The following is a 224,086-nucleotide window of genomic DNA, read 5'->3' as shown; positions in this document are numbered from 1 at the left end:
ACACGCGTTTCTGCCTGCGGCGATCTCCTATATCGCACTGGTCTATATCGTGCATCTGGAGGCGTTGAAGGCCGGGATGCAGGGTCTTCCCCGCCCATATGAGCCGGGGCCGTGGATGCGCCGTGTCGTCGGCTTCGTGTTCGGCGTGCTGGTGATCTCGGCGCTGTCCTTCGCGGTCTATTACGGCATGGGCTGGATTCGCCCGGCCTTCCCGGAGACGGCGGGCTATATCATCTTTGCGCTGCTCTGCCTCGCCTATCTCGGGCTGCTCTGGGTCGGTTCGCGCGAAGAACCGCTGGAGATCGACGACCCGAATTCCGAGGTCACCGAGCTGCCGCTGCCCGGACCGACCGTGCGTTCGGGGCTGCATTTCCTGCTGCCGGTGGTGGTGCTGGTCTGGGCGCTGATGGTCGATCGTCTGTCGCCGGGTCTGTCGGCTTTCTGGGCGACGGCCTTCATGATCTTCATCCTGCTGACGCAGCGCCCGCTGATGGTGATGATGCGTGGCGAGGACCGCCATCATAACCGCCAGATCGGCACCGCGCTGCGCGCCGGTCTGAACGATCTGGTGGACGGGATGATCGCGGGTGCGCGCAACATGATCGGCATCGGCATCGCCACGGCGACCGCCGGCATCATCGTGGGCGCGGTCAGCCAGACGGGGGTCGGCTCGGCGCTGGCCGATGTGGTCGAGGTGCTGTCCGGCGGCAACCTGCTGGCGATCCTGTTCCTCACCGCGATCCTGTCGCTGATCCTCGGGATGGGGCTGCCGACCACGGCGAACTATATCGTCGTGTCGGCACTGCTGGCGCCGGTGATCGTGACGCTCGGTCAGCAGAACGGACTGATCGTGCCGTTGATCGCGGTGCATCTTTTCGTGTTCTATTTCGGGATCATGGCCGATGTGACGCCGCCGGTGGGGCTTGCGTCTTTCGCGGCCGCCGCCGTGTCGGGGGGCGATCCGATCAAGACCGGGGTCGTGGCCTTCTTCTACAGCCTGCGAACAGCGGCGCTGCCCTTCCTGTTCATCTTCAACACCGATCTGCTGTTGATCGATGTCGGATGGCTACAGGGCATCTTTGTCTTCATCACCGCGACATTGGCCATGCTGCTTTTCGCGGCGGCGACGCAGGGCTGGTTCCTGGCGCGCAACAATATTTTCGATACGGTTGCGCTTCTGCTGATTGCCTTCACCATTTTCCGTCCCGGTTTCTGGATGGATATGGTCGCCCCGCCCTGGGAAGATCTGCCGCCCGCCCAGGTCGAGCAGGCGCTGGAACAAGCGCCGGTCGGAGAGCCTTTCCGGCTGAGCATTTCTGGTCTGGATGCGCTTGGCGAGCCGGTCGATTTCCGGGTCCAGCTTGAAGTGCCGGAGGGCGAAACCGGGCAGGAGCGGCTGGATGCGCTCGGGCTGACGCTGGTCCAGAACGGTGACGAGGTCATCATCGACAACGTCGCTTTCGACAGCCCCGCGGCCGATGCCGGTCTGGATTGGGATCAGCAGATCAATCTGGTCCGCGCCCCGGCAGATGCCCCGTCGAAATATCTGATGTTCATCCCTGCCTTCCTGCTTCTTGCGCTGGTGGTGTGGATGCAGCGTCGGCGCAATTCTACCCCCGGCACGGGCGCTCCGGCGACCGCCGCAACCGCCTGAGGAAGGACGATCCGCATGTTCAAGACCATTCTCCTGCCGATCGACCTTCAGCACGAGTCGAGCTGGAAGACTGCGCTGCCAGCGGCGCGGCGCCTGCTCGATGAGGGCGGAACGCTGCATTTGCTGGGTGTCGTCCACGATGTCGGCAATGCCTGGGTGGCGAGCTATCTGCCCAAGGGTTACGAGCAGCGCGCGCTGGAAGAGATGAAGGCGCAGCTCGGTGACTTCGTCTCGCGCGAACTTGGCGGCGTGGCTGGCGTGACCACGCATGTCGGGCATGGCCATGTAGCGGAAACCATCATTGCCACGGCCGAAAAGATCTCTGCGGACATGATCGTGATGGCCGCCCATCCGCCTGACGAATTGCGCACCTTCCGGGTCAGCAGCCAGGCCGACCGGGTGGTGCGGCATTCTCCGGTCAGCGTGATGCTGATGCGGTGACCAAAGCTGCAATGACAGCCTGCGGACAACGAAGAAGGGGTGGCCCAGACGCCGCCCCTTCCTGTTTGCGGGATCAGAGTTCGATCTGCGGGAGCGCCGGGGTCTCGTCGCGCGGCGGCGCCCAGTCCTGATCGCCGCGTTCCTGCCGCTCGCCGCCTTCGGGCAGCAGCTTTTGGAGCTCTTCGGTCGAGGGCGGGGGCGGCGCATCGGCGCGGCGGCGGATGATGATGTCGCCGTTTTCCAGCCTTTCGGGGCGATGATAATTGCCGAAATCGTCGATCAGCCCCGACAGCTCGCCGAGCGCCGGGCTGAACTCGTTCATCGTGTCGGCAAGCTCATTGCCAAGCCCGTCGAGATGCGGTTGCAGCCGGTTCAGCACATCGCCCATGATGCCGTCCAGCTCGCGCTCCAGCTCGGATAGAGGCGGCGGGCCGTCAAGCCTGTCCGGCGCTGTCTGGCCCGGAGGCGGCTCGTCGGCTTGCGGCATCTCGAATTGCTGAGCGGCGGCGTGACCGGCCAGCGCAAGGGCGAGCAGCGCGGCGGCGAGGTGGATGCGAAACGTCATGCGATCAATTCCCGGAGAGTGCGGATTCCCGAAGAAAACCGATCGTCCCCGCCCGCGGTTCCGTCGGCCCTGCCGCCCTATGCCGGGGTCCGGCTGTCGCGGAACTGCTGCCATGCCTCGTTGAGCGTGCGGGTGCGGGCCTCGGCAAGCCGGATCGCCTCACGCGGGAGGCCCGCGGCGATGGCGCGGTCGGGATGGTTTTCGCGGATCAACTGGCGCCAGCGTTGACGGCCTTCTTCCAGCGAGGCGTCGGGCGGCACGCCAAGAACCTGACAGGGCGGACAGGCGGATTCACTGTCATGCCTGGCGATCACGATGATCAGCCTTTCCTGCGGGATGCCGAAGATCTCTGCGATCTGGTCCAGCATCTCGCGCTCGGCCACATGCAGCGATCCATCCGCCGTGGCCACGATCACCAGCCCCTCGATGACATGATCGAGCACCGGGTCTCCGGGCTGGAACATGCGCGCGATGCGCTGCGCCCAGGCCTCGAAACCCGCCGTATGCTGACGGGCGAGGTCGAAGACGCGGGCTGCGTTCTTTTCCTCGGAGCGCGGGATGGTGAAGACACGGCGGAACGCGGCCACCTCAGAGCGGGCGACGCGGCCATCGGCCTTGGCCATCTTGGCGCCGAGCGCGATGACCGCGATGGTGAAGGCAACGGATTTTTCCGGCGGCGTAGCCGGCCGCTCGGCACCCAGAAACGCTGCCATGCGATCGGCAATGCGCTGCCAGAAACTGCGCGGGCGCGGCAGTTCCGGGGCGGCAGAGCGGTCAGAGGCGGGGTCGATCCCTGTCATGCTGCGGATGCTAACGGGATTCCGGCAGCGGTGCCAGCCGCGAGGGGTGCGTCATCTCCGCCCGGTTTTCGGCGACGCCTCAAAGCGTCACCTTGCCCTGCGGGGTCGAGATATGCGCGACCAGACGCGGTTCGTCAGCCCGGCTGATCCTGACACGCGGGTCCTTGATGTTCAGCCTGGGCGGTGCCGGATGGTCGAGATCGAGACCGATCAGCCGCAATCCGTGATCCGGCATCGCGTCCGCCGGGTGCGGTCCGTCCCCCCAGGCGATGCGAAGCGGTTCCAGCCCGTCACTGCCCGAGACGCCGCTATCGGGAATGGCGATCCTCCAGCGCAGATCCCCGCGCGCCGCATCGGTGACGGTGGCACCCTCAGGCGGCTTGAGATTGCCGGTGCGGCACACCCAGGCCACCAGCCGAGGCAGGCCGGAAAAGCTGTCCAGTCCGAACCAGCGGGGCCGGTCCGGCGCTGCGGCCTCGGGGTCGATGGCGATCAGTTCGATATATTCGCGCGCACCCAAGCGCCAGACGCGGTTATGGGTGCCCATGAAGCCGTGCTTGCCGCCGGGTTCCGGCGCGGCCTTCAGACGCTCCGCAAGCCAGGCCTCGCCCGCCTCCAGCGTCTCGGCGGCAATGACCAGATGGTCGAATTCCAGCGGCGGTCCGGCCATGATCTCAGCCCCGATGCGCGCCGTCGGCGAGCCTGCGCACGAAGTCGAGCACATCCGCGACGGGCTCGCCCGCGCCGATCTTCTTGACGATCGCGCTGCCGACAACGCAGCCATCCGCGACCCCGGCGATCGCCTCGGCGGCCTCGGGGGTCGAGATGCCAAAGCCGACCACGACCGGCAGATCGGCGGCGTTCTGGATGCGCGCGACCTCTGGGGCCACGGTCTCGGCATTGGCCGCAGCCCCGCCGGTGATCCCGGTGACCGAGACGTAATAGACGAAGCCGGAGGTATTCGCCACGACGGCGGGCAGGCGCTTGTCGTCGGTGGTCGGTGTGGCCAACCGAATGAAGTTCAGCCCCGCCTCCTGCGCGGGAATGCACAGCTCGGCATCTTCCTCGGGCGGCAGATCGACAATGATAAGCCCGTCGATCCCGGCCTCGGTCACGTCCTGAAGGAACTGCTCGACCCCGCCTTTACGGCCATAGATCGGGTTGTAATATCCCATCAGCACGATGGGCGTTTCGGCGTCGTGTTCGCGGAAGGCGCGGGCCATGTCCAGCGTCGTATCGACACTTGCCCCGCCCGCGAGCGCGCGATGACCCGCCGCTTCGATTGTGGGGCCGTCGGCCATCGGATCGGTGAAGGGCATCCCCAGCTCGATGATATCGACACCCGCGCCGGGCAGTCCGGCGAGAATTTCGGCGGAGGTGTCGCGGTCGGGGTCGCCGGCCATGATATAGGCGACGAAGGCCTTGCGGTTTTCGGCCTTCAGCGCGGCGAATTTCTGGTCGATGCGGGTCATGCGGGGTCCTTTCGGCTTCGACAACCGGGTTAGCGCGCCCATGCCGAAGGATCAATCAGGGGATTGCACTCACCACGCGGCCCGGTATCCGTTAACCATTCTTAACGGAGGCAGCCATGTTCAAGCGCAGTGATTTTCCCGACGATTTCATCTTTGGTGTCGCCACCTCGGCCTATCAGATCGAGGGCAGCAGTTTCGGCGGGGCGGGATCCAGCCATTGGGATACATTCGCCAACACCCCCGGCAATATCGTCGATGGCAGCGACGGCGCGGTGGCCTGCGACCATTATAATCGCTGGGAAGAGGATCTGGACCTGATCCGCGACGGCAATTTCGATGCTTATCGCTTCTCGACAAGCTGGGCGCGGGTGATGCCGGACGGGCGGAACGTGAATGCGGAGGGGCTGGATTTCTATGACCGGCTCGTCGACGGCATGGTCGCGCGCGGGCTGAAGCCGGTTCTGACCCTGCATCACTGGGATCTGCCCTCGCCGCTGGCCTCGCAGGGGGGCTGGACGAATCGCGACATTGCCGGCTGGTTCACGGATTACGCCCGCGCCGTGATGGGCCGCATCGGAGACAGGGTGGCGATGACGGCGACGCTGAACGAGCCGTGGTGCATCGCCTATCTGGCGCATTTTCTGGGTGCCCATGCGCCGGGGCTGCGCGACATCCGCGCCACCGGCCGGGCCATGCATCATGTGCTGCTGACCCACGGCACCGCGATCCAGGCGATGCGGGCGGACGGGCATGATAATCTCGGTCTCGTGCTGAATTTCGAGACCGCCGCCCCGGCCTCTGACAGCGAGGCTGACCGCAAGGGGGCCGAGACGCAGGATGCGATCTATAACCGCTGGTTCCTCGATGCCGCCATGGGGCAGGGCTATCCGGCCGAGGCACTGGAAGGCTTCGCGCCGCATCTGCCCGAGGGCTGGGAACAGGATATGGAGATCATTTCGACCCCGGTCGACTGGCTGGGGGTGAACCACTATACCCGCGCCCATTATCGCCATATCGGCGGGGCCTGGCCTCAGACCGAGATGGTGCCGGGTCCGCTGCCCAAGACGCAGATCGGCTGGGAAATGCGACCGGACGGGCTGTATGAATTCATCATGCGCGCTGCCAGGGCGATCGAGGGCAAGGGCATAAAGCTGTTCGTCACCGAAAGCGGCATGGCCTGGGATGATCGCGTCGTCGATGGCGGCGTCGCCGATGATGTGCGGCAGGGCTATATCCGCGATCATGTCGGCGCGGTGCAGCGGGCGATGGCGAAAGGGGTCGATGTGAAGGGCTTCTTCCAGTGGTCATTGCTGGACAATTACGAATGGGCGCTCGGCTATGGGCCGCGATTCGGCATCGTCCATGTCGATTACGAGACCCAGAAGCGGACGCCAAAGGGGTCGTATCTGATGTTCCGCGAGGCGCTCAGCCGGTAAGCTCGCGCGCCACAAGGTGCAACAGCCGCACCGAGGGCGCGATCAGATCGTCGGGATAATCGTAATGCTCGCCGTGAAGCGGCGGGTGGTCCGCGCCGCTTCCCAGCAGGATCATCGCGGTTTTCGCGACCGCGCCGAAACGCCCGAAATCCTCCGAGGCGCGCATCGGCAGGTGCTCATCCGAGACCGCGAATCCCTCGGCCCGCGCGGCACGGGCGAGCATGGCGGCAGCCTCGGGATGATTGATCGAGGCGGCGAAATCGTCGTGCCAGTCGAGGCTGGCGGCAAGCCCATTTGCCTGCGCCGCCCCGGTCACGATCTCCGCCGCCGCCGCGCGAAGCCCGGCCATTTCGGGATCGCTTCGACTGCGCAGCGTTGCCCGGATCTCGGCATCGCCCGGCGTGGTGCCGAAGACCGGCTCGCCCATGCGCAGATGGGTGATCGTCACCAGCCGGAAATCGTCCTGCCCCTGATGTCCCCGCGACAGCGCCGTCAGCGCGGGCAGGATTTCGGCGATGGCGAGGCTGGGGCTGCGGGCCTTTTCAGGCTCGGAGGCATGCGAGGTTGCGCCGTGCAGCATCGCCCGCATCCCGACCGAGGCGCAGTTCATCGCGCCCGCTCCGATCAGCGCATGGCTGCGGGCGAGGCCGGGGAAATTATGGATCGCAAAGCCGTAATCGAAACCCGGCAGCGCGGCGTCGGCCAGCATCGCGGCAGCGCCTGCGCCGTTTTCCTCGGCGGGTTGGAACAGCAGCCACACCGTGCCGCGCGCCGGGCGCTGCCGTGCCATCAGCCGGGCCAGACCGATCAGCCCGGTCATATGCCCGTCATGGCCGCAAAGATGCGCCACCCCCTCGGTCGCGGAACGATGCGCAGGACCCTCGGCTTCGCGGATCGGCAGCGCGTCCAGCTCGGCCCGGAACATCACCGAGGGGCCGGGTGCCGCGCCGTGGAACGCGGCGACGAGGCCGGTGCCGCCGATGCCGCTGCGGATCTCATCCGCACCGAGTTCGCGCAGCAGCCCTTCGATCCTCGCAGCGGTTCCGGTTTCCTGTCCCGACAACTCGGGGTGGCGGTGCAGTTCCCGGCGCAGATCGGTCAGCTCGGCAATATCGGCATTGGTCAGCATGAATCGGACATGACACGGGGCTTGCGGCGCGGCAAGATGGCATCATGACAGAGAAACGCGACCAAGCCTTCGCCCGGATCGACGCCGCCAACGCGCAGGATCCGAACAACGAAAACGGCCAGCCGGCAGAGCTGCTTTACGGGCAGCGCATGACCGAGCAGCAGCAGCGGCTTTATCCGGACGCGTCCGAGCCGTTGCAGATCGCCTGCCGGGGCCAGCATATCGAACGCTGGATGCTGCCGCGCAGCGATTTCCCCGATGACCGCAGGGGCTATCTGAGCTGGCGGACCGAGCAGGGGCGCCGCCATGCCGAGCGCGTCGCCGGGATCATGCGCGATGTGGGCTATGCGCCGGACCAGATCGAGCGCGCGCGCAAAATGCTGACCAAGCAGGGGATCAAGCGCGACGACGAGGTTCAGGCCCTTGAAGATGTGGCCGTATTCACCTTTATGCATCATTACATGGCGCCCTTCGCGGAAACCCAGACCGAGGAAGAGATGGACCGGATCGTGCGGCTGACCGCGCGCAAGATCTCTGCTGCGGCGCGGGCGCGGGCGCTTGAGGAATTCGACATGCCCGAGGCGCTCGCCACTCATTTCCGCGATGAACCCCGGGCGGCGCGGGGCGTTACGGGTTAAATGGTGAAGGCAGAGTGATGGACGACCCATACAAGGCGCTCGGGCTGACGAAATCGGCCTCGCAGGACGAGATCAAGAAAGCGTATCGCAAGATCGCCAAGACAGATCACCCGGATCTGAACCCGGACCCGGCGGCGGCAGAGCGGTTCAAGGCGGCGTCCTCGGCCTATGACCTGCTGAAGGACCCCGATCAGCGCGCCCGTTTCGATGCCGGAGAGATCGACGCGCAGGGGCAGGAACGCCCGCAGCAGCAATATTACCGTGACTTTGCCGAGCGGGGCGAGAACCCGTATCGGCAATACAGCTCGGCCGGTTACGGGGATTTCTCGGATGTGTTCGAGGATCTTTTTGGCGGGCGGGCCGGGCGCGGTGGCATGGGCGGCGATTTCGGCGGCGCGCAAGGCGGATATCGCCGCTCGGGCGCAGGGCAGGGCTTCGACATGCGCGGGCAGGATGTCCGCTATGAGCTCGAGGTGGATTTCATGACCGCCGCGAAGGGCGGCTCGACCCGTATCACGCTCCCCGATGGGAACTCGCTGGAGGTGAAGATCCCCGAGGGCGCGCATGAGGGCCAGACCATCCGGCTGCGTGGCAAGGGCGGCGCAGGCTACGGGCAGGGCGAGCGGGGCGACGCCTATCTGACGCTGCATGTCGGCGATCACCCGGATTGGAGCCGTGACGGCAATGACGTGACGCTGACCCTGCCGATCACCATCGACGAGGCGGTTCTGGGCGGCAAGGTTCAGGTGCCGACGCTGAGCGGCGCGGTGTCGATGAACCTGCCGAAAGGCGCCTCGACCGGGCAGCGCTTGCGGCTGAAGGGCAAGGGGATCAGGGGCGGCGATCAATATGTGGCGCTGAAGCTGGTCATGCCCGCCGAGATCGACGACGATCTTGCTGAATTCATGGAAAAATGGCGCGGGACTCACCCCTATGACCCGCGCCGCGGGATGGGAGGCTGATATGGCACGCTATACCGCAGACGAGCTGATCGCCCTCATCGAGGACCTGACCGCGCCGCGCCTGACCCATTATGTCGAGATGCGGATGGTGACGCCGGTGATCTCGGATCACGGGGAAAGCTATCGCGAGGTGGACCGGGCGCGGGTGCAGCTTCTTTGCACGCTGACCGAGGATTACGGCTTGCAGGATGACGCGCTGCACATGGTAATGTCGGTGCTGGACGAGATGCACGGGCTGCGCGGCGAGGTACAGGCGCTGATGGCCGCCCTTGCCGAAGAACCGGACGACACGCGCGAGCGGGTGACGCTGCGGGTCCGGCAGCGGCGCGGGGTCTGACGGACGGGGGTCGCGTCTGGCCCGGCGGCGCTGCGCACCTTGTCCCGGGCCGGGTTCTAAATTCAGTAATTCTGCTTGAGCAGCCGCTGCTTCTGGCGGTTCCAGTCGCGCTTGGCCGAGGTCTCGCGCTTGTCGGCGACCTTCTTGCCTTTGGCGACGCCGATTTTCAGCTTCACCAGCCCGCGATGGTTGAAATACATCACCAGTGGCACGAGCGTCATCCCCTCGCGCCCGATCGCCGCCCAAAGCCGCGACAGCTCTTTCCTCGACACTAATAGTTTGCGGCGACGGCGTTCTTCGTGGCCGAACACGCCTGCCTGCGCATATTTCGCGATATGCGCGTTGATGAGCCACAGCTCGCCATCCTCGATGCTGGCATAGCTTTCGGCGATGTTCGACTGGCCGGTGCGCAGGGATTTCACCTCTGAGCCGGTCAGCACGATGCCCACCTCGAGATCGCTCTCGATGGCGTAATCGAACCGGGCGCGGCGGTTCTCGGCGATAACCTTGTAATTCGTGTCGTCTTTGGGTGCCATGGTCGCGCAGAGATAGGGGCGGGGCCGGGCGAAGTAAAGACGCGCCCGACCCGCAACGCGCCGTTCAGCGTCCCGAACAGCCCAGCTTCACCAGCAGGGCCTGCACCCCGGCGCTGACATCGCGCCAGGTCGACTCGAACGCCGAGGCGCCGCCATCATACGGGTCGACCACCGACTGTCCCGATTTGCCCGGAACGTGATCCAGCATCAGCGACAGCTTTGCCTTGCCATCTCCGGGGTCGAGCTTGCGCAGATTGTTCAGGTTCTGACGGTCCATGGCAATGATGTGATCGAAATCGCGGAAATCCTGCTCGGTCACCTGCCGTCCGCGCAGATTCGAGATGTCGACACCGTGACGCGCCGCCTCGGCCTGGGCTCGGCGATCGGGGGGATCGCCGATATGCCAGCTTCCAGTGCCCGCCGAGTCTGTCTTGAGAGGTACCCCGGCCTTGCGGGCTGCATCGCGCATTGCACCTTCGGCCAGAGGCGAGCGGCAGATATTGCCAAGACACACGAACAGGATGGATGGGGTGGGCATGCCGGCGCTCCTCTCGCACGAAGTTATGGCCCTCAGGCTAACTGCTTTGCGCCCGCGAACAAGACAGCGTCTCGCGATTGCGGCTGCGCTATGGCCGGGCTGCAACCCTGCGGCGTGGGTATTTGCGTTGCCCCCCGCGTCGCGCGGCGTTACATCGGGACGGATGCACAACAGCAGGGAGGCGCTTGTGACCGACGATCCCACCACTCTGGTCTCGACCGACTGGCTGGCCGCGCGTCTGGACGATCCCGATCTGCGGATCCTTGACGCAAGCTGGCATATGCCGGCCGCCGGACGCGACGCGGCGGCCGAGTTTGCGAAAGCGCATATCCCCGGCGCTCGTTTCTTCGATATTGACGAGATTTCCGCCCCCGACACCGATCTGCCGCATATGGCACCCTCGGCCGAGCTGTTCGCCGCGAAGATCGGCGCGCTGGGCATCGGCGATGGCGACCGCATCGTCGTCTATGACAATTCCGCCACCCACAGTGCCGCGCGGGGCTGGTGGATGTTCCGGCTGATGGGCTGGCGCAACGTGGCGATGCTGGATGGCGGGCTGGCAAAATGGCAGGCCGAAAACCGCCCGCTGGAATCCGGCGAGCCGCGCGGCTCGGCGCGCGAACTCAGCGTGACGCGCGATTCCGTGCTGATCCGCAATGCCGCCGAGGTCGCCGCCGCCTCTGACAGCGGCAGCCACGAGATCATCGACGCCCGTGCCGCGGACCGCTTCACCGGCGCCGCGCCCGAGCCGCGCGAGGGGCTGGCCAGTGGACATATCCCCGGCGCAAAGAACCTTCCCGTGGGCCGGCTGTATCGCGAAGACGGCACGATGAAGGACGAGGACGCGCTGCGCGCCGAATTCGAAACCGCGGGCGTCGATCTGAACCGCCCCGCCATCACCAGCTGCGGGTCCGGCATCACCGCCGCCTCGCTGTCGCTGGCGCTTGAACGGCTGGGCCACCGCAACCACGCGCTCTATGATGGGTCCTGGACCGAATGGGGCGCGCTTCCCAACGCAAAAATCGCAACCGGAGACGCATGATGCTGGGCAATCTGAAACCGCAAGCCCCCGACAAGATCCTGGCCCTGATGGGCGAGTACAAGGCCGATACGCGGCAGGGCAAGGTCGATCTGGGCGTAGGTGTCTATAAGGACCCGAACGGGCTGACCCCGGTGATGCGCGCGGTCAAGAAGGCCGAGCAGAAGATCTGGGAGACGCAGGACAGCAAGGCCTATACCGGGCTTGCGGGCACGCAGGAATATCGCGACGCCATGGCGGGTCTGGTCTTGGGCGACGCAGCTGCCGACCGGCTTGCCTCGGCGGCGACGGTGGGCGGCACAGGCGCGATCCGGCAGGGGCTCGAGCTGATCCGCATGGCCAATCCCGAGGCGGTGGTCCATGTCTCTGACCCGACCTGGCCGAACCATCTGTCGATCCTGAAATTCATGGGTCAGGATTTCGTCGAGTATCCCTATTTCGACAATGACACCCGAGGCGTCGATTTTGACGCGATGCTGAACGGGATCGGCAAGGCGAAGAAAGGCGATGTCGTGCTGCTGCATGGTTGCTGCCATAATCCGACCGGTGCCAACCCGACCGCCGAGCAATGGGATGCGATTGCCGAAAGCCTGGAAAAGACCGGCGCGATACCGATGATCGACCTTGCCTATCAGGGTTTCGGCGACGGGCTGGACGCCGATGCCGCCGCGACGCGCAAGCTGGCCGAGCGCCTGCCGGAGGTGCTGATCGCCGCCTCATGCAGCAAGAATTTCGGCATTTACCGCGAACGGACCGGCATTCTGATGGCGCTTGGCGAAGGCGGAGAGGCGCGGGATCTGACGCAGGGCGCGATGGCCTATCTGAACCGCCAGACCTACAGCTTCCCGCCCGATCACGGGGCGCGGATCGTGTCGACCATTCTTGAGGATGCCGATCTTGCCGCCGACTGGAAGGCCGAGCTTGAGGAGGTCCGCCAGACCATGCTCGGTCTGCGCAAACAGCTCGCCGAAGAGCTGCGCGACCTTACCGGCAGCGACAAATTCGACTTCATCGAGCATCATCGCGGCATGTTCTCGCGCCTCGGGGCAACGCCCGAGCAGGTGGCGAAGATGAAAGAGGATTCGGCCATCTACATGGTCGGGGATTCGCGGCTGAACATTGCCGGGCTGAACAAGGATAGCGTTCCGGTCCTGGCCCGCGCCATCGTCGAAGCCGGGGTCTAATTCAGAACGATTTCGGCGCAAAAGCGAAACCCGCGCGCGGCGAGGCCGGGCGCGGGTTTTTCATGCGGTGCCGCGCGGGTCGCGGTTCAGCGCGGCGGCCGGGCGATGTTGCGCTCGATATAGGCGCGAAGTTCCTCGATCTCTTCACCGGCATCCTGCAAGGCATTGCGGGCCGAGGCAAGTTCGGTCGTCGCGAAGCCCAGCCTTTCATGCAGCGCTGCCTCGCGCTGTTTACCCTCGGCAACCGCCTGATCGCGCGCCTGTTCGGCCTCGTGCAGTTCGGCGACCAGCTTTGCATGGCCGTCGATCTCGGCGCGTCCGGGGCGGGTGACGCGGGCGATGAGCCAGCTGGTGAACCAGCCCAGGACAAAGGCTGCAAACAGGATCAGCGCGGTGGCGAGGATGAAGTCGTTGCGGATCATGTCGGCTCCTCAATGGTGACGGCCTCATCTTCGGGACGCTCAGGCGGGCGCGGCGTGTCCGGCGTGGCGGGCAGCACCTCGGCGGGCGGTTCGAGCTTGGGCGGATCGGAAAGCGCGTCCTCGCCGAAGGGCGATACGGGAAGCTGCAATGACGGCTCGGCGACAACCGGGGTGATCTCGATCGGGGCCGAGAGGTTCAGCGTCGCCTGCGCCTCCTGTGCGCTTGGTGTCGTGCCGGTCATGATCGGCGCGGCATCGACCGGCGCCGGGACCGGCTCTGGCGAGATAAGTGTCAGCTCGATCCGGCGATTGGCCTCGCGCCCTTCCTCGGTGTCGTTTTCGGCGATGGGCCGGGTCTCGCCATAGCCGCGCGCGACGACATGTTCGACCGACAGCCCGGCCTCAGCAAGCGCGCCCAGCACAGCTTCGGCCCGGCTGAGCGACAGCGACATGTTCAGCGTGTCGCTGCCCTGCGAATCGGTGTGACCGGCCAGTTCCAGCCGGTAATCCGCGCATTCTTCCATGATCGGGCGCAGCTCTTCGATGACCGGACCGATATCGCCCGCGATCCGCGCGCCGCCCGGCTCGAACCCGATCTCGGATTGCAGCATCACCGCGTTCAGACGATCCACGCAGTCCGTCCCGTCGGGCAGAACGATGCCCGGATCGCGCCGCGGGTCATAGGCGATGGAAATCATATACTCCGCGCCCGCACCAAGCCGTGTGGCCAGCGCCGCAATGGCACGTTCGGTGGCCAGCGTGTCGCCGCTGATCCCGCTGAGCGAGATGCTGTCCGGCGTCACTTCGAGCTGCCCGGTGTCGATGGCGCCCATCGCATCCAGCCCGGCCATGACCCGCAATGCCCAGCCTTCGCGCAGAGAGGGGTCAAGGCGCAGCTCGCCCTCCAGAGGCCCGAGCTGCGCGCGGGCCAGTGACTGCACCGTCTGGCGCATGGTCTCGTCGGGAACGCCGCCTTCGATCGTGGCGAGCCCTTCGGCGCCGATGGTCGCAAGGAAATGTGGCGGCCCGTCATGCGGCGAGGTCTCGGCGCGGGTGATGTTCAGGTTGAAATCGGCGGGCATGCTGGCGGCGAGGCGCGCCGTCTCGGCCTCCTGCGCGTCGTCCTCGATATCGGCGGGCAAAACGATCTGGATCGCGTTGTCGGTCATCTCCACCGTGCCCGCCCCGATCCGCGCGACGCTGGCGATGCTCTCGGCGGCCGCTTCGGACCACCCGGAAGGCGCGCCGATGCCGAGCGGGCATTCGGGCGTTTCCGTGACCCCGGCCTCGGTCGCGGCAGAGAGGATCACCTCGCGCGTCGCCTCAGTCTCGGCGGCGCAGCTTTCTAATGCTGCATTGTCGCCGTCGCTGGTGAAGCGCAGCCGATAGGGCGCGATGACCGGCAGCGGGGCCGAGACGCTGATCTCGACCGCCATCCCTTCCGGCACCACGTCGCGCAGCGCCGCCTCCAGCCGGGACCGATCATCGGCAGAGGCTGCATTGGCAGTGATGACCATTTTCTCCGGCGTGATCGAGACCGTCCCCTGATCGATCAGCAAGGCCGCCTGCATGGCGAATTCCACCGCGCTGTTCCAGCTTTCGGGTGCGGGAAAGGCGGCGGTCGAGGTCAGATCCGAAATCTCGACCGCGCGCGCGGCGAACCGGCTGGCAATCTCTTCCCGATCGGTGCTCGCGGGGACGAGGCCGATCAGCGACATGTTGTCGCCCTGCCGCATGATCTCCATCTCGAAATCCGGCGGTTCGAGCAGGTCGCGCTCGGCGACCTCCATCCCGTCGACGATCCGGCGGTCATCGACCAGACCGCTTGCGGCGGTGAGCGCGCGAAAGCGCGCAACCTCGTCAGGCGCGGTCCCGGTCAGCCGCACGGTCAGACCATCCGTTGCGACCGTGACCCAGCCATGCCCGTCCCGTGTCAGCGCTGCGCGCATTTGCCTTGCGGTGCGGTTCTCGACCTCATCGGAGATGCGGATCGCGGCCTCCCAGCTGGCAGCGCCCGCGACGGCGAAGGCCAGCAGGGTCAGAACCAGATGCGCGCGGTTGTGGCGGGGCCGCTGCGCCATGTCCGTTTTCGGAAATTCATCCATGGGCTTGAGTTACTCAGACCCCTCCGGCTTGTAAATCCGGGCCATTACACAAAACCGGCAAGGATCAGGAAACCGGCAAGGATCAGCCCGGCATCGCGATTGGCGCGGAACAGCATCAGCTGGGTGTCGGCACTGCCCAGATCCAGCCGTCGCAGTTGCCAGGCCAGATGCCCGGCAAACCCGGCCAGCCCGGTCATCGCCACCAGCCAGGACGCCCCCGACGCTCCGCTGGCAGAGATGGCAAGCGCCAGCAGCGCGACCGCGATCACCCAGAACACGATCAGCCATTTATGGGTGTCGTCCCCGAACAGCCTTGCCGTCGATTTCACCCCGATCAGCGCGTCATATTCCAGATCCTGATGCGCATAGATCGTATCATAGAACACCGTCCAGGCGATTCCGCCCAGCCAGGCGATCACCGGCGCCGCATGCAGCGCGCCGTGATGGGCGGCATAGGCCAGCATCACTCCCCAATTGAACGCGATGCCCAGAAAGACCTGCGGCCACCAGGTGAAGCGCTTGGCGAAGGGATAGATCGCCACCGGCAGCAGGCTGAGCACGCCGAGCCAGATCGCCGCGCCGCCGAGCGTCAGCAGGATCGCGAGGCCGATCAGTGCCTGCACTCCCAGCCAGACCATCGCCCCGCGTATGGTGACCTGCCCGGACGGGATCGGGCGCTTCCGCGTGCGGTCGACCGCCCCGTCAATGTCCCGGTCGGTGATGTCGTTCCAGGTGCAGCCGGCTCCGCGCATGACGACGGCGCCGATGCCGCAGGCGAGGAAGATCCACAGATCGAACCATTGCACGCGGTCGGCCATCATCGCCAGACCGACGCCCCACCAGCAGGGCAGCAGCAGAAGCCACGTGCCGATGGGCCGGTCAAGCCGGCTCAGCCGCAGCCAGGGGCGCCATCCCGCGGGGGCACCGTTATCGACCCAGTTGCCGTTGACAGCGTCGCGCACCGCGTCTGGTAATTGCAGGGCATGTTTCATAGGAACGTCCCCATGTCGAAGGTCAGGCTGTTCATAGATCACCCGCTATCCCCGGGGCAAGGCATCCCGCTCGAGGCGGGGCAGGCGCATTATCTTTCCGGCGTCATGCGGCTCAAGCCGGGTGCGGTGATCGAGGTGTTCAATGGCCGCGATGGGGCCTGGCACGCTGAGATCGCCACCGCCAGCAAGCGCGGCGGCGAACTGACGGTGATGACACAGGTCGCCCCGCAGCGCGATCCACCCGATCTCTGGCTGCTCTTCGCGCCGATCAAGAAGGGGCGCACCGATTTCATCGTCGAGAAGGCGACCGAGCTCGGCGCGGCGCGTATCCTGCCCGTTCAGACCGAGTTCACCAATTCCGAGCGTATCCGGCAGGACCGCCTGCAGGCCCATGCCGTCGAGGCAGCCGAGCAATGTGGGGGCACCTATGTGCCCGAGGTGACCGGGCTGACGCCGCTCGCCCGGATGCTCGATGGCTGGGACGAATCGCGTCGCATTCTCTGGGCGGATGAATCTCTTGCCGGGACGTCGGAACGGCTTTCCGGGCTGGAAAAAGGCAAATGGGCGGTGCTCATCGGCCCGGAAGGCGGTTTTTCGGAGGCTGAGCGCCGCCGGCTTCGTGACGCCGCGTTCGTTGCGCCATTGACCCTCGGCCCGCGCATTTTGCGGGCGGATACGGCGGCTGTGGCAGCGCTGACCCTGTTTCAGGCGTCTCTCGGCGACTGGTGACGCCGGGTCACAGCGCTGCGACGCAGCGTTAGCGATCACGACAACCTCGCGATTTTGGCCTTGATGCTGACGCCAGCGTGACAAAACACGCTGAAATTCGGTGTTTTATTCGCCAATTGCATAGCGGCTTTGCGGTTTTCCAGTCTGGTTGCAGACGCAGCATGACCCTATCTTCAGCGCATCAGACGAAACCGCGCCGATTCCTGGCGAAGCAGAAAATGAGGATGCTGACATGACCACGATGAATGTTGATCTGATCTCCACCGGCGACGCGCTGAGCCGCATGAAAGCGGGCCTGCGCAACTGGATGCTGCGGATGCGCACCCGCGCCGAGCTTGAGCGTCTGTCCGAGCGCGAGCTTGACGATATCGGCCTGAACCGTGCCGACATCGACAGCGTGGTGGCTGGCCGTGCCTGATCGCGGTGACGGCATCGCACGACACCGAACCCCGGCCCAGCAGTGATGCGGCCGGGGTTTTTCTTTGCGCGTTGCAACGCCGCTGCCGCGGCTTGCTCTGGCAATCCGGGCGCATAATCCCTTAATGAACTGCAAGCGAGAACGCGGCCCGGTCCTGAACCAGCATCGCCGGTCGGGCGTTATCGGCACTCTGCAGGAGGTTAAGATATGGAAAACCACGCGATTTTCGACCGACCGATGGACGCGCCGGTGCCAAAGGGTTTCGAGCAGGCGATCTTCGGCATGGGCTGCTATTGGGGCGTCGAGCGGCTTTTCTGGGAACAGGATGGCGTTTGGATGACTCAGGTCGGGTTTGCCGGCGGCACGACCGAAAACCCGACCTATCAGCAGGTATGCGCGGGCGGCACCGGCCATGCCGAGGTGGTTCATATCGTCTTCGATCCCGCGCGGCTCAGCTATGAACATCTGCTCAAGCTGTTCTGGGAAAATCATGATCCCACGCAGGGCAATCGTCAGGGCAATGATGTGGGCGACCAGTATCGCTCGCTGATCATGTATTACAACGACACGCAGCGCGCGCAGGCCGAGGCGTCCAAGACCGATTACGACAATCGGCTGGCCGTGGCCGGCAAGGAGAAGATCACCACCGAGATCCTGCCCGTCGATCACTTCTTCCCCGCGCAGGAGAGCGAGCATCAGCAGTATCTTCACAAGGTCCCGGACGGCTATTGCAACATACGTGGCACCGGCGTCGAGGCCGCGATGCCGGAAGGGCATGAGTTGCCCTGATGCCCACCTGGACCGCGCTGACCCATATCGCCGGGCGGGACGCCGCCGACCAGCTCGCCGAGATGTGCGAGGATCTGACGCCCGAGCCGGTGGGTTCGGGCGTGTTCGAGATCGAGGACGGCTCTGACCGCTGGGAGGTCGGGATCTATTTCACCGAGGCCCCGGACGAGATCGGTCTCGCGCTGATGGCCGCCGCGCAGGGGGCCAACCCTTTCGTGGTCAGCGAGCTGCCCGAGGTGGATTGGGTCGCGCATGTCCGGCGAGAGCTGACCCCGGTCGAGGCGGGGCGTTTCTTCGTCTATGGCAGCCACGATGCCGACAAGGTGCCCGAGGACGCCGAGGCGCTGCTGATCGAGGCGGCGATGGCCTTTGGCACCGGGCATCACGGCACGACGAAGGGTTGCCTTGAAGCGCTCGACCGGCTGGCGAGGACCGGCTGGGTGCCGGGCCGGATCGCCGATATCGGCTGCGGCACGGCGGTGCTGGCCATGGCGGCGGCGCGGATCTGGCCGGGAACGGTGCTGGCCTCGGACATCGACGCGGTAGCCGTGGATGTGGCCGCGGCGAATGTGATCGCCAACGGGCTCGACGGGCGCGTCGAATGCCTTCAGGCGGTCGGGTTCGATCACCCGATGCTGGATGAGGCCGCGCCATTCGGCCTGGTCTTCGCCAATATCCTGAAACAGCCGCTGATCGACCTGGCCCCTGACATGGCCCGCCATGTGGCAGCGCAGGGCAGGGTCATTCTGTCAGGGCTGCTGACCACGCAGGCCGACGAGGTCACCGCCGCCTATGACGCCGCGGGCTTCGATCCCGAGCGTCGCGAGGATCTGGGCGAGTGGTCCACCTTGGTGATGCAGCGCCGTTGATCCCCGCAAACACACATCGAAAAAGGCCCGCGCCGAAAGGCTGCGGGCCTGTTTTTCTGCCGTGCAGCTCAGTTCAGCGGACCAAGACGACCGGCACCTTGCAGGCGCGGATCATCGCCGTGGTGGTCGAGCCGATGATGAGGCTCCGCACACGGCTATGCCCATGCGCGCCCATCACCACCATGTCATAACCCTCCGTCTCGACCAGCTCGCCAAGCGCGGTCTCCGGGTCGCCCGTCACGGTGCGGGCCTGTGTGCTCAGCCCGGCGTCCTCCAGCAGGCGTTGCGCCTCGCTCATCCCTTTCAACGTCTCCACTCGGTCTGCACCGGCGGTGACGAGATGGATCTCCAGCCCGGCGAACAGCTCGCTTTTCGATATATGCGCGACGGCGTTGCGGGCCGAGGCGCCGCCATCCCACGCCACCAGCACCCTTCGGATCGTGCGGAAGGCGCGAGAGGCGACGAAGACCGGTTTGCGGCTGGCGCGGATGATCCTTTCCAGATTCGAGCCAAGATGCCCCTTGGCGAAATCCGCCGCCTCGCCGCGCTTGCCGATCAGGACGACGCGGGTCTCGGCTTCCTTCTCGGCCACCGCCTCGACCAGATCTCCCTGTCGGAGCTGCTGAGTGATCGCCGTGACGCCGTCCTTTTCCAGAATCGCACGGGCATCGTCGAGAATCGCCCGGCCCCGCTCATTCATCAGCCGCGAGCGCTGCGCGTCCAGCGTGGCCAGCTCCTCCAGAAGCTTGCTGCGCGCGCCCAGCCCCACGGCGCCCGACAGGTCCTGTTTGCCATCCGCCTCGCGCCGGCCAAGCACATGCAGAAGCTCGACCGGAGCGCCGGTGCGCTGCGAAAACCATGCCGCGTGGTCACAGACGCTGGCGGCGTAATCCGAGCCGTCCACCAATGCGATGATCTTGTTGCTCATGCGGTGTTCCTCCCTCAATGCGCCATCAGCTTGACCATACCATCCGGCTTGTCGTGCAGCGCCAGCCTGTCGACGATGGTCTCGGATGCTTCATTCATGCCGACAATCTCGACCTCGGCGCCGTCGCGACGAAATTTCAGCACAGCCATGTCGAGCGCCTGCACCGACGAGATGTCCCAGATATGCGCGCGCGACACATCGATCACCACCCGGTCGAGCACCTCCTTGAAGTCGAAGGCGGTCATGAAATCCTCGACCGACCCGTAGAAAAGCTGGCCCTCGACATGATAGGTCCGGCTGCGGCCATCCGCGCTCAGCTCTGAGCGGACGCGGAAAAGCTGCGCGATCTTGGCGGCGAAGAAGATCCCCGACAGCAGCACGCCCACCAGGACCCCGATCGCGAGATTATGGGTCCAGACCACCGTGACCACCGTGGCCAGCATCACGATCGAGGATGAGCGCGGATGCGTCTTCAGCGACTTGATCGAGGACCAGGAAAAGGTGCCGATGGACACCATGATCATGATCGCCACGAGAGCCGGCATCGGGATCTGCGCCACCCAGGGCCCCAGGAACACGCAGAAGATCAGCAGCATGACCCCGGCAAAGGCGCAGGACAGCCGCCCGCGCCCGCCCGATTTCACGTTGATCATCGATTGCCCGATCATCGCGCATCCCGCCATGCCGCCGATAAAGCCGGTGGCGGTGTTGGCCAGCCCCTGACCGATGCATTCCTGATTGCGGTCGGTTCGCGTGTCGGTCAGCTCATCGACGAGGTTCTGCGTCATCAGGCTTTCCAGAAGCCCGACCACCGCCACCGCCAGCGCATAGGGCAGGATGATCATCAGCGTTTCCAGCGTCAGCGGAATCTGCGGGATCAGGAAGACCGGCAGCGAATCGGGCAGGGCGCCCATATCGCCCACGGTGCGCACATCCCAGTTGAACATCAGGCTCAGCACGGTCAGCACGACGATTGTCACGAGTGGCGATGGGATGGCATTCGTCACCATCGGCAGGAGGTAAATGATCGCCAGCCCCGCCGCGACCAGCACATAGGTCAGCCAGGTGACGCGGGCCGGGTCCAGCTCGGGCAGCTGCGCCATGAAGATCAATATGGCGAGCGCATTGACGAAGCCCGTCATCACCGATTTCGAGACATAGCGCATCACGAAGCCCAGCTTCAGCAGCCCCATCCCGATCTGCAACAGCCCGGCCAGCACCGTCGCCGCCAGCAGATATTGCAGCCCGTGGTCGCGGACCAGCGTGACCATCAGCACCGCGGTCGCTGCGGTGGCGGCCGAGATCATGCCGGGGCGTCCGCCGGCGATGGCGGTGATGACCGCGATCGAGAACGAGGCGTAGAGCCCCACTTTCGGATCGACGCCGGCGATGATCGAGAAAGCGATCGCCTCGGGGATGAGCGCGAGCGCCACGACGAGCCCGGAAAGCAGGTCGCGGCGAATATTGCCGACCCATTCCTCGCGGTAAATGTCCAGAGAAGTCATGAATTCCATCCGTCACCGGCGGAACAGGCGCGCCGGTATGTCAATTCGGGTTTGTCCGGTTATCCGGCGGATCGGCGGCCGGAAGAGCCATCCGGGGATTTCACCCGGATCCTTGCGTTTCGCTGGTCTCTTAAGAAGGGCGGACGGGAATTGCAACGGAAGCAGCACCTTTGGCAGAGCAGCTGTCACATCGCGTGTGCATCCGCCAGCGTCGACACTCAGCCTCTCTCGACAATCTGTGCCTCGGTGAACGTGATCCCGAGAAGATTTGCGATGGCGCTGACTGCCGCGACCGCGGAAACGCCGCTCAGCAGGCTGACGTGAGGATCCACCCTGTCCCCTTGCGCTGCCGACCAGAGCGGGCGGGATCGTCATGACGTTTCCGAAGCTGGTGCTGATCTCCGTCAGCGTGACCCCCGGCGCGGGTCGAGACGGGGCCGATCAGATGGGCCGCGAAGATCCCAAGCGCGAGCGCCTGAACGAAATCGCTCAGGCGCTCGCCAAGGGATTTCACCGGGATCCGCTGTTATCAGAGATCCATCAGCAGCCGCCGCGGATCCTCCAGCGCCTCTTTCACGCGGACGAGGAAGGTCACAGCGCCCTTGCCGTCCACGATACGGTGGTCATAGCTCAGTGCCAGATACATCATCGGGCGGATGACGATCTCGCCGCCGACCACCATCGCGCGTTCCTGGATCTTGTGCATCCCGAGAATGCCCGATTGCGGCGGGTTCAGGATCGGCGAGGACATGAGCGAGCCATAGACGCCGCCATTCGAGATGGTGAAGGTGCCGCCCTGCATCTCGGCCATGGTCAGCTTGCCGTCGCGGCCTTTCTTGCCAAGCTCTCCGATCTCTTTCTCGATTGCCGCAAAGCTCTTCTGGTCGGCATCCTTCACCACCGGCACGACGAGACCCTGCGGCGTGCCGACCGCCACGCCCATATTGACATAGTTCTTGTAGACCACCTCGGTGCCGTCGATCTCGGCATTCACCTCGGGGACCTCGTTCAGCGCGTGGCAGCAGGCCTTCACGAAGAAGGACATGAAGCCCAGCTTGACGCCGTGCTTCTTTTCGAAAGGTTCCTTGTATTCGTTGCGCAGATCCATGATCGCCTTCATGTCCGCCTCGTTATAGGTGGTCAGCATGGCGGCGGTGTTCTGCGCGTCCTTCAGACGGCGGGCGATGGTCTGGCGCAGGCGGGTCATCTTGACCCGTTCCTCGCGGTCGGCCTGCTCGGCCGAGGCGGGGGCCTTTTTCGCCGAAGCATTGTCGGCGCCGGATTTCGCCGCGCCGGACCTGGCCTTGGCCACATCTTCCTTCATGACCCGGCCATCCTTGCCAGAGCCCTGAACCTGATCGCGGCTGATATTCTTTTCGGCCATCGCCTTCTTGGCGGACGGCGCATCCTCGACATCTTCGCGCGGCTTGGTTTCCTCGGGGCCGGCACCCGAAGAGCCGACATCGCTGGCGGTGTCGTCATCGCCATCGCCATCAGCCTCGGGTTCCGGCGCGGCTTTGCCGCCGCCGCCCGAACCGGACGCGCCTTCCGAGATCACCGCAAGCTTGGCCTTGGCATCGACCGTGGTGCCTTCCTCGGCCACGATCTCGGCCAGAACGCCGGCAGCCGGGGCGGGCACCTCGACCGAGACCTTGTCGGTTTCCAGCTCGCACAGCATCTCGTCGGCGGCAACCTCGTCGCCGACTTTCTTGAACCAGGTGGCCACCGTGGCCTCGCTGACCGATTCCCCAAGCGAAGGAACCATCACATCAACCGATTTACCGCTCATCTCCTGCTGTCCTTCCTGAGCATCCTTCTTGGGCGCCTTTTCGGCTTCGCCGCTGTTATCTTCGGCCTGCGCTTCCGACTCTTTGCTGGCCTCGGCCTTCTCGGCCTTGCCGGCCTTTCCCGACTTGCCGCCGTCCGAGCCGCCGGCGTCGCCTTTGCCGGATTCGTCGATCTGCGCCAGCAGCGCATCGACGCCGACCGTCTCGCCCTCGGCGGCCACGATCTCGGCCAGCACACCGGCAGCGGGGGCAGGGACTTCGACCGTCACCTTGTCGGTTTCCAGCTCACAGAGCATTTCGTCCGCCTCGACGCGGTCGCCCGGCTGCTTGAACCAGGTAGCGACAGTGGCCTCGGTGACGGATTCGCCCAGTGTGGGCACGCGGACTTCGGTTGCCATGATTTATTCCTCGATGGTCAGCGCTTCGTTCACGAGCGCCTGCTGTTCTTCCTTGTGGCGCGAGGCCAGACCCGTCGCGACCGAGGCCGCAGCGTGACGTCCGACATAGCGCACACGGCTGTGCTTTGCTTCGAGCCGGTTGAGCACCCATTCCAGATTGGGCTCGACAAAGCTCCACCCGCCCTGGTTTTTCGGCTCTTCCTGGCACCAGATCATATCTGCCTGCTTGAACCGACCCATCTCTTTCATCAGCGATTGCTGCGGGAAGGGATAGAACTGTTCGAGACGCATCAGATAGATGTCGTCGATGCCGCGCTCATCGCGCTCCTTGAGCAGATCGAAATAGACCTTGCCCGAGCAGATCACGACGCGCCGGATCTTGTCATCGGCGACCAGCTTGGTGTCCGACCGCCCGCGCTCGGCATCGTCGTGCAGCACGCGGTGGAAGGTCGATCCGGTCTGGAACTCTTCCGCGTCCGAAACCGCCAGAGGGTGACGCAGCAGCGATTTGGGCGTCATCAGCACCAGCGGTTTGCGGAACTGGCGGTGAATCTGGCGGCGCAGGATGTGGAAATAATTCGCCGGCGTGGTGCAGTTGGCGACGATCCAGTTATCTTCGGCGCACATTTGCAGGAACCGCTCGGGACGGGCCGAGCTGTGCTCCGGCCCCTGACCCTCATAGCCATGCGGCAGCAGCATCACCAGGCCGGACATGCGAAGCCACTTCTTTTCGCCTGAGGAGATGAACTGGTCGAACATGATCTGCGCGCCATTGGCGAAGTCGCCGAACTGCGCTTCCCAAAGGGTCAGCGTGTTCGGCTCGGCCAGGGAATATCCATATTCAAAGCCGAGCACCGCATATTCCGAGAGCATGGAGTCATGCACCTCATAGCGGGCCTGGCCTTCGCGGATATTGTTCAGCGGATAATAGCGCTGTTCGTTGACCTGATCGACAAAGGCCGAGTGGCGGTGGCTGAACGTGCCGCGCGTCGAATCCTGCCCGGTGAGCCGGACCGGATGGCCTTCCAGAAGCAACGAACCGAAGGCCAGCGCCTCGCCGGTCGCCCAGTCGAAGCCTTCGCCGGTCTCGAACATCTTCTTCTTGCCTTCGATCAGCCGGCCGACCGTCTTGTGCAGGTTGATGTCGTCAGGCGCGGTGGTCAGCGCGTGGCCGATCTGTTCCATCGACTCCTTCGGGATGCCGGTGTCGCCGCGGACATATTCCTCGCCTTCTTTCTCGAAGCCGGTCCATTTCCCGTCAAGCCAATCCGCCTTGTTCGGCTTGAAGTTCTTGCCCAGATCGAACTCTTCCGACAGATGGGACTGGAACGCGGATTTCATATCCTCGATCTCGCCCTCGGGGATCAGCCCGTCGGCGACCAGCCGGTCGGTGTAAAGCTGGAGGGTCGTCTTGTGGCCCTTGATCTCCTTGTACATCGCCGGGTTGGTGAACATCGGCTCGTCGCCTTCGTTATGGCCGAAGCGGCGATAGCAGAAGATGTCGATGACCACATCCTTGTGGAATTTCTGCCGGAACTCGGTCGCCACCTTGGCGGCATGAACCACCGCTTCCGGATCGTCGCCATTGACGTGGAAGATCGGCGCTTCGACCATCAGCGCGATATCGGTCGGATAGGGCGAGGTGCGGCTGAAATGCGGCGCGGTGGTGAAGCCGATCTGGTTGTTCACCACGATATGGATCGTGCCGCCGGTGCGATGGCCGCGAATGCCGGAAAGCTGGAGACATTCCGCAACGATGCCCTGACCCGCAAAGGCGGCATCGCCATGCAACAGCACCGGCAGCACCGCCGTGCGATCCTTGCGGTCGCCGAGCTGGTCACCCTTGGCCCGCGCCTTGCCGAGTACCACCGGGTTCACTGCTTCCAGATGCGAGGGATTCGCGGTCAGCGACAGGTGGACGGTGTTGCCGTCGAATTCGCGATCGGAGGAGGCGCCCAGATGGTATTTCACATCGCCCGAGCCATCCACATCCTCGGGCTTGAAGCTGCCGCCCTGGAATTCGTGGAAGATCGCGCGATAGGGCTTGGCCATCACATTCGCCAGCACCGAAAGCCGGCCACGGTGGGGCATGCCGATCACGATGTCCTTCACGCCAAGCGCGCCGCCGCGCTTGATGATCTGTTCCATCGCCGGGATCAGCGACTCGCCGCCATCGAGACCGAACCGCTTCGTGCCCATGTATTTCACATGCAGGAATTTCTCGAAGCCCTCGGCCTCGACCAGCTTGTTCAGGATCGCCCGGCGGCCATTCTGGGTGAAGGCGATTTCCTTGCCGTAACCCTCGATCCGCTCTTTCAGCCAGGCGGCTTCCTCGGGGTTCGAGATATGCATGTATTGCAGCGCAAAGGTGCCACAATAGGTGCGCGCCATAATCTCCTTGATTTCCCGCATCGAGGCGACTTCAAGGCCCAGCACATTATCGATGAAGATCGGCCGGTCCATATCGGCTTCCTTGAAGCCATAGGTCTCGGGCAGCAGCTCGCCATGATCGGGCACCTCGCGCAGACCCAGCGGATCGAGATTGGCGTGAAGATGCCCGCGGATCCGGTAGGCGCGGATCAGCATCAGCGCGCGGATCGAATCGACGACAGCCCGGCGCATCACATCGGGGCTGATCTCCTTGCCCTTCTCGGTGGCCTTTGCGGCGATCTTTTCCATCGCGGCAGAGGCTTCCTCCTTCGAGGCCATCGGCCATTCGCCGGTCAGCGCGGCGGTGAGTTCGCCATTCTCGACGGGCGGCCAGTCGGCCCGCTTCCAGCTTGGCCCCTCGGCCTCGGCAACCGCATCCTCCGCGTCATCGCCAAGTGCGGCGAAATAGCGGTCCCAGGCGGCGTCCACCGCATGCGGATCGCGCGCCCACTGGCCATAGAGCTGTTCGACATATTCCGCGTTATGCCCCTGCAAAAAGGACGAGTCGTGGAAATCGGTGTTCTTCGGTTGGTCGTTCATGATGTTTGCTCCAACGGGACAGGCCCGAAGCGGTGGGTTTCCGGCGGCATCAGCGTTCCGGGTGGGATGATGTTGAATATCGTTCTGGCGGGACCGTGCTGCCCTTGGGTGCTCTGGCTTGCGGCGATCTGGGTGGATGGTTGCGGCATCTCGGGTCTCCGGGCCTCATGCACAATAAATGTCGATCATGCGGGTGCCTGGATCGTCGAAGGGCGAGACCAGCACGGCCTGCTCCACCCGCGCAACGGCGCGGCTTTCCAGCCCGCACAGCGCGGCGGCGGCGCGGCCATCGGCATCGGGCGGCGCATCTGCCGGGCGATAGATCACCCGCCAGCCGAAATCCCGCCGCGAGACCGTGCGCACGGAAACCGGCGGCAGGGTCGTGGCGCGTGGCAGGTTGGTGGTGGCCGGAATGCCGCCGCGAAGGATCTCTTCGCTGCCGCGCGGCCCGCAGGCGGACAGGCTCAGCACCGTGGCCGCGATCATTGTCGCAGGCATGAGCCGTCTGGCCCCGGAAACGGGCGCGGGATCGGCGTGATCGAGGCTGGCGTCCATCAGGTCCACCTGGCTGTTAGGGTCTGCCGCACCCCCCATAGTTAGGTCGGGGATGCGGCCTGTCAAATCATCAGCCCTTGATCGCCTTCAGCACGGCCTCACCGAGACCGGCGGGGCTGTCGGCGACGACGATCCCGGCCTGCTTCATGGCTTCGATCTTGGATTCCGCGTCGCCCTTGCCGCCCGAAACGATGGCGCCGGCATGGCCCATGCGGCGGCCCGGAGGCGCGGTGCGGCCGGCGATGAAGCCGGCGGTGGGCTTCCACTTGCCTTTCTTCTTCTGCTCGGCAAGGAACTCGGCGGCCTCTTCCTCGGCGGTGCCACCGATTTCCCCGATCATGATGATCGACTCGGTTTCGTCATCGTCGAGGAACATCTGCAGCACGTCGATATGTTCCATCCCCTTAATCGGATCGCCGCCGATGCCGACCGCCGAGGACTGGCCCAGACCGACATCAGAGGTCTGCTTCACCGCCTCATAGGTCAGCGTGCCGGAACGCGAGACCACCCCGACGCTGCCGCGCTTAAAGATCGAACCCGGCATGATGCCGATCTTGCATTCGTCGGGCGTCATGATGCCGGGGCAATTCGGACCGATCAGGCGGCTGGCGCTGCCTTCCAGTGCCCGCTTGACGCGCATCATGTCCAGCACCGGAATGCCTTCGGTGATGGCCACGATCAGAGGCACCTGAGCATCGATGGCTTCGAGGATCGAATCCGCCGCGAAGGGCGGGGGCACATAGATCGCCGATGCCGTGGCACCGGTCTTTTCCACCGCCTCATGAACCGAGTTGAAAACCGGCAGGTTCAGGTGATCTGTCCCGCCCTTGCCCGGCGTCACGCCGCCGACGACCTTCGTGCCGTAATCGATGGCCTGTTCGGTGTGGAACGTCCCCTGAGAGCCGGTGATGCCCTGGGTGATGACTTTGGTGTTCTTGTCTACGAGAATGGCCATTGGTGATTATCCTTTCACCGCTTTAACGATTTTCTCGGCGCCGTCCTTCAGATCGTCCGCGGCGATGACGTCGAGACCTGAGTTGTTGATGATTTCCTTGCCCTTCTCGACATTGGTGCCTTCCAGACGCACCACCAGCGGCACTTTCAGCCCGACCTCTTTCACGGCGGCGACAATGCCTTCCGCGATGATGTCGCAGCGCATGATGCCGCCGAAGATGTTCACGAGGATGCCTTTGACGTTTTCATCCGAGGTGATGATCTTGAACGCCTCGGTCACCTTTTCCTTGGTGGCGCCGCCGCCCACATCCAGAAAGTTCGCCGGCTCCGCGCCATAAAGCTTGATAATGTCCATGGTGGCCATCGCCAGCCCGGCGCCATTGACCATGCAGCCAATCTCACCGTCAAGCGCGATATAGTTCAGGTCGTATTTCGACGCGGCGAGTTCCTTGGGGTCTTCCTCGGTTTCGTCGCGCAGCGCGAAGATGTCGTCATGGCGATACAGCGCGTTATTGTCGAAACCCATCTTGGCATCGAGCGCTTTCAGGTTGCCGTCGGTGGTGACGATCAGCGGGTTGATCTCCAGCATCTCCATGTCTTTCTCGATGAAGAGACGATACAGATCCTTGACCAGCTTCACGCATTGCTTGACCTGCTGGCCTTTGAGGCCCAGCGCGAAGGCCACGCGGCGGCCGTGGAAATCCGACAGGCCCGAGGCCGGATCGACGCTGAAGCTGACGATCTTTTCCGGGGTCGAGGCGGCGACTTCCTCGATATCCATCCCGCCCTCGGTCGAGGCGACGAAGCTGACGCGACTGGTCTGACGGTCGACCAGCAGGGCCAGATAAAGCTCGGTCTCGATATCCGATCCGTCTTCGATATAGATGCGGTTGACCTGCTTGCCGGCCTCTCCGGTCTGGTGCGTGACCAGCGTGCGGCCCAGCATCTGGCGGGTCATTTCCTCGGCTTCCGAGGTCGATTTGGCCAGACGCACGCCGCCCTTGTCGCCCGCGCCGGATTCCTTGAACGAGCCCTTGCCGCGCCCGCCGGCATGGATCTGCGCCTTGACCACCCAGAGAGGGCCATCGAGCTCGGATGCGGCGCGCTTGGCGTCCTCGGCACGGGTGACGACACGCCCGTCGCTGACCGGTACACCATAATCGCGCAGCAGCGACTTGGCCTGATATTCATGGATGTTCATGGCAAACCTCGGGTTGATACGGTTTGAGGGGAGTTGTGACACAATCGAAACAGGGGATGAACCTCTTTTCGTGCGGTTTTGTGGCGGCCGGGCCAAAAACCGCGTGTTGTGATCACGCCCAGAAATCATGTGATCACAAACTGCCTGAATGCGGCGTTGCAGCATCAACCCGAGGGCGGCGGCGGGGCGGTTTCCGGCACGCGCGACAAAAAATGCCGGCGCGTTTCGGCGCCGGCATTTCGCATTCGTGTCAAAGCATGGCGATCAGCCCAGCGAAGAATCGATCTCCTTGCACGCGCTGACCAGACCTTTGACGGCGTCGACCGATTTGTCGAACATGGATTGCTCATCCTTGTTCAGCTTGATGTCGATGACCCGCTCGATCCCGCCTGCACCGATCACCGCCGGGACGCCGACATAAAGCCCTTTCAGCCCATAGGCACCGTCCACATGCGCGGCGCAGGGCAGGACGCGACGCTGATCCTTCAGATAGGCCTCGGCCATCTCGATCGCCGAGGTGGCGGGCGCGTAGAAAGCCGAGCCGGTCTTCAGCAGCCCGACGATCTCGGCGCCGCCGTCACGGGTGCGCTGAACGATCGCGTCCAGCTTTTCCTGCGTGGTCCAGCCCATCTTGACCAGATCCGGCAGCGGGATACCGGCGACGGTCGAATAACGCGCCAGCGGCACCATCGTGTCGCCGTGTCCGCCCAGAACGAAGGCCGATACGTCACGCATCGACACGTTGAATTCAAGGCTCAGGAAATGGCGGAAGCGCGCCGAATCCAGCACGCCGGCCATGCCGCAGACCTTTTCCGCGGGCAGACCGCTGTATTTCTGCAGCGCCCAGACCATCGCATCGAGCGGGTTGGTGATACAGATGACGAAGGCGTTCGGCGCGTGGGTCTTGATGCCCTCGCCAACCGATTTCATCACTTTGAGGTTGATCCCCAGCAGGTCGTCGCGCGACATGCCCGGCTTGCGCGGCACGCCTGCGGTGACGATGCAGACATCGGCTCCGGCGATATCGGCATAGTCGCTGGTTCCCTTCAGCGTCGCGTCAAAGCCCTCGGCCGGGCCGGATTCGGCGATGTCGAGCGCCTTGCCCTCGGGGATGCCCTCGGCGATGTCGAACAGCACGACGTCTCCGAGTTCCTTCATCGCCGCCAGATGGGCGAGCGTTCCGCCGATCTGACCGGCACCGATCAGGGCGATTTTGGGACGAGCCATGTTTTCCTCCGGGAAATTGGTCATTTGGTCGTGGCATGGGTTAGACCCTCGCCGGAATGCTTTCAAGGCGCGATTCGGTCAAGGCGGGACGGAGCGGTGGAGTTAACGCAAACATCCTGGGCACTTGCGATTATCGGCGCGTTGGCCGTCGGCATGGCCAAGGGCGGGTTGAGCATGGTCGGCATGACAGCGGTGCCGCTGATGTCGCTGACCATGTCCCCGGTGCTGGCGGCGGGGATCATGCTGCCGGTCTATGTGGTGTCCGATATGGGCGGGCTGATCGCCTTTCGCCGCAGTTTCGACTGGCGGGTGATGCGCACGCTGCTGCCCGGTGCAATTGCCGGGATCGGGCTTGGCTGGGCGACCGCGCATCTGGTGAATGATGCGGCAATCATGCTGATCGTCGGGCTGATCGGGCTGTCGTTTGCGCTGAACGCGCTGATCCGGCCCCGGGTCTCTGGCCGGAAGACACCGCGTTGGGGCGCTGGCAGCTTCTGGGGTGCGGTGTCCGGCTATACCAGCTTTGTCAGCCATTCCGGCGCGCCGCCCTATCAGGTCTATGTGCAGCCGTTGCGGCTGAGCAGCCGCGCCTATGCAGGGACGACGACGTTCTTCTTTGCAATCGTAAACCTGGCGAAGCTGGTCCCCTACGCGGCGCTCGGTCAGATCAATCCGGGGAATTTGCGTATCTCGGCGCTGCTTTGCATTCCTGGGCTGATCGGCGTGGTGCTGGGCGTGAGGCTTCTGCGCATCATCCCCCAGGAATTATTTTACAAATTGATAAGCTGGATGTTGTTAATGATTTCGATCCGCCTGATATGGGTAGGCGCGGCAAGCTTCGCGTTCTAAAGTTTCTGCTATACGCGCAAAGCCGTATAATTGTTACGAGTGACCACGCCCGAAAGGCGTAAGGAGTATTTTTGGCAGCGTTCATTTCCGAAATCAATTATCGCACTGGCGTCGCGCCGCCGGAATATGTCGAGATCGCGGTCGGGCCGGATGAAGACCCGAGCGATCTGGTTGTCTCCTTTTACCAGGCCAACGGGCGGTTGCACACAACGCTTGCGACGGACTCGAACCTTCAAAATGGCGAGGTCAATCTGGGCAGGCTGACCGGAGAGCCGGACCCGGATAATCCTGGCTGGACGATTTATACGATCAGTGGTGCCGGTTCGCAGCAGAAATTGATCAATGGCGGCGACAGCACCCGCTCCGACGAGGCGAATTACGTTGCGCTGACTCGTGTCGATCCGGGTGGGGCCAACACCTCTCTGGATGCTTATGGCGTTCTGAGAAACGGGCCGCGAGAGCTCGTGGGCGGTGCGGCTGATGGATTCACGACGACCAACCTGAATCCGGGCGGTGGCGGCGATTCTGTCCTGATCGACTACGAGGGCAACGTCACAAGCGGCCCGACCACGCCTGACGATGCCGTGATCTGCTTTGCGGCCGGGACGCTGATCGAGACCCAGGCGGGCCCGGTGCCGGTCGAAGAGCTTTCGCGCGGCACGCTGATCGCAACGCGCGATAACGGGTTTCAGCCGGTGCAGTGGATAGGCTGCCGCGCGCTTTCCGCGCAGGAACTCGAAGCAGCGCCAAAGCTGCGCCCGATCCGCATCGGCGCCGGCTCGCTCGGGCAGGGTCAGCCGTCGCGCGACCTGCTGGTCAGCCCGCAGCATCGCGTTCTCGTCCGTTCCGCCATCGCGCAGCGCATGTTCGGCGCGCGTGAGGTGCTGGTTGCCGCCAAGCAGCTTGTAGGGATTGACGGGATTGCGATTGACAACGATCTCGGCTCGGTTCGCTATTATCACTTCATGCTGGCCCGTCACGAGATCCTGATCTCCAACGGTGCAGCCACAGAGTCGCTGTTCACCGGACCGGAGGCTCTGCGCTCTGTCGGACCGGGGGCGCGGGCCGAGCTTGAGGCGCTGTTTCCCGAACTGCTGGTTGACGATGCCGATCATCCGCCTGCGCGGCTGCTGGTGCCGGGGCGGCGCGGACGAAAGCTCGCCGCGCGGCATCTGCGCAACAGTAAGCCGCTGCTGAGCTGAGCGCGCCGCTGTAACATCTCTCCTGCGACTGCGTGCAATCGCCGCGCCGGGCGATGATTGCTGCGCGCGCGAATTGATGCCAGAGTTGCGGCAAGCTCGCATCAAGCTGGAGACGCCAGATGTTCATCCTCTTGCTCGGCCTCGCCCTGTGGTGGGCGGCGCATCTGTTCAAACGACTCGCCCCCGAGGCCCGCGCCGGGATGGGAAAATCCGGTAAGAACGCGGTCACTGCGGCGCTGATCTTTTCGGTGCTGCTGATGATCTGGGGCTATCGCATTGCGCCGACGGGGGCGGTCTGGTGGGGCCCGTCGCCGATGATGAAAGGCATCAACAATCTGCTGGTGCTGGTGGCGTTCTACCTTTTTGCCGCGGCCGGGATGAAAACCGGGCTAACGGGCAGGCTGCGTCATCCGCAGCTTATCGGATTTTCGCTCTGGGCTGTCGCGCATCTGCTGGTGAATGGCGACATGGTCTCGCTGGTGCTGTTTGGCGGGCTGCTGCTTTGGGCGATCGTTGAAATCATGGTGATCAACCGCGCCGATCCCCATTGGCAGGCGCCCGCCCATGACGTGCCGATCCGCAAGGACGGCATGGCGGTGATCGGCGCGCTCGTGGTGTTCGGCGTGGTCGGGATGATCCATGCCTGGCTGGGCTATAACCCGTTCGGAGCCTGACATGACCACACTCTATCGCCTGCTTACCGAGGATGACACATCCGCCTTCTGCCACAAGGTCAGCGCCGCTCTGGCGCAGGGCTGGGCGCTGCACGGGCCGCCCAGCATGGCGTTCGATTCGGCGCGCGGGGTGATGCGCTGCGGGCAGGCCGTCACCAAGGAAATCGAGGCGGAATATGACCCGGAAATGAAGCTTGGGAGACAGTGATATGAATGTGATCACGCCCTCGGCGGCCGTGATCACAAAGCGGCGTTATTTGCGATATTTCGTCACGGCACTGGACAACCCACCGTGACAGGGGCGAAAAAAACCGTATGACAGAGCCAAACCAGCCAGCCCGCGCCGTGCAGGCGCCCGCCGCGGGCCCGCAAGAGATCGAAGGGGGAAGACATGGCTGACGTGAACCGGGGCAACCGGCCGCTCTCACCGCATTTGCAGGTATATCGCCTGCCGCCCGCCGCAATTTCCTCGATCCTGAACCGGGTGACGGGTCACGCCATGGTTGCGGGGCTGCTGCTGATCGCGTTCTGGTTGCTCGGCGCGGCGGCCGGCGGCGGGCTCTGGGACACCGCAAACTCGCTGACGCGGAGCTGGTTCGGCTGGCTCGTTCTGGTCGCCTCGACCTGGGCGCTGTGGTTCCACTTTCTCGCTGGGATCCGGCATTTCTTCTATGATGCCGGCATCGGGCTCGAGATCGAGGAGGCGCGCAAATCCAGCATTGCCATCGCCATCGCGTCGGTCGTGCTGACCCTGCTGAGCCTGGTGCTGTACTATGTCTGAGGGGAAAGCCATGCGCTATGTCACCGCCCGCAAATCCGCCGTGGGGCACGGGGCCTCGCATACCGGCACGCAGCATCACTGGTGGATGACCGTCAGCTCGGTCGCTCTGGCCGTGCTGACCCCGTCCTTTCTGATGGTCATCGGCACCGCACTTCAGATACCCGAGCGCGCCGATATCCTCGCCTATCTGAGCCGCCCTTATCCCGCGATCGTCATCGCCATCTTCATGACGCTGGGCATGCTGCATTTCATCAAGGGCACGCGGATCATGATCGACGATTATTTCGATCACACCGCGCGCAAGGTGGCGTTGATCTCCGCCGCGATCTTCGGTTGGGCGGTCATTGCCATCACACTCTTCGCCCTGGCGCGCGTGATGCTCGCCACAGCCACGATCTGAGGACGCCATGCCGGAAGAAAAGAACGAACAGCAAGCCAACGCGGCGGCCGAGCGGAAATATCCCTATGAGGTCCATGATTATGACGTGGTCGTGGTGGGCGCGGGCGGCGCGGGTCTGAGGGCGACGCTCGGCATGGCCGAGCAGGGGCTGCGCACGGCCTGTATCTCGAAAGTGTTCCCGACCCGGTCGCATACCGTGGCCGCGCAGGGTGGGATTGCAGCCTCGCTGTCCAATATGGGCCCCGACAGCTGGCAGTGGCATATGTATGACACGGTCAAGGGCTCGGACTGGCTCGGCGATACCGACGCGATGGAATATCTGGCACGCGAGGCCCCCAAGGCGGTCTATGAGCTGGAACATTACGGCGTGCCGTTCTCGCGCACCGAAGAGGGCAAGATCTATCAGCGCCCCTTCGGCGGCCACACCACCGAGTTCGGCGAGGGCCCGCCCGTGCAGCGCACCTGCGCCGCCGCCGACCGGACGGGGCACGCGATCCTGCACACGCTTTACGGCCAGTCGCTGAAAGAGAATGCCGAGTTCTTCATCGAGTATTTCGCGCTCGATCTGGTCATCACCGATGGCAAATGCACCGGCGTGGTGGCATGGAAGCTGGATGACGGCACCATGCATGTCTTCAACGCCAAGATGGTGGTGCTGGCCACTGGCGGTTACGGCCGCGCCTATTTCAGCGCCACCTCGGCCCATACCTGCACCGGCGATGGCGGCGGCATGGTCGCCCGCGCCGGTCTGCCGCTTCAGGATATGGAGTTCGTGCAGTTCCACCCGACCGGCATCTATGGCTCGGGCTGTCTGATCACCGAAGGCGCGCGCGGCGAGGGCGGTTACCTGACCAACTCCGAAGGCGAGCGCTTCATGGAGCGTTATGCACCGACCTACAAGGATCTGGCCTCGCGCGACGTGGTCTCGCGCTGCATGACCATGGAGATCCGTGAGGGCAGGGGCGTCGGAGAGGAAGGCGATCATATCTTCCTCAACCTGATGCATCTGGAACCCGAAACGCTGGCCGAGCGCCTGCCGGGGATCTCGGAATCGGCCAAGATCTTCGCTGGCGTCGACGTGACGCGCGAACCGATCCCGGTCCTGCCGACCGTGCATTACAATATGGGCGGCATCCCCACGAATTACTGGGGCGAGGTGCTGAATCCGACCGAGGAACATCCCGATCAGGTCTTCCCCGGGCTTATGGCCGTGGGCGAGGCGGGCTGCGCCTCGGTGCATGGCGCGAACCGGCTCGGCTCGAATTCGCTCATCGACCTTGTGGTGTTCGGGCGCGCTGCGGCGATCCGCGCTGGCGAGGTGGTGGATCGCGGCAGCGCGATCCCGGCCACGAACGAGGCCGCTGTGGATGCGATCCTCGACCGGTTCGACCGTATCCGCAACGCCGATGGCGGCACCCCGACCGCGGAACTGCGCGGCGAGATGCAGCGCACCATGCAGCAGGATGCTGCCGTCTTCCGAACCGACAAGACGCTCGCGGAAGGTGTTGAGAGAATGAAGGAAATCGCCGCCAAGCTGGACGATATCCATGTCACCGATCGCGGGCTCATCTGGAATACCGACCTGATGGAGACGCTGGAGCTGACCAATCTCATGCCGAACGCCATGGCGACCATCGTTGCGGCCGAGGCGCGCAAGGAATCGCGCGGTGCTCATGCCCATGAGGATTATCCGGAACGCGACGATGAAACCTGGCGCAAGCACAGCCTCGCCTGGGTCGATGGCGCGGATGTGAAGCTGGACTACCGCCCTGTCCATCTTGATCCGTTAACGAAAGAAGACGAAGGTGGCATCGATCTGAAGAAGATTGCACCGAAGAAAAGGGTTTACTGATGCGTCTTATCCTGTCCCTTGGCGCCCTGTCGCTGGCTCTGGCCGGCTGTGTGGCACCTGTCAGCACCACCGCGCCGACCGCGCCCGTGGTCAATCCCCCGCCGCCCGCCGCCGCGCAGCCGCCCAGCAACACGCTGGACAGCTCGACCCGTTCGGTCGCGCGCGAAGTGGTCAACCGCGAGATGGCGAAGCGGCTGCCGGGCCGCAATGTCGGGCCCTATACCGATTGCGTGATGACCAATGCCTCGATGGCCGAGCTGTCCGACATCGCGCAGCGTGGGGTGAATGACAGCTCTGCCGCCGCATCGTCGGTCGCGGTGGTCGTGCAGCGCCCTGCGGCGACGCAGTGCATTGCCAAGGTTGCGGCGACGGCCTGATGAAAGGCGCCGCGCTTCTCGCCCTTGCGGCCGGATCGCTGGCGCTCGCCGCCTGCGGACCCCTGCCGTTGGCCGATGCAGAGCGGGCCTGTCTTGACGACGCCCGCGCTGCCACCGGGCCGCGGGGCGAGGCGCGTGTGGGGGTCGGGACGGATGGCGACGGGCTGGACACGTTCGGCCGCTTCGAGGTTTCGGTCTCGTCCGACTACATCATGGGGCGCGACCCCGCCGAGGTTTATAATCGCTGCGTGCAGCGCCGCTCGGGCGGGGTGCCGCCGTCGCGCCCGCTTTACGATCAGCCCGGCTGGACCGGGCGCTAGCGGCGGGGCGGCGATGCTGTCCGTCCCGTCCTTCCGGCCCGTTGCCGGTCAATATTTCGACGCCTTCCAGGTCGCATGACCCAGAAGAAAGGAGCCTGATATGGTCGAGTTAACCCTGCCCAAGAACAGCAAGATCCGGGTCGGCAAGACCTGGCCCAAGCCTGAGGGCGCGACCAATCTGCGCAAGTTCAAGATCTATCGCTGGGACCCCGATAGCGGAGAGAACCCGCGCGTCGATACCTATTTCGTCGATCTCGACAAATGCGGCCCGATGGTTCTGGACGCGCTGATCAAGATCAAGTCCGAGATCGACCCGACGCTGTCCTTCCGGCGCTCCTGCCGCGAGGGGATCTGCGGTTCCTGCGCGATGAATATCGATGGCGGCAACCATCTGGCCTGCATCTATGGCATGGACGAGATCAAGGGCGACGTGAACATTTACCCGCTGCCGCATATGGCGGTGGTCAAGGATCTGATCCCGGATCTGACGCATTTCTATGCGCAGCATGCCTCGATCAACCCTTATCTCATCACCAAGTCGCCCACGCCGGGCAAGGAGTGGAAGCAGTCTATCGAGGACCGCAAGAAGCTGGACGGGCTTTATGAGTGCATTATGTGCGCCTCCTGCTCAACGGCCTGTCCGAGCTATTGGTGGAACGGCGACAAATATCTTGGTCCGGCGACGTTGCTGGCGGCATATCGCTGGATCATCGACAGCCGCGACGAGGCCACGGCAGAGCGTCTGGATGCGCTTGAGGATCCCTTCAAGCTCTATCGCTGCCACACGATCATGAACTGCACCAACACCTGCCCGAAAGGGCTGAACCCGGCGAAGGCCATCGCCGAAATCAAGCATATGCTGGTCGATCGCATCGTCTGAGGCGAAAATTCCGCAGATCACGCCGCGTCGCAGTTGGAAATGCTGCGGCGCGGCATTATATTTGGCGCATTGGGAGGAACCACAAGACGAGGGTTCGACCATGAACAGCCCGAAAGCGACCGAAACGAAGAAAGCCGACCCCAAAGCCGCTCTTGCGGTGCTCGAGCAGATGTTCGGCTATTTCAGCCCCGACGCCACGCCGCTGGAAACGCCGCGTTTCAAACCGAGCTGAGCAGGGACGGGCGCGCTGTCAACGCGCGCCCGTCAGCTCGGCCAGCAGGCCCGACGATTTGGCGATCTCAATCATGGCAGTGATGATCTCGCCATCATCGGCGATATAGGTCAGGTCGTGCAGGAACTCGTCCTGCTCGCCGGTGAACATCGCCATCACTCTGCGGCGCTGTTGGTTCTGGCGCGGGTAGGGGGACCCGAAGATCTCCATCGCCTCAGCAATGGTTCGGGCGTGTTCCGGCAATCCGCGACGCTCCAATACCTCGATCAGCGCCGGGGCGGTGTCTCCGGTGCTGTTGAAGAAATACTGGTGCACGCCGCCATTCATTGCCTCATCCATGAAGAGCCGCATGAGAACCAGGTCCCGCTGCGGCTGGGGCAGGTCGGTGAAGGGATTCTTTAGATCTTTCAGATCTGTCGGCGAGGTGCATTGAAAGATCTTCGAAACCAGCCAGTCGAGCTTGGTTTCGTCATCGACCGTCGCCGCGATCTCATCGACCTCGTCCGGGAAATTCGCGTCCGCGAGCGCCATCGCTTTCTGCTGGATCTGGGGCACAAGCGGCGCCAGCTTGACTTCAAGCCGCGCGAGCGCTGCGTTCAGCCGCTCGTCTAGCGCTTTGCCCGCGCGCCAGAGTATCGCTTCGCGCTTATGCGGATCTCGTGCCCCCGGACCATAAAGCCCAAGCGCGTCGCGCATGATCCCGGCTTGCGCCTTCAACCCGTTATCGTCGAGAGCTGTCAGGTAAAGCTCCAAAAAACGCTGGTCCACTATCGTCGTCACGAGCATAAGCGGCCGCTCGCCCGTCAGGTGATCATGAAGACGGGTCAGCAGCGTGGCGTCTTTTTCCGCTCGCGGCAGCGTCTCCAGAGCATCGAGTATCTCGCGATACTCGGCTTCTCTCTCGGTGGCCAGGCTTTCGAAAACGTCGCGACTTTCGTCGGGAACATCGCCGAGATCGGCGCCGCTTATCTTCGTGTCGAAGACATAAGCGCGATACGCCATGATCTCCAATGCTCTCGACCGGGGAAAGATCAGGCGCGCGCCGGGCTCGCAGGCGGTGTCATCGATATTCGTCGCCGCCGAGCTTGCGGGGCTGGCGACGCCCAATGCGAGGGCGGTGAGGGCTGCGGTCGCTGATCTGGGAAACATGGATCACTCACTGGTTATGGTTTTCGGGCGTCGCGTCCCCTGACTCTTCAGGGGCGAGCGCGGTGGCGAGGAACCGCTCGAACTCGTCGAGATCCACCGGGTCGAACTGTCCGAAACCCTGCATCCAGATCGAGGCGCGGCGCAACCCGTCCGGGTCGATCTGGCACCAGTTGATGCGGCCCCGGCGTTCCTGCCGGATCAGCCCGGCGGCGGCAAGCACAGCGAGATGTTTCGACACCGCCGCGAGGCTGACCTGGAAAGGTGCGGCGACATCGCTCACGGCCATGTCGTCTTCGAGCAGCATCCCGAGGATCCGCCGCCGCGTGCGGTCCGCGAGCGCCGCGAAGATCTGATCCAACCGCTGATCGGGGTCTGTCATGGGGTCTTATCGTCCGTGATGCTCAACTCAGCGGTTGAATTATGAGGCAGTGCACCGCGCGGCGCAACCGCAAGAGCGGCAAATCGTGTTTTATAACCTCACGTCTTTTCAGTGTCTTATGAGGAATTCCGTTCTGCTTGACTCGGACGGCCCCGGCCCCTATCACCGCCGCGACGATAACAGGGGTGTGAAACTTGCCCGTACGCGACGACAGCGCCGAAAATGCCGAACGGCTCCGGCGACTGGAAGAGCGGCTGGCAAAGGCGAGCGCCCCGAAGCCGCTCTCGCGGACGCAGATGACCATCAATCATGCCGACTCGGCCTGGCGTATGGTGATCGAACTGGTGTCGGGCCTGGGGATCGGGTTTGCCATCGGCTACGGGCTGGACAGTTATTTCGGCACGATGCCGATCTTTCTGGTCCTGTTCCTGCTCGCGGGGTTGGCCGCCGGCATCAAGGTGATGCTGGGCACCGCCGAAGAAATGCAGCGACGGGCTGCGAAGAACATGCAGGGCGACCTGCCGCAGACGAGGGATGACGCACGTGGCGACGGAAACGGAAGCTGAAACCGGCCTTGCTTTCCACCCGATGGAGCAGTTCGAAGTCACGCCGCTTTTTGGCGACGGGGCGGTGCACTGGTACACCCCGACCAACGCCACGATGTGGTTCGGCATCACCCTGCTGGCGATCATCGCGCTGCTGGTTTTCGGCACGCGCGGTCGGGCGGTGATCCCCAGCCGCGTCCAGTCCATTGCCGAGATGACCTATGGCATGGTCTACAAGATGCTCGAGGATATCTGCGGCAAGGAGGGGCTGAAATATTTCCCCTATGTGATGACGCTGTTCAGCTTCATCGTCTTTGCCAATTATCTGGCGCTGATCCCGAAAAGCTTCTCGACCACCTCGCATATCGCTGTCACGGCGGTGCTGGCTCTGTTCGTGTTCATCGGCGTGACGGTTCTGGGTTTCGTCAAGAACGGAATGCATTTCCTCGAACTCTTCTGGGTCAAGTCCGCGCCGCTGGCCCTGCGTCCGGTGCTGGCCGTGATCGAGCTGATCTCGTATTTCGTGCGCCCGGTCAGCCATTCCATCCGACTGGCGGGCAACGTCATGGCCGGTCACGCCGTCATCAAGGTCTTCGCCGCCTTCGCCGCCATTCTCTGGATCGCGCCGCTGGCCATCCTGGGCATCGTCGGCGTCTACGCTCTGGAGGTGCTGGTCTGCATCATCCAGGCCTATGTCTTCACCATCCTGACCTGCGTCTATCTGAAAGACGCGCTGCATCCGTCGCACTGACGGGCACGGGTCGGGTTCATCCATCCTTCCATTCCATAAAGCCTCAAGGAGCAAGTAACATGGAACAACTGGGTCAGTATCTGGGCGCGGGTCTCGCATGCATCGGTATGGCGGGCGCCGCCATCGGTGTGGGCAATGTTGCCGGCAATTATCTGTCGGGCGCGCTGCGCAACCCGTCGGCTGCCGCATCGCAGACCGCGACGCTGTTCATCGGCATGGCCTTCGCCGAAGCCCTTGGCATCTTCTCGTTCCTGGTCGCGCTGCTGCTGCTGTTCGCAGTCTGATCCCTGCCATCCTTGCGGTTGGGTCGGGGGCCGCGCGTCCCCGCCCGATTGTAACTTGAACGGCCAGAGGTAAGACATGTTCAGCCTGTTGCAACAAGCGGCCGAGACGGCCGTTGAAACCGGAACCCACGCGGAGGCCGCGAATTCCGAGGCTGCTGCCGCGGCTGCGGAACACGCTGCCGAACCCGGCATCGTCGTGGTCGAAGGTGCCGATCATGCGGTCGCCGTCAACGGCTATGCTGCCGAGGCAGCGGAATCCGGCGGCATGCCGCAGCTCAACCCGGAATATTTCGGCAACCTGATCTTCTGGCTGCTGGTGACGCTTGGCGTGCTCTACTGGGTGCTGTCCAAGGTCGCGCTGCCGCGGATCGGGTCGGTCATCACCGATCGTCAGGGCGTCATCACCGGCGATCTGATGCAGGCCGAGGAATACAAGAAAAAGGCCAAGGACGCCGAGGGAGCCTATGACAAGGCGCTTGCCGATGCGCGTTCCGAAGCCGGAGAGATCATCGCCGCGCAGAAGGCCGATATCCAGAAGGAACTGGATGACGCCATCGCCAAGGCAGATGCCGAAATCGCCGCCCGCAGCGCGGAATCGGAAAAGCGCGTCGGCGCGATCCGCGAATCCGCTGCGACCGATGCGCGCGAAGTCGCCCGCGAGGTTACCGCCGAGCTGGTGCGCCGTTTCGGCGGCAAGGTCGACGACGCTGCCATCGACGCCGCCGTCGATGCCCGTCTGAAAGGGGCTGTGTGATGAAGAAACTCGCCATTCTCATGTCGCTGTCCGCGACCCCGGCGCTCGCAGCCACGGGGCCGTTCTTCAGCCTGCGGAACACCGATTTCATCGTCACCATCGCCTTTCTGGTGTTCATCGGCATCCTGATCTACTTCAAGGTGCCGCAGATTGTCGGCGGCCTTCTGGACAAGCGCGCCGAGGGTATCCGTGCCGATCTGGAAGAGGCCCGGAAGCTGCGCGAGGAAGCACAGGAGCTCTATGCGTCCTACGAGCGGCGTCAGCGCGAGGTGCAGGGCCAGGCCGATGAGATCGTCGCCAATGCCAAGCGCGAGGCCATCGCGCAGGCCGACAAGGCGAAGGCCGATCTCGAGACCTCGATCCAGCGTCGATTGAAGGGCGCCGAGGATCAGATCGCCTCGGCCGAGAACGAAGCCGTGCGCGCCGTCCGCGACCGCGCCGTGCAGACCGCCATCGCCGCGGCGAGCCAGATCCTCCGCGAACAGGGGAGCAGCGCCCAGCTGAGCGCCGGGATCGATTCCTCGATCGACGAGGTCTCGCAGCGTCTGCATTAAGCGGCTTCTGCGTTCCGAACAGACAATCAAGGCCCGGCTGCTGTCACTGCACCGGGCCTTTGTCACATGTTTAGCTGTGGGGCGCGCCGTGGCTCAGCCGTAAAGCTTCGCGTAGCGTTTGCGAAGCTCGGCCTTCTGGACTTTGCCCATCACATTGCGCGGCAGTTCGTCGACGAAGACGATCTTCCGGGGCTGCTTGAACCTCGCCAGCCTGTCCCCGATGGCGTCGATGATCCCGGCCTCGTCCAGCGAGGCATCGGGGCGGGGCACGACCACGGCGGTCACGGCCTCGCCCAGATCGGCATGGGGCAGGCCGATCACGGCACTTTCGACCACGCCGGGCAGCTCGTCGATGAGCGCCTCGATCTCCTTCGGATAGACGTTGTAGCCGCCCGAGATGACCAGATCCTTGTCGCGCCCGACGATGCGCAAATAGCCGTCTTCGCCAATCTGTCCGAGATCGCCGGTGATGAAGAACCCGTCATCGCGGAACTCGGAGGCGGTCTTTTCTGGCATCTGCCAGTAACCCTGAAACACATTCGGACCGCGCAACTCGATGGCGCCGATCTCGCCATCCGGCAGAATCGCGCCGCTTTCCCGGTCGGTCACGCGTAAGTCGATCCCCGGCAGCGGCATACCGACCGCACCGGGGATGCGCTTGCCGTCATAGGGGTTCGTCGTGATCATGCCCGTCTCGGTCATGCCATAGCGTTCCAGGATCGCGTGGCCCGTGCGCTCTTCGAAGCGGCTGTGATCCTCGGCCAGCAGCGGCGCCGAACCCGATACGAAGAGCCGCATACTCGCGGCCGCCTCGCGGGTGAGCCGTTCCGATTGCAGCAGCCGCGTGTAGAAGGTCGGCACGCCCATCAGCACGGTCGCATCGGGCATCAGCTCGATGATCTGCTCGGCGTCGAATTTTGTCAGCCAGATCATCGTGGCACCGGCGGCCAGCGTCATGTTCGCGGCGACGAACAACCCGTGAATATGGAAGATCGGCAGGGCGTGGATCAGCCGGTCCTGGCCGGTGTAGCGCCAGCTTTCCAGCAGCGCCGCCGCGTTGGACGAGAGATTGCCGTGCGTCAGCACCGCGCCTTTCGAGCGGCCCGTGGTGCCCGAGGTGTAAAGGATCGCAGCAGGATCGTCTTCGCCACGCGGCACATGATCGGTCATCGGCGCAGCCTCGCCGGCCATCTCCATCAGAGCGCCGTCGCCCGAGGCACCGAGGCTTTCGACGCGCAGCGTGTCGGTCTCGCGCTTCTCGTGATCGGCCAGCGTGGCCGGCGTGCAGACGAAGAGCCGCGGAGAGGCGTCGCCGATGAAATAGTCGATCTCGGGCCCGGTATAGGCGGTGTTGAGCGGCAGATAGACCCCGCCAAGCTGAAGCGTCGCCAGATAAAGGCAGATCGTCTCGGGGCTTTTGTCGGTCTGCACCGCGACACGATCGCCGGGCGTGACGCCGATGTCGCTCAGCACGGTGGCGAACCGATGCACCAGTTCGCGCGCCTCGGCATAGCTGATGGCCGACTGGCCGGGCCGTTCGAAAAGCGGCTTTTCGGGATGCGCCTCGACCGAGGCGATGAAGCTTTCGAAAATCGTCTGCATGGGTCTCCTCACTCGCGCGGAATCCGCGCCACGGATATGGCGGCCGATAGCGGTCTGGCCCTGATGACCGAATTGAGCATCAGGCATAACCCGGCTTCAAGCAGACTTTGCGCGGGCCGCCCAGCGCCAACAGAAAGGCCGGGCGCATGGCCCGGCCTTCGGCTCTGCTGTGTTTCGCCGCGATCAGCGCGTCGGGCGGATCAGGATCTCGACCCGGCGGTTCTGCGCCTTGCCCTCTTCGGTCTGGTTCGAGGCGATCGGCTGGCTTTCGCCGCGGCCCACCATCGACAGGCGCGCGCTGTTCACGCCAGCGGCGCTGAGAATGCCGCCCACCGACTGGGCGCGACGCTGCGAGAGGTCCTGGTTATAGGCCTCCGACGCGGTCGAATCGGTGTGGCCGTAGATCTCGACCCGGCTATTCGGGTATTGCTGGAGGTTCTGCGCCAGACCGTAAAGATCGTTCTGCGCCTGGCCGGAAACCGCCGCGCTGTCCGATGCGAACAGCAGACCCGAGGGCAGAACGACCTGCAGATAGTCGCCGCGATTGATGATCTGCACGCCCGGCGTGGTCATGACCTGACGCAGCGCCTGTTCCTGACGCTCAAGGATATTGCCGGCAACCGCGCCGGCTGCCGCGCCCAGCACGGCGCCCTTGACGATATCGTCGCCTTCATTGTTGCTGTCATCGTCACGCTGCGCGCCGTAAGCTGCACCGGCGGCGGCACCGATCAGCGCGCCCTGCTGGGTCTTGCTGAGATTGCTGCCGACCATGGTCCCGTCAGGATTGGTGCAGGCCCCAAGCGCCATCGCGCCGACAGTGCCCAGAAGAAGGGAAACACGCATTTTCATCATTCTGCCTTTCGTTTCGTTCGCTTATGCTCTTGTGCCTCAAGCGGCACGGCTTGACCTGTAAACGCCGGCATCGTGACACAGGTTCCGGTGCTTTCCTAGGCGATCCCCCCGTATCCGGCTGAATTTTAATCACATAAGCATGAAATGATCCCCGTCTGGGGTATGCGGAAAGGTGATCTTGGCTTGAACTGCGGGCAGAGCCGGGGCAAAGACCGCAAATGGCCCGTCTGCCCGCCCCATTGCCCTATGCGCAGCAGGTCGCGATATTCTCGCGGCTGCGTGACGCCAATCCGGCGCCGCTGACAGAGCTGAACCATCGCAACGCCTATCAGCTCGTGGTCGCGGTGGCGCTGTCGGCGCAGGCGACCGATGCCGGGGTCAACCGCGCGACCGAAAGCCTGTTCGCTGAGGTCGAGACCCCGCAACAGATGATGGATCTCGGCCTTGACGGTCTGACCGAGCATATCAAGACCATCGGGCTGTTCCGCCAGAAGGCGAAGAACGTGATGAAGCTCTCGCAGATCCTCGTAGATGATTACGGCGGCGAGGTGCCGGCCAGCCGCGCCGCGCTGATGAGCCTGCCCGGCGTCGGGCGCAAGACCGCCAATGTCGTACTGAACTGCATCTTCGGCCATCCCGCACAAGCGGTGGACACCCATATCTTCCGCGTCGGCAACCGCACCCGCATCGCGCCGGGCCGCGATGTCGATGCTGTCGAGCGCGCGATCGAGGACAACGTTCCCGCCCCGTTCCAGCAGAATGCGCATCACTGGCTCATCCTGCATGGCCGCTATATCTGTCAGGCCCGCCGCCCACGCTGCGGGATCTGTCCCATCGAAGATCTCTGCCCCTATGAGGAGAAGACCGCATGACCGCTTTTGACGTGATCGGCATCGGCAACGCCATTATCGACGTGATTGCCTCGACCGAGGATGCCGACCTGGCCGAAATGGAGGTCGAGAAGGGGATCATGCAGTTGGTCGAGCGTGACCGCTCGGAGTTCCTGCTGGCGCAGCAGGCCAAGCGCGGCAGTGCGCGGCTGGTGCCGGGCGGTTCTGTCGCCAACACGCTGGCCGGGATCGGACGGCTGGGGCTGAATACGGCCTTTATCGGGCGCGTCGCGGATGACGAGCTCGGGCGTTCCTACGCGGCTCAGACCGAGGAAGAGGGGACGCGTTTCGTGAATGAGCCGGTGTCGGGCGGCGCTCTGCCCACCTCGCGCTCGATCATCTTCGTGACGCCGGATGGCGAGCGGTCGATGAACACCTATCTGGGGATATCGGCCAATCTCAGCTCGGACGATGTGGACGAGGCGGTATTCTCGGGCAGCAAATGGCTGTTCCTTGAGGGGTATCTTTACGACAAGCCAGCCGGCAAGGCCGCCTTCATGGCCGCCGCGGATGCCTGTCACAAGGCCGGGGGGCAGGCCGGGATCGCCCTGTCCGATCCGTTCTGCGTGGACCGCCATCGCGATGATTTCCGGCGGCTCGTGTCCGAGCAGATGGATTACGTGATCGGCAACGTCCATGAATGGGAGGCGCTGTATCAGACCAATCTCGATGAGGCGCTGCGCCTGGCGACGGCCGATTGTCACACGGTGATCTGCACGCGGTCGGGCGATGCCGCTCTGCTGTTTCAGGGCAGCAAGCGCGTCGAGGTGCCGGTGCATCGCGTCGTGCCGGTCGATGCGACCGGGGCAGGCGACCAGTTTGCCGCCGGGCTGATCTATGGGCTGGCGACCGGGCAGGATCTGGAAACCGCCGGGCGCATGGGTGTGATGGCCGCCTCCGAGGTCATCAGCCATGTGGGTGCACGGCCCGAGCGCGACGTGTCCGAGGATTTCCGCAAGGCCGGGCTGATTTAGGGCGCCAGTGTGTCGCTTAGCCGAGCGCCCGCTTGGCGTCCCGTGCCGCCCGGCAGGGGCGCGGACGCCTTGACGTCATCGCCGCGACAGCGCAGCGGCGGCGGGGTGAAATCGGGTCGCGACCTCTCGCGTGACAGCGTCCCGAGGGTCGGTCTGGATCGCCGGCTCAATCGACCTTTCCGGCGGGCGGCTTTGCGCTGCGGCCGAAATCGGGTGCGTCAGTGTCCTGACCGGCTTCGATGATGCCCCGGCGGATGGCGCGGGTATGGGTGAAATAGTCATGCAGATACTCGCCGTCCCCCATGCGGATGGCGCGTTGCAGCACGAAAAGCTCCTCGGTGAAGCGGCCCAGAATATCCAGCACCGGTTCCTTGTTGGTCAGGAACACATCGCGCCACATAGTCGGATCAGAGGCCGCGATCCGGGTAAAGTCGCGAAAACCGGCGGCGGAGTATTTGATGATCTCGGTTTCTTTCACCCGCGTCAGGTGATCGGCGACGCCCACCATCGTATAGGCGATGAGATGCGGGATATGGCTGGTGACGGCCAACACCAGATCGTGGTGCCCCGGCTCCATATCCTCGACATTGGCGCCGAGGGCGCGGATGAAGCGCCGCAGCCGCGACACCTCTGCGGGATCGGCATCCTCGGGCGGTGTCAGCAGCCACCAGCGATTCTCGAACAGCTCGGCGAAACCGGCATAGGGACCGGATTGTTCGGTCCCCGCCAGCGGGTGGCCCGGAATGAAATGGACATGGGCGGGCAGATGCGGGGTGACCTGTTCGATCACCTCCTGCTTGACCGAGCCGACATCGGTGACCACCGCGCCCTGTTTCAGATGCGGTCCGATCTCGGCCATGACCTTGCCCATCGCGCCAACCGGAACGCAGAGCACGACCAGATCGGCATCGCGCACGGCGGCAGCGGCATTGTCGGTGATATCGTCGCAAAGCTGCAGCGACCGCGCCGCCGAGCGCGAACGGGCCGAACGCGCCGTGCCGCTGATCCGGCCCGCCGCCCCGGCGCGCCGCGCCGCCAGCGAGATCGACCCGGCAATCAGACCCAGCCCGATCAGGGCGACCTTGTCGTAAATAACGCTCATGCCTGACCCCTTTCGGCCATGAAACGGCCTATGACATGGGCGACGCGCCGGCAGGAGGGTTCGTCGCCCACGGTGATGCGCAGGCAGTTCGGCAGCCCGTAACCGGCCACCTTTCGCACGATCAGCCCTTCGGCCTTCAGCGCTGCGTCGCAGCCATCCGCGACCGCCTCGTCCGCGAAACGGGCGAGGATGAAATTCGCGCAGGATGTATCAGACGGCACGCCTTTCTCGGCCAGCGCTCCGGCCAGCCAGTCGCGCAGCCGTGCATTATCCTCGCGCGAGCGGGTGACGTGATCCTGATCGTTCATCGCCGCTTCTGCCCCGGCAAGCGCGACGTTTGACAGGTTGAACGGCCCGCGGATGCGGTTCAGCACGTCAATGATCTCGCGCGGGCCATAGCCCCAGCCGACGCGGAGACCGCCAAGCCCGTAGATTTTCGAGAAGGTCCGGGTCATGAAAACATTGCTCAGCCGCGTGGCCAGCGCGGCCCCGCCATCGTAGCCCGTCACATATTCCGCATAGGCGGCGTCGATGACCAACAGCGCGCCTTCGGGCAGTCCGTTCGCCAGCCGTTCAAGCTGATCCAGCCCGATCATCGTCCCGGTCGGATTGTTCGGGTTGGCGACAAAGACCAGCTTGGTCCGCGCGGTGCAGGCGGCCAGTATCGCGTCCACATCGGTGACCCGGTCGCGTTCGGGCACGGCAACGGGCGTGCCGCCCGCCGCCATGGTCGAGATGCGATACATCAGGAAACCATGCTCGGTGAACACGACCTCGTCGCCCGGTCCGACATAGCACTGCGCCAGAAAATGAATGATCTCGTCCGAGCCCACACCGCAGATGATCCGGTCGGGGTCCAGCCCGTGCACCCGCCCGATCGCCTCACGCAAGGGGCGGTGATCCGTGGACGGGTAGCGGTGCATCTGATGCGCGGCGCGGGCGACCGCCTCGCGCGCTTTTTCCGAAGCGCCGAACGGGTTTTCGTTGGAGGACAGCTTCACCACGTTATCCATCCCCTGCACATGCGCGGCGCCGCCCTCATACAGCGCGATCTCCATGATGCCGGGCTGGGGCCGGATGCGGGGCTGGTCGGACATGATGCGTCTCCTTTCGTCCCGCTCTCATAGCTGTGGCGGAAGCCGTTGGAAAGCGGGCGAAAGCGCCGCAGGGCCGGGTTGTGTACGGGTTGTGCTTTGGGTGTCGGCGGGAAGCGGCGTGGAAGCGGTGTGGCGGGGGCGGTCAATGCGGAGAATGCGGGGCAGTTCTTCATTGCACGCCACGCAGAGCCCGCCCTAAGCTGCGGGCAGATCAAGGGGGAAGAGTTATGAGCGATCCACTGGGCTTCGACACGCGCGCCATCCATGCCGGCACGCCGCCCGATCCGGCCACCGGGGCGCGGCAGGTGCCGATCTACCAGACAACATCCTATGTCTTCAAAGATGCCGACCACGCTGCGCGGCTGTTCGGGCTGCAAGAGGTCGGCTATATCTATTCACGGCTGACCAACCCGACCATCGGCGCGCTTCAGGCGCGCATTGCCGATCTCGAAGGCGGGGCAGGGGCGGTCTGCACCGCCTCCGGCCATGCCGCGCAGATCCTGGCGCTGTTCCCGCTGATGGCGCCGGGCAAGAACATCGTCGCCTCGACCCGGCTTTATGGCGGCACGGTGACCCAGTTCAGCCAGACCATCAAGCGCTTCGGCTGGTCAGCGAAATTCGTCGATCTGGACGATGCCGAGGCGGTGCGCGCGGCGATCGACGACGACACCCAGGCGATCTTCTGCGAATCGATCTCGAATCCCGGCGGCTATGTGACCGACATCCCGGCCATGGCCGAGATCGCCGAGAATGCCGGCATTCCGCTGATCGTGGACAACACCCTGGCGACGCCCTATCTGTGCCGCCCGATCGAGATGGGGGCGACACTGGTCGTGCACAGCCTGACCAAGTTCATGACCGGCAACGGCACGGTGACCGGCGGCGTGGTCGTGGATAGCGGCACATTCGACTGGTCCGCCTCGGGCCGGTTCCCGTCCCTGTCAGAGCCCGAGCCGGCCTATCACGGGCTGAAATTCCACGAGACCTTCGGGAATCTCGCCTTCACCTTCCACGGCATCGCCATCGGTCTGCGCGATCTGGGGATGACCATGAACCCGCAAGCCGCGCATTACACGCTTCTGGGGATCGAGACGCTGCCGCTGCGGATCGAGAAACATGTCGCCAATGCGAAACATGTCGCCGATTGGCTTGAGAAAGACGACCGCGTGACCTCGGTGACCTATGCCGGTCTAGAAAGCTCGCCCTGGAACGCGACGGCGCAGCGGCTTTATCCGAACGGGGCGGGGTCGCTGTTCACCTTCACGATCAAGGGCGGATACGAGGCCGGGGTGAAGCTGGTCGATTCGCTGAAACTGTTCAGCCATGTCGCCAATCTGGGCGATTCCCGCTCATTGGTGATCCATTCGGCTTCGACCACCCACCGCCAGCTGACCGAGGATCAGCAGATCGCGGCCGGGGCCGGTCCCGATGTGGTGCGGCTCTCCATCGGGCTGGAGGACGCCGAAGATCTTATCGCCGATCTCGATCAGGCGCTTGCTGCGGCCACCGGCTGAGCGGGGGCGGCCAGAGTATCAGCCCGGCCAGCAGATGCAGGCCGGGCCGAGATGTCAGTTGCTGCTTGTCGGGCTTTCCGCATCGGTCGAGGCATCCGATGCTGCATCCATCTCGATGTCGTCCGGATTGGGCAGAGTTTCGGTGGACACATCGGTAGCGGCCTCGATCTCTGCCTCGGCTTCTGCCTCACTTGCCTCGCCGGTCGGGTCTTCGGATGCGGTGTCGCTTTCGGTGCCGCTGGCGGAAGGCTCTTCGGCGTCGCCGCTTGGGGCTGTGCCCTGCGCGGGCGATGCATCAGGCGGCGTCTCTGCCTCGTCCGCGTCTGGTGCGGCGGTGGCCTCGGTCGCCGGCAGCGGCATTGGATCGCTTGTCACATCGTCACCTGCTCCGTCTTGGCCAGACGGTGCCGGGGGCGCGTCGGGGCTCTCGGTGGGTGCGGGGCCGGACGGCATGTCGCGGGGCCTGTCGCTTCCGCGCGCCTCATCGCCGCGATCCCGATCCCCACGATCCTCCTCAGGGTTCTTGTCGCCGCGATCTCTCTCACCGTGCTTATCGCCGTGATCGCGATCCTTTCCGCCCGGCATGGCGCAATCCTCGCCACTGGCGAGCGCGAAGGTCAGTTCGACCTCTGAGGTGAACGCCACCTCGCCGCCCTCGACGGGAATGCTGTTCGACTGCGCGCCTGCCGCGTCCATCGCGCGCATCGCCATCGGGCCGGGCGAGGCAATCTCGGCCCGCGGCTCGCCCATGCGCATCAGCCGGCCCAGCTCAAGGCCCGCTGCATCGGCCATGACCCCTGCGCGATGGGTGGCATCCTCGACGGCCAGGCTCAGCGCCTCGTCCTCGGTTGCCTGTGAATCTTCGCGGATGAAGCGGATGCCCTGCATTTCATTGGCGCCGGCATCGACGATGCTGTCCAGAACCTCGCCGACGCGGCCGATATCGGTGACCCGCACGGTCAGCATGTTATGGGCCATATAACCCTCGATCGACGGCGCAGCTCCGCCTTCGGGATAGTTCATCATCGGGTTCAGCGTCAGCCCCGATGTCTGAATGTCCGGAGATTCGACACCGGCATCGCTCAGCGATCGCAGCACGGCGTCCTGCTGCTGCGAGTTCTGCTGCATGGCCGCATCGGCGGTTTCGGCCTGAGTGGTGACGCCCAGCGAGATCATCACCTGATCCGGCGCGACCCGCGCCTCGCCGTGACCGGCCACGGTGAGCATTCCGGGGTGACCGCAGGACTGACCCATGCCGGGCGCGGCCATGGCCGGGGCGGTCAGAAGGGCGGCGCAGGTTCCGCCGAGCAGGGCGGCAATAAGGCGGTTGGAGCGAGGGGCAGGCATGGCGTCTCCTTGTGGTTGTCTCTGTCCGGGCAACGCCGCCGCAGCATGTTTTGTTCATTCACAACCGCGCGCGTTCTTCCAATGGGCGCGCGTTCGGGTTATGCAGGTAAAAAACAAGCCAGCCGGATAAGGCCAGAGCAGATGAACGAGCAGAGCATGATGGGGGCCGAAGCCCCTGACAGGGATTACGCATTGGGGTTCCAGCCGGACGGGGTGCAGCTTCTGCATCGCGACGGCAGTCAATGGGCGGAGCTGGGCAGGGCGCCGTTCGACGGCGATCTGCGCGCAGGTCTCGGCGGTTTTGCGCAGCGCATCCGTGCCGCGAATGCGCCAGGTCTGGCATTGGTGATCCCCGAGGACCAGATCCTCTACACCGATCTGGTGCTGCCTTCGGCGGCCACGACCCGCGATGCGGTTCAGGCCGGTCTGGACGGGCTGACGCCTTACCGGGTCGAAGATCTTGCCTTTGACTACGTCCCCGCCGACGCGGCGCCCGGTGCGTCTGTCAAGATTGCAGCGGTCGCGAAGCAGACGCTTCAGGAGGCCGAGGATTTCGCCGTTCGTCACGGGTTCGCCCCTGATCGCTTTCTCGCCGCGCCCGCGTCCGGCAAGTTCCCCGGCACGCCCGATTTCGGCGCCACCGAGCTTGCCGCGGAATGGGCCCGCGCCGCCGAGCTGACAGAGATTGCCGCGTCAGACGACGCCGCAGAGCCCCAGACCATCGTCACCGCGCCGCCGGCCGCGCCCGACACGGATGGGGCGAAAGACACCGCGCCCGCATCAGCGATCCAGGGCGAGCCACGATCGGATCTGACGATGACGGAACCTGACACCGTGCCCGGCACTCTAATTTCGCGCGTGATCCCGCATGTCATGGCGCAGCGTGCTGACGAAACCCCGACCGACATGCTTGCAGTGTCCGCCGCGACGGTGACGGGTTCCCTCGACATGGCCGGGGCGGCGAGCGCGGCTTCGGTCAATCGCGGTTCAATCGTGCTGCCCGGCGAGGATCCCGTCGCGGAGCCGCAGGCCAATGAGCGCAAGACCGAGCCGCGCGACGCGGGTGACGCGGATAGCCCGGCCTCAGGCTCTGATGCGATGGCTGAGCCGGTCGCCGAAAAACCGCTCTCCGAGCGGGCGCGGGCATTTCATGAACGCGCCAGCGAGGGCCGGAAGGCGCGTCCGGCGCCGACACCGCCCGCGCGCCCGGCACAACCCGGACGGATGGGGCTGAAAGGGGCGTTGCCTCTGGTTTTCCTGCTGCTGATCGCGCTCGGCATCGCCGCGGTGCTGAGCGGTCGTGAGACCGGGCAGGAGGCCGAAATCGCTGCAACCGAACCCTCCGCCTCTGTCGCAGAAGCGCCGAGCGGCGCTGCCCCGGCCGAGCTGGATGATGAGGCGTCGCTTGAGTCTGCTGCGCCCGCGCCGGAAGAAAACGCCCCTTCCGAAAGCGCCGCCGCTGACACAGCCAACGCGGTTCAGAGTGAGACCATAGCGGAAGAACTCGCCGCCGGGTCCGGCGCTGCCGAAACGGTCACTGAAACGGAAGCTGGTGCGCCCGATCGCGCGCTCGATGCTCAGCCGGTCACCACCGACAGCGAGACCGCAGCCGAGGCGGGTGACGCGGACACAGGCACCGACCCCTCCGCCGATCTCCCAGCCGTCACGCTGCGCGAGGATGCCGACGTCGCCGCGGAATCGCCCGACCAGGAACCGCTTCTCGCGCCTGCCGAGACCGCCACGAGTGCCGCCGCACGGATGGTCGATTCCGTCTATCGCAGCGCTGATCCGGTCGGTGAGAGCGAGACGACTGCCGCGGATGCGCCGCCGCCGAGCACGGAAAATGCAGCAGCAACTGCGACGGAGCCTGGCCCCGATCAGCCTGCCGTGACTGGAGCACCGAGCTCTGGGCCCGCGACGGTGACACGTTCGGCCCGGCCAGTGTCGCGGCCCGCGGATCTTTCCCGCAGCGTGAGCTCTGCGTCCGGGACGGCTGGCGGAACCGCCCCGGCCACTGCGCCGGCGCGGCCTTCGTCTGAGCCACCGGCGGAACCCCCGGCGAGCCGCGCCGATATCGGGAGCGCCTCAAATGCTCCCGCACCCGGCGCTCCGGCCAGTTCAACGCTCAGCAGCTCGGCGCGTCCGGTGACGGCGCCGTCGCGCGGCAGCCCGGCTGCCGGATCTGCCGCGCCGGATCCGCGGCCCGACGTGCCGCGCAGCCCGCAGCCCTATGAGCGGCGCGAGCAGCCCGAGCCGACCGGCATCAGGCCACCGCCGAAGCCGGACAGGGAAGCATCCGCTCAGGGCGCCGTGTTGCAGTTGCAGCCGGCGCCTCGTCATATGGCGCTGTTCTCGCTGCGCGGGCAGGGGGCGGCCCTGTCCCGGATCGACGCGCCGTGGCAGCAAGCAGCATCGGAAACCATGAGCTTTACGCCGGTCCGTCTCGCGCAAGCCCGCCCGGCCCCGCGCCCGACGCGCAGCGATGCGGTAGATGATGCGGTTGCGGCGGCGCTTGCCCCCGAACGCCCGGCCACGCCCGAGAACAGCCCTGCACCCGACAGCGCGGCCTCGGCGCCTGCTGCGTCGTCCGGCGCGACCCGGCTCAGCAGCTCGGCGCGTCCCTCGCGCAAGCCCGGCAACGCCCGATCTGCTTCGACCGCTGCTGCTGCGGCCGCTTCTGCGTCGAGCGGAGCGGTCGAGGCGGCAATTGCCGAGGCCGTGTCGTCGTCCCCCGCCGTTCCGGGGCGGGTGGCACTGACCCCATTGACCAGCTCATCCCGCCCGCTGCGCCGGGGCACACCGCCCGCGGCCTCGGGCAATTCGAACGACACCGATGCGGCGGTGACAGCCGCGCTCGCCGATTCTCCCGCGGATCGCGATGACGGGACACTTGCGCCAGAGCCAGAACCTGATGCAGGGGAATCGAAAGCCGAGGCCGAGGCCGCGGCACTGGCCGAGCGCCGCCGTCTGGATGAAGAATTGCAACGCCAGGCCGAGCAGCGCATGCGCGAGCGTGCCGCATCCGATGCCCGCGCCGCCGCCCAGGCCAAGGCTGCCGCAGAAGCCCGCGCCCGTGCGCAGGCAGAGGCCGAAGCCGCCGCCGCCGCCCGCCGCAACCAGACCTATCGCCCGCCCGAGATCGACAATGAACCCGAGGTGCGGTCCGCTGCGGTCGCCAGCAGCGGCAATGCTGCCAGTTCGGCAACGACCAAGGGGATCGATCTGAACGCCACCCAGCTGATCGGCACGGTCGGCGCAGGCAAGGCGAGCCGCGGCCTGATCCGTCTGCGCAACGGCAAGATCGTCACCGTGCGGCTCGGCGACAAGATCAATGGCGGGCAGATCACCGAGATCGGCAATGGCGGCTTGCAATATGTCCGGGCCGGGCGCAAATACGCTCTGCCGATTTTGAACGGGCGCTAATTTGAGATGGCCGATTTTCTGCTGCTTGCAACAGTCTATCTGTTGACGATGATCATTGCCGTCCCGGTCTCGACGAGACTGGGGCTAGGTTCGGTGCTGGGTTATCTGATCGCCGGGATCGTGATCGGTCCGGTGCTTGGCCTGGCCGGGCAGGAAATGCACGATCTTCAGCATTTCGCGGAATTCGGTGTGGTGATGATGCTGTTCATCATCGGGCTGGAACTGGAACCCCGCGTGTTGTGGAGCATGCGCTCCCGGCTGGTCGGTCTCGGCGGTTTGCAGATCGCGGGAACGCTCGGGCTGATCTTTGTCGTCGCGCTGCTGCTGAATCAGAGCTGGCAGGTGGCGCTGGCAATCGGGATGATCCTGTCGCTGAGCTCCACCGCGATCGTCCTGCAGACACTGACCGAAAAGAACCTCATGCAGACCCGGGGCGGACGTGATGCGTTCGCGGTGTTGCTGACCCAGGATATCGTGGTGATCCCGATGCTGGCGCTGATGCCGCTTCTGGCCCGATCGCCGGTGCAGGAGGCCGGTGCCGAATCGGTTGGCGGCGCCTTCATGGCGCAGCTTCCGGGCTGGGCGGCGGCGCTGGCGACGCTGGCCGCCATCGCGCTTGTCGTCCTGATCGGCATGTATGCGATCCGGCCGCTTTTCCGCTTCGTCCACTCGGCCCGGCTGCGTGAGATGGACACGATCATGGCGCTGTTCATCGTCGTCGGGATCGCCTCGCTCATGAGCTTTGTCGGTTTGTCCCCTGCGCTCGGCACCTTCCTGGCCGGGGTGATGCTTGCCGGGTCCGAGTTCAAGCACGAGCTGGAATCCCAGATCGAGCCGTTCAAGGGTCTGTTGCTGGGTTTGTTCTTCATCACCGTCGGGGCGGGGATGAATTTCAATCTTCTGGCCGAGATGCCGGTGCTGGTCATCGCGGTGACGGCGGTGCTGATCGCAATCAAGGCGGGTGTGCTGAATCTGATTGCCCGCTCAGCTCGGATGCCGCCGCGGGATCGCGCGCTGTTCACGCTGTCGCTGGCGCAGGCCGGCGAGTTCGGCTTTGTGCTGGTGTCTTACGCGGTGGCGCTGAACGTGCTGCCGGACCGCATGGCGCAGGGCTTTCTGCTGGTCATCGCGCTGTCCATGCTGATCACGCCGCTGCTGTTCATCGCCAGCGACAAGCTGCGCCGCCGGATGGCCGAGAGTCATGGCGATGCGCAGGGCCCCGACGATATCGAGGATCAGCAGCCGATCATCATTGCCGGGATCGGGCGCTTCGGGCAGGTGGTCAACCGTCTGGTGACGTTTTCGGGGCTGAACACAACGGTGCTCGATCACGATCTCAAGCTGATCCAGCTGATGCGGCGCTTCGGCTTCAAGGGATATTTCGGCGACCCGACGCGGCCCGAGATCCTGTCCGCCGCCGGTCTCGACAAGGCGCGGATCCTCGTCGCCGCGCTGGATGATCCCGAGGCCAATCTCAAGCTGGTGCAATATGCGCGCGAAAAGCGCCCGCACGGGCTGACGATCATCGCCCGTGCGCGCGACCGGATCACGGTCTATGCGCTCTATAAGGCCGGGGCGGATCACATCGTCCGCGAGATGTTCGATTCGAGCCTGCGTGTCGGGCGCTATGTCCTGGAGAATGCAGGATTTTCCGAATACGAGGCGCATGAGGCCGAGGCGATCTTCTATAAGATTGACCGCAACAGCCTGCGCGAGCTGGCTGAGCTTTGGGATCCGGGCATCCCGGCAGAGGAAAACGAGCCCTATATCGACCGCACTCGCCGCGTGAACCAGGAGCTTGAGACCGCGCTGATGGAGCGGTTCTCTCACGGTCCGGCGGCAGGTCCGATCACTTCGGACGAGGACGACCCCGAACCGGAGCACGGGCTGAAGGATTAATCGCGCCGGGGCAGGCCGAGCCAGCGCGGGGTGCGGCGGGCGTAGTCCCGCCATGCGGGATCGCGGCGCAGCAGCTCTTCCTCACGGTGGATCTGGATCGAAGCCGCGCCGGTGATGAGCAGGGCGGCGGCGACCATGATCCAGCCCGCGACCGGTATCAGTGCCCAGGCCAGAAGAATCTGCCCGACAAAGACCGGGTTGCGTGAGAGGCGAAACGGGCCGTCGATGACCAGCCTCCCGATTGCGCCCTGCGCCGCGCCGATGCGCCAGGACGCGCCCATATGCAGCTGTGCCCAAAGCGCAAGACCCGCCCCGATCGCGGCGAGGATGATCCAGAGCGCACCACCGCCGAAGCCATGGAACAAGGGCCAGATCACCATCGCCACAAAACCGAGCCGGAATCCCCAGGCCGATAGCGTCTGCCCCGGCGCATGAAACAGCCAGACCGAGCGCTCTGCGCGTTTCTGCGCCAGGGCGGTCAGCCACAGAAATGCCGCAACATATCCGGCGCTGACCAGCCAGGCGATAAACCGGATCATCTCCATTGGAGCTCTTTCGATGCGGGCTGCGTCCCGGAGCCATGAAAAAGGGCCACCCAAGGGCAGCCCTTTCGCGATCTTGAAGCCGCTCGGCTTAAGCCGCGCGCGCGACCAGCACGTCATCCACCTTTTTCTGCGCCCCGGCAGCGTCGATGCCGCTGACGGCAGCGACCTCGCGGGTCAGGCGGTCGAGCGCGGCTTCGTAAAGCTGACGCTCGGAATAGGATTGCTCGCGCTGATCGTCGTTGCGGTGCAGATCGCGCACCACCTCGGCAATGGCAAGCAGATCGCCGGAATTGATCTTCTGCTCATATTCCTGCGCCCGGCGCGACCACATGGCGCGCTTGACGCGGGCCTTGCCCTTCAGCGTCGTCAGCGCCTGTTCCACCAGATCCGGGCTGGCGAGGCCGCGCATCCCGATCTCGGCGGCGCGGGCGGTCGGCACGCGTAGGGTCATCTTGTCCTTTTCGAAGGAAATCACGAACATTTCCAGCGCCATACCGGCGACTTCCTGTTCCTCGATCGAGACGATCTTGCCCACGCCATGCGCGGGGTACACAACGAAGTCATCGGGGCGGAATTCGGATTTCTTGGCTTTGGACATTCTGGTTCCTTCCAGTTGGCGCCGTGCTGCGCAGTGTCTCAGCGGCGCAAAAAACCCACGCGGCGGGGGCAGGCCCCTATCCGTTGGGTCATGTTATTACGATCATTGCTCCGTCGGGCAGACGACGGCGGGCCTTCCTTTCCATGCCGGGAGAGGGCACTCGCCCGGCAGAATATGTCACGAATATATCACAAAAACACGTGCCAAGAAACCCGCCTCGCTGCGCCGCGACATCGCGACGCAAAGGCCGGGTTTCCCGTTTGTTTTCAGCGCCTTGATCGTCATGCACTGAATAAGGCGGCGATTCGCCGCCCTTGCGCCGGCTCAGTCGCCCTCGCCGGGATTCGCGCTGAAATATTTCTCCAGCTTGCCGGTGACGCCGTCCATTTCCTCGGCCTGGGGCATCGGGTCCTTCTTCTGGGTGATGACTGGCCATTGCTCGGCATATTTCCGGTTCATCTCGACCCAGGGCTCCATATCCGGCTCGGTATCGGGGCGGATCGCGTCGGCCGGGCACTCGGGCTCGCACACACCGCAATCGATGCATTCATCGGGGTGGATCACCAGCGTGTTCTCCCCCTCATAGAAACAGTCCACGGGGCAGACCTCGACACAGTCGGTGTATTTGCACATGATGCAATTATCGGTGACGATATAGGTCATTCGCGCGTCCTTTTCGGCGTTCGGTGTTTCACCTAGCCCTCAGAGCAGGGCCTTTCAAGCCAATATCTGCGGGTTTTTCCGGGGGCGCTGCCTAAACCGCTCCGTCATGCGGCAACGCCGCGCGGATGGCATTTTCCGACAGGCGGGACAGCGTTTTGCGATCCTTGCCCGTGACGGGAATCGGTTCGTGCAGGTCGATTTCAGCGCGACCCTGTCTTGGCGCAGACAGCACCGCGAGAATATGCGGTCCAAGCGCCATATCCGCCCACCAGCCATAGAAGCGCGGGTCCTCTTCCTTCGGGGCGTGATAAATGACGGTCGCCGGCTGGATGGCCAGATCGGCGGGCAGCTCGGGTGAGAGAAAGCCCTGGAACAGGGTCGGCTTGAACGGCAGCACCCTCAGGCTGTCGCTCGAGGTGCCCTCGGGAAAGAACAGCAGCCGGTGCCCGGCGCGTGTGCGCGCGGCGAACTCGACCGCTTGAGCCTGCGCCAGCCGCCGGTCGCGGGCCACGAAATGCGTGTCGGTGACGCGGGTGAGGATGTTGATCCCCGGCCAGGTCGAGACCTCGGATTTGGCGACGAAGAAGACCGGCATGGCGGCGTTCAGCGTGAAGATATCAAGCCAGCTTGCATGGTTGGCCACGACGGCGCCCGGGCCGCGCATCGGCGTTCCGCGCCGCGTCCAGCCGATGCCGATGAAGAACAGAACCCCTCGGCAGACGCCCTGCACGAAAGGCCCGGTGACCGGGCGGCGCGGCCCGGCAAATACCCGCTCGATCAGGCGCAGCAGGATCAGGACGGGGACCCCGGCCGCCAGCAGCCCAACCGCCGGGACGCCACGGCGAAGAACCCGCAGCCAGCCGCGCCAGCCCGGACTGCGCATCTCCGGCAGTGGCGCCTTGGCCCAGCCTTGCGGCTCTAGCCCTTGCTCTGCCATCGGGACGTATAGAAAGCGCGATGCTTGGCCGACATTGCCCCGGTATCCATCAGAAGCAGCACGTCGGTGGTGTTGAAGTCGCGGTCGATAAAGGCGCCTTCGCCGACCCTGCCGCCGAGGCGCAGATAGGCCTTGATAAGCGCCGGCATGGCCACCATCGCGGCGCGCCGGTCGATCGCGTCGTCCGGGATGAGATCCATGCGGTGAAACCCGTCCGCGCGGGCAACGGGCCGGATCGCTTCGGGGGCGAGATGATGGTGATGAAGCCAGCTCAGCGGTTGTGCAAGCGTGTCTGTATCGGTGCCGTGGAACGAGGCGACACCGAACAGGATTTCGATCCCCAGCTCCAGCACATATTCCGAAAGCGCGTTCCACAGCAGGAACATGCCCGAGCCGCCGCGATATTCGGGCAGCACGCAAGAGCGCCCAAGTTCCAATAAGGGCCGGCCCGATGCCCGCAGTGGCGACAGATCATATTCGCCGTCGCAATAGAAGCGACCGAACTCGGCGGCGCGGCTGCCCGGCAAAAGCCGGTAGACTCCGACCACGTGATCCAGCGCCGACGCATCGCGGCGCTGATCGACCAGAACGAGGTGATCGACCACCTCGTCGAACTCGTCCCGCTCCAGCCGGGCCTCGTGATCGACCAGAGCGCCATCACCGCCCAGCTCCTCGACGAAGACGCGATAGCGCAGCCGCTGCGCGGCCTGAAGATCGGCCGTGCTGCGGGCAATGCGGATATCGAAGAAATGGCTGTCCGGATTCATCAGTTCGCTGCCTGCCAGAATGCGCCGTGTCTAGGCAAGAGGACGACGCTTTGCAATATCCGGCCTATCACCGAAGATTGTCTCAAATTGAATTGACACAGCTTTAGGTTGAATACATCTTGCGCGCATGCCGGACTTATTCCGTGTCCATATCAACGAGTTCCAGCGTCACGCGGGTGCCGTCGATCACCCGTTTGCCCGCTTCGGCGAAGTTGACGGTGATCCGGTCGCCGATCCGCGACTGGACCTGACCCAGCCCCCAGTCAGGGGCATGGGGATGGCGCACGATCATACCGGGTTCCAGAAATTCGTTCATCGAAAGCCTCTCTGACATGGAATACGCGTCACCACCTGCCGCCGCAATCTCTGCGGCGGAGCCGAATGAAACAGAAGCCGTGTTTGCCGCCCGGATTGCGGCGCTTGTCGGTTCGCGGCTCTGCCATGACCTTGTCTCGCCCATCGGCGCGATCGGCAACGGGGTCGAGCTATTGCAGATGAGCACTGCGGCGGCGGGGCTGGACGACAGTCCCGAGATCGCGCTGATCGCCGAAGCGCTGGCGTCTGCCCGTACCCGCATCGACTGCTTCCGCATCGCCTTCGGCGCGGCGGGTCAGGCGCAACGCATGACCCAGGCCGAGTTCGGGCGGCTGATCTCTGATCTGGGGCAGGGCGGGCGCAGCCGCATCGTCGCCGAGACCGAGGGCGATCTGTCGCGCGGCACGGTCAAGATGCTGCTGCTGGCACTGATGTGCCTTGAGACGGCCATGCCTTGGGGCGCGCAGATCACCATCCGGCAGACGGGTCGCGCCTGGCGGCTGCGCGCCATCGGAGACCGCGCCCGCGCCGATCCGCTGCTTTGGGCCTGGCTGGATGGCGGGGCAGAGGAGCTGCCCGAGCCCGACCCGTCCACGGTCCATTTCGCCCTGCTCGGGCTGGAATTGGCACGGGCCGGGCGCAAGGCGGATTGGTCGGTGGAAGAAACCGGCGCCAATATCTCGTTCTGATCCAGGCTAACCGCGCCGCTCTCAGCTGCGCGTGGTGCCGTCTCCGGTGACCAGATATTTGAAGCTTGTCAGCTGCTCGGCGCCGACCGGGCCGCGCGCATGCATCTTGCCGGTGGCGATGCCGATCTCGGCGCCCATGCCGAACTCGCCACCATCGGCAAATTGGGTCGAGGCGTTGCGCATCAGAATGGCGCTGTCGAGCCGGGCAAAGAAGCGCGCCGCCGCCGCGTCATCCTCGGTCAGGATCGCATCGGTATGGCCCGAGCCATGAGCGCGGATATGCGCAACTGCCTCGTCCACCCCGTCGACCAGCCGGACGGCGATGATGCTGTCGAGAAACTCGCGCCCGAAATCCTCCGGCGTGGCCTCGACCGTGCCGGAATGCTGCGCCAGCGCGCCTTCGGCCCGGACCTCGACCCCGGCCTCCAGAAGGTCGCGGATCAGGACATCGCCATGTTTGTCGTGGAAATCGCGATCGATCAGCAGGCATTCGGCTGCGCCGCACACCCCGGTCCGCCGCGTCTTGGCATTCAGCACCACGCGCCGCGCCTTTTCCAGATCGGCGGCGCCATCGGCATAGATATGGACGATCCCCTCCAGATGGGCGAAGACCGGCACCCGCGCCTCGCGCTGGACGAGGCCGACAAGCCCCTTGCCGCCGCGCGGAATGATGACATCGATCAGCCCCTGCGCACGGAGCATGGCGCTCACCGCATCGCGATCGCGGGTCGGCACGATCTGGATGGCCGTCTCCGGCAGACCGGCAGCGCGCAGCCCGGCGACCATGCAGCCATGCAGCGCGGAAGACGAGTGAATCGAGTCGCTGCCGCCGCGCAGAATTACCGCATTGCCGGATTTCAGCGCCAGAGCGCCCGCATCGGCAGTCACGTTGGGCCGGCTTTCATAAATCACCCCCAGCACGCCGAGCGGCGTCGATACGCGCTGGATATGCAGCCCGGTCGGACGATCCCATTCGGCCAGCACCCTGCCCACCGGATCGGGCTGAGCGGCGATGGCGCGCAGGCTGTCGGCAATCGCGTGCAGCCGGTCAGGCGTCAGGGTCAGGCGGTCGATCATCGCCTCTGACAGGCCTTTGGCTTGCGCATAATCCAGATCGCTCGCATTCGCTTCGAGGATCTCGGCCTCGCGCGCGGCAACCGCATCTGCTGCACCGTCGAGCGCGGTCCGCTTCTGTCCCTCTTCGGCAAAAGCCAGCTCTGCCGCCGCAACGCGGGCGGCCTCGCCCATCCGGGCGATCAGCGTCTCGGCCTGGTCGTTCGCGCCATCCATTGCGCTCTCCTTCTGCGAGGGCTCTGCCCCTGATCTGATGCTATTGGCGCCCATCGGCAAGGGCCGCCACGCCGGGCAGATCCTTGCCCTCCATCCATTCCAGGAACGCACCGCCAGCGGTCGAGATAAAGGTGAAATCCCCGGCCACACCGGCCTTGTTCAGCGCCGCCACCGTATCGCCGCCGCCCGCGACCGAGGTCAGCTTGTCCTCGCGGGTCAAGCGGGCGGCCTCTTGTGCGGCGGCGTTGGTGGCGTTGTCGAACGGGGCGATCTCGAACGCGCCGAGCGGACCGTTCCAGATCAGCGTCTTGGAGCTGGCGAAAACGTCGCTGATCGCCTGCACGGTCTCGGAACCGGCATCGAGGATCATCGCATCGGGCGGGCAGGCATCGGCGGGCACGGTTTCGGACGCGGCGCCCTCCTTGAACTCGCGTGCCACGACCACATCGGTTGGCAGATGGATCGTGCAGCCTGTCTCGCCCGCCTTGGCGAGAATGTCGTTCGCCGTTCCGGCCATGTCGCGTTCGGCCAGCGATTTGCCCACCTCGATGCCCTGCGCGACGAGGAAGGTGTTCGCCATGCCGCCGCCGATCACCAGATGGTCGACTTTCTCGATCAGGTTCGACAGCAGGTCGAGCTTGGTCGAGACCTTGGCCCCGCCGACCACCGCCACAACCGGGCGGACCGGATCACCAAGCGCCGCGTTCAGCGCGTCCAGCTCGGCCTCCATCAGCTTGCCTGCCGCCGAAGGCAGAAGCTGCGCCAGCCCCTCGGTCGAGGCATGCGCCCGATGCGCGGCCGAGAAGGCGTCGTTCACATAGATCTCGCCCAGTGCCGCAAGCGAGGCGGCGAAGGTCGGGTCGTTGCTTTCCTCTCCGGGATAGAAGCGCGTATTTTCCAGCAGCACCACATCGCCCGGCTGCATCGCCGCGACTGCGCGCTTGGCCGGACCTCCCACCGCTTCCGAGGCGAAGGTCACCTTCTGCTCAAGCGCCGCTTCGAGCGCGGGCTGGATCTGTTCCAGCGACATGCCATCGACGCGCTTTCCCTTGGGACGGTCGAAATGCGCCATCAGCACCACCTTACCGCCCGCGTCCTGGATCGCCCGCACGGTTGGCACGATCTTGTCGATCCGCGTGGTGTCGGTCACCTTGCCGTCATCGGTCGGCACGTTGAGATCGACGCGGGTGAGGACGACTTTTCCGTCGAGGTCCATATCTTCGATGCGGTTGAACTTCATCGCAGCCTCCGGTGCTATATCCGAACTGGGTTTTGGGGCATCCTCACAGGATCGTCAATGCGCCGTGCGGGCACCCGTGACGGCTTCGTGCGTTGCAGGGCAGGGTCGGACGGGTTACGTCTGAGCCCGAAGCGAATGCCAAAGGAGGCCCGCATGGCCGATATCAAGGATCCCGAGAACACCGTCATCATCGAGCTGAAGGACGGGCCGGTCACCATCGAGCTGCTGCCCGATGTCGCGCCCAAACATGTCGAGCGCATGAAGGAACTCGCCCGCGCTGGCGAATATGACAATGTCGCGTTTCATCGCGTGATCGAGGGCTTCATGGCCCAGACCGGCGATGTCGAGCATGGCGACATGGAGAATGACTTCAACGCTCGTCGCTGCGGCACGGGCGGGTCCAAGCTGGACGACCTGCCGGCAGAGTTCTCGAAGATCCCGCATGATCGCGGCACGCTGGGTGCAGCCCGCAGCCAGAACCCGAACAGCGCGAACAGCCAGTTCTTCATCAATTTCAAGGATAACCACTTCCTGAACGGACAATATACCGTCTATGGCCGTGTGATCGACGGGATGGAACATGTCGACGCCATCGCCCGCGGCGAGCCGCCGGCGAATCCGGACCGGATGATTTCGGTGAAGGTGGCTTCGGATGTTTGATAAACTCGCGATTTCCGCTGCCCTCTGCCTCGCCGTCGGTTCAGCATCGGCGCAGGGCATTCAGGGCGTCAGCGACGGCCCCGGCCCGAATCTGGTGATCGAAATCGCCGATGCCTCGGGCGAACCCAAGGGCACGATCACGCTGGATCTCTATGAGGACAAGGCACCCAACCATGTCGCGCGGCTCGTCGAGCTGGCGCAGTCCGGCGCTTATGACGGGGTGGTGTTTCACCGCGTGATCGACGGCTTCATGGCGCAGACCGGCGATGTCGAGTTCGGAAAGCAGGACGGCGATACCGCAATGGCCGGAATGGGCGGGTCGGACATGCCCGATCTCGAAGCCGAGTTCAGCGATGTCTCCTTTCAGGCCGGCACGGTCGGCATGGCCCGCAGCCAGGACCCGAACAGTGCCAACAGCCAGTTCTTCATCGATCTGGCACCTGCGACCTTCCTCGATGGGGAATACACCGTGGTCGGTCAGCTGGTCGATGGCTGGGAGGTGCTACAATCGGTGAAGAAGGGCGATCCGGCCGCGAATGGGTCGGTGGACGAGCCCGATTACATGGCCTCTGTCACCGTCAGCGAATGATCTGAGGGGCGGGCCGAACCCCGCAACCTGAGCAACTTCGCCCGCCGGATCAGCTCTGGCGGGCGTTTTGCGCTGCGGTCTGGGCGCTCAGCCCGGCACTCCGTCAGTCCCGCGCGCCATATTCGCGCAGCAATTCCTCGCAATAGCGGTTATGCGCCTCAGCTGCCAGCGACAATGCGGTCTGGCCATCGTCGGCGCGGGCATTGGGATCTGCCCCTGCCTCCAGCAGAGCAGCCACGACATCGTCGCGCTCGAACTCTTCCATCGCGGTCAGAAGCGGCGTGCGACCCTGATCGTCGCGGGCTTCGATATCGGCGCCGTATTCCACGATCAGCGGGACGTAACGTCCCTCGGAGATGATATGAAGAAGGGTGATGCCTTCGTCATTGGCGCTGTTCACATCGGCCCCGTGCTTCATCAGCAGCGCAAAGATCTCGGGGTCGAAAGACGTATCCATCCTCGTCACCGCCGAGAAACCGAATTCGCCGGTCGCGGTGGCATATTCGCGGTCCTCGCTCAGCATCTGCTCGACGAGATCGCGATCCCCGGTTTCCACCGCATGCAGAAATCGCTCGACGGCTTCTTCCTCGCCGGTCTCGGTCGGTGCCGTCTCTGGGGCGTCCCCGGCAGGCTGACCGAATATTTCCCTCAACATGCCGAGAAAACGATTCATGAGAGCTGCACCATCCGATGCTTCTTCCTGCCGACCGAGACCTTCAGCCCGTCGCCGATCACCGCCGCATCGACCTGTGTCTGCGGGTCGCTGACCGCTTCGTTGTTCAGCCGCAGCCCGCCCTCGGCGATCAGCCGCTTGGCCTCTTTGCCCGACCCGGTGATGCCGGTCTGCGACAAAAGCTGAACGACGGAGAGCGGCAGCGCATCCTCCCCGATCGTCACGATCTCCAGATCGCCGCCGGCGCCGCCCTGTTCGAACACCTGGCGCGCGGTCGCCTCGGCAGAGGCTGCCGCCTCGGCCCCGTGCAGCAGCGTGGTGACCTCGTTCGCCAGCCGCACCTTGGCCTCGTTGATCTCGGACCCCGCAAGCGCGCCCAGACGGTCGCATTCATCCACCGGCAATTCGGTGTAAAGCTTCAGGAAACGGCCCACATCGGCATCGGTGGTGTTGCGCCAGAATTGCCAGAATTCGTAAGGCGACAGCATGTCGCCGCTCAGCCAGATCGCGCCGCCCTGGGATTTGCCCATCTTGCGCCCGTCGCTTGTCGTCAGCAGCGGCGTGGTCAGCCCCCAGATCTCGGTATCGAGGACGCGCCGCGTCAGGTCGATCCCGTTCACGATATTGCCCCACTGATCCGAGCCGCCCATCTGGAGCGAACAGCCGTAGCGCCGGTTCAGTTCCAGAAAGTCATAGGCCTGGAGGATCATGTAATTGAACTCGAGGAAGCTCAGCGACTGCTCGCGATCCAGCCGAGACTTCACCGATTCGAAGCTGAGCATCCGGTTGACGCTGAAATGCCGCCCGATATCGCGCAGAAAATCGAGGTAGTTCAGCCCGTCCAGCCACTCGGCATTGTTCAGCATCATCGCGCCGCTTTGATTGTAGTCAAGATAGCGCGCAAAGACCCTTTGCATCCCGTCGATATTCGACTGGATCTGTTCGGGGCCCAGCAAGGGGCGCTCTTCGCTGCGGAAGGACGGATCGCCCACCTTGGTCGTGCCGCCCCCCATCAGCGTGATCGGGCGGTTGCCGGTTTTCTGGAACCAGCGAAGCAGCATGATGTTCAGCAGATGCCCGACATGCAGGCTGGCCGCCGTCGCGTCATAGCCGATATAGGCCGTGACCGGCCCCTCGATCAAAGCCTCGTCAAGCGCGGTCAGATCGGTGCAATCGGCCAGAAAGCCCCGCTCCATGATGATGCGCAGAAAGTCTGATTTTGGGGTCGGGGTCATGGGTTTTTCCTTCTCGATGTGCCGGATATACCGGGGCAGAGAAGGAAGGAAAACCCATGACAGGCAGGATGATCCGGGCTTTGGGCATGATGTCGGGCACCTCGCTCGACGGGGTGGATGCGGCGCTGATCGAAACCGATGGCGAACGGATCGGCGGGTTCGGGCGCAGTGGCTACCGCGCCTATTCCGGCAATGAGGCCGAGATCCTGCACGCCGCGCTTGGCCGCTGGCCGGGCGATGAGGGCGTGGCCGACGCCGCCGAGCTGTCGGTCGCGGCCCATGCGGCGCTTGCGGCAGAGTTCCCCGAGGCCGCGCTGATCGGCTATCACGGCCAGACGCTGACCCATGATCCGGGCGGGCGCGGCACGCATCAGGCAGGCTCCGGCGCGGATCTGGCGCGGCAGACCGGTCGCCGCGTGATCTGGGATTTCCGCAGCGAGGATGTGCGTCAGGGCGGGCAGGGCGCGCCGCTTGCGCCGTTCTTCCACTGGGCCTGTGCCGACTGGGCCGCGCGCGAGGGAACGATGGCGCCCGCGCCGGTGCTGTTTCTCAATCTCGGCGGGGTTGGCAACCTGACCTGGGTGGATCCGTCTGCGGCAGGGCCGGAACAGGGCTGCCTCGCCTTCGATACCGGCCCGGCCAATGCGCCGATCAACGATATGATCCGCGCGCGCGGGCTCGGCGCGCGGGACGAAGGCGGCGCGCTCGCGGCCAGAGGCCGCGCCGATCCGGCCATCGTCGATGACTTCCTGCGCCACCCCTATTTCGCGCGCACCCCGCCGAAATCGCTGGACCGGGATGCTTTTGCGGGTCTGTCGCGGGCGGTTGCGGAGCTTGACGCCGAAGATGCGGCCGCCACGCTTGTCGCCGCGCTCGCGGCCTCGGTCGTCGCCGGATTCGACCATCTGCCGTCGCCGCCCGAGCAGGTTCTCGTCTGCGGCGGGGGGCGTCACAATGCGGCGATCATGGCGGCGCTGTCATCGGCATTGCCCTGTGAGGTGCTGCCGGTCGAGGCGATCGGGCTGGACGGAGACATGCTGGAAGCGCAGGCCTTCGGCTGGCTGGCGGTGCGGGTGTTGCGCGGCCTGCCCACCTCCGGCCCGGCGACGACCGCCGCGCCCGCGCCGGTTTGCGGCGGGCGGATCAGCACGCCGCGCGGAACGGAATCGGATTTTTCCGATTCCTCGCTTGACGGCTCCGGCCACTCCGCGTAAATCCCCGCTACCCCGGCGGGCGATCATGCCGGGGTTGGTGAGCATGCGGTTGTAGCTCAGTTGGTTAGAGTACCGGCCTGTCACGCCGGGGGTCGCGGGTTCGAGCCCCGTCAACCGCGCCACCACCATCGCCCGAGAATGATGCGCGGTTGTAGCTCAGTTGGTTAGAGTACCGGCCTGTCACGCCGGGGGTCGCGGGTTCGAGCCCCGTCAACCGCGCCATCATTATCACCCCGCTCTCATTTCGTCCCGAAATACTGGCATCTTCGGTGTTCAAATACCTGTCATGCGCGGCTTGTGCAAAGCAGCCTGCGGTGGCGATTTTCCGCGATGCTTCCGGTATAGGTTGCGCTGCGGTCGCTAACATTCGCTTGTTAGCGCAACCGGCTGTTGCCGGGCCTCCCGGCGCTGCTACAACCGCGCCAGTTTCATTCATCGGGGGACGCCATGAAGGCCACCAATACCGTCAAGAAAATCCTCGCCAATTACGAAGGCGAAAATCCCGGCGTGAAGGGCAATCTCTGCCGCATGCTGATGCAGGGCAAGCTGGGTGGCTCTGGCAAGATGATCATCCTTCCGGTCGATCAGGGATTCGAACACGGCCCGGCGCGCAGCTTCGCGCCGAATGCGGCGGGCTATGATCCCCATTACCACTATAAGCTGGCCATTGACGCGGGGCTGAACGCCTATGCAGCCCCTCTGGGCATGATCGAGGCGGGCGCCGACAGCTTCGCGGGCCAGATCCCGACGATCCTGAAATGCAACAGCGCGAACAGCCTGATGTCCGACACCGCTGGCAAGAACCAGGCTGTGACGGCGACCGTGCAGGACGCGCTGCGGCTGGGGTGCTCGGCGATCGGCTTCACCATCTATCCGGGTTCCGACATGGCGCTGGACATGTTCGAGGAGATCTCGGAAATGCGTGCCGAGGCGGCCGCCGTCGGCATCCCCACCGTGATCTGGTCCTATCCGCGCGGTGAGGCGATCAGCAAGGATGGCGAGACCGCCATCGACATCGCAGCCTACGCCGCGCAGATCGCGGCGCTGCTGGGCGCGCATATCATCAAGATCAAGCTCTCGACCGACCATCTGGAAAACAAGGACGCCAAGAAGGTCTATGAGGCGCAGAAGATCGACGTCTCGACCCAGGCCAAGCGCGTGCAGCATTGCATGGACGCGGCCTTTGGCGGGCGCCGGATCGTGGTGTTTTCGGGCGGCGCGGCGAAGGGGGCCGACGCGGTCTATGACGATGCCCGCGCGATCCGCGATGGCGGCGGCAATGGTTCGATCATCGGGCGCAACAGCTTCCAGCGCTCGCGCGAGGACGCGCTGGATATGCTGGGCAAGCTGGTCGACATCTATAAGGGCCGCGACTGATCGCAGCCGCCGGACCGGGGCGCTGCCCCGGACCCCGGGATATTTGTGTCAGGATGAAGGGCCGCAACCCGCGGCCCTTTTTCGCGCTTTGCATTCCAGCCCCGCCGGATCGCAGCATTTTTGTGTCGCCGGGGCGCAGCGGCCTTGCGCGCAATGCGGTGCCGCCCTAGAAGGTGGCCGATTTTGAGACCTCGCAGGCGAGGCAGCTGGAGGGACGACATGCCCTTGTTGGTGATGAAATTCGGCGGCACCTCCGTCGCCGATCTCGACCGGATCCGGAACGCGGCCCAGAAGGTCAAGCGTGAGGTCGAGCGCGGCTATGATGTCATTGTCATCGTCAGCGCCATGTCGGGCAAGACCAATGAGCTCGTCGGCTGGGTCGAACAGACTTCGCCCTTGTTCGATGCGCGTGAATATGACGCCGTGGTCAGCTCGGGCGAGAATGTGACGGCAGGGCTGATGGCGCTGACCTTGCAGGAGATGGAGATCCCGGCCCGGTCATGGCAGGGCTGGCAGGTGCCGATCAACACCACCGACGCGCATTCGGCTGCGCGTTTCGTCGATATTCCGCGCGCCAATATCGACCAGAAATTCGGCGAGGGGTTCAAGGTCGCGGTGATTGCTGGTTTCCAGGGGGTGGCCGAGGACAACCGGATCACCACGCTTGGCCGTGGCGGGTCGGACACCACCGCCGTCGCCTTCGCCGCCGCTTTTGACGCCGAGCGCTGCGACATCTATACCGATGTGGACGGGGTCTATACGACCGACCCGCGCATCACCTCGAAAGCCCGCAAGCTGAGCCGCATCGCCTTCGAGGAGATGCTGGAGCTGGCCAGCCTCGGGGCGAAGGTGCTTCAGACCCGCTCGGTCGAGCTGGCGATGCGTTACAATGTCCGTCTCCGGGTGCTGTCCTCCTTCGAGGATACGGATGAGAACTCGGGCACTCTGGTCTGTGATGAGGATGAGATCATGGAATCGAAAGTCGTGAACGGCGTCGCGTTTTCCCGCGACGAGGCCAAGATCACCCTCGTGACGGTCGAGGATCGCCCCGGCATATCGGCGGCAATCTTTGCACCGCTGGCGGAGGCAGGGGTGAATGTGGACATGATCGTCCAGAATATCTCGGAAAAGAATTTCGAGCATCACAAGGGCTCGGTCACCGACATGACGTTCTCCTGCCCGATCAACCAGGTCGAGCGGGCGAAGAAGGCGATGGAAGATGCGCGCCAGTCGGGCAGCATCCAGTATGACGAGCTGATCGTCGATACCGATGTCGCCAAGGTCAGCGTGGTCGGGATCGGCATGCGCTCTCATGCGGGTGTCGCGGCGCGCATGTTTCGGGCACTTGCCGATGAAAACATCAATATCAAGGTGATCTCGACCTCCGAGATCAAGATCTCCGTGCTGATCGACCGCAAATACATGGAGCTGGCCGTGCAGGCGCTGCATGATGCGTTCGAGCTGGAGAAATCCGCATAACGCCGCGCAACGGGCGCGACAGGGCAGGGGGCGATGCCGCACCGCAAGGACAGTGACTCTCGGCGATTGCTGCGCCGGCTGCGCGATACGCTCGGCTCGGCCGGGGCGAGCCAGGACCGGCTGGACAGCATCACCCATCACATCGCCGATTCGATGGGAACCGAAGTCTGCTCGATCTATCTGTTCCGCGATTCCGAGACGCTGGAGCTTTGCGCGACCGAGGGGCTGAAGGCCGAGGCGGTGCACCAGACCCGGCTGCGGCTGGGCGAGGGTCTGGTCGGACGGGTCGCGCGCACGGGGCGGCATATCAACAGCGCCAATGCGCCATCCGAGCAGGGTTTCCGCTTCATGCCCGAGACCGGCGAGGAGGTATATTCCTCGTTTCTCGGCGTGCCGATCCAGCGCGTCGGCGAGAAGCTGGGCGTTCTGGTCGTGCAGTCGCGCGAGGCGCGGCAATTCACCGATGACGACGTCTATGGGCTGGAGGTCGTCGCCATGGTTCTGGCCGAGATGGCCGAACTTGGCGCGTTTCTGGGCAATGCCGATGACAGCCTGCCGCTCGCCCATCGCTTCCCCAGCTTCTATCGCGGCGCGAGCGGACAGGAGGGCGCGGCAGAGGGTCGCGTCTGGCTGCACGAGCCGCGCGTGGTGGTGGCCAACCCGGTCGGCGACGACCCGGAGACCGAGCGCAGGCGGCTGTATGAGGGGGTGGCGACACTGCGCACCCGCGTCGACAAGATGCTGGCCGATGCCGATATGGTCGCCGAAAGCGATCAGGCGCAGGTGCTGGAGGCCTATCGCCTGTTTGCGCATTCCCGCTCGTGGTTGCGGCGGATGGAAGAGGATATCGATCTCGGTCTTTCTGCCGAGGCCGCGGTCGAGAAAGAACAGTCGCAGACCCGTTCCCGGCTCGAAATGGCCGCTGATCCCTATCTGCGCGACCGGTTGCATGATCTCGACGATCTCTCGAACCGGCTGCTGCGCATCCTCAGCGGGCAGGGCAGCGATACCGGCGCAGAGATGCCCGACAACCCCATTCTCGTCGCGCGGAATATCGGCCCGGCGGAATTGCTGGATTATGGGCGGAAGCTGAAAGGCGTCGTTCTGGAAGAGGGCAGCGTCGGCAGCCATGCCGCCATCGTCGCCCGCGCCTTGGCGATTCCGCTGGTAATCCATGCCAGCCGGATCACCACCGAGGCGCTGAACGGCGACCCGATTCTCGTCGATGGGGATGCCGGCATCGTGCATCTGCGCCCCGAGGACAGCGTCGCTGCCGCCTTCCGCGACAAGATCGCGATGCAGGCCGAGGCGCAGTCGCGCTATGCCGGGCTGCGCGACCAGCCAGCCGAGGCGCTTTGCGGTACGCGGATCGAGCTGTTCATGAATGCGGGTCTGATGGCCGATCTGCCGAGCCTCGAAAATTCGGGTGCGGAAGGGGTCGGGCTGTTCCGCACCGAGTTGCAGTTCCTGACCCGCACGAGGGTGCCGCGCCGATCCGAACTGGCAGCGCTGTATTCGCGCGTCATGGAGGCCGCGCATGGCCGCCCGGTGGTGTTCCGCACCGTTGATATCGGCTCGGACAAGGTGTTGCCCTATATGAAGCCGCAGGATGAGCCGAACCCGGCCATGGGCTGGCGGGCGATCCGCGTTGGGCTCGACAAGCGCGGCGTGCTTCGGATGCAGCTGCAATCGCTGATCCGGGCGGCGGCGGGGCGGCCCCTGCACATCATGTTCCCCTTCATTGCCGAGCCGTCGGAATATGCCGACGCGCAGCGCATGCTGATGGAGGAGCTAGCGCGCGAACAGAAATTCGGCAGGCCGCTGCCCATGGATATCCGTGTCGGGTCGATGCTGGAAACTCCGGCGCTGGCCTTTGCTCCGGTGAGTTTCTTCAGGTCATGCGATTTCGTGTCGATCGGGGGGAACGATCTCAAGCAGTTCTTCTTCGCCGCCGATCGCGAAAACGAACGCGTTCGCCGCCGCTATGACACGCTCAGCGAGCCGTTTCTTGCCCTGCTGGATCAGATCATCGCGCGCTGCGCCGAGGCCGGGGTGACGCTGTCTTTCTGCGGCGAGGACGCAGGCCGGCCGGTCGAGGCGCTGACCTTTGCCGCGCTCGGCATAAGGCGGCTGTCGATGCGCCCGGCCTCGATCGGCCCGGTAAAGCATCTGATTCGGAAGACCTCGCTGACCGAGCTTCGCGGTCTGATCGACGCCGCCCGCGCCGATGGTCGCCCGGTGCGTCGTGCCGTGACCGAGTATCTGGCGCAGGCGGGCAGCTCGCGCTAGGCTCCGCCCATCTCTGAAGGAGCCCCCATGACCCAGAACCTGTTCCCCTCGCCACCCGCGCCCGCCTTGCCGGTGCAGGGCGAGACCGCGCGCTATCCGTTGCATCGCATCTTCTGCGTCGGCAAGAATTACGCTGCACATGCCGCCGAAATGGGCGGAGAGGTGGATCGCGAGACGCCGATGTTCTTCACCAAATCGGCATTCGCTTATCTGCCCTCGGGAATGGATAGCAGCTATCCACCCGGCACCGAGGACTATCATTTCGAGGTCGAGTTCTGCGTGGTGATCGACAAACCGCTGTTCAAGGCCGGCACTGACGAGGCGGCGCAGGCGGTCTATGGCTATGCGGTCGGGCTGGACATGACCCGCCGCGATCTTCAGGCGCTGGCCAAGAAGGCCGGGAAGCCCTGGGACATGGCCAAGGATGTCGAGGAATCCGCGATCATCGGCCCGATCACCCGCGCGGCCGATTTCGGCCCTGTCGCCGATCAGCGCATTCGCCTGCGGCTCGATGGCGATCTGCGCCAGGATGCGCCCCTGTCCGAGATGGTCTGGTCGGTGCCGGAATTGCTGTCGCGGCTTTCGGGGCTTTATCACCTCGCGCCCGGCGACCTGCTGATGACCGGAACCCCTGCGGGCGTCGGGCCGGTCAGCCCCGGCAATCATCTGGTCGGCGATGTCGAGGGGCTGGCACCGGTCTCGGTGACGTTCACCGATCCCGAATAGCCGGATCGGGCCTAGTTGGCCTTGCGCTTCGGAATGAAGGGGAGCGGCGCAATCGGCACGCCCTCCTCGATCAGCTTGCGCGCCTCTTCGGGCTTCGCCTCACCGTGGATGGCGCGTTTGTCGCTGCGCCCGTCATGCATGGCGCGCGCCTCGTCGGCGAAACGCAGGCCGACGTAATCGGAATTGGCCTCGACATGGTCGCGAAGCTGTTCGAGCGGGGTCTTGCTGCGGGCCGTTCCCGGCCCGGACGCGGCGCGGTTCGATTTCGCCGCCACGCCGGGCGACATCAGCGCGCGGTCGACCTCTGCCGATCCGCAGATCGCGCAATTGACCTGACCCTGATCGCGTTGCGTCTCGAAGGCCGCGGATGACGCGAACCAACCGTCGAAGCGATGGCCGTCCTTGCAGCTGAGGTCATAGCGGATCACGAGTTTTCCCCTGTCATGGCACCGATATCGGCATCCTCGCCGCCAGTCTCAAGCCCCGCAGCGTTAAGGATCCCGGCGACAAGCGGGCCTGCCTCGCCAGCGCGGCTGAGCAGCAGCGCCCGCGCCCTCGCGCCCATTGCCGCAGCCTCGGCGGGCGCGCGGGCCAGCCGGGCAAGGCTGCGCCCGGCATCCTGCGACAGCGTCTCGGCGGCATCGACGGCGTGAAGGAGCGCGTAATCCTCCGAGAAATTGGCGACATGAGGCCCGTGAAGAATGGCGCATTCGTGGCTCGCCGGCTCCCACGGGGTATGACCGCCTTTCGGCACAAGCGAGCCGCCGGTGATGCATATAAAGGCGGAGTCATACCATCGCGCCATCTCACCCAGCGTGTCGGCCAACAGCACCGGCGCGGTCTCGTCGGCACCCTCGGAGCGGCGCGAGACGGGCAGCCCGCGCGCGGCGATATGTCTGGCGACATCGTCGGCCCGGACCGGATGGCGCGGGGCTACGATCAACCGCAGCCCGGCCACTTGCCTCCGTGCGGTCATGAAGGCGTCCAGCACAAGCTCCTCCTCGCCCTCATGAGTCGAAGCGGCCAGCACGGTGTGCGGCCGCGTCTCGGGGGCGGGGCCGGGCCGGTTTCTCGCAGGTCCGAGCAGCTTCAGCTGCATCCGGGGCATCAGCGATGCCTCGGGAAGGCCAAGCGCCGTCAGCCTGTCTTCGCTGCCCATATCCTGTGCCGAAAGCCCGTCGATGCGGCGCAGCATCGGCCCGATCAGCCAGGGCAGCCGCGCCCAGCGCCGGGCCGAGCGTTCCGACATGCGCGCCCCGATGACGATCTGTCGCACGCCGCTTGCCGCCAGCAGCGCCGAGCGGTTCGGCCACAGCTCGTTTTCCAGCGTCACCGCAACGCGCGGCCGATAGCGGCCCAGAAAGCGCCGCAGCGCCTGCGGGGTGTCCAACGGCGCCAGCCTTGCGCGCAGCCCCCAATCGGCAGCGGTCTGCCGCCCGGTCGTGGTGTTGGCGGTGACCAGCAGATCCGTTCGCGCGGCGAGCATCTCGATCACCGGACGGGCCGAGGTCAGCTCTCCGACGCTGGCGCCGTGCAGCCAGATCGGTGCGGGCCGGGCTGCAGGCTCTGCGTCGCGCAGCATCCGCTCGGCCATCTCGCCCGAGGCGAAGGGCCCGAGCGTCGCGCCGGCCAGCCAGGATGCGCTGCGATAAAGCAGTGTCGTCATTCCGCGTTAGGGGCAGGGGCAGGCGTGGAGGTGGGTACCGGAATCGAACCGGTCTTCACGGATTTGCAATCCGGTGCGTAACCTCTCCGCCAACCCACCGCCGGTCTGAGGTTCGGTTGGGATAATCCAAGCGCAGCCGCCTTGCAAGCGCTAAGCTGGCGGTTAATCAGCACGCATCGAGCACGTTGCCCATCCAGGGGTTTCATGCCAAGAAAGGTCAAAGCAGTTCAGGGGCGAACCCATGTTGGATTTCAAGCAGGCCCGCACGGCCATGGTCGACACGCAGGTCCGGCCGAACGATGTCACGAAATACCCGATCATCCATGCGATGCTGACGGTCCCGCGCGAACTCTACGTGCCCGAGCCGCTGCAATCCGTCGCCTATGTCGGCGAGAATCTGCATTTGGGCGAGGATCGCTGGCTTCTGGAACCGCGAAATTTCGCCAAGCTTCTGGAAGAGCTGAATATTCAGCCCGACGAGCTGGTGCTCGATATCGGCGCCGGGCTTGGCTATAATGCGGCGGTCATGGCGCGGATCTCGCAGGCCGTGGTGGCGCTCGAATCTCATGAGGAACTGGCCCGGCAGGCCGAAACCACCCTGTCCGAGCAGGGCATCGACAATGTTGCCATCGTCACCGGAGACCTGGCCGAGGGCTATGCCGGTCAGGCGCCCTATGACGTGGTGGTGATCGCCGGCGCGATTGAGGAATTCCCGCAGAATATCGCCGACCAGATCCGCGAAGGCGGGCGCGTCGGGGCGATCTTCTCCGAGGGTCAGCTGGGGGTCGCCCGGATCGGGCACAAGCTGGATGGGCGGCTGAACTGGCGCTATGCGTTCAACGGTTCGGCCCCGGTCCTGCCCGGATTTGCCAAGGCGATGGAATTCCAATTCTGAGGAGCGCGGCGATGACACGGAAATTCGGCAAATCCTGCATGTCGGCGCTGCGCCGCTCGGCCCTGGCGGCCTTGCTGGCCGGGGCGGCGATGCCGACCTGGGCGGAATCGCTCGGGGACACGCTGGTTGCAGCTTATCGCCACTCGGCGCTGCTCGACCAGAACCGCGCCGTGCTGCGCGCCGCGGATGAGGATGTGGCCACCGCCATGGCCGAGCTGCGACCGATCCTGCAATGGGCGCTCTCGCATGATTACAATGACACGAACGGGATCGAATCCACTTCGACCACGCTCGGTCTGACCGCCAGCATGACGCTCTATGATTTCGGCCGCTCGCAGGCCGCGATCGATATGGCGAAGGAAACCGTGCTGGCCACGCGCTATGCGCTCGTCTCGGTCGAGCAGGATATCCTGCTGAACGCGGTGCAGGCGTTTCTGAACGTCCGCGCTGCGATCGAGCAGGTCGAGCTGGAACAGAATTCTGTTCGCGTGCTCGAACAGGATCTTCAGGCTGCTCAGGACCGGTTCGATGTGGGCGAGATCACCGTGACCGATGTGGCGCAGGCCAACGCGGCGCTGGCGGCGTCGCGCGCCTCGCTCTCATCGGCGCAGGGCGATCTGGAAATCGCGCGCGAAGCCTATATCGCGGCCACCGGACGGGCGCCGGAAAATCTCGAATCGCCGCCGCCGCTGCCCGAACGACCGGCCTCGCTGGAGGCGGCGCGCGCGACGGCGCAGAAGAACCATCCGGCCATTCTGCAATCCAGCCGTGAGGTTGCCGCCGCCGAACTCAGCGTCGTAGCCGCCGCAGCCGAGCGCAATCCGACGCTGTCCGGTTCCGCTTCGGCACTGACGAATAAAAGCGGGGATACACAGGCGTCGCTCGGGCTGAATCTGTCCCAGACCATCTATAGCGGCGGCCGTCTTTCCGCCGGGCACCGCAAGGCGATGGCCAATCGCGACGCATCGCGTGCCTCGCTGCTGAACGCGGCGCGTCAGGTCGATGAGGCCGTGGCGACGGCCTGGGCGAATATCGACGTGGCGCGCGATCTCATCAGCGCCATTCAGCAGCAGATCTCGGCCGCGCAACAGGCCTATGACGGCGTTCGGGAAGAGGCGTTGCTCGGCGCCCGCACCACGCTGGACGTGCTTGACGCCGAGCAATCCCTGCTTGAGGCGCGGAACGATCTGATTACGGCGGAAGCCAATCTGCAATTAGCACATTATCAATTATTGTCGGCTATGGGTTTGTTGACGGTGGAAGACCTGAAACTGGGAATACCGACTTATGACCCATCTGCCTATTACAACGCGGTGCGCGACGCACCCTATACCAGCCGACAGGGCGAAAATCTCGACCGCGTCCTGCGCGCGCTCAATCGGGGCGAATGACGCCCCGCTGACAGGGGGTGGCCATGTCTGATGCACAGGCCGCCCGTTCGGTCCACAGCGACGGCATGGCAACCGATATCGGCGATGTGCTGTCCTCGATCCGGCGACTGATCTCTCAGGACGATGCCGCGGCGATGTCATCCGCGGCGGAAACCAGCCCCCTTCCGAGCACGCCTCGCGCAGCCGTCGGGGACGCCGGTCAGATGCCGCAGACAGAGGCGGCGCGCGATGCGCGGGCCGCTCAACTGCGCGCGCTGATCGGACCTCATCAGGCAGCGGATGCCGAGCAGCGTCTTTTGCTTGGCGGGGCCTCGCGTATCGACGGGGCAACGGAAGCGTCCGACCGGGGCACGCAGGGCGTCGCCGCCACGGACCAGCCCGAGCCCAAGCCCGAGCGCGTAGCAATGCAATCCACGAAACTTTCCTTCGACGAAGATGCCTATCGGCAGGATCTAGAGGCCTCGCGGCATCAGCGCCCGAGCGCCGAGATCACGACCATCTCGCCGCATCACCCTGTCACTGACCACAAAATCGCAGCAGAACCGGAGAACCAGATCATGCTCGCAGAACTGCCCCGCACCCCGACCGAGACCAAAGTGGAAAATGCTCCGCGCGATGACGCGTTCGACCTGTTTGCCGCAGAGGAACCCGATCATGAGGATCAGCTCGCAGGTGGCAATGCGCTGCGCAATCTGGTTCGCGACGTGATCCGGCAAGAGCTTCAGGGCGATATGGGCAGCCGTATCAGCCACAACCTGCGCCGCGCCATTCGCCATGAAGTCGCGGCGTCCTTTGAAGCCGGGCTCAAGACGAGTTGAGAGAGAGCCGCTGAATGGGTGGATTGTGAAACCCGCCCATTCGGCGATGCTAGACGGTGATCCGCGGCGCGCGGGTCGCCGCGGATCTTTCGGCAGCGCAAGCTGAACGCGCGGCATATGTCAGGACCGCACCGCTTCTGCCATGAACGACGCGTTTCTATCGCCGCTCGGTTGAAAACATGCGCGGGGCAGGCCTCTCGCCCATTCGCGAGGGATCAGAGATAATCCTCGGGATCGACGCTTTCGAAGCCCTGCCGGATCTCGAAATGCAGCGTGCCCGAATTTCCCGCCGTGCCGAGCTGCTGCCCGGCTGTGACCTGATCGCCTTTCTGCACCGAAAGCTGGTCGAGCCCGGCATAGACCGTCATCAGCTCTCCCTCGTGGCGCAGCACGACGATCGGCACGCCGTCAGTGTCGCGCGTGATGGCGGCGACGCGCCCGGCACCGGCGGCGCTGACCGCGGTGCCTGCGGGGGCGGAGATGTCGATGCCTTCATTGCTGCCCTTGCTATAGGTGCGCACGATCGATCCGGCGACTGGCATGCGGAACTTGCCCGAACCCGACGCCGTGGTTCGCGTCGCGCCGAGATCCGGCGTGTCGGGCTTTGGGGTGGGCGTGCTGCTGGGCGCCGTCTCTTCATCAGGCAGAGGGCGCGAGGCCGAGGGCGGTGTCGGTGTCGGCGTGCCCTGTCCCGGTGCCGAGGCGTCATCGCCGCCAGAGCCGCCAGTGCCGGGGATTTTCAGCTCCTGGCCGACCCGCAGCGTCATGTTTTCGTCAAGGCTGTTGGCATCAGCAAGCTGCTGGATCGAGATGCCATATTTGCGTGCGACCGACCATCCGGTCTCGCCGGAGACGACGCGATGCGTGGTGGCCGGACCTGTCGCGGCGTTGCTGTCGCTGTCATTGCTGCCGGAGGCGCGCTGCGCCCCCGGGCCGCCGGGCACATCGGGCTGTGCGACGCCCTGACCGGCGAAGGGGTCGGTCACCCGTGCCGACGCGGCCTCGCTGCCCGCGCGGCTGGCGGCAGTGCCGCCGAAGCCCGGCAAGCTGGTGGCGCGCCCGCCGCCGCCAGCCGCCACCGCGGGATCCGCCGCAGCCGGGGTTCCGGCCCCACTTGTTCCCGCGCCCGCGCTGCCGCCGGTGATCCCGGCGAGGTCCTGCTGCACCACCGGAAATGCCTGACACCCCGCCAGCAGCGCTGCCAGCGAAACTGCGGCCGTCCCGCGAAAAATCATTCTGCTCATCTGCGTCCCGTCTGTTCCGCCACGATCCTGCATCTGCACGGATGCCGCCGGATCGGGTCAGCCTGCGCCCAACCCTTCCACCAGCGGCACGAAACGCACCTGACGCAGCTCGTGATACTCAAAGCCTGTGTCCGTCCGGTTGACCCGGATCAATGTCTGCACCGCGTCGGACTGCCCGACCGGCACCACCATGATACCGCCGATTTTCAGCTGCGCCAAGAGCGGTCCGGGCGGGTCCTCGGCGGCGGCGGTGACGATAATGCGATCAAACGGCGCCTGCTCGGGCAGGCCGTAGCTGCCATCGGCGAGCCGCACGGTGATGTTGGACAGGCGAAGCCGCTGAAACAGCGCCTCGGCCTCGCTCACCAGCGGACGGTGACGCTCGACCGTATAGACCCTCCGGCACAGCCCCGACAGCACCGCCGCCTGATAGCCCGAGCCGGTCCCGATCTCGAGCACCTTGTCGCGCGGCGCCGGGTTCAGCGCCTGGGTCATCAGCCCGACCACGGAAGGCTGGCTGATCGTCTGGCCGCACTGGATCGGCAGAGGCGTGTCGTCATAGGCGCGGTCTTCGAAATGCCCGCGCACGAATTCGCCGCGGTCGATCCGTTCCATCGCGGCCAGGACACGCGGGTCGGTCACGCCATGAGAGCGCAGATGGAAGAGAAAGCGCATCTTGCGCTCGGCGAGCGCCTCGCTGTCATCTTCCGGGTGCTGGCTCATGCCTCGAGCGCCTCCGTCAGCGAAGCCAGCGAGGCGTGGCAGGTCAGGTCCGCGCGCATCGGCGTCACGGAAATATGACCGTCCAGATTGACCATCACATCGCTGCCCGGCGTCGCCTCGCGGTCCTGAGGCGCGCCGCGCACCCACAGAAACCGGCGGCCATTGGGTGCCACGAAGGGCTCGACGCCGAAACCGACCCCGCGCCGCCGGCCCTGCGGCGCGACGCGCAGCCCCTTTACATCGGCAGCAGCGACAGGCGGGAAATTCACATTGTAGAACAGCCGGAAATCCGCATCCGAAGTCCAGTCCGCGTGATCGAGCAGCCGCCGGATCACCGCAGCGCCGTGCTGGGCCGCGCCCTCGAACGGGTCGGCGAGATCGGCCATTTGCGGCCCGAAATACTGCGACAGCGCCACCGCCGGGAGTCCCTGAAGCGCCGCCTCCATCGCGCCGCCCACCGTGCCGGAATAGACCACGTTCTCGCCGGAGTTATTGCCCCGGTTCACGCCCGAGATCACCAGATCGGGCGGCGCATCGGCCATCACGTCATAGACCGCCGCCAGCACGCAATCCGCCGGGCTTCCTTCGGCGGCATAGCGGCGCTCGGCCAGCTTGGCGACCATCGTCGGATGCGCGTAGGATATGCAGTGTGCCACGCCCGATTGTTCAAAGGCAGGTGCGACAACCCAGATCTCTCCGTCGGGGCCTGCAAGCTCTGCGCCGATAGCCTCGGCCACGGCGAGGCCGGGTGCGTTGATGCCGTCATCATTGGTAATCAGAATGCGCATGCGGTTCCTTCCTGCTCGCGCCCATGATTAGCTGGCGCCCCGTGGCGCGGCAACCGGGCAATTCAGGGCAAATGCGGCTTTGACGAAGCCGGTGCGGGCAGAGTAGATGGGGCAACCCTTCTTGGCGGCCCGCAATGCAGATCTATCTTCCCATCGCCGAGGTGGCGGTGAACGCCTTCACACTGGTGGGGCTCGGCGGCATCGTCGGGCTGATGAGCGGCATGTTCGGTGTCGGCGGCGGGTTCCTGATCACGCCGTTGCTGTTCTTCATCGGGATTCCGCCCGCCATCGCCGTGGCGACCGGGGCGAACCAGGTCGTCGCCTCGTCTGTTTCGGGGGTGATGGCGCATCTCAAGCGGCGCACGGTGGATTTCCGCATGGGGCTGGTGCTGCTGATCGGCGGGCTGACCGGATCGGCGCTCGGGGTGCTGGTCTTCAACCTGTTGCAGCGCATCGGCCAGGTCGAGCTTGTCGTGCAGCTCAGCTATGTGGTCATGCTGGGCGCTGTGGGTTCGATGATGTTCGCCGAAAGCCTGCGGGCGCTGCGGCGCACGCGGTCGGGCGGCCGGGCCAAACGCCGGCAGCATGGCTGGATCCATGCGCTGCCCTTGCGCATGAAGTTTCGCACCTCGGGGCTGTATCTGAGTGTCATCCCGCCCTTCGTGGTCGGAATGCTGGTCGGCGTGCTGTCGGCGATGATGGGGGTGGGCGGCGGCTTCATCATGGTCCCGGCGATGATCTATCTGCTGGGGATGCCGACCAAGGTCGTGATCGGCACCTCGCTGTTCCAGATCACCTTCGTCACCGCGTTCACCACGCTGATGCATGCAGTCAGCTATAACACCGTCGACATCATGCTGGCGGTGCTGCTGATCGTCGGCGGGGTGACCGGGGCGCAGATCGGGACGCATCTGGGCTCGCGGCTGCGGGCAGAGCAATTGCGAATCCTGCTGGCGCTGGTGGTGCTGGCGGTCTGCGTCAAGCTGGCGCTGGATCTGTTCCTGCGGCCCGACAATCTCTATTCGCTGACGCCGGGGATCGTGTGATATTGAGGCTGGCTCTTGCCATAGCGATCTGTCTCGCTGCCCCGGCCGCCGCGCAGGAAGCCCCGGTCATGTCCTTCCCGTCGCTCAACGCCCCCCGCGGCAGCGACACCATGCCGCGCGCCGAGCCTGCCGAACAGGTTGTGGCCGGCCTGTCCTCGGACGCGGTCTCGATCACCACCAGCTTTGACGGATCGGAGATCATCCTTTACGGCGCCATCCGGCGCGAGACCGCGATCCCCGCCAGCAGCCTGTTGCAGGTCGTGGCCACGGTCGAGGGCCCGTCGCGCAGCGTCACCATCCGCCGGAAACAGCGCAAGCTTGGGATCTGGGTCAATACCGAAAGCGTCGTGGTGGGCGCCGCGCCAAGCTTTTACTCGGTCGCCTCGACCGCGCCGCTTCGGCTGATCCTCGACGCGGATCAGGATTCGCTCTATCGGATCTCTATCCCCACCGCGATGCGATCCTTTGCCCGGCCGGTCTCGGTCGAGGACCCGGTAGAGTTCACCGAGGCGATGATCGCGTCGCGCATCGCGGATGGGACATACCGGCTGGACGAAGGCGCGGTGCGGCTGGAACAGGACACGCTGTTTCGCGCCGATTTCCGGCTGCCTGCAAATCTGATCGAGGGGACCTATAAAACCCGTATCTTCCTGCTGCGCGAGGGCAGGGTGATCGACAGCTATACCGCGCCGCTCGAGGTGCGGAAGGTCGGGCTGGAACGCTGGCTGTATCGGCTCGCCTTCGATCAGCCGCTGGTTTACGGGATCATGTCGCTGCTGATCGCGGCTTTTGCCGGCTGGGCTGCCTCGGCCGCGTTCCGGGCGCTGCAAAGGAATTAGCGCGGCTTGCGGCCAGCCGCCGCACCGGGCTAGATCGGGCCATGACAGAAGCATCCAGCCGCAATCTCTTCGGGCGCATCTGGCGCGACTATCTGCGCCAGCACTGGCCTCGCATGAGTGTGGCCTTCTTCTTCATGGTGATCGAGGGCTCGACCCTCGCGGTGCTAAGCTGGATGCTGAAGCCGCTTTTCGATCGGGTCTTTGTCGGCGGCGAGACTGACGCGATGTGGTGGGTCGGCGGCATCATCTTCTCGCTGTTCCTGATCCGCGCCGTGACCTCGGTCGTCAATCGCAGCCTGCTGGTTTCGGTGCAGCAGCGCGTGGCGACCAAGATGCAGGTCGATCTGCTGGCCCATATCATGCGGCTCGACATGAATTTCTTCCAGTGCAACCCGCCCGGTGCCCTGATCGAACGCATCCAGGGCGACACCAAGGCGGTGCAGAGCATCTGGCAGAGCTTCATTACCGGGGCGGGGCGCGACATCGTGGCGCTGTTTTCGCTGTTCTATGTCGCGATCACCATCGACCCGCAATGGACCCTGGCGGCGCTGATCGGGGCGCCGCTGCTGATCCTGCCGACGGTGTTCGTGCAGCGCTATGTCCGTCGCAAGACACGCAGCGCGCGGCAGAACGCCTCGGACCGGGCCACCCGGATCGACGAGGTGCTGCACGGGATCGGCACGGTTCGGCTGAATCGGATCGAGGATCACCAGACCGCCCGCTTCGCCGCCATCGTCGAGCGCATCCGCCGGGCAGAGGTCAAGATCGCAGCGACCGGCGCTGTGGTGCCCGCGATGATCGACATCGTGACCGGGCTGGGTTTCGTCGGCGTTCTGGCGCTCGGCGGGGCCGAGGTGACGCGGGGCGAGCGCACGGTGGGCGATTTCATGGCCTTCTTCACCGCGCTTTCGCTGGCCTTCCAGCCCCTGCGGCGGCTTGGCGGCCTGGCCGGATCGTGGCAGGTGGCGGCGGCCAGCCTTGAAAGGATCTATCAGGTCTTCGACGCACAGCCCTCGATCCGTTCGGGGGGGCGCCGCACGGCGCCCGACACGACCAGAATCGTTTTCGAGGATGTGCATTTAAGTTACGATGAGACAAGGGTTTTACATGGTCTCAGCTTCGTCGCCGAGGCCGGGGAAACCACAGCACTTGTCGGGCCGTCCGGGGCGGGCAAGACAACCGTGTTCAACCTGCTGACGCGCATGGCCGATCCGGATGAGGGGACAATCACTCTCGGCGGCGTGGCTTTGCCGGAATACGATCTGGCCGTTCTGCGGGACCAGTTCTCGGTCGTTTCACAGGACCCGGCGCTGTTCGATGAGACCATAAGGGAAAACATCACCTTAGGAAAAGAAGTTGACGATACGGCGATCAACCGGGCCACCCGAACCGCCCATGTCGCAGAGTTCGCGGAGGCATTCCCGCACGGGCTGGACAGCCCCGCCGGCACGCGCGGCTCGGCACTGTCGGGCGGGCAGCGCCAGCGCGTGGCGATTGCCCGCGCCGTGCTGCGCGACGCGCCTGTGCTGCTTCTTGACGAGGCAACCTCGGCGCTTGACGCGGCATCGGAACGGCTTGTGCAAGAGGCGCTCGACCGGCTTTCGCAAGGGCGGACAACGCTGGTGATCGCACATCGGCTCTCGACGATCCGCAATGCCGACAAGATCGTCGTGCTCGAGGCCGGACGGGTTGTCGAAGAGGGCAGCCATGACCAGCTTATGGTCAAGGGCGGCGCCTATGCCGCGCTTGTCGAGCTGCAATTCGGAGGAAAGAGCTGATGACCGACCGCCGTATCCTGCGCGTGACCGGCCCCGAGCGGGTGGAGTTCCTGCAGGGGCTCGTGACGAATGACGTGACGCGCGCGCCGGTCTATGCGGCGCTGCTGTCGCCGCAGGGGAAATATCTGGCCGATTTCTTCGTCATACCCGACGGCGATGCGCTGCTGCTCGATGTCGCCGCGGATCAGGCCGAAGATCTCAAGCGCCGCCTGTCCATGTACAAGCTGCGGGCAAAGGTCGAAATCGAGGATGATCCGCGCGAGGTGACGCGCGGCGTCGGCCCTGCGCCCGAAGGCGCGATTGCCGATCCGCGCGACCCGGCGCTTGGCTGGCGCGGCTATGGGGTGGGCGAAAGCGACGACACCGATTGGGACGCGCTGCGCATCGCGCATCTGGTGCCGCAGTCCGGGGCCGAATTGCAGGTGAATGACAGCTATATCCTGGAAATGGGTTTCGACCGGCTGAACGGCGTCGATTTCCGCAAGGGCTGCTATGTCGGGCAAGAGGTCACGGCGCGGATGAAGCACAAGACCCAGCTCAAGAAGGGTCTGCGCCGGGTGAGCCTGGAGGGCGAGGTGGCGCCGGGCACCCCGATCCTTTCGGCTGACGGGCGCGAGGCGGGCATGCTGCACACGGTCGCCGGTGGGCAGGGGCTGGCCTATCTTCGCTTTGACCGGATCGGCGAGGGGATGACGGCCGGGGGCGTGCCGGTCCGCGCCGAATGACCGAGGCGGCCGCGCCGCGCCGCATCGTCCATATCGACATGGACGCGTTTTACGCGTCGGTCGAACAGCGCGACAATCCCGAACTGCGCGGCAAGCCCGTGGCGGTCGGCGGGGCGCGGCAGCGCGGGGTGGTCGCTGCCGCCAGCTATGAGGCGCGGCAATTCGGGGTGCGTTCGGCGATGCCCTCCGTCACTGCCGCGCGGCGCTGCCCGGATCTGATCTTCGTGAAGCCGCGTTTCGAGGTCTATCGCGAGGTCAGCGAGCAGATCCGCGCGATTTTCGCCCGCTATACTCCGCAGATCGAGCCTCTTTCGCTGGACGAGGCCTATCTGGACCTGACCGGGCGGCTGGCAGCGGGCGAGACGGCGACGGCGACCGCGCGCCGGATCCGGGCCGAGATCCTGGCCGAGACCGGGCTGACCGCAAGCGCCGGGATCAGCTATTGCAAGTTTCTGGCCAAGATTGCGTCGGACCAGAACAAACCGGACGGGCAGTTCGTCATCCCGCCCGGGCAGGGCGAAGCCTTCATCGCCGCGCTGCCGGTCGCGAAGTTTCACGGCGTCGGACCGGCGACGGCAGCCAAGATGCAAAGGCTGGGGATCGCGACGGGGGCCGATCTGCGCGCACAGAGCCTCGAATTTCTTCAGGCGCGCTTCGGCAAGTCGGGCAGCTGGTATTACAATATCTCGCGCGGGATCGATCATCGGCAGGTCAAGCCCGACCGAATTCGCAAATCCATCGGCGCCGAGAGGACCTATTTCGAGGATATTCAAGCGCTCGAAGACGGGCAGGCGGCGCTGGCACCACTGGCGGCGAAGGTTTGGCGCCATGTCGAACGTCACGAAGCCCGTGGCAAAACCGTGACACTGAAGGTCAAGTTTGCCAATTTTCAACAAATCACCCGCGCATATTCGCGGCATCGTCCGGTCACGAGCGAATTGGAGCTGCTGGGACTGGCGCAGGCTTTGCTGGCGAATGTCATGCCGGATCCGCGTGGAGTGCGTCTTTTGGGGATCACCTTGTCAGGTTTCGCACAAAACGATGAAAATCCAGACGGACAGCTTGATCTTTTTGAATAAATTACCATCTACCCGGAAACCGGCGCGGGTTCACGGGCGTTTGAACTTTCGATGATAGTTAAAAAGTGTTACAGCCATGTTGCTAACGCATGACTGCCATGAGGTTAGCGATATACCTAAACAGGTCTGGCTGCGTTAGACAGTCCCACTACCCAGAATCGAAGCCCTGGAACTCGTCCCCGTGGGCGCAATGAAACAGATTTGGTCAGGACGGTAAAGATGCGTGATTTCGTAGACGGCTCTGCCTTCAATTTTGAACAAGGCCAGCGCGCCCGCAAGCTGTTTGCTGCGGTGGTTCTCGCTGCGCTCGATGATGCTATTGCTGACGACAAGAAATATGGCAACGGCCCGGAACAGATTGCCCGCTGGGCGCGCTCGCGCGATGGGCGCGAAGTTCTGTCCTGCGCCGGGATCGACCCGAATGAGCGTGTGGTCAAGGGCCTGATGGAGTTTGTGTCCAAGGGCGTTCGCACCTCTGTTGCGCTGTCGCGCGAGGAAAGCGAGCGTCGCCAGGCTGCCGAGGACGCCGAGGCCGCGTAAGTCCGGCGATATTCTGGGTAATATGACCAGAAGCTGAAGCGCCGCCCCGAGGGGCGGCGCTTTTTATGTCTCAGGCTGCCGTGTCGGTCACAGCTCGTCACGCCAGGGCGGGTTCGCCCCGGCGCGCGACACGGTCACGGCGGCGCTGCGCCCGGCCAGGTCGAGCGCGTCCCGCAGCGTCTCGTCATCTAGCCCGTCCAGCGCGGTTTTCGACAGCTTGCCGGATTCGGACAGGGCCGTCAGCAGCCCGGCATTGAACGTGTCCCCCGCGCCGATCGTATCGGCGACCTCGACCTGATCGGCGGGGCGGTGCACATCTCCGCCCCGATAAATCGCCGTCGCGCCCTCCGAGCCATGGGTGCGCAGTATCAGCCGGGGGCCCAGATCGAGAAGCTGCACGGCGGTGTCGGCCGGGGCGTGATCGGGAAACAGCCATGTGGCGTCCTCGTCCGACATCTTCACGATATCGGCGATCCGCATCAGCCCTTCCAGCCGGTCGCGCGTGGCACGCTCATCGTCGATCAGGCTGGGGCGGATATTCAGATCGACCATGATGACAGCGCCTTTTTCCGAGGCCCGCTGTGCCATTTCCTCGACCGTCGAGCCGCAGGGCTCCTGGATGAGGCTGATCCCGCCAATGAACAGGGCATCGATCGTGTCGGGCAAGGCGGGAATCTCGGCGCTGTCGAACATCCGCCCCGCCGTGCCCTCGTCATAGAAGCTGTAGCTGGCATTTCCGTCGTTAAGGAAAACGAAGGCCAGCGTCGTCAGCCGTGCGGTCTCGGGGCAGAGCGACATATCGACACCTGCCTTGTCCAGTGGCCCGCGCAGCGCAGCTCCGAAATCATCGGTCGAGAGCGGCCAGAGATAGCCCGCATCAGCCCCAAGACGACCGAGAGCAACGGCAGTATTGTAGACCGAGCCTCCCGGCAGGGGCAGAAAGGCACCGCCCTCGGGCAGCATGTCGATTAGGGATTCGCCGCAGCACAGGATCATATGGACCGTCTCCTTCGGGTCAGTAACCTTGGATAATATACGCGTCGCCGGGCGAAAACCCGTTGCTGTCGAACCGGACATAGCCGCTCTGCTGTGCGACGAAGAGGAAGACCGCGAGAGCGATCAGCGCCGCGATGATCGCGACGGTGAGCTTCCAAATCGACCAGGGCCGTTCGCCCTCGACCCGGCCCGACTGGCCGTTGACGACGAAGCGATAGGATTTACCGCTATAGCGATAGGCGGCGGACCAGACCGGCAGCAGGACATGCTTGAACGTCTCGCCGGAATGATCGGTGCGGGCGCTGCCGATGCGCTGCTCGTCGCCGCCGATGTCGCGGCGGATATCCATCGTGATGACGGCCGCCATTTCCTGCCGGGCGATGTCGTGACCGGCGTCGAGCGGGATCGTATAGCCCTCGGCCTCGAAACCCTGAAGATATTGCGGACTGTAGGGGCGCAGATGCGACAGGTCCCACGGGGTCAGCGCGTCGGTGATCCGGCGCGGAAGGGCCGACGATGCCAGCACCAGAACGTCGTTGAAAGACCGGCTGACGCGACCGCGCACCGCGCGCCAGCGGGTCTTGCGGACCCGCTGCTGCACGCGGCGGCGCTTGCCATCGACCATTTGGGTCACCCAGCGCGTTTCATAATACCAGTCGCCGCGTTGCCCCGAATATTCCGAAACCGTATCGGCATCGAATGTCCAGAACGGCGAGTAAACCCCGGCCATCTTGCGACCCTTACGAGCGTATTTCACCAGCCCCGACGGCGCGAACCACAGCCGGCCGAGCCAGTCTTCAAGCGCGGCATGAGCCTGCTCTTCGGTCACCACGAAGGGCACCACGCCCTGCGGCTTGATCTGCCGCGTGGCGCCGGTGTCGGTCACCACCGGGGTCGCGCAGAAGGGGCAGAGCGCCGAGTGACGCTCGGCCTCCAACTCGAACCTGGCGCCGCAATTCGGACAGGAAAGCGTGCGAATCTGCTGGGTCAGATCGCTGTCCGTATCGAGCCGCAAACCCCGATCCAACGGGATTTCGCGCAGCTGCGGCACTTTGTGGCCCGCATCCCATTGCAAGGCACGCCCGGTGGCGGGCTCGCGCAGCAATTCTCGCGCGCCATCCGCGCCGTCTCTGTCGGACCGCGCCGGAGCGCGCGCGGCGCCCGGCCCGATCTGTTGGATATGGCCGCAATAAGGGCATTTCAGCGACTGCTCGCCCGGCGAAAAGGTCAGGCTTCCGCCGCATTGCTCGCAGGGATAGCGGAACTCGCTCGGAGGGGTGGGCATGAGGTGATCCGGGCTCGGAGGGCGCGGGCCGGGAGGATGCCCGGCCGCGCCATGTCATGTGAGGTCAGGATTTCGGAAGCGGCGGCGGGGGCGGCGAGACGGTGAAAAGCTGCGCCAGTTCCGAGACCTCGTCGGCCGGCTTCCAGCCATCCTGCCCGGCGGTCCAGACCAGCGTCTCGCGGGTAAAGCTGCCATCGCGGACCATCCGGCCCAGATGACCGCGGCCATATGGGCCGTCAGCTTCGCCATTGGAAGCAATATGCCAGACGGTTTCGCTGCGCGCGCCGGGCAGGGGCGGCGGCATGGCGCCGCTTTGCGGCCCGGCAAGCTGAGGTTGCGGCTGCGATGCGGGGCTGCGGCCCCAGGGTCCAAGCTGGCCCGCCGCCATGCCCATGCCGATCGCAGCGCCCATCCCGGCGCCCATCCCCGCGCCGGCGCCGCCCTCGTTCTGCGAGGCGTTCAGCATTGCCTCAGCCTGCGCATATTGGCCAAAACGGTCCAGATCGCCGACGATTCCCATCGAGGTCCGCTTGTCCAGCATCGCCTCGACCTCATCGGGGAGGCTGACATTCTCGATATAGAATTCCGGGATGGTCAGCCCGTAATTGGCGATGGTCGGCGCGATGGCCTTGGCCACCATCTTGCCGAGCTGATCGGTATTGGCGGCCATGTCCAGCACCGGGATGCCCGACGATGCAATCATGCGCGAGAATTCCTGCACGATGATATTGCGAAGCTGGAAGGTGATCTCGTCGCGGGTGAACTCGCCATCGGTGCCAACGATCTCGGCCATGAATTTCGCGGGCTCGGTGACGCGCATCGAATAGGTGCCGAAGGCGCGAATGCGCACCGGGCCGAATTCCGGATCACGGGCGATGATCGGGTTGCGTGTGCCCCATTTCAGATCGTTGAAGCGCGTGGTGTTGACGAAATAGATCTCGGATTTGAAGGGCGATTTGAAACCGTGATCCCAATGCTGAAGCGAGGTCAGGATCGGCATGTTGTTGGTTTCCAGCAGATACAGCCCCGGCCCGAACACATCGGCGATCTGACCCTCATGGACAAAGACCGCCGCCTGGCCCTCGCGCACCGTCAGCTTGGCACCGTATTTGATCGCGTTGCCGCGGCGCTCGAACCGCCAGACCATTGTGTCGCGGCTGTCATCCGTCCATTCGATGACATCGATGAACTCGCCCGAGAGAAAGTCGAACAGGGCCATGAGGGTCTCCGTAGCTGGCGCGGATCGCTCCGCAGGAAGAAGATCAGGTCGGGCTGCCGGGCCGGTCGGTCATTCCAGCAGCTCGGCGGCGATTTCACGGGCGATCGGCTCTGCCGTCTTGGCGGTCATGCCGGGTTTCATCCGGTCATCATAGAGCATCTGCAAAAGAAGCGCGTCATGGCGGGTGAGCAGCGCGTATTCCTCGTCGTCGTTGAAGATCGAGGGGCGCGCATCGGGGCTGTCATTGGCCAGCCCCATTCCCTGAGCGAGTTCCTCATGGACGCAGGAATTGCGCAGCCGCGGCGGAAGCTCGGCCCGGATGATGGCCACAGCCTCGGAGTAAAGCGGGCTGGAGCCGATGGAATAGGCAAAGACCGTGCAGTAATTCTGCGCCGGCAGCGCCTGGATTGCCTCGATATCTGCTTCGGGAATGCCGGGGACGACCTCTTCCAGGCGCGGGCCGATGGCGCGGCGTTCATCCTCGTTAAGATACATCACGGTGAAATTGCCCCGGCCCGGCGTGACCTCGATGTCATGGCCGGTCACCTCGGCCAGCCGTTCGGCGAAGCCATGCACCTGCGCCCGGTCGCGGGTCCGCGTGGCGGGTGGCACCGAATCCCCGAACTCGACCGAAATGCGCACCGGCTGCGCCCAGCGCCGCAGACGCGAGGGTTGCGCCCCGGCCACCAGCTCGGCCCCGTTGCGGGTATATTCATCGAACAGCGCGATATCGACGAAATCGCGGGTCAGCTGATCGACGCTCAGCGGGATCTCTGCACCGTCATCTCGGCGCAGCTGGCCGCGGGCGGTCAGCATGTCCTCGACGCCTTCGAAATAGCCATGCATGGTCTGGCTCGCCTGCGTGTTCTGCGCCTCGCTTGCGACTTCTGCCTGGAGGGCGGCGCGTTTCGCGCGCGCTGCCCGCAGCGCCGAGCTGGGGCGCGGGACCGGCGGGGCAGAGGCGATACGAGGCGCAGGCGCGACCACGGGTTCGGGCGCGGGGGCCGGTGCCTCGACCTCACGCTGATCACATCCGGCCAGAGCCAGGGCACCCAACAACGCCAAAACCCCCGGCCGGCTCGAGCGGGGGGCGGAGCGTCCGGTCAGGATGCCGTCTCGTCTCACGTCGTGGCTGTCCGGTTCTCGACCTGCTGCTGACGCGAGCGGGACGCGGCCAGCGTGCGGCGCAGCTCGTCTTCCATGCGGACCAGCTCTTCCTCGGCAGCGGCGCGGCGGGCCTTGCCTTCATCCGCGATGCGCAGGCTGTCCTCGATGGTGGCGATCAGCTCGGCATTTGCGGTGCGCACCGATTCGATGTCGAAGACGCCACGCTCCATCTCGGTCCGGATGCTCGCATTGGCCTCGCGCAGATTCTTGGCATTCGAGGTCAGCAGATCATTGGTCAGATCGGTGGCTTCCTTCACCGCGCCCGCCGCTTCCGCCGAACGCTGGATGGTGACCGCCTGTGCCAGCTGGGTTTCCCAGAGCGGCACGGTGTTCACCAGTGTCGAGTTGATCTTCGTGACCAGCGACTTGTCGTTTTCCTGCACCAGCCGGATCGAGGGCAGGGACTGCATCGTCACCTGCCGGGTCAGTTTCAGATCGTGCACGCGGCGTTCCAGATCGTCGCGGACCGAGCGGAGATCGCGCAGCTCCTGCGCCTCCATGACCTGATCGTCCTGCGCGCTGGCCTGAACCTCGGCCTCCTTGGCGGGGATCAGATCTTCATCCAGTTCGCGCAGCTTGGCCTCGCCCGCGGCGATATAGAGCGCGAGTTCGTCATAAAAATTCAGAGTCCGGTCATACAACATGTCGAGCGACTTGATATCCTTGAGAAGCTGGTGCTCATGGCTCATCAGCTCTTCGGTGATCTTGTCGATCTGGGTCTGCACATCCTCGTAATTGGCGACGAATTTCGCAAATGGCGCCGAGCGGCCCAGCAGTTTTTCCCACCAGCTGCGCTTGCGGCGCACATCCAGTTCGCTGACCGAAAAGCCTCGGATGGTGGTGACGATATCGCGCAGGGATTCGCCAGCCGGCCCGACATCCTTGTTCTTCACATCGACCAGCATGGACTGGCTGATCTCCTGAAGCTCGGACTGCGCGGCCGAGCCGAAATGCACGATCGACCCGGTATCTTTCAGGTTGATCTCGTCCATGCGGCGCCGAATTTCCTCTGCCACCGGCTCCTGCGCGGTCTCCAGCGGGACCACGTCCGACTGCGGCTCGGGCAGCACGACGGCAGTGACCTCTTCGATCTGCTGCTGCGACTGTTCGGCGGCGCGTTTGGTTTCCGTGGTCATTGCTTTCCTTCCTGGCGTCTGACGCGGCAATTCGCGCGCAGCATAGGGTGAAATCACGACGGATCAACAGCATGAGCCTGTTAAAGTTCCGCCATCGCTCCGGTGGAAGCCCGCGCGACGCTGCATCTGGCACATGTTGCTGGCCTTGGCAGGCACCGCCGAGGGCGGGCGGCCATGAAAAACGGGGGCCGGCTGGCCCCCGTCCCATAAGTTTTTGCGAAACCGCCGGGATCAGGCAGCCTTCTTCTGCGCGCCGAAGCGGCCATAGAAGCTCTGATCCTTCTCGGCCATCTCGCGCAGAAGATCCGGCGCCTTGAAGCGTTCGCCATGCTCGGCGGCCAGCCGGTCGCAGATTTCCACCGCGCGCGTCGCGCCCATCATGTCGAGCCATGAGAACGGACCGCCCGACCAGGGCGCGAAGCCCCAGCCGAGGATCGCGCCGACATCGCCCTCGCGGATGTCTTCCAGCACGCCTTCCTCAAGCGCCCGCACCGCCTCCAGCACCTGCGCGAACATCAGCCGGTGCTGCACCTCGGTCAGTTCGGGCTGGTCGTCGGCCTCGGGGAAGCGCGCGTCCAGCCCGTCCCACAGGCCCTGACGCTTGCCCTTTTCGTCATAGGCGTAGAAACCGGAATTCGACTTGCGGCCCATGCGGCCCTGATCGGCCATCCAGAACAGCACCTCATCGACCGCGCCGTCGGGATAGGCATCGCCCATCGCCGCCTTCGTGGCCTTGGCGATTTTCACGCCAAGGTCGATCGAGGTTTCATCGACCAGTTGCAGCGGACCCAGAGGCATCCCCATCATCTTCGCGGCGTTTTCGATCAGCGTCGGGTTCACGCCCTCGGCCAGCATCCGCATCCCCTCATTGAGGTAAGGGATGATGCAGCGATTGGCGTAGAAGAAGCGGGCATCGTTGACCACGATCGGCGTCTTGCGGATCTGGCGCACGAAATCGAGCGCTTTCGCCACGGCGCGCGGCCCGGTCTGTTTGCCCTTGATGATCTCGACCAGCATCATCTTGTCCACCGGTGAGAAGAAGTGGATGCCGATGAACTGTTCAGGGCGCGACGAGGCCTTGGCCAGTTCCGTGATCGGCAGGGTCGAGGTGTTGGTCGCGAAGATCGCCGTATCCGGGATGACCGCTTCGGCTTTCGCCGTGACCTCGGCCTTGACGGAGGGATCTTCGAACACGGCCTCGACGATCAGATCGCAGCCTTCCAAAGCGGCATAATCCGTCGTCGCATTGATCCGGCCCAGAACCTCGGCCTTCTTCTCTTCGGTGACCTTCTTGCGGCTGATGCCCTTGTCCAGCAGGCCTTCGGAATAGGCCTTGCCCTTATCCGCCGATTCCTGCTTGGCATCGATCAGCACGACCTCGATCCCGGCATTGGCGCTGACATAGGCAATGCCCGCACCCATCATCCCGGCGCCCAGAATGCCGACCTTCTTCACCTTCTCATCCGGCACATCGGGACGGTTCGCGCCCTTTTCCAAGGCCTCCTTGTTGATGAACAGGCTGCGGATCATCGCACCGCTGCTCGGGTTCATCAGCACATTGGTGAACCAGCGGGCCTCGATCTTCAGGGCGGTGTCGAAGGGCACCTGCGCGCCTTCATAAACCGCGCTCAGCAATGCCTTGGCCGCCGGATAGACGCCCAGCGTCTTGCCATGCACCATTGCATTCGCACCGACAAAGGTCATGAAACCGGCGGGGTGATAGGGTTCGCCGCCGGGCATCTTGTAGCCTTTGGCGTCCCATGGCTTCACGATATCGCCGTCGGTCGCGTTCAGCACCCACTCCCGCGCGGCGGCGACCGGGTCTGCGACCACCTCGTCAATGATCCCGGCGGATTTCGCCTTGGCCGGATTGTTCAGCTTGCCTTCGAGCAGCAGAGGCGCCGCCGCCATTGCACCCAGCTTGCGCACAAGCCGTGTCGTGCCGCCCGCGCCGGGGAAGATGCCGACCATGATTTCCGGCAGGCCGATCTTGGCCTTCGGGTTCTCGGCCGCGAAGATCCGATGAGTCGCCAGCGGCAGTTCCAGCCCGATGCCGAGCGCCGTGCCGGGCAGGGCAGACGCAATCGGCTTGCCGCCCTTGTTGGTCTTGGGGTCCATGCCCGCCCGCTCGATCTTGCGCAGAACGCCATGCAGCCGCATGACCAGATCAAACACCGCCTCGGCGCCGCCCTGATCCTTCATCGAGCCGAGCACGTTCAGATCCATCCCGGCTGCAAAATCCGCCTTCCCGCTGGTGATGACGATGCCCTTCACCGCATCATCGCCAAGCGCGTCATCGACGAGGCCGTCCAGCTCGCGGATCCCGGCCTCGGTCAGCACGTTCATCGACTTGCCGGGCACATCCCAGGTGATCGTGGCGACGCCGTCGGCGTCCTTGTTCATGGTGAACTCGGTCATGTCTGAGCCTCCTCTTACACGCGTTCGATGATGGTGGCCGCGCCCATGCCGGACGCGATGCAGAGGGTCGCCAGACCCACATTCTTGTCCTGCCGCTCCAGCTCATCGAGCAGCGTGCCGATGATGATTGCGCCGGTCGCACCCAGCGGGTGACCCATGGCGATCGAGCCGCCATTGACATTGACCAGGGACGGATCGACCTGAAACGCCTGCATGAAGCGCAGCACGACCGAGGCGAAGGCCTCGTTCACCTCGAACAGGTCGATATCGCCGATGGACATGCCGCTATCGGCGAGGATCTTTTCGGTGACCGGCACCGGGCCGGTCAGCATGATCGTCGGATCGGTGCCGATCTTCGCGGTCGCACGGATGCGGGCGCGTGGCTTGAGGCCATTGGCCTTGCCGAATTCCTCATTGCCGATCAGAACGGCGGCGGCCCCGTCCACGATGCCGGACGAATTCCCGGCATGGTGGATATGGTTGATCCGGTCCAGATGCGGATATTTCAGCATCGCCACCTTGTCGAAGCCGGGCATCACCTCGCCCATCTCCTGAAAGCTGGCCTTCAGCTTGCCCAGATCCTCGACCGTTGTGCCGGGGCGCATATATTCGTCGCGCTCCAGAATGGTCAGCCCGTTCTGATCCTTCACCGGCACGATGGATTTGTCGAAACGGCCTTCCTCCCAGGCCTTGGCGGCGCGTTTCTGGGATTCGACCGCCAGAGCGTCGGCCTCTTCGCGGGTGAAGCCGTATTCGGTCGCGATGATATCGGCGCTGATGCCTTGCGGGACGAAATAGCTTTTCATGGCCAGCGTCGGATCGACGGCGATCGCCGCCCCGTCGCTGCCCATCGCCACGCGGCCCATCATCTCGACCCCGCCGGCGAGATAGCCGTTTCCGGCCCCGCCCTGGATCTGGTTCGCGGCGAGATTTACCGCCTCCATTCCGCTGGCGCAGAAACGGTTGATCGAGAGCCCGGGGATCGATTCATCCAGCTCCGAGGCCAGCACGGCCGAGCGTGCCAGGCAGCCGCCCTGTTCCTTGACCTGGGTGACATTGCCCCAGATCAGATCCTCGACCGCATGACCTTCCAGGCCATTGCGTTCTTTCATGGCGTTCAGCAGCCGCGCCGAAAGCGACAGCGAGGTCACTTCGTGCAGGCTGCCATCCTTGCGGCCCTTGCCGCGCGGCGTGCGGGCGGCGTCATAGATAAAGGCGTCGGTCATGAATCCTCCTTTTGCGCCCGGTCGGAAGGTTTGCCGGGCATCAGATCGTAGGGGTGTTTCCAGCCGGGCAGGGCGGCGATGCCGTCCAGCCAACGGTCGATATTGGCCCATTCGGCGCGGTCGAAGCCGAAGGGCTCGGGATAGAACAGATATCCGCAGCAGGCGAAATCGGCGATGGTCGGGGCGCTGTCTGCCACCCAGTCGCGGCCATCCAGATGCTGGTCCAGAACCTTATAGGCCGACTTCAGCCGCCCCAGCAGATATTCAGCCGCGCCCGCCGGGCGCTTTTCGGCGGGGATGAAGTTCATCAGGAACCGCGCCGGTCCGGCTTGCGCCGAAAGCTTGTGATTGTCGAACATCAGCCAGCGCAGCAGCTCGGTCCGGTCGCTGCCGAGGAACTTGCCGGTCTGCTCGGCCACGTGAAGCTGAATCACGGCCGACTGGCTGAGCGTCAGATCGCCCTCGCGCAGCACCGGAACCTCGCCCATGGCGTTGATCTCACGGAAGGCGGTGCTGCGGGTTTCGCCATTGAAGAAATCGACGAAGACCGGCTCCCAGTCATAGCCGGAAAGCTCCATGGTCAGCGCGGCCTTATAGGCGTTGCCGGATTCTCCGAAACAGAAAAGCTGCGCGGTCATGCGTGGTCACCCGTTACGTTGGGGCGGGTCGCGATGCGGATGCGCGGTCGGTGATGGCGGTTCATCTGTGCCTCGCTTGCGAATGATGTTCCGGCGCCGGGCCGGGTGTCGGATGAGATCGCGCCCGGCCAACTGGCCGCCGGGCGCGACTGTGAACTCAATTGCCGCCGGCCGGAAGCGCGACGCCGCGGAACTCCGGATAGGCCCGGCGCAGATCGGTCAGCGTCTCGGGATCGCTCAGCCCCAACAGATACCATTCGCCGCCATCGATCAGCGCCAGCGTCGTGACCTGCTGGGTGGCGCTTTGCCCGCCGGCCCTGATCTGCGCCACGCCCGGCACAAGTGCGTAGGGCCGGCCCTCATCCGTCTCGCCGATCAGCGCCTGCGAGATATCGCTGCGGCCAGCAATCTCAAGCTCGGAAGTCAGCCCGGAGATCATCGCGCCCGCCGCGGCGGTTGCGAACTCGGGCGAGGTGCCCATCTCGTCGGCCAGATCGGCAATCATGCGCGGCGGCAGATAGGAAACAAGCGCCGCGATATTGCCGCTGTTCAGGTCGCGGTCGAATGCGGCGACCCGGTCGGCCAGTGACTGCCGCTGCCCGGAGTCCAGAAGGCTGGTGCTGGCATAGCTTTCGCTGGCCGGGGTCCCGGTGGGCGCGCAGGCGCTCAGCCCGAGGGTCGCGGCCAGCACAAGTGACGCGAGCGCTGCGCGGGGTGTGAAAAACATCATTACGAACTCCTGTCAGGATAAATGAACACGGCGGCACGGACCGCCGCGCTCATCAAGCCCTCAGAACTGCTCGGCGTCCAGTTCCATGACCGGATCGGCACCGGATTCGATGCGCGCCAGATGGGTCGCGGTCATCGGAAGCTGGCGCTTCATGTAATAGCGGCCCGTGGCGAGCTTGGTTTCATAGAAGCTCTTGTCACCGGTGCCGTCGGCCAGTGCCTTGTTCGCCGCGACCGCCATGCGCGCCCACATCAACCCCAGAGCGGTATGCCCGAAGAGATGCATGAAGTCATAAGATCCGGCGAGCGCGTGGTTCGGGTTCTTCATGCCGTTATTCATGAAGAACATCGCCGCGGCCTGAAGATCCTTCGACGCGGCTTTCAGCGGTTCGAGGAAATCGCCCTTCAGAGCCTCGTCCCCGTCATGCTCCTTGATGAAGTTCTTCACCTCGTCGAAGAAGGCCATGACATATTTTCCGCCATCCTGCGCCAGCTTGCGCCCGACCAGATCCAGAGCCTGAATGCCGTTCGCGCCCTCATAGATCATCGCGATCCGGGCATCGCGGACGAACTGGCTCATCCCGTGTTCTTCGATATAGCCGTGGCCGCCATAGACCTGCTGAGCCAGCACCGTCACGTCGAAGCCGCGATCGGTCAGGAAACCCTTGATGACCGGAGTCAGCAACGAAATCATCCCCTCGGCAGCGTCATCGCCGTTATTGGCGCGGTCGATCTGATGCGCGCCCCAGAAAGACAGCATCCGCGCGCCTTCCAGGAAGCTCTTCTGATCCATGAGCGAGCGCCGAATATCAGGGTGCACCATCAGCGGATCGGCGGGTTTCTCGGGCGCTTTCGCCCCGGTGACCGCGCGCCCCTGAAGCCGGTCCTTGGCGTATTCCACCGCGTTCTGATAGGCGGCCTCGGCCACGGCATAGCCCTGAAGGCCGACGCCGATCCGCGCTTCGTTCATCATCGTGAACATGGCGCGCATCCCCTTGTGGAGATCGCCGAGCAGCCAGCCCTTCGCGCCGTCATAGTTCATCACGCAGGTGGCATTGCCGTGAATGCCCATCTTTTCTTCGAGATTGCCGACGCTCACCCCGTTGCGCTCACCCAGCGAGCCGTCTTCGTTCACCAGGAATTTCGGCACGATGAACAGCGAGATCCCTTTCGTGCCCTCACCCCCGCCGGGGGCCTTGGCGAGCACCAGATGGATGACGTTCTCGGCCAGATCGTGATCGCCCGCGGAAATGAAGATCTTCTGCCCGGTGATTGCATAGGACCCGTCATCCTGCGGCTCTGCCTTGGTGCGCAGCATGCCCAGATCGGTGCCGGCGTGCGGCTCGGTCAGGTTCATGGTGCCGGTCCATTCGCAGGACACCATCTTCGGCAGGTATTTCTGCTTCTGATCGGCGGTGCCGTGGGTGTGGATCGCGGAATAGGCGCCATGGGTCAGGCCCTGATACATGTTGAAGGCCATATTCGCCGAGACGAAGATCTCGCCCGTCGCCAGTCCGAGAACATAGGGCATGCCCTGACCGCCATATTCGGGATCGCAGTCAAGTGCGGTCCAGCCACCCTCTTTCATCGCCTCGAATGCAGCGTCGAAGCCTTTGGGCGTGCGCACCACGCCGTTTTCCAGAACGCAGCCCTGCTGGTCGCCGACCGTGTTCAGCGGCAACAGCATGTCGGTCGCCAGCTTGCCGGCGGCATCCAGCACCGCCTCGGTGAAGTCGCGGTCCAGCTCGTCATGGCCGGGCAGGCCCGAGGCGGGGATGTCCAGCACGTCGTGAAGGATGAACTGCATGTCGCGCACGGGCGCATTGTAAATCGGCATGATCGGTCCTGTCGGTTGAATGTCGTGTGGGGATGGGGACGGCCGCAGCGATCAGGCGCTGTGGCGTTCGTCACTGCGTTCGGTCAGCAGGCGCTCGGCCTCGGCGATCTGCTGGGTCAGGTCGATGATCGCGGTCTTCAGCTCTTCCTGCTGGCGCATCATGTCGGCCAGACGCTGCCGCGAGGCGTCGATCGTCGCGGCAAGCTGGGTGACGTTGTCTTCGCCGGGATTGTAGAGTTCGAGCAGCTGGCGGATCTGTTCCAGGCTGAAACCGAAACGCTTGCCCTGAAGGATCAGCTTAAGCCGGCCGCGATCCTGACGGTCATAGAAACGGTGCTGGCCGCGACGCTCGGGCGCGATCAGCTCACGCGATTCATAGAAGCGGAGCGTGCGCGGTGTCACGTCGAACGCATCGCACATCTGACGGATGGTCATGAGATCTTCAGCCATGGCGGTGCCTCCTCTATTTCACAATGCGGCTGAACCTAGCTTGTGAGTGCTAATATGACATTAGTTGACGCGAACGTAAACTAAGACGCTGCGTCACCGAACCTCCTGGACGCGATCGGCGCGGATGCAAAAAAACACCCGCCTGACATATGCCTGACGGGTGGTGCATGATGATCGATAGCGAGGGAACGGGTCGGGCTCAGCCCATCTTACGGAGGATCTCGACCGTTTCGTCGCGCAATTCGCGCAGATCCCTGATCGCGACGCCAAGGCTTTCCTGCTGCTCCTGCAACAGCTCTATCTGGCGGTTGGCGCGGTCGATCCAGACCTCGTATTGCTCGCGGTCGCCCTTCTGGTCGTACATTTCCAGCCATTGCCGGATCTCTTCGAGGCTGAACCCGAAGCGCCGCCCGCGCAGGATCAGTGTCATCCGTGCAACCTCGCGGCCCGAATAGAACCGGGTGCGGCCTTCTTTGCGGGGTTTGAGCAGCTCGATATACTCATAGTAACGCAGCGTCCGCGGGGTCACGTCGAAGCGGGCGCACATTTCTTTGAAGCTGAGTTCGTCGGAACCTTGCATCTTGATCCTGCGCTTCGGAAATTTGTCTGCAACGCTAAACCGGAAGGGCTGATCCCGCAACCATATGCAAAGGAAACTAACCTCTATTGCAGGCAGCCGCCCCGGACGGCTATCAGCAGGACATCAATGCGGGAGTGCATCATGACCAGTGACGAGCCGACAGCCAGCGAGATCCGCGACCGCGTGGCGCAGCAATTCATCGAGGCGCTGCCCTTCGCCCGTGCGCTCGGCATGAAGCTCGAGCGGCTGGAGGAGGGGGAGGCCGAAATATCGATGGGCTGGCAGGAGGATTTCGTCGGCGATCCGCGCAGCGGCGTGGTGCATGGCGGGGTAATCTCGGCGCTGATGGACACCTGCAGCGGTGCCGCGGTGCTGTCGCATGGCACGGCGCCGAAATCGACGGCGACGATAGATCTGCGCATCGACTATATGCGCGGCGCGACGCCGGGACAGAAGATCACCGCGAGATCGCATTGCTATCACGTCACCCGCTCGGTCGCCTTCGTGCGCACCCAGGCCTTCGATGACGACCGCGCCGATCCTGTCGCCACCGCGACCGGCGCCTTTACGCTGGAGCGCTGAGATGGCCAACCGCAATGAACCGCTTCAGCAGGTCAAGAACCGCCGCGACAGCGCGTTGAATGCGCTTGTCGGTGGCGTGCCCTATATCCGCTGGATGGGCATCCGCTTCGACCGCCGCGGGGACGAGCTGACCGCGGTGATGCCGTTCGACGAAAAGCTGATCGGCAACCCGTTCCTGCCCGCGATCCACGGCGGTGCGACCGCCGCCTTTCTCGAGATCGCGGCGATTATCGAACTGTCTTGGTCGGCGATCTGGGAGGATCTCGAATCGGGTCGGATCGTGCCTGACGCGGCGATCCCGGACACGATGCCGCGCCTGCCCAAGACCATCGACTTCACGGTGGATTATCTTCGCTCTGGCCTGCCGCGCGATGCCTATGCGCGGGCCAATGTCGTGCGTTCGGGCCGGCGCTATGCCTCGGTCCATGTCGAGGCGTGGCAGGATAACCGGGCCAAGCTCTTTGCACAGGCCACCGCGCATTTCCTGATGCCTCAGGGCTGATCCGCGTGACAGGAATCCGGCCGATCACCCATCGCCGGGTGCTGGCGATCGCGCTGCCGATCGTGCTGTCCAACGCGACGATACCGATCCTCGGTGCGGTCGATACCGGGGTGATCGGCCAGCTTGGCGAGGCCGCGCCCATAGGGGCGGTCGGCGTGGGTGCGGTGATCCTCACCTCGATATACTGGGTGTTCGGGTTTTTGCGCATGGGGACTTCCGGCCTCGTCGCACAGGCCCATGGCGCCGGCGACGGCACCGAAACCGGGGCGCATCTGATCCGCGCCCTGGTCATCGCGGCGGTGGCTGGGCTGTCATTGATCCTGCTGCACCCGCTGCTGTTCGGCGCGGCCTTCCGCCTTGCCCCGGCCAGCGCCGAGGTCGAGACGCTGGCCGGGCGCTATCTCGCGATCCGCATCTGGGGCGCGCCCGCGACCATCGCCCTTTACGCCATTACCGGCTGGCTCATCGCGATGGAGCGCACGCGACACGTGCTTGTGCTGCAGTTGCTTCAGAACGGGCTGAACATCGTGTTGGATCTCGGCTTCGTGCTCGGGCTCGGGCATGGCGTCGGCGGGATCGCGGCGGCCACGCTGATCGCCGAGTTCTCGGGGCTGGCGCTCGGGCTGTGGTTCTGCCGCGAGGCGCTGATGGCGGCCACCGGGCGCGCGGGGCTGTTTGCGCGGCACCGTCTGATGCGGCTGTTGCGGGTGAATTCGGATATCATGATCCGCTCGGTGCTGCTGCAAGCGTCCTTCACCAGCTTCATCTTCCTGTCGGCCGGCGAGGGCGATGTCACGCTCGCCGCCAATCAGGTGCTTCTGCAATTTCTCCAGATCACCGCTTTCGGTCTGGACGGTTTTGCCTTTGCCGCGGAATCGCTGGTCGGGCAGGCGGCAGGCGCGCGCCGGCCCGCCGCGCTGCGCCGCGCCGCGGTGCTGTCCAGCCAGTGGGGCGTGGCCGGAGCGGCACTTCTGGGGCTGGTCTTTCTGGTCGCGGGCCCGTGGATCATCGACCTTCTGACCACCGCCACCGAGGTCCGCGCCGAGGCCCGGCACTTCCTGCCCTGGCTCGTCGCCGCCCCGCTGATCGGGATTGCAAGCTGGATGCTGGACGGGATCTTCATCGGTGCCACCCTGACCGGGCGGATGCGCCGCGCCATGATCGAGACGGTCTGCGTCTATGTCATGGCGCTGCTGATCCTGCCGACTGCCTTTGGCAATCACGGGCTTTGGGCGGCGCTGATGGTGCTGAACCTGACCCGCGCGCTGACCATGGCGCGGTTCTACCCAGAGGCGGAAGCGGCGGCGCGCTAGTTCAGACCCATTTCGCCAGCGGCGGCAGGCTCATCAGCACCGCATCGGCGTTATGTCCCGTCTCCAGCCCGAATTTCGTGCCGCGGTCATAGACAAGGTTGTATTCGGCATAGAGCCCGCGATGAATCAGCTGTGCGTTCTTGTCGGCGCCGTCAAAGGGCTGGGTCATGCGCTTTTCGACGAGCGGCAGGAAGGCGGGCAGAAATGCCTCTCCCACGGCGCGGGTAAAGTTGAAATCGGCCCGCCAGTCGCCGCTGTTGAGATCGTCGTAAAAGATCCCTCCCACACCCCGCGCGCGCCCACGATGGGGGATAAAGAAATACTCGTCCGCCCAGGCCTTGAAGCGGTCGTAATAATCCGCCCCGTGCGGCGTGCAGGCCGATTGCAGAATGGCGTGAAAATGCGCGGTATCCTCGGCGTATTCGATGCAGGGGTTGAGATCGGAGCCGCCGCCGAACCACCAGGCGTTCGGGGTCCAGAACATGCGCGTGTTCATATGCACCGCCGGGGCGTGGGGGTTCTGCATATGCGCGACCAGGCTGATGCCGGACGCCCAGAACCGCCCGTCTGACTCCATCCCCGGCACGCCCCGCGCGGCCATCGCCGCCTGGGCACGGGGCGAAAGCGTGCCGTGCACCTCGGACCAGTTCACCCCGACCTTCTCGAAAGCACGCCCGCCGCGCATCACCGACATGAGCCCGCCGCCGCCATTCCCGGCCCGCTCGGTCGGGGTCACATCGAAGCGCCCGGCCGGAACGTCTCCGGCCGCGCGATCCTCCAGCATTTCGAAAGCGGCAGTGATCCGGTCGCGCAGGGTCCGGAACCAGTCCGCGGCCTCGCGGCGCTCTTTCAGCATCTCGGCCATGTCATGTCCTCGCGATGGGGCGGCAACCCGGTCCGGGGCCCTTGCAAATGTCGCGCCGTTCCTAAAGCCGCTTGAACGGGCAGGCAATGTCGGGATTGTCGCATCAGAGCGCGCGCTGACGAAAGTTGATTTGTGACTGCGTGGGACCGCCGCTAACCTCGCACGAAACGTAGACATTCAGGCGCCGACATGATCCGACCCCTCGTCCTCACCCTGCCGCTTCTGGCCGTGCTGGCCGCTTGCGGCACCCCGCAGGAGCGCTGCATCAGCCGCAACACGAGCGAATACCGCGCGTTGAGCAGGCTTCTCGATGAAACCAATGCCAATCTGGCGCGCGGCTATGCCTGGCGCGAGCGCGAGGTGTCGCGGACGGCCTACACGACCTGCCGCCGCCCGGTGCGCGACGATGACGGAGAACTGCGGATCGTCAGCTATGGCTGCTGGCGGGACCGGATCGACACCGAGCGCTATCGCGTGCCCATCGATCCGGCCGCCGAAAGACGCACCCGGGATAACCTGCAGGCAAAGCTGGACTCCGAGACGGCGCGCGCTGCAAGCGCCATACGGCAGTGCCGCGCGGCCTATCCGGAAGACCGGGCCTAGAACATTGCCGCCTGAACCGGGTCCAGAAGGCTGCGCCCGCCATCGACATTGATGATCTGGCCAGTCACGAAACCGGCCCCGTCGCCGACCAGATACAGCACCGCCTCGGCGAGTTCTTCGGATTCGGCGATACGGCCCATCGGCGTGCCCCGGATGATGCCGTCGCGAAGCTCGGGATTTTCCTTGAGCATGGTTTTCAGCTCATTTGTCATCACCGATCCGAAGGCAACGGAATTCACCCGGATGCGCTGAGGTGCGAGAGCGAGGGCAAGCGCGCGCGTCGCCTGATCCTGCGCCGCCGAGGCGATGGAATAGGCCAGCAACTCGGGGTGTGGGCGCTGCGCGGCCAGCGTCGTCAGATTGACGATCGCGCCCGAGATGCGGCCATCATCGTTCTTTTCCTCTTTCCGCTGCGATATCATCCGCTTGGCCACGATCTTCGACATGCGCAGCCCGGCCATGAGGTTTTGCCGCAGCATCTCTTCGAGATCTTCCTCGCCACCGCCCAAAGGGTCGCTTGGCTTCACCAGGCGATGCGCGTTCACCAGAATATCGACCCGGTCAAACGCGTCGATCGTGGCCGAAAGCAGATTGGCCATCGACAGTTTCTGAGACATGTCCGCACTGAAGCTGCGTGCCCGGGCATCCTCGCCGAACCGCTCGATTTCCTGATCGAGGGCTTTCTCGTCCACATCGGCGAGCATCACATTCGCACCGCGATCATGAAGCTGCCGGGCAATGGCAAGCCCGATGCCGCGCCCGGCGCCGGTAACGATGGCGGTCTTGCCGTCGACGGAATTGCTCATGTTTTTCTCCTGCTCTTACTGCCCGCGCCGGTGGCGCTCAGGATCTTGAAGCGGGTGTCGCCGCCGATCTCGGTCACATCGGCGAAATGGCGGGACAGCTCGGCCTCATACGGCAGATGCCGGTTTGCCACCATCCACAACCGTCCGGCGCCGGTGAGCATCCCGGCAGCGCTGCGGATGAACGCCGCACCGAGTCCCGGATCTGCTGCCCGGCCCTGATGGAAGGGCGGGTTCATGATGACGCCGTTCACCGGCTCGGGCAGGCGAAAATTGCGGGCATCGGCCCAGTGGAACCGGGCGCGCGGATCTGTCACGTTCTGCCTTGCGCAGGCGAGCGCCGCATGATCGGCCTCGACGAGATGCAGCTCATCGACGCCGCGATGGGTCAGGATCTGCGCCGACAGCCAGCCCCAGCCCGCGCCCAGATCGACGATGCGCATCGGCAGTTTGTCGGGAAGTGCTGCCGCAAGTGCGGCAGAACCGGGATCGACGCTCTCGGCCGAGAACATGCCGGGCAGGGTGGTGAACCCCGGCGCCGGTGAGATCGGTTGCGCCTGCCAATCAGCGGGGATCGCGCCCGGATCGCTCAGCAGGGCGATCTTGCCATGCGCCTTGGCGTGAACTTCAGATATGTCAGCGAGCGACTTGATTTCCTTGAGAATGGATTCGACCCCATCGGTCTTCTGACCGTCGATCCAGAGCGCGCCGCCCTCGACCAGATGCGCAGCGGCCTCGGCCAGACGGGCGCGTGCGGCGGCGCGGGCGCGAGGGATGGTCACCAGCGCCGTCTCGAACTGGCCCTCGGCCTCGGTCGCGACTTCAAAACCCCGCGCCTTCAGCGCTGCGTGATGTTGCGCCATTCCCTCGACGATAAGCGTGCGCTCGGCCGCGAAGACCGACAGATCCTCCGCGCCATCCACCCCGAGGATCAGCATCCTGCCGGGCGGAGCGTCGGGGAAGGCAAGCGCCAGGCGGGCAGCGCGCATCGTCTATTCTTTTTCCATGGTGCATTGCAGCGGATGCTGCTGACGGCGCGCCAGTTCCATCACCTGCGCGACCTTTGTCTCCGCGATTTCATGAGAGAAGACGCCGACCACGGCGATGCCCTTGCGGTGCACGGTCAGCATGATCTCCATCGCCTGGGCGTGGGACATGGCAAAGAGCCGTTCGAGCACATGCACGACGAACTCCATCGGGGTGAAGTCATCGTTGAGCAGCAGCACCTTGTACATGGGCGGGCGCTGCGTTTTCGAACGCGGTTTGACGGCGAGATCGGTCTCCTCGCGGTGGCCGGGATCCTGGGACATAGCAGACGATTATCGGGTGATTGTTGGCTTTGCCCGAATATAGGCGGTTTTGGCGCCAATGAAACCCCGTCCGCTGCGGCGAATTCCGGCTGAGCGCGCGTGAGGCGTCCGAAAATCGCGAAAATGCGAGGTTTCCGCACGGGATTCCCTGTGCTATTGTCGAAATATTAACGACGGCCCACTAAAAGAACCGGGCCGCATACAGGCAGAAGAGATCGAGACAGTGACCAGATTCAGCACGACGTTCCGCGCAGGATTGCTGACGCTATTGGCGTTCCTGATTCCCCTCGCCGCGCAATCCGCGCCCTTTGCGGCCTTTGTCATGGATGGCCGAACCGGCAAGCAGATCCACGCGCAAAACGCAGATACGCGTCTGCATCCGGCATCTCTGACCAAGATGATGACGCTTTACATGGCCTTTACCGCGATCGAACGCGGGCAGGTGCGGCTCGATACGAAATTCACCGTATCGACCAATGCCGCGAACGAGGTGCCCTCGCGTCTCGGTCTGCGCGCCGGTCAAAAGATCGAGCTGCGCTATCTGATCCGCGCCGCGGCGATCAAATCGGCCAATGACGCGGCCACGGCGATCGGCGAGAACCTCGCCGGCTCCGAGGCCAAGTTCGCCGCGCAGATGACCGGCATGGCGCAGGCGCTTGGCATGCGGAATACCCAGTTCCGCAACGCCAACGGGCTGACCCAGTCGGGCCATTTCTCGACCGCCCGCGACATGACCACGCTCGGGCGGCGGCTCTTTTACGACTTTCCGCAATATTATTCGATCTTTTCGCGCCGCTCGGCCGATGCGGGGATTGCCACGGTGCGGTCGACCAACCGCAATTTCCTCAGCAACTATGCGGGCGCCGACGGGATCAAGACCGGCTATACCCGCGCTGCCGGCTTCAATCTGACCGCTTCGGCGCAGCGCGGATCGAAGCGGATCATCGCCACGGTCTTCGGCGGCACCTCGACAGCGCAGCGCAACGCCACCATGGCGAAGCTGCTGGATATGGGCTTCGGCCGCGCCCCGACCCGCGTGCGCGAGGTCAAGCCCGAGCCGCCGCAATATATCGTCGATCGGGGCTCCAGCCGGAAGGTGGCGACGGCAATGACCAAATCGGTCGCACCCGAAGCGCGCCCGGCATCGCTCGCGGCTGCGCCTGCGGCGCAGGCCTCGGTGCCACGGGAAAGCCTCAACTCGGCGCTGAACGACGCCATGGCGCTCGCCGCGTCCCAGAAACCCGCGCCGCAGCCGCAACCCGCCACGCCCAAGGCCAGCGTGCGGCTGGCCAGCAGCGCGCGCCCGCCGGCAAAGCCGGGTGGGGCGAGTTCGGTCGCGCAGGGATCTACGGATGAGGCTGTGAAGACGGCTTTGGCAGAGGCTGCCGCGCCCGCCTCGGGTGGCAAGACATTGCTGACCGCGTCGGCCCGTCCGGTCCCGTCCCCGCGCCGCGAGGCGACGCCCAGCGCGGTCGCTGCGGCCAGCACCGCCAACGTGGTCCCGTCGAATAACGACCTGACGCTGGACTCCTCTCCGAAACCCGAGCGCCGCTCTGAGACGGTCATCATCAGCTCTGGCGGAAATGGCGGCACCCCCGAGCCGAAGCCGACCGAAAAGATTGCGCGGGCTTCCTCTTCGGGCGGGCAGGCCTGGGGTGTCTCGCTGGGTCGCTTCAAGACCCGCGATCAGGCGGATGCGCGGCTGATGCAGGTGGCGATGCAGGAAAGTGCGCTGCTGGAAGGGTCCCTGCGTCATGTGCGTGAATCGTCCAAGGGTTACGAGGCGACCCTGGTCGGGCTGTCGCAAGCCGATGCAAGCAAGACCTGCGCGAGCCTCTCCGAACAGCAACTTCGCTGCGACGTGACCGCGCCCTGATCCGCGCAAGGCTGATCCGATCCTTCGGGGCCGCATCCGGGTGATGCGGCCCCTTCCTGTTCAGCCCGGCGCGGCGTTCCCGATATGAGAAATAAAACGGGCAGGCTCGGCCTTAACGCGGATGGGGAGCCTGACCGTCATCGCGCGGTGCGTAACTTCCCCTACCGCGCCCTTCTTAAGGAGGATTTACGGAGCCGAAGGGAGGAACATCGCGGGATCGATAAGGGGGACTCGTGTGAGCTGCGCTGTCGAGCAGCAAGGGCCGCGTGCTTGTCCTCAAAGCGTTCCCGGCACAACCAGATCCGGCGGGCGGTGACCATTCGCGTAGGTCTGGATGTTGAGGATTACCTTCTCGCCCATCTCGATGCGGCCTTCCTCCGTCGCGCTCCCCATATGGGGCAGCAGCACGACATTGGGCAGATTGCGAAGCCTTGGATTGGCCTCATGCCCATGCTCATACACATCCAGCCCGGCCCCCGCGATCTCACCGGCGCGCAGCATCCGGGTCAGGGCGTTTTCGTCGATCACCTCGCCGCGCGAGGTGTTGATGACCACGGCCGAGGGTTTCAACAAGCGCAGCCGCCGCGCCGAGAGCAGATGAAACGTTGCCGGCGTATGCGCAACGTTGACGCTGATCACATCCGTGCGGGCGAGCATCTGATCGAGGCTGTCCCACCATGTCGCATGCAGCTCCGCCTCGGTTTCGGGGCGCAGCCGGCTGCGATTGTGGTAATGGATCTCCATCCCGAAGGCGTGGGCGCGCCGCGCGACCGCGCGCCCGATCCGGCCCATTCCGAGGATCCCCAGCTTGCGCCCGCCGATCCGCCCGCCGAGAAAAGCGGTGGGCGACCATCCCTCCCACTCGCCGGACTGCATGACCGTGAAACCTTCGTGCAGACGCCGCGTCACAGCGATGATCAGCGCCATGGTCATATCGGCCGTGTCTTCGGTCAGCACGCCCGGCGTGTTCGAGACCTGGATATCGCGCTGCCGGGCCGCCGCCACGTCGATATGGTCGATCCCCGCGCCGTAATTGGCGATCAGCTTCAGCCGATCACCGGCCCCGGCCAGCAAGTCGGCGTCGATCCGGTCGGAGAGGGTCGGCACCAGCACGTCGTTTTCCTGCATCAGCGCCAGCAGCTCGCTGCGGCCGAGCCGCCGGTCATCCTCGTTGAGCCGCAACTCGAACAGATCGCGCATCCGCGCCTCGACCGGCGCCGGCAGGCGTCGCGTTACGGCCACACGTGGCCTGGATTTGCCGCCAGCCATGAATTCCTCTCTTTCAAACGAAGGCGCCTTGCGGCAAACTGCACCTGATCGGGGCGCAGGCACAAGACCCCGGAAGCCGTGCAAAGACATGGCAGATCAGAGGCAGCGCGGCGCAAGTCGCGGAACATATCAAGCGGCGAAAAGTCGCGCAGAGGGCAGGTTAGTAAACGATGGCGTATATCTCTCCGTCATTCCGCCGGGCATTTCGTTCGGCGAAGCGTCAAGGATTAGGAAGCTCTGGGGCTCATGCGGGTGCCAGATGGCGCGCGCTCGGCTGGCCGGCAAAGGCGGTGCTGGGCGCTGGCGCAGTGGCGCTGACGATGGCGGTGCTGCATCCAGCCCACGCGTTGAGCAAGGGCGAAGAGGACGCGCCGAGCGTCGCGGCGCCCGCCGCGCTGACGACAGCGCCCGCCACAGCACCCGCGCCTGCTGCCGCCGTCCCAAAGTCGACCCGTCCGGAGACCCGGCCGACGAGGCTGGCCGCCGTGAAAACCGACGCGACCCAGCCCCCCGCTGAAGTCAAGCGCGGCCCGGTCACCCGCCTGCCGATCCCGCGCTATGTCTCGCTGAAGGGCGAGGAGGGGAATGTGCGGCGCGGACCATCCCTGTCGCACCGCATCGACTGGGTGTTTCGTCACTCGGGCATGCCGCTCCGGGTGGTTGGCGAATACGGCCATTGGCGCCGGATCGAGGATCGCGACGGGGCCGGGGGCTGGATCCATTATCAGCTTCTGTCCGGCGTGCGCACCGCCATCGTACAACAGGAGATGGTCGAGCTGCGTTCGCGCCCCGATCTGAACGCCGGGGTCATCGCCAAGGCCGAAGGCGGGGCCATTGTGCGGCTCGGAGAATGCGACATCGGATGGTGCCGGATCTCCGGCGCCGGAGCCAAGGGCTGGGTCCAGAAATCCGCGATCTGGGGCGTCGAGCCCGCTGAGATCCGCAACTGAAGACCCGCCCGTTCGCGCGGCCCGAACCATCGCCGCGTCACCTGCGCCCCGGCAAGTCCGGGGCGTTTTTCTATCTCTCGCGGGAATGCCTTGCGGGAAAGCATGTTTTTCGTCACCGCAGAGGGGCAAAAACTTCGCCCGCCCCCTTGCGCCGCGACCGGGGCTCGTCTAAATCGCGCCTCACGGTCGAACGAGGCCGATCAGGCTGCCGTAGCTCAGGGGTAGAGCACTCCCTTGGTAAGGGAGAGGTCGAGAGTTCAAATCTCTCCGGCAGCACCATTTCCCAGCCAGTTCCGCGACATGCCTTGCCCGCAGATGGCGTGATCGCGCGCTGTTCAACATTCCGGCAACGGTCGCGCTGCATTGCCACTGCCGCTTGCGCCCTGCGGCGAATGGGCGCACAAGGCGCTCGATTTTTCGAGGTCGTTCTATGGCGAGTTTCAAGATTTGGATCGGCGCGTCCGCCGCCGATACGATCACCCGGCTGGCGGTTCAGCTGGGCAGTACGATGGTGGTCGCGCGGATTCTCAGCGCCGAAGAGTTCGGTCTGGCCAGTATGGTGCTGGGCGTGAATACCATCATGGCCGCCTTTATCGGCCTGCCTTTCGAAGAGTCCCTGGCGCAGCGCCGCAAGCTTTATACCTCGCATCTCGAGACCGCGCTGTTCGTGTCCGCGGTTCTCACGGTGGCCTCTGTGGCGATATCGGGCGTGTTCGGTCCGGTGATCGAACATCTCGCCAGTGCCGAAGGATTCGCGATGGCGCTGATCGTTTCGAGCCTGCTGCTGTTCGCGCAGGGGCCGGGCGCAGTGGCGCGCGCGGTGGCGCGGCGGCATCGGCGTTTCGTGGACCTTTCTGCCTGCAATGCGATCAGCACGACGCTGGCCTGCGGCGCGGCGATCCTCGCCGCCTTTGCCGGTTGGGGGGTGTATTCTCTGATCCTGCAACGGCTGCTGCCGAATGTGTTTTTTCCGGTGCTCGCCGCCGGAGCGCTCAGGCTGCGCGGTCAGCGGATCATGCTTCCGGTGCGCTGGCACGGCCAGCGGTTCCGCGAGCTGTTCCGCTTCTCGTGGCTGCATCTGGCGGATGTCGGCGTCACGAATTCCGGTCCTGCTGCGCTCGCCTTTCTGACCAATGCCTATTTCGGGCAGGCGGTTCTGGGGCAGCTGAACATCGCTTTGCGCATCGTCGATCCGCTGCGTATGGCGCTGATGAGCGTCGGCCATAATCTGGCCTTCTCGGTTCTGGTGCGGTTGCAGACCGATGCGCGGGCGCTCACCTCGAAGGCCGGAGACATCGCGGCGGGCACCGGCTTCTTCATCATTCCGGCCTTCGTCGGGCTGGCCGTCAGCGCGCCGGTTCTGCTGCCGCTTCTGGTCGGGCCGGGCTGGGATGAATCGGTGCCGCTGTCGCAGATGCTCTGCCTCGGCGTCGGTATCGCGCTGCCCTTCCGTTTTTACTTTTCCGGGTATTCCGCCCTTGGTCGCCCGGAATATGGGCTCATCAGCAGCACCGTCGCGCTCGTGGCGATGGCTGTCTTTTTCGTTCTTGGCGCGCAGCTGAACATGCCCAACACGCCGGGCGTGGCCTTCGTCGCCTATGAGGCGGCCACCGTCTTCATCGGCATAGGTTTTGCGGTCTATCTTCTCGGCCGCGGTCTGACCGAGCCGATGGAGCGTCTGGTCCGGGCCTGGATCGGTGCCTGGATCATGGCGGCGCTCGTCGACTGGTTGTGGCTGCGGGGAACAAATATCGACGTTTCATCGTTCCGTCTTCTCGCCATAGTTCTCACCGGAATGGCGGCCTATCCGGTGATCATGCTGGTCGTATGCCCCCGTTGCATGCGCGATTTCCTTCAACTCGTCCGCAGAACTTAGTGCAGAGTCTTCAATTGCTTACCTTTGTCATCTCGGAAGAACATCAATACACGATCCGCGATGTTCTCGAAACGCGCGACCATGCCCTTCACGGGCGGGTCATCATCCTGTCATATGACGATTTCCTGTCGCTTCCGCGGCTGCCTCGCTCGACCTATCTGTTTCTCGATATCGAGCGGCTCGCGCACGAGCAGGTTGAGCGGATCACCTCTCGGCTGCAACATCTCGAAGCGGCGGCGCAGGGGTTGCGTGTGCTGAACCGCCCCGACCGGATCGGCAGCCGGATGCAGATCATGGGGGCGCTGAAACGGGCCGGGATCAATGATTTCGACCTGCTCCCCATCGACACGCCGCCCGAAAAGCTGCGTTTTCCCGTCTTCCTGCGCGGAATAAGCGATCATGACGGGCCGAAATCCCAACTGATCCAGAATGCCGCCGAACTGTCACAGGCGATTGCCGCGCTCGACATGCCGCAGGGCTATGGGATCACCGAATATGTCGATGCCCGCAACGCCGACGGGCTTCATGAAAAGCGGTCCTATATGCGCATAGGCGACAGCCTGTTCCCCTCTGCGCTCGACACCAGCCAGCATTGGGTCTGCAAGGGCGAGCATAGCGATCCCGCCAATGTCGCGCAGCCAGACCGCGAGATCGCTTTTCTCAACAGCGACGAGGATCGCGAGGTATTGCGCCGCGGTTTCGAGGCAGCAGGCATAGATTACGGCCGGGCCGATTACGCGATTATCGACGGTCGACCGCAGATTTTCGAGATCAACACCAACCCCTGGCTCGAGCCGCCCGAGAACGTTCCCGCCATTTCACGCCAGGGCGCGCTGATCATGATACGGCGCTTCTTCGAGGCGCTGATCGGGCTCGACGCCGCGACGCGGGATGGAAAGCGCGGTTGGGTCGCGGTGAAGGGAGCCTCGCGGAAGCCCGCCGGGCGGATGAATCGGCGCGGCATCTTCCATCGCGCTTTGCACATGATCGGTCGGTCTCAGGACGAGACCCGCGTCATGCGCCGTCTTCGGGATCTGCGGCTGCTCTGAGCGGGGCAGTCCAGCGAAAGGAGCCGCCATGCCATCGCCCGGCCCGCTGCGGCGTTTCATACCGGCACTGGTCGCGCTCGGTCTGTTTGCGGCGCAACCTGCTGCGGCCCAGATGCGGTCCGCGCCTGCCGAGACAGCCCCCGGAACGCCGGGCATGGCGGTCGGGCTGAACGCGCTGCGCGATCAAAGCGCCGCCGAGCTGCGCGCCGAATTCGAGGATTACGTTCGCCTCGGAGTGCGTTGGCTGCGCACGGATATCTATTGGGCCGACGTGCAGGCTGCCGGCCCGAATCGATTCGACTGGGAGGAGACCGACCGCATCGTCGATCTGGCCGAGGAGTTCGGGCTGAATTTTCTGCCCGTGGTCGGAACTACGCCGAGATGGGCGCGGAATATCGCCGAGGGCGGTTCAACGCCGCGTGACCCCGCCGAGTTCGCCCGCTTCATGACCGCCGCGGTCGAGCGCTACGCCCCGCGCGGCATCCATGTCTGGGAGATCTGGAACGAGCCGAACCTCTCCGGTCCCTGGCCGCCCCATCCCGACCCACAGGCTTATGCGGCGCTTCTGATCGCGGCCTACGACGCCATCCATGCCGCCGATCCCGATGCCACGGTGATCCTCGGGGGCATGTCGGCCGTTCGCTGGACCGGCCCGCCCTTCAACCTCCAGCACTATGCGGCCCCCGCCTTCCTGCGCGAGGTCTACGCAGCAGGTGCTGGCGATTCTTTCGATGCGGTGGGTTATCACCCCTATAGCTATCCCGACCTTCCCGACCCTGACTGGCGATGGAATGGCTGGGGCATGATGGCGATCGCGCTGCGCGACATCATGGAGGCGAATGGCGATGCCGAAAAGCGGATCTGGATCACCGAGTTCGGCGCACCCAGTTCGGATCGCAATGGTGGCGTGACCGAAGCCGAGCAGGCCGAGATCCTGCGCGAGGGCTTCCGGCACGCCCGCGCGCATGACTGGATCGGACCGCTTTTCTGGTACAGCTATCGCGATCTGGGCAGCGATCCGGACAATAATGAAGAGTGGTTCGGAATAGTAAACGAAAACGGTCGGCGCAAAGCCGCTTGGGACATTTATCAGGGGTTCTCAAACGAAGTTCGATAGGCCAACAAACGGAGTGTATCCGAAGGTTACCAGTTGAACTTATCGTGAAAACCGCCTCTGGCGGCAGAAAAAACCTAACCTGATCGAGAGCAGAATTAATGCCCATAAGCAGAACTGTCCCTGGCCAGCTCGGCATGGCCACGCCTTTTGGCGACCTTCTTGGCAAGTCAACCGCCGAAATGAATGCCGAAATCGCGGATTACAAGGAACTCGGTGTGGACTGGGTCCGGCTGGATATCCACTGGAGCCTCGTGCAGCCGAAAGAGAATGGCGGCTTTGACTGGAGCCTCGTCGACAAGGTGTTCAATGCGCTTGACGCGGCGGGGATCAAGATCGCCGCGGTGCTGAACAACACCCCCGACTGGGTCAGCGAGAAGCTGAACTCGGCCGGCGACCGCCAGGCTTTTGCCGATTTTGCCGGTGCTGCGGCGCAACGCTATGGCGATATGGTGAACCATTGGGAAATCTTTAACGAACCCAATATGAAAGGCATCACCCCCGCCAATTATACCGACATGCTCAAGCGCAGCTATGACGCGATCAAGGCGGTCGACGGCGACGATACCGTCATCACCGGCGGTCTGGCGGCGGTGCCTTCGACCGGCAACGGGCTTTACGGAGCGGTCGATTATCTCGAGCAGATCTATGCGAATGGCGGCGGCGATTCCTTCGATGCGGTCGGCTATCACCCCTATACATTCCCGCTTTTCCCAAGCGACGACGAAGCCTGGAACGGCTGGGAAATCATGGAAGACGGCATCCGCGACGCGATGCTGGCCAATGGCGATGGCGACAAGCAGGTCTGGATGACCGAGCTGGGCGCGCCGACCTGGGGCCAGAATGTTACCGTCTCCGAGGCAGAGCAGGCACGTATCCTGCGCGAGGCGGTGGAGATCGCAAAGGATCTCGACTGGGCCGGGCCGATCATGTGGTTCGGATATCAGGATTCAGACATCGATCGCGGCTTCGGGCTCAAATATGCGGATGGGCGCGCAAAGGCTGCCTATGACCTGTTCAAAGAGCTCGGCAATGCCGATGACACGAACAGCAGCGTCGGAGGCTCGCTGATCGGCATCGACGAACAGACCGGCGGTTCGGGCTGGGACGTGCTGGACGGAACGGATAAGGACAGCCTGCTGATCGGCAAGGGCGGTCGTGATCGTCTGGACGGCAATGGCGGCGACGACATCCTCGACGGCGGCTCGGGCGATGACGTGCTGACCGGCGGTGCCGGCAGCGATCTGTTCGTGTTCAAGGCGAATATGGGCTGGGACCTGATCACCGATTTCAAGCGCGGTGCCGACAAGATAGACGTCAGCGGCGTGGACGCGAACAGCAATCGCAGCGGTGATCAGTCATTCGATTTTATCGGCGGAAACTGGTTGCGCGATGCCGAGGATCTCGGCGTCTATATCGACCGGGGTCAGAACAAGACCTATGTTCAGGGTGACACCAATGGCGATGGCGCCTTTGATTTCAGCATCGTGCTGAACGGGGCGGTGTCGCTGACCGAGGATGACTTCATCCTCTGATCAGGATCGGCCGGCGCCCTCATCCAGCAAGGCGGCATAGAGGGCGCCGACCTCACGCGCCATGCGCGCGGCGGTGTATCGCGACAGATAGCGCCGATAGCCGGCCTCGCCATAATCGCGAAGCTGCGCATCGCTGGTCTCGCGGATCATCGCGGTGATCTGGTCGGCATCGTCGGGGGTGAACAGCCTTCCCGTTTCACCATCGACGACGATATCCTGCAACCCTCCGACGCGGCTGGCGAATACGGCAAGCCGCGCCTGCATCGCCTCGACCGCGACCAGGCCGAACCCCTCCCACCGGGACGGCACCAGCAACAGATCGGCCTCGGCATAGAGCGCATAGACCTTGTCGCGCGGCTGCCAGCCGAGCAGTTGGACATTGTCCGGCAGCTCGGGAAGCTCGTCGGCAGAGACGATGGCGCTGCCGATGGCGATGGCGCGGGCCTCGTCGCCCAGAAGGCGCATCACCTCCAGAAACGTATCGTATCCCTTCTGCTCGTCGAAACGCCCGGCAAAAGCGATCAGCCGCGGCGCGTCCTCGGCTTTCGGCTCTGGGGCCGGTATGCCGGAGCGCTGGCTTACGCCGTTATCGATCACGCTCAGCTTTTCGGGTGCGATCCCGGCATGCAGCGCCTCTTGCCGCTCATAGTCCGAGATGCAGATGATCCGGTCGGTGACCCGGCTGAGCGCCCGCTCGACCCGCGCCACACCTTCCTGCATTCGCTTGCTGCCCCGGCGCGAGAAGGCCCAGCCATGCGGGCAATAGATGACCTTTGTGCCGCGCGGGATCAGCGGTGCCAGTGCGCGGATAGCCGCACCGGCGAAGCTGGAATGGATATGCAATATCTCGGGGCGGGTGCGGCGCAGATGGCGGATCACCCGCCAGCCGAGCCGCATGAGATCGGCCTTCGAGCCGCGTCGGTGCGGAAAGGCGATCATCTTGAAATTCGGCCCTTCGAGCCCGGCCAGCGCCTCGCGATTGACCTCGGGCGTCAGCAGCTCGATCTGCGTGTCCGGCATCCCGGCGATCTGTGCCGAGAGAAGCTCTTCGAGATAGGTGACCACCCCGCCAAGCGGCGCTTCGGTGACATGGACCACATGGCGCGGTGTGCGGCTCGGGGCGGTTTTGGCGAGGGTCTCAGCCATGACGGATCCTCACGATCAGATCCCGCAGGCGGCGATATCCGCCGGGCGCCACGCCGCGCATCAGGATCGCTGCCGCACGCTTGGCCGACAGCGCCCGCGCACTGATCGCGCGCCGCAGGATGCTCACGGCCCGGCCCGGTTCGCTGCGCGCGATTTCGGGGACCAGGAAGCGTGCCATGAACCCGCTCTCCGCGCGCTCGGTGAGCCGGGAGGATTGCAGCGCCACCCAGTCGCGCACCTCTTCGGGGCGGGTGGTATAGGACAGCCGTCCCACGGACTGGTCGTCATACCAGATGACCAGCGGATCGGGCAGCATCCGGAAATGCGCCCCCTCGGCTTCGAGGCGCAGGCAGAGATCCAGATCTTCGAGGCAGCGCAGGCTCTCATCGAAGCGGACCCGGTTCTGAAGCGCGCGGGGGACGACCAGCGTTGAGGTCTGCATCAGACCGTCCTCGGCGAAAAGATAATCGCCGACCGGCTCGTCGGGCCGGATGCCACGATCCGGCTTGACCATGCGGTTATCCGCGCTGCGATGGAAAAACAGTGGTGAATACCAGACGATCTGTTCCCCATCATCCGCCGAAGATATGGCCGCGCGAAACTGTGCCAGCTTTTCCGGCAGGAACTCGTCGTCGGAATCCAGAAAGGCGATGTAGTCACCCCGCGCCTCGGCGCTGCCCCGATTGCGCGCCGAGGATGCACCTGCGTTGTCCTGCCGGATGCAGCGGATACGCGGATCGCCCATCGCCTCGACCACCCCGGCGGTATCATCCGCCGAGCCGTCATCGACGACCACGATCTCGAAATTCGGTTCGGTCTGGGCGAGGCAGGATTCCAGCGTCCGCCGGATCTGTCCGGCGCGGTTATAGGCCGGAATGACCACCGAGAAAAACGGCACGGCGCCCTGAGCTTCGCGACTCGGTTCGGTCTGCATGATGTGGAATCCTCACTCGTTCCGGTGTCACGACGCAGCGTAAGGCAACGGTTTGCCCGGCCCGTACTGGCAAAAAAACAGCGCGCATCCTATGTGAACGCGCTGTCGCCGCAAGCCGTTTCAGCAGCACCGGAGCGGATCGGCAGAACAGTGCCGTCGCCATGTCGCATTTCTGTGGTTAATACTTCGGTGAATAAGGTAAACCATCTCATAAGGATGGCAGTGCGCTTCGCGCAGGATATTGAAGTGAAAGACGATTTCAAACTCTCTGTGGTTATTCCGAACCGGAACCGGGCCGATATGCTGCTGCGCGCGGTGCTGTCGCTGCGCGATCAGACCGAGGATGCGATCGAGATCATCGTTGTGGATGACGCGTCGGATCGGGATCTTTCGGCAGAGTATGGCTGGCTGGAAGGGCAAGGCGTCAGGGTTCTGCGCCAGCCCCGCCAGCTGCGCGGACCGGCGGCCCGAAATCGCGGCGCGCGCGAGGCGACGGGCAGCCATGTGAGCTTTCTCGATTCCGACGATATCTGGCTGCCGGGCCGCTATGACGAGATCCGCAGCTTCTATGCCCGCCACGAGAACGACCGCAAGGTGCTGGTCAGCGGCGCGGTGCTGCATATCCACGGCGAAATCCGTGAGGTGCATCAGCCGGAATGGCGCGCGGGAAGCAGCCTGGTCGACTATGCCTATCGCGATGCGGGGCGCGTGCAGACCTCGATGCTGACGATGCCCGCGGCAATCGCAGCCGAGTTTCCGTTCGACGAGACGCTTCGGGTCAATCAGGACACGGATCTGGCCATGCGGCTCGATCGGGCGGGGATCGGGTTCGAGATTTCGGACGTGCCGGGCATCGCCAAGGAAGAGACCCCGGCGGATCACCGCCTTACCAGCGGGGCCGAGACCGCAGACCTGTCGCATCAGTGGTATCTGCGCGAAAGCCATGACTGGTCGCGCGCGGCGAAATCCGGATATCACCTTCAGGATCGGGTCTGGCGCCTGCAGGATTCGGGGCGAATCGGCGCGGCTTCGCTGGCGCTGCTGCGGACGCTGTTTCCGCCGGTATCGCCGAAGGAAACTGCGCGCCGCGCGGTCAGCATGGCGCTCGGACCCAGGGGATATGCGGCGTTGCAAAGGCGAATGCGCAAGCGGCGTGCCTGTGACGAAACCCCTGCCGGACCCGTGCTGTCACGCTGGCAGGATCTCACCCGAGAGGCGAAGCGGATCTGCGCCAGTCTTGCGACCGGCAATGAGGGGCAGGGCGCGAGACCCCGGCCCGATGGGGGCGGTTCCTGACGCGACGTTCTCACGCCATCGGTGCCGGTTCACTCGGTTGTGTCTTTGCCAACGGTTCATCGTCGCTCGACCTCGGACGTTAAACTGCGTTAAGAGCATCCTTTAGGCGCGGATGATTTTCCGGGGCTGATCGGTTGTTGAAAGGTTACGACATGGGCGTCGGTTTCACCGCCCGCATTAAGGCGATGTCTCGGCCGCGACCGTGCCGGGAACGCGAAACGCCGACGCGGCGTTCCGCCCGCAACCACATCCCGCAAAGCGCCGCCGCCCCGTCCCTTCGTTCGGAAGTCTAAGATGCAGAAAGTCCCCCATTCCTTCACCATCGGCGATGTGTTCGTCGCGCTTCGGCGGTATTTCTTCCTGGTGCTGATCCTCACTCTGGCTTTTGGCGGCGGGGCGTATTTCGTCGCCACGCAGCTTCCGGAAACCTATTCTGCGACCGCGCGGCTGATTTCGGATGCGTCGCGCGCCGGGTTCATCACCATCAATGAAGACGCCGCTGACGAGGTCGGGGATGCCACCGCGACCTCGACCATGGTCGAGATCATCGGCACGCCGGTGGTGCTGAATCATGCGCTTGAGGCGATGTCGCCCGAGCTTCTGGCGTTGCTGGACGAGGCTGCCTATCCGCCAGACGAGCCGCGCGAGACCGAACCCACCGAGGAAGAGCGCCGCAAGGGGCTGCTGCGCAATCTTGGGCAAAATCTCGATCCCAGCAATAGCGGCCGGTCCTTCGTGGTGAATCTGCGCTACAACGCCGAAAGCCCCGTGCTCGCAGCCGGGGCGGCGAATGCGGTTGCGCAGGGCTATCTGAATTACCGGGTCGAGCTGCGCAACGCGGTCTATCAGGAAATGATGGATAATCTCGAAGTGCAGATCACCGAGCTGACCAACCGGCTGGAAGCCGCGGAACAGACAGCTCAGACCATGCGCGAGCGGGCGCGGCTGCTGAGCCAGCGCTCGGATACCTGGGTCGAGGGCGAGCAGGAAGAGGCGATCGCCGAGAATGCCGCGCTTTATGCCCGCCAGCGTGAGGCCGAGCGCGAGGTGGAGGCCACAGCCGTCGTCTATGAGCAGCTTCTGCTGGAACATCGCCAGATCCAGAGCCGGATGGGCGAGCCCGAGATCACCGTGCAGCTGTTCTCGCCCGCCGTGGTGCCGACACGTCCGAGCGGGTTCAACGCCAAGCCGGTGATCCTGGCGCTCGGGCTGATGACGGGTTTCCTTGTCGGTCTGACCGTCGCCATGATCCGGCTCGGCAGTCAGCGCCGCCGCGCCGCCCGATTGCAGGAGGCTGGTGCATGACCGACAGCGAGGAAAGCGCCGCGGGCAGGGCAGGCGCCGCCAATCTGGCGAGCGCCGAACTCGCCTCGCTGCCCCCCCACGAGGCTGTGCGTCCCGATATCTGCGTGCTGATCCCCGTGTTCAAGGATCAGCAAGGGCTGACCGAGACCCTCGATGTGCTGGCAGGGATCGAATTTCCCTTTGACATCGTGGTTGTCGATGACGGCTCGCCCGAGCCAATGAACGCGGCCGATCACGCCGGGGCGCATGAGGTGACCTTGCAGCGGCTGGATCGTAATCAGGGTATCGAGAATGCGCTTAATGCCGGGATCGAGACGATTTTCGCGCGCGGCTACCGTTATATCTCGCGGCTCGATTGCGGCGACCTGCCCCTGCCGGGCCGGTTTGAAAAGCAGTTCGCCTTCATGGAAGAAAATCCCGATATCGGCATGGTCGGAACCTGGGCGCGCTGCGTGAATGACGATGGTGAATATCTGTTCACGCTGCGCTTTCCGACCGATCCGGCCAAGATGCTTCGGCGCCAGCGCTACGTGCCCGCACTTCTGCACCCGACGATCATGATCCGCACCGAGGCGCTGCGCGAGATCGGACCCTATTCCGACCGGTATCGCACCGCCGAGGATTACGATCTTTTCGTGCGCATGGCCAAGCGCCACGGCATCGCCAATATTCCCGAGGTGCTGACCCAGTATATCGTCAGCGAAACCGGGACCACGGCGGCCAAGCGCAAGCGCAACCTGGTCTCGCGTCTGCGGGTGCAGCGGGACAATTTCGGCTGGACCGATCCGCATAGCTATCTGGGTATCGCGCGCACGCTGGCCTTCATGGCGATCCCCTTCGACTGGCTAACCTCGATCAAGAAGAAGGTCTGGCGATGACCGAGACCGCGGCCGGCCGTCTCGTGCCGCGCGCGGTGGTCGTCCTGATGGTCGTGGCGACCGTCTTCAACGACCTGCCGCCGATCCTTCCCGTGGGCGAGCTGGCCAAGGACGGTTTCATCTACATGATCCCCGTGGCCTTTCTGCTGTTCATGCGGAGACCTTCGATCATTGCGTTTCCGACCGGCTTCACCCTTCTGTTTCTTGGGTTCATCGGCGTAATCGTCGCCAGCGTGGTGGTCAATTACGACGAGATTTCCGTCGCCATGTTCAAGGGGCGCGGCGGAATGAGCCGGGTCATCACCCAGGGCATGATGGTGGCGCTTGGCCCGGTGGTCGCGCTGATGTTCTATAATCTGGTCCGCTACGGTCAGGCGCGCGACATCTCGCGCGGGGCTGCGGCGGGGTTGATTACGATGGCCGTCGTTGGCTTCTTCGAGGTCTCGTCCTGGTACGACATCCCCTTGCTGACGCAGATCCACGATGCCGCATCCGCGGTGATCCACGGCGAAGAGAGCGAGTTCTACCCGATCCGGATGCGGCTGACGACCTTCGAAGCCTCGTGGGCGGCGGTGATGCTGACCTTCATCTTTCCCTTCGCCATGACCCGAGCATCGACCCCGCTGCTGTTTTTCTACGGCGCCTTTGTCGCGACGGCGCTCGTGCTCACCCAGTCGCGCACGGCGATGCTGGTCATCGGTTTCCAGTTCCTCGTGCTGATCTGGACCCTGCTGCGCCGGCGTCGCGATCAGATGATCCAGCTCGTGACGGCGGGGTTTATCGGGCTTCTGGTGGTGATGAGCGTTCCCGATATTCAGCGCGGCGTGACCGAGGACATCGCCAATCTCATCGAATATGGCAGCACCGACGGGCTGATCGACACGACGCCCGGCGTGACCGAGAATTATTCCAATGTCACCCGTCTCGCCGCCATCGAGGCCGGCGTGTCGATGTTCGAGGAACGCCCCGTCCTCGGCGTCGGCTTCGGGCAATACGGCTTCAACTATCCGGCGCATGTCGGGATGGAAGCCATGCGGAGCTGGGAGGTGCGCAGCTATGTCACCGAGGCCGATATCGAGCTGGCATGGCCGCCCGCCTATTCACTGCATGTGCGGCTTCTCGCCGAGGTCGGCGTGGTCGGCTATCTGCTCTGGCTGGCGATCATCCTGCCGACGCTGTTCCGGTCGCTCTACTACGCGGATGGGGCGACCTATCTGGGCCGCATGCATCTGGCGGTGACGATGACGCTGATCGGGTGGATGCTGCTGGGGGCGAGTATCGACAGTTTCCGCTTTTTCGGCGGCTGGATCGCCCTGGGGGTGGGGCTGGCGCTTCCACGCCCGCCCCAAGGGTCATATCGCGGCGGCGTTACTTACCGGTCCGCTTGATCATGGTGACGACGGTCATGACCATGATGCGCAGGTCTTCCACCAGCGAGATGTCGCGTGCATAGGCCACATCCATCTGGACCCGCTCGCTATAGCTGACATCGTTGCGGCCGGTGGTCTGCCACAGACCGGTCAGACCGGGGCGCAGGCTCAGATAGGCCGGTGCGGCGTCGCCATAGCGCGGCAACTCGTCCCGCACGATGGGGCGGGGGCCGACAAGGCTCATTTCACCTTTCAGCACGTTCACCAGCTGCGGCAATTCGTCGAGGCTGGTCTTGCGCAGAAAGTCTCCGATTTTCGTGACGCGCGGGTCATTCGTCAGTTTCTGGGTTTCATCCCATTCGCGCTTTGCATCAGGCGACCTTGCAAGAATATCGTTCAGGCGCGACTCCGCATTGGCGACCATCGAGCGCAGCTTGATGCAACCAAAACTCTTGCCGTCCTGTCCAAGCCGCTTATGGACAAAGAAAGGTTTACCGCGATCGTGCAGAAAAATTATGAATCCGAGCACTGCCAGTATCGGAACAAGAACCATAAGAGCCATAAGGCTGACAATAACGTCAAAGGCGCGTTTGCCGCCTTTGCGATACCAGTCGCCGACCGGCCCATTGTTATTAAGATTGCTGCCGCCGTAGATACGACCGCCGCTAATTGTATGATTTGACATGCTATTCATAGCACTTCACCATTCTGTTGGGCGCCCGCTCATATTATCGCAGGCCGCGTTAACTTCTCTTAACGAGGTATAAGGCGCCAATTAGTCATGCGAAGTGAGTCTGTAAAGTGCTGCACTGCAGCGTAAAAATGTGAGGTAGAACGAACCGGTCGGTATAGTTATACACCGAAATAGCGGCAGATTACTCTTTCCGGTTGCGCTAACGTATGAGTTTTCACCTTGGAACCTATGGGTTCCATGATCTTTGAATTTCCAAGAATCCGGAAAAATCAGAGCCTTGTCATGAGGACGTCACAATTTCCTGGTGCAGTCGCAGAAATTTGATCTCTTGTGCGCACCACACAGGCTTCTCGCCTAAATAGTTAGAAAAATAATTCTCGATCGGCGGAATTTCGCTTCGAACCCGGTTTGGCGCTTTCACCCTGCGCCGCCAGGCCGCATCGCTAGCCCATCCGGTGCGTGCCGTGCCACGCTGTCGCGCAGCCGGGCGGCCAGAGGCGAGAGAGGGCGGCGTCTGAGGCTCAGCAGGAAATAGGGCGATACCCGGATTTCGCGGCGCATCCTCAACAGGGCGAAGCCGGCACTCACCGGCGGGGCGAGCAGAAGCTGCGCCACCTCGTCAGAGATCGGGGCGATGGCGTCGCTCTGGGCCAGATAGGCGATGGTCAGCAGAAGCGACGGGCTGTTGACGATGTTGCACGGCTCGGCCAGGCCCAGCGCGGCAAACGCATTCAGCGTCGCCTCGCGGATCGGGGCACCGCGCTGCTGCATGATCCATTCGTAATCGGACAGCTCGGTCAGGGTCACGGTTGGCGCACGTGCCAGCGGGTGCGCGGCGCGGACGATCATGCTGACCTTTTCATCCCGCATAGGCAGGATGTTCAGGTCGCGATTTTCGAACTCCGGCAGGATGCGGGCCAGAACGAAATCGAGCTCTCCGGCAATCAGCCCGGCCAGCAACTCGCGCGAGGGCATGACATCTACGGTGATATCCGCCTCTGGCGATTCCTGCTTCACCTCGCGGATCGCCGAGACGAGATAGCCGACCGCCGGTCCCGTCACCGCGCCGATATGCACCGAACCAGCCAGCCCGCCGCGCAGCGCGCGGATATCCGAGGCCATGCTGCTCATCTCGCGCAGGATCACGCGGGCGCGACGCAGCACGTTGCGGCCGATCTCGGTCAAGGCCATGCCTTTCGGCTGACGCAGAAACAGGGGCGCGCCGACCTGACGCTCGGTCTCGGCAAGCATCCGCGAGGCCGCTGGCTGGGTCATGGCGCATGCCTCGGCGGCAAGCTGAAGCTGGCCGGTCTCGGCAATCTCATGGATCAGCCGAAGCTGCGCAGGCTTGAGCATCAGGCGCGAGGGGGTGGTCGTCATACCATCTTTGCTATGCAGTTTGTGCTGAATCTCATTTTACCCATATGACACCCCATTGCTACGCTTTTCCCGGAGCCCGTTTTCAGGGTGCCAATCCAAAAAGGCGCGGCAGGGACCGCCGCAGGGAGGACAATCATGAAGATCAGAAACGCAGCGGTTGCGCTGGCGCTTGGCGTCTCGACGCTGGCCGGGGCGGCCATGGCGCAGACCGTGGGCATCTCGATGCCGACGAAATCATCGGCCCGCTGGATCGATGACGGCAACAACATGGTCAAGCAGTTCGAAGAGGCGGGCTACGAGACCGATCTGCAATATGCCGAGGACGACATCCCGAACCAGCTCGCCCAGGTCGAGAACATGATTACCAAGGGCGTCGATGCTCTGGTGATCGCGGCCATTGACGGGACCACCCTGTCCAACGCGCTTGCCAATGCCGCCGCCTCGGGGATCGAGGTGATCGCCTATGACCGGCTGATCCGCGATACGCCGGATGTCAGCTATTACGCCACATTCGACAATTTCCAGGTCGGCGTGACGCAGGCCAATTCGCTGGTGCAGGGCCTCGAAGAGCGTTTCCCCGACGTCTCGCCCTGGAATGTCGAACTGTTCGGCGGCAGCCCTGACGACAACAACGCCTATTTCTTCTATGACGGCGCGATGTCGGTGCTTCAGCCGATGATCGACGATGGCAGCATCGAGATCGTTTCGGGCCAGATGGGCATGGACACGGTCGGCACGCTGCGTTGGGACCCGGCCACGGCGCAGGCGCGGATGGATAACATCCTGTCGGCAAACTATACCGACAAGCAGGTGCATGGCGTGCTCTCGCCCTATGACGGGCTGTCGATCGGTATCCTGTCCTCGCTGAAAGGCGTGGGCTACGGCTCGGGGGATATGCAGATGCCCATCGTCACCGGTCAGGACGCCGAGGTGCAGTCGGTCAAGTCGATCATCGCCGGTGAGCAGTATTCGACCGTGTTCAAGGACACGCGCGAACTCGCCCGCGTCACGGTGGGCATGGTCGAGGCGCTGCTGAACGACGGCGAGCCCGAGATCAACGACACCGAAACCTATGATAACGGCGTCAAGGTCGTGCCCTCCTTCCTGCTGGAGCCGGTGGGCGTCGATGCCTCGAACTGGGAAGAGGTGCTGCTCGATTCCGGCTATTACGAAGCCAGCGAGATCGAGTGACCCGGATCGGGGCCGCGCATCGCCGCGGCCCCGTCTCTGCCAGCGGAGGCTGCCCATGACCGCGCTTCTCGAAATGCGCAACATCACCAAGACATTTCCGGGCGTGAAAGCGCTGGACAATGTCAGCATCGAGGTCCGCGAGGGCGAGATCCATGCCATCTGCGGCGAGAACGGCGCCGGGAAGTCGACCCTGATGAAGGTGCTGTCGGGCGTCTATCCCGTCGGCAGCTATGACGGAGAGATCGTCTATGACGGCGATCAGGCCGAGTTTCGCGGCATTCGCGACAGCGAGGATCGCGGCATCATCATCATACATCAGGAACTCGCGCTCGTGCCGCTTCTGTCGATTGCCGAGAATATCTTCCTCGGTAATGAACAGGCCAGCGGCGGTGTCATCAACTGGCCCGAAACCTTTCAGAGAACCGAGGGGCTTCTGGCCAAGGTCGGGCTGCGCGAGGCGCCCGGCACCAAGGTCGACAGCCTCGGCGTCGGCAAGCAGCAGCTCGTCGAGATCGCCAAGGCCTTGTCCAAGAACGTGCGGCTGCTGATCCTGGACGAGCCCACCGCCGCGCTGTCGGAATCGGACAGCCAGGCGTTGCTGGATCTTCTGCTGGAATTGAAGGAACAGGGCGTCACCTCGATCATCATCAGCCACAAGCTGAACGAGGTGCGCCGCGTGGCCGACAGCGTGACCGTGATCCGCGACGGCGCGACGATTTCCACCATCGATGCGCGCGGGGGTGATCTGACCGAGGACCGGATCGTCCGCGACATGGTCGGGCGCGACATGGCGCATCGCTATCCCGAACGCGAGCGGCGGGCGGGCGAACTGGTCTTCGAACTGCGCAACTGGAATGTCTTCCACCCCGAACATGCCGACCGGCAGGTGATCGAGGATCTGTCGATGAATGTCCGCGCCGGCGAGGTGGTGGGCATTGCCGGGCTGATGGGCGCGGGCCGGACCGAGCTGGCGATGAGCGTGTTCGGGCGGTCCTATGGCCGCAATATCTCGGGCGAGGCGCTGATGCATGGTCGGCCCGTCGATGTCTCGACGGTGGATCGCGCGATCAATGCCGGGCTCGCCTATGTCACCGAAGATCGCAAGACGCTTGGTCTCATCCTCGAGGACACGATCCGGCGCAACACGGTTCTGGCCAATCTCGACGGCGTTTCGACGCGGGGCGTGGTCGATGAGAACCGCGAAACCGAGGTGGCCGAGAAATATCGCAGCGCGATGCGCATCCGCACGCCGTCGGTGTTTCAGAAAGTGATGAATCTGTCGGGCGGCAATCAGCAGAAGGTGGTGCTGTCCAAATGGCTGTTCACCGAGCCGGAACTGCTGATCCTCGACGAACCGACGCGCGGCATCGATGTCGGCGCGAAATATGAAATCTACAGCATCATCAACGAGCTCAGCGCGGCGGGGAAGGCGGTCATCATGATCTCGTCGGAAATGCCCGAGCTTCTGGGCATGTGCGACCGCATCTATGTGATGAACGAGGGGCGTTTCGTGGGCGAGCTTGATGCGGATGCGGCGAGCCAGGAATCGATCATGTCGCTGATCGTCCGGGACAAGGGGGAATAGGGATGGAACAGGCAGATCGCGCTACCGGCATCGGCATCGGCGCGTATATCGGACGGCATCTCCGCGAATACGGGCTGCTCTTTGCGCTTATCGCGATCATGGTTTTCTTCCAGGTCGTGACTGACGGGGTGCTGCTGCGCCCGGTCAACATCACCAATCTGTTCCTTCAGAACAGCTATATCATCATCATGGCTCTCGGCATGTTGCTGGTGATCGTCGGCGGCAATATCGACCTCTCGGTTGGCTCGGTGATGGGCTTCATCGGCGCGCTTGCGGCGGTGATGATCGTCAGTTGGGATCTGCCGGTCGGCGTCGCCATCATCGGCTGCCTCATCACCGGCATGGCCATCGGGGCGGTGCAGGGCTATTTCGTCGCCTATTGGAAAATTCCCTCCTTCATCGTGACGCTTGCGGGGATGCTGGTGTTTCGCGGCCTGTCGCTATGGCTGTTGGCGGGTCAGTCGATCGGCCCGTTCCCGAACAGCTTCCAGGCGCTCTCGACCGGCTTCATCCCGGATCTCTTCGGCGTCGGCCGCCCGAATGCGCTGGCCCTTGCCGTCGGCGCCGTGGCGGTGCTGCTGATCCTGTGGCTGGGCCTGCGCACACGTGCCCGCAACAGCCGCTATGGGATCGAGGACGAGCCCTGGGGGCTGTTCCTGATCCGCAATGCCATCGTCGCTGCGGCGCTGCTGTTCGTGACCTGGAAACTGGCGTGGTTCCGGGGGCTTCCGAACGTGCTTCTGTCAATGGTCATCCTGACGGTGGTCTATGTCTTCGTCACCGAACGCACCACGCTGGGCCGCCGCGTCTATGCCGTCGGCGGCAATGCCAAGGCCGCAAAGCTTTCGGGCATAAGGACCGAGCGGCTGACCTTCCTGACCTTCGTGAATATGGGACTTCTGGCCGCGCTCGCCGGGCTGATCTTTGCCGCGCGGCTGAACACCGCCACGCCCAAGGCCGGCTTCGCGGTGGAACTGGACGTGATCGCCGCCGTCTTCATCGGCGGGGCATCCATGGCCGGCGGCTCGGGCAAGATCGTGGGCGCGGTGGTCGGCGCCTTCATCATGGGCGTGATGAATAACGGCATGTCGATCCTCGGCATCGGCATCGACTACCAGCAGGTCATCAAGGGCCTGGTGCTGCTCGCCGCCGTGTTCTTCGATGTCTACAACAAGAACAAAGAGGTCTGAGTGATGCATCTCTCGCAACTGAAGCTGCCGGATGGCAGCCGTGCGGTGGCGTGCCGCGAGGGCGACGCAGCCCATATCGTCCCCGGTGCCAAGACCAGCCGTGATCTGGCCCTCGCCGCCATCGCCGCGGGACGCAGCCTCGCCGCCGAGGTGACGCAGCGCGGGCAGGGCGACGCGGTCGACCTTCACACCGCGCTGTCCGAGGGGCGGATCCTGCTGCCGGTCGATCATCCCGATCCGGCGCATCTGCATCTGACCGGCACCGGCCTGACCCATCTGGGCTCGGCCGCGACGCGCGATGCGATGCACCAGAAGGAGCAGACAGCCGAGGATCTTACCGACTCGATGAAGATGTTCCGCATGGGGCTGGAGGGCGGCAAGCCGCAACCCGGTGAGATCGGTGCGCAACCCGAATGGTTCTATAAGGGAAACGGCTTCGCAGCGGTGGCGCCGGGTGCGGCGCTTCGCTCGCCCGGCTTCGCGCTCGATGCGGGAGAAGAGCCGGAGATCGCCGGGATCTATCTCATCGCCGATGATGGGCTTCCGTTCCGCATGGGCTTCGCGCTCGGCAATGAATTCTCGGATCATGTGACCGAGCGGGGCAATTATCTCTGGCTCGCCCATTCCAAGCTGCGGCCGGCCAGTTTCGGCCCCGAGCTGCTGATCGGCGAGCTGCCGGACCACGTCGAGGGCCACAGCCGCCTGTATCGCGATGGCGCGACGATCTGGGAAAAGCCGTTCCTGTCGGGCGAGGCGAACATGTCTCACAGCCTCGCCAATCTGGAACATCATCACTTCAAATACGACCAGTTCCGCCAGCCCGGGGACGTGCATGTGCATTTCTTCGGCACCGCGACGCTGTCCTTCGCCGACGGCGTGTCCACCCGGCCCGGCGACGAGTTCGAGATCGCCTGTCCCGCCTTCGGCCTGCCGCTGCGCAACGTGTTGACCCAGCAAAACCACGATCCGGCTCCGGTCGCGGTCGCAACACTCTGAGAGACAATATGAGCTTTACCCCGGCGAAATGGCCCCGCAAGCTGCGTTCTCAGGAATGGTTCGGCGGCACCTCGCGCGACACGATCTATCACCGCGGCTGGCTGAAGAATCAGGGCTATCCGCATGACCTTTTCGACGGCCGCCCGGTGATCGGGATCCTGAACACATGGTCGGACCTGACGCCCTGCAACGGCCATCTGCGCGAACTGGCCGAAAAGGTGAAGGCGGGCGTTTGGGAGGCAGGGGGATTTCCCGTCGAAGTGCCGGTCTTTTCGGCGTCGGAAAACACTTTCCGCCCGACCGCGATGATGTTCCGCAACCTCGCCGCCCTGTCGATCGAGGAACAGATCCGCGGCCAGCCCATCGACGGGGCGGTTCTGCTGGTCGGCTGCGACAAGACCACGCCCAGCCTGCTGATGGCTGCGGCCTCGACCGATATTCCCTCCATCGTGGTCACCGGCGGGCCGATGCTGAACGGCTATTTCCGCGGAGAGCGTGTCGGCTCGGGCACGCATCTCTGGAAATTCTCCGAGGCGGTGAAGGCCGGCGAGATGACGCAGGGCGAGTTTCTGGAGGCCGAACAATCCATGAGCCGTTCCTCGGGCAGCTGCAACACCATGGGCACGGCCAGCACGATGGCCTCGATGGCCGAGGCGCTTGGCATGGCGCTGTCCGGCAATGCCGCGATTCCCGCCGTGGACAGCCGACGGCGTGTCATGGCGCAGCTTTCGGGGCGGCGCATCGTTCAGATGGTGAAAGACGATCTGAAGCCCTCGGATATCCTCACCAAACAGGCTTTCGAAAACGCCATCCGCACCAACGGCGCGATCGGCGGTTCGACCAACGCCGTGATTCATCTGCTGGCGCTTGCCGGGCGGGTCGGTCTGGATCTCAATCTGGATGATTGGGACCGCTGCGGGCGCGACGTGGCGACCATCGTGAACCTGATGCCGTCGGGCAAGTATCTCATGGAGGAGTTCTTCTATGCCGGCGGCCTGCCCGTCGTGCTGAAACGTCTGGGCGAGGGCGGGCAGCTGCATCGCGACGCGCTGACGGTCAGCGGCACGACAATATGGGACGAGGTCCGCGACGTCGTGAATCACAACGAGGATGTGATCCTGCCGCTTGACAAGGCGCTGACCGCGCAAGGCGGCATCGCCGTGCTGCGCGGCAATCTGGCGCCGAAGGGCGCGGTCCTGAAACCCTCGGCCGCCTCGCCGCATCTGCTCACCCATCGCGGGCGTGCGGTGGTTTTCGAGGATATCGACGACTACAAGGCGCGGATCGGCGACGACGCGCTCGACATCGACGAAAACTGCGTGATGGTTCTGAAGAATTGCGGTCCAAAAGGGTATCCCGGCATGTCCGAGGTCGGCAATATGGGCCTGCCGCCGAAGCTGCTGAAGAAGGGGATCACCGACATGGTGCGGATTTCGGATGCGCGCATGTCCGGGACCGCCTATGGCACGGTGGTGCTGCATACATCGCCCGAGGCGGCGGCGGGAGGTCCGCTGGCGGTCGTCCGCGATGGCGACATGATCGAGCTGGACGTGCCGAACCGGCGTCTGCATCTCGAGATTTCCGAGGCCGAGCTTGACGCGCGGCTGGCCGAGTGGCAGCCCAGCCACGAGCAGGCTGAAAGCGGCTATGCCTGGCTGCATCAGCAGCATGTGATGGGTGCCGATACCGGCGCCGATCTGGATTTTCTTCAGGGATGCCGGGGCAATCCGGTGGGACGGGACAGCCATTGATGAAACTCGCACTCGTCGGAATCGGCAAGATTGCACGCGATCAGCATGTGCCGGCCCTCGCCGGCAGCCCTGACTGGGAACTGGCCGCGACCGTCTCTCGCAGTGGCAAGGTCGAGAAGGTGCAGGATTTTCTCCGCATCGAGGATATGTTGCAGGCGCGGCCCGATATCGAGACGGTGAGCCTCTGCCTGCCGCCGGTGCCGCGCTTTGCCGCCGCCGAGGCCGCGATCAGGGCAGGGCGGCATGTCATGCTGGAAAAGCCGCCGGGCGCGACGCTCTCTGAAGTGCATGAGCTGAAACGCCTCGCCGAACGGCAGGGGGTGAGTCTGTTCGCGACCTGGCACAGCCGCATGGCCGAAGCGGTCGCGCCCGCGAAATCGCACCTGTCCGGGCAGCGTATCCTTGGCGGTCGGATCACCTGGCGCGAGGATGTGCGCAAATGGCATCCCGGGCAGGAGTGGATCTTCAATGCCGGCGGGATGGGCGTGTTCGATCCGGGCATCAATGCGCTCTCGATCCTGACCGAAATTTTGCCGGACCCGGTCCATCTCGCATGGGCCGAGCTGGATTTCCCCAAGAACCGCCAGGCTCCCATCGCTGCGCGGCTGGCCTTCAGCAGCAACATCGAGGCGGATTTCGATTTCCGTCAGGAGGGGCCGCAGACCTGGGACATGGAGTTCGAGACAGGGACAGGCACGCTCGCGCTGCGCATGGGCGGCAACGTGCTGGAAATCGACGGTGCGCGCGTTGGCGGCGCGGACAGCATCATGGGCGAGTATCCCGCGCTCTATGCCCGCATGGCCGGGCTGGTGCGCGACGGCGCGTCCGATGTGGATCTGTCGCCGATGGTGCTGGCCGCCGACGCCTTCACCCTCGGCCGCCGCAACAGCGTAGAGCCTTTTGAGTTCTGAGCCCGCTGGAATTTTCCGGAGGCGGGCGGGCTTCGATGCGCCGGGTCGCAAGACGAACAGGAGCGCCGTCCCTTATTTGCGAGCTTCGCCGCTTTGCGCGCTTTCTCGACCCGATCTGTTGCGATCAGTTGCGATGCGCAGGGGCCACAGGCAGTAAAGAAGAGCGGCGTCGGGCAGCAAACACAGGAAAAGCCGGCTGGCCTGGAGCGGCGCCCTATCGAGTCCGAACTTGCAGCAAAACCCGCAACCGGCGATCCCGCGCCCGGATGCTCGGCATCGAGCGGCACCCCCTTTCCTCCTCGAATTCTCCGGCTCGCGGCTTCAGAAAAACTCCGCCTCTCCTTCCTGCGGCAGGGCGGCCCTTCCATCGGTCAGGGCGCGGCGGACCTGTTCGAGCTTGACCTCGCCGAGCACCGCATCGCCATCGCCGAGATCGCCCGGAAGCGGCAGGGCCGAGACCGAGTGCAAAACGCCCGAAACATCCTCGAGTGACTGGGTCAGACGATCGAGCGCCTGCAACAGCATCACGTCGAAGGGCTGCACGCTCTCATCGCTGTTCGAGGCCAGCACCTCGGTCAGATGCGCCTGCACCGCGCGGGCATCGCCTGCCGCATCGGCCAGCACGAAGGCGGTGTTTTCCAGCATCCGCACCACCGGAAACTGAGCTTGCGGCATCGTCATAGGCGACCGACCACGGCTTCGAGACAGGCTTTCAGATCCGGCGCGCCGAAAGGCTTCTTGATGAAATTATTCATCCCCAGAGCCTTGCCGCTATCCACGATTTCCTTGTCCGCCTTGCCGGTGATCAGGATGAATCCGACCCCCTTCGTCTTGGGATTTCCACGCAGATGGCGCAGCAGCTCGATCCCGTCCATGCCGGGCATGTTGTAATCGGACAGCACCAGATGCGCTGGCTTCTTCGCGATGAGGTCGAGCGCCTCCGGCCCGCTTGCCGCATGATGGATATTCGCAATGCCCATCGTCTCGAGCGCCTGCACGATGAGACCTCGGCTGGTCGACATGTCGTCGACGACGAGGATATGGATCTGATCTTTGAGGCTCATCTCTCTCTCCGGAGCTGGTCAGTTCGGTTTCTGATAGGCGGTGATCCCGCTTGGGCGCAGCAGGTGATGCATCTCGGCTGGCACACGCTCGGAATGACCGATCAGCAGCCAGCCGCCGGGCCTCAGCGATGCGTGAAATTTCAGCCAGAGCGATCTCTGCGTGTCCTGATCGAAATAGATTGCGACGTTGCGGCAGAAGATGACGCTGAATCCCTGCGCGACCGGCCAGGCCGAGTTCAGATTGACCTGCCGAAACTCCACCATCGAGCGGACGGGTGCGGCCAGTTCAATCTCTTCGGATGCCGCCGGTTCATGCACCGGGCGGAAATAGCGGGCCTGCATTTCGGGCGGGACGGCTGTCAGGTCGCTGCGGCGATAGCGGCCGCTGCGCGCCTTGGACAGGATGCAGCTGTCGATGTCGGAGGCCAGGATACGCGTCCGCTCGGCCAGCTCTGGACGGCGGTCGAGAATGCTCAGCGCGATGGAATAGGGTTCCTGACCGCTGCTGCAACCTGCCGACCAGATCAGGGTTTTCGCGCCTTGCGGCTGTGCGGGCGTCACCCCGGGCAGGATCCGGTCTGTCAGCATCGAGAAGTGATGCTTCTCGCGGAAAAAGCTGGTCACATTGGTGGTCAGCGATGAAATGAAATGCTCTCGCTCGGCGCTGCCGGCGACCCCGCCGACCAGCCGGAGATACTCTGCCATAGACGTCAGCTTCAGTGTTGCGAGACGCTTCTGGAGACGGGCGCGGATCATGCTGCGCTTCTCCGGCCCGATCACGATCCCGGAATACGCATAGATGGTTTTCCGTAACTGCTCGAATTCCTGGTCGTTCATCGACCAGCTGACGGAGGAGAAGGCAGGGTGATTCATGCCGCGTCCCGGGTGTCGCGCGGCAGAACCACCGAAAGATCCAGGACGCGGATCAGCTTGCCTTCGACGAGAAGCAAGGATTCCACGCAGCGCGACGACGGGTCGGCGCCGATATCGGGCGGGCTCTGCATGTCTTCGCGCGGGGCGGTCAGAATATCAGAGACCGCGTCGACCAGAAGCCCGGCCATCTCGTCGCCGATGCTGACCACGACGATGACGTTGCGCTCGACCGGCTCGATTGCGTCCATTCCCAGCCGCGCCGACAGATCCACCACCGGCAGCACGGTGCCGCGGAGATTGATGACGCCTTTGACATGGGGTGGAGAATAGGGCAGCGGCGTCGCCTTGGTCCAGCCGCGGATCTCGCGGACGGACATGATGTCGACGCAATATTCCTGTTCGCCGATGCGGAAGGAGAGAAGCTCGAGATCCTCATCATGGGTGAGATGCGCTGTGTCGGTCATGGGCTTACCCTGCTGCCTTGAGTTCGTTGACTGGAAGTCGGTTGCCGGGATGGGTGAGATCCGCGGGATCGAGAATCAGCGCGATCTGCCCGTCGCCGAGGATGGTTGCCGCAGCGACGCCGGGGATGTTGCCATAGCTCTGCCCGAGGCCCTTGATGACGACCTGGCGCTGCTCCATGATGGCGTCGACGATCAGCGCGGCGCGCTTGCCGTCATCCTGTGAGGTCAGCAGGATGATCCCCGATTTTGCGCCGTCGCGCCCGTTTCGGAAGCCGAGCTGGCGGCCCAGATCGAAGAGCGGCACGAATTCGCCGCGGATCTGCATCATCTCGCCGGACGAAGCCAGGCGCTGGATATTGCTGTTTTCCAGCTTTGCGGTCTCGACAATGGCAGAGAGCGGGACGACCAGTGTCTGGCCGGCAGCCTGCACGACCATGCCGTCGAGAACGGCGAGTGTCAGCGGAAGCGAGATGGAAAACTTCGTGCCCTGACCGGGAGTGCTGGTGATCGAAATCCGGCCTCCCAGGGCGGTGATTGCACTTTTCACCACATCCATCCCGACGCCGCGTCCCGACAGGGCCGAGATCTGGGACGCCGTCGAGAAGCCGGGCAGAAACAGCAGATTGTCGATTTCTGTGTCGGTCAGCTGCGCGTCTGCCGGGATCAGCCCCTTTCCTATGGCGATATCGCGGACCTTGTCGCGGTCGATGCCGGCGCCGTCATCCTCGATCTCGATCAGCACGCGACCGGCGCGATGGCTCGCGGAAAGCAGGATCACCCCCTCGGAGGGCTTGCCGGCGGCACGACGTTTCTCGGGCGTTTCCAGCCCGTGATCAACCGCGTTGCGGATCATATGTGTCAGCGGGTCCGAAAGACGCTCGATCACCGTCTTGTCAACCTCGGTATAGTCGCCCTCGGTCTTGAGCCTGACCTCCTTGCCAACGCTGGAGGAGGCCTCGCGCACGATGCGGCCCATCCGCTGGAACAGTGGCTTGACCGGCTGGGCGCGGATCATCATCACGCTTTCCTGGATGTCGCGGGTCAGCGTCATGAAGGACTCCAGCCCGCTCATGACGTCGGTGTGATGGCCGACACCGGCCTCTTCCACGCTCTGCGCGAGCATCGCCTGGTTGATGACCAGCTCGCCGACGAGATTGACCAGCCGGTCGATTTTTTCCAGATCCACCCGGACCGTCGCCCCCGGCTCGGCCGCGGCGTTGGCTTTCGCGGCTTTGGCGGCCGGCTTTGCCGGGGGACCCGATGGCATTTCTGCCGGGCGCCGGGTATCGGCCGCAGGCGCAGAAGCTCTGGCCTCGTCCGGGACAGGCTTTTCGGCGACGAGGCTGAGCGTCGGGCCCGGTGCGGGCTCAGGCTTTGCAGGCGACGCGGGATCGGATGAATTGGCGTTCATCATCAGGAAACTGCTGCCGAGCGCGTCACGTGAGGGCGTCGCCTGGGTGATTTCCAATGTGCAAACGTCGGAGACGAAATCGAATACCTGTCCGATATCGGCCTCGGTCACATCGCCGCGCAGGATCACGTGCCACGACAGGAGAGGCGTTTCGGCGGTGTCTTCGCACGGGGCAGGCAGCGGGTCGGGCACGATGCAGCGGGTTTCGCAGCGGCCCAACTCGGCGAGGCTGCGCAGGAGCAGCAATGTTTCGTTGCCGCTTTGATAGAGCCCCGCTGCCGGGGTGAATGATACGGCCCAGCACGCCTCGTCGGTGGCGTCGGCGCCAATGGTGTCGTCCTGCATGGCCATCGGCGTGGCGTCCTCGCCCGCGCTCGGAGCGCCGAAATCGAGGGTGAGCCCAGCCGGTGTGAAATCGACCTCTTCTTCAACGGGCAGGCCGTCTTCGCCCAGAAGCGCTTCCAGCGCGGTCAGCACCTCCTCGGCGCCTGGCGGTTCGTCGTCGCCTTCGCTGGCCGCGCGAACCTGATCCTGCAACATGTCGGCGGCCTGGAAAAAGAGCTTCATCGCCTCGGCCGTCAGCGTGATCCGGTCCGCACGAAGCTCATCCAGGACGGTCTCGTAGCGATGCGCGAAGGCCACGAGCGCATCCAGCCCGAAGGCCCCGGCACCGCCCTTGATCGAATGCACCGCGCGAAACACCACATTGATGGTTTCCGCGTCATGCGCGCCCTCATCCATGAGGTTCAGCGAATCCTGAAGGCTTTCCAGCAACTCTTCGCATTCGACGAAGAAAGAGGCGCGGATCTCCGCCATCGGGTCATTGGACATATGGCGCCCCCTCAGCCTGTGACCATCTTGAGCGAGCTGACCAGCTTTTGCGGATCGAATGGCTTGACGATCCAGCCGGTTGCACCTGCATTGCGGGCCCTTGCCTTCAGTTCCGGCGCGCTTTCGGTGGTCAGCATCAGGATCGGAGTGGCGCGAAGATGGTCGATCTTGCGCACGGCCTCGATAAAGCCGAACCCGTCGAGCCGCGGCATGTTCACGTCCGAAATGATCGCATCGGGCTGAAACGCCTCGAGCACCTCGAGCCCATGCACGCCGTCATTGGCGGTGGTCACGTTCATGCCGGCCCCGGTCAGCGAGATGCGCAGCATGTCGCGCATGGTGCGGCTGTCATCCACCGCGAGAATCTTCAAACTCATCAGCCTGCCTCCTCAGCGAGCAGTTCCAGGTCGACGCCGAACAGCGCCAGCGCGGCATCGAAATCGGGCGATCTGTCGGTGATCGAGAAGCCGCGGCCAGAGGCCCGGCAGCCCCGCGCCGCGCCAAGCAGCACTTGCAGGCAAAGCCCCCCCAGATGCGTCACGCCAGAGGCGTCGAGCCGGATCGCGCCGGTCATTGCGGCGAGGTCGCGCGCCAGGGGTTTTGCTGCGGTCAGATCCAGTCTTTCGGGAAGGGTCAGGGCATCTGTCATAGTGGCCTGGCGTCCCGACGCCGGTTCTGGAAGATGTTGCACATGAATGCGTCCCCTCGCGTCATTCCGTTTCGGCCGTTCTAGGGCAATGCGGGTTAAGTTTCGGTTGACCGGGCCCCGAAAATACGCGCCTTGCGACGGTTTCTCTCGCGTCAAACGCGTAAAACTTGATCTAAGCTGGCCTTGCTCGCCGACGGGGCTTGCCTTGTTGGAAAGGATGGTCTAAGCGCCACCCCACTTCACAGGCAGAGGCGGGCCGTTCCGGGGAGACATCCCGGTCTGGTCCACCGGTTGGGGGCAACCCTGAGATCCTCTGCCCAGGCGCAAACCGGAAAGGAAATGGACATGGCGCTTCCCGAATTTTCCATGCGTCAGCTGCTCGAAGCTGGCGTTCACTACGGTCACCAGACTCAGCGGTGGAACCCGCGGATGTCGGAATATATCTATGGCGACCGCAACGGCATCCATATCGTCGATCTGACCCAGACCGTCCCGATGCTGGACCAGGCGCTGAACGCCGTGCGCGAGACCGTGGCCAAGGGCGGCCGTGTGCTGTTCGTCGGCACCAAGCGTCAGGCGCAGAAGCCGATCGCGGATGCGGCTGAAAAATCGGCGCAATTCTACATGAATCACCGCTGGCTCGGCGGCACGCTGACCAACTGGAAGACCGTGTCGCAGTCGATCAACCGTCTCAAGCAGATTGACGAGACGATGTCGCAGGGCGCCGAGGGCCTGACCAAGAAAGAGCGTCTCCAGCTTGAGCGCGAGCAGGCCAAGCTGCAAGCCTCGCTGGGCGGCATCCGCGAGATGGGCGGCCTGCCGGACCTGCTTTTCGTGATCGACGTCAACAAGGAAGACCTGGCCATCGCCGAGGCGAAGAAGCTGGGCATCCCGGTCGTTGCGGTCGTCGATACGAACTGCTCGCCCGAGGGGGTGGATTACATCATCCCCGGCAATGACGACGCGGCCCGCGCCATCGCGCTTTACTGCGATCTGGCCAGCCGGGCGGCACTGGACGGCATGTCGGCGCAGATGGGCGCTGCGGGCGTCGATCTTGGCGCGCTCTCCGAAGCTCCGGCCGAGGAAGTCGCCGAGAGCGAAGAGACCGTCTCCGCCGAATCCGACGCCTGATCTCGTCGTTACCGAATTGTTACCGGGCGGGGCTATGCCCCGTCCGATCCCCATAGAAGGAGAAGCCACATGGCGATTACCGCTCAGATGGTGAAGGAACTGCGCGAGACCACCGGCGCAGGGATGATGGACGCCAAGAAGGCGCTGACCGAGAATGACGGCAACATGGATGCCGCAGTGGACTGGCTGCGCACCAAGGGTCTGGCAAAGGCGGCCAAGAAGGCCGACCGCGTCGCTGCCGAGGGTCTCGTTGCCGTTGCCGTCGAGGGTGGCAAGGGTGTTGCCGTCGAGGTGAACTCGGAAACCGATTTCGTCGCCAAGAACGAAGAATTCCAGAATATGGTGCGCGGCATTGCCGAGACCGCCTTGAAGGTCGATTCCGTCGACGCGCTGCGTGATGCCGAACTGAACGGCAAGACCGTGAACGAGGTCGTCACCGATGCTGTCGCCAAGATTGGCGAAAAGATGGAACTGCGCCGCATGGACAAGGTCGAGGGCGACAGCGTCGTCTCCTACGTCCACAATGCTGCCGCGCCGAATATGGGCAAGATCGGCGTGCTGGTCGCGCTGAAGGGCGAAAACGCCGAGATCGGCAAGCAGATCGCCATGCATATCGCCGCGACCAACCCGGCCTCGCTTTCCGAGAAGGATCTGGACCCGGCCCTGGTCGAGCGTGAGAAATCCGTCCTGACCGAGCAGGCCCGCGAATCCGGCAAGCCCGAAAACATCATCGAGAACATGATCAAGGGCCGGATGAAGAAATTCTTCGAGGAGGTCACGCTTCTCGGCCAGAAATTCGTCATAAACCCCGACATCACTGTTGGCGAAGCCGCGAAAGAGGCCGGGGTCGAGATCCTGTCCTTCGTGCGCATGGGCGTCGGTGAAGGCATCGAGAAGAAAGAAGAGGATTTCGCGGCCGAGGTCGCCAAGACCCTCGGCGGCAACTGATCCGCTTCGACTTCGCAGGAAACGCCGGCCCTTCGAGGCCGGCGTTTTTCGTTGCAGCCACCCGCGGCGGCATGGCACATCGCAGATATCGGGACAGGAGCGGATCATGCCATTTACCATCGCCATTGACGGGCCGGCGGCGTCCGGGAAAGGCACGATCTCGCGCGCATTGGCCGAGCGTTTCGGGTTCCATCACCTCGATACGGGGCTTCTGTATCGCGCCGTGGGTGCGCGTGGCGGCGATCCGATCGGTGCGGCGCGGATGCTGGATCCCGACGATCTGAAACGCCCTGATCTGCGCAGCAACGAGGCCGGGCAGGCGGCGAGCCGGGTCGCGGCGATCCCTGAAGTGCGAGACGCTCTGGTGACGTTCCAGCGGGATTTTGCGCTGCGCGAACCGGGGGCGGTGCTGGATGGGCGAGACATCGGCACGGTGATCTGCCCCGAGGCGCATCTGAAACTCTATGTGATCGCCTCGGATGAGGTGCGGGCGCGGCGGCGCGCCGCCGAGATCGGTGCCGATGAGGCCGAGACTCTGGCCGCTCTGCGCGAACGCGACGCGCGCGATTCCGCCCGCGCCACCGCTCCGCTCTGCGCGGCAGCGGACGCGATCACGCTCGACACCACCGCGATGAGCATCGGCGAAGCGGTCTCGCGCGCCATTGCCGAGGTCGAGAGCCGCTATCCGAAAGCATAGGCCGCGCTGCGTTGGCTGTGCCCGCAGGGCCGCGCCGGAATTCCGCCGTCGCCCCGTGATCGCTGGCCCTGGCCCTTGTCAAGCCCGGCGATTCCCCGTATATGCCCGCGCAAGTCAATCGAATGACATGGCCAGAACAGGCCGCTGAAGACCGGGTCGGGCATTGCGCCGCGACCCTTTGTCGTTCCGAAAGGCGCCATAAAGACCGGCGGAGCCAACCGTCAGGCCTGAAAAACAACGTAAAGGAAACTGAAAGCTTATGGCTGAACGCGCAAGCATGGAAGATTTCGAGGCGATGCTGAATGAGAGCCTCGATATCGACACGCCGAATGAAGGCAGTGTCGTCAAGGGCAAGGTTATTGCCATCGAGGCCGGACAGGCCATTATCGATGTCGGCTACAAGATGGAAGGCCGCGTCGATCTGAAAGAATTCTCCAATCCCGGCGAAGACGCCAGTCTGAGCGTCGGCGATGAGGTCGAGGTCTATCTGGACCGCGTGGAAAATGCCCGCGGCGAAGCCTCGATCAGCCGTGAAAAGGCCCGCCGCGAGGAAGCCTGGGATCGCCTGGAAAAAGCCTATGCCGCCGAAGAGCGCGTCGATGGCGCCATCTTCGGTCGCGTCAAGGGCGGCTTCACCGTCGATCTGGGCGGTGCGGTTGCGTTCCTGCCCGGTTCGCAGGTGGATGTGCGCCCGGTGCGCGATGCCGGCCCGCTGATGGGTCTGAAACAGCCCTTCCAGATTCTGAAAATGGACCGCCGCCGCGGCAATATCGTCGTGTCGCGCCGCGCCATCCTGGAAGAAAGCCGTGCCGAACAGCGCGCCGAGGTCATCGCCAACCTGACCGAAGGCCAGACCGTTGACGGCGTGGTCAAGAACATCACCGAATACGGTGCCTTCGTGGATCTGGGCGGTGTCGACGGGCTGCTGCACGTCACCGACATGGCATGGCGCCGCGTCAACCACCCCTCGGAGATCCTGTCGATCGGCGAAACCGTCAAGGTTCAGGTCATCAAGATCAACCGCGAGAGCCACCGCATCAGCCTCGGCATGAAGCAGCTCCAGGCCGATCCGTGGGATACGGTGGCCGAGAAGTTCCCGATCGGTTCGGTTCATGCCGGCCGCGTGACGAACATCACCGATTACGGTGCCTTCGTGGAACTGGAAGCCGGTATCGAAGGCCTGGTCCATGTCTCGGAAATGAGCTGGACCAAGAAGAACGTCCATCCCGGCAAGATCGTCTCGACCAGCCAGGAAGTCGACGTCATGGTGCTGGAGATCGACGAAGCCAAGCGCCGCGTTTCGCTGGGTCTCAAGCAGACCATGCGCAACCCGTGGGAAGTCTTCTCGGAAACCCATCCGGCCGGCACCCAGATCGAGGGCGAAGTCAAGAACATCACCGAGTTCGGTCTGTTCGTCGGTCTCGAAGGCGATATCGACGGCATGGTGCACCTGTCCGACATCTCATGGGATGCCCGTGGCGAGGATGCGATCCAGGACTTCCGCAAGGGCGACATGGTGAAAGCCGTCGTGCAGGAGGTCGATGTCGAGAAGGAGCGTATCTCGCTGTCGATCAAGGCGCTTGAAAACGACGCGATGGCCGAGGCCGTCGAGGGCGTGAAGCGTGGCGATGTCATCACCGTGGAAGTCACCGCGATCGAGGATGGCGGCATCGAGGTGGAGTATAACGGCGCCAAGTCGTTCATCCGCCGCTCGGATCTGGCCCGCGACCGTCAGGACCAGCGTCCCGAACGCTTCGGCGTCGGCGACAAGGTCGATGTGCGCGTCACCAATGTCGACACCAAGACCCGCCGTCTGGGCCTGTCGATCAAGGCACGCGAGATCGCCGAAGAGAAAGAAGCCGTCGAACAGTATGGCAGCTCGGATTCGGGTGCCTCGCTGGGCGATATTCTGGGCGCCGCGCTGAAAAGCCGCGAGTAAGCCGGAAAAGCTTTGAAATCAGCCGCTTCCGGCATCTTGCCGGGGGCGGCTTTTTTTGTCACTGATCGGACATGCGTCCGAATTTCTTGCAACTAAATGATAAGTTTCGCGTTTCTACCCTAACCGCGGGCAGCGTGTTCAGGCCCGCCAGCACAAGCATATCTTGGGGGTAGGAATGATTCGCTCAGAGCTGATCCAGAGAATCGCCGAAGAGAATCCGCATCTCATCCAGCGTGACGTTGACCGCATCGTGTCGACCATTTTTGACGAGATCATCGATGCCATGTCTCGCGGCGAGCGGGTCGAGCTGCGCGGTTTTGGCGCATTTTCTGTGAAACGGCGCGATGCACGGGTCGGCCGGAACCCCAGGACCGGGGAATCCGTGCCGGTCGATGAAAAGCACGTCCCGTTCTTCAAAACCGGCAAGCTTCTTCGTGACAGGTTGAACGGGGACGCCTGATCTGGCACATCGGGAAGGCAGCTGAGCCGAGGTAAGAAATGCGCTTTATCCGCCTGTTATTTGTTGCCGTTCTGGCCATCATCCTGATCGCCGTGGCGCTCGCCAACCGTGCCGTCGTGACGGTGAAAGCAGTGCCTTCCGGGCTGGAGCCTTATCTCGGCGATCAGTGGCAGCTCACCCTACCGCTGTTTCTCGTCATTTTCGTCGCGATCCTGTTCGGGATCGTCGTCGGACTGATCTGGGAGTGGCTGCGCGAAGCCCATATCCGCAGCGAGGCTGCCCGCCGCAAACACGAGGTTGAGCGTCTCGAACGCGAGGTCGGTAATCTGCGCGAGCGTCACAACGCGCCGAAGGATGACGTTCTGGCGATTCTCGATCAGCCCAAGCCCGTTGCCTCTGCCGAACCGGCGCGCGGCACCACGCTGCCTGCGCAGCGCTAAGCCGTGACGCAGGTCAAGATCTGCGGGCTCAGACGGCCCGCCGATCTCTCTGCCGCGATAAAGGCGGGCGCCGCCTTCGTCGGCTTTGTCTTCTTCCCGAAATCGCCACGTCACGTCTCGGTTGCCACCGCCGCCGGGCTGGCCAGAGAGGTGCCGGCCGGCGTGGCGCGCGTCGGGCTTTTCGTGAATCCTGACGATGCGTTGCTGGACGAGGTTCTTGCCACCGTGCCGCTCGACATTCTTCAGCTTCACGGACAGGAGACCCCCGTACGCGTGACCGAGATCCGTCAGCGCTATGGCCTGCCGGTGATGAAGGCCGTGGGCGTCGCAGGGCCCGGGGATCTGGACCAGCTCTGGGATTACGGTCTGGTTGCCGATCTTCTGCTGGTCGATGCCAAACCGCCGAAAGACGCCGCGCTGCCCGGCGGCAATGGGCTTGCCTTTGACTGGCAGCTTCTCGTTGGTCGCAAATGGCTGACGCCATGGATGCTGGCAGGCGGGCTGACGCCGGAAAACGTGGCCGAGGCGGTGCGGCTGACCGGGGCGCGGATCGTCGATGTGTCCTCCGGTGTCGAGGCTGCGCCGGGCGAGAAGGACCCCGACCGTATCCGCGCATTCATGGCCGCCGCCACATGATCCGTTTTCGCGCCGCCGCATGTGAGGATGTGCCTCATGTGGTGGCGTTGCTGCGTGATGACGCGCTGGGACGGGGGCGCGAGGATCAGCCGATGGAACGCTATCTCGCTGCCTTCGATGCCATGAGCGCCGAGCCGGGCAACCAGCTGATCGTCGGCGAGGCGAATGGCCGGATCGTCGCGACATATCAGCTGACCCTGATCTCGGGCCTGTCGCTTTCGGCGGCAAGGCGGGCGCAGATCGAAGCCGTGCGTATCGCGTCCGATCTGCGCGGGCAGGGGGCGGGGCGGCTGCTGATGGCGGATGCCGAATCCCGCGCCCGCGCCGGGGGCGCGCGGCTGGTGCAGCTGACCAGCAATGCCAGCCGCGGCGAGGCCCATCGTTTCTATGAGAGGCTCGGCTATGCGCCGAGCCATATCGGCTTCAAGAAATCGCTTTAGAGCCGCTTACGGGGCCAGCGAGGTGATACCCGCGCCGGATCGGATCTGAATGCCCCGCAGCCGAGACAGCTCGATGGTCGAGATCGGCAGCGCCACGTTCAGGATATCGGCCTGCGGATTTGCCGCGAGCGGCGCCGCGCCCTCTTCCAGAAGCGGCGGATAGCCGACGAGAACCAGCCGCAGGATGCCGTCATCATCGGGACGAAGCTGCTCGGCCGGCTGGATACGCTCGGTTATCAGCTCCAGCCCGAACCAGCCCTTGACCGGCGCAAAGGCGCGGACACGCAACAATTCGCCCTCGATCATCGGCTCGAGCTGCGCGGACAGGATCTGCGGCACGGGCTGACGCTGATCGTCGGCGCGGCTTTCCCACCCGCCGCGCGGCTCCAGCGTGGTCGGCGTGCTCGGCGCGGCGCGGAACCAGCCCAGAGGGTTCAGACCGCTATCGCTGCCAAAGCGGGAACAGCCGCCAGCGGCCAGCACGGTGCCAAGGGTCAGGGCGAGGATCGCTTTGCGCATGATGTCTCCGGCAATTGTCTCGGGCCAGTGATAGGCGATCGCAGGGCGGGGCGCAAAGCCTCTTTGACCTTCGCCGCGCGGCGGGTTAGCACGGATTCGCCGCCAAGGAGGGCGCCCCATGACAACCGAGGCCTTCGAAGACATTGTCGAGACATTCGCTTTCCTGGATGACTGGGAAGACCGCTATCGCCACATCATCGACATGGGCAAATCCATGGAGTCGATGGACCCGGCCCTGCAAAGCCCGGCCAGCAAAGTCGAGGGCTGCGCGAGCCAGGTCTGGATCGTGCCGGTGGTCAGGGATGGCCGTTTCGATTTCATCGGCGACAGCGACGCGGTGATCGTGCGCGGGCTGATCGCGGTGGTTCATGCGCTTTATGCGGGGCTGCCGGTGAACGAGGTGCCGCAGGTCGATGCACAGGCCGAGCTAGGGCGGCTTTCGCTGAACGATCACCTGTCGTCACAGCGCTCGAACGGGTTGCGCGCGATGGTGGAACGGATCCGCGAACACGCGGCGGCGGCGGGCTGAGCTCAGGCGACGAGCCGCCAGAAGAAGATCGCGGTGGTTCCGAAGCCGATCACCGCGATGAGAATCCGAAGCTGCGGCATCGGGATCAGGCGCGCGATGGGCGGCCCGATCAGCCCGCCCGCGATGGTGCCCGCGCTCATCACCAAGGTCGGGATCCAGACGATCTTGCCGCCCGCCGCGAAGATCAGCAGCGAGATCACCGAAAGCGCAAAGCTGAGCCAGCATTTCAACCCGTTCATTGCGTGAAGATTGGTCATACCCCACAGCGCGAAGAGCGCCAGCAGAACAATCCCCAGCCCCCCATTGAAGAACCCGCCATAGATCGCGACCGGCACCATCGTCCCCGCGCCGAAGGCCGTGACGGCGCCGCGTCGCCTTGCCGCCCATGCGCGCACCTGCGCGCCGCGCAGGAAAACCAGCGTGGCACCCAGCAGAAGAAAGGGAACCAGCGCGGCAAAGGCTTCATTTGACGAAATCAGCAAGAGGCCAGAGCCGATGGCACCGCCCAGCATCGTCCAGCCGGTCAGGCGAAGCATCAGGCGCCGGTCGATCTCGGCGATCTCGTGGCGGAAGCCGATGGCCGAGGACAGATAGCCCGGCATCGCCGCCACGGTCGCCGACGCATTTGCGGCCACCTCGGGCACGCCGATGAAGACAAGCGCGGGGAAGGTGATGAACGTCCCGCCGCCCGCCACCGCATTCAGTATCCCGCCGAGAAGCCCGGCGACAAAGACCAGAATCATCTCCGCCATGCGCGGCAGGCTGTCACGGCGCCGCGGGCAAAGAAAGCCGCAAAATCGGTGGCCGGCCCCGGGTCATGGCGGCTCCGGGACGCTTGGCGCGGCCCCGGAGCCGGTCATGGATTAGTCGTCCAGGATGAAGGTCACCATCAGGTTGACCCGATAGCGGGTGATGTTTCCGTTGTCGCAATCGACGGTCTGTTCCTTCACCCAGGCACCCTGCACGTTGCGCAGGGTTTCATTGGCGCGCTTGATTCCGTTGCGCACAGCATCCTCGAAGCCGGTCTCCGAGGTGGACGAGATTTCGGTCACACGTGCGATGGTCATGTCGTTTCCTCCCTTTGTCAGGACCGGCTCAACGCGCGGCCCTTGCGAAATGTTTCGTCCCGCGCCGCGCCCGGTGCCTCTGCGGCCCTGTGCCGCGCCGCGATTTCTGTTGATGCAGAGGCGGTTCCGGGCTGCTATGACATCCCTGTCGCAGCGCGGGGAGGAGGATTTCGCGCGCCGCGTCCGGGCCTTGCGCGGTCCGGTTGGATCAGGATTATCGCGCCCGTTCCGATGCAGGGCGCGCTCAGCATGGGATGGCAGCGATGGAAACCTCCGCACTCGATCGATTCACGGTGGAACACTCGGCGCACAGAGTGCCGGACGACAAGCGCGCCGAGATGCTCGCCGCTCCGGGTTTCGGCAAATATCTCACCGATCACATGGTCACGATCCGCTATTCGGCGGCAGAGGGCTGGCATGACGCAAAGATCGGGCCGCGGCAGGATTTCAGCCTGAACCCCTCGACCATGGTGCTGCATTACGCGGGCGAGATCTTCGAGGGGATGAAGGCCTATCCGATGCCCGATGGCGGCGGGGCGCTGTTTCGGCCACAGGAAAACGCCCGCCGCTTCAACGCCTCGGCCGAGCGGCTGGCCATGGCGAAGCTGCCCGAGGATCTCTTTGTCGACGCCGTGCGTGAGCTGGTCCGCATCGACCGCGACTGGATCCCCACGGGCGGCGAAGCGTCGCTTTACATGCGCCCCTTCATGATCGGCACCGAGATCGCCATCGGAAACCATCCCTCGGACAGTTTCCTCTTCGCCGTCATCGCCTCTCCGGTCGGCTCCTATTTCAAGGGCGGCGTGTCGGGCGTTTCGGTCTGGGTATCGGAGAATTATACCCGCGCCGCGCCGGGCGGAACGGGGGCCGCGAAATGCGGCGGCAATTATGCGGCAGCGCTTGCGGCGCAGAAGGAAGGCGCGCAGCAGGGCTGCGAGCAGGTGCTGTTCCTCGATGCGGTCGAGCGCCGCTGGGTCGAAGAGCTTGCCGGGATGAACGTGTTCTTCGTTTTTGACGATGGCAGCATCCAGACCCCTCCGCTGACCGGCACGATCCTGCCCGGCATCACCCGCAACTCGCTGATTGCTCTGGCGCGCGACCAGGGCATGACCGTGCGCGAAGAGCCCTACGCGATCGACCAGTGGCGCGACGATGTGGCCTCGGGCCGGCTGGTCGAAGTCTTTGCCTGCGGCACGGCGGCTGTGGTCGCACCGATCGCGCAGCTCAAGGGCAGGGATTTCGACATTTCCATCGGCGATGGCGGCATGGGACCGGTCACGGCGCAGCTGCGCAAGGCTCTGACCGATATCCAGTTCGGTCGCGCGGACGACCCGCATGGCTGGGTGGATCGCGTCTTCTGATCGGGCCTGCCGGCCTTGCCCCGCGCTCAGATCAGCCCGCGCGCCTCAAGCTCGGGCTCAAGCGCTTCCGGCGTGGTGAAGCGGACGCCGTCCATGCCGATGGCGCGTGCGGCGGCGACGTTTTCCTCTTTGTCGTCGATGAACAGGCATTCGGTTGGCTCCAGCCCGGTGCGGGCGCAGAACAGCCGAAAAATTGCCGGATCGGGCTTGGCCATGCCGACCTCGCCCGACACCACCGCCGTCCCGAATGCCGCGCCGAGTCGAGGCTGCGCGGCAATGCCGGTATCCCAGTTCTCGGCCGACCAGTTGGTGATGGCGTGGATTTCAAGACCTGCCGCGCGCAGCCGGTCCATGAGAGCCCATGTGCCTTCGATCGTTTCGGCCACGGTCAGCCCGAATCGCGACGGGTAAGAGGCCAACAGCGCTCGATCCGCCTCATCCTCCAGCTCATCGGCTAGATCTGCAAACCGCGCCCCCGCATCGGCGCGCAGATTGCGTTCGTGAAACTCGATCCTGTCGAAAAACGCATCCACCGCCGCGCGGCTGCCGAGCGCCTGTTCAAAGGCCGGGTAGGGGTCCCAGATCACCAGCACATTGCCGATATCGAACACGACGGCCCGGATCGCTGGTTGTGTCACCTTTTGCCGCCTCTCGCATCAAACCGCTCTACCGAGCCTATCGCGTTGCCCGTCCCGCGCAAGCGTCATCTTGTCATGGCAGGGGCCGTTTCGCGGGCTTCCGCCTGACCGTCTCTGGGTCTGCGGGCGCTGCCTGCCGTCTTCTCCTGCGTTTCGCCCTGTCTCTTGCGGCGCGGTCGCGCTATGAGATGGCAGGATGAATTCACGGAGCCATGCCATGACCGATCTCAGCCCGGAAGATATCGCCAAGAATGCCGCCGCCGAGGCTGCTGTTGCGCTTGTCGAGGACGGGATGCGTTTGGGTCTGGGGACCGGCTCGACCGCGGCCTTCATGGTGCGGCGTCTGGCCGAGCGGGTCCAGGCCGAGGGGCTTGCGCTGCGCTGTGCCGCGACCAGCCAGCAGACCGCCGATCTGGCCGAGGCGCAGGGGCTGCGCATCGAGACGCTGGACGAGATTGCCTGGCTCGACCTGACGCTGGACGGCGCTGACGAGATCGACCCCGATCTCAACCTCATCAAGGGTGGCGGCGGGGCCTTGCTGCGCGAAAAGATCGTGGCGCGGGCCTCGGACCGGATGGTGGTCATGGCCGATGGCAGCAAGGTGGTCGAGACGCTCGGCGCGTTCCATTTGCCCGTCGAGGTCATCGGCTTCGGCTGGCAATCGACCAAGGCGCTGATCCAGCGAACGCTTGACCGCCAAGAGCTGGAGCATCGCCCGATCCTGCTGCGGCAGCGCGACGATCAGCCCTTCATCACCGATGAGGGCAATCTCATCCTTGATCTGGCGCTTGAGGAAATTCACGACGCGGCCCGTCTGGCTGCGGCGCTGAACGCGATTCCGGGCGTCGTGGAAAACGGCCTGTTTCTGAAGATGTGCGGGCTGGCGATCATCGGACGCCCTGACGGCTCGGTCGTCGAACTGACCGCGGAAGGCAGCGCAGAGGCAGAGGCATGAGCTTCGACTACGATCTCTTTGTCATCGGCGGCGGCTCGGGCGGGGTGCGCGCGGCGCGGATCTCTGCCGGATACGGCGCGAAGGTCGCGCTGGCCGAGGAAAGCCGGATGGGCGGCACCTGTGTCATTCGCGGATGCGTGCCGAAGAAGCTGATGATCTTCGCCGCCTCGACACCTGAAATGATCGATGAAGCGCATGGCTATGGCTGGCCGGACGCCATGGCCGGCGCGTTCAGCTGGCCTGCGTTCAAGGCCAGTCTGGATGCGGAGCTGGACCGGCTGGAAGCGGCCTATACGCGCGGCTTCGAAAATGCCGGCGGCACCATCTATCATCAGCGCGCGCGGGTCGTCGGCCCGCATGAGGTCGAACTTGCGGACGGCTCGCGGATCAGCGCCAAGCATATTCTGGTTGCGGTGGGCGGGCGCCCCCAGCGCCCCGGAATCGAGGGCGACGAGCTGGGGATGATCTCGGATGATCTCTTCCTGATGGAGAAGCTGCCGCGCCGGGTTCTGGTGGTCGGGGGCGGCTTCATCGCCTGCGAATTCGCGACAATCCTGAACGGGCTCGGCGTTGAGACCGTGCTGGCCTATCGCGGCGACAAGCTGCTGCGCGGCTTTGACCGCGACGGCCGCGAACTTGTCACCGGGCAGATGCGCGGGATTGGGGTGGATCTGCGTCTGAATCTCTCTCCGGTGAGGCTGGAACGTGACGCAGATATGCTGCGCATTAGCTACGATGATGGCAGCGAGGATCGCTATGATGCGGTGATGTTCGCCACGGGCCGCCGCCCGAACACGGCCGGGCTGGGTCTGGAAGAGGCCGGGGTTGCGCTCGGTCCTGCGGGCGAGGTGGTGGTCGATGAATGGTCGCAGACCAACATCCCCTCGATCTACGCGGTGGGTGATGTTACCGACCGCGTCAATCTGACGCCGGTCGCGATCCGCGAAGGGCACAGCTTTGCCGATACGATCTTTGGCGACACTCCGCGCTATCTCGATCACAGCCTCGTGGCGAGCGCCGTCTATACCCGCCCGCATGAGCTGGCCTCGATCGGCATGACCGAGGATGAGGCCATCGCGCGCGGCGGGGTCGAGGTCTATGATACGCGGTTCCGTCCCATGCGCTCGGCCTTTGCCGGTTCGGAAATGCGCGTTATGATGAAGCTTCTGGTGGATATCGACACGCGGCGTGTGCTCGGCTGCCAGATCTTCGGCCCCGAGGCGGGAGAGATGATCCAGCTGGCCGCGATCCCGATCACGATGGGCGCGACCAAGGAAGATTTCGACCGTACGGTGGCGGTGCATCCGACCATCGCCGAAGAGCTGGTCACCATGCGCCAGCCCGCGCGGCGGCATGACCGCCCGGCATAGCAGGGGCGGGGTTCGCGGCGGCATAAGCTTGACATTTCAGGCTTTGCCCCCAGTTTCAGGCACGAGACAGACAGGAAGAGGCAGTCAGATGGCACAAGGCCCCTGGGGTGGTGGCAGCAGCGGCGGAAATGGCGGCGGAAGCGGCGGCGGCAAAGGCGGAAAAGAACCGCCACGCGGCCCGCAACGCCCCTGGGGTCAGGGCGGCGGACAAGGTGGCGGACAGGGCGAGCCCGGACGGCAGCGGCCCGAACCGCCGCGCCGGCCCGGCCAGCGCCCGGGCGACCTGCCCGAGATCGAGGATCTGATGAAAAAAGGCCAGGACCGGCTGCGCGTGCTGATGGGCGGGCGCGGTAATGGCGGCAGTAATGGCGGCGGCCCGCGCCGCCCCGGCGGCCCCGGATTCAGCTTTGACCGCCGCACTCTGGTGATTGGCGCGATTGCGCTTCTCGGCGCGTGGACCGTGGCCAGCTTTTATACCGTCAAGCCCGAGGAGCGCTCGGTCGAATTTCTGTTCGGCCGTGCCGTCGGCACCGGCGAGCCGGGTCTGAACTTTGCGCCCTGGCCGGTCGTCACGAAGGAAGTCGTGCAGGTCACGGGCGAACGCGTGACCGAGATCGGCACCGGGCGAGTGGACACGAACCGTCAGGGCGACAGCGTCATCACTCCGACCGATAGCGGGCTGATGCTGACCCGCGACCAGAATATCGTGGACATGGAATATCAGGTGGTCTGGAATATCTCGGACCCGCAGAAATATCTGTTCAACCTTGCCGATGCGCCCGGCACCATCCGGGCCGTGGCGGAATCCTCGATGCGGGACATCATCGCGCGGTCAGAGCTTGCGCCGATCCTCAACCGCGAACGGGGGGCGATTGCCGAGGATCTGGAGATCTCGGTGCAGCGCACGCTCGACAGCTATCAATCGGGGATCAATATCGTCCGCGTCAACCTCGACCGTGCCGATCCGCCCGAAGAGGTGATCGACAGCTTCCGCCAGGTTCAGGCCGCACAGCAGCGCCGCGACGCGCTGGAAAAACAGGCCGATGCCTATGCCAACGAGGTTCTCGCCAAGGCGCGCGGTGACGCAGCGGCGGCGATCGAACGGGCCGAGGGGTATCGTGCCGAGGCGATCAACAATGCGCAGGGTGAATCGGCGCGGTTCAATTCGGTTTATGCCGAATATGCCAAGGCGCCCGAGGTGACGCGCAAGCGGATGTATCTTGAAACCATGGAGCAGGTGCTCGGCCGGGTGGACAAGGTCATCATCGACGGCGCGGGCAGCGACGGTGTGGTGCCCTATCTTCCGCTCGATCAGATCCGGCGTCCGGCGGGCAGCAGTGGCAGCGGCAACCCGTCCAGCGCCACCGGCAACAACACGAATAGCGGCAGCGCCGGGTCCGGCAGCTCTGCCGCGCCGCCTGCGGCTGCCGCCGCTGCGGCTCAGGTCACGCAAGGGGGTAACTGATGGCTCGCGCTCGCAACCGACTTCTTGGCACGCTGGCCATTCCGTTTCTCGTTGTCGTGATCCTGATCGGCGCCTTTTCGATCTATACCGTGGATGAGCGTGAAAAAGCCCTTGTGCTGCGCCTGGGCCGCGTCGTCGATGTCAAGGAAACGCCCGGTCTCGGTCTGAAAGTCCCGTTCCTGGATGATGTGGTTCCCTATGACGACCGCATTCTCGGGCTTCAGACCAGCCCGCTCGAAGTCACCCCGCTGGATGACCGCCGGCTGATCGTGGACGCTTTCGCCCGGTGGCGCATCTCTGATGTGGTCCGCTTCCGTCAGGCCGTAGGCCCGGGCGGCGAAGATGCGGCGCTGTCGCGTCTGGACCCGATCGTTCGCGACGCGATCCGCGAAGTGCTCGGTGGCGTGCCCTCGACCTCGGTTCTGTCGGACGACCGGACCTCGCTGATGAACAATATTCGCGACGAGGCGCGCGCCAATTCGGAAGGGCTTGGGGTCGAGATCATCGATGTGCGCCTGACCCGCACCGACCTGCCCGAGCAGAACCTGGCCGCGACCTATGAAAGGATGCGGGCCGAGCGCGAGCGTGAGGCCGCCGACGAGATCGCCCGAGGTGGCGAGGCCGCGCAGCGCGTCCGCGCCGCCGCCGACCGGACCGTGACCGAGCTGACCTCGGAAGCGAACCGGAACGCCTCGATCATTCGCGGTGAGGCCGACGCGGCGCGCAACGCGATCTATGCCGAGGCTTACGGGCGTGACCCGGAATTCTTCGCCTTCACCCGTTCGCTGACCTCTTACTCCGAGGCGCTGAAGGGTGAAAACTCGCAGATTGTCATGCCACCGGACGGGGATTTCTTTGCCTATCTGCGCAATGACGGCGCGGCGGATGCGCAGCCTGCGACCCCGCCCGAGGCGCTCCCCGCAGAGGAAACCGTCTCGACCCTCCCCGAGGCGCAGCAGGGTGGCGAGGGTGCCGCGCGCGACCCGATCCAGGCCGACAGCGCGGTGACGCCGCGCCCGATCGAGATGCCCTGGGACGAAGAACCGGGAGCCGGTCTGGGCGACGCCTCGACGCTGGCCGATGACTCTCCGGTCCAGCCGAGCGAGCAGCCCGGTGAGGATCAGCCCGGAGATGCCGACGCCGCATCCGAGGCGGACAGCGCAGCCGATGCCGGCGGCTCGGCAGACGAGGCCGCGGCCGCAAGCGACGATCCCGCCGCACAGGATGCGGTCGAGCTTGCGCCCGCCGACCCCGATGCCCCGGACGAGGCCGCCGAGGTCACGCCGGACGCGACCGAGCCAGAGCCGCAGCAGGACGGCGCCAATTGATCGTGAAAAGGGGCGGCTTCGGCTGCCCCTTTGTTTTTGCGCGCAAATCACGATGAGTTCATCGCAGCGGAGCGTGATTTATTTGCAACTCACCCCCATCTGACGTTTGTAGAAACCGCAGGAGCGACCCCAGAGTCGCGCGCCGGCTTTCCCGGCGCAGAATTGGAAAGGATCTTCGATGCGCACCCCATTCACCCATCTTCTGGCCTCTGCCTCTGTTGTCGCGCTGACCCTGACGGCGCTGCCGGCGACCGCGCAGGACAACACCGCTCCGGCCGAAGCTGAAACGCAGGCACAGACCGGGGATCGGACCCAGCCGCAGGTCACCGCAAACAGCAACGAAGCGCCGCTCGCTGCGCCCGAAAGCGAGGCGCGCCGCCAGCAGGTCATGCCCGAGAGCTTTGCCGATCTGGTCGAAGAGGTTTCTCCGGCGGTGGTCAACATCAACACCACTTCGGTGGTCGAGCAGCCGACCGGGCCGATGTTCCCCGAAGGCAGCCCGTTCTCGGATCTGTTTCGCGATTTCGGCTTCCCGATGCCCGATGGCGGCCAGCAAAGCCCGTTCGGCCAGCAGCAGGGGCAGCCGCGCCGCGCCAATGCGCTCGGCTCTGGCTTCGTGATCTCTGATGACGGGTTCATCGTCACCAACAACCATGTCATCGAAGGCGCGGATGAGATCGAGATCGAATTCAAGGACGGGGCGCGCCGCACCGCAGAGGTGATCGGCACCGACAAATCCACTGATATCGCGCTGTTGAAGGTCGAGGCCGAGGATCTGCCCTTCGTCGGCTTCGGAGACAGCGACGATGCGCGGGTGGGCGACTGGGTGCTCGCCCTCGGCAACCCGCTCGGGCAGGGCTTCTCGGCCTCGACCGGGATCGTTTCGGCGCGGGGCCGGGCGCTGACCGGGGCGTATGACGATTTCATCCAGACCGATGCCTCGATCAACCGCGGCAACTCGGGCGGGCCGCTGTTCAACATGGACGGAGAGGTGATCGGCGTGAACACCGCGATCCTGTCGCCGAATGGCGGCTCGATCGGGATCGGTTTCTCGATGGCATCGAACGTGGTCTCGACGGTGATCGACCAGCTTCAGCAATATGGCGAAACCCGTCGTGGCTGGCTGGGTGTGAAAATCCAGGGAATGACCCCGGATATTGCGGAATCGCTCGGGCTCGAAAGCGAGCGCGGGGCGATGGTCGCCGATGTGTTCGACGGCCCCGCATCCGAGGCCGGGATCCGTTCCGGCGACGTTATCCTCGAATTCGACGGCAACCGGATCGAGGATGATCGCGACCTGGTGGCCCGCGTGGCGCAGGCGCCGGTCGGGGAGGATGTCGATGTCACCATCCTGCGCAATGGCGAGGAAGAGCAGCTTTCCGTCACACTTGGCCGGCGCGAGCTTGCCGAGGGCGAAATCGGCGAGGATGGCGTCGCGCCGCAAGGCGGGGGCGAGAGCGGCGAGACGCTCGGCATGAGCTTGCAGCCGCTGACCCCGGAGATCGCCTCGGAACTCGGGGTGAGCGAGGATCAGCAGGGCGTGGTGGTCAGCGAGGTCGATCCCAGCTCTGACGCGGCTGACAAGGGTGTCGGCCGTGGCGATGTGATCACCGAGGCGGGCCAGCAGCCCGTGGCCTCGGTTTCCGATCTCCAGTCCAGCATCGAGGAGGCTCGCGAGGCAGGCAAACGCTCGATCCTGCTGATGATCCGCCGCGGTGGCGAGCCGCGCTTCGTGGCGCTGTCGATTCAGGAGTGATCCGGCGCGCAGCGGCAGAGGGGCGGGGCCTTCGGGCGCCGCCCTTTTCTTTGCGCCGCACATGTCCTATCTCGCAGGGACAGACAGGAGCGAGCGATGGCCAGAATTACCTATATCGAGCATAACGGCACCGCGCATGAGATCGACGTGAAGGACGGCATGACCGTAATGGAGGGCGCACGCGACAACGGCGTGCCGGGGATCGAGGCCGATTGCGGCGGCGCCTGCGCCTGCTCGACCTGCCATGTCTATGTGGCGCCGGAATGGGTCGACAAGCTGCCCGCCAAAGACCCGATGGAAGAGGACATGCTGGATTTCGCATGGGAGCCCGATCCCGAGCGCTCGCGGTTGACCTGCCAGCTGAAAGTGTCGGACGCGCTTGACGGGCTGGTGGTGAACATGCCGGAAAAGCAGATCTGAGGAGATGGGCGACCTGGTGCTGACCGTCGCCTGTCCGACGGGGCGCGGCATTGTCGCGGCCGTGTCGGGGCTGCTTGCCGCGCATGGATGCAACATCACCGACTCGGCACAGTTCGACGACATGGAGTCGGGCCGTTTCTTCATGCGTGTCAGCTTTCGTGACGAGGGCGGCAAGGGGATCGAGACATTGCGCGACGCGCTGCGCCCGGTCGCGGCGGATTTCCGGATGGAGGCCGCGATTCATGATGCGGCTCGCCTGATGCGTGTTCTGCTCATGGTCTCGCGCTTCGGGCATTGCCTGAACGATATTCTCTATCGCTGGCGGATCGGGGCGCTGCCGGTCGAGATCGTCGGGGTGGTGTCGAACCATCTGGATTACCAGAAGCTGGTGGTGAACCACGACCTGCCGTTCCATCACATCAGCGTCACGCCCGATGGCAAGGCCGAGGCCGAGGCGCGGCTGATGGAGGTGGTGCGCGACAGCGGGGCCGAGCTGGTGGTGCTGGCGCGCTATATGCAGGTGCTTTCGGACCGGCTCTGCCGCGAAATGTCCGGACGGATCATCAATATCCACCACTCTTTCCTGCCAAGCTTCAAGGGCGCTAATCCCTATCGTCAGGCGCATGAGCGCGGCGTGAAGCTGATCGGGGCGACGGCGCATTATGTGACCGCCGATCTGGACGAGGGGCCGATCATCGAACAGGATATCGTGCGCGTCACCCATGCCCAGTCGGCTGCGGATTATGTCAGCCTCGGCCGCGATGTCGAGGCGCAGGTCCTCGCCCGCGCCATCCATGCGCATATCCATCACCGCGTGTTCCTGAACGGCAACCGAACGGTGGTGTTCCCCGCATCGCCCGGCAGCTACGCTTCGGCGCGGATGGGGTAGGACAGGGTGATCGCGGGGCGCTGCCCCGCACCCCGAGGTATTTTCATACCGAAGATGCTGGCAGCAAGAGCCTCACCGAGGGCGGGGGCCCGCCAGCCGCGCGGCCCGAAGATCAGACCGGCATTTTCCGGTCGTCATCCGCGATGCCGGGCAGGGCGCCATCGCCGTTCTTGCCGCCCCGGCGGCGGCGCGGCTTGCTCGGCGCTTCTTGCGGCCCTTCGAGCTGTTCGTCGATGAAGTCGAGCACCAGCGGGCGGATGTTCAGCCGCCAGCTCCGCCCGGCAAAGATGCCGTAATGGCCGGCATCTTCTTCGAGATGCTGCTGCTTTTTCTGCTCGGGCACGCCGGTGCACAGATCCAGCGCGGCCACGCACTGGCCCGGCGCCGAGATATCGTCCTTGCCGCCCTCGACCGTCATGATCGCCACATCGGTGATCTTGCCGATATCCACCTGCTTGCCATTCACCGTAAAGCGGTTTTCGGCGATTTCGAGTCCCTTGAAGATCCGCTCGACCGTCGAGAGATAGAATTCCGCGGTCATGTCCATCACGGCGAGATATTCGTCATAGAACTTGTTATGACGGTCGCTTTCCGAGCCCTCGCCGCGGGCATCGGCCAGGATCTTGTCCATGAAGGCCTTGGTATGCGTCTCCGCGTTCATCGAGATGAACGAGGCCAGCTGCGCCAGCCCCGGATAAACCAGACGCCCGGTGCCGGGATATTTGAACCCGACCTGCTGGATGACATGATATTCAAGCTCGCCCATGGTGATGCGGTTGCCGAAATCGGTGACCTCGGTCGCGGCGGCGTCCGGGTTGATCGGGCCGCCGATCAGGGTCAGCGTCTTGGGCTGCGCCTTGGGCTCGGTCTCGGCCAGCATGGCCGTCGCTGCCAGCGCGAGCGGCGCCGGCTGGCAGACCGCGATGACGTTCAGGTCCGGGCCGAGATGGCGCATGAAATCGGCGAGATACTGGGTGTAGTCCTCGATGTCGAACTTGCCCTTGCTGACCGGGATGTCGCGGGCATTGTGCCAGTCGGTGACATATACCTCGGCGTCGGGCAGCAGCGATGTCACGGTCGAACGCAGCAGCGTTGCGTAATGGCCTGACATTGGCGCAACCAGCAGGATCTTGCGCGCCATCGGCTCGCGCCGGGCAACACGGAAATGGATCAGATCGCCGAAATCGGCTTTCAGTTCCTTGTCGACATAGACGACGTGGTCCTGACCGTCAGGGCCTGCGATGGCCGGAATATTCCAGTCAGGCTTGATGACCATGCGCGAAAAGCTGCGCTCTGTGACATGGCCCCATGCGCTCATCAGGCGGAACATCGGGTGCGGTATCATCGCGAAAGCCGGGTAGGAGGCCATGGCCCGCGCCGAAGCGCCCAACCACTCATTCGTGTTCCGGATCGATTCCATCACGTCATAGGAAATCAATCCCTTCAGCAGCGGTTGCTTGGCCATCCTTACCTCAAATTGCTTCTTTTCCGACGTTCAAAGGACCCCTTTCGGCTGGGCCCGACGCCGGTTAAGATCGGTTCGCGACAGTAGGGGGGATTAAAGGTCATGGCAAGTAACGACGCTCGCAAAACCCCGGCCCGTGGCAGCAATGCCGCGCCGCGGAAACGATCCTCACGCAAGGCCGCTGCCGCCACGGAGGCCGAACAGGGTTCGGCGGCGAAAAGCGGCGGGGCCAAGACAGCGGCGGCGCGTGCAGCAGGGTCGCGGGCCGCCAGCGCCGGGTCAGGCAGCGCGAAATCGGGCAGCGCGAAGAGCGGATCGGCGAAGGCCGGGACAGCAAAGACCGGAACCGCCAAGACGACGAGGGCCGGAGCCGCCAAGACGGCGAGGGCTGGAACCGCCAAGACGGCGAGGGCCGGAACTGCCGCCGCCAAAGCCACGACCGCCAGGACCCGCAGCGCTTCCGGCAAATCGTCATCCGGCCAGGCCAGCGCAAGGAAGGCGACCGCGCGGAAAGCCACGGCCAGGGCTGTGCCTGCCAAGGGGCGCGCCTCTGCTTCCGCCGCGAAAACATCTGCCGCCAAGGCCGCCAGCTCCGACAACAGCGCGGCACAGAACGCAGCCGCGCCTGCCGATCTGGAAAAAGGCGCCTCCGTCACGAGCAGCGAGGCCGGTGCTCCGCACGCCGCCGATGCACAGCAGCCCATGGGAGGGGCGCAGACCCTCGCCGCGACCGGCCAACTCGCCGAGAATATGGAGCGGATCGAGTCGCTGACCCAGCGCCTTGCCGCCGCGCTGGCACAGAAGCCGATGCGCGATCCCGGAGTCGAGGCACCCGGCGCGGATCTGATGGTCAATGCCGGTATGGCCTGGGCCAAGATGTGGGCGGAACAGCCTGCGCGCATCCTCGAACAGCAGGTGAAATACTGGGGCGCCACGCTGGCCCATTACGCCGAGATGCAGTCCCAGTTCGCCCGCGGCAAGATGACGGCCCCGGAAGATGACGGGGCCGAAGCCGATAAGCGCTTCCGCAACCCGCTCTGGCGCAGCCATCCTTATTTCAACACGGTCAAGACGCAGTATCAGATCAACGCGCAGGCCATGCGCGATGCAGCCGAAGAGCTGGATATGCTGAATGAGACGGACCAGTATCGGCTCAACTGGCTGACCAACCAGATCATCGACATGTTCGCGCCGACCAATTTCTTTGCGACCAACCCCGACGCCATCGAGCGGGCGCTGGAAACCGAAGGCGAGAGCCTCGTGAAAGGGCTGGAAAATCTGGTCCGCGACGTGGAATCGCATGGCGGCGAGATGGTCGTCTCTCTGGCCGACAACAACGCCTTTGCGGTGGGCGAGAATATCGGCACCGCCAAGGGCGAGGTGGTCCGGCAGGAAAAGCTCTATGAGCTGATCCAGTTCAGCCCGACCACGGAAAAGGTCCGCGCCACGCCGATCGTGATCTTCCCGCCCTGGATCAACAAATTCTACATTCTGGATCTGAAACCCGAGAACAGCCTGATCCGCTGGATCGTCGATCAGGGCTATAAGCTGTTCGTCGTGTCGTGGAAAAATCCCGATCCCAGCTATGCCGATACCGGGCTGGAGGATTACGTTTCTGCCTATCTCTCGGTCATGGACGCGATCGAGGAGATCACCGCAGAGCCAAAGCTGAATGCGATCGGCTATTGCATCGGCGGCACCACTCTGACCCTGACCCTGGCGCTGATGGCGCAGCGCGGGGATGACCGGGTGAACTCGGCAACCTTCTTTACCACGCTGACCGATTTCAGCGAGCAGGGCGAATTCGTGCCCTTCCTCCAGGATGATTTCGTCGACGGCATCACCGCCGAGGTCGAACGCTCGGGCATTTTCGCCTCGCAGCTCATGACCCGCACGATGAGCTTCCTGCGCGCCAATGATCTCGTCTGGGGGCCGGCGATCCGGTCCTATCTGATGGGCGAGGCGCCTCCGGCCTTCGATCTGCTGTATTGGAACGGTGACGCGACCAATCTGCCCGGCAAGATGACGATCGATTATCTGCGCGGGCTTTGCCAGCAGAACCTCTTGGTGGGCGATGGCTATCCGATGATGGGCCACAAGCTGCATCTCTCGGATGTGAAACTGCCGCTCTGCGCCATTGGCTGCGAGACGGATCATATCGCGCCGTGGAAATACAGCTGGCGGGGCATCAAACAGATGGGCTCCGATAACAAGCGCTTCATCATGTCTGAATCCGGCCATATCGCCGGCATCGTGAACCCGCCATCCAAGAAGAAATACGGCCATTATACCGGCGATGGCGACTTCTCGGGCGAGCCGGAGGATTGGCTGGAAAAAGCCAGCTTCAACCCGGGAAGCTGGTGGCCCAGCTGGGAGAAATGGCTGCGCGATTTTTCCGGCGAACAAGTGCCCGCGCGGGTGCCGGACGGGCGGTTCGGCCCGGCGCCGGGCAGCTATGTGCACCAGAAATACTGATATATCAATGTTTTCTGCGGCGCGGTGAAAAATTTGCTGCGACGCAGAAAAAACGGTTGAAATGCTGCGCCGCAGCATCTACCTTTGTGTCATCGAAATTCGAAGGCGGCAAAGCTCCCGCGCCGCCAGCAAAGGAGAAATATCATGGCTAAGACCCCCGACTTCACCAAGACGATGCAGGACATGATGGCGAACTTCCCGGTCGACACCTCGTCCATGCAGGACGCCTTCAAGAGCCAGTCGGCCCTGAACGAAAAGATGGCGCAGGCTGCCCTGTCCGCCGCCGAGCGTTCGACCGAGATCTCGGCTCAGTGGGCCAAGGACACCATCGCCCGCGTCGGCGAGCTGACCGCTCAGAAAGACGACCCGAGCGCCTATGCGAAAGCCTTCACCGACTTCGCCAGCGCCTCGACCGAAAGCGCGTCCGAGCATCTGTCCGCCTTCGCCGAAGTCGCGAAGAAGCTGCAGATGGAAACCGTCGATCTGATGATGGCCGCCGGCAAGGACATGGCGTCCGACGCTCAGAAGACCGCCGAAAAGGCGACCAAGCAGGCGCAGGACACCGTCAAGAAGGCCACCGCTTCGACCAAGTCGTAATCGGCTGACAGAGTGACGAGTATAGGGGCGGTCCGCAGGGGCCGCCCTTTTTCTTTGCAATTGCGAAAGATTGATCGCAATATGCTGCAAATGCATTCACGAGGAACGACGATGGCCAAAGCCGATGCCGCCGCGCCATTGCTGATAAAGCGTTACGCCAGCCGGCGGCTCTATAACACCGAGACCAGCGATTACGTCACGCTGGAAGACATTGCCGCCTTCATCCGCGCCGGGCGCGAGGTCAAGATCGTCGATCTCAAGACCGGGGACGAGCTGACCCGGCAATATCTGCTTCAGATCATCGCCGAACATGAAAGCCGGGGCGAGAATGTGCTTCCGGTGGATGTGCTGACCGATCTGGTGCGCAGCTACACCACCCAGGCGCAAAGCGTCGTGCCGCAATTCCTCGCCGCCAGCTTCGAGATGCTGCGCGAGGGTCAGTCGAAGATCATGGAGAATATGGGCTCGATGCCGACGCCGATGTCGTCGATGCCGGGCTTCGAGCAGTTGCAGCGTCAGCAGCAGGCCTTTCTCAAGGCGATGATGGGCGGCTGGCGCGGCGGCTCCTCCGGGCCTGACCCGGACGAGGTCGAAACCGTCAACGAGGGCGACAGCCAGGACATGGACGAAATCCGCCGTCAGCTTGCCGAGCTTCAGAAGCGGATTTCCAAGCTCTGAGCCTTGCACAGCCCCGAAACAGACGCTAACTAGCGCGGGCACGGACAGTTGGCCGAGTGGTCGAAGGCGCACGCCTGGAAAGTGTGTAGGCGGGGAACCGTCTCGAGGGTTCGAATCCCTCACTGTCCGCCACCTTCTCAAGTTTAAATATTCTCCTCAGACAATTCTGCATTTCTCTGCGGATTTGTCCGTCCATGCACGACGCTTCGCATATTTGTGAAGAGATGCGACGAGCTACAAATCAACATATCTGGGGCGCAGCGCAGCCTGCGCGCAATCGTTTCGCGGCTTGTCCCACTCGGGTCAGCTCGTTCAGCCACGCCTGATTGCGGAGATCACGCCTCGCGCATTGGCCTGAGCGCGTCGGCCAGCATGTTTGACGGCGCGACGGTCCGCTTGAAGTCGATCTGCCGCTCGATGCCGCGCAGATGCTCGTCGAGCGCCGCGAGGGCACGGGCCTCGTCCCGCGCGGCGATGGCATCGACCAGCAGATCATGCTCGCCATCGGCGCAGAGCGCGGCGCGGTTGGTGCCGTAGAGCCCGATGATGAGCGAGCTGCGCATGGTCAGCTCCTCCATATAGCGCAGCAGCACATGATTGCCCGCGATCCGGGCCAGCAGCAGATGAAAGCCCCGCGTCAGACGGATCGCCGCGGGACGGTCGCTGGCTTCCGCGGCATGTTCCTCATGCAGATGAGCGCGCAGGGCGGCGATGTCGGCGTCGGTCGCCTTGCGGACGACATTGCGGCAGATCGTCGTCTCGATCGCGCGCCGCGCCTGGAAAATGTCGCGGGCATCATCGACCGTAGGGGTCGAGACATAGGCACCGCGATTCGGCAGATGTTCGACGACCTGCCAGGCGGTCAGCGTCGCAAGCGCCCGGCGCACATGGGCGCGGTTACAATCGAACAGATCCGACAGCGCCTGCTCGCCAAGCTTCGTCCCGGCCTGCAATCGCTGATCGGCAATCGCGTCCAGGATGCTGTCCACAATGAGGGCGTCGGCGGCGGTTGTCATATTCCTGAAATCGCATCTTCCGTTTCCGGCCGCAACTGGGGCGATGCTGCGACCCCGATAATATGGCTTCACATTGTCAACAATCAATGTTAACAAATATTGAGATCAGGGAGGAGCTGATGCAATTTGCCAGACGGGCGGCGAGATGGGGCCTACGAGGCGCCGAAAGAATCCGGCGCAGCCGTTCGGCATCCGGCCGGGAGGCGTGGCGGATCATGGTGGTTCCGGCGCGGCCCGCCGCCCGCATTCCCTCCCTCGACAAAGGTGATCGCAGCAAAACAGGTCAGGGAGAGTGAAATGAGCAATTCGGAACTGGGTGCCGCGCCCGGCATGGGCGCGCCGGCCGATCTGGCCGGAAGGGCAACCCCCGCCCCCACCATCGAAAAGAAGATCGGAGAGGAATCGCTGGCCCCGCAGGAGGCGCGGATCATGGATCCGTGGTCCTATCTGTTCGCCTGGCTGGGCGGCTGTGTGTCCATCGGGACCTTCTCGCTCGGGTCCGGGCTGGTCGGCACGCTGAACCTTCTCCAGACCTTCATCGCCATCACCATCGGCAGTGTCGGCATCGGCATCGCGCTGATGATCAACGGACGGGCGGGGCATAAATACGGCATTCCATTCATGGTGCAGGCCCGGTCCTCCTTCGGGTTTGCGGGCACGCGGCTGCCGGCCATCGTGCGTTCTGTCCCGGCGATCGTCTGGTACGGGTTTCAAAGCTGGATCGGTGCCGGCGCGCTGAACCTCGTCTGTGACACGCTGTTCGGCTATTCCAATCTCTGGGCGTTCTTCATCGGCTTTCAGTTCTTGCAGATCGGGCTGTCGGTTCTGGGATTTCACGGCATCAAATGGCTGGAGAATATCGGCGCCGTGTTCATCATCGGCTCGCTGATCTACATGTTCTTCAGCGTTATCGACCGTTACGGTGCCGAAATCAGCGCCAATCTGATCCAGTCCGAGGGCACGTGGGGCGCGCCGTTCTGGGGCAGTACCATGCTGTTTCTTGGCGTGTATTCCACGATGATGCTGAACGTGTCGGATTATTCGCGCGAGTTGCAGCACAAGGTCGGCACGATGCGGCAGATCGCGATCTATGTCTGCTCGATCCTGCCGGCGACGCTGTTCATGGGCCTGATCGGTCTGATGGTGTCCAGCGCGACGGGAGAGCTGGACCCGATCAAGGTCTTTGCCAGCGCGGTGGACAACAAGCTGCTGCTGGTGGTCACGCTGCTGTTTCTGGCCTTCGCGCAGGTCACGACCAACATTCTGAACAATGTCGTGCCGCCCGCCTACGCGATGATGGATGTGTTCCGTCTGCCCTTCAAGGCGGCGGCAGTGATCGTCGGGCTGCTGGCCTTCGCCACCTTCCCATGGCTGCTGGTGCGCGACGATTCCGCCGCAGGTCTCAGCCTGTTCATCCGCGTCTACAGCGCCTTCCTTGGTCCGATCTTCGCGATCCTGGTGGTGGATTACTACATCATCCGCCGGCAGACGCTGGATCTGGAAAAGCTTTATGACGCGAACGGGCCGTATCGGGGGCTGAATCCGGCAGCGCTCATCGCAACGGTTCTGGGCGTGGTCACGGCGCTGATCTTTTCGAATATCAGCTTCTACGCCAGCCTCATCCCGGCCGGTCTCGGATATTACCTGATGATGAAATACATGCCCGCCGCGCGCCGCTTCGGCGCGTAGCATCGCAACCAAAACGTGCCCCGGCGCAGAACGCGTCGGGGCCAGATTCGAAAAGGAGAAAGCAGTGGATCTGTTCATCAAGAACGCCGTGATCGTGACCGAGAATGGCAGCTTCCAGGGCGGTGTCGCGGTGAAGGATGGCGTCATCTCGCAGATCATGGGCGAGGGTCAGGACATCGAAGCCGAGGTCGTTCTCGATGCGGAGGGCAAGTATCTGCTGCCCGGCATCATCGACGCCCATGCCCATTTCAGCCATCCCGGGCGCGAGTTCGAGGGCTATGAAACCGGCACCCGCGCGGCGGCGGCCGGGGGCGTCACCACCGCCATCGACATGCCGCTGAACGACCTGCCGCCCATGGCCACGGCCGACGCGCATGAAAAGAAGCTGGATATGGTGCGGGATGTGGCCGTGACCGATTTCGCTTTTTGGGGCGGGCTGATCGACAATAATCTGGAACATCTGGACGATCTGAACGATCGCGGCGTGGCCGCGTTCAAGGCCTTTATGCGCACCGCGGCAGATTATCCCAAGGTCAATGACGACCTGCTCTATGCCGGGCTTCAGAAAATGGCGGATTTCGGCAATATGGTCGGCGTTCATGCCGAGAATGACACGGTGATTTCTCAACTTGAGAAGCAGTTCAAAAGCATCGGCCGCAAGGACCGCGCGGCGTGGAACGACTCGCATCCCTGCGAATCCGAGCTAGAGGCGATCAACCGCGCGATCTTCTGGTCGAAATCCACGGGCGGCGATCTCTATATCTGTCACATCAGCCATGCCGAAGGGGTGGACGCGGTGCGGCAGGCGGCGCTGTCAGGGGTCAATGTTCATGCCGAGACCTGTGCACATTACCTGTTCTTCGACATGGACGATTATCTGGCGGTCGGGCCGCGCCTGCGCGCCGCCCCGCCGATCCGCGCCCGCCATCAGGTCGAAGAACTCTGGAACCGGGTGCTGCGCGGCAATGTCGATGTGGTCGCCTCGGATCATTCGCCCTTCCTGCCGGAATGGTATCGCGAGGGCGAAGATGACGTCTGGAAAGGCATCGGCGGCGTGACCGGCATCCAGTCCATCCTGCCCGCAATGATCACGGCGGGCGTGCATGAGCGCGGGCTGTCATGGGAGTTGCTGGTAAAGATGATGTCGTCGAACCCGGCGCGGATCTTTGGCCTCTATCCGCGCAAGGGTGCGATCCTGCCGGGAGCGGATGCAGATTTCGCCCTGATCGATCCCGACGAGGTCTGGACGCTACAGGCCGATGACCTGTTCTATCGCTATCGCGAAAGCCCCTATGTCGGAAAGGAATTCCGCGGGCGGGTGAAACAGACCATCGTGCGGGGCGAAACCGTCTTCAAGGATGGCGAGATCGTCGGCCGGCCCGGCCACGGCCAGCTGATACGGCGCGACACGGTGAAATCCGCCCGGGCGAGAGCCGCCGCCTGATGCAGGTCGGCCCCGCCGCCACGGCGCGGGGCCGTCCGCAACTCGACATCGCGCGATCGAACGGAGCCGGATACGTGAAAAACTACGCCAATATCACCGTCGGCGGGCTTCCCGCACAGACCGAACCCCTGTCCAGCAAGGCGGTGTTCACCTCTGCCTATGCCGTCATCCCCCGCTCGGTCCTGACCGATATCGTGACGAGCGCCCTGCCGCACTGGACCGGCACAACCGCCTGGATTCTGGCCCGGCCCCTATCCGGGTTTGCCGAGACATTCGCGCAATATCTGTTCGAGCTTCAGCCGGGCGGCGGCAGTGACGCGCCCGAGCCCGACCCGCGCATCGAGGCCGCGATCTTTGTGCTGGCCGGAGAGATGCAAATCGAAACCGACGCCACACGCCACGATCTCGTCTCTGGCGGGTTCGCATTCCTGCCGGCCGGGCAGGGCTGGAAGATCCGCAACATCTCGGCCGAGACCTGCCGGTTCCTGTGGATCCGCAAGCGCTACCAGTCGGCCGAGGGCATCGACCCGCCCCCCGCCATATTCACCCATGAGGACGAGATCGAGGATTCTCTGATGCCGGGCGAGCCGCCGCTCTGGGGTTCGACGCGCTTCATCGACACGACCGATCTGCGCTATGACATGCATGTCAATGCCGTCTGGTTCGAACCTGGCGCCTGCATTCCGTTTCTGGAAACCCATGTGATGGAGCACGGGCTCTACATGCTCGAAGGCAAGGGCGTCTACCGTCTGAACGGAGACTGGGTCGAGGTCGAACAGGGCGATTTCCTGTGGCTGCGCGCCTTCTGCCCGCAGGCCTGCTATGGCGGCGGTCCGGGGCGATTCAAATATCTGCTCTACAAGGATGTGAACCGGCACCCCGTCTTTGGACCCGGCCCGGTGTGACAGGCGCATGGCGCCGACGAAGCGGATACCGCCCGCAAAAAGGGGCACGAGGGAGGAATACATGACCACAACCGATCAACATCACGCCATCCATGGCGGCACGCTAGACCCGGAGGGCAACACGCTCAACCCCGTCGGGCGGGACGAAAAAACCTGGGGGTGGTTCGCCATCTTCAACATCTGGGCCAATGACGTGCAGTCGCTGTTCGGCTATACCCTGGTGGCCTCGATCTTCATTTCCTACGGTGTCGGCGGGTGGACCGCGTTCGCGGCGCTGATCACCTCGGCGCTGTTCGTGATGTGGCTGGTCAACCTGTCGGGCGCGCCGGGTGAGCGATACGGAATCCCCTATCCCGTGCTGGCCCGTGCCAGCCTCGGCACTCAGGGCGCGAAACTGCCCGCGGTGCTGCGCGCGACCGTCGCCGTCTTCTGGTATGGCGTGCAGGTCTATTTCGCCTCGACCGCGCTTGCGCTGCTGATCCGGTCGCTGACCGGGGCCGAGGGCGGCGCCGAGATATTCGGGATGACGGGTATCGACTGGCTGTCCTTCCTGATCGTCTGGGCCTTTCACATCCTGATCTTCTGGCGCGGGATGAGCTGGGTCGAATCCTTTCTGAATATTGCCGGCCCGTTCGTCTATGTGGTGATGATCGGGCTCGTCATCGTGCTGTGGCGCCTGTCCGACGGCCGGATCGTCGAGGCGACGGCGACCATCTTTGCCAATCCGGAAGGGACATTCTGGACCGAGATGAAAGGCTTCTTCGCCATCTTCGGAACCATGGTTGCCTATTTCGCCGCGGTGATGATCAATTTCAGCGATTTCTCGCGCTATGCGCGCGACCGGCAGGCGATGGTCAAGGGCAATCTGGCCGGTCTGCCGTTCAACATGATCCTGTTCTCGGCGCTGGCCCTGCTGACCACCGGCGGCGCGGCCGTGGTGTTCGGCGAAGAGATCATCAACCCGACCGAGATCGTCGAACGCACCGACAGCGTGGTTCTGGGCGTCATCGCCGCAATCACCTTCTTCGCTGCCACGGTCGGCATCAACCTCGTGGCCAATTTCATTCCCGCGGTGAACGGCATCGCTAATCTCTCACCCGAGAAGATCAGCTTTCGCCGGGCCGGAATCATCACTTCGGTCTTCGCGCTTGTCATCGGCGGGTTCTGGACCAGCTTCATCAGCAATTTCGGCATCGGCAGCATCGTGAACACGATGGGCGCAACGCTGGCGCCGATTTTCGGGATCATGATCGTGGATTACTATTTCCACCGGGACCAGCATCTGGAGATCGACGATCTCTATGACATGCGCGGCGGCATCTATCGCTACCAGAATGGCTGGAACCGCGCCGCCGTCACCGCCTTCGCGATCGCAGCGACATTTTCCATCATCACCGTCTGGGTGCCGTGGTTCGCGTTTCTGACCGGGTATAATTGGATCATCGGTGCGTTGCTTGGCGGTGCGATCTACAACGCGCTCGCCCCGAGCCAGGTGACAGGCTGATGCGCTGCTGCACGAAAGCCCCGGCGCGCGCGACGCGCTGGGGCCGCCCTGATCCCACCCGGTACCGGAGACCCGGATGAACCAGATCACGATCGCCCTTGTCTCCGACATCTACGTGACGCGGCCACTGGAGGGCCTTCCCGACAGCGCGCATGAGGTCTTTGAACTGCTGCGCCGCGCGGATCTCTCCATCGGCAATTTCGAGATCCCGCTGAGCGACCGGGGTGCGCCGGTCGAGAAGCTGCTGAACATCCGCGCCGCGCCCGAAATTGCACAGCATCTTGACGCTTTGGGGCTGGATGCGGTGACGCTGGCTAATAATCACGCCGTGGATTACGGCTGGCCCGCGCTTGCGCAGACCCGCGACTTGCTGAGGGCGCGGGGCCTTCGCGTCGTCGGCGCGGGCGAGGATCTGGACGCGGCGATGCGGCCGGAAATCTGCGAGGTGAAGGGCCGGCGGATCGGGCTGATTGGGTTTTCCTGCCTGCTGCCCGGCTCGATGGCCGCGGCAAAGACCCGGCCCGGCATTGCGCCCATCCATGTCCGCACCGCCTATCAGATCGACCCGGTTTATCAGATCGAGGAACCCGGCGAGCCTGCTGTCGTCCGTGTCCGGACCGAGGTCGAACCCGACGATCTCGCCCGTGCCTGCCGCGCGGTGACGGCGCTGAAATCGGATTGCGATTTCGTGATCGTCTCCATCCATTGGGGATATGGCTCGGTCGAGCATCAGGCGGATTACCAGATGCCGCTGGCGCGCGCCCTGATCGAGGCAGGGGCCGATACGATCCATGGCCATCACCCTCATTCGGTGCAGGGGATCGCCTTCCACGCCGGACGGCCGATCCTGTTCAGCGGCAATGTGTTCATCGGCCAGCAGGTGTTTCTGGACGCCTCCGATCAGGTCCGGGCGATCTGGGCCGAAATGTCGCCTTACGGCTATGTCGCCCGGCTGCGACTAGAGGACCGCGCGCAGCCGGGCCTCGAAATCATACCGATTGTGCTGGATGAGTCCCGCCTGCCAGTGCTGGCGCGGGGCGAGGCACTGGAGAGGTTCAGATCGCAGCTCTCGCGGCTCTGCGAGGCGTTGGGCAGCGAGGTCCAATTGCGGGGCGACGTGATGTCCATCTCTCCGCTGCCGGGTCGCTGATCCGTCACGGGCGTTCCGGGCCGGATCGTCGGCGGCCTTATCGTTGCCGCAGAACGGCGCGTCACTCGCGCTGCTTTTGCCGATTGTGCTGTTGCAGCAGTTTGACCACGTCGAATCCGGCAAGCGCCAGCGTGGCCAGCACCACCAGACCCAGGTCGAGCTCGGGGACGTTCCAGACAAGAATACCCAGAAAGCCCAGGAGAACCCCATAGGCGAGCAAAGCGAGAAGTCGATCCATCATGTGAGGTGGTCCTCCATCTATCGGGCCTCGGATGTGAGTGTATCGGTCAGCCAATGCGCGACGCGCAGCAGCCTGGCGTCCTCGCCGCGGCGGCCGATCAGCTGCACGCCCATCGGCAGGCCGGATTCGTCGCTCAGCAGCGGCAGGCTCAGCGACGGGACGCCGCACAAGGTCCAGGGGCCGTTCATCGACGGCGCGCCGGTCGTGCCCTCGGACAATAGCGGCGCCGGGCCGGGCGCGGCGGGGCAGATGATGGCGTCGCAGCGGGTCATCAGCTCATCCAGCCCGGCATTCAGCACCTGCCGCCAGTCGAGCGCCGAAAGATAATCTCGCGCCCGGATCTCCTTGCCCTCATCCATGGCGTCGCGGACATGCTCGGACAGCGCGTCGCGGCCCTTCCGTTCGAGCGCATAATAGCATTTGGCCATCTCGGCGAGATTGATGCGGCGGCGGATCTGGTCTGCATCGGCCAGTCCCGGAGGCGGATCGACGCGGGCGGCACGCTCGCCCAGCGCCTCGGTCAGTTCGGTCAGCGCCGCCTCCATCACCGGATCGGCGCCGGGCAGCGTCATCACCGCCAGCAATGGCGGCAGGGGCGGGGCCTCGGTTGCGGCGGCGCTCAGCCGCGGGGCCGGGCCGGGCAGGCTGGCGGCGTCCTGCGGGTCGGGCCCGGCCATCGCCTCGACCAACAGCGCGACATCTTCCAGCGAGCGCGCGAAGCCTCCGATCGTGTCGAGGAAGGGCGACTGGATCAGCACGCCGCTGCGCCCGATCAGCCCGTAGCTGGGCTTGAAACCGATTACCCCGCAATAAGAGGCCGGGCGGATCACCGAACCGCCGGTCTGGGTGCCGACCGCAAGCGGCACCTGACCTGCCGCCACCGCCACCGCCGAACCCGAGGACGAACCGCCCGGCGTGCGCTCGGGATCATGCGGATTGCGGCTGCCGGAGGGCTGCATGAAGGCCAGCTCGGTTGTGACGGTCTTGCCGAGGATCACCGCACCCGCCGCGCGCAGCTTCGCCACGAGCAGCGCATCCTCGCGCGGGACCCGGCCCTGACCCAGCGGGCTGCCGTATTCCGTCGGCATTCCGGCCGTGTCGATCACGTCCTTGATGCCCACCGGCACGCCATGCAGCGCGCCGATCTGCGCCCCTGACTTGCGTTTGGCATCCAGTGCCCTGGCCTGAGCCATGGCATGTTCACCATCGACATAGGCCCATGCTTTCAGCCTGGGCTCGGTCTCGGAAATGCGGCGCAGGCAGGCCGCCGTCGCCGCCTCTGCCGAAAGCGCGCCAGAGGCGATGCGGTCGCGCAGCTGCACCGCGCCGAGGGAGGCAGGATCAGGAGCCATAGATCATGTTCGGCAGGATGAAGACGATATCGGGATAGATATACATGATCGCCATGGCGATGAAGACCATCAGCAGGAACGGCATCACCCCCGCGAAGATCTGGGTCAGCTTGACCTCGGCTGGCGCGATTCCTTTCAGGTAATAGGCCGACATCGCCATGGGTGGCGTCAGGAAGGAGGTTTGCAGGTTCAGCGCCACGAGGATGCCGAAAAACAGCGGATCGATCCCGAACATCGGCAGAAGCGGCAGGAAGATCGGCACGAAGATGATGATGATCTCGGACCATTCCAGCGGCCAGCCCAGCAGGAAGATGATGAGCTGCGCGAGCAGCAGGAATTGCAGCGGCGTCAGATCGAGGCTGCTGACGAATTCCGAGATCACATGCTCACCGCCCAGATAGGAAAAGACCGAGCTGAACGTATAGGAACCCACAAACAGCCAGCATACCATCGCCGTGGTGCGCACGGTCAGATAGACGGATTCCCGCAGCCTCTGGAAGGTCAGCGCGCGATACAGGATGGCCAGTACCAGCCCGCCAAGTGCGCCGATCGCGGCGGCCTCGGTCGGGGTGGCGAGGCCGAACAGGATCGAGCCGAGCACGGCGGTGATCAGAAAGGCCAGCGGGAAGAACGAGGTGACAAGCATCCAGACCAGCTTGCCCATCGGCACCGAAGGCACCTCGTCCTCGCTCGGGCGCGGGGCGACCGAGGGCTGAAGGATGGCGCGGCCGATGACATAGGTCAGATACAGCCCGACCAGAACCAGCCCCGGCAGCATCGCCCCGGCATAGAGCCGCACGATCGACACGCCGGAGGCCGCCGCATAGACGATCAGCATGATCGAAGGCGGGATCAGGATGCCCAGCGTGCCGCCGGCGCAGATAATGCCGCTGGCAAAGCGCGGGTCATATCGCGCTTTCAGCATCGCGGGCAGGGCCAGCAGACCCATCAGCGTCACCACCGCACCGACGATCCCTGTCGCGGTGGCGAACAGCGCGCATGTGATCAGCGCCGCGACCCCCATCGAGCCGGGCATCCGCCGCGAGGCGATGGCCAGTGTCGAGAACAGCCGGTCGACGATATTCGCGCGTTCGACAATATATCCCATGAAGAGGAACAGCGGCACCGCGGTGAGCACTTCATTCGACATCACCGTATAAGTCTGGTTGATGAACAGATCGAAAATGCGGTTGTTGTAGAAGCCTTCGAGCCAGGTCCATTGCTCGGTCAGCCAGCCCGCATCTTCGGGCAGACGGTCGAGCGATCTCCACATCCGGCCGGCATCGAAATAGGCGTAATAGCCGAAGCCGATGCCCAGAGCCATCAGCGTGAACGCGATCGGGAATCCGAGAAAGACAAGAATAATGAAGATGCCCAGCATCATAAGGGCGATCTGTGGGTCGGTCACGTGCGGAACTCCGTTAAGCTGGCCGGTCCGGCGGCGGGGCGGCGCATGTCAGTCGACATGCACGCTCGTCCGCGGTTCGTTTTCGCGCAGCAGAAGCTGCTCGGTTTCTTCGACATCCTGCTCGGCCTCGATCCAGACGCCGTCGCGCATCGCGATCACGCTGCGGAAAAGCTGCGCGATGCCCTGAATGAACAACAGGATGCCGGCGGCGACGAGAACCGATTTGAACTGATAGATGGGGATGCCGGCGGGGCTGTTCACGCTGACCTCGGCATATTGCCAGGAGCGGGCCGAGTATTTCCAGCCCGACAGGATCAGCGCCGTGATGCCGGGAAAGAAGAACAGCAGATACAACACGAAATCGACCGCGCCCTGAACCCGCACCGGCCAGAGCCGATACAGGAAATCGCCGCGCACATGGCCGCCGCGGGACAGCGTATAGGCGCCGCCCATCATGAACAACGTGCCATACATGATGAAGGACACGTCCAGTGACCAGGCGGTCGGGCTGCGCAGCACATAGCGCACGAACACCTCGTAGCTGACCCCGAGCGTCATCAGCATTATGAGCCAGCCGAAAGTCTTGCCGAACCAGGCCGAAAGCCGGTCCGCAAAGCGGATAAATGACAGCATGTAAACCTCGTCGCAGAATTCGCCCCGCCAGTCGCTAAAGGCCGGCGGGGCGAATCCGTGCCGATTAGAGCTTCAGCTCACCGGGGAAGAAGTGATCATAGGCAAGCGCGTAGTCGGGCTTGTCCATCAGCTCGTAATAGACGGTGCGCTTCACCCAGTCGCGCTGGCTGTCCATGATCTTCTTGAGCATCTCGTCCTGCTCGAGTTCGGTGATCATCTCGGACCACGCTTCAAGCTGCGCCTGCAAGATCCCCTCTGGGGTCTTGTGGATGGTCACACCGGACTCGTCGCGCAGCTTCAGCAGGTCGGCCGAATAATTGTCGAGCGCGAAGGCGGTGTTATAGGTCGAGACCGCCTCGACACCATGTTCGAGAATGGCGCGCAGATCCGGTTCCAGATCCTCCATCACGTCGCGGTTGAACAGGAACTCGAACGCCTCGGCGGCCTGGTGATACGAGCCGAGATAATAGTTCTTGGCCACATCCTGCGCCCCGAAGCGAAGGTCGGAGGAGGGGTTGTTGAACTCGAACGCGTCGATGACGCCACGCTCCATCGCGGGCACGATCTCGCCGCCGGGAAGCTGGGCGACCGACATGCCCATGGATTGCAGCAGATCCGCGGCCAGGCCGACGGTGCGGTATTTCATGCCGTTAATATCCTCGACCCCGCTGATCGGCTCCTTGAACCAGCCGAAGGGCTGCGCGGGCATCGGGAAGGCCATCAGGCCAATCACGTTCAGACCCATCTGGTCCTGCGTCAGCTCGCGATACAGCTCGCGCCCGCCGCCGGCATAGAACCAGCTCAGCATGTTGTTCGGATCGCCGCCGAAGACCGGGCCGGTGCCGAACAAAGAGGCGGCCTTGTTCTTGCCATACCAATAGGCCGAAACCGAATGCGCGATGTCGATCACGCCATCGCTGACACCGTCCATGACCTGAAACGCGCCGACGACCGCCCCGGCGGGCAGAAGGTCGATCTGGATCCGGTCGCCGGACATGGCCTGAACGCGGTCAACATATTGCTGCGCCATGGTCTGCCAGATGTCAGAGGCCGGCCAGCTGGTCTGCATCTTCAGCACCAGCGGTGATTGCGCATTCACCGCGGGCGCCGCCAGCAGCGTCGTCGCCGCGGCACCCCCGGCAAGAGCGCCGCCGCGCCGGATAAATGAACGGCGCGAAACGGCCTTGTCCTTGTCGCTTGTCCTGGTCATGTCAGTCCTCCCTGAGTATTACCCCGGCCTTTTTGATTAGCTATGCCGGGCCGCTGCTCTAATCTGCAATCCTATCGGCCTGTCATGCAACAGTTTTGTCAAATTCCTGTCCGGGCTGCGACCGATGCGCCGCGCCGGGAGGGGTCGGTGACCGGGCAGGTCCGAGGGGGGCGGCGCTGCCATCGATGCGCCAGAGACGCGAAGCGGGTCGGGCATGCAATCAGCGCGCGGAGATCGTCGACCGCCTGCGCGGCAGGGGAAAGATGCGTGCCTATAACGTCCGGTGACGAAGCTGCGCCGACAGCTCGATCGCGGCGGCTTCAAGGCGGTTGATGTTCAGCTCATAGCGGATTTCGCGCAGCATTTCGGCCTCGTCATTGGGCAGCTTGCCGTCAGCGGCGGCAACGTCGCAGGCCAGCGCATAGGCGGTGCCGAAAAGCCGCTCGGGCAGGGCATCGCGGATCAGGCCGAACAGCGCGTCGAGCCCGTCCTCCTCGGAGAAGAGCGACATCACCGTCTGCGAAATCGCCCGAATCCGCCCGACGTCGTATTCCGCGAAAACCGGCATGTGATTGACCGTCCGCTCGATGGCGATCAGCTCGGAGGTGCGGATATTGCTGTCGGAGGCAGAAACCGCGACCATCAGCGAAACAAGCGCGTCGCAGGCGGAGAAAGAGGACAGATCAAGCGTCACGGGCGGAATCCTTGTTGTCTCACGGCAAAATATTGACCTTGCCGCGGGGTTTCAATAAGCCGCCCCCGACCCCCTTCAGGAGAGCTTGCGATGACCACCCTGCGCGATGCCGCGATGACTTCCAAGGCCTGGCCCTTCGAAGAGGCGCGCCGGGTGCTGAAACGCTATGAAAAGAAAGACCCCGAGAAAGGGTTCGTGCTGTTCGAGACCGGCTATGGTCCCTCGGGGCTGCCGCATATCGGCACGTTCGGTGAGGTCGCGCGCACGACGATGATCCGCCGCGCCTTCGAGCTGATCTCTGACATTCCGACCAAGCTGATCTGTTTTTCCGACGATATGGACGGGATGCGGAAAGTACCGGAGAACGTGCCGCAGCAAGAGCTTCTGCACGAGAATTTGCAGAAGCCGCTGACCTCGGTGCCCGATCCGTTCGGCGAATATGACAGCTTCGGGGACCATAACAACGCCATGCTGCGGCGGTTCCTGGACACGTTCGGGTTCGAATACGAATTCATGTCGGCGACCGAATTTTACAAATCCGGCGCGTTCGATCCGACCCTGCTGCGCGCCGCCGAGCGTTATGACGCGATCATGAAGATCATGCTGGCCAGCCTGCGCGAGGAACGTCAGCAGAGCTATAGCTGCTTCCTGCCGATCCATCCGGAAACCGGTCGCGTTCTGTATGTGCCGATCAAGAATGTCGATGCCGCGAAGGGCGAGATCAGCTTCGACGACGAGGAAGGGCGGGCATGGACGCTGCCGGTCACCGGCGGCCATGTGAAACTGCAATGGAAGCCGGATTTCGGCGCGCGTTGGGCAGCGCTGGATGTCGATTTCGAGATGTATGGCAAGGATCACAGCACCAATACGCCGATCTATGACGGCATTTGCGAGGTTCTCGGCGGCCGCAAGCCCGAGCATTTTACTTATGAGCTGTTTCTGGACGATCAGGGCCAGAAGATAAGCAAGTCGAAGGGCAACGGGCTGTCCATCGATGAGTGGCTGAGCTATGCCGCCACCGAGAGCCTGTCCTATTTCATGTATCAGAAGCCAAAGACGGCAAAGCGGCTCTGGTGGGATGTGATCCCCAAGGCGGTGGATGAATATCACCAGCAGTTGCGGGCCTATCCGGGACAGACGCCAGAGCAGCAACTGGCCAATCCGGTGTATCACATTCATCGCGGGCAGGTGCCCTCATCGGATATGGTCGTGCCGTTCGCCATGCTGCTGAACCTTGCCTCGGTGGCCGGGGCGAAGGATAAGGAAGGGCTATGGGGATTTATCCGCCGATATGCGCCCGACGCTTCTCCTGAAACGCATCCGCAGCTTGACGAAGCCGCAGGTTATGCTGTCCGCTACTATGAGGATTTCGTGGCGCCGCAGCGCAGCTTTCGCGCGCCCGACGACAAGGAGCGCGCCGCGCTGGAGGATCTGTCTGGGCGGCTGGCGGCATGGGACGAGCCGGCAGAGGCCGAGGCGCTGCAAAGCATGGTTTTCGCGGTCGGCAAAGAGCACGGGTTCGAGCCGCTGCGCGCCTGGTTCCAGACGCTGTATCAGGTGTTGCTCGGTGCCGATCAGGGGCCGCGTTTCGGCGGGTTCATCGCGCTTTACGGTGTGACCGAGACCCGCGAGTTGATCGAACGGGCGCTGAACGGAGAGCTGGCCGCATGAGCCAGCCGGGCAACGCGCAACGCGCGGTGGGCTAATGCAGGGTTAACCCGGCTGAGACAGTTTCCCCTCTGCCACGGGGCCGCCCTTTTGCGGTCGTGATGAGGGGATACTGCGCATGAACATCGCCATTACCGACGGTCTGCAACTGACGCCGCCAGCCTTTGCCGCCGGGCTATCTGCCTGGTCGCGGGAGCATGGCACATCCGGCAGCGCCACATGGGCGGGGCAGCCGCATGCGGCGCTGATCGCGGGCGATCCCGATTTCGGCAATTGTCTGGAGATCAACAAGGTCGAGGACGTGACCCGGATCAGGTTCATGGGCGAGACGCCGATCCTGCCCGGCACCTATCTGCGGATCTCGGCGCGGGTCAAGGCGATCGCCGGCGCGCGGCCGTCGCTGCGCATCGCGGGCTGGGCCGGGGACGGCAAGCGCAACCATGTCACCGGGCTGACTGAGACCGGGCCTGCCACGGCTCTGCCTGCCCATGGCCGGGTGGTCGAGATCAGCGCCATCGTCGGCAGCGGCGCGCGCGGCGGTGTGGACATGGCCTGGGGTGCCGCGCCGGTCTATGGGCATTTCGGACTGGATCTGACCGGACCGAATGGCGGCGCGGTCCGCATCGAATCGATCCGCATCGAGGATGTCACCTCGGTCTTCCTGCGCGAGATGATGGATTGGGTCGATGTGCGGGATTTCGGCGCGATCGGCAACGGCAAGGTCGATGACCGCGCCGCGTTCAGCGCAGCGGACAAGGCGGCAAGGGGCCGGACCGTGGTGGTGCCCGAGGGGATCTATAAGATCGGCGATGATCTGACCATTTCGTCCCCGGTGCGCTTTACGGGCAGGCTGACCATGCCGCGCCGGGCGCGGCTGACGCTGATGGGGTCCTTTGACTATCCCAGCTATGCCGCGGCGTTCGGTGACGAGACCGAGGCGCTCAAGCGGGCATTGCAGGCGCTGTTTGCCTATAGCGACCACAACGAACTTGATCTGCGCGGGCGCAAGATCGACCTGACCGAGCCGATGGTGATGACCGAGCTGTCGCCGGGGCTGACGCGGTTCAACAGCCGGCGGCTGATTTCGAACGGGCAGATCAACGTGGTCGAGGGTCCGGCCTGGAAGAACAAGGTGGTGCATTCGCAGGCGCGCTATGCGACAGGCCAGCCGCAGACCCTGACCGAGGTGGCCAATGTTGCCAATATCGAGGTTGGCAGCCTGGTGACCGGGCCCGGCGTCGGGCGTGAGGTCTATGTGAAGGCGAAGAATGTCGGTGCGGGCACGCTGACCCTGTCCCAGCCGCTTTACGGCGGGTCGGGCACGCGGAAATATCGCTTCGAGCGGTTCCGCTATGTGTTCGATTTCCTCGGCATGGAAAATTGCGCCCACGCCAATTTCGCCGAGCTGGAGGTCTCGCTGAACGGGCGTGCGAGTTTTCTGATGCTGCCGGCGAACGGGCTGATGTTCAATATCCGCGACTGCTATGTCAGCGCGCCGAAGGATCGCGGCATCACATCTCCGGGGCGGGGGTGTCAGGGGATGCAGGTCGATCGCTGCCAGTTCATGTCGAACGAGATGCATCTGAACGCGCAGGACCGCACGAGCGTGGCCATCAACGTGAACGCGAACGACACCAAGATCCGCGAGAACCGTTTCGTGCGCTTCGGCTGCTTCATGGTCGCCGCAGGGGCCGGGCATCTGATCGTCGGCAATCACTGGTTTCAGGGGGACGACGCGCAGAGCGGCAAGCGCGTGCCGGGTCTGGTGCTGACGCGGACCAATTGCAAGACCGTCATTACCGGCAACTACATCGACAATTGCAGTATCGAATGGACGAACGAATACGCCCCCGAGCCGGATTTCGCCAATAACTCCTATTCCTTCGGCGGGCTGGCGATCACCGGCAACCACTTCACCGTCCATAACGTGCTGAAGGATTTCGCCTGGATCTCGGTCAAGCCGTATGGCGCGGGGCATTTCATCCACGGGCTGAGCGTGACCGACAATGTCTTTCTCGTCGGCGGTGCAAAGATCAGCCGCGTCGAGAAGATCGACACGAGCTTTGCCGACATGGATTACGGGCGGATGCGGAATATCCTGTTCTCGGGCAACAACTATAACGGGGTGCTCGACTATGTCGCCAATCCGGTTCAGATCACCCACAGCCAGAACAGCGCGCAGGCGAGCTGGGTGGTGCCGGTCTCGAAGCAATTGCCGTTCCGGGCCTGGGCGAAGAATGTCGACTCGCTGACGGCGATATCGAAGATCGTGTCGGGCGATGGGGCGCGCCTTGCCGAGATGCCCTGGGTCCGGACCCGGCAGGGGGCCGGGAAGGGCAGCGTTCAGGTCGAATGGTCGCGCCCGGCCAAGGGCTCTGTCGTGATCCGGGCGCGGATGGATGAGCCGGGCTGATCCGACGCATTGTTTCCGAAAAGAGCCCCGGTCGTTCTGGCCGGGGTTTTTTCATGCGCGGGTCACGCTGCTGTGAATGATTTACAAAACTGGACCTGATATGGTGAAATAATTAACAAAAAAATCGTTTAGAAAAAATACTTTAGTTGATTCATATAATCTGTTTTACTTGCGCGCGACAGATTGCCGTGAAACGCCGGGGCGCCGGCGGTTTCGTGGCTGAGATTTCAGGAGGGGGAGATTGCAATGTCCGTTGAAAACGTAGCGAAACATCCGATTCCCGACGCGTTCGGCGAGGCTCATGCCGGGCCGGAAGATTACCAGCGGCTCTATGACGAATCGATTTCCGATCCGGAGGGTTTCTGGGGCCGCGAGGCCAAGCGTCTCGACTGGATCGAGCCGTTTACCAAGGTGAAGAACACCGATTTCACCTTTGGCGATGTCTCGATCAAATGGTTCGAGGACGGGGTTCTCAATGCCTCGGCGAATTGCGTCGACCGGCATCTGGACAAGCGCGGCGACCAGACCGCGATCATCTTCGAGCCCGACGATCCCGAGGGTGAGGCGCAGCATATCACCTATCGCCAACTCAGCGAGAAGGTGAATCGCTTCGCCAATGTGCTGCTCGATCAGGGCGTGGCCCGCGGTGACCGGGTCATCATCTATCTTCCGATGATCCCCGAGGCTGCCTATGCGATGCTGGCCTGCGCGCGGATCGGGGCGATCCATTCCATCGTCTTCGCCGGGTTCTCTCCGGATGCGCTGGCCAACCGGATCAACGATTGCGACGCCAAGGCGGTCATCACCGCCGACACAGCGCCGCGCGGGGGGCGGCGCACGGCGCTGAAATCCAACGCGGATACGGCGCTGGAGAATTGCTCGGACAAGGTGCGCTGCCTTGTCGTCAAGCATACCGGCGACCAGACCAGCTGGGTCGAGGGGCGCGACGTCGATGTGAAGGCGGCGATGGAAGAGGTCAGCGCTGACTGCCCGCCGGAACCGATGAATGCGGAGGATCCGCTGTTCATCCTTTACACCTCTGGCTCGACCGGCAAACCCAAGGGCGTGGTGCATTCGACCGGCGGCTATCTCGTCTTTACGGCGATCAGCCATCAGTACACCTTCGACTATCACGAGGGCGACGTGTTCTGGTGCACCGCCGATGTGGGCTGGGTGACCGGGCACAGCTATATCATCTATGGGCCGCTCGCGAATGGCGCGACGACGCTGATGTTCGAGGGCACGCCGACCTATCCCGATGCGGGGCGGTTCTGGGCGGTCTGCGAAAAGCACAAGGTGAATCAGTTCTATACCGCGCCGACCGCGATCCGCGCGCTGATGGGGCAGGGGACCGAGCTGATCGAGAAATATGATCTCTCCAGCCTGCGGCTGCTGGGGACCGTGGGCGAGCCGATCAACCCCGAGGCCTGGAACTGGTATGACAAGAATATCGGCAAGGGGAACTGCCCGATCGTCGATACCTGGTGGCAGACCGAGACCGGCGGCCACATGATCACCTCGCTGCCCGGCGCGGTGGAAACAAAGCCCGGCTCGGCCACGCTGCCCTTCTTCGGGGTGAAGCCGGTGATCCTCGACCCCGAATCCGCCAAGGTGCAGGAGGGCAACCCGGCGGAGGGCGTTTTGTGCATCGCCGATAGCTGGCCGGGTCAGATGCGCACCGTCTGGGGCGACCACCAGCGTTTCATGGAGACCTATTTCCAGCAATATCCCGGCTACTACTTCACCGGCGATGGCTGCACGCGCGACGAGGACGGCTATTACTGGATCACCGGCAGGGTCGATGACGTGATTAATGTCTCGGGCCATCGCATGGGCACGGCGGAAGTCGAATCCGCGCTCGTGGCTCATGACAAGGTCGCGGAGGCGGCGGTGGTCGGCTATCCGCATGAGGTCAAGGGGCAGGGCATCTATGCCTATGTCACGCTGATGAACGGTGTCGAACCCGGCGACGAGCTGCGCAAGGAGCTGGAAACCTTCGTGCGCAACGAGATCGGCCCGATCGCCAAGCCGGATCTGATCCAATGGGCGCCGGGCCTGCCCAAGACCCGGTCCGGCAAGATCATGCGCCGCATTCTGCGCAAGATCGCCGAAAACGACTATGGCAGCCTCGGCGACACCTCGACCCTGGCCGAACCCGAGGTCGTGGACGATCTGATCGAGAACCGCATGAATCGGGGCTGACCGCCCCGTCACAGGCCCCGCGCGCAGCCGCCGCGCGTGGGGTCGCACAGCAAGATCGGCGGCAATCTCAACAGGGAGGAACCTGGGGACATGAGTGACAAGCAATCCACAAACGCCTATTGGCGGGCCAATCTGAAGATCATCTATATCTGCATCGCCATCTGGGCACTGGTCTCCTATGGCTTCGCGATCATCTTCCGCCCGCTTCTGAGCGGGATCAGCGTCGGTGGCACTGATCTGGGATTCTGGTTCGCGCAGCAGGGCTCGATCCTGGTCTTCATCGTGCTGATCTTCGTCTATGCCTGGCGAATGAACACGCTGGACCGTGAACATGGTGTGGAGGAGTAAGCATGAGCCAGTTTACCCTCAACCTGATCTTCATCGGACTGAGCTTCGCGCTGTATATCGGCATCGCGATCTGGGCACGTGCCGGATCGACCTCGGAGTTCTATGCTGCAAACCGGGGTGTCAGCCCGGTGATGAACGGCATGGCGACGGCAGCGGACTGGATGTCGGCGGCCTCTTTCATCTCGATGGCCGGGCTGATCGCCTTCACCGGCTATGACAATTCGGTCTATCTGATGGGCTGGACGGGCGGCTTCGTGCTGATGGCGCTGTTGCTGGCCCCGTATCTGCGGAAATTCGGCAAGTTCACCGTGCCGGAATTCATCGGCGAGCGTTACTATTCGCGCACTGCCCGCATCATCGGCGTGGTCTGCCTGCTGATCATCTCGATCACCTATGTGATCGGCCAGATGACCGGCGTCGGCGTGACCTTCTCGCGCTATCTCGAAGTGTCGAACTCGACCGGGCTGTGGATCGGTGCGGCGCTGGTGTTCTGCTATGCGGTGCTGGGCGGGATGAAGGGCATCACCTATACGCAGGTGGCGCAGTATATCGTGATGATCATCGCCTATACGATCCCGGCGATCTTCATCGCGCTGCAGCTCACCGGGCATTTCCTGCCGCAGACGGGTCTGTTCGGCACGCTGAACGGAACCGATACGAAATTCCTGGCCAAGCTGGATCAGGTGGTCACCGATCTCGGTTTCCGTGAATATACCCAGCACCACGGCGGCACGCTGAACATGGTGCTGTTCACGCTGGCGCTGATGATCGGGACGGCGGGTCTGCCCCATGTCATCATCCGGTTCTTCACCGTGCCGAAAGTCGCGGATGCGCGGAAATCGGCAGGTTGGGCGCTGGTGTTCATCGCGCTGCTTTACACCGTCGCGCCGGCGGTGGGCGCGATGTCGCGCTTCAACCTGACCACGACCATGTGGCCGGGCGCGGCGGAAAGCGAGACGTTCAGCCAGCCGGCGGTGTCGCTCGAGTCGATCGAGAACGACGATGACAAGCAGTGGATGCGCAACTGGCAGGTCACGGGGCTTCTTCAGTGGGAGGACAAAAACGGCGACGGGCTGATCCAGTACTACAACGAGGGCGGAGAGCCTTCCGAGGCGCTGGATGCGGCGATTGCCGAGCAGGGGCTGGAAGGCAACGAGCTGACCACGGTGAATAACGACATCATGGTGCTCGCCAATCCCGAGATCGCCAACCTTCCGGGCTGGGTGATCGGCATCGTGGCCGCGGGCGGTCTTGCCGCGGCGCTGTCCACGGCGGCCGGGCTGTTGCTGGCGATTTCCGGCGCGGTGTCGCATGACCTCGTGAAGGGCTGGCTGGCCCCGGATATCAGCGAAAAGGGCGAGCTGATGGCGGCGCGCGTGTCGATGGCGGTGTCGATCCTGGTGGCGACGATCCTCGGGCTGAACCCGCCGGGTTTCGCGGCGCAGACCGTGGCGCTCGCCTTCGGGCTTGCGGCCTCGTCGATCTTCCCGGTGCTGATGATGGGGATCTTCTCGACCCGCATCAACAAGCAGGGTGCGATCTGGGGGATGCTGGCGGGGATCATCTCCACGCTGCTTTACATCTTCACCTATAAGGGCTGGTTCTTCATCTCGGGGACCAACATGCTGGAAGACTCCGCGGCCAACTGGCTGTTCGGTATCTCTCCGGCCTCCTTCGGGGTGATCGGCGCGATCATCAATTTCGCCGTGGCCTATTTCGTGTCCAACGCGACCGAAGAGCCGCCGGCCGAAATCGTCGATCTGGTCGAATCGATCCGCGTGCCGCGCGGCGCAGGTGCCGCCACCGCGCATTAAGGCAGCCGACGCCGCGCCCCCGGTCACATGGGGGCGCGGCTTTTTCGTTTCACGGGGCCAAGATGGAACCGGTTCGACAGTTCATTTCCACCATCCACCCCTATGACGCCCTGCCGGAGGACGAGCTGACCCGTGTGGCCGGTTCCTTCGCCCGCAGGGAGTGGCGCGAGGCCGAGACGGTCTATCGCCATGGCGGCGCGCTGGACGGGCTTTATATGATTGAAAGCGGCGCGGTCGAGGTGACCGATGCGAATGGCGGGCTTGTCTCGCAGCTGTCGCGCGGCAACAGCTTCGGTGAGCGCGGGCTGCTGGCTGACGGGCGCGCCGCGACGACGGCGACGGTCACGCGGACCGGGGTGCTGCTGACCTTGCCCGCGCCGGAGTTCGCCCGGCTGATGACGGAAAGCCCGGCCTTCGCGCGGTTCTTCCGGCGAGGCCGGTTTGCGGGGCGCGGCGGCGCGGATATCGCGACGCTGAAAGTGGCGGATTTCCTGACCCGCGCGCCGCTTTCGACCGGTCCCGACACCTCGATCGCCGAGGCCGCCCGGATCATGCGCGAGGCCGGGGTTTCCTCGCTGGGAATCACCGAAGGCGAGCGCCTGCTGGGGCTGGTCACGATCCGCGACATGTCGAACCGCGTCGTCGCCGAGGGGCGCGACCCGGCGACCCCGGTGCGCGAGATCATGACGGCGGACCCGATCACCCTGCCGCCTTCGGCGCTCGGCTCGGATGTGCTGAATGCGATGATGGAGCGGCGCGTCGGGCATCTGCCCGTAGTCGAGGCGGGACGCTTTGTCGGCATGGTCACCCAGACCGACCTGACCCGCGTGCAGGCGATTTCGACCTCGGTGCTGATCCGCGACGTGGCGCAGGCCGCAAGCGTCGACGAGATGGCGCAGGTCACCGCCCGCATCCCCGATCTGCTGGTCGCGCTTGTCGCCGCGCATCAGCGCCACGAGGTCGTGACCCGGCTGATCACCGATATCGCCGATGCCGTCACCCGCCGCCTGCTGCGCATGGCCGAGGCGCGGCTGGGTCCGCCGCCCGCGCCCTATCTGTGGGCGGCCTGCGGCAGTCAGGGGCGGCAGGATCAGACCGGCGTGTCGGATCAGGACAATATCCTGATCCTCGCCGATGGCACCGACCCGGCCGATCCGTATTTCGAACGTCTCGCGCGGTTCGTCAGCGACGGTCTGAACGCGGCCGGCTATGTCTATTGCCCCGGCGAGATGATGGCCACGAACCCGCGCTGGCGGCAGCCGCGCGGGGTCTGGCGCGACTATTTCCGGGGCTGGATCGACCGGCCCTCGCCCGAGGCGCAGATGCTGGCCTCGGTCATGTTCGATCTGCGTGCCATAGGCGGAGATGCCGCGCTGCTGGAGGGGCTTCAGGCCGAAACACTCGGGATGGCGTCGCGAAACTCGATCTTCGTGGCGCATATGATCTCGAATGCGCTGAAGCACCAGCCGCCGCTCGGTCTGCTGCGCGGCTTTGCGACGATCCGCTCGGGCGAGCACCGCAACCATATCGACATGAAGCTGAACGGCGTGGTGCCGGTCGCGGATCTGGCGCGGGTCTATGCGTTGCAGGCCAGGCTGCGCCCGGTCAATACCCGCGCAAGGCTGGAAGCGGCCGAAGAGGCCGGGGTGATTTCCGGCAGCGGGGCGCGGGACCTGATCGCGGCCTATGACCTGATCCAGTCGCAGCGGCTGGAGAATCAGGCGGCACTGGCCCGCGCCGGGCGGCGGCCGGACAATTATCTGTCGCCCTCGGATCTGCCCGATTTCGAACGCAGCCATCTGCGCGACGCCTTCGTGGTGGTTCGCTCGATGCAATCTGCCCTCGGGCAGGGAAAAGGAGCCTTGTCATGACTCAGTTCAGCGGCCTCGGAATGGATCTGCTGGGCGTCTTCGCCGTCGGCATCGGCGCGGCTGCGCTGCTGTTCGCGCTGACCCATGCGGCGCGCAAGGCCGGGCGTCCGCTGCCGGGCTGGCTGCTGCCGGCGGGGATCGGGGTCGCGATCCTGACCTATGCGACCTGGAATGAATATAGCTGGGCCGGCCGGGTCAAGGCGCAGCTGCCCGAGCGGGTGCAGGTCGTCGCCGAGGGTACCGGGCGCAGCGGGCTGCGGCCCTGGACCTATGTGGTCGCGCCGGTCTCGCGGCTGGCGCTGATCGATCCGGATGGGGTGCGCCTTGGCGAGGAAGAGGGGACGCAGGTCGTGCCGGTGATCCTCGTCGAACGCTGGAAGCGCAGCGTCACGGTCGAGCAGGGGATCGACTGTGCCGAGGGGCTGTCGCGCCCGCCCGACGGTGAATGGCAGGTGGCGGCGCCCGCCGATCCGGCCTTCGCGGCGATCTGCGCGGAGGGCTGAGGGATGGCGCGGATCATGGTCATCGAGGATGAGGACAATATCGCCCTTGCGCTCGATTTCCTGCTGACCCGCGACGGGCATGACCATGCGCGGCTGGCCTCGGGCGGCGGCGCGATCGAGGCGCTGCGCGAGATGCGGCCCGATCTGGTATTGCTGGATGTGATGCTGCCCGAGGTTTCAGGCTATCAGATCGTCCAGGAAATGCGGGCCGACCCCGATCTCTCCGGGGTGCGGGTGGTGATGATGACGGCGCGCGGCTCGGCGCTTGAACGGCGCAAGGGGCTCGCGCTCGGCGCGGACGGGTTCATCGCCAAACCCTTCGAGCTTGCCGAGCTGCGCGCCGAGATGGCCCGTGTGCTGGATGCCCGGTCATGCTGAGCCGGCTGTCTCTGCGGATGCGAATCTTCCTGATCTTCGCCGGGCTTGCCGCCGCGCTGATCGCCGTGCTGGCGCTTGGCCTGGCGGCGGCTGCGGCGATGCTGCAGAGTGCAGGGGAAGGCGGCGCGCCATTGCCGCTCGGGCTGGCCGATGCGCTGGCCATTGCGGCGCTGATCGCGGGGTTGGGCGGGCTCGGGCTGGTGGTCTGGGTCTGGTATCTCTTCGATAGCCATGTCGCCCGCCCGGTCGAGCGGCTGTCGGGCGCGATCCTGACCGGCGCCATGCCCGCCGACGGAGAGGGGCGCTATCTCGCCGATCTCGCACCGGCGGCGCGGGCGGCGTCGCGGCGCGCGACCGGGGCCGGGCGGGCAAAGCCCGAAGGCGGGAAGGGCGCCCGCGAGACCGAGATGCTTGAACATATCCTCTCGGATATCGGCGCGGGCGCAGTTCTCAGCGGGGCTGATGGCCGGGTGCTGTTCTTCAACGCGGCGGCCGCGCAGCTTTTGCCGGGGCTGGCGCTCGACCGGAAGCTGCGGCGCTTCCTGCGCGGCGGCGGGCTGGATGCGGCCGAAGCCCGCATCGCCGAGGGGGCCGAGGCCAGCGATGTGGCGCTGATCGGCGCGGACGGGGCGCGGCTGAGCGGGCGCATCCGGCGGCTGGCAGGTGCAGAGGCCGCCATGCTGGCCATCTTGCGCCCGGCGCGCCGCGAGCCGGTTCCGCCGCGCGCGCCGCTCGAGGCGCTGCGTCGTCATGCCGCGACGCTGACGCCGCTGCTCGATCATCTCGACGCGCCTTTGCCGCCGGAGCTGCGCCGCGCCATCTGCACCGAGGCACGCGGGATGGCTGCGGCGCTGCGCGATCTGGATGCGGCGCTGACCCCGCCCGCCCCGCGTCAGCGCCGGGTCGCGGCGGAAGAGCTTGCGCGCGGGCTCGGCCTTCCGCTGGGAGAGGTTGCGCCGGTAACGCTTGCCGCCGATGGCTGGCAGATCGGCGGCCTGGTCGCGATGCTGGGGCAGCGCCTGGCCGAAAAGGGCCGTCCGCCCGCCGCCGCGATCCGCAGCAACGGCGCCGAGGCGATGCTGCATCTGAGATGGCGCGGTCCGGCGCTGCCGATGGATGAGCTGGATCGCTGGCTGGACTCCGCGCCCGATCCGGATCATCCCGAACTCAGCGGCGCCGATATTCTTGCCGCGCATGGCACCGGCATCTGGCCTGAGCCCGACAGCGAGACCCATGCCCGGCTGGCATTGCCGCTGGCGATATCGGCCACGCCGCGCGCGGCCCGGCCGTCAGTGACCTATGATTTCGCGCTGGCCCGCAGCGGCCCGCCCGACGACCGGCCTCTCGACGCGCTGACCTGCGTGGTTTTCGACACCGAAACGACCGGTCTGTCGCTGTCGGATCGTATCGTCCAGATCGCCGGGCTGCGCATCGCCGGGGGACAGCTGACCGGAGAGCGCTTCGAAACCCTCGTCAATCCCGGCCGCGCGATCCCGCCCGCCTCGACCCGCATCCACCGCATCACCGACGGGATGGTCGCCGATGCGCCCGATATGACGCAAGCGCTGCGCCGCTTTCACGACTTTGCCGAGGATGCGGTGCTCATCGCCCATAACGCGCCCTTCGACATGGGGCTGCTGCGCGCCGCCGAGGCCGAGACCGGTCAGCACTTTCCCAACCGGGTGATGGATACGGTGCTGCTGTCCGCGATGATCTGGGGGCAGGGGGCGACGCACAGCCTGGATGCGATTTGCGCGCGGCTTCACATCGCGCTGCCCGCCCATCTGCGCCACAGCGCGATGGGCGATGCCGAAGCCACCGCGCAGGCCTATCTGCGAATGTTGCCCGCGCTCGAGGCCAAGGGTCTCACCTGTTTCGCCGAGGTGCTGGAACAGGCCCAGAAACATCGCCGCCTGCTGAGCGACGCCAATCTTGCCGCCGCGCATGGCAACTGAGCGTCATCCTGACCGAAATATCCCGGGGTGAGCCGCGCCCGCGGCGAGGGGCAGCGCCCCTTCAACGGCCGAGCTTGGCGTGGACCTCGTCCAGGTCGATCTCGCCGGTCGGAAACTTGTTGTCCGGATCGTCGAAATCATAGCGGAACAGCCGGAAATCCTTCTTGTACATCTCCCAGACGAGATGGCGCGAGAGATCGTCGAAGTAATCGCTGACCTTATGGGCGCGTTTCGGTCCGTGCCCCTCGGATTCGTTGAAGCGCGGCACCTGTTCCAGATCCACCTCGACCGGGGTGTCTGCGGCATCCAGAACCCGCTGCAAGCCGTCGTTGAAATGTTCCGTGAAGAAGATCTGGTCGTAGCGCCCGCCATTCACGATGAAGGTCGAGATATGGCCCGACATGGCCGACCAGTGAATGTCCGGCTCCATCGGGCGGCGCCAGCGGATCGTGTCGCGCGCAAAGAGAAGAAAGCGCCGGAAAGACCGGATCTGGTCGAAATCGAAACCGTCCTCCGGGCTGCCGACCTCGATCCCGTAGCGCTGGATGAGTTGCGGCACCAGATTGCCGCGATAGCGTTTCCCGTTGCGCTGAATCCCGGCGATCTTGTCGAAAAAGGACGACAGGATCCGCGAATAGGGGTTGCGCACACAGGTGAAGGTCACGCCCTTGCCCGAGAGCACCGCCTCTTCGATCGGCGCGCGGCTGTCCTCCTGCGCCCATTTATGCAGCCCCTCGCTGCTGTCATGGATGTCGCCGTCGAAATAGCGCCCGTGATCGGAATAGAACATCACCTGTCCGATGGTCGAACAGGCACATTTCGGGACGACGCGATAGACGAGCTGCTCGCTTTCGGTCATCCAGATACCGGGAAACCCCATGGGCACGTCACCTCTTGCACGGCCGGCGGGTTGCGAGACCGGCCGGAATCGTGTGAAACAAAAACAGATCGGCGCAGGGTTTTCAACGCCCTGGCGGCGGTCCCCTCTCGTCGCAACGCCGGAGCGTCATGGCCAAGATCGCCTTTATCCTGCTGGCCCACAAGGACCCTGAAGGGCTCATCGCGCAGGCACGGCGGTTGACCGCCACCGGCGATTACATGGCGATTCACTTCGATGCCAGTGCCAGCCGCGCCGATTTCGAGCGGGTGCGCAAGGCGCTGGCCGACAACAGCAATGTCACCTTTGCCCGGCGCCGCCATCGCTGCGGATGGGGCGCGTGGTCGCTGGTCGCGGCCTCGCTGGATGCGGTGCGCGCCGCGGTCGATGCGTTTCCGGCGGCGACGCATTTCTACATGCTCTCGGGCGATTGCATGCCGATCAAATCGGCGGAATATGCGCGCGGTTTTCTTGATGCCGAGCATGTCGATTATATCGAAAATGTGGATTTCTTCGGCTCGGACTGGATCAAGACCGGGATGCGCGAGGACCGGCTGATCTATCGTCACTGGTTCAACGAGCGCAGCCAGCCGCGCCGCTTCTATGCCAGCTATGAATTCCAGAAACGTTTCGGGCTGACCCGCAAGATACCCGAAGATCTCGAGATGAAGATCGGCAGTCAGTGGTGGTGCCTGCGCCGGCAGACGATCGAGAAGCTGCTGAATTTCTGCCGCCGCCGCCGCGACGTGCTGCGGTTCTTTTCGACCACCTGGATCCCGGACGAGACCTTCTTTCAGACCATCGTGCCCCATGTCGTGCCACGCGCGGAGATCCGTTCGCGCACACTGACCTATCTGATGTTCTCGGATTACGGCATGCCGGTGGTGTTCTATAACGATCACTACGAGATGCTGCTCGGGCAGGACGCGCTGTTCGCGCGCAAGATCAGCCCCGAGGCGCTGGAGTTGAAGGAAAGGCTTGGCGCGATCTGGCGGGCCGAGGGGCTGCATTTCGCGATTTCGGGCGAGGGCAAGTCACTGTTCCGTTTCCTGACCGGGCGGGGGCGGGTCGGGCAGCGTTTCGCGCCGCGTTTCTGGGAGGCAGAGGCCTCGCTCGGGCGCAACAGCGAGATCCTCATGATCGTGTCGAAGAAATGGCATGTCGCCAAGCGGCTGACCCAGGCGATCCGCAGCCATACCGATATTCCGGCAGTCGATTACCTGTTCGACGAACACGAGGCGCGGCTGCCCGATATGGGCGGGATCGAGAACACGGTCTGGAAGCGCCAGCGGCACCGGCGCGCTCTGATCCGGCTGCTGATGGCCGAGCTGGGGCAGAACCGGCTGGCGATCTGCATCGATCCCTCGGCGCTCGAGCTGATCCAGGATTTCGCCTCGGACAAATCCGAAAGCCGCATCCTGTTCATCGAGTCCGATTTCGATGACGACTATATGCGCGGCCATATCGGGCGGGTCGGGCTGGCCAATGTCTCGACGCCCGCCGAGGTGATCGAAAGGCTGCTGCCCATCGTGCGCAGCGATCTCGACCACGAGGCGGACCGGCTGCGCGATGCGGGGCTCGCGCATTTCCACGAGATCGGCCCGGCGCGCGGCCTGGCGCGGAACGCGCAGGCGCTTGCGGCGTTCCTGCAACTGGACGAGGATACCGCCCGGGCCATCGCCGCCACCCCGCATCTGTTCGCCGATTGAGACCACAGGAGTTCCCCGGATGGGTTACGATTACGATGACGAGAATATCTTCGCGAAGATCCTGCGCGGAGAGATCCCGAACGACACCGTTGCCGAGAACGACCACGCGCTTGCCTTTCGCGACATCAGCCCGAAGGCACCCACCCATGTTCTGGTGATTCCCAAGGGCAAATATGTGAGCTTCGACGATTTCGCCGCCAATGCCTCGCCGGACGAGATCACCGGGTTCATGCGGCTCTGCGCCGAGGTGGCGCAGGCCGAGGGCGTATCGCTTGATCGGGGAAACGGGTTCCGGGCGATCACCAATGCCGGCCATGACGGCGTGCAGGAGGTGCCGCATTTCCACCTGCATATCCTCGGCGGCCGCAATATCGGCCCGATGCTGCTGATGCGGGACTAGCTGCGCGAGCGCGCGGCGAAACCGGCCAGAAGTTCGGGGAATTGCCCGGCCGAGGGGAAACCGGGGAAGCTGTGCGCTGCGCCGGTCTCGATCCAGCCGAGCTTTTCGTCGGTCCATGTCTCGACAAAGGGTGGCTGGGTGGCGAACTCGCCCAGCATCGAGCTGTGGATGTTGACGAAGGGCGCGAAACCCTCGGCGCGGGTAAAGACCCAGCTCAGGCAATCCGGGCAGCAATGATGCTGCGAGGCGTCGCCCTTCAGCCCGCCCAGAACGGTCTCGCCTTCGATGGTCACCGCATCGCCGTGATACATCGCACCCAGCGAGAAGGCGCTTGCCGTCATCGCCTGGCAGCCGGTGCAATGGCAGGCCACGGTCATCGCCGGGGCGCCGGTGACGGTGATTTTCACCTTGCCGCAGCGGCAGGTGCCTGTGGTGGTGTCGGTCGGTGCCATGCGTGGTCCTCCGATAGTGTCAGTGGCGGGTCAGTTCGACAAAGACATCCTCCAGCCTCGGCTGCTCGATGGCAATGTCGCGGATCGGCAGCCCGCCGCCGCGCAGCGCGTCGATGATCCGGTCGGGCTGCATCTGCGAGGGCGCGTAGCTGAAAGCGATGCGCCCGGCCTCGCGCCGCTCGGCGGTGACGCCTTCGGGCAGGGCGGGCAGGGGCGTGTCGTCGGTGGCGATCACCAGCGTCTTGCCGTCGGCACCTTCCAGCAGGGCCGAGGTGGTGTTCTCGACCAGCACCTCGCCGCGGTCGATGATGGCGATGCGGTCGCACATCTGTTCGGCTTCTTCGAGGTAATGGGTGGTCAGGATGATGGTCATCCCGGCCTCGTTCAGCTTGCGGACATTGTTCCACAACATCTCGCGCAGCCCGATATCGACCCCCGCGGTCGGTTCGTCCAGAACCAGCACCTGCGGGCGATGCACAAGCGCCTTGGCCAGCAGAAGCCGCCGCTTCATCCCGCCGGAGAGATTGCGCGAATAGCTTTCCCCCTGATCCGACAGCCCGACAAGCGCCAGCAGCTCATCCGTCCAGCGATCCGCGCGCGGCACGCCGTAAAGCCCGGCCTGCACCTCGAGGCTGGCGCGCGGGGTCAGGAACGGGTCGATATTCAGCTCTTGCGGCATGACCCCGATGGCGGCGCGGGAATTGCGCGGGTTCACATCCTGATCGAAGCCCCAGATCACCACGCTGCCGGATGTCTTGTTCACCAGCCCGGCCATGATGTTGATCGTGGTCGATTTCCCCGCCCCGTTCGGCCCGAGAAGCCCATAGATCGAGCCCGCCGGAATGGTCAGGTCGATGCCCTTCAGCGCCTCTTTGGCGGGCGATTTCCCCGCGGCCGCATAGGTCTTGCGCAGCCCGGTGATCTCGATGGCATTGGCGGTGTCGGTCATGATGCGGTCCTGTCCTCTGGCGGGCGGTTCTTGCGAGGCCGGATGCTCTCGGCTATGTGGGGTTAGACCCTATCCAGCCCCGCACGACAAGAAGGCCCGCCATGACAGAATTCGTGCCGCCCGAAAATCCGCTCTCGACCGGACAGGAGGACGCGACCGCCTTTCCCGCGCCAGAGACCGAGAAGGTCACGACCTGGAAAGTGTCCTGTGCGGGCGACGAATCGCGCGGGCTCGGGCATCCGAAGGTCTGGCTGAAGATCTCGCCCGAGATGGGCTTCGTCGATTGCGGCTATTGCGACAAGCGCTTCGTGATCGACCCGGAGAATGTTCACGACGCGCACTGAGCAGGATGGCAAGGACGCTGTCCTGACCCGATGGCGGCGCGATCCCTGGCCGGCCCGGTCTCAAGGGCGGTGCACGCCGCGCCATCGACCGCTCGCGGCACTGGAAGCCGAACCGTGAACATGGCACAAGCTGTGTCATCGCAGCGGGAGAACATCTCATGTCCAACGCCTTCGGCAAGGGCCATCGGCTTCACCTCATCGACGGCTCGGCCTTTATCTTCCGCGCTTATCATGCGCTGCCGCCGCTGACCCGGAAATCCGACGGAACGCCCATCGGGGCGGTGGCGGGTTTCTGCAACATGCTGTGGAAATATGTGCAGGATTCGAAGGGCGACATGGCCCCGACCCATGTGGCGGTGATCTTCGATCACAGCGCCAAGACCTTCCGCAGCGAGATTTACGAAGACTACAAGGCCAACCGCCCGCCGCCCCCCGAGGATCTGGTGCCGCAATTCCCCCTGACCCGCGAGGCGACAAAGGCGTTCAACATCGCCTGCATCGAATTGCAGAATTTCGAGGCCGACGACATCATCGCGACGCTCGCCTGCCAGGCGCGGGATGCGGGCGGGGAAGCGGTCATCATCAGCTCGGACAAGGATCTGATGCAGCTTGTCGGCGACGGGGTGACGATGCTCGACCCGATCAAGAACAAGGAGATCGGCCCCGAGGAGGTCGAAGAGAAATTCGGCGTCGGCCCGGATCGTGTCGTCGATATTCAGGCTCTGGCCGGGGATTCGGTCGATAACGTGCCCGGCGCGCCGGGGATCGGGATCAAGACGGCGGCGCTGCTGATCAACGAATATGGCGATCTGGAAACCCTGCTGGACCGCGCGGGCGAGATCAAGCAGCCCAAGCGGCGGCAGACGCTGATCGATTTCGCCGATCAGATCCGGGTGTCGAAGCGGCTTGTGCAACTGGATTGCGAGACACCGCTGGATTTCTCGCTGGAGTCTCTGGAACTGCGCGACCCCGAGGCCGACACGCTTCTGGGTTTCCTGTCCGAGATGGAGTTCCGCACGCTGACCAATCGCGTCGCCGAGAAATTCGAGGTCGATGCCCCCGCCGTGCCCGACACGCCCGCCGCCCCTCAGGGCGAGGCCGCGACCGGGCCGGACTGGCCGGAACTCAGCCTGGACGCTTACGAAACGGTGGCCACCGAAGAGGCGCTTGACGCGTGGATCGCGCGGATCGCAGACGCGGGCGCGGTGGCAATCGACACCGAGACCACGGGGCTGAACGAAATGACAGCCGATCTGGTCGGCATCTCGCTCTGCGTCGAGGCCGGGGCGGCTTGTTACATCCCGGTGGGGCATGTCTCGGGCGGTGGCGATCTGTTCGGGTCGGGCGCGAAATCCGACGGGCAGCTGGATATGGATCTGGTGCTGACAAAGCTGAAGCCGTTGCTGGAGGACGATGCCATCCTCAAGATCGGGCAGAACATCAAATATGACTGGAAGATCCTCGCCCGGCTCGGCATCCGCATGGCGCCGATCGAGGATACGATGCTGCTCTCCTATGCGCTGTCGGCGGGCGAGGCCAACCACGGCATGGATGCCGTGGCGGAACGCGTGCTGGGGCACAAGACCATGCCGATCAAGGATCTGATCGGTTCGGGCAAGTCGCAGATCGGCTTCGAGCAGGTCGAGATCGCCAAGGCCACCCCCTATGCCGCAGAGGATGCCGAGGTGACATGGCGGCTGTGGCAGATGCTGCGCCCGCAGCTGTCGCCGAACCGCGTCACCACCGCCTATGAGACGCTGGAACGCCCGATGGTGCCGGTGCTCGCAGAAATGGAGATGGCCGGGATCAAGGTCGACCCCGAGCATCTGTCGCGCATGTCCAATGTCTTCGCGCAGAAAATGGCCGGGCTGGAGGATGAGATCCACGAGCTTGCCGGGCAGAAATTCAATGTCGGCTCGCCCAAGCAGCTTGGCGAGATTCTGTTCGACAAGATGGGTCTTTCAGGCGGCAAGCAGGGCAAGACCGGGGCGTATTCCACAAGCGCCGATGTGCTGGAGGATCTGGCCGCCGAGGGGCATGATCTGCCCGCCCGCGTGCTGGACTGGCGCGGCATGTCCAAGCTGAAATCGACCTATACCGACGCGCTGCAAACCCATGTGAATGCGGATACCGGGCGGGTGCACACGTCCTATTCCATCACCGGGGCGCAGACCGGGCGTCTGGCCTCGACCGATCCGAATTTGCAGAACATCCCGATCCGCACCGAAGAGGGCCGCCGCATTCGCGAGGCCTTCATCGCCACGCCGGGTCACAAGCTGGTGGCGCTCGATTACAGCCAGATCGAGCTGCGCATCCTGGCCCATGTCGCCGATATCCCGGCGCTGAAAGAGGCGTTCCGCGAGGGGATCGATATTCACGCCATGACCGCCAGCCAGATGTTCGGCGTGCCGATCGAGGGGATGGACCCGATGATCCGCCGTCAGGCCAAGGCGATCAATTTCGGGGTGATCTATGGCATCTCTGGCTATGGTCTGTCGCGCAATCTGCGAATCCCGCGCGCCGAGGCGCAGGAATTCATCGACACCTATTTCGAACGTTTCCCGGAAATCCGCGCCTATATGGACAAGACGGTCGATGACGCCAAGCGCGACGGATATGTGCGCACGATCTTCGGGCGGCGCATCATGACGCCCGGCATCAACACCAAGGGCCCGGCGGCGGGCGGCGCGCGACGCGCGGCGATCAACGCGCCGATCCAGGGTGCTGCGGCGGATATCATCCGGCGCGCGATGATCCGGATGCCCGACGCGATCCGCGAGATGCCTGCGAAGATGCTGTTGCAGGTTCATGACGAACTCGTCTTCGAGGTCGAGGACAAGGCTGTGGACGATCTGATCGCCTCCGCCCGCGAGGTGATGGAGGGCGCGGCGGAGCCTGCGGTGAAACTCTCCGTACCGTTGGTGGTTGATGCAGGAACCGGAGAAAGCTGGGCGGAGGCACATTGATGGCGGATCAGCGCAATGTCGACGAGCACGACCATCAGCAGACCGATCATGCCGGTCACGATCATTCGGATCACGATCATGGCGGCCACCATCACTCGGGCCACAGTCATAGCCATGGCCACGGGCACAGCCACGGTCATGGCGGTCACGGTCATTCCCATGCCGAGCAATTCGGCAGCGATCGCGCGATTCTCTGGGCGGTGGTGGTCAATCTCGTCCTGACCTTTGCGCAGATCATCGGAGGCTGGTGGGCGGATTCGGTCGCGCTGATCGCGGACGGGGTGCATAACCTGTCGGATGCGATGGCTCTGGTTCTCGCCTTCGGCGCGCGCAGGCTGGCCCGGCGAAGCGCCTCTCCGAGCATGAGCTTTGGCTGGCAGAGGTCTGAAATCATTGCTGCCTTCGTGAATTATGCGAGCCTTATCGTGATCTCGCTATGGCTGGGTTACGAAGCCTTCATGCGGCTTTCGGACCCGCCCGAGGTCGCGGGCGGCGTGGTGATGGCGCTGGCCGGGCTGGCGGTGGTCATCGACCTCGCCACAGCGGCGCTTGTCTGGCGCAGCGCGAAGGACAGTCTCAACCTGCGCGCGGCGCTGCTGCATAACCTCACCGATGCGGGTGTGTCGGTGGCGGTGATCGTCGGCGGCGCGCTGGTCTGGGCCTTCGGCTGGATGCGGGTCGATCCGATCCTGACGATTCTCATCTCAGTCGCGATCCTCTGGCATGTCTGGGGCGATATCCGCCCGGTGATGCGCATCCTGATGCTTGGCGCCCCGCCCGGAACCGATGCCGAAAAGGTGAAATCCGCGATGGCGGAACTGCCCGGCGTGGTCGAGGCGCATCACCTGCATATCTGGCAGATCGACGAAAAGCGCAGCTCTGCCGAGATGCATCTGGTGATCGAGGACGGCACCGATTTCAGCGAGGCGATTGCCAGCGCCAAGCGCGTGCTCGCCGAGCGGTTCAGCATTAATCACGCCACGATCGAGGTCGAACCGCATGGCGCGGGCTGTGCCGATTTGCAGCCGGGCTGAACCGGACTAGCGGATCATGCGCGGGGCCGGGCCGAGCTTGACCGGCCCGAGCCGCATCTCACCGTCGCGCAGCACGAGCGGCAGCCGGATCTGGCCCGGCGCGGGCGGGGGCAGGGCGACGACCTGATCCATCGCCTGTTCACCCGACAGCGGCGGGGCGGTCTCGGCCCGGTCCCGCGCGGTTTCCGGCACGGTTCCGGCTGATGACTGATCCGCCGGGCTGCCGGTTTCAGCGAGGTTGCCGATCAGCGCATTGGCCAACATCGCGCCCCGCTGCGGGATCAGTCCGGCGGCCACCCCGGCCTCGACGAAGCCCCGCGCATCATCGGTGTAGAATGCGGCTTCGCCCATCGCATAGCCGTTCTCATCCGCTTCGATGCGCCCGATCAGCCGGGCCTGCATCTCTCCGATTGCGATCTCGATCCCCGGCGTCTGTATTCCGGTCGGTGCCGGCGGCGGCGCGCGCCCGTCCAGCACCGCCTGTCCCGGAACCGCGCTCAGCCAGAGCTGCACCGGACCGGCGATCTCCATCCGCTCGGGCAGGGCGCCCAAGGCGATCCCAGAAGCCGACAGGTCGATGGCGTACGCCCCGGCCGAACCCTGTGGTGCCGCCGCGCCCCGATGGACGAGCCGCGCATCGAGATCGAGCGCCTGCAACGCCTCGATCCCCCCGACCGCCAGCCCGCGCGCGTCCACACCGGCGCGGCGGACGGTCATCTCATGGGTGGGCGAGATCGAGGCGCGGGCGCTGCCGCCCTCGAGCGTGAGCTCGATGGGCGCGCCGCCGAGCCGAAGCTGCATCTGCCGGGGCAGGTCCACGGTCATGGTGTTCGGCGCGCTGACTGGCGCGTAAACCTCGAGATCAGGGGCCGAGAACCCGGCCTCGGCAGTGCCGTAATCCACATCCTGCAATCGCAGCCCGACTCGCGCGGGATTGCGCAGCGGTGTGACTTCGGCGGCGGTGATCTGGCCGCTGCCGCCGACCATTTCGCGGGCGCGGTTGCTCAGCCATGTCTCGCCCGCATACCATCCCGCCGCCAGCAGGATCAGCAGCAGGACCGCCGCGATCACCAGTTTTCTCATCTCTGCCGTATCTCCGCGCCGCCAAGCTTGAACCGCCGGCATGTAAGCCTAGAATGGCCCCTGTTGAAAGAGGAAGGCATGTGTAATCAGAATTGGCTGTTTGCCTATGGCTCGCTGATGTGGAATCCGGGCTTTTCTGTCGCCGAGCGGGAAATCGCCACGCTTGACGGCTATCACCGCAGCTTTTGCCTGCGTTCGACCCATCATCGCGGCACGCCGGATCTTCCCGGCCTCGTGCTGGGGCTGGATGCGGCGCCGGGGGCGGAATGCAAGGGCGTGGCGCTGCGCGTCGATGACGGCGACTGGCCCGAGGTGCTGGCCGAGGTGCGCGCGCGCGAGCTGGTCACGAACGCCTATCGCGAGGCGGTGCTGCCGCTGCACCTTGCCGATGGGCGGCGGGTCGAGGCGATCACCTATGTGATGCGGCGCGACCATGTCCAATATGCGGGCGAGCTGGATGCCCGTGAGCAGGCCAGGATCATCGCTGCCGCGGCGGGCGGTCGCGGGCCGAACCGCGATTACCTGTTCGCCACCGCCGCCCATCTCGCCGAGCTGGGGCTGCCGGACCCCGATCTGGATGCGCTGGCCGAAGAGGTGCGCCGGCTTTCTGCCTGAAATTCTAATTACATGGTTGGCAGATATGGTGGCGCTGATAAACTCAGCCACGAATTATCCGCCCGGAGGATGTGAATGAGCCCCGAGACGCCGCCGGATCGCAATGCTTCCGAAACGGCATCGGACAGCCCGGCCCGGACCGATCCGTCCGACCCGTCCGCGCCGCAGGACAGCAGCGCCGCCAGCTCGACTGGCGGGGCGCAGGGCGCGCGCAGCGTGTCGGACCCGTCACCGCGCCCGACAAGGCGGCTGACCGCAAGGCGGGCGCAGGAACGCAAGGTGGTGCAGCCCCATTTCGGTCAGCCGGTCCGCCAGATCGTGCTGATGCTGATCGTGCTTGTTCTGGTCGCCGCCGGGGGCTGGTTCGCCTATGGCCGCATCCTGCCGATTTTTGCGGCCAATCCCTGGCTGAACGGGCTGATCCTCGGGGTTTTCGTGATTGGGGTGCTGGCCTGTTTCTGGCAGGTCGCGCAGTTGTTCCAGTCGGTGAGCTGGATCGAACGCTTTGCCGAACGCCGCCGCAACGCCATCGAGAAAGGCGTTGCCGCTTTGGGCGAGGGCGAGGATCGCGCGCCGCGCCTGTTGGCCCCGCTGGCCGCGCTTCTGGGCGCGCGGGGGCCGATCGGCGGGGTGATCTCGACCAGTTCGGCGCGCTCGATCCTCGACTCGGTTGCCACCCGCATCGAAGAGGCGCGCGACATCACGCGATACCTGTCGAACCTGCTGATCTTCCTCGGGCTGCTCGGCACGTTTTACGGCCTCGCAACCACCGTTCCCGCGGTGGTGGACACGATCCGCGCTCTTGCCCCGCAGGAGGGCGAAAGCGGGATGCAGGTCTTCGACAATCTCATGTCAGGGCTGGAAGCGCAGCTTGGCGGCATGGCGGTGGCGTTTTCATCCTCGCTGCTCGGGCTGGCCGGATCGCTTGTGGTCGGCCTGCTGGAGCTGTTCGCCACCCATGGCCAGAACCGCTTCTACCGCGAGCTTGAGGAATGGCTCTCTGGCTTCACCCGGCTGGGGATCGCGGGGGATGACGGCGAAAAGCTGGATCAGGCGAGCATTCTGGGCTTTCTGGATCAGATCGCCGGACAGATGGGCGAGATGCAGGCCTTCTATACCGAACGCGACGAGATCCGCGAACAGGAAGCGATCGAGGCCGATGAGCGGGTGCTGCTGATGGCGCGCAACGTCGAACGGCTGGGCCAGTTCATGCTGGACGACTCCGAGGCGAATGTGTCCAGCATGAACGAAATGGCACGCGCCATGACCCGGCTGTCCGAGGGGCAGGACCGGCTGATCCGCGCGACCGAGACGCGGCCAGACGGCTCGGCGGAGGTGGCGCGGGCGCTGACCCGACTCAGCGAGGCCCAGGAACATATGGTGCAAGCCGGTGACGGCTCCGGCCGCGGCGGCGGGGCAGAAGAAGCGCGGCTTCTGGCACGGCTGGCCGACGGGCAGGACCGGCTGATCCGGGTGGTCGAACAGACCCCCGCCGACATGGATGAGATGGGACGCGCCCTGTCGCGGCTGGCGGAAGCGCAGGACCGGATCATCGCCGCCGCCGAGGGCGGGCTGGGCCATGAGGAAACCCGCGCCTATCTGCGTTCGATCGACAAAGCCATCGGCCGGCTGGCCGCGCAGCGAGAGACAGGCTCCGGCTTGGATCATGACGAGCTGCGGCGCGAGATCGTCGATCTGACCGAAGCGCTCAGGGCGCTCGGGCGGTCCTGATGGCGCTGGCGCGGGGCCGCGGCGGGAACCGGTTTTCCTCGACGATCTGGCCGGGATTCGTCGATGCGATGACGGCGCTGCTGATGGTGCTGATGTTCGTGCTGACCATCTTCATGGTCGTGCAATCGGTGCTGCGCGACACGGTGGATCGGCAGGAAAGCGAACTTGGCGCGCTGAGCGAACAGGTCGCCGGGCTGACCAGCACGCTGGCCATCGCAAGGCGTGAGCGCGCGGCGGTCGAAGACACGCTGTCCGATGCGCAGGACCGGATCGTTGCATTCGAAGAACGTGTCGCGCGGCTGATCGCTGCGCGTGATGCCGAAGCGGTGCGGGCGGGCGAGGCCGAGGCGGCCCTGTCGCGCACGCAGCAGTCGCTCGGTTCGACCGAGGACGAGCTTGCCGCGACCACGCAACGTTTGGAAACCGCCGAGGCCACGCTGGAAACCACGCAGAACTCGCTCAGCCGGGCCGAGCAGGCGCTGGCCTCGGCGCGCGGTGAGGTCGATGCTCAGGCCGAGCAGGCCCGGCTTGCGGCCGCCCGTCGCGAGGCGCTGGAGGCTCTGGTCGCCGATCTCCGCGCCGATGCCGAGAAGACCGGCGCGGCGCTGAGTGATGCCGAGGCCGCCCGGCTGGCAGAATCCGCCGCCGCCGAGGCGCTGCGCGAAAGGCTGCGCAACTCCGAGGCAGAGCTGACCGCGATGACGCTCTCGCTGGAAGAAAGCCGCCGCGAGGCCGAAGAGACGCTGACGCTTCTGGCCGCTGCCGAAGCCGCGCGGGACGCGCTAAGCAGCGAGGCCGCAGAAAGCACGACCGAGGCCGAGCGGCAGGCCGCGCTGCTGGCCACCGCACGTGCACAGCTTGCTGACGAGAAAGAGGCCTCGACCGAGGCGCAGCGCCGGGTCGCGCTGCTGAACGAGCAGGTGGCCGAGCTGAACACGCAGCTCGCCTCGATCCAGCAGGCGCTGAACGCAAGTGACGCCGATAGCGAGGCCGCCGAGATCGAACTGGAGCAGCTCGGCGCGCAGCTGAATGCGGCGCTGCTGCGCGCCTCGGAAGAACAGCGCCAGCGCCTCGCGCTGGAGGAGGCCGAGCGGGTCCGTCTGGAAGAGGAAGCCGCCGATCTTGCGCGCTATCGCTCGGAATTCTTCGGACGCCTGCGCGAGATCCTGGAAGGCCGCGACGAGGTGGAAATCGTCGGCGACCGTTTCGTCTTCCAGTCCGAGGTGCTGTTCGGCCAGGGCGAGGCCACGCTGTCCGATGACGGCCGCGCCAGCGTCGCGCGGGTCAGCGATATGCTGATCGAGATTGCCGACACCATCCCCGAAGAGATCGACTGGGTGATCCGCGTCGACGGCCACACCGATTCGACGCCGCTTTCGGGGCAAGGTCGCTATCGGGACAATTGGGAACTCAGCCAGGCGCGGGCTCTTGCGGTGGTGCGCTATATGGTAGACGATCTCGGCTTTCCCGAAGGCCGTCTCGCGCCGACGGGATTCGCCGATACCCGTCCCGTCGCCCCGGAAGATACCGCCGAGGGACGGGCGCGCAACCGGCGGATCGAGCTGAAACTGACGGAGCGCTGATGACCGAATTTCTGGACAGCCCGCAGGGCCGCCGCATCGCCTATGCGCAGCAGTCCGGGCAGGGACCGGGCGTGGTGTTTCTGGGCGGGTTCAAATCGGATATGCGCGGCACCAAGGCGGAATATCTGGCCGATTGGGCAGCGCGGCAGGGCCGGAGCTTTCTGCGATTCGACTATTCGGGGCATGGCGAATCCGGGGGCAGCTTCGAAGATGGCGCGATCGGCGACTGGGCCGAAGATGCGATGGCGGCGATCTCGGTGCTGACCGAGGGGCCGCAGATACTCGTCGGATCGTCGATGGGCGGTTGGATCGCGCTGCTCGTGGCGCGCGAGATGCCGTCTCGCGTCGCCGGTCTGGTCGGCATCGCCGCCGCGCCGGATTTCACCGAGAACGGGTTCTGGGCCGGTTTCACCGAGGATCAGCGCGCCAAGGTCATGGGCGAGGGGCGCATCGCGCTGCCCTCGGAATATGACGATGAGCCCTATGTCATCACCCGTCGGCTGATCGAGGATGGGCGCAACCGGCGCGTGCTCGACCGACCGCTGACGCTGCCCTTCCCGGTGCGGCTTTTGCAGGGCAGCGCCGATGCTGATGTGCCGATCGGCTGGGCATTGCAGCTGATGGATCACGCCGAAAGCCCCGATCTGCGGCTGACGCTGGTCAAGGGCGCGGATCACCGCTTTTCCTCGCCGGAATGCCTCGCGCTGATCGAGGCTGCGATTGCCGAGGTCGAGCGTGGCTGAGCCGAAGGGTGGGCGCGGGTCAGCGCGGAAAACCGGCGGGGCGCGGCGGCGCAGCGCCGAGCGGGGCGGCAAGGCAAAGGCGGGAGGGGCAAAGACAAAGCCCGAAGCGCGCCGTGACGCATCTGGTGCAAAGCGCCGCGAGACGGGCGGCGATGCCGCGCAGACATCCAGACCACCGCGGCGGCGCGGGCGTATCATGGCGTTTCTGCTGACCCTGCTGGTCGCGCTTGCCGGCAGCGGGGCGCTGATCTGGATGTTCGGCCCGCGCGAATCCGGTCGCTTCAACCCGCCCGAGATCGCCGAGCTGCCGGAAAATCTGGACGCCTATCTCTATCAGGAGGAAAGCGGGGTTCGTCCCGAGGTCTCTCGCCGCATCGTCTGGGCCGGCCGCACCGGAGAGAAGACGCCTGTATCGCTGGTCTATCTGCATGGCTTCTCGGCCAGTTCAGAGGAAATCCGGCCGGTGCCCGATCTGATCGCTGCCTGGCGCGGTGCGAATCTGTATTTCGCGCGGCTGAGCGGACATGGGCTGGATGGCGCCTCGCTCGGCACGGCGCGGGTGTCGGACTGGGCGCGGGACGTGGCCGAGGCCATCGCGATCGGGCAGCGCATCGGAGAAAAGGTGGTGGTGATCGGCGGCTCGACAGGGGGCACGCTGGCGGTGATGGCGGCGCGCGACCCCAAGCTGGGACGGCTGATCGACGGGGTGGTGCTGATCTCGCCGAATTTCGGCCTTCGAAACCGCTGGGCCTTTCTGGCCCGCTGGCCGCTCGCCCGGCACTGGCTTCCGCTGATCGCAGGACGCGAGCGCTGTTTCGAGCCGCGCAACGAGAAGCACCGCGAATATTGGACAAGCTGCTATCCAATGACCGCGGTGCTGCCCATGGTGGCACTTGTCGCCGAGGCCAATGGCAGCGATTTCTCGGATGTCGGCCAGCCTTTGCTGGCGATCCGCTCAGAGGCGGACGAGGTGGTCGATCCCGCCGCCACTGCGCGCTTTCTCGATGGCTGGGGCGGAGAGGTGACCGATATGCCGATCTCGCTCGGTCCGGGTGACGACGCGTCGTCCCATGTCATCGCGGGAGATATCCTCTCGCCGGGGCAGACCGCGCCGGTGGCCACGCGGATCAATGGCTGGATCACGCAGAATTTCGGAGAGTGACGGACCGGGGCGCTGCCCCGGACCCCGGAATATTTGTCTCAGGATGAAGATCTCTCACCCTGAAGCAAATATCCTGCGGGGGTGCGGGGGTGCAAAACCCCCGCTCCGGCGCTGATTATTCGGACCGCGCGGCGCGCTTGCGTTCATGCGGGTCGAGATGGCGCTTGCGCAGGCGGATGTTTTTCGGCGTGACCTCGACCAGTTCGTCATCGTCGATATAGGCGATGGCCTCTTCCAGCGACATGCGCACCGGCGGCGTCAGGCGGACCGCCTCATCCGTGCCCGAGGCGCGGACATTGGTGAGTTTCTTGCCCTTGAGCGGGTTCACCTCGAGGTCATTGTCGCGGCTGTGTTCGCCGATGATCATGCCGGTATAGACCTGTTCCTGCGCGCCGATGAACAGCTTGCCGCGCTCTTCGAGGTTCCACAGCGCATAGGCCACCGAGACGCCGTTTTCCATGCTGATGAGAACGCCCTGGCGGCGGCCCTGGATGGTGCCCTTATAGGGCGTCCAGCCGTGGAAGATGCGGTTCAGCACGCCGTTGCCGCGCGTGTCGGTCATGAATTCGCCGTGATAGCCGATCAGCCCGCGCGAGGGGACATGGGCGACAATGCGGGTCTTGCCGTGGCCGGCCGGGCGCATGTCAATCAGCTCGCCCTTGCGGTCGCCGGTCAGTTTCTCGATCACCGCGCCGGTATAGTCGTCATCGACGTCGATGATGGCTTCCTCGACCGGTTCCATCCGCTGGCCGTCCTCTTCGCGGAAGATCACGCGGGGGCGCGAGATCGACAGCTCATAGCCTTCGCGGCGCATGTTCTCGATCAGCACGCCCATCTGCAGTTCGCCCCGGCCCGAGACGACAAAAGCCTCGCCGCCGGGCGTATCCTCGACCTTAATGGCGACGTTGGATTCCGCTTCCTTCATCAGCCGCTCGCGGATGACGCGGGATTGCACCTTCTTGCCGTCCTGACCGGCCAGCGGCGAATCGTTGATCCCGAAGGTGACCGAGATGGTCGGCGGATCGATGGGTTGTGCGGGGATCGCGGCCTCGACCTCGGGGGCGCAGATCGTGTCGGCGACGGTGCCTTTCGACATGCCGGCGATGCTGACGATATCACCGGCCTGCGCCTCGTCGATGGGTTGCTGGGTCAGGCCGCGAAAGGCCAGCACCTTGGAGATGCGGAACTGCTCGACCCGCTCGTTTTCGCGATTCAGCACCTTGACCGTGTCCCCGGCCTTTGCGCGGCCGCTTTCGACGCGACCGGTCAGGATGCGGCCCAGGAACGGGTCGGCGCCGAGCGTGGTGGCGAGCATCCGGAAGGGTTCCGCGGCTTGCTGCACCTGCTGCGGCGGATCGACATGGTTCAGGATCAGGTCGAACAGCGCGGTCAGATCCTTGCGCTCATCCTCCAGATCGGCGACGGCCCAGCCCCCGATCCCCGACGCATAGAGATGCGGGAAATCGAGCTGCTCGTCCGACGCGCCCAGATTGGCAAACAGGTCGAAGACTTCGTTCAGCGCGTGTTCGGGTTCGGCGGCGGGCTTGTCGACCTTGTTCAGCACCACGATCGGTTTCAGCCCGAGCGCGAGCGCCTTGGAGGTTACGAATTTCGTCTGCGGCATCGGGCCTTCGGCCGCATCCACCAGCAGGCAGACGCCATCGACCATTGACAGGATCCGTTCCACCTCGCCGCCGAAATCGGCGTGGCCGGGCGTGTCGACGATGTTGATCCGCGTGCCCTTCCACTCGACCGAGGTGGCCTTGGCGAGGATGGTGATGCCCCGCTCGCGCTCGATATCGTTGCTGTCCATGGCGCGTTCGGCCACGGACTGGTTTTCACGGAAACTGCCGGATTGCTTGAGAAGCTCGTCCACCAGAGTCGTCTTGCCGTGGTCGACATGGGCGATGATGGCGATGTTGCGGATATCCATTACACGGGCCTGTTCAGAATAAGTTGCGGCCCCCCTAACGCAGGGGCGGCGCAAAGGCCAGTGCTATGTCGGGACGGAGCGCGCTGAGCGGTGCAGGGCGGCGCTTTGCCGTTCACCGACCGCAGAGCGGGCACGGTGCAGATCCGCTCTGCCCATGCCCGTTGCGTCGTCATCTTGGCCGGGATCAGCGCAGTCCAAGCATCGAGAGGATGAACAGGACGACGAGAACCAGCCCGACGATATAGATGATCGAGTTCATTCCCTGGCTGCTATCAGAGCAGCGACAGGATGAACAGCACCACGACGACGAGGCCGACGATATAGATGATCGAGTTCATGGGATGTCCCTTCTTGTCATTTGCTTGGCCCAACGTGCTGACAAGCTTGGAGTTCCGGCGAAGATGAATCAGCCCGGCCGCTTCTAGCTGTTCAGGGCCGGCGAAAGCTTTGTCTGGAATGTCGGGGCGGTGTCCGAGGCGGGTCCGTCCTTGAGGCACCGCATCCTCCACGCAGATCGCCATCAGGCGGTGTCGCGCGGCGCGTGCACGGCTTTGGCTTCTCACGCATGTGTCAGAAGGACGATAACGCTTTGCCATGCGGAGCGCCTCGCGTTAGAACGGCTCGACAAGGGAATGAGAGAGACATTGATGTCCGAAGAGATTGATATCGATACCGACGATCTGGAGCGTCGGATGACCGGCGCCATGGAATCGCTGCGCCACGAATTCGGCAGCCTGCGCACCGGGCGCGCCTCGGCCAGCATGGTCGAGCCGGTCATGGTCGACGCTTATGGCTCGCCCACGCCGATCAACCAGATCGGCACCGTGAACGTCCCCGAGCCGCGCATGGTCACGATCAACATCTGGGACAAGTCGCTGGTCGGCAAGGCCGAGAAGGCGATCCGCGAATCCGGTCTGGGCATCAACCCGCAGCTCAACGGCACGATCATCATGCTGCCCATTCCCGAGCTGAACGAGGAACGCCGCCGCGAATTGACCAAGGTTGCCGCGCAATATGCCGAGAACGCGCGGGTCGCGATCCGCAATGTGCGCCGCGACGGCATGGATCAGGTCAAGAAGGGCAAGGCCGCCGGCATGTCCGAGGATGACCAGAAGCTCTGGGAAGAGGAAATCCAGGACCTGACCAATCGGATGATCGGCAAGGTAGACGAGGCACTTGAGGCCAAGCAGGCCGAAATCATGCAGGTCTGAGATGGCGGTCGAAGCGGCAACCCAGCCAGGCGGCGCAACGCCCCCCCGCCACGTCGCGATCATTATGGACGGCAATGGACGTTGGGCGACCAGCAAGGGCTGGCCGCGCCTTGTCGGCCATCGCCGGGGTGCCGAGCGCGTGAAGCAGATCGTCCGTGAATGCCCCGATCTCGGGGTGAACTGGCTGACTGTCTATGCGTTCTCGACCGAGAACTGGAAGCGCTCCACCGAGGAGGTGCTCGGCCTGATGAAGATCTTCCGCCGCTATATCGAGCGTGAGGCCGACGGGCTCGCCGCCGAGGGGGTGAGGATGCGTTTTATCGGCGGTCGCGAACGGCTCGACCCCAAGCTTCAGGCGCTCATGGCCGGCATCGAGGCGCGCACGGCGGGCAATACGCGGCTGAACCTGACCGTGGCGATCAATTACGGCGGGCGCGACGAGATCCTGCGGGCAACGAAGAAACTGGCGCAGAAGATTGCCTCGGGCCAGATCGACGAGCCGACCCAGGCCGATTTCGCGGATTGCCTCGACACGGCGGGTTGCCCGGACCCGGATCTGGTGATCCGCACCTCGGGCGAGACGCGGACCTCGAATTTCCTGCCTTATCAGTCGGCCTATGCCGAATATGAATTCACCGAAACGCTCTGGCCCGATTTCAGCCCCGACCATCTCGCGGCGATCCTGGACCGCTTCGGGCTGCGCGACCGCCGCTTCGGCGGCGTGTGACGCGGGATGGCGGGGAGCAAGTGGTCTGACCTGACCCGGCGCGTCGTGTCCGCGGCGGTGTTGCTGTTCATCGGGGTTCAGCTGGCGCTGTCTTCCGGGCTGGCGCTGTGGGCCGGGGTGGCGCTGTTCATGGCGCTGACCTTCTGGGAACTGGCGCGGATGACCGGCTGGCGCGGCCCGGCGCGCATCCACACCCCGTTCGGGCGGTTCCGGCCGATGGTTCTCGCCGTGGTCGCGGGGCTGTCGCTCTTTGCCGCGCTTGGACTCCCCGAATTCGCGCCCCTGATCCTGCTGCTTCCGATCGTGGCCGGCCTGCCCGGCGCGGTGCCCAAGGACCGCGCCACCTATGCAATCTTTGGCGGGGCGATCATGGCCGTCGGCTATGAGCTGGTCCATCTGCGCGAAGAATACGGGCTGCCATTCATCCTGTGGCTTATGGGGGTGGTCATCCTCTCGGATGTGCTGGGTTACTTTGCCGGGCGCATGATCGGCGGGCCGAAATTCTGGCCGGCGGTAAGCCCGAAAAAAACCTGGTCGGGCACGTTGGCAGGCTGGATCGGCGCGGCGCTGTTCGGCGCGATCCTCTGGCAGGCGGGGCTGGCTGACTGGGTGCTGATCCTGCTGTCGCCGGTGGTGGCGCTTGCGGGGCAGCTTGGCGACATCGCGGAAAGCTGGCTGAAGCGGCGCGCGGGCGTCAAGGACAGCTCGAACCTGATCCCCGGTCATGGCGGCTTCATGGATCGCTTCGACGCGGTCTCGGGCGCAGTTCTGGCGGTAATGCTGCTGAGCTGGATCATGGGATTGCCACAGGTCGGGTTCTGATGCGGTCCATCTCGATTTTCGGCGCGACCGGCTCGATCGGGGAAAGCGCCTATGATCTGCTGATCCGTTCCGGCGGGGCAGAGGCATGGAATGTCGTCGCGCTGAGCGGCGGTCGCAATATTTCCCGGTTGGCCGAGATGGCGCGGGAGTTGCGGGCCGAGGTGGCGGTGACCGCCTATCCCGAACTTGTCGACGATCTGACTGATGCGCTTGCCGGGTCCGGCATCGCGGCGGAGGCGGGGGCCGATGCAATCGCCCGCGCCGCGGATCGCCCCGCAGACTGGACGTTATCGGCAATCGTGGGCGCCGCGGGACTTCCGCCGGGGCTGCGCGTGCTGGAGCGCGGTGGCGCGCTGGCGCTCGCCAACAAGGAAACCCTGGTGACAGCGGGGCGGCTGGTGATGGGGGTGGCGGCGCGGAACGGCGCGCAGATCCTGCCGGTCGATTCGGAACATTCCGCTATTTTTCAGGCACTTGGGGCAGAAAACATCGACAATGTTGCAGAGGTGACGATCACCGCCTCGGGCGGCGCCTTCCGGGACTGGCCGCTCGACAGGCTCGAAGCCGCGACGGTCGCGCAGGCCTCGACCCATCCCAACTGGGCCATGGGGCAGCGGATCACCATCGACAGCGCGTCCATGTTCAACAAGGCGCTGGAACTTATTGAAACCCGAGAATTTTTTGGAATAGAGCCTGAAAAGATCAAGGTCCTCGTGCATCCCGAATCCATCATTCACGCGATGGTCACTCATCGCGATGGCGGCAGCATCGCGCATCTTGGCGCGCCGGATATGCGGCACGCCATCGGCTATGCGCTGCACTGGCCGGACCGGGCCGATCTGCCCGTGGCAAGGCTTGATCTGGCGGCGTTGGGCGCGCTGACCTTCCGCGCCCCGGACGAGACACGCTGGCCGGCGCTGCGGCTCGCCCGTGAGGTGATGGCGGCTGGCGGGGCGGCGGGCGCGGTGCTGAACGGGGCGAAAGAGCAGGCGCTCGACGATTTTCTCGCCGGTCGCATCCGCTTCACAGACATGGCCCGCGCGGTCGAGGCGGCACTTGACGACTTGACGCGGCAGCCCGGTTTCACCACATCGCCGGAGGATCTGGCCACGGTGCTGGACTGGGATCAGCGGGCGCGGCAATCCGCCGCCGGCTGGACGGCACGCCACGGAGGTCGCTAGACATGGATTTCATCGCAGGGCTCGGCGGCGGCATCTGGACGCTGTTCGCCTTCCTGATCGCATTGTCGGTCATCGTCACCGTGCATGAATACGGGCATTACATCGTCGGCAGATGGTCGGGGATCCGGGCCGAGGTGTTCTCGCTCGGCTTCGGCCCGCGCCTCGCCTCGCGTCGGGACCGGCGCGGCACGCGGTGGCAGCTCGCCGCGATCCCGCTGGGCGGCTATGTCAAATTCCTCGGCGACGGCAACGCGGCGAGCGCGGGCAAAGGCGTCGCCGTGGACCCGGCCCTGCGCCGTCAGACGCTGGAGGGCGCGCCGCTCTGGGCGCGGGTGGCGACGGTTTCGGCGGGGCCGGTGTTCAACTTCATTCTTTCAGCGCTGATCTTTTCCGGCTTCATGCTGGTGCGCGGTGTCCCGGTCGAGACACCCACCGTGGGTGAGCTGGCCCCGATGCCGCCCGGCGTGGTGAACGAGTTGCAGCCCGGCGACGAGATCCTCGGCATTGGCGGGCAGGCGATCGCCGGATGGGCGGATATGTTCACCGTTTCGGACGATCTGCCCGAGACCCGCAGCCATGACTGGACCGTCCGCCGCGACGGGGCCGAGATCACCGTGACCGGCCCCGACCCGCTGCCCGCCCGGATCGGGGGGGTCGCGCCGGGCAGCGCCGCCGCCTCATCCGGGATCATGCCTGGCGATGTGGTGCTGGCGGTGGATGGCACGCCGGTATCGCGCTTCAGCGAGCTGCGCGGCTTTGTCGAGGCGGCGCAGGGCGATCCGCTGGAAATCACGCTGTGGCGCGACGGCGAAGAGATTGCCGTCACGCTGTCGCCGAAAGAACAGGATATTCCGCTGCCAGAGGGCGGATTCGAGAAGCGCTGGCTGATCGGCGTGACCGGCGACGGCTATGTCGCGCCCGCCACGCAGGCGGTGGGTCCCCTGGCGGCGCTCGGTGCCGGCGTGATGCAGGTCTGGGAGATCATTACCTCCAGCCTCAGCGGCATCTGGGCGCTGATTACCGGCCAGATCGGATCGTGCAATCTGAGCGGCGCGATCACCATCGCCGAGACCACGGGACAGGCCGCCGATGCGGGTGCGGCCAATTTCATCTGGTGGATCGCCGTTCTGTCGGTCGCCATCGGGTTTCTGAACCTGTTGCCCATCCCGGTTCTGGATGGCGGGCATCTGGCCTTCTATGCCTGGGAGGCGCTGAGCGGCCGGGCGCCATCCGACCGGGCGCTGAACCTGCTGACCTCGATCGGGCTGGCGCTGGTCGTCGGGCTGATGTTCTTCGGCCTCAGTAACGATCTGCGTTGCTGATCCGGGCAAATCGGGTTTTGACTTCCCTCCCCCTATCCTTGTAGATTTGCGGGCAAAATCGGCGCAACAAGCGCCACCGCCAAAATCGAAGGGGCAGCAGTGATGAAACTGAAACGCAGCACATGCGCGGTGGCGCTGATCGCAGGTCTGGCCGGGGCGGTTCCGGTCGTCACATTCCCGGTTCCGGCCTTTGCCTATGTCTTCACCCAGGTCCGGATCGAGGGCAATCAGCGGATCGAGCCCGAGACCATTCTTTCTTTCGCCAATATCACCCGCGGTGCCGAGACTTCGGCGGGCGAGGTGAACGACGCGCTGCAACGCATCCAGAATTCCGGTCTCTTCGAAACGGTCGAGGTCGTGCCGCAGGGCAACACGCTGGTGATCCGGGTCCGCGAATGGCCGACGATCAACCAGGTCGCCTTCGAAGGCAACCGGCGGATCGACGACGAGCAGCTGGCCGAGATCGCGCAATCGCAATCGCGCCGGGTCTACTCTCCTGCCACGGCCGAACGCGACGCCGCGAATATGGCGCAGGCCTATTCCCAGCAGGGCCGTCTGGCCGCGCGGGTCACGCCCCGCATTATTCCGCGCGACGGCAATCGCGTCGATCTGGTCTTCGAGGTCCGCGAGGGCGATTTGACCGAGATCGAGCGTGTCGGCTTTACCGGCAACCGGACCTTTTCGGACCGCCGTCTTCGCAACGTGCTGGAAACCAAGCAGGCGGGGCTGCTGCGCGGCTTCATCCAGTCGGACAGCTATAACCCCGAGCGTCTGCGTCTGGACGAAAACCTGCTGACCGATTTCTATCGCTCGCAGGGTTTCGCGGATTTCACGGTGCAGGGCATCGCCCCTGAACTGACCCGCGAGCGCGACGCCTTCTATGTCACCTATGCCATCAATGAGGGGCCGCGCTATCGCTTCGGCCAGATCAACACCGTCTCCGAGATATCGGGCGTCGATGCCGCCCCGTTCGAGGCGCAGAACCGGGTGCGTTCCGGCGGCTATTACACCCCCGAGATCGTCGATGTAACCATCCGCCGGATGGAAACTGTCGCCATCCAGCAGGGGCTCGATTTCGTCAATATCGAGCCGCGCATTACCCGCAACATGCGCAACCAGACGCTGGACCTGACCTTTGCCCTGACCCGCGGCCCGCGCGTCTTCGTCGAGCGGATCGATATCGAGGGCAACACCACCACCCTCGATGAGGTGATCCGCCGCCAGTTCACCACCGTCGAAGGCGATCCCTTCAACCCGCGCGAGATCCGTAACTCGGCGGAACGTATCCGGGCGCTCGGCTATTTCGCCAATGCCGATGTCGACACGCGCGAAGGGTCGAGCCCGCAGCAGGTTATCGTCGATGTGAACGTAGAAGAACAGCCGACCGGCACGCTGGAATTCGGTGCCAGCTATGGCGCCAGCTCGGGGATCGGCCTGACCGCGGGGCTGTCGGAAAGCAATTTCCTTGGCCGCGGACAGCTTGTCGATGTGTCGATCTCGACCACCAAGGGCTCGCGCTCGGGCGCGTTCACCTTTGTCGAGCCCTATTTCCTGACCCGCGATCTGCGCTTCCGCTTCTCGGGCTATTACCGCGAGACCGATCAGGACAATACGAAATACAATACCCGCTCTGCCGGGCTGGAAACCGGGATCGAATTCCCGATCTCGGCCTCCTCGCGGCTGAGCCTGAATTACAAGCTGTCGAAGGACACGATCTTCGACGTTACCCCGATCGGCCCCGATGAGGAAACCGGCGAGCTGGAAGGGTCGTCCCCGATCCTCGTCGCGGAAGAAGGCGGGCTTTACACATCGGCGCTCGGCTATGGCTACAGCTATGACAGCCGCCGCGTCGGGCTGAACCCGCGCACCGCGACAAAGCTCAGCTTCACGCAGGATTTCGCCGGTATTGGCGGCGATGTGAAATCGGTGACTTCGGTGCTGACCGCCGGGATCGAAACGACCGCCTGGCGGCCAAATGTCACCCTGCGCGGCGAGGTTGAGGCGGGGGCGGTCAACATGCTGGAGGATCAGACGAGCCGCGTGATCGACCGCTTCACCGGCCAGCGAGTGCGGGGCTTCGAAGTGAACGGCATCGGGCCGCGCGATCTCGAAGCGCCGAACGAGGACGCGCTTGGCGGGAATTATTACTGGGTCGCCCGCGCCGAGGCGCAGTTCCCCATCGGCCTGCCCGAGGAATACGGCCTGACCGGTGGTCTCTTTGCCGATGTCGGCTCGATCTGGGGGCTCGACAACACTGCCGGTGCCAATGGCGTCGAGGTGGATGACTCGATGCATCCGCGCGCTGCCGTCGGTGTCTCGCTGTTCTGGACCACGCCGATCGGCCCGCTGCGGATGAATTTCTCGAAGGCGGTCGAGCAGCAGGAATATGACGAGGAACAGAATTTCGATCTGACCCTCTCGACGCGGTTCTGAGGATGCGTGCCGGCGGGGCTGGACGGGCTCTGATCCTGCTGGCGTCGCTGGCATGGCCCGGTGTCGGCGCCGTGGCGCAATCGGTGGTGCTGCCTGCCCCAGCGACTGGCAGCGTCGTCGAGATCCAGGCAGATGCCACGCGCCCTCCGGTATCGGGCGGCGGCGCGGCGTCGCCTGCGGGTTCCGGCGCGGCGGGCGCGAGCGGATCGGACATGCCGACCGGTGTGCTGGTGGTGAATTTCGAACGCGCCTTTGCCGAATCCGCCTGGGGCCGCAACGCGGTCGAGGGCATGCAGCAGGCCGCGAGCGCCATCGATGCCGAGAACCGGCGGCTTGAGGACCAGCTCACCGCGGAAGAACAGGCGCTCACCGCCGAGCGGGACAGCCTTTCGGCCTCGGCGTTCCGCCAGAAAGCCGAGGCTTTCGACAATCGTGCCCAAAGCGTGCGGCGCGAAAGGGCGGCGGTGCTTGACGCGTTCCAGGAGCAGGATCAGGCCATGCGCAACGCGTTTTTCCAGGCCTCGCTGCCAGTGGCGGCGGAGCTGATGCAAGAGCGGAACGCGGCGATCATCCTGGACCGCCAGCAGGCGGTGATCGCGGCGAACGCGGTCGATATCACCGATGCGCTGGTCGCGCGGCTCGATGAAACCGTAGGTGAGGGTCCGGGCTTTCCCGATGCCGAAACGCTGATGGAGGAAGCCGGCGCCGAAGCATCGCGCCGAGCGCGCGACGAAGCCATCGAGCGCGACGGTGGCGACGCTCCTGACACCCCTCGGCCCGACGCGCCGTCGCCCACCGCAGAGGCAGAGATATCGCCCGGAACCGATGAGGACGACACCCCCGACCCCGAATAAACCGGCTCAGGGCAGGGTGGCGATACGTTCGGTCAGCAGCTCAAAGAAGCCATCCCGGTCGAGATCGCGGATAAACAGCGCATTCGGCTTGCGCTCGGTGACGCCCCACCAGTCGGCGACGGTCATGCCGGTGGTAAAGCGCCCCTCGGTTTCGATCTCGACATTGATCCGGCGGCCCGAGAACAGATCGGGCCGGATCAGCCAGGCAATGGTGCAGGGATCATGCAGCGGTGCGCCCTCGGCGCCGTATTTCTCGCGGTCGAAACGCTCGAAGAAATCGGTCCAGCTTGCCACCGCTTCTCCGGCGCGATTGCCGAGACCGCGCAGCGTCGCGATCCATGCAGCCGAGGTCAGCGCGCGATGCGTCACATCGAGCGGCATCACCACCAGATCGACGCCTGACGCAAAGACCTGCGCGGCGGCTTCGGGATCGACATAGATATTGAACTCGGCCGCCGGGCTGACATTGCCGACCTCGAAATAGGCACCGCCCATGATGACGATCTGCTGGACCCGCTTTACGATGTCGGGGGCGCGGGCGAAGGCGGCGGCGATATTGGTCAGCGGCCCGATGGGGACCAGTGTCACCGTGCCGGGCGCTTCGCGGCGCAGCGTTTCGATGATGAAATCGACCCCGTCGCCCTCCTGCAAGGGCACGCTTGGCTCTCCCAGCTCGATCCCGTCCAGCCCAGTCTGGCCATGCACATATTCCGCCGTCACCAGATCGCGTTTCAGGGGCCGGTCGCAGCCGGCATAGACCGGCACGTCGCGACCGCTCAGCCCGACCACCAGCCTTGCATTCCTTTCGGTCAGGGCCAGCGGCACGTTGCCTGCAACGGCGGTGATCCCCAGAACCTCCAGCTCGGGGGATGCCAGCGCCAGCAGGATGGCAACCGCGTCGTCCTGCCCCGGATCGGTATCGATGATGATCTTGCGCGCCATGTCGTCCCTTTCTGTGTCCGGGGCCAGATCACAGCAAAACGCCCGGTCGCGCAAGGCGACAGGGCGGGCGAGAGGCTGCGCGGGTTAAGCAGTTGCACCGCCCGCGCAGCCAGAGAGGGCGAGACGCGATGCCAGGCAGCGCGGGGCGGGTTTGGCCAGTCCTTGCCGGTTCGCGGGCGGATTGACGGCGAGCCTCGGGAGGGATAACCGCGCTGTCATGGCACGCGCTCCGATCCTGCAACTCACCGATATTTCCCTGACCTTCGGCGGCAACCCCGTCTTTGACGGGCTGAGCCTCACCGTTCAGCAGGGCGACCGGGTGGCGCTTGTCGGGCGGAACGGGTCGGGCAAATCAACGCTGATGAAGGTCATGGCCGGTCTGGTCGAGCCGGATCGCGGCGAGGTCGTCAGTCCGGCGGGGATCAGCGTCGGCTATATGGAACAGGAGCCGGATCTCTCCGGCTACGACACTCTGGGCGATTTCGCCGCCGCGAGCCTGCCACCGGGTGAGGGCTACCGGGTCGAGATGGCCGCCGAGGGTCTGAAATTCGACGCGGCGCGCCCGGTGTCCACCGCGTCGGGCGGAGAGCGGCGGCGCGCGGCGCTGGCGCGGCTACTGGCCGAGGCGCCGGATCTGATGCTGTTGGACGAACCGACGAACCATCTCGATATCGAGGCGATCGGCTGGCTGGAGGATCAGCTGAAACAGAGCCGCGCCGCCTTCGTGCTGATCTCGCACGACCGGGCCTTCCTGCGCGCGCTGACCCGCGCCACGCTGTGGATCGACCGGGGCGAGGTGCGGCGGCAGGAGAAGGGTTTCGAGGCGTTCGAGGACTGGCGCGAAACCGTCTGGGCCGCCGAGGACGAAGCGCGCCACAAGCTGGACCGCAAGATCAAGGCCGAGGCGCGCTGGGCGGTGGAAGGGATCAGCGCGCGGCGCAAGCGCAACCAGGGCCGGGTGCGGGCCTTGCAGGCGCTGCGGTCCGAGCGCGCGGCGCAGATACGGCGGCAGGGTGCGGCGGCGATGGAGCTGGATGCCGGTCCGCAATCGGGCAAGCGGGTGATCGAGGCGAAGGGCATCTCGAAAAGCTTCGACGGGCGCATCATCCTGCGGCCCTTCGATCTGCGCGTGTTGCGCGGCGACCGCTTGGCGTTTGTCGGCCCGAACGGGGTCGGCAAGACGACGGTGATCAAGATGCTCACCGGCGAGATCGCCCCCGACACGGGCAGCGTCAGCCACGGCACCAATCTGGAACTCGCCATATTCGATCAGACCCGCAGCGCGCTGAACCCCGATCAGAGCTTGTGGGACGCGATGACACTGGACCCGTCGATGGCGGTGTCGGGGCGCTCGGATCAGGTGATGGTGCGCGGCGCGCCGCGTCATGTGGTGGGCTATCTGAAGGATTTCCTGTTCGACGAGGCGCAGATCCGCGCCCCGGTCCGCAGCCTGTCAGGCGGCGAAAAGGCGCGGCTTCTTCTGGCGCGGATCATGGCAAAGCCCTCGAATCTTCTGGTTCTGGACGAGCCGACAAACGATCTCGACGTTGAAACGCTGGATCTGTTGCAGGATCTGTTGGGGGACTATGACGGCACGGTTCTGCTGGTCAGCCATGACCGCGATTTCATCGACCGGGTGGCCACGACCACCGTCGCGATGGAGGGCAATTGCCGCGCTGTGATCTATCCCGGCGGATGGAGCGACTATCAGGCGCAACGCCCCGAACCCGCCGAGGCGCGCCCCGTCGCCCCGACCGCGAAAGCGGCGAAACCGGCCGAGGCCGCAACGGCTGCTCCGGCCAGGCCTGCCAGGGCGGGGCTGAGCTTTACCGAGCGGCACCGGCTGAACGAATTGCCGGCTGTGATTGGCCGGCTCGAGGCCGAGATCGGCAAGCTGTCGGCCTTCCTGTCGGATGCCGCCATCTATACCGAGGCGCCGGCCAAGGCCCAGAAGGCGACCGAGGCGCTCGCCGCGCGGCAGGCGGCGCTTGATGCTGCCGAAGAGGAATGGCTGACGCTGGCGGACAAGGCGGGCTGAGCGCCGCGAAAGCGATCTATTCGGGGTTGGCGGGCGCCAGCGGCCGGATGCGCAGCTTGGTGATGCGGTTTTCCTTCCGCGTCACCACCTCGAAACGATAGCCGTAGAACGAGAAAACCTGACCTTGCGAGGGAATCGACTGGGCCATGTGGATCACCAGCCCGGCGACGGTATTGGCCTCGTCATCGGGCAGGTTCCAGTCAAGCGCGCGGTTCAGGTCGCGAATCGTCATCGCCCCGTCAATCGCGTAATCGCCGCCGGGTCCGGGTTTCAGATCATGATCCGCCTCGGTGTCGTGTTCATCGGCGATCTCGCCCACGATCTCTTCGATGATGTCTTCCAGCGTGATGAGCCCGCGCAGCGAGCCATATTCATCGACCACCAGAGCGAAATGGGTGCGGCGGTTCAGGAATTCGCGCATCTGTTCGTCGAGCGCGGTGGTGTCAGGGACGAAATACGGCTTCATCGCCACCGCCATCACGTCGAAATCGCGCACCGCGTCGGCCGGGTCGCCCTTGCCGTCATAGGCCGATTTATGCACCGCGCGCAGCACGTCCTTGGCGTGGATCATGCCGACGACATTCTCGCGCTCGTTCTGATAGACCGGAAGGCGCGTATGCGGGCTGCTGAGCACGGTTTCCAGGATCTTCGCCGGTGCCGTATCGGCATCGATCATCTGGATCTCGGAGCGGTGCTTCATGATCTCGTCCACCGTCCGGTTGCCCAGATCGAGCGCGCCCAAAAGCCGGTCGCGATCCTCTTTTTCGACCTCGCCGGATTCATGGCCGATGCTGAGCGCCCCGGCGATTTCCTCATGAACCGAGAACATGTTCGCATCGGGGTCGCTTTGCAGCCCGAACAGCCGCATGATCAGCCGCACGAAAGCGCGCACCACCAGCACGATGGGCGAGAGCAGCCGCATGATGATGCCCATGGGCCGGGCCACAAGCGACGCCAGCGTCTCGGAATTGGCGATGGCGTAGGATTTCGGCAGCACCTCGGCGAAGATCAGCACCAGCACGGTCATCACGAAGGTGGCGATGGCGACGCCGCTTGACCCGAACAGGGCGGTGAACAGCGCCGTCGCCAACGAGGCGGACAGGATGTTCAGCACGTTGTTGCCCAACAGGATCGCGCCGATCAGCCGGTCGCTCTCCTTGGTGATGGTCAGCGCGGTTTCCGCGCCCACATCGCCGCGATCGGCGCGGCTGCGCAGCTTGGCCCGGCTTGCGCCGGTCAGCGCGGTTTCCGAGGCCGAGAAGAAGGCCGAGCCGACCAACAGGCAAAGAATGGCGAGCCCGAAGCCCCAGATCATCGGGCTGGCGCCCGAGGCGTCGGCTCTGGCGGGAAGATCGGTGGCCGTCTGGGCAGCAGCGGAACTGAGATAAGAGATCAACATCATGCGCTCAAACGCGGGCGAGGGGGTGATGGTTCAGCACCAGATCGCGCATTCGCGCATCCAGCACATGGGTATAGATTTCGGTCGTCGACAGATCGGCATGACCGAGCAATGTCTGGATCGCGCGCAGATCGGCGCCGCCTTCCAGAAGATGGGTGGCGAAGGCGTGTCGTATCACGTGTGGGGTCACGCGGTTCGGGTCGATTCCGGCGGCGATTGCCAGATCGCGGATCAGGTCATTCATGGATTTGCGGGCCATGTGACCGGCTTTCGAGTTGGCCGGAAACAGGAACCGCGCCCCCTTGCCCGCGATCAGCCTGCCAAGCGGCGTGTCGGCCTCGGCCCCGTCGCGCAGCGTCAGCCAGTGGCTCAGCGCCGCGCGGGCGGGATCGGACAGCGGCACCATGCGCTCGCGCCCGCCCTTGCCGCGGATCAGCAGCAATTGCGGATCGCCCCTTGTCGCCGCGATGGGAAGCGAGACCAGCTCGGAGACGCGCATTCCGGTGGCGTAAAGCAGCTCGATCAGGCAGCGATTGCGCGCCCGGTCAGCTTCGGTTCGCCCGGTCCGGGGTACTGCGTCGAGGAGACGCGTGACCTCGTCCTGCGACAGAATCTTCGGCAGGCGCTGGCTTTTTCCCGGCCCCGCGATGCGCATGGCCGGATCGTCCTCGCGCCAGCCCTCTTCAAGCGCGAAGCGGGTCAGCTGGCGGATCGAGGACAGGCGCCGCGCCCGGGTCGCTCGGGACAGGCCCTGAGCGTCGCAAAAAGAGAGGTAATCGGTGATGTCGTCGCGCGACATGGTGTCGAGCGCCAGCCCGCGCCCGCCAAGCCATTCCGCGAAATCGCGCAAATCGCGCCCATAGGCGAGGATGGTGTTGCGTGCAGCCCCCGCCTCGGCGGCCTGGGCGTCAAGGAAAGCCGAGATACGGGTGAGGCAGCTCATTCCGCGGCCTCGGTCAGCAGCGGGTCGAGCGCGATCTGCGTCGCCACCCGCCGCGCATCGGCAATGAGACCCAGCTCGCGCAGCAGCCGCACACCGCGCGCGGCGCGGGTCACATCGCCCTGAATGCCGGCATCGGCATCGGCGAGCGCGCCGTAAAGCGCCGGGGCGAGCGCCATTCCGGTATCGAGTTGCGGCTCGGGCGGCAAATCATCGGCAAAGATCGGCGCCATCGCCGCAAGAGCGGGCGAGAGGCTTTCGGGCTGACCGCCGCTGGCTAGCGCCAGGATTGCGGCATCGAGCTCGTTTTCCGGCGCGGCCATCACCTCGGTTTCACCCTCCCACAAGCGCAGCCACAGCGCCAGACGCGCCGCCTCGCCCGAGAGCGCCTGCGGATCGAGCCGCTCGGCAAAGATCGCGGCGAAGGCATCGCGCAGCCCGGCCCGTGCCATTTCGCGATAGGCGTCTTGCAGCGCCGCCCCGATCCGCGCCGGGTCGCCGCCGATCAGTGCCGCGTCCAGACCCTGCACTGCGGCTGCGCGTTCCCAGACGCCGCCCGACGCGGCGGGGCGCTGTGCGGTGTAAAGCTGGAACAGCCTTGCGGCGGGCAGGGCGCGGGCACGGGACAGGCGCTCGGCTGCTTCGAGCTGTGCCTTCCAGCCCGCGCGGTTGTCCAGATCGGTCCAGGCATAGCGCAGATCCAGATCGCCCGTCGGCAGCGGCTGGCCGATCGCCTCGTGCAGGCGGAAGGCCAGCGGGCTCATCTGTTCCGGCACGGGCAGGGTCTCGCCGCTTTCGACGCGGGTATCGTCAAGATAATGCGTCAGCAGCGTGCTCAGTTGGGCGTCGATCATGTTCAGCCGCTCGGCCCCGGTCAGAAGCAGCGCCGCCGCCGGCCAGTCGCCGGATTGCGCGAGACAGAAGATCCGGGCCGCCGGATCGTCAACGATACCGGGCGCGCGCGCCATCCGGGCGCAGGTGCCGGTTTCGCCGCCGAGCAGCAGGGACAGCTCGAACAGGCGGTGAAACGTGGCGGGGCTGTCCTGACCCGCCCCCTGAAGCAGATCGCGCGCCGAGGGCAGCGCGCCCGAGGCGATCAGCTGATCGACCCGCGCCGCGAAGAACGCACCGATGCGGTCTTCGGAGGGGCTGGCCGGCGCGGCGAGCTGGGCCTCGAGGATGCGGCGGGCGATCTGCGCCGAGGCGGGCAGGGCCGGCTCGGCCCGGATCATGCGCAGCGCGGTCTCCAGGTCGGTGCCGGACCAGAAGCTTTGCGGCAGCCCCGCTTGCCGCGCCGAGATGATCCCGGCGCCATCCGGGTCCGCAGCGCTGAGCCGCCGCACCCCAACGGGCACCGTCGCGGCGCTGTCGGCCACGGCAGTGCCATCTGCGACATCTGCCGGGCCGTCCTGCGCGCCGCCTTCGGTCGGCGGGCGCGACACAGGGCGGCGGCGACTGGCATCGGGCGGGACCGGATCGCCGGGGCGCCAGGCGCTCGAACTCTGGGCCCCGCTCGCGCCGCCGCTGCGCAGCCAGTCATTCGATGAAAGCGGCGCGCCCTGCTGCGCCGTCGCGGGCAGCCCGGCCATGCCTGCAACAAGGATCAGCGCAGCGATCGGAAGAAGGTCAGGCTTACTGTTGCGCATCCGGCGTCGCATCCGTGCTGTCGGCAGCCGCTTCGGCATCCGTCGCCGCGTTCGCATCCGCTGCGTCAGGCTCTGCCCCGTCGGCGGAGCTGTTGCCCGAGGTCGCGCCCGCCGCGCTCGGCGAGGTGACGCCGCTCGTGTCAAGGCTCACAGGCTGGCGGATCTCTTCCTGACGCGGCGCCATATCGCCCAGATAGGCGTAGCCTGTCAGCGCCACAAACGCCAACACCACAAGCACCAACAGCACTTTCAGCAACCGCATCCTCAGCCCTTTCGCCCGCAGCCTCATCCCGGTCTTTCGGCCGGTTTCCCGCTTTATAACTGGCAATTCCGGAAAGATCACGCCATTCACGGCAGGAATCGAACGGGATTTCGACATGCAGGGACAAATCGCACTGGTCGGCATGATGGGCGTCGGAAAGACCGCCGTCGGGCAGGAAATTGCCCGCCAACTGGGCGTGGTCTTTACGGACACCGATACCGAGATCGAGCGCGCCGCAGCCATGACCATCCCCGAAATCTTCGCCCGCGACGGCGAGGCTTTTTTCCGCGACCGCGAATCGCTGGTGCTGGCGCGGATCCTCGACGGGCGGCGCGGGGTCGTCTCGACCGGGGGCGGGGCGTGGGTTCAGCCGCAGAACCGTGCGCTGATCCGGGCCGCCGGGGTCGCGCTGTGGCTGGATGCCGATCTGGACACGCTCTGGGAGCGGGTGCGGCATCGCGCCACACGGCCGCTTCTGATGACCGACAACCCGCGTGAGACGCTTGCAAAGCTGCTTGAAACGCGGCGGCCGGTTTATGCGAAGGCGCATCTGCGCGTGCCGACCGATGCGCAATCCGACATCGAAACCACCGCCCGACGCGCCATCGCTGCGATCCGCGCCAACCACCCGCATTTTCTGGAGGCGAGATGAGCCAGACCGTCCATGTCCCGCTGCAAGACCGCGCCTATGATGTCCGGATCGGCGCCGGCTTGATCGCGCGCGCCGGGGCGGAGATCGCCCCACTGCTCGCCCGCCCGCGTGTGGCCATCGTGACCGATGCCAATGTCGCGCCGCTGC

The 224,086-nt window shown here is 64.6% G+C and carries 216 protein-coding genes, 5 tRNA genes, 1 pseudogene and 1 other annotated feature (2 of these 223 running past the window's edge); of the genes and pseudogenes, 128 read left to right on the top strand and 94 right to left on the bottom strand.

The features are described from left to right. Positions 1-1,654: the 3' portion of a TRAP transporter permease gene (locus PAF18_RS07730; protein ID WP_271118017.1), read on the top strand. It extends 1,184 nt beyond the left edge of the window; only the last 1,654 of its 2,838 coding nucleotides appear in the window; the start codon falls outside the window, past its left edge; it ends in the stop codon at positions 1,652-1,654. 15 nt (positions 1,655-1,669) lie between these two features. Further along, entirely contained in the window at positions 1,670-2,095 is a 426-nt protein-coding gene (locus PAF18_RS07725) for a universal stress protein (RefSeq protein ID WP_271118016.1), read from the top strand. A 73-nt stretch (positions 2,096-2,168) separates the two neighbouring features. Here the strand turns inward: PAF18_RS07725 and PAF18_RS07720 are convergent, their stop codons facing one another. The 4 genes from PAF18_RS07720 to trpA all read right to left on the bottom strand — a co-directional run bounded on the left by PAF18_RS07720 (position 2,169) and on the right by trpA (position 4,932). Beyond that, on the bottom strand, positions 2,169-2,660 hold the full coding sequence (locus PAF18_RS07720; RefSeq protein ID WP_271118015.1) for a hypothetical protein: 492 nt from the start codon (positions 2,658-2,660) through the stop codon (positions 2,169-2,171). A 77-nt stretch (positions 2,661-2,737) separates the two neighbouring features. Continuing rightward, on the bottom strand, positions 2,738-3,460 hold the full coding sequence (locus PAF18_RS07715; protein ID WP_271118014.1) for a TerB family tellurite resistance protein: 723 nt from the start codon (positions 3,458-3,460) through the stop codon (positions 2,738-2,740). Positions 3,461-3,539: 79 nt separating this feature from the next. After that, positions 3,540-4,130, bottom strand: a complete 591-nt coding sequence (locus tag PAF18_RS07710) for a VOC family protein (protein WP_271118013.1) — start codon at positions 4,128-4,130, stop codon at positions 3,540-3,542. A 4-nt stretch (positions 4,131-4,134) separates the two neighbouring features. After that, on the bottom strand, positions 4,135-4,932 hold the full coding sequence (gene trpA / locus PAF18_RS07705) for a tryptophan synthase subunit alpha (protein ID WP_271118012.1): 798 nt from the start codon (positions 4,930-4,932) through the stop codon (positions 4,135-4,137). A gap of 116 nt (positions 4,933-5,048) precedes the next feature. Between trpA and PAF18_RS07700 the strand changes: the two genes are divergently transcribed. Beyond that, on the top strand, positions 5,049-6,368 hold the full coding sequence (locus PAF18_RS07700; RefSeq protein ID WP_271118011.1) for a GH1 family beta-glucosidase: 1,320 nt from the start codon (positions 5,049-5,051) through the stop codon (positions 6,366-6,368). Here PAF18_RS07700 and PAF18_RS07695 read toward each other — a convergent pair. Then, positions 6,358-7,497 (bottom strand): amidohydrolase, encoded by a 1,140-nt coding sequence (locus PAF18_RS07695; protein ID WP_271118010.1) that lies wholly within the window; start codon positions 7,495-7,497, stop codon positions 6,358-6,360. The genes PAF18_RS07700 and PAF18_RS07695 overlap by 11 nt on opposite strands. A gap of 44 nt (positions 7,498-7,541) precedes the next feature. Here PAF18_RS07695 and PAF18_RS07690 point away from each other — a divergent pair, with 44 nt between their 5' ends. The 3 genes from PAF18_RS07690 to PAF18_RS07680 are packed head-to-tail and all read left to right on the top strand — an operon-like array spanning position 7,542 to position 9,434. Further along, positions 7,542-8,135 carry a DUF4202 domain-containing protein gene (locus PAF18_RS07690; RefSeq protein WP_271118009.1) on the top strand — a complete coding sequence of 198 codons (594 nt, stop codon included), beginning with the start codon at positions 7,542-7,544 and terminating at the stop codon, positions 8,133-8,135. A gap of 14 nt (positions 8,136-8,149) precedes the next feature. Further along, positions 8,150-9,097, top strand: a complete 948-nt coding sequence (locus PAF18_RS07685) for a DnaJ C-terminal domain-containing protein (RefSeq protein WP_271118008.1) — start codon at positions 8,150-8,152, stop codon at positions 9,095-9,097. Next, the gene (locus PAF18_RS07680) at positions 9,069-9,434 is read left to right on the top strand and encodes a hypothetical protein (RefSeq protein ID WP_271118007.1); all 366 of its coding nucleotides are present in this window, start codon (positions 9,069-9,071) and stop codon (positions 9,432-9,434) included. The genes PAF18_RS07685 and PAF18_RS07680 overlap by 29 nt, the downstream gene beginning before the upstream one ends. A 62-nt stretch (positions 9,435-9,496) precedes the next feature. On the opposite strand, the gene smpB is transcribed toward PAF18_RS07680, so the two are convergent. Both smpB and PAF18_RS07670 read right to left on the bottom strand, forming a co-directional pair. Next, a complete protein-coding gene (smpB, locus tag PAF18_RS07675) occupies positions 9,497-9,970 on the bottom strand; it encodes an SsrA-binding protein SmpB (protein ID WP_271118006.1) in 474 nt (157 codons plus the stop codon). A 64-nt stretch (positions 9,971-10,034) separates the two neighbouring features. Next, positions 10,035-10,508 (bottom strand): low molecular weight protein-tyrosine-phosphatase, encoded by a 474-nt coding sequence (locus PAF18_RS07670; RefSeq protein WP_271118005.1) that lies wholly within the window; start codon positions 10,506-10,508, stop codon positions 10,035-10,037. Positions 10,509-10,671: 163 nt separating this feature from the next. On the opposite strand from PAF18_RS07670, the gene sseA reads away from it, so the two are divergent. Together sseA and PAF18_RS07660 are read left to right on the top strand one after the other, a co-directional pair. Further along, positions 10,672-11,550, top strand: a complete 879-nt coding sequence (sseA, locus tag PAF18_RS07665; protein ID WP_434802248.1) for a 3-mercaptopyruvate sulfurtransferase — start codon at positions 10,672-10,674, stop codon at positions 11,548-11,550. Then, entirely contained in the window at positions 11,550-12,731 is a 1,182-nt protein-coding gene (locus PAF18_RS07660) for an amino acid aminotransferase (protein WP_271118078.1), read from the top strand. Before sseA ends, PAF18_RS07660 begins: the two co-directional genes overlap by 1 nt. An 86-nt stretch (positions 12,732-12,817) precedes the next feature. Here PAF18_RS07660 and PAF18_RS07655 read toward each other — a convergent pair whose 3' ends face one another. From PAF18_RS07655 to ubiA, 3 genes are read right to left on the bottom strand one after another with little or no spacing between them, the layout of a single operon-like run. Further along, complete coding sequence (locus PAF18_RS07655; RefSeq protein ID WP_271118003.1) at positions 12,818-13,153, bottom strand: hypothetical protein; 336 nt, start codon at positions 13,151-13,153, stop codon at positions 12,818-12,820. Further along, positions 13,150-15,258 carry an OmpA family protein gene (locus PAF18_RS07650; protein ID WP_271118002.1) on the bottom strand — a complete coding sequence of 703 codons (2,109 nt, stop codon included), beginning with the start codon at positions 15,256-15,258 and terminating at the stop codon, positions 13,150-13,152. Before PAF18_RS07650 ends, PAF18_RS07655 begins: the two co-directional genes overlap by 4 nt. Positions 15,259-15,302: 44 nt before the next feature. Next, on the bottom strand, positions 15,303-16,250 hold the full coding sequence (gene ubiA / locus PAF18_RS07645; RefSeq protein ID WP_271118001.1) for a 4-hydroxybenzoate octaprenyltransferase: 948 nt from the start codon (positions 16,248-16,250) through the stop codon (positions 15,303-15,305). A 12-nt stretch (positions 16,251-16,262) separates the two neighbouring features. On the opposite strand from ubiA, the gene PAF18_RS07640 reads away from it, so the two are divergent. From PAF18_RS07640 to PAF18_RS07625, 4 genes are all read left to right on the top strand, one after another. After that, positions 16,263-16,979: a 16S rRNA (uracil(1498)-N(3))-methyltransferase gene (locus tag PAF18_RS07640; RefSeq protein WP_271118000.1), complete on the top strand. Its 717-nt coding sequence runs from the start codon at positions 16,263-16,265 to the stop codon at positions 16,977-16,979. 232 nt (positions 16,980-17,211) lie between these two features. Beyond that, on the top strand, positions 17,212-17,397 hold the full coding sequence (locus PAF18_RS07635) for a DUF1127 domain-containing protein (protein ID WP_271117999.1): 186 nt from the start codon (positions 17,212-17,214) through the stop codon (positions 17,395-17,397). Positions 17,398-17,604: 207 nt separating this feature from the next. Next, positions 17,605-18,186: a peptide-methionine (S)-S-oxide reductase MsrA gene (gene msrA / locus PAF18_RS07630; protein WP_271117998.1), complete on the top strand. Its 582-nt coding sequence runs from the start codon at positions 17,605-17,607 to the stop codon at positions 18,184-18,186. Then, positions 18,186-19,055 (top strand): 50S ribosomal protein L11 methyltransferase, encoded by an 870-nt coding sequence (locus PAF18_RS07625; RefSeq protein WP_271117997.1) that lies wholly within the window; start codon positions 18,186-18,188, stop codon positions 19,053-19,055. The genes msrA and PAF18_RS07625 overlap by 1 nt, the downstream gene beginning before the upstream one ends. A gap of 73 nt (positions 19,056-19,128) precedes the next feature. Here the strand turns inward: PAF18_RS07625 and PAF18_RS07620 are convergent, their stop codons facing one another. From PAF18_RS07620 to mdh, 9 genes are all read right to left on the bottom strand, one after another. Then, positions 19,129-19,983 carry a universal stress protein gene (locus tag PAF18_RS07620; RefSeq protein ID WP_271117996.1) on the bottom strand — a complete coding sequence of 285 codons (855 nt, stop codon included), beginning with the start codon at positions 19,981-19,983 and terminating at the stop codon, positions 19,129-19,131. A gap of 14 nt (positions 19,984-19,997) precedes the next feature. Then, positions 19,998-21,488, bottom strand: a complete 1,491-nt coding sequence (locus PAF18_RS07615) for a SulP family inorganic anion transporter (RefSeq protein WP_271118077.1) — start codon at positions 21,486-21,488, stop codon at positions 19,998-20,000. A gap of 57 nt (positions 21,489-21,545) precedes the next feature. Continuing rightward, positions 21,546-21,603, bottom strand: a sequence feature (sul1 is cis-regulatory element that is thought to sense ions involved in sulfur or methionine metabolism; They are found in Alphaproteobacteria). A gap of 192 nt (positions 21,604-21,795) precedes the next feature. Continuing rightward, entirely contained in the window at positions 21,796-22,002 is a 207-nt protein-coding gene (locus PAF18_RS07610) for a hypothetical protein (RefSeq protein WP_271117995.1), read from the bottom strand. A 15-nt stretch (positions 22,003-22,017) separates the two neighbouring features. Next, positions 22,018-23,673 carry a 2-oxoglutarate dehydrogenase complex dihydrolipoyllysine-residue succinyltransferase gene (gene odhB, locus PAF18_RS07605; RefSeq protein WP_271117994.1) on the bottom strand — a complete coding sequence of 552 codons (1,656 nt, stop codon included), beginning with the start codon at positions 23,671-23,673 and terminating at the stop codon, positions 22,018-22,020. Between the two features lie 3 nt (positions 23,674-23,676). Continuing rightward, a complete protein-coding gene (locus PAF18_RS07600) occupies positions 23,677-26,643 on the bottom strand; it encodes a 2-oxoglutarate dehydrogenase E1 component (RefSeq protein ID WP_271117993.1) in 2,967 nt (988 codons plus the stop codon). Positions 26,644-26,808: 165 nt separating this feature from the next. Further along, the gene (locus PAF18_RS07595; protein WP_271117992.1) at positions 26,809-27,198 is read right to left on the bottom strand and encodes a hypothetical protein; all 390 of its coding nucleotides are present in this window, start codon (positions 27,196-27,198) and stop codon (positions 26,809-26,811) included. A gap of 70 nt (positions 27,199-27,268) precedes the next feature. After that, positions 27,269-28,153: a succinate--CoA ligase subunit alpha gene (gene sucD / locus PAF18_RS07590; RefSeq protein ID WP_271117991.1), complete on the bottom strand. Its 885-nt coding sequence runs from the start codon at positions 28,151-28,153 to the stop codon at positions 27,269-27,271. A gap of 6 nt (positions 28,154-28,159) precedes the next feature. Next, positions 28,160-29,353 carry an ADP-forming succinate--CoA ligase subunit beta gene (gene sucC / locus PAF18_RS07585; RefSeq protein WP_271117990.1) on the bottom strand — a complete coding sequence of 398 codons (1,194 nt, stop codon included), beginning with the start codon at positions 29,351-29,353 and terminating at the stop codon, positions 28,160-28,162. A gap of 264 nt (positions 29,354-29,617) precedes the next feature. Continuing rightward, complete coding sequence (gene mdh, locus PAF18_RS07580) at positions 29,618-30,580, bottom strand: malate dehydrogenase (protein ID WP_271117989.1); 963 nt, start codon at positions 30,578-30,580, stop codon at positions 29,618-29,620. A 141-nt stretch (positions 30,581-30,721) separates the two neighbouring features. Here mdh and PAF18_RS07575 point away from each other — a divergent pair, with 141 nt between their 5' ends. The 11 genes from PAF18_RS07575 to PAF18_RS07525 all read left to right on the top strand — a co-directional run bounded on the left by PAF18_RS07575 (position 30,722) and on the right by PAF18_RS07525 (position 38,147). Next, positions 30,722-31,429, top strand: a complete 708-nt coding sequence (locus PAF18_RS07575) for a sulfite exporter TauE/SafE family protein (RefSeq protein WP_271117988.1) — start codon at positions 30,722-30,724, stop codon at positions 31,427-31,429. A 71-nt stretch (positions 31,430-31,500) separates the two neighbouring features. After that, the gene (locus PAF18_RS07570) at positions 31,501-32,631 is read left to right on the top strand and encodes a Hint domain-containing protein (protein ID WP_271117987.1); all 1,131 of its coding nucleotides are present in this window, start codon (positions 31,501-31,503) and stop codon (positions 32,629-32,631) included. 119 nt (positions 32,632-32,750) lie between these two features. Continuing rightward, positions 32,751-33,305, top strand: a complete 555-nt coding sequence (locus PAF18_RS07565) for an NnrU family protein (RefSeq protein WP_271117986.1) — start codon at positions 32,751-32,753, stop codon at positions 33,303-33,305. 1 nt (position 33,306) lies between these two features. After that, a complete protein-coding gene (locus PAF18_RS07560) occupies positions 33,307-33,513 on the top strand; it encodes a DUF1737 domain-containing protein (protein WP_271117985.1) in 207 nt (68 codons plus the stop codon). Between the two features lie 183 nt (positions 33,514-33,696). After that, the gene (sdhC, locus tag PAF18_RS07555) at positions 33,697-34,086 is read left to right on the top strand and encodes a succinate dehydrogenase, cytochrome b556 subunit (RefSeq protein ID WP_271117984.1); all 390 of its coding nucleotides are present in this window, start codon (positions 33,697-33,699) and stop codon (positions 34,084-34,086) included. Positions 34,087-34,096: 10 nt separating this feature from the next. Next, a complete protein-coding gene (locus PAF18_RS07550) occupies positions 34,097-34,486 on the top strand; it encodes a succinate dehydrogenase, hydrophobic membrane anchor protein (protein WP_271117983.1) in 390 nt (129 codons plus the stop codon). Positions 34,487-34,493: 7 nt separating this feature from the next. Continuing rightward, positions 34,494-36,338 (top strand): succinate dehydrogenase flavoprotein subunit, encoded by a 1,845-nt coding sequence (gene sdhA, locus PAF18_RS07545; protein ID WP_271117982.1) that lies wholly within the window; start codon positions 34,494-34,496, stop codon positions 36,336-36,338. Beyond that, positions 36,338-36,715, top strand: a complete 378-nt coding sequence (locus PAF18_RS07540) for a hypothetical protein (RefSeq protein WP_271117981.1) — start codon at positions 36,338-36,340, stop codon at positions 36,713-36,715. Before sdhA ends, PAF18_RS07540 begins: the two co-directional genes overlap by 1 nt. Continuing rightward, the gene (locus PAF18_RS07535) at positions 36,715-37,035 is read left to right on the top strand and encodes a hypothetical protein (protein ID WP_271117980.1); all 321 of its coding nucleotides are present in this window, start codon (positions 36,715-36,717) and stop codon (positions 37,033-37,035) included. Before PAF18_RS07540 ends, PAF18_RS07535 begins: the two co-directional genes overlap by 1 nt. A gap of 100 nt (positions 37,036-37,135) precedes the next feature. Then, positions 37,136-37,915: a succinate dehydrogenase iron-sulfur subunit gene (locus PAF18_RS07530; RefSeq protein ID WP_271117979.1), complete on the top strand. Its 780-nt coding sequence runs from the start codon at positions 37,136-37,138 to the stop codon at positions 37,913-37,915. A 100-nt stretch (positions 37,916-38,015) separates the two neighbouring features. After that, positions 38,016-38,147: a hypothetical protein gene (locus tag PAF18_RS07525; protein ID WP_271117978.1), complete on the top strand. Its 132-nt coding sequence runs from the start codon at positions 38,016-38,018 to the stop codon at positions 38,145-38,147. Between the two features lie 18 nt (positions 38,148-38,165). On the opposite strand, the gene PAF18_RS07520 is transcribed toward PAF18_RS07525, so the two are convergent. Together PAF18_RS07520 and PAF18_RS07515 are read right to left on the bottom strand one after the other, a co-directional pair. Next, entirely contained in the window at positions 38,166-39,296 is a 1,131-nt protein-coding gene (locus tag PAF18_RS07520) for a DMP19 family protein (RefSeq protein WP_271117977.1), read from the bottom strand. A 7-nt stretch (positions 39,297-39,303) separates the two neighbouring features. Further along, entirely contained in the window at positions 39,304-39,675 is a 372-nt protein-coding gene (locus PAF18_RS07515; RefSeq protein ID WP_271117976.1) for an ArsR/SmtB family transcription factor, read from the bottom strand. Positions 39,676-39,869: 194 nt separating this feature from the next. Between PAF18_RS07515 and PAF18_RS07510 the strand changes: the two genes are divergently transcribed. The 5 genes from PAF18_RS07510 to PAF18_RS07490 all read left to right on the top strand — a co-directional run bounded on the left by PAF18_RS07510 (position 39,870) and on the right by PAF18_RS07490 (position 42,563). After that, positions 39,870-40,241, top strand: a complete 372-nt coding sequence (locus tag PAF18_RS07510) for an AtpZ/AtpI family protein (RefSeq protein ID WP_271117975.1) — start codon at positions 39,870-39,872, stop codon at positions 40,239-40,241. Further along, entirely contained in the window at positions 40,219-40,971 is a 753-nt protein-coding gene (locus tag PAF18_RS07505; RefSeq protein WP_271117974.1) for a F0F1 ATP synthase subunit A, read from the top strand. The genes PAF18_RS07510 and PAF18_RS07505 overlap by 23 nt, the downstream gene beginning before the upstream one ends. 59 nt (positions 40,972-41,030) lie before the next feature. Further along, positions 41,031-41,255 (top strand): F0F1 ATP synthase subunit C, encoded by a 225-nt coding sequence (locus tag PAF18_RS07500; protein ID WP_090522652.1) that lies wholly within the window; start codon positions 41,031-41,033, stop codon positions 41,253-41,255. A 76-nt stretch (positions 41,256-41,331) separates the two neighbouring features. Then, complete coding sequence (locus tag PAF18_RS07495; protein WP_271117973.1) at positions 41,332-42,009, top strand: F0F1 ATP synthase subunit B'; 678 nt, start codon at positions 41,332-41,334, stop codon at positions 42,007-42,009. After that, positions 42,009-42,563 carry a F0F1 ATP synthase subunit B gene (locus PAF18_RS07490; protein WP_271117972.1) on the top strand — a complete coding sequence of 185 codons (555 nt, stop codon included), beginning with the start codon at positions 42,009-42,011 and terminating at the stop codon, positions 42,561-42,563. The genes PAF18_RS07495 and PAF18_RS07490 overlap by 1 nt, the downstream gene beginning before the upstream one ends. A 93-nt stretch (positions 42,564-42,656) precedes the next feature. Here the strand turns inward: PAF18_RS07490 and PAF18_RS07485 are convergent, their stop codons facing one another. Continuing rightward, the gene (locus PAF18_RS07485; RefSeq protein ID WP_271117971.1) at positions 42,657-44,165 is read right to left on the bottom strand and encodes a malonate--CoA ligase; all 1,509 of its coding nucleotides are present in this window, start codon (positions 44,163-44,165) and stop codon (positions 42,657-42,659) included. 183 nt (positions 44,166-44,348) lie between these two features. Further along, positions 44,349-45,014: a YiaD family glycine zipper/OmpA-like lipoprotein gene (locus tag PAF18_RS07480; protein WP_271117970.1), complete on the bottom strand. Its 666-nt coding sequence runs from the start codon at positions 45,012-45,014 to the stop codon at positions 44,349-44,351. 221 nt (positions 45,015-45,235) lie between these two features. Here PAF18_RS07480 and nth point away from each other — a divergent pair, with 221 nt between their 5' ends. Together nth and PAF18_RS07470 are read left to right on the top strand one after the other, a co-directional pair. Next, positions 45,236-45,889: an endonuclease III gene (gene nth / locus PAF18_RS07475; protein ID WP_271117969.1), complete on the top strand. Its 654-nt coding sequence runs from the start codon at positions 45,236-45,238 to the stop codon at positions 45,887-45,889. Next, positions 45,886-46,881, top strand: a complete 996-nt coding sequence (locus PAF18_RS07470) for an adenosine kinase (protein ID WP_271117968.1) — start codon at positions 45,886-45,888, stop codon at positions 46,879-46,881. Before nth ends, PAF18_RS07470 begins: the two co-directional genes overlap by 4 nt. A 166-nt stretch (positions 46,882-47,047) precedes the next feature. Here the strand turns inward: PAF18_RS07470 and PAF18_RS07465 are convergent, their stop codons facing one another. Both PAF18_RS07465 and hisC read right to left on the bottom strand, forming a co-directional pair. Beyond that, on the bottom strand, positions 47,048-47,983 hold the full coding sequence (locus PAF18_RS07465; protein WP_271117967.1) for a prephenate/arogenate dehydrogenase family protein: 936 nt from the start codon (positions 47,981-47,983) through the stop codon (positions 47,048-47,050). Then, positions 47,980-49,080 (bottom strand): histidinol-phosphate transaminase, encoded by a 1,101-nt coding sequence (gene hisC, locus PAF18_RS07460; protein WP_271117966.1) that lies wholly within the window; start codon positions 49,078-49,080, stop codon positions 47,980-47,982. Before hisC ends, PAF18_RS07465 begins: the two co-directional genes overlap by 4 nt. 227 nt (positions 49,081-49,307) lie before the next feature. Between hisC and PAF18_RS07455 the strand changes: the two genes are divergently transcribed. After that, positions 49,308-50,594 (top strand): O-acetylhomoserine aminocarboxypropyltransferase/cysteine synthase family protein, encoded by a 1,287-nt coding sequence (locus PAF18_RS07455; RefSeq protein ID WP_271117965.1) that lies wholly within the window; start codon positions 49,308-49,310, stop codon positions 50,592-50,594. A 54-nt stretch (positions 50,595-50,648) separates the two neighbouring features. Here the strand turns inward: PAF18_RS07455 and PAF18_RS07450 are convergent, their stop codons facing one another. Continuing rightward, positions 50,649-51,941: an SIMPL domain-containing protein gene (locus PAF18_RS07450; RefSeq protein WP_271117964.1), complete on the bottom strand. Its 1,293-nt coding sequence runs from the start codon at positions 51,939-51,941 to the stop codon at positions 50,649-50,651. 141 nt (positions 51,942-52,082) lie between these two features. Here PAF18_RS07450 and PAF18_RS07445 point away from each other — a divergent pair, with 141 nt between their 5' ends. Both PAF18_RS07445 and PAF18_RS07440 read left to right on the top strand, forming a co-directional pair. Beyond that, the gene (locus PAF18_RS07445; RefSeq protein ID WP_271117963.1) at positions 52,083-55,364 is read left to right on the top strand and encodes a hypothetical protein; all 3,282 of its coding nucleotides are present in this window, start codon (positions 52,083-52,085) and stop codon (positions 55,362-55,364) included. Between the two features lie 6 nt (positions 55,365-55,370). Further along, positions 55,371-57,263, top strand: a complete 1,893-nt coding sequence (locus PAF18_RS07440) for a monovalent cation:proton antiporter-2 (CPA2) family protein (RefSeq protein WP_271117962.1) — start codon at positions 55,371-55,373, stop codon at positions 57,261-57,263. Here the strand turns inward: PAF18_RS07440 and PAF18_RS07435 are convergent. From PAF18_RS07435 to PAF18_RS07410, 6 genes are all read right to left on the bottom strand, one after another. Further along, positions 57,260-57,802, bottom strand: coding sequence for a methyltransferase family protein (locus tag PAF18_RS07435; protein WP_271117961.1), 543 nt, complete (start codon positions 57,800-57,802; stop codon positions 57,260-57,262). The two genes, PAF18_RS07440 and PAF18_RS07435, sit on opposite strands and share 4 nt — an antisense overlap. Before the next feature lie 94 nt (positions 57,803-57,896). Beyond that, positions 57,897-58,406, bottom strand: coding sequence for a CarD family transcriptional regulator (locus tag PAF18_RS07430; RefSeq protein WP_271117960.1), 510 nt, complete (start codon positions 58,404-58,406; stop codon positions 57,897-57,899). 324 nt (positions 58,407-58,730) lie between these two features. After that, entirely contained in the window at positions 58,731-59,069 is a 339-nt protein-coding gene (gene fdxA, locus PAF18_RS07425) for a ferredoxin FdxA (RefSeq protein WP_271117959.1), read from the bottom strand. Positions 59,070-59,160: 91 nt separating this feature from the next. Continuing rightward, a complete protein-coding gene (gene olsA / locus PAF18_RS07420) occupies positions 59,161-60,006 on the bottom strand; it encodes a lyso-ornithine lipid O-acyltransferase (protein ID WP_353620692.1) in 846 nt (281 codons plus the stop codon). After that, the gene (olsB, locus tag PAF18_RS07415) at positions 59,988-60,773 is read right to left on the bottom strand and encodes an L-ornithine N(alpha)-acyltransferase (protein WP_271117958.1); all 786 of its coding nucleotides are present in this window, start codon (positions 60,771-60,773) and stop codon (positions 59,988-59,990) included. The genes olsA and olsB overlap by 19 nt, the downstream gene beginning before the upstream one ends. 136 nt (positions 60,774-60,909) lie before the next feature. Next, entirely contained in the window at positions 60,910-61,089 is a 180-nt protein-coding gene (locus PAF18_RS07410; RefSeq protein WP_271117957.1) for a DUF3553 domain-containing protein, read from the bottom strand. A gap of 16 nt (positions 61,090-61,105) precedes the next feature. Here PAF18_RS07410 and PAF18_RS07405 point away from each other — a divergent pair, with 16 nt between their 5' ends. Beyond that, entirely contained in the window at positions 61,106-61,777 is a 672-nt protein-coding gene (locus tag PAF18_RS07405; RefSeq protein WP_271117956.1) for a histidine phosphotransferase family protein, read from the top strand. A gap of 21 nt (positions 61,778-61,798) precedes the next feature. Here the strand turns inward: PAF18_RS07405 and PAF18_RS07400 are convergent, their stop codons facing one another. Next, positions 61,799-63,121 (bottom strand): glutamate-5-semialdehyde dehydrogenase, encoded by a 1,323-nt coding sequence (locus tag PAF18_RS07400; RefSeq protein ID WP_271117955.1) that lies wholly within the window; start codon positions 63,119-63,121, stop codon positions 61,799-61,801. Next, positions 63,108-64,307, bottom strand: coding sequence for a phosphoglycerate kinase (locus tag PAF18_RS07395; protein ID WP_271117954.1), 1,200 nt, complete (start codon positions 64,305-64,307; stop codon positions 63,108-63,110). The genes PAF18_RS07400 and PAF18_RS07395 overlap by 14 nt, the downstream gene beginning before the upstream one ends. Positions 64,308-64,460: 153 nt before the next feature. Here PAF18_RS07395 and PAF18_RS07390 point away from each other — a divergent pair, with 153 nt between their 5' ends. After that, positions 64,461-64,967 (top strand): peptidylprolyl isomerase, encoded by a 507-nt coding sequence (locus tag PAF18_RS07390; RefSeq protein WP_271117953.1) that lies wholly within the window; start codon positions 64,461-64,463, stop codon positions 64,965-64,967. Continuing rightward, positions 64,960-65,556, top strand: coding sequence for a peptidylprolyl isomerase (locus tag PAF18_RS07385; protein ID WP_271117952.1), 597 nt, complete (start codon positions 64,960-64,962; stop codon positions 65,554-65,556). The genes PAF18_RS07390 and PAF18_RS07385 overlap by 8 nt, the downstream gene beginning before the upstream one ends. Before the next feature lie 103 nt (positions 65,557-65,659). On the opposite strand, the gene PAF18_RS07380 is transcribed toward PAF18_RS07385, so the two are convergent. After that, on the bottom strand, positions 65,660-66,229 hold the full coding sequence (locus PAF18_RS07380; protein ID WP_271117951.1) for an ankyrin repeat domain-containing protein: 570 nt from the start codon (positions 66,227-66,229) through the stop codon (positions 65,660-65,662). Continuing rightward, positions 66,226-67,464: a tyrosine--tRNA ligase gene (gene tyrS / locus PAF18_RS07375; RefSeq protein ID WP_271117950.1), complete on the bottom strand. Its 1,239-nt coding sequence runs from the start codon at positions 67,462-67,464 to the stop codon at positions 66,226-66,228. The genes PAF18_RS07380 and tyrS overlap by 4 nt, the downstream gene beginning before the upstream one ends. Before the next feature lie 56 nt (positions 67,465-67,520). Between tyrS and PAF18_RS07370 the strand changes: the two genes are divergently transcribed. The 7 genes from PAF18_RS07370 (at position 67,521) to PAF18_RS07340 (ending at position 74,549) form a co-directional block, all read left to right on the top strand. Then, complete coding sequence (locus PAF18_RS07370; protein ID WP_271117949.1) at positions 67,521-68,678, top strand: anhydro-N-acetylmuramic acid kinase; 1,158 nt, start codon at positions 67,521-67,523, stop codon at positions 68,676-68,678. 45 nt (positions 68,679-68,723) lie between these two features. Next, a tRNA-Asp gene (locus PAF18_RS07365) sits at positions 68,724-68,800 on the top strand. A gap of 23 nt (positions 68,801-68,823) precedes the next feature. Then, positions 68,824-68,900: transfer RNA gene (locus PAF18_RS07360), tRNA-Asp, on the top strand. A gap of 225 nt (positions 68,901-69,125) precedes the next feature. Continuing rightward, positions 69,126-70,055, top strand: coding sequence for a class I fructose-bisphosphate aldolase (locus PAF18_RS07355; RefSeq protein ID WP_271117948.1), 930 nt, complete (start codon positions 69,126-69,128; stop codon positions 70,053-70,055). Positions 70,056-70,274: 219 nt separating this feature from the next. Beyond that, the gene (locus PAF18_RS07350; protein WP_271117947.1) at positions 70,275-71,534 is read left to right on the top strand and encodes an aspartate kinase; all 1,260 of its coding nucleotides are present in this window, start codon (positions 70,275-70,277) and stop codon (positions 71,532-71,534) included. A 33-nt stretch (positions 71,535-71,567) separates the two neighbouring features. Beyond that, on the top strand, positions 71,568-73,823 hold the full coding sequence (gene ptsP, locus PAF18_RS07345) for a phosphoenolpyruvate--protein phosphotransferase (RefSeq protein WP_271117946.1): 2,256 nt from the start codon (positions 71,568-71,570) through the stop codon (positions 73,821-73,823). 27 nt (positions 73,824-73,850) lie between these two features. Further along, positions 73,851-74,549 carry a fumarylacetoacetate hydrolase family protein gene (locus PAF18_RS07340; RefSeq protein ID WP_271117945.1) on the top strand — a complete coding sequence of 233 codons (699 nt, stop codon included), beginning with the start codon at positions 73,851-73,853 and terminating at the stop codon, positions 74,547-74,549. A gap of 11 nt (positions 74,550-74,560) precedes the next feature. Here PAF18_RS07340 and PAF18_RS07335 read toward each other — a convergent pair whose 3' ends face one another. The 3 genes from PAF18_RS07335 to PAF18_RS07325 form a co-directional block, all read right to left on the bottom strand. Continuing rightward, complete coding sequence (locus tag PAF18_RS07335) at positions 74,561-74,977, bottom strand: DUF1178 family protein (RefSeq protein WP_271117944.1); 417 nt, start codon at positions 74,975-74,977, stop codon at positions 74,561-74,563. Further along, on the bottom strand, positions 74,974-76,215 hold the full coding sequence (locus PAF18_RS07330) for a 3-deoxy-D-manno-octulosonic acid transferase (RefSeq protein WP_271117943.1): 1,242 nt from the start codon (positions 76,213-76,215) through the stop codon (positions 74,974-74,976). The genes PAF18_RS07335 and PAF18_RS07330 overlap by 4 nt, the downstream gene beginning before the upstream one ends. A gap of 25 nt (positions 76,216-76,240) precedes the next feature. Then, a tRNA-Cys gene (locus tag PAF18_RS07325) sits at positions 76,241-76,314 on the bottom strand. A 142-nt stretch (positions 76,315-76,456) separates the two neighbouring features. On the opposite strand from PAF18_RS07325, the gene PAF18_RS07320 reads away from it, so the two are divergent. From PAF18_RS07320 to PAF18_RS07310, 3 genes are read left to right on the top strand one after another with little or no spacing between them, the layout of a single operon-like run. Then, entirely contained in the window at positions 76,457-77,110 is a 654-nt protein-coding gene (locus PAF18_RS07320) for a protein-L-isoaspartate O-methyltransferase family protein (protein WP_271117942.1), read from the top strand. A gap of 11 nt (positions 77,111-77,121) precedes the next feature. After that, the gene (locus tag PAF18_RS07315; protein WP_271117941.1) at positions 77,122-78,501 is read left to right on the top strand and encodes a TolC family outer membrane protein; all 1,380 of its coding nucleotides are present in this window, start codon (positions 77,122-77,124) and stop codon (positions 78,499-78,501) included. A gap of 23 nt (positions 78,502-78,524) precedes the next feature. Next, positions 78,525-79,319 (top strand): hypothetical protein, encoded by a 795-nt coding sequence (locus PAF18_RS07310; protein WP_271117940.1) that lies wholly within the window; start codon positions 78,525-78,527, stop codon positions 79,317-79,319. Between the two features lie 215 nt (positions 79,320-79,534). On the opposite strand, the gene PAF18_RS07305 is transcribed toward PAF18_RS07310, so the two are convergent. From PAF18_RS07305 to surE, 3 genes are read right to left on the bottom strand one after another with little or no spacing between them, the layout of a single operon-like run. Continuing rightward, complete coding sequence (locus tag PAF18_RS07305; protein WP_271117939.1) at positions 79,535-80,563, bottom strand: M23 family metallopeptidase; 1,029 nt, start codon at positions 80,561-80,563, stop codon at positions 79,535-79,537. A gap of 57 nt (positions 80,564-80,620) precedes the next feature. Next, entirely contained in the window at positions 80,621-81,286 is a 666-nt protein-coding gene (locus tag PAF18_RS07300) for a protein-L-isoaspartate(D-aspartate) O-methyltransferase (protein WP_271117938.1), read from the bottom strand. Then, positions 81,283-82,074 carry a 5'/3'-nucleotidase SurE gene (gene surE / locus PAF18_RS07295; RefSeq protein WP_271117937.1) on the bottom strand — a complete coding sequence of 264 codons (792 nt, stop codon included), beginning with the start codon at positions 82,072-82,074 and terminating at the stop codon, positions 81,283-81,285. The genes PAF18_RS07300 and surE overlap by 4 nt, the downstream gene beginning before the upstream one ends. 134 nt (positions 82,075-82,208) lie before the next feature. Between surE and PAF18_RS07290 the strand changes: the two genes are divergently transcribed. From PAF18_RS07290 to PAF18_RS07265, 6 genes are all read left to right on the top strand, one after another. Continuing rightward, positions 82,209-83,120 (top strand): sulfite exporter TauE/SafE family protein, encoded by a 912-nt coding sequence (locus PAF18_RS07290; RefSeq protein WP_271117936.1) that lies wholly within the window; start codon positions 82,209-82,211, stop codon positions 83,118-83,120. After that, positions 83,117-83,959 (top strand): TIGR02186 family protein, encoded by an 843-nt coding sequence (locus tag PAF18_RS07285; RefSeq protein WP_271117935.1) that lies wholly within the window; start codon positions 83,117-83,119, stop codon positions 83,957-83,959. The genes PAF18_RS07290 and PAF18_RS07285 overlap by 4 nt, the downstream gene beginning before the upstream one ends. A gap of 41 nt (positions 83,960-84,000) precedes the next feature. Beyond that, entirely contained in the window at positions 84,001-85,737 is a 1,737-nt protein-coding gene (locus tag PAF18_RS07280) for an ABC transporter ATP-binding protein (RefSeq protein ID WP_271117934.1), read from the top strand. Beyond that, the gene (gene ygfZ, locus PAF18_RS07275; protein ID WP_271117933.1) at positions 85,737-86,462 is read left to right on the top strand and encodes a CAF17-like 4Fe-4S cluster assembly/insertion protein YgfZ; all 726 of its coding nucleotides are present in this window, start codon (positions 85,737-85,739) and stop codon (positions 86,460-86,462) included. Before PAF18_RS07280 ends, ygfZ begins: the two co-directional genes overlap by 1 nt. Continuing rightward, complete coding sequence (dinB, locus tag PAF18_RS07270) at positions 86,459-87,541, top strand: DNA polymerase IV (protein WP_271117932.1); 1,083 nt, start codon at positions 86,459-86,461, stop codon at positions 87,539-87,541. The genes ygfZ and dinB overlap by 4 nt, the downstream gene beginning before the upstream one ends. 219 nt (positions 87,542-87,760) lie before the next feature. Beyond that, positions 87,761-88,081, top strand: a complete 321-nt coding sequence (locus PAF18_RS07265; protein WP_090524829.1) for a DUF6280 family protein — start codon at positions 87,761-87,763, stop codon at positions 88,079-88,081. A gap of 87 nt (positions 88,082-88,168) precedes the next feature. Here PAF18_RS07265 and PAF18_RS07260 read toward each other — a convergent pair whose 3' ends face one another. From PAF18_RS07260 to PAF18_RS07205, 12 genes are all read right to left on the bottom strand, one after another. Further along, the gene (locus PAF18_RS07260; protein ID WP_271117931.1) at positions 88,169-89,077 is read right to left on the bottom strand and encodes a carbohydrate kinase family protein; all 909 of its coding nucleotides are present in this window, start codon (positions 89,075-89,077) and stop codon (positions 88,169-88,171) included. 19 nt (positions 89,078-89,096) lie between these two features. Then, the gene (locus tag PAF18_RS07255) at positions 89,097-90,362 is read right to left on the bottom strand and encodes a TFIIB-type zinc ribbon-containing protein (protein ID WP_271117930.1); all 1,266 of its coding nucleotides are present in this window, start codon (positions 90,360-90,362) and stop codon (positions 89,097-89,099) included. A 64-nt stretch (positions 90,363-90,426) separates the two neighbouring features. After that, positions 90,427-91,581, bottom strand: a complete 1,155-nt coding sequence (locus PAF18_RS07250; protein ID WP_271117929.1) for an SPFH domain-containing protein — start codon at positions 91,579-91,581, stop codon at positions 90,427-90,429. A gap of 69 nt (positions 91,582-91,650) precedes the next feature. Beyond that, positions 91,651-92,640 carry a DUF2927 domain-containing protein gene (locus PAF18_RS07245; RefSeq protein ID WP_271117928.1) on the bottom strand — a complete coding sequence of 330 codons (990 nt, stop codon included), beginning with the start codon at positions 92,638-92,640 and terminating at the stop codon, positions 91,651-91,653. Between the two features lie 62 nt (positions 92,641-92,702). Continuing rightward, positions 92,703-93,884 (bottom strand): toxic anion resistance protein, encoded by a 1,182-nt coding sequence (locus tag PAF18_RS07240; RefSeq protein WP_271117927.1) that lies wholly within the window; start codon positions 93,882-93,884, stop codon positions 92,703-92,705. A gap of 231 nt (positions 93,885-94,115) precedes the next feature. Beyond that, positions 94,116-96,302, bottom strand: a complete 2,187-nt coding sequence (locus tag PAF18_RS07235; protein WP_271117926.1) for a 3-hydroxyacyl-CoA dehydrogenase NAD-binding domain-containing protein — start codon at positions 96,300-96,302, stop codon at positions 94,116-94,118. A 14-nt stretch (positions 96,303-96,316) separates the two neighbouring features. After that, positions 96,317-97,528 (bottom strand): acetyl-CoA C-acetyltransferase, encoded by a 1,212-nt coding sequence (locus tag PAF18_RS07230; RefSeq protein WP_271117925.1) that lies wholly within the window; start codon positions 97,526-97,528, stop codon positions 96,317-96,319. Further along, the gene (locus PAF18_RS07225; RefSeq protein ID WP_271117924.1) at positions 97,525-98,166 is read right to left on the bottom strand and encodes a glutathione S-transferase family protein; all 642 of its coding nucleotides are present in this window, start codon (positions 98,164-98,166) and stop codon (positions 97,525-97,527) included. Before PAF18_RS07225 ends, PAF18_RS07230 begins: the two co-directional genes overlap by 4 nt. Before the next feature lie 157 nt (positions 98,167-98,323). After that, entirely contained in the window at positions 98,324-98,896 is a 573-nt protein-coding gene (locus PAF18_RS07220) for a hypothetical protein (RefSeq protein ID WP_271117923.1), read from the bottom strand. Positions 98,897-98,956: 60 nt separating this feature from the next. Then, positions 98,957-100,732, bottom strand: coding sequence for an acyl-CoA dehydrogenase C-terminal domain-containing protein (locus PAF18_RS07215; protein WP_271117922.1), 1,776 nt, complete (start codon positions 100,730-100,732; stop codon positions 98,957-98,959). 51 nt (positions 100,733-100,783) lie between these two features. Then, positions 100,784-101,182 carry a MerR family transcriptional regulator gene (locus PAF18_RS07210; RefSeq protein WP_271117921.1) on the bottom strand — a complete coding sequence of 133 codons (399 nt, stop codon included), beginning with the start codon at positions 101,180-101,182 and terminating at the stop codon, positions 100,784-100,786. Between the two features lie 199 nt (positions 101,183-101,381). Next, complete coding sequence (locus tag PAF18_RS07205) at positions 101,382-101,762, bottom strand: MerR family transcriptional regulator (RefSeq protein ID WP_271117920.1); 381 nt, start codon at positions 101,760-101,762, stop codon at positions 101,382-101,384. Between the two features lie 141 nt (positions 101,763-101,903). On the opposite strand from PAF18_RS07205, the gene PAF18_RS07200 reads away from it, so the two are divergent. From PAF18_RS07200 to PAF18_RS07190, 3 genes are read left to right on the top strand one after another with little or no spacing between them, the layout of a single operon-like run. Next, a complete protein-coding gene (locus PAF18_RS07200; RefSeq protein ID WP_271117919.1) occupies positions 101,904-102,344 on the top strand; it encodes a PaaI family thioesterase in 441 nt (146 codons plus the stop codon). 1 nt (position 102,345) lies between these two features. Beyond that, positions 102,346-102,846 carry a PaaI family thioesterase gene (locus PAF18_RS07195; protein WP_271117918.1) on the top strand — a complete coding sequence of 167 codons (501 nt, stop codon included), beginning with the start codon at positions 102,346-102,348 and terminating at the stop codon, positions 102,844-102,846. A 5-nt stretch (positions 102,847-102,851) separates the two neighbouring features. Further along, entirely contained in the window at positions 102,852-104,159 is a 1,308-nt protein-coding gene (locus tag PAF18_RS07190; protein ID WP_434802247.1) for an MATE family efflux transporter, read from the top strand. Position 104,160: 1 nt separating this feature from the next. On the opposite strand, the gene hemF is transcribed toward PAF18_RS07190, so the two are convergent. Then, positions 104,161-105,024, bottom strand: coding sequence for an oxygen-dependent coproporphyrinogen oxidase (gene hemF, locus PAF18_RS07185; protein ID WP_271117917.1), 864 nt, complete (start codon positions 105,022-105,024; stop codon positions 104,161-104,163). 189 nt (positions 105,025-105,213) lie between these two features. Between hemF and PAF18_RS07180 the strand changes: the two genes are divergently transcribed. Next, positions 105,214-105,627 (top strand): hypothetical protein, encoded by a 414-nt coding sequence (locus PAF18_RS07180; protein ID WP_271117916.1) that lies wholly within the window; start codon positions 105,214-105,216, stop codon positions 105,625-105,627. Here the strand turns inward: PAF18_RS07180 and PAF18_RS07175 are convergent. From PAF18_RS07175 to clpS, 3 genes are read right to left on the bottom strand one after another with little or no spacing between them, the layout of a single operon-like run. Further along, the gene (locus PAF18_RS07175) at positions 105,624-106,433 is read right to left on the bottom strand and encodes an SDR family NAD(P)-dependent oxidoreductase (protein ID WP_271117915.1); all 810 of its coding nucleotides are present in this window, start codon (positions 106,431-106,433) and stop codon (positions 105,624-105,626) included. The two genes, PAF18_RS07180 and PAF18_RS07175, sit on opposite strands and share 4 nt — an antisense overlap. Next, positions 106,430-107,419, bottom strand: coding sequence for a class I SAM-dependent methyltransferase (locus PAF18_RS07170; protein WP_271117914.1), 990 nt, complete (start codon positions 107,417-107,419; stop codon positions 106,430-106,432). Before PAF18_RS07170 ends, PAF18_RS07175 begins: the two co-directional genes overlap by 4 nt. A 3-nt stretch (positions 107,420-107,422) precedes the next feature. After that, on the bottom strand, positions 107,423-107,740 hold the full coding sequence (gene clpS / locus PAF18_RS07165; protein ID WP_271117913.1) for an ATP-dependent Clp protease adapter ClpS: 318 nt from the start codon (positions 107,738-107,740) through the stop codon (positions 107,423-107,425). A gap of 322 nt (positions 107,741-108,062) precedes the next feature. Here clpS and PAF18_RS07160 point away from each other — a divergent pair, with 322 nt between their 5' ends. Continuing rightward, entirely contained in the window at positions 108,063-109,616 is a 1,554-nt protein-coding gene (locus tag PAF18_RS07160) for a D-alanyl-D-alanine carboxypeptidase family protein (protein ID WP_434802252.1), read from the top strand. A 276-nt stretch (positions 109,617-109,892) separates the two neighbouring features. On the opposite strand, the gene PAF18_RS07155 is transcribed toward PAF18_RS07160, so the two are convergent. Next, a complete protein-coding gene (locus tag PAF18_RS07155) occupies positions 109,893-110,885 on the bottom strand; it encodes a 2-hydroxyacid dehydrogenase (protein ID WP_271117911.1) in 993 nt (330 codons plus the stop codon). Positions 110,886-111,175: 290 nt separating this feature from the next. On the opposite strand from PAF18_RS07155, the gene PAF18_RS07150 reads away from it, so the two are divergent. The 6 genes from PAF18_RS07150 to PAF18_RS07125 all read left to right on the top strand — a co-directional run bounded on the left by PAF18_RS07150 (position 111,176) and on the right by PAF18_RS07125 (position 117,409). Next, entirely contained in the window at positions 111,176-111,835 is a 660-nt protein-coding gene (locus PAF18_RS07150; RefSeq protein ID WP_271117910.1) for an SH3 domain-containing protein, read from the top strand. Positions 111,836-112,039: 204 nt separating this feature from the next. Beyond that, positions 112,040-112,114: transfer RNA gene (locus tag PAF18_RS07145), tRNA-Thr, on the top strand. Positions 112,115-112,265: 151 nt separating this feature from the next. Beyond that, on the top strand, positions 112,266-113,711 hold the full coding sequence (locus tag PAF18_RS07140; RefSeq protein ID WP_271117909.1) for an oligosaccharide flippase family protein: 1,446 nt from the start codon (positions 112,266-112,268) through the stop codon (positions 113,709-113,711). 14 nt (positions 113,712-113,725) lie between these two features. Then, entirely contained in the window at positions 113,726-114,760 is a 1,035-nt protein-coding gene (locus tag PAF18_RS07135) for an ATP-grasp domain-containing protein (protein WP_271117908.1), read from the top strand. Positions 114,761-114,788: 28 nt separating this feature from the next. Then, positions 114,789-115,877 carry a cellulase family glycosylhydrolase gene (locus PAF18_RS07130; protein WP_271117907.1) on the top strand — a complete coding sequence of 363 codons (1,089 nt, stop codon included), beginning with the start codon at positions 114,789-114,791 and terminating at the stop codon, positions 115,875-115,877. A gap of 134 nt (positions 115,878-116,011) precedes the next feature. After that, complete coding sequence (locus PAF18_RS07125; protein ID WP_271117906.1) at positions 116,012-117,409, top strand: cellulase family glycosylhydrolase; 1,398 nt, start codon at positions 116,012-116,014, stop codon at positions 117,407-117,409. On the opposite strand, the gene PAF18_RS07120 is transcribed toward PAF18_RS07125, so the two are convergent. Continuing rightward, entirely contained in the window at positions 117,410-118,555 is a 1,146-nt protein-coding gene (locus tag PAF18_RS07120) for a glycosyltransferase (protein WP_271117905.1), read from the bottom strand. It lies immediately after the preceding gene. After that, complete coding sequence (locus PAF18_RS07115; RefSeq protein ID WP_271117904.1) at positions 118,548-119,489, bottom strand: glycosyltransferase family 2 protein; 942 nt, start codon at positions 119,487-119,489, stop codon at positions 118,548-118,550. Before PAF18_RS07115 ends, PAF18_RS07120 begins: the two co-directional genes overlap by 8 nt. 246 nt (positions 119,490-119,735) lie before the next feature. Between PAF18_RS07115 and PAF18_RS07110 the strand changes: the two genes are divergently transcribed. From PAF18_RS07110 to PAF18_RS07095, 4 genes are all read left to right on the top strand, one after another. Beyond that, positions 119,736-120,785 (top strand): glycosyltransferase family 2 protein, encoded by a 1,050-nt coding sequence (locus tag PAF18_RS07110; RefSeq protein WP_271117903.1) that lies wholly within the window; start codon positions 119,736-119,738, stop codon positions 120,783-120,785. Between the two features lie 294 nt (positions 120,786-121,079). Continuing rightward, positions 121,080-122,090, top strand: coding sequence for a Wzz/FepE/Etk N-terminal domain-containing protein (locus PAF18_RS07105; protein WP_271117902.1), 1,011 nt, complete (start codon positions 121,080-121,082; stop codon positions 122,088-122,090). Next, the gene (locus PAF18_RS07100; RefSeq protein WP_271117901.1) at positions 122,087-122,968 is read left to right on the top strand and encodes a glycosyltransferase; all 882 of its coding nucleotides are present in this window, start codon (positions 122,087-122,089) and stop codon (positions 122,966-122,968) included. Before PAF18_RS07105 ends, PAF18_RS07100 begins: the two co-directional genes overlap by 4 nt. Continuing rightward, positions 122,965-124,356, top strand: coding sequence for an O-antigen ligase family protein (locus PAF18_RS07095; RefSeq protein WP_271117900.1), 1,392 nt, complete (start codon positions 122,965-122,967; stop codon positions 124,354-124,356). Before PAF18_RS07100 ends, PAF18_RS07095 begins: the two co-directional genes overlap by 4 nt. Here PAF18_RS07095 and PAF18_RS07090 read toward each other — a convergent pair. Continuing rightward, on the bottom strand, positions 124,337-125,032 hold the full coding sequence (locus tag PAF18_RS07090; RefSeq protein ID WP_271117899.1) for a sugar transferase: 696 nt from the start codon (positions 125,030-125,032) through the stop codon (positions 124,337-124,339). The genes PAF18_RS07095 and PAF18_RS07090 overlap by 20 nt on opposite strands. 417 nt (positions 125,033-125,449) lie before the next feature. Next, positions 125,450-126,412 (bottom strand): LysR family transcriptional regulator, encoded by a 963-nt coding sequence (locus PAF18_RS07085; protein WP_271117898.1) that lies wholly within the window; start codon positions 126,410-126,412, stop codon positions 125,450-125,452. Positions 126,413-126,547: 135 nt separating this feature from the next. On the opposite strand from PAF18_RS07085, the gene chvE reads away from it, so the two are divergent. Genes chvE through PAF18_RS07055 form a run of 6 tightly spaced genes read left to right on the top strand, consistent with a single transcriptional unit; the run spans position 126,548 to position 134,036 of the window. Then, positions 126,548-127,603 (top strand): multiple monosaccharide ABC transporter substrate-binding protein, encoded by a 1,056-nt coding sequence (chvE, locus tag PAF18_RS07080; RefSeq protein ID WP_271117897.1) that lies wholly within the window; start codon positions 126,548-126,550, stop codon positions 127,601-127,603. Between the two features lie 55 nt (positions 127,604-127,658). Further along, the gene (gene mmsA, locus PAF18_RS07075) at positions 127,659-129,188 is read left to right on the top strand and encodes a multiple monosaccharide ABC transporter ATP-binding protein (protein WP_271117896.1); all 1,530 of its coding nucleotides are present in this window, start codon (positions 127,659-127,661) and stop codon (positions 129,186-129,188) included. Between the two features lie 2 nt (positions 129,189-129,190). Further along, on the top strand, positions 129,191-130,378 hold the full coding sequence (gene mmsB, locus PAF18_RS07070) for a multiple monosaccharide ABC transporter permease (RefSeq protein ID WP_271117895.1): 1,188 nt from the start codon (positions 129,191-129,193) through the stop codon (positions 130,376-130,378). Positions 130,379-130,381: 3 nt separating this feature from the next. Continuing rightward, a complete protein-coding gene (araD1, locus tag PAF18_RS07065; protein WP_271117894.1) occupies positions 130,382-131,374 on the top strand; it encodes an AraD1 family protein in 993 nt (330 codons plus the stop codon). Between the two features lie 8 nt (positions 131,375-131,382). After that, positions 131,383-133,125 carry an L-arabinonate dehydratase gene (gene araD, locus PAF18_RS07060; RefSeq protein ID WP_271117893.1) on the top strand — a complete coding sequence of 581 codons (1,743 nt, stop codon included), beginning with the start codon at positions 131,383-131,385 and terminating at the stop codon, positions 133,123-133,125. Continuing rightward, positions 133,125-134,036, top strand: coding sequence for a Gfo/Idh/MocA family protein (locus PAF18_RS07055; protein WP_271117892.1), 912 nt, complete (start codon positions 133,125-133,127; stop codon positions 134,034-134,036). Before araD ends, PAF18_RS07055 begins: the two co-directional genes overlap by 1 nt. Positions 134,037-134,357: 321 nt before the next feature. Here PAF18_RS07055 and PAF18_RS07050 read toward each other — a convergent pair whose 3' ends face one another. Genes PAF18_RS07050 through PAF18_RS07020 form a run of 7 tightly spaced genes read right to left on the bottom strand, consistent with a single transcriptional unit; the run spans position 134,358 to position 139,328 of the window. Next, the gene (locus PAF18_RS07050; RefSeq protein WP_271117891.1) at positions 134,358-134,717 is read right to left on the bottom strand and encodes a hypothetical protein; all 360 of its coding nucleotides are present in this window, start codon (positions 134,715-134,717) and stop codon (positions 134,358-134,360) included. Beyond that, positions 134,714-135,100 carry a response regulator gene (locus tag PAF18_RS07045; protein WP_271117890.1) on the bottom strand — a complete coding sequence of 129 codons (387 nt, stop codon included), beginning with the start codon at positions 135,098-135,100 and terminating at the stop codon, positions 134,714-134,716. Before PAF18_RS07045 ends, PAF18_RS07050 begins: the two co-directional genes overlap by 4 nt. Positions 135,101-135,118: 18 nt before the next feature. Beyond that, on the bottom strand, positions 135,119-135,973 hold the full coding sequence (locus PAF18_RS07040) for a CheR family methyltransferase (RefSeq protein WP_271117889.1): 855 nt from the start codon (positions 135,971-135,973) through the stop codon (positions 135,119-135,121). Further along, a complete protein-coding gene (locus tag PAF18_RS07035) occupies positions 135,970-136,437 on the bottom strand; it encodes a chemotaxis protein CheW (RefSeq protein ID WP_271117888.1) in 468 nt (155 codons plus the stop codon). Before PAF18_RS07035 ends, PAF18_RS07040 begins: the two co-directional genes overlap by 4 nt. Positions 136,438-136,441: 4 nt before the next feature. Continuing rightward, a complete protein-coding gene (locus PAF18_RS07030) occupies positions 136,442-138,679 on the bottom strand; it encodes a chemotaxis protein CheA (protein WP_271117887.1) in 2,238 nt (745 codons plus the stop codon). A gap of 11 nt (positions 138,680-138,690) precedes the next feature. Beyond that, positions 138,691-139,056, bottom strand: coding sequence for a response regulator (locus PAF18_RS07025; RefSeq protein WP_271117886.1), 366 nt, complete (start codon positions 139,054-139,056; stop codon positions 138,691-138,693). Next, positions 139,056-139,328, bottom strand: coding sequence for an STAS domain-containing protein (locus tag PAF18_RS07020; protein ID WP_271117885.1), 273 nt, complete (start codon positions 139,326-139,328; stop codon positions 139,056-139,058). The genes PAF18_RS07025 and PAF18_RS07020 overlap by 1 nt, the downstream gene beginning before the upstream one ends. 339 nt (positions 139,329-139,667) lie before the next feature. On the opposite strand from PAF18_RS07020, the gene rpsB reads away from it, so the two are divergent. The 8 genes from rpsB to PAF18_RS06980 all read left to right on the top strand — a co-directional run bounded on the left by rpsB (position 139,668) and on the right by PAF18_RS06980 (position 146,019). After that, complete coding sequence (gene rpsB, locus PAF18_RS07015) at positions 139,668-140,459, top strand: 30S ribosomal protein S2 (RefSeq protein ID WP_271117884.1); 792 nt, start codon at positions 139,668-139,670, stop codon at positions 140,457-140,459. Positions 140,460-140,528: 69 nt separating this feature from the next. Then, positions 140,529-141,407 (top strand): translation elongation factor Ts, encoded by an 879-nt coding sequence (tsf, locus tag PAF18_RS07010; protein WP_271117883.1) that lies wholly within the window; start codon positions 140,529-140,531, stop codon positions 141,405-141,407. Positions 141,408-141,513: 106 nt separating this feature from the next. Further along, complete coding sequence (locus PAF18_RS07005; protein ID WP_271117882.1) at positions 141,514-142,104, top strand: (d)CMP kinase; 591 nt, start codon at positions 141,514-141,516, stop codon at positions 142,102-142,104. 259 nt (positions 142,105-142,363) lie between these two features. Next, positions 142,364-144,043 carry a 30S ribosomal protein S1 gene (gene rpsA, locus PAF18_RS07000; RefSeq protein WP_271117881.1) on the top strand — a complete coding sequence of 560 codons (1,680 nt, stop codon included), beginning with the start codon at positions 142,364-142,366 and terminating at the stop codon, positions 144,041-144,043. A 175-nt stretch (positions 144,044-144,218) separates the two neighbouring features. Next, on the top strand, positions 144,219-144,503 hold the full coding sequence (gene ihfB, locus PAF18_RS06995; RefSeq protein ID WP_271117880.1) for an integration host factor subunit beta: 285 nt from the start codon (positions 144,219-144,221) through the stop codon (positions 144,501-144,503). A gap of 38 nt (positions 144,504-144,541) precedes the next feature. Then, a complete protein-coding gene (locus PAF18_RS06990) occupies positions 144,542-144,943 on the top strand; it encodes a LapA family protein (RefSeq protein ID WP_271117879.1) in 402 nt (133 codons plus the stop codon). 3 nt (positions 144,944-144,946) lie between these two features. Further along, positions 144,947-145,579 carry a phosphoribosylanthranilate isomerase gene (locus tag PAF18_RS06985; RefSeq protein ID WP_271117878.1) on the top strand — a complete coding sequence of 211 codons (633 nt, stop codon included), beginning with the start codon at positions 144,947-144,949 and terminating at the stop codon, positions 145,577-145,579. Continuing rightward, complete coding sequence (locus tag PAF18_RS06980; protein ID WP_271117877.1) at positions 145,576-146,019, top strand: GNAT family N-acetyltransferase; 444 nt, start codon at positions 145,576-145,578, stop codon at positions 146,017-146,019. Before PAF18_RS06985 ends, PAF18_RS06980 begins: the two co-directional genes overlap by 4 nt. A gap of 6 nt (positions 146,020-146,025) precedes the next feature. Here PAF18_RS06980 and PAF18_RS06975 read toward each other — a convergent pair whose 3' ends face one another. Continuing rightward, positions 146,026-146,538 (bottom strand): hypothetical protein, encoded by a 513-nt coding sequence (locus PAF18_RS06975; RefSeq protein ID WP_271117876.1) that lies wholly within the window; start codon positions 146,536-146,538, stop codon positions 146,026-146,028. A gap of 118 nt (positions 146,539-146,656) precedes the next feature. Here PAF18_RS06975 and PAF18_RS06970 point away from each other — a divergent pair, with 118 nt between their 5' ends. Beyond that, positions 146,657-147,067: a SufE family protein gene (locus PAF18_RS06970; protein WP_271117875.1), complete on the top strand. Its 411-nt coding sequence runs from the start codon at positions 146,657-146,659 to the stop codon at positions 147,065-147,067. A gap of 2 nt (positions 147,068-147,069) precedes the next feature. Here PAF18_RS06970 and PAF18_RS06965 read toward each other — a convergent pair whose 3' ends face one another. Both PAF18_RS06965 and PAF18_RS06960 read right to left on the bottom strand, forming a co-directional pair. Further along, a complete protein-coding gene (locus PAF18_RS06965) occupies positions 147,070-147,819 on the bottom strand; it encodes a sulfite exporter TauE/SafE family protein (RefSeq protein WP_271117874.1) in 750 nt (249 codons plus the stop codon). A 111-nt stretch (positions 147,820-147,930) separates the two neighbouring features. After that, positions 147,931-148,134, bottom strand: a complete 204-nt coding sequence (locus tag PAF18_RS06960) for a dodecin family protein (RefSeq protein WP_271117873.1) — start codon at positions 148,132-148,134, stop codon at positions 147,931-147,933. Positions 148,135-148,397: 263 nt separating this feature from the next. On the opposite strand from PAF18_RS06960, the gene PAF18_RS06955 reads away from it, so the two are divergent. Then, on the top strand, positions 148,398-149,495 hold the full coding sequence (locus PAF18_RS06955; protein ID WP_271117872.1) for a branched-chain amino acid aminotransferase: 1,098 nt from the start codon (positions 148,398-148,400) through the stop codon (positions 149,493-149,495). Positions 149,496-149,521: 26 nt separating this feature from the next. On the opposite strand, the gene PAF18_RS06950 is transcribed toward PAF18_RS06955, so the two are convergent. Further along, complete coding sequence (locus PAF18_RS06950) at positions 149,522-150,133, bottom strand: HAD family hydrolase (RefSeq protein WP_271117871.1); 612 nt, start codon at positions 150,131-150,133, stop codon at positions 149,522-149,524. A gap of 217 nt (positions 150,134-150,350) precedes the next feature. On the opposite strand from PAF18_RS06950, the gene rpiA reads away from it, so the two are divergent. The 7 genes and pseudogenes from rpiA (at position 150,351) to purU (ending at position 158,316) form a co-directional block, all read left to right on the top strand. After that, positions 150,351-151,088, top strand: a complete 738-nt coding sequence (gene rpiA, locus PAF18_RS06945; RefSeq protein ID WP_271117870.1) for a ribose-5-phosphate isomerase RpiA — start codon at positions 150,351-150,353, stop codon at positions 151,086-151,088. Next, entirely contained in the window at positions 151,085-152,458 is a 1,374-nt protein-coding gene (gene gorA / locus PAF18_RS06940; RefSeq protein ID WP_271117869.1) for a glutathione-disulfide reductase, read from the top strand. The genes rpiA and gorA overlap by 4 nt, the downstream gene beginning before the upstream one ends. Positions 152,459-152,546: 88 nt before the next feature. Beyond that, positions 152,547-153,923, top strand: a complete 1,377-nt coding sequence (gene hflK / locus PAF18_RS06935; protein WP_271117868.1) for an FtsH protease activity modulator HflK — start codon at positions 152,547-152,549, stop codon at positions 153,921-153,923. Beyond that, a pseudogene (gene hflC, locus PAF18_RS06930) lies at positions 153,923-154,942 on the top strand (protease modulator HflC); the annotation flags it as partial. The gene hflK and the pseudogene hflC, both read left to right, overlap by 1 nt. Positions 154,943-155,429: 487 nt before the next feature. Then, complete coding sequence (locus PAF18_RS06925) at positions 155,430-157,007, top strand: DegQ family serine endoprotease (RefSeq protein WP_271117867.1); 1,578 nt, start codon at positions 155,430-155,432, stop codon at positions 157,005-157,007. Between the two features lie 96 nt (positions 157,008-157,103). Next, on the top strand, positions 157,104-157,427 hold the full coding sequence (locus PAF18_RS06920; protein WP_271117866.1) for a 2Fe-2S iron-sulfur cluster-binding protein: 324 nt from the start codon (positions 157,104-157,106) through the stop codon (positions 157,425-157,427). A gap of 4 nt (positions 157,428-157,431) precedes the next feature. Next, the gene (gene purU / locus PAF18_RS06915; RefSeq protein ID WP_271117865.1) at positions 157,432-158,316 is read left to right on the top strand and encodes a formyltetrahydrofolate deformylase; all 885 of its coding nucleotides are present in this window, start codon (positions 157,432-157,434) and stop codon (positions 158,314-158,316) included. A gap of 112 nt (positions 158,317-158,428) precedes the next feature. On the opposite strand, the gene phaZ is transcribed toward purU, so the two are convergent. Together phaZ and PAF18_RS06905 are read right to left on the bottom strand one after the other, a co-directional pair. After that, positions 158,429-159,781 (bottom strand): polyhydroxyalkanoate depolymerase, encoded by a 1,353-nt coding sequence (gene phaZ / locus PAF18_RS06910; protein WP_434802246.1) that lies wholly within the window; start codon positions 159,779-159,781, stop codon positions 158,429-158,431. A 2-nt stretch (positions 159,782-159,783) separates the two neighbouring features. Next, complete coding sequence (locus PAF18_RS06905; protein ID WP_271117864.1) at positions 159,784-160,380, bottom strand: hypothetical protein; 597 nt, start codon at positions 160,378-160,380, stop codon at positions 159,784-159,786. A 103-nt stretch (positions 160,381-160,483) separates the two neighbouring features. Here PAF18_RS06905 and phaC point away from each other — a divergent pair, with 103 nt between their 5' ends. The 4 genes from phaC (at position 160,484) to PAF18_RS06885 (ending at position 163,663) form a co-directional block, all read left to right on the top strand. Next, positions 160,484-162,256, top strand: a complete 1,773-nt coding sequence (gene phaC, locus PAF18_RS06900; protein ID WP_271117863.1) for a class I poly(R)-hydroxyalkanoic acid synthase — start codon at positions 160,484-160,486, stop codon at positions 162,254-162,256. A gap of 144 nt (positions 162,257-162,400) precedes the next feature. Continuing rightward, on the top strand, positions 162,401-162,853 hold the full coding sequence (locus PAF18_RS06895) for a Phasin (protein WP_271117862.1): 453 nt from the start codon (positions 162,401-162,403) through the stop codon (positions 162,851-162,853). Positions 162,854-162,964: 111 nt separating this feature from the next. Then, entirely contained in the window at positions 162,965-163,531 is a 567-nt protein-coding gene (gene phaR, locus PAF18_RS06890) for a polyhydroxyalkanoate synthesis repressor PhaR (RefSeq protein ID WP_271117861.1), read from the top strand. A 42-nt stretch (positions 163,532-163,573) separates the two neighbouring features. Then, a tRNA-Ser gene (locus PAF18_RS06885) sits at positions 163,574-163,663 on the top strand. A gap of 203 nt (positions 163,664-163,866) precedes the next feature. On the opposite strand, the gene PAF18_RS06880 is transcribed toward PAF18_RS06885, so the two are convergent. Then, positions 163,867-164,547: a GntR family transcriptional regulator gene (locus tag PAF18_RS06880; RefSeq protein ID WP_271117860.1), complete on the bottom strand. Its 681-nt coding sequence runs from the start codon at positions 164,545-164,547 to the stop codon at positions 163,867-163,869. Between the two features lie 297 nt (positions 164,548-164,844). On the opposite strand from PAF18_RS06880, the gene PAF18_RS06875 reads away from it, so the two are divergent. The 5 genes from PAF18_RS06875 (at position 164,845) to PAF18_RS06855 (ending at position 171,239) form a co-directional block, all read left to right on the top strand. Then, positions 164,845-166,236, top strand: a complete 1,392-nt coding sequence (locus PAF18_RS06875; protein WP_271117859.1) for an NCS1 family transporter — start codon at positions 164,845-164,847, stop codon at positions 166,234-166,236. Positions 166,237-166,300: 64 nt separating this feature from the next. Beyond that, positions 166,301-167,680, top strand: coding sequence for an allantoinase AllB (gene allB / locus PAF18_RS06870; protein ID WP_271117858.1), 1,380 nt, complete (start codon positions 166,301-166,303; stop codon positions 167,678-167,680). Between the two features lie 74 nt (positions 167,681-167,754). Next, positions 167,755-168,585, top strand: coding sequence for a bifunctional allantoicase/(S)-ureidoglycine aminohydrolase (locus tag PAF18_RS06865; protein WP_271117857.1), 831 nt, complete (start codon positions 167,755-167,757; stop codon positions 168,583-168,585). Positions 168,586-168,646: 61 nt separating this feature from the next. Continuing rightward, the gene (locus PAF18_RS06860) at positions 168,647-170,089 is read left to right on the top strand and encodes an NCS1 family nucleobase:cation symporter-1 (RefSeq protein ID WP_271117856.1); all 1,443 of its coding nucleotides are present in this window, start codon (positions 168,647-168,649) and stop codon (positions 170,087-170,089) included. A 76-nt stretch (positions 170,090-170,165) separates the two neighbouring features. Beyond that, the gene (locus PAF18_RS06855; RefSeq protein ID WP_271117855.1) at positions 170,166-171,239 is read left to right on the top strand and encodes a CapA family protein; all 1,074 of its coding nucleotides are present in this window, start codon (positions 170,166-170,168) and stop codon (positions 171,237-171,239) included. Positions 171,240-171,300: 61 nt separating this feature from the next. Here the strand turns inward: PAF18_RS06855 and PAF18_RS06850 are convergent, their stop codons facing one another. From PAF18_RS06850 to PAF18_RS06825, 6 genes are all read right to left on the bottom strand, one after another. Next, positions 171,301-171,480, bottom strand: coding sequence for a hypothetical protein (locus PAF18_RS06850; protein ID WP_271117854.1), 180 nt, complete (start codon positions 171,478-171,480; stop codon positions 171,301-171,303). 17 nt (positions 171,481-171,497) lie between these two features. Beyond that, positions 171,498-172,832: an amidase gene (locus PAF18_RS06845; protein WP_271117853.1), complete on the bottom strand. Its 1,335-nt coding sequence runs from the start codon at positions 172,830-172,832 to the stop codon at positions 171,498-171,500. Next, on the bottom strand, positions 172,822-174,240 hold the full coding sequence (locus PAF18_RS06840; protein WP_271117852.1) for a TRAP transporter large permease: 1,419 nt from the start codon (positions 174,238-174,240) through the stop codon (positions 172,822-172,824). Before PAF18_RS06840 ends, PAF18_RS06845 begins: the two co-directional genes overlap by 11 nt. 48 nt (positions 174,241-174,288) lie before the next feature. Further along, positions 174,289-174,873 carry a TRAP transporter small permease subunit gene (locus PAF18_RS06835; protein ID WP_271117851.1) on the bottom strand — a complete coding sequence of 195 codons (585 nt, stop codon included), beginning with the start codon at positions 174,871-174,873 and terminating at the stop codon, positions 174,289-174,291. Between the two features lie 64 nt (positions 174,874-174,937). Further along, positions 174,938-176,083: a TRAP transporter substrate-binding protein gene (locus PAF18_RS06830; protein WP_271117850.1), complete on the bottom strand. Its 1,146-nt coding sequence runs from the start codon at positions 176,081-176,083 to the stop codon at positions 174,938-174,940. Positions 176,084-176,354: 271 nt separating this feature from the next. Continuing rightward, complete coding sequence (locus PAF18_RS06825) at positions 176,355-176,777, bottom strand: tellurite resistance TerB family protein (RefSeq protein ID WP_271117849.1); 423 nt, start codon at positions 176,775-176,777, stop codon at positions 176,355-176,357. Positions 176,778-176,867: 90 nt separating this feature from the next. Between PAF18_RS06825 and PAF18_RS06820 the strand changes: the two genes are divergently transcribed. From PAF18_RS06820 to PAF18_RS06780, 9 genes are all read left to right on the top strand, one after another. Further along, the gene (locus PAF18_RS06820) at positions 176,868-178,448 is read left to right on the top strand and encodes a lysine--tRNA ligase (protein WP_271117848.1); all 1,581 of its coding nucleotides are present in this window, start codon (positions 176,868-176,870) and stop codon (positions 178,446-178,448) included. Between the two features lie 115 nt (positions 178,449-178,563). Continuing rightward, positions 178,564-180,858, top strand: coding sequence for a glycosyl hydrolase family 28-related protein (locus PAF18_RS06815; RefSeq protein ID WP_271117847.1), 2,295 nt, complete (start codon positions 178,564-178,566; stop codon positions 180,856-180,858). A 246-nt stretch (positions 180,859-181,104) separates the two neighbouring features. After that, on the top strand, positions 181,105-183,060 hold the full coding sequence (gene acs, locus PAF18_RS06810) for an acetate--CoA ligase (RefSeq protein WP_271117846.1): 1,956 nt from the start codon (positions 181,105-181,107) through the stop codon (positions 183,058-183,060). A 90-nt stretch (positions 183,061-183,150) separates the two neighbouring features. Further along, complete coding sequence (locus PAF18_RS06805; RefSeq protein WP_271117845.1) at positions 183,151-183,408, top strand: DUF4212 domain-containing protein; 258 nt, start codon at positions 183,151-183,153, stop codon at positions 183,406-183,408. A gap of 2 nt (positions 183,409-183,410) precedes the next feature. Continuing rightward, the gene (locus PAF18_RS06800; RefSeq protein WP_271117844.1) at positions 183,411-185,222 is read left to right on the top strand and encodes a sodium:solute symporter family protein; all 1,812 of its coding nucleotides are present in this window, start codon (positions 183,411-183,413) and stop codon (positions 185,220-185,222) included. 62 nt (positions 185,223-185,284) lie between these two features. Next, positions 185,285-187,093, top strand: a complete 1,809-nt coding sequence (locus PAF18_RS06795) for a DUF294 nucleotidyltransferase-like domain-containing protein (protein ID WP_271117843.1) — start codon at positions 185,285-185,287, stop codon at positions 187,091-187,093. Further along, positions 187,090-187,596 carry a hypothetical protein gene (locus PAF18_RS06790; RefSeq protein WP_271117842.1) on the top strand — a complete coding sequence of 169 codons (507 nt, stop codon included), beginning with the start codon at positions 187,090-187,092 and terminating at the stop codon, positions 187,594-187,596. Before PAF18_RS06795 ends, PAF18_RS06790 begins: the two co-directional genes overlap by 4 nt. A gap of 3 nt (positions 187,597-187,599) precedes the next feature. Next, positions 187,600-187,974: a response regulator transcription factor gene (locus PAF18_RS06785; RefSeq protein ID WP_271117841.1), complete on the top strand. Its 375-nt coding sequence runs from the start codon at positions 187,600-187,602 to the stop codon at positions 187,972-187,974. After that, complete coding sequence (locus PAF18_RS06780) at positions 187,968-189,929, top strand: 3'-5' exonuclease (protein WP_271117840.1); 1,962 nt, start codon at positions 187,968-187,970, stop codon at positions 189,927-189,929. Before PAF18_RS06785 ends, PAF18_RS06780 begins: the two co-directional genes overlap by 7 nt. A 61-nt stretch (positions 189,930-189,990) precedes the next feature. Here the strand turns inward: PAF18_RS06780 and PAF18_RS06775 are convergent, their stop codons facing one another. Beyond that, complete coding sequence (locus PAF18_RS06775; RefSeq protein WP_271117839.1) at positions 189,991-190,809, bottom strand: sulfotransferase family protein; 819 nt, start codon at positions 190,807-190,809, stop codon at positions 189,991-189,993. Between the two features lie 128 nt (positions 190,810-190,937). Here PAF18_RS06775 and PAF18_RS06770 point away from each other — a divergent pair, with 128 nt between their 5' ends. Together PAF18_RS06770 and PAF18_RS06765 are read left to right on the top strand one after the other, a co-directional pair. Then, positions 190,938-192,515, top strand: a complete 1,578-nt coding sequence (locus PAF18_RS06770; protein ID WP_271117838.1) for a DUF5928 domain-containing protein — start codon at positions 190,938-190,940, stop codon at positions 192,513-192,515. Positions 192,516-192,534: 19 nt separating this feature from the next. Continuing rightward, a complete protein-coding gene (locus tag PAF18_RS06765) occupies positions 192,535-192,915 on the top strand; it encodes an HIT domain-containing protein (protein ID WP_271117837.1) in 381 nt (126 codons plus the stop codon). Here PAF18_RS06765 and PAF18_RS06760 read toward each other — a convergent pair. Together PAF18_RS06760 and PAF18_RS06755 are read right to left on the bottom strand one after the other, a co-directional pair. Continuing rightward, positions 192,912-193,367 carry a GFA family protein gene (locus PAF18_RS06760; RefSeq protein WP_271117836.1) on the bottom strand — a complete coding sequence of 152 codons (456 nt, stop codon included), beginning with the start codon at positions 193,365-193,367 and terminating at the stop codon, positions 192,912-192,914. The genes PAF18_RS06765 and PAF18_RS06760 overlap by 4 nt on opposite strands. A 19-nt stretch (positions 193,368-193,386) precedes the next feature. Next, positions 193,387-194,316: an ABC transporter ATP-binding protein gene (locus PAF18_RS06755; RefSeq protein ID WP_271117835.1), complete on the bottom strand. Its 930-nt coding sequence runs from the start codon at positions 194,314-194,316 to the stop codon at positions 193,387-193,389. Between the two features lie 101 nt (positions 194,317-194,417). On the opposite strand from PAF18_RS06755, the gene PAF18_RS06750 reads away from it, so the two are divergent. The 3 genes from PAF18_RS06750 to PAF18_RS06740 all read left to right on the top strand — a co-directional run bounded on the left by PAF18_RS06750 (position 194,418) and on the right by PAF18_RS06740 (position 198,660). After that, positions 194,418-194,660, top strand: coding sequence for a zinc-finger domain-containing protein (locus PAF18_RS06750; RefSeq protein ID WP_434802245.1), 243 nt, complete (start codon positions 194,418-194,420; stop codon positions 194,658-194,660). A 158-nt stretch (positions 194,661-194,818) separates the two neighbouring features. After that, a complete protein-coding gene (gene polA, locus PAF18_RS06745; protein ID WP_271117834.1) occupies positions 194,819-197,626 on the top strand; it encodes a DNA polymerase I in 2,808 nt (935 codons plus the stop codon). Then, a complete protein-coding gene (locus PAF18_RS06740) occupies positions 197,626-198,660 on the top strand; it encodes a cation diffusion facilitator family transporter (protein ID WP_271117833.1) in 1,035 nt (344 codons plus the stop codon). The genes polA and PAF18_RS06740 overlap by 1 nt, the downstream gene beginning before the upstream one ends. Positions 198,661-198,666: 6 nt before the next feature. Here the strand turns inward: PAF18_RS06740 and PAF18_RS06735 are convergent, their stop codons facing one another. Next, the gene (locus PAF18_RS06735; protein WP_271117832.1) at positions 198,667-199,743 is read right to left on the bottom strand and encodes a DUF2125 domain-containing protein; all 1,077 of its coding nucleotides are present in this window, start codon (positions 199,741-199,743) and stop codon (positions 198,667-198,669) included. Between the two features lie 78 nt (positions 199,744-199,821). Between PAF18_RS06735 and PAF18_RS06730 the strand changes: the two genes are divergently transcribed. The 5 genes from PAF18_RS06730 (at position 199,822) to PAF18_RS06710 (ending at position 205,577) form a co-directional block, all read left to right on the top strand. Beyond that, complete coding sequence (locus tag PAF18_RS06730; RefSeq protein ID WP_271117831.1) at positions 199,822-200,358, top strand: gamma-glutamylcyclotransferase; 537 nt, start codon at positions 199,822-199,824, stop codon at positions 200,356-200,358. Between the two features lie 75 nt (positions 200,359-200,433). Continuing rightward, complete coding sequence (locus PAF18_RS06725) at positions 200,434-202,089, top strand: hypothetical protein (protein ID WP_271117830.1); 1,656 nt, start codon at positions 200,434-200,436, stop codon at positions 202,087-202,089. After that, positions 202,089-203,672 carry a peptidoglycan -binding protein gene (locus PAF18_RS06720; RefSeq protein WP_271117829.1) on the top strand — a complete coding sequence of 528 codons (1,584 nt, stop codon included), beginning with the start codon at positions 202,089-202,091 and terminating at the stop codon, positions 203,670-203,672. Before PAF18_RS06725 ends, PAF18_RS06720 begins: the two co-directional genes overlap by 1 nt. After that, complete coding sequence (locus tag PAF18_RS06715; RefSeq protein ID WP_271117828.1) at positions 203,672-204,415, top strand: alpha/beta hydrolase; 744 nt, start codon at positions 203,672-203,674, stop codon at positions 204,413-204,415. Before PAF18_RS06720 ends, PAF18_RS06715 begins: the two co-directional genes overlap by 1 nt. Before the next feature lie 196 nt (positions 204,416-204,611). Next, positions 204,612-205,577, top strand: coding sequence for an alpha/beta hydrolase (locus PAF18_RS06710; RefSeq protein WP_271117827.1), 966 nt, complete (start codon positions 204,612-204,614; stop codon positions 205,575-205,577). A 115-nt stretch (positions 205,578-205,692) separates the two neighbouring features. Here the strand turns inward: PAF18_RS06710 and typA are convergent, their stop codons facing one another. Beyond that, positions 205,693-207,510: a translational GTPase TypA gene (gene typA / locus PAF18_RS06705; protein WP_271117826.1), complete on the bottom strand. Its 1,818-nt coding sequence runs from the start codon at positions 207,508-207,510 to the stop codon at positions 205,693-205,695. Between the two features lie 272 nt (positions 207,511-207,782). Further along, positions 207,783-208,106 (bottom strand): hypothetical protein, encoded by a 324-nt coding sequence (locus PAF18_RS06700; RefSeq protein ID WP_271117825.1) that lies wholly within the window; start codon positions 208,104-208,106, stop codon positions 207,783-207,785. 51 nt (positions 208,107-208,157) lie between these two features. On the opposite strand from PAF18_RS06700, the gene frr reads away from it, so the two are divergent. From frr to PAF18_RS06665, 7 genes are all read left to right on the top strand, one after another. Further along, positions 208,158-208,721 (top strand): ribosome recycling factor, encoded by a 564-nt coding sequence (gene frr / locus PAF18_RS06695; protein WP_271118072.1) that lies wholly within the window; start codon positions 208,158-208,160, stop codon positions 208,719-208,721. Between the two features lies 1 nt (position 208,722). Then, complete coding sequence (uppS, locus tag PAF18_RS06690; RefSeq protein ID WP_271117824.1) at positions 208,723-209,448, top strand: polyprenyl diphosphate synthase; 726 nt, start codon at positions 208,723-208,725, stop codon at positions 209,446-209,448. 6 nt (positions 209,449-209,454) lie between these two features. Next, a complete protein-coding gene (locus PAF18_RS06685; RefSeq protein ID WP_271117823.1) occupies positions 209,455-210,270 on the top strand; it encodes a phosphatidate cytidylyltransferase in 816 nt (271 codons plus the stop codon). Then, positions 210,270-211,451: a 1-deoxy-D-xylulose-5-phosphate reductoisomerase gene (gene dxr / locus PAF18_RS06680; protein ID WP_271117822.1), complete on the top strand. Its 1,182-nt coding sequence runs from the start codon at positions 210,270-210,272 to the stop codon at positions 211,449-211,451. Before PAF18_RS06685 ends, dxr begins: the two co-directional genes overlap by 1 nt. A gap of 2 nt (positions 211,452-211,453) precedes the next feature. After that, entirely contained in the window at positions 211,454-212,773 is a 1,320-nt protein-coding gene (rseP, locus tag PAF18_RS06675; protein WP_271117821.1) for an RIP metalloprotease RseP, read from the top strand. A gap of 102 nt (positions 212,774-212,875) precedes the next feature. After that, positions 212,876-215,206 carry an outer membrane protein assembly factor BamA gene (bamA, locus tag PAF18_RS06670; RefSeq protein WP_271117820.1) on the top strand — a complete coding sequence of 777 codons (2,331 nt, stop codon included), beginning with the start codon at positions 212,876-212,878 and terminating at the stop codon, positions 215,204-215,206. Between the two features lie 2 nt (positions 215,207-215,208). After that, a complete protein-coding gene (locus PAF18_RS06665) occupies positions 215,209-216,060 on the top strand; it encodes an OmpH/Skp family outer membrane protein (RefSeq protein WP_271117819.1) in 852 nt (283 codons plus the stop codon). Between the two features lie 6 nt (positions 216,061-216,066). On the opposite strand, the gene PAF18_RS06660 is transcribed toward PAF18_RS06665, so the two are convergent. Beyond that, the gene (locus tag PAF18_RS06660) at positions 216,067-217,002 is read right to left on the bottom strand and encodes a nucleoside hydrolase (RefSeq protein WP_271117818.1); all 936 of its coding nucleotides are present in this window, start codon (positions 217,000-217,002) and stop codon (positions 216,067-216,069) included. A 217-nt stretch (positions 217,003-217,219) separates the two neighbouring features. Between PAF18_RS06660 and PAF18_RS06655 the strand changes: the two genes are divergently transcribed. Beyond that, the gene (locus tag PAF18_RS06655) at positions 217,220-219,040 is read left to right on the top strand and encodes an ABC-F family ATP-binding cassette domain-containing protein (protein WP_271117817.1); all 1,821 of its coding nucleotides are present in this window, start codon (positions 217,220-217,222) and stop codon (positions 219,038-219,040) included. A gap of 16 nt (positions 219,041-219,056) precedes the next feature. Here the strand turns inward: PAF18_RS06655 and PAF18_RS06650 are convergent, their stop codons facing one another. From PAF18_RS06650 to PAF18_RS06635, 4 genes are all read right to left on the bottom strand, one after another. Continuing rightward, positions 219,057-220,355 (bottom strand): HlyC/CorC family transporter, encoded by a 1,299-nt coding sequence (locus PAF18_RS06650; protein WP_271118071.1) that lies wholly within the window; start codon positions 220,353-220,355, stop codon positions 219,057-219,059. Positions 220,356-220,446: 91 nt separating this feature from the next. Continuing rightward, complete coding sequence (locus tag PAF18_RS06645; RefSeq protein WP_271117816.1) at positions 220,447-221,382, bottom strand: tyrosine recombinase; 936 nt, start codon at positions 221,380-221,382, stop codon at positions 220,447-220,449. Beyond that, positions 221,379-223,025 (bottom strand): hypothetical protein, encoded by a 1,647-nt coding sequence (locus PAF18_RS06640; RefSeq protein WP_271117815.1) that lies wholly within the window; start codon positions 223,023-223,025, stop codon positions 221,379-221,381. Before PAF18_RS06640 ends, PAF18_RS06645 begins: the two co-directional genes overlap by 4 nt. Further along, complete coding sequence (locus PAF18_RS06635) at positions 223,012-223,287, bottom strand: hypothetical protein (RefSeq protein ID WP_271117814.1); 276 nt, start codon at positions 223,285-223,287, stop codon at positions 223,012-223,014. The genes PAF18_RS06640 and PAF18_RS06635 overlap by 14 nt, the downstream gene beginning before the upstream one ends. 115 nt (positions 223,288-223,402) lie before the next feature. Here PAF18_RS06635 and PAF18_RS06630 point away from each other — a divergent pair, with 115 nt between their 5' ends. Together PAF18_RS06630 and aroB are read left to right on the top strand one after the other, a co-directional pair. Continuing rightward, positions 223,403-223,939, top strand: a complete 537-nt coding sequence (locus PAF18_RS06630; protein ID WP_271117813.1) for a shikimate kinase — start codon at positions 223,403-223,405, stop codon at positions 223,937-223,939. Continuing rightward, positions 223,936-224,086, top strand: the 5' portion of a protein-coding gene (gene aroB / locus PAF18_RS06625; RefSeq protein ID WP_271117812.1) for a 3-dehydroquinate synthase. It continues 950 nt past the right edge of the window; the window shows 151 of its 1,101 coding nt (coding positions 1-151); the start codon lies at positions 223,936-223,938; its stop codon lies off the right edge, out of view. The genes PAF18_RS06630 and aroB overlap by 4 nt, the downstream gene beginning before the upstream one ends.

The organism is Paracoccus sediminicola (genome assembly GCF_027912835.1).
Taxonomy (GTDB): domain Bacteria; phylum Pseudomonadota; class Alphaproteobacteria; order Rhodobacterales; family Rhodobacteraceae; genus Paracoccus; species Paracoccus sediminicola.
This window is presented reverse-complemented; position numbering and strand designations above follow the sequence as displayed.

What these genes read in the sequence shown, in the direction of transcription:
- PAF18_RS07280 (WP_271117934.1), top strand. Translation starts at nt 84,001, where the DNA reads ATGACAGAAGCATCCAGCCGCAATCTCTTCGGGCGCATCTGGCGCGAC.
- PAF18_RS07620 (WP_271117996.1), bottom strand. Translation starts at nt 19,983, where the DNA reads ATGAGCAACAAGATCATCGCATTGGTGGACGGCTCGGATTACGCCGCC.
- PAF18_RS07635 (WP_271117999.1), top strand. Translation starts at nt 17,212, where the DNA reads ATGACCACGATGAATGTTGATCTGATCTCCACCGGCGACGCGCTGAGC.
- olsB (WP_271117958.1), bottom strand. Translation starts at nt 60,773, where the DNA reads ATGAATCCGGACAGCCATTTCTTCGATATCCGCATTGCCCGCAGCACG.
- PAF18_RS07310 (WP_271117940.1), top strand. Translation starts at nt 78,525, where the DNA reads ATGTCTGATGCACAGGCCGCCCGTTCGGTCCACAGCGACGGCATGGCA.
- PAF18_RS07225 (WP_271117924.1), bottom strand. Translation starts at nt 98,166, where the DNA reads ATGACCGCGCAGCTTTTCTGTTTCGGAGAATCCGGCAACGCCTATAAG.
- ihfB (WP_271117880.1), top strand. Translation starts at nt 144,219, where the DNA reads ATGATTCGCTCAGAGCTGATCCAGAGAATCGCCGAAGAGAATCCGCAT.
- PAF18_RS06710 (WP_271117827.1), top strand. Translation starts at nt 204,612, where the DNA reads ATGGCGTTTCTGCTGACCCTGCTGGTCGCGCTTGCCGGCAGCGGGGCG.
- rpiA (WP_271117870.1), top strand. Translation starts at nt 150,351, where the DNA reads ATGACCGATCTCAGCCCGGAAGATATCGCCAAGAATGCCGCCGCCGAG.
- PAF18_RS07170 (WP_271117914.1), bottom strand. Translation starts at nt 107,419, where the DNA reads ATGCGCGCTGCCCGCCTGGCGCTTGCCTTCCCCGACGCTCCGCCCGGC.
- phaC (WP_271117863.1), top strand. Translation starts at nt 160,484, where the DNA reads ATGGGAGGGGCGCAGACCCTCGCCGCGACCGGCCAACTCGCCGAGAAT.
- PAF18_RS06820 (WP_271117848.1), top strand. Translation starts at nt 176,868, where the DNA reads ATGACCACCCTGCGCGATGCCGCGATGACTTCCAAGGCCTGGCCCTTC.
- mmsB (WP_271117895.1), top strand. Translation starts at nt 129,191, where the DNA reads ATGGAACAGGCAGATCGCGCTACCGGCATCGGCATCGGCGCGTATATC.
- PAF18_RS07235 (WP_271117926.1), bottom strand. Translation starts at nt 96,302, where the DNA reads ATGACCGAGTTCACCATGAACAAGGACGCCGACGGCGTCGCCACGATC.
- ptsP (WP_271117946.1), top strand. Translation starts at nt 71,568, where the DNA reads ATGCCGCACCGCAAGGACAGTGACTCTCGGCGATTGCTGCGCCGGCTG.
- PAF18_RS06795 (WP_271117843.1), top strand. Translation starts at nt 185,285, where the DNA reads ATGGAACCGGTTCGACAGTTCATTTCCACCATCCACCCCTATGACGCC.
- PAF18_RS07305 (WP_271117939.1), bottom strand. Translation starts at nt 80,563, where the DNA reads ATGAGCAGAATGATTTTTCGCGGGACGGCCGCAGTTTCGCTGGCAGCG.
- PAF18_RS07100 (WP_271117901.1), top strand. Translation starts at nt 122,087, where the DNA reads ATGACCGACAGCGAGGAAAGCGCCGCGGGCAGGGCAGGCGCCGCCAAT.
- PAF18_RS07710 (WP_271118013.1), bottom strand. Translation starts at nt 4,130, where the DNA reads ATGGCCGGACCGCCGCTGGAATTCGACCATCTGGTCATTGCCGCCGAG.
- PAF18_RS06700 (WP_271117825.1), bottom strand. Translation starts at nt 208,106, where the DNA reads ATGGCAAAGCGTTATCGTCCTTCTGACACATGCGTGAGAAGCCAAAGC.
- PAF18_RS07130 (WP_271117907.1), top strand. Translation starts at nt 114,789, where the DNA reads ATGCCATCGCCCGGCCCGCTGCGGCGTTTCATACCGGCACTGGTCGCG.
- PAF18_RS06855 (WP_271117855.1), top strand. Translation starts at nt 170,166, where the DNA reads ATGAACCAGATCACGATCGCCCTTGTCTCCGACATCTACGTGACGCGG.
- PAF18_RS07405 (WP_271117956.1), top strand. Translation starts at nt 61,106, where the DNA reads ATGGAATACGCGTCACCACCTGCCGCCGCAATCTCTGCGGCGGAGCCG.
- surE (WP_271117937.1), bottom strand. Translation starts at nt 82,074, where the DNA reads ATGCGCATTCTGATTACCAATGATGACGGCATCAACGCACCCGGCCTC.
- PAF18_RS07440 (WP_271117962.1), top strand. Translation starts at nt 55,371, where the DNA reads ATGGCCGATTTTCTGCTGCTTGCAACAGTCTATCTGTTGACGATGATC.
- PAF18_RS07200 (WP_271117919.1), top strand. Translation starts at nt 101,904, where the DNA reads ATGACCAGTGACGAGCCGACAGCCAGCGAGATCCGCGACCGCGTGGCG.
- tsf (WP_271117883.1), top strand. Translation starts at nt 140,529, where the DNA reads ATGGCGATTACCGCTCAGATGGTGAAGGAACTGCGCGAGACCACCGGC.
- hisC (WP_271117966.1), bottom strand. Translation starts at nt 49,080, where the DNA reads ATGTCCGACCAGCCCCGCATCCGGCCCCAGCCCGGCATCATGGAGATC.
- PAF18_RS07220 (WP_271117923.1), bottom strand. Translation starts at nt 98,896, where the DNA reads ATGATGTTTTTCACACCCCGCGCAGCGCTCGCGTCACTTGTGCTGGCC.
- PAF18_RS07525 (WP_271117978.1), top strand. Translation starts at nt 38,016, where the DNA reads ATGAACAGCCCGAAAGCGACCGAAACGAAGAAAGCCGACCCCAAAGCC.
- PAF18_RS07715 (WP_271118014.1), bottom strand. Translation starts at nt 3,460, where the DNA reads ATGACAGGGATCGACCCCGCCTCTGACCGCTCTGCCGCCCCGGAACTG.
- typA (WP_271117826.1), bottom strand. Translation starts at nt 207,510, where the DNA reads ATGGATATCCGCAACATCGCCATCATCGCCCATGTCGACCACGGCAAG.
- PAF18_RS07005 (WP_271117882.1), top strand. Translation starts at nt 141,514, where the DNA reads ATGCCATTTACCATCGCCATTGACGGGCCGGCGGCGTCCGGGAAAGGC.
- PAF18_RS06640 (WP_271117815.1), bottom strand. Translation starts at nt 223,025, where the DNA reads ATGCGCAACAGTAAGCCTGACCTTCTTCCGATCGCTGCGCTGATCCTT.
- PAF18_RS06920 (WP_271117866.1), top strand. Translation starts at nt 157,104, where the DNA reads ATGGCCAGAATTACCTATATCGAGCATAACGGCACCGCGCATGAGATC.
- PAF18_RS07495 (WP_271117973.1), top strand. Translation starts at nt 41,332, where the DNA reads ATGTTCAGCCTGTTGCAACAAGCGGCCGAGACGGCCGTTGAAACCGGA.
- odhB (WP_271117994.1), bottom strand. Translation starts at nt 23,673, where the DNA reads ATGGCAACCGAAGTCCGCGTGCCCACACTGGGCGAATCCGTCACCGAG.
- PAF18_RS07480 (WP_271117970.1), bottom strand. Translation starts at nt 45,014, where the DNA reads ATGAAAATGCGTGTTTCCCTTCTTCTGGGCACTGTCGGCGCGATGGCG.
- PAF18_RS07695 (WP_271118010.1), bottom strand. Translation starts at nt 7,497, where the DNA reads ATGCTGACCAATGCCGATATTGCCGAGCTGACCGATCTGCGCCGGGAA.
- PAF18_RS07035 (WP_271117888.1), bottom strand. Translation starts at nt 136,437, where the DNA reads ATGACCGACACAGCGCATCTCACCCATGATGAGGATCTCGAGCTTCTC.
- olsA (WP_353620692.1), bottom strand. Translation starts at nt 60,006, where the DNA reads ATGGCAGAGCAAGGGCTAGAGCCGCAAGGCTGGGCCAAGGCGCCACTG.
- PAF18_RS06830 (WP_271117850.1), bottom strand. Translation starts at nt 176,083, where the DNA reads ATGACCAGGACAAGCGACAAGGACAAGGCCGTTTCGCGCCGTTCATTT.
- PAF18_RS06765 (WP_271117837.1), top strand. Translation starts at nt 192,535, where the DNA reads ATGGGTTACGATTACGATGACGAGAATATCTTCGCGAAGATCCTGCGC.
- PAF18_RS07725 (WP_271118016.1), top strand. Translation starts at nt 1,670, where the DNA reads ATGTTCAAGACCATTCTCCTGCCGATCGACCTTCAGCACGAGTCGAGC.
- sucD (WP_271117991.1), bottom strand. Translation starts at nt 28,153, where the DNA reads ATGGCCATTCTCGTAGACAAGAACACCAAAGTCATCACCCAGGGCATC.
- PAF18_RS07330 (WP_271117943.1), bottom strand. Translation starts at nt 76,215, where the DNA reads ATGACGACACTGCTTTATCGCAGCGCATCCTGGCTGGCCGGCGCGACG.
- PAF18_RS07640 (WP_271118000.1), top strand. Translation starts at nt 16,263, where the DNA reads ATGTCGAAGGTCAGGCTGTTCATAGATCACCCGCTATCCCCGGGGCAA.
- PAF18_RS06645 (WP_271117816.1), bottom strand. Translation starts at nt 221,382, where the DNA reads ATGAGCTGCCTCACCCGTATCTCGGCTTTCCTTGACGCCCAGGCCGCC.
- PAF18_RS07160 (WP_434802252.1), top strand. Translation starts at nt 108,063, where the DNA reads ATGGATGGCCGAACCGGCAAGCAGATCCACGCGCAAAACGCAGATACG.
- PAF18_RS07385 (WP_271117952.1), top strand. Translation starts at nt 64,960, where the DNA reads ATGTTTGATAAACTCGCGATTTCCGCTGCCCTCTGCCTCGCCGTCGGT.
- PAF18_RS07090 (WP_271117899.1), bottom strand. Translation starts at nt 125,032, where the DNA reads ATGAATAGCATGTCAAATCATACAATTAGCGGCGGTCGTATCTACGGC.
- PAF18_RS06955 (WP_271117872.1), top strand. Translation starts at nt 148,398, where the DNA reads ATGGAAACCTCCGCACTCGATCGATTCACGGTGGAACACTCGGCGCAC.
- dinB (WP_271117932.1), top strand. Translation starts at nt 86,459, where the DNA reads ATGACCGAGGCGGCCGCGCCGCGCCGCATCGTCCATATCGACATGGAC.
- PAF18_RS07550 (WP_271117983.1), top strand. Translation starts at nt 34,097, where the DNA reads ATGCGCTATGTCACCGCCCGCAAATCCGCCGTGGGGCACGGGGCCTCG.
- PAF18_RS06725 (WP_271117830.1), top strand. Translation starts at nt 200,434, where the DNA reads ATGAGCCCCGAGACGCCGCCGGATCGCAATGCTTCCGAAACGGCATCG.
- PAF18_RS06650 (WP_271118071.1), bottom strand. Translation starts at nt 220,355, where the DNA reads ATGATCTGGGGCTTCGGGCTCGCCATTCTTTGCCTGTTGGTCGGCTCG.
- dxr (WP_271117822.1), top strand. Translation starts at nt 210,270, where the DNA reads ATGCGGTCCATCTCGATTTTCGGCGCGACCGGCTCGATCGGGGAAAGC.
- PAF18_RS07720 (WP_271118015.1), bottom strand. Translation starts at nt 2,660, where the DNA reads ATGACGTTTCGCATCCACCTCGCCGCCGCGCTGCTCGCCCTTGCGCTG.
- PAF18_RS07560 (WP_271117985.1), top strand. Translation starts at nt 33,307, where the DNA reads ATGACCACACTCTATCGCCTGCTTACCGAGGATGACACATCCGCCTTC.
- gorA (WP_271117869.1), top strand. Translation starts at nt 151,085, where the DNA reads ATGAGCTTCGACTACGATCTCTTTGTCATCGGCGGCGGCTCGGGCGGG.
- acs (WP_271117846.1), top strand. Translation starts at nt 181,105, where the DNA reads ATGTCCGTTGAAAACGTAGCGAAACATCCGATTCCCGACGCGTTCGGC.
- PAF18_RS07390 (WP_271117953.1), top strand. Translation starts at nt 64,461, where the DNA reads ATGGCCGATATCAAGGATCCCGAGAACACCGTCATCATCGAGCTGAAG.
- PAF18_RS07320 (WP_271117942.1), top strand. Translation starts at nt 76,457, where the DNA reads ATGTTGGATTTCAAGCAGGCCCGCACGGCCATGGTCGACACGCAGGTC.
- PAF18_RS07615 (WP_271118077.1), bottom strand. Translation starts at nt 21,488, where the DNA reads ATGACTTCTCTGGACATTTACCGCGAGGAATGGGTCGGCAATATTCGC.
- PAF18_RS07350 (WP_271117947.1), top strand. Translation starts at nt 70,275, where the DNA reads ATGCCCTTGTTGGTGATGAAATTCGGCGGCACCTCCGTCGCCGATCTC.
- PAF18_RS06755 (WP_271117835.1), bottom strand. Translation starts at nt 194,316, where the DNA reads ATGACCGACACCGCCAATGCCATCGAGATCACCGGGCTGCGCAAGACC.
- trpA (WP_271118012.1), bottom strand. Translation starts at nt 4,932, where the DNA reads ATGACCCGCATCGACCAGAAATTCGCCGCGCTGAAGGCCGAAAACCGC.
- tyrS (WP_271117950.1), bottom strand. Translation starts at nt 67,464, where the DNA reads ATGACCCCGACCCCAAAATCAGACTTTCTGCGCATCATCATGGAGCGG.
- PAF18_RS07140 (WP_271117909.1), top strand. Translation starts at nt 112,266, where the DNA reads ATGGCGAGTTTCAAGATTTGGATCGGCGCGTCCGCCGCCGATACGATC.
- sucC (WP_271117990.1), bottom strand. Translation starts at nt 29,353, where the DNA reads ATGAACATCCATGAATATCAGGCCAAGTCGCTGCTGCGCGATTATGGT.
- PAF18_RS06720 (WP_271117829.1), top strand. Translation starts at nt 202,089, where the DNA reads ATGGCGCTGGCGCGGGGCCGCGGCGGGAACCGGTTTTCCTCGACGATC.
- PAF18_RS06715 (WP_271117828.1), top strand. Translation starts at nt 203,672, where the DNA reads ATGACCGAATTTCTGGACAGCCCGCAGGGCCGCCGCATCGCCTATGCG.
- PAF18_RS07315 (WP_271117941.1), top strand. Translation starts at nt 77,122, where the DNA reads ATGACACGGAAATTCGGCAAATCCTGCATGTCGGCGCTGCGCCGCTCG.
- PAF18_RS07340 (WP_271117945.1), top strand. Translation starts at nt 73,851, where the DNA reads ATGACCCAGAACCTGTTCCCCTCGCCACCCGCGCCCGCCTTGCCGGTG.
- PAF18_RS06835 (WP_271117851.1), bottom strand. Translation starts at nt 174,873, where the DNA reads ATGCTGTCATTTATCCGCTTTGCGGACCGGCTTTCGGCCTGGTTCGGC.
- sdhA (WP_271117982.1), top strand. Translation starts at nt 34,494, where the DNA reads ATGCCGGAAGAAAAGAACGAACAGCAAGCCAACGCGGCGGCCGAGCGG.
- hflK (WP_271117868.1), top strand. Translation starts at nt 152,547, where the DNA reads ATGGCACAAGGCCCCTGGGGTGGTGGCAGCAGCGGCGGAAATGGCGGC.
- fdxA (WP_271117959.1), bottom strand. Translation starts at nt 59,069, where the DNA reads ATGACCTATATCGTCACCGATAATTGCATCATGTGCAAATACACCGAC.
- mmsA (WP_271117896.1), top strand. Translation starts at nt 127,659, where the DNA reads ATGACCGCGCTTCTCGAAATGCGCAACATCACCAAGACATTTCCGGGC.
- PAF18_RS07485 (WP_271117971.1), bottom strand. Translation starts at nt 44,165, where the DNA reads ATGCAGACGATTTTCGAAAGCTTCATCGCCTCGGTCGAGGCGCATCCC.
- PAF18_RS07105 (WP_271117902.1), top strand. Translation starts at nt 121,080, where the DNA reads ATGCAGAAAGTCCCCCATTCCTTCACCATCGGCGATGTGTTCGTCGCG.
- PAF18_RS07395 (WP_271117954.1), bottom strand. Translation starts at nt 64,307, where the DNA reads ATGAAGTTCAACCGCATCGAAGATATGGACCTCGACGGAAAAGTCGTC.
- rpsB (WP_271117884.1), top strand. Translation starts at nt 139,668, where the DNA reads ATGGACATGGCGCTTCCCGAATTTTCCATGCGTCAGCTGCTCGAAGCT.
- PAF18_RS06780 (WP_271117840.1), top strand. Translation starts at nt 187,968, where the DNA reads ATGCTGAGCCGGCTGTCTCTGCGGATGCGAATCTTCCTGATCTTCGCC.
- PAF18_RS07655 (WP_271118003.1), bottom strand. Translation starts at nt 13,153, where the DNA reads ATGATCCGCAACGACTTCATCCTCGCCACCGCGCTGATCCTGTTTGCA.
- PAF18_RS06730 (WP_271117831.1), top strand. Translation starts at nt 199,822, where the DNA reads ATGTGTAATCAGAATTGGCTGTTTGCCTATGGCTCGCTGATGTGGAAT.
- PAF18_RS07255 (WP_271117930.1), bottom strand. Translation starts at nt 90,362, where the DNA reads ATGCCCACCCCTCCGAGCGAGTTCCGCTATCCCTGCGAGCAATGCGGC.
- PAF18_RS07045 (WP_271117890.1), bottom strand. Translation starts at nt 135,100, where the DNA reads ATGAGCCTCAAAGATCAGATCCATATCCTCGTCGTCGACGACATGTCG.
- PAF18_RS07040 (WP_271117889.1), bottom strand. Translation starts at nt 135,973, where the DNA reads ATGAATCACCCTGCCTTCTCCTCCGTCAGCTGGTCGATGAACGACCAG.
- PAF18_RS07240 (WP_271117927.1), bottom strand. Translation starts at nt 93,884, where the DNA reads ATGACCACGGAAACCAAACGCGCCGCCGAACAGTCGCAGCAGCAGATC.
- PAF18_RS07400 (WP_271117955.1), bottom strand. Translation starts at nt 63,121, where the DNA reads ATGGGCGCCAATAGCATCAGATCAGGGGCAGAGCCCTCGCAGAAGGAG.
- PAF18_RS07600 (WP_271117993.1), bottom strand. Translation starts at nt 26,643, where the DNA reads ATGAACGACCAACCGAAGAACACCGATTTCCACGACTCGTCCTTTTTG.
- araD (WP_271117893.1), top strand. Translation starts at nt 131,383, where the DNA reads ATGAGCTTTACCCCGGCGAAATGGCCCCGCAAGCTGCGTTCTCAGGAA.
- PAF18_RS06660 (WP_271117818.1), bottom strand. Translation starts at nt 217,002, where the DNA reads ATGGCGCGCAAGATCATCATCGATACCGATCCGGGGCAGGACGACGCG.
- chvE (WP_271117897.1), top strand. Translation starts at nt 126,548, where the DNA reads ATGAAGATCAGAAACGCAGCGGTTGCGCTGGCGCTTGGCGTCTCGACG.
- nth (WP_271117969.1), top strand. Translation starts at nt 45,236, where the DNA reads ATGGCCCGTCTGCCCGCCCCATTGCCCTATGCGCAGCAGGTCGCGATA.
- PAF18_RS07095 (WP_271117900.1), top strand. Translation starts at nt 122,965, where the DNA reads ATGACCGAGACCGCGGCCGGCCGTCTCGTGCCGCGCGCGGTGGTCGTC.
- PAF18_RS07410 (WP_271117957.1), bottom strand. Translation starts at nt 61,089, where the DNA reads ATGAACGAATTTCTGGAACCCGGTATGATCGTGCGCCATCCCCATGCC.
- PAF18_RS07625 (WP_271117997.1), top strand. Translation starts at nt 18,186, where the DNA reads ATGCCCACCTGGACCGCGCTGACCCATATCGCCGGGCGGGACGCCGCC.
- PAF18_RS06960 (WP_271117873.1), bottom strand. Translation starts at nt 148,134, where the DNA reads ATGACCATCGCACGTGTGACCGAAATCTCGTCCACCTCGGAGACCGGC.
- PAF18_RS07115 (WP_271117904.1), bottom strand. Translation starts at nt 119,489, where the DNA reads ATGCAGACCGAACCGAGTCGCGAAGCTCAGGGCGCCGTGCCGTTTTTC.
- phaZ (WP_434802246.1), bottom strand. Translation starts at nt 159,781, where the DNA reads ATGGCCAAGCAACCGCTGCTGAAGGGATTGATTTCCTATGACGTGATG.
- purU (WP_271117865.1), top strand. Translation starts at nt 157,432, where the DNA reads ATGGGCGACCTGGTGCTGACCGTCGCCTGTCCGACGGGGCGCGGCATT.
- PAF18_RS07175 (WP_271117915.1), bottom strand. Translation starts at nt 106,433, where the DNA reads ATGAGCAATTCCGTCGACGGCAAGACCGCCATCGTTACCGGCGCCGGG.
- PAF18_RS07050 (WP_271117891.1), bottom strand. Translation starts at nt 134,717, where the DNA reads ATGACGATGCCGCAAGCTCAGTTTCCGGTGGTGCGGATGCTGGAAAAC.
- PAF18_RS07260 (WP_271117931.1), bottom strand. Translation starts at nt 89,077, where the DNA reads ATGATCCTGTGCTGCGGCGAATCCCTAATCGACATGCTGCCCGAGGGC.
- mdh (WP_271117989.1), bottom strand. Translation starts at nt 30,580, where the DNA reads ATGGCTCGTCCCAAAATCGCCCTGATCGGTGCCGGTCAGATCGGCGGA.
- PAF18_RS06975 (WP_271117876.1), bottom strand. Translation starts at nt 146,538, where the DNA reads ATGCGCAAAGCGATCCTCGCCCTGACCCTTGGCACCGTGCTGGCCGCT.
- PAF18_RS07290 (WP_271117936.1), top strand. Translation starts at nt 82,209, where the DNA reads ATGCAGATCTATCTTCCCATCGCCGAGGTGGCGGTGAACGCCTTCACA.
- PAF18_RS07530 (WP_271117979.1), top strand. Translation starts at nt 37,136, where the DNA reads ATGGTCGAGTTAACCCTGCCCAAGAACAGCAAGATCCGGGTCGGCAAG.
- PAF18_RS07155 (WP_271117911.1), bottom strand. Translation starts at nt 110,885, where the DNA reads ATGGCTGGCGGCAAATCCAGGCCACGTGTGGCCGTAACGCGACGCCTG.
- PAF18_RS07380 (WP_271117951.1), bottom strand. Translation starts at nt 66,229, where the DNA reads ATGAATCGTTTTCTCGGCATGTTGAGGGAAATATTCGGTCAGCCTGCC.
- phaR (WP_271117861.1), top strand. Translation starts at nt 162,965, where the DNA reads ATGGCCAAAGCCGATGCCGCCGCGCCATTGCTGATAAAGCGTTACGCC.
- PAF18_RS06895 (WP_271117862.1), top strand. Translation starts at nt 162,401, where the DNA reads ATGGCTAAGACCCCCGACTTCACCAAGACGATGCAGGACATGATGGCG.
- PAF18_RS07690 (WP_271118009.1), top strand. Translation starts at nt 7,542, where the DNA reads ATGACAGAGAAACGCGACCAAGCCTTCGCCCGGATCGACGCCGCCAAC.
- PAF18_RS07210 (WP_271117921.1), bottom strand. Translation starts at nt 101,182, where the DNA reads ATGGCTGAAGATCTCATGACCATCCGTCAGATGTGCGATGCGTTCGAC.
- msrA (WP_271117998.1), top strand. Translation starts at nt 17,605, where the DNA reads ATGGAAAACCACGCGATTTTCGACCGACCGATGGACGCGCCGGTGCCA.
- PAF18_RS07265 (WP_090524829.1), top strand. Translation starts at nt 87,761, where the DNA reads ATGCGTGATTTCGTAGACGGCTCTGCCTTCAATTTTGAACAAGGCCAG.
- PAF18_RS06790 (WP_271117842.1), top strand. Translation starts at nt 187,090, where the DNA reads ATGACTCAGTTCAGCGGCCTCGGAATGGATCTGCTGGGCGTCTTCGCC.
- PAF18_RS06880 (WP_271117860.1), bottom strand. Translation starts at nt 164,547, where the DNA reads ATGACAACCGCCGCCGACGCCCTCATTGTGGACAGCATCCTGGACGCG.
- PAF18_RS06805 (WP_271117845.1), top strand. Translation starts at nt 183,151, where the DNA reads ATGAGTGACAAGCAATCCACAAACGCCTATTGGCGGGCCAATCTGAAG.
- araD1 (WP_271117894.1), top strand. Translation starts at nt 130,382, where the DNA reads ATGCATCTCTCGCAACTGAAGCTGCCGGATGGCAGCCGTGCGGTGGCG.
- PAF18_RS07680 (WP_271118007.1), top strand. Translation starts at nt 9,069, where the DNA reads ATGACCCGCGCCGCGGGATGGGAGGCTGATATGGCACGCTATACCGCA.
- PAF18_RS07435 (WP_271117961.1), bottom strand. Translation starts at nt 57,802, where the DNA reads ATGATCCGGTTTATCGCCTGGCTGGTCAGCGCCGGATATGTTGCGGCA.
- PAF18_RS06785 (WP_271117841.1), top strand. Translation starts at nt 187,600, where the DNA reads ATGGCGCGGATCATGGTCATCGAGGATGAGGACAATATCGCCCTTGCG.
- frr (WP_271118072.1), top strand. Translation starts at nt 208,158, where the DNA reads ATGTCCGAAGAGATTGATATCGATACCGACGATCTGGAGCGTCGGATG.
- PAF18_RS07565 (WP_271117986.1), top strand. Translation starts at nt 32,751, where the DNA reads ATGTTCATCCTCTTGCTCGGCCTCGCCCTGTGGTGGGCGGCGCATCTG.
- PAF18_RS06970 (WP_271117875.1), top strand. Translation starts at nt 146,657, where the DNA reads ATGACAACCGAGGCCTTCGAAGACATTGTCGAGACATTCGCTTTCCTG.
- PAF18_RS07650 (WP_271118002.1), bottom strand. Translation starts at nt 15,258, where the DNA reads ATGGATGAATTTCCGAAAACGGACATGGCGCAGCGGCCCCGCCACAAC.
- PAF18_RS06850 (WP_271117854.1), bottom strand. Translation starts at nt 171,480, where the DNA reads ATGATGGATCGACTTCTCGCTTTGCTCGCCTATGGGGTTCTCCTGGGC.
- PAF18_RS07020 (WP_271117885.1), bottom strand. Translation starts at nt 139,328, where the DNA reads ATGACAGATGCCCTGACCCTTCCCGAAAGACTGGATCTGACCGCAGCA.
- PAF18_RS07465 (WP_271117967.1), bottom strand. Translation starts at nt 47,983, where the DNA reads ATGAGCGTTATTTACGACAAGGTCGCCCTGATCGGGCTGGGTCTGATT.
- PAF18_RS06800 (WP_271117844.1), top strand. Translation starts at nt 183,411, where the DNA reads ATGAGCCAGTTTACCCTCAACCTGATCTTCATCGGACTGAGCTTCGCG.
- PAF18_RS07470 (WP_271117968.1), top strand. Translation starts at nt 45,886, where the DNA reads ATGACCGCTTTTGACGTGATCGGCATCGGCAACGCCATTATCGACGTG.
- ygfZ (WP_271117933.1), top strand. Translation starts at nt 85,737, where the DNA reads ATGACCGACCGCCGTATCCTGCGCGTGACCGGCCCCGAGCGGGTGGAG.
- PAF18_RS07180 (WP_271117916.1), top strand. Translation starts at nt 105,214, where the DNA reads ATGATCCGACCCCTCGTCCTCACCCTGCCGCTTCTGGCCGTGCTGGCC.
- PAF18_RS07025 (WP_271117886.1), bottom strand. Translation starts at nt 139,056, where the DNA reads ATGAGTTTGAAGATTCTCGCGGTGGATGACAGCCGCACCATGCGCGAC.
- PAF18_RS07540 (WP_271117981.1), top strand. Translation starts at nt 36,338, where the DNA reads ATGCGTCTTATCCTGTCCCTTGGCGCCCTGTCGCTGGCTCTGGCCGGC.
- PAF18_RS07700 (WP_271118011.1), top strand. Translation starts at nt 5,049, where the DNA reads ATGTTCAAGCGCAGTGATTTTCCCGACGATTTCATCTTTGGTGTCGCC.
- PAF18_RS07125 (WP_271117906.1), top strand. Translation starts at nt 116,012, where the DNA reads ATGGCCACGCCTTTTGGCGACCTTCTTGGCAAGTCAACCGCCGAAATG.
- PAF18_RS07370 (WP_271117949.1), top strand. Translation starts at nt 67,521, where the DNA reads ATGACAGGCAGGATGATCCGGGCTTTGGGCATGATGTCGGGCACCTCG.
- PAF18_RS06775 (WP_271117839.1), bottom strand. Translation starts at nt 190,809, where the DNA reads ATGGGGTTTCCCGGTATCTGGATGACCGAAAGCGAGCAGCTCGTCTAT.
- PAF18_RS07535 (WP_271117980.1), top strand. Translation starts at nt 36,715, where the DNA reads ATGAAAGGCGCCGCGCTTCTCGCCCTTGCGGCCGGATCGCTGGCGCTC.
- PAF18_RS06770 (WP_271117838.1), top strand. Translation starts at nt 190,938, where the DNA reads ATGGCCAAGATCGCCTTTATCCTGCTGGCCCACAAGGACCCTGAAGGG.
- PAF18_RS07595 (WP_271117992.1), bottom strand. Translation starts at nt 27,198, where the DNA reads ATGGACGCCAGCCTCGATCACGCCGATCCCGCGCCCGTTTCCGGGGCC.
- clpS (WP_271117913.1), bottom strand. Translation starts at nt 107,740, where the DNA reads ATGTCCCAGGATCCCGGCCACCGCGAGGAGACCGATCTCGCCGTCAAA.
- rpsA (WP_271117881.1), top strand. Translation starts at nt 142,364, where the DNA reads ATGGCTGAACGCGCAAGCATGGAAGATTTCGAGGCGATGCTGAATGAG.
- PAF18_RS06655 (WP_271117817.1), top strand. Translation starts at nt 217,220, where the DNA reads ATGGCACGCGCTCCGATCCTGCAACTCACCGATATTTCCCTGACCTTC.
- PAF18_RS06740 (WP_271117833.1), top strand. Translation starts at nt 197,626, where the DNA reads ATGGCGGATCAGCGCAATGTCGACGAGCACGACCATCAGCAGACCGAT.
- PAF18_RS07490 (WP_271117972.1), top strand. Translation starts at nt 42,009, where the DNA reads ATGAAGAAACTCGCCATTCTCATGTCGCTGTCCGCGACCCCGGCGCTC.
- bamA (WP_271117820.1), top strand. Translation starts at nt 212,876, where the DNA reads ATGAAACTGAAACGCAGCACATGCGCGGTGGCGCTGATCGCAGGTCTG.
- PAF18_RS06815 (WP_271117847.1), top strand. Translation starts at nt 178,564, where the DNA reads ATGAACATCGCCATTACCGACGGTCTGCAACTGACGCCGCCAGCCTTT.
- PAF18_RS06665 (WP_271117819.1), top strand. Translation starts at nt 215,209, where the DNA reads ATGCGTGCCGGCGGGGCTGGACGGGCTCTGATCCTGCTGGCGTCGCTG.
- PAF18_RS07195 (WP_271117918.1), top strand. Translation starts at nt 102,346, where the DNA reads ATGGCCAACCGCAATGAACCGCTTCAGCAGGTCAAGAACCGCCGCGAC.
- polA (WP_271117834.1), top strand. Translation starts at nt 194,819, where the DNA reads ATGTCCAACGCCTTCGGCAAGGGCCATCGGCTTCACCTCATCGACGGC.
- PAF18_RS07445 (WP_271117963.1), top strand. Translation starts at nt 52,083, where the DNA reads ATGAACGAGCAGAGCATGATGGGGGCCGAAGCCCCTGACAGGGATTAC.
- PAF18_RS06750 (WP_434802245.1), top strand. Translation starts at nt 194,418, where the DNA reads ATGACAGAATTCGTGCCGCCCGAAAATCCGCTCTCGACCGGACAGGAG.
- ubiA (WP_271118001.1), bottom strand. Translation starts at nt 16,250, where the DNA reads ATGAAACATGCCCTGCAATTACCAGACGCGGTGCGCGACGCTGTCAAC.
- PAF18_RS07515 (WP_271117976.1), bottom strand. Translation starts at nt 39,675, where the DNA reads ATGACAGACCCCGATCAGCGGTTGGATCAGATCTTCGCGGCGCTCGCG.
- sdhC (WP_271117984.1), top strand. Translation starts at nt 33,697, where the DNA reads ATGGCTGACGTGAACCGGGGCAACCGGCCGCTCTCACCGCATTTGCAG.
- sseA (WP_434802248.1), top strand. Translation starts at nt 10,672, where the DNA reads ATGCACAACAGCAGGGAGGCGCTTGTGACCGACGATCCCACCACTCTG.
- PAF18_RS07300 (WP_271117938.1), bottom strand. Translation starts at nt 81,286, where the DNA reads ATGAGCCAGCACCCGGAAGATGACAGCGAGGCGCTCGCCGAGCGCAAG.
- PAF18_RS07085 (WP_271117898.1), bottom strand. Translation starts at nt 126,412, where the DNA reads ATGACGACCACCCCCTCGCGCCTGATGCTCAAGCCTGCGCAGCTTCGG.
- PAF18_RS06980 (WP_271117877.1), top strand. Translation starts at nt 145,576, where the DNA reads ATGATCCGTTTTCGCGCCGCCGCATGTGAGGATGTGCCTCATGTGGTG.
- PAF18_RS06735 (WP_271117832.1), bottom strand. Translation starts at nt 199,743, where the DNA reads ATGAGAAAACTGGTGATCGCGGCGGTCCTGCTGCTGATCCTGCTGGCG.
- PAF18_RS07500 (WP_090522652.1), top strand. Translation starts at nt 41,031, where the DNA reads ATGGAACAACTGGGTCAGTATCTGGGCGCGGGTCTCGCATGCATCGGT.
- PAF18_RS07230 (WP_271117925.1), bottom strand. Translation starts at nt 97,528, where the DNA reads ATGACCGACGCCTTTATCTATGACGCCGCCCGCACGCCGCGCGGCAAG.
- PAF18_RS07055 (WP_271117892.1), top strand. Translation starts at nt 133,125, where the DNA reads ATGAAACTCGCACTCGTCGGAATCGGCAAGATTGCACGCGATCAGCAT.
- PAF18_RS06760 (WP_271117836.1), bottom strand. Translation starts at nt 193,367, where the DNA reads ATGGCACCGACCGACACCACCACAGGCACCTGCCGCTGCGGCAAGGTG.
- PAF18_RS06965 (WP_271117874.1), bottom strand. Translation starts at nt 147,819, where the DNA reads ATGGCGGAGATGATTCTGGTCTTTGTCGCCGGGCTTCTCGGCGGGATA.
- PAF18_RS07250 (WP_271117929.1), bottom strand. Translation starts at nt 91,581, where the DNA reads ATGGCCCTGTTCGACTTTCTCTCGGGCGAGTTCATCGATGTCATCGAA.
- PAF18_RS06630 (WP_271117813.1), top strand. Translation starts at nt 223,403, where the DNA reads ATGCAGGGACAAATCGCACTGGTCGGCATGATGGGCGTCGGAAAGACC.
- PAF18_RS06990 (WP_271117879.1), top strand. Translation starts at nt 144,542, where the DNA reads ATGCGCTTTATCCGCCTGTTATTTGTTGCCGTTCTGGCCATCATCCTG.
- PAF18_RS07520 (WP_271117977.1), bottom strand. Translation starts at nt 39,296, where the DNA reads ATGTTTCCCAGATCAGCGACCGCAGCCCTCACCGCCCTCGCATTGGGC.
- PAF18_RS07430 (WP_271117960.1), bottom strand. Translation starts at nt 58,406, where the DNA reads ATGTCCAAAGCCAAGAAATCCGAATTCCGCCCCGATGACTTCGTTGTG.
- PAF18_RS06875 (WP_271117859.1), top strand. Translation starts at nt 164,845, where the DNA reads ATGAGCAATTCGGAACTGGGTGCCGCGCCCGGCATGGGCGCGCCGGCC.
- PAF18_RS07660 (WP_271118078.1), top strand. Translation starts at nt 11,550, where the DNA reads ATGCTGGGCAATCTGAAACCGCAAGCCCCCGACAAGATCCTGGCCCTG.
- PAF18_RS06925 (WP_271117867.1), top strand. Translation starts at nt 155,430, where the DNA reads ATGCGCACCCCATTCACCCATCTTCTGGCCTCTGCCTCTGTTGTCGCG.
- PAF18_RS07120 (WP_271117905.1), bottom strand. Translation starts at nt 118,555, where the DNA reads ATGGCTGAGACCCTCGCCAAAACCGCCCCGAGCCGCACACCGCGCCAT.
- PAF18_RS06635 (WP_271117814.1), bottom strand. Translation starts at nt 223,287, where the DNA reads ATGCGGTTGCTGAAAGTGCTGTTGGTGCTTGTGGTGTTGGCGTTTGTG.
- PAF18_RS07670 (WP_271118005.1), bottom strand. Translation starts at nt 10,508, where the DNA reads ATGCCCACCCCATCCATCCTGTTCGTGTGTCTTGGCAATATCTGCCGC.
- PAF18_RS06685 (WP_271117823.1), top strand. Translation starts at nt 209,455, where the DNA reads ATGGCGGGGAGCAAGTGGTCTGACCTGACCCGGCGCGTCGTGTCCGCG.
- PAF18_RS07455 (WP_271117965.1), top strand. Translation starts at nt 49,308, where the DNA reads ATGAGCGATCCACTGGGCTTCGACACGCGCGCCATCCATGCCGGCACG.
- uppS (WP_271117824.1), top strand. Translation starts at nt 208,723, where the DNA reads ATGGCGGTCGAAGCGGCAACCCAGCCAGGCGGCGCAACGCCCCCCCGC.
- PAF18_RS06860 (WP_271117856.1), top strand. Translation starts at nt 168,647, where the DNA reads ATGACCACAACCGATCAACATCACGCCATCCATGGCGGCACGCTAGAC.
- smpB (WP_271118006.1), bottom strand. Translation starts at nt 9,970, where the DNA reads ATGGCACCCAAAGACGACACGAATTACAAGGTTATCGCCGAGAACCGC.
- PAF18_RS06845 (WP_271117853.1), bottom strand. Translation starts at nt 172,832, where the DNA reads ATGGCTCCTGATCCTGCCTCCCTCGGCGCGGTGCAGCTGCGCGACCGC.
- rseP (WP_271117821.1), top strand. Translation starts at nt 211,454, where the DNA reads ATGGATTTCATCGCAGGGCTCGGCGGCGGCATCTGGACGCTGTTCGCC.
- hemF (WP_271117917.1), bottom strand. Translation starts at nt 105,024, where the DNA reads ATGGCCGAGATGCTGAAAGAGCGCCGCGAGGCCGCGGACTGGTTCCGG.
- PAF18_RS07450 (WP_271117964.1), bottom strand. Translation starts at nt 51,941, where the DNA reads ATGCCTGCCCCTCGCTCCAACCGCCTTATTGCCGCCCTGCTCGGCGGA.
- PAF18_RS07205 (WP_271117920.1), bottom strand. Translation starts at nt 101,762, where the DNA reads ATGCAAGGTTCCGACGAACTCAGCTTCAAAGAAATGTGCGCCCGCTTC.
- PAF18_RS07355 (WP_271117948.1), top strand. Translation starts at nt 69,126, where the DNA reads ATGAAGGCCACCAATACCGTCAAGAAAATCCTCGCCAATTACGAAGGC.
- PAF18_RS07030 (WP_271117887.1), bottom strand. Translation starts at nt 138,679, where the DNA reads ATGTCCAATGACCCGATGGCGGAGATCCGCGCCTCTTTCTTCGTCGAA.
- PAF18_RS07215 (WP_271117922.1), bottom strand. Translation starts at nt 100,732, where the DNA reads ATGCCGATTTACAATGCGCCCGTGCGCGACATGCAGTTCATCCTTCAC.